This is a genomic window from Halalkaliarchaeum desulfuricum, assembly GCF_002952775.1.
In the GTDB taxonomy this organism is placed as follows: Archaea; Halobacteriota; Halobacteria; order Halobacteriales; family Haloferacaceae; genus Halalkaliarchaeum; species Halalkaliarchaeum desulfuricum.
Window position 1 is genome coordinate 2,640,273 of sequence record NZ_CP025066.1, and the last position, 225,088, is coordinate 2,865,360.

211 protein-coding genes, 4 tRNA genes, 1 other RNA gene and 3 pseudogenes (2 of these 219 only partly in view) are annotated in these 225,088 nt (G+C 63.7%); 129 read left to right on the forward strand and 90 right to left on the reverse strand.

Features of this window, described 5'->3' with window-relative positions:
- Positions 1-207, reverse strand: the beginning of a protein-coding gene (locus AArcSl_RS13160) for a TraB/GumN family protein (protein WP_119820133.1). The gene continues 1,464 nt to the left of window position 1, outside the view; only the first 207 of its 1,671 coding nucleotides appear in the window; the start codon lies at positions 205-207; its stop codon lies beyond the left edge, outside the window.
- A gap of 76 nt (positions 208-283) precedes the next feature.
- Entirely contained in the window at positions 284-451 is a 168-nt protein-coding gene (locus tag AArcSl_RS17140; RefSeq protein WP_193588470.1) for an HEWD family protein, read from the reverse strand.
- Positions 452-573: 122 nt separating this feature from the next.
- Between AArcSl_RS17140 and AArcSl_RS13165 the strand changes: the two genes are divergently transcribed.
- Positions 574-894, forward strand: a complete 321-nt coding sequence (locus tag AArcSl_RS13165; protein ID WP_119821998.1) for an EthD family reductase — start codon at positions 574-576, stop codon at positions 892-894.
- A gap of 224 nt (positions 895-1,118) precedes the next feature.
- Complete coding sequence (locus tag AArcSl_RS13170; protein ID WP_119820136.1) at positions 1,119-1,274, forward strand: rubrerythrin-like domain-containing protein; 156 nt, start codon at positions 1,119-1,121, stop codon at positions 1,272-1,274.
- A gap of 17 nt (positions 1,275-1,291) precedes the next feature.
- On the opposite strand, the gene AArcSl_RS13175 is transcribed toward AArcSl_RS13170, so the two are convergent.
- Together AArcSl_RS13175 and AArcSl_RS13180 are read right to left on the reverse strand one after the other, a co-directional pair.
- A complete protein-coding gene (locus AArcSl_RS13175; protein WP_119820138.1) occupies positions 1,292-2,212 on the reverse strand; it encodes a DUF368 domain-containing protein in 921 nt (306 codons plus the stop codon).
- Positions 2,213-2,272: 60 nt separating this feature from the next.
- Complete coding sequence (locus tag AArcSl_RS13180; protein WP_119820140.1) at positions 2,273-5,455, reverse strand: oligosaccharyl transferase, archaeosortase A system-associated; 3,183 nt, start codon at positions 5,453-5,455, stop codon at positions 2,273-2,275.
- A 152-nt stretch (positions 5,456-5,607) separates the two neighbouring features.
- On the opposite strand from AArcSl_RS13180, the gene aglG reads away from it, so the two are divergent.
- On the forward strand, positions 5,608-6,582 hold the full coding sequence (gene aglG / locus AArcSl_RS13185; protein WP_119820142.1) for a glucosyl-dolichyl phosphate glucuronosyltransferase: 975 nt from the start codon (positions 5,608-5,610) through the stop codon (positions 6,580-6,582).
- 65 nt (positions 6,583-6,647) lie between these two features.
- On the opposite strand, the gene aglM is transcribed toward aglG, so the two are convergent.
- Complete coding sequence (gene aglM / locus AArcSl_RS13190) at positions 6,648-8,036, reverse strand: UDP-glucose 6-dehydrogenase AglM (RefSeq protein WP_119820144.1); 1,389 nt, start codon at positions 8,034-8,036, stop codon at positions 6,648-6,650.
- A gap of 294 nt (positions 8,037-8,330) precedes the next feature.
- On the opposite strand from aglM, the gene AArcSl_RS13195 reads away from it, so the two are divergent.
- Positions 8,331-9,113, forward strand: coding sequence for a hypothetical protein (locus AArcSl_RS13195; protein WP_119820146.1), 783 nt, complete (start codon positions 8,331-8,333; stop codon positions 9,111-9,113).
- Positions 9,114-9,151: 38 nt separating this feature from the next.
- Here the strand turns inward: AArcSl_RS13195 and larC are convergent, their stop codons facing one another.
- The 3 genes from larC to AArcSl_RS13210 form a co-directional block, all read right to left on the reverse strand.
- A complete protein-coding gene (gene larC / locus AArcSl_RS13200) occupies positions 9,152-10,417 on the reverse strand; it encodes a nickel pincer cofactor biosynthesis protein LarC (protein WP_119820148.1) in 1,266 nt (421 codons plus the stop codon).
- Entirely contained in the window at positions 10,414-13,611 is a 3,198-nt protein-coding gene (gene ileS / locus AArcSl_RS13205) for an isoleucine--tRNA ligase (protein ID WP_119820150.1), read from the reverse strand. Before ileS ends, larC begins: the two co-directional genes overlap by 4 nt.
- Positions 13,612-13,718: 107 nt before the next feature.
- Positions 13,719-14,177, reverse strand: coding sequence for a hypothetical protein (locus AArcSl_RS13210; protein ID WP_119820153.1), 459 nt, complete (start codon positions 14,175-14,177; stop codon positions 13,719-13,721).
- Positions 14,178-14,267: 90 nt separating this feature from the next.
- Between AArcSl_RS13210 and AArcSl_RS13215 the strand changes: the two genes are divergently transcribed.
- Positions 14,268-15,383: a S1C family serine protease gene (locus tag AArcSl_RS13215; RefSeq protein WP_119820155.1), complete on the forward strand. Its 1,116-nt coding sequence runs from the start codon at positions 14,268-14,270 to the stop codon at positions 15,381-15,383.
- A 28-nt stretch (positions 15,384-15,411) separates the two neighbouring features.
- Here the strand turns inward: AArcSl_RS13215 and AArcSl_RS13220 are convergent, their stop codons facing one another.
- The 9 genes and pseudogenes from AArcSl_RS13220 to AArcSl_RS13260 form a co-directional block, all read right to left on the reverse strand.
- Entirely contained in the window at positions 15,412-15,810 is a 399-nt protein-coding gene (locus AArcSl_RS13220; RefSeq protein WP_119820157.1) for an acyl-CoA thioesterase, read from the reverse strand.
- Between the two features lie 315 nt (positions 15,811-16,125).
- A pseudogene (locus tag AArcSl_RS13225) lies at positions 16,126-16,590 on the reverse strand (bifunctional nuclease family protein); the annotation flags it as partial.
- A 74-nt stretch (positions 16,591-16,664) separates the two neighbouring features.
- Complete coding sequence (locus AArcSl_RS13230; RefSeq protein WP_119820163.1) at positions 16,665-17,453, reverse strand: ArsR/SmtB family transcription factor; 789 nt, start codon at positions 17,451-17,453, stop codon at positions 16,665-16,667.
- Between the two features lie 125 nt (positions 17,454-17,578).
- A complete protein-coding gene (locus AArcSl_RS13235; protein WP_119820166.1) occupies positions 17,579-18,139 on the reverse strand; it encodes a DedA family protein in 561 nt (186 codons plus the stop codon).
- 35 nt (positions 18,140-18,174) lie between these two features.
- The gene (gene aroC / locus AArcSl_RS13240) at positions 18,175-19,362 is read right to left on the reverse strand and encodes a chorismate synthase (protein ID WP_119820169.1); all 1,188 of its coding nucleotides are present in this window, start codon (positions 19,360-19,362) and stop codon (positions 18,175-18,177) included.
- A gap of 71 nt (positions 19,363-19,433) precedes the next feature.
- Positions 19,434-20,813, reverse strand: a complete 1,380-nt coding sequence (locus AArcSl_RS13245; protein ID WP_119820172.1) for a 3-phosphoshikimate 1-carboxyvinyltransferase — start codon at positions 20,811-20,813, stop codon at positions 19,434-19,436.
- 79 nt (positions 20,814-20,892) lie between these two features.
- Positions 20,893-23,571 (reverse strand): DNA double-strand break repair ATPase Rad50, encoded by a 2,679-nt coding sequence (gene rad50 / locus AArcSl_RS13250; protein ID WP_119820176.1) that lies wholly within the window; start codon positions 23,569-23,571, stop codon positions 20,893-20,895.
- On the reverse strand, positions 23,568-24,884 hold the full coding sequence (mre11, locus tag AArcSl_RS13255; RefSeq protein ID WP_119820179.1) for a DNA double-strand break repair protein Mre11: 1,317 nt from the start codon (positions 24,882-24,884) through the stop codon (positions 23,568-23,570). Before mre11 ends, rad50 begins: the two co-directional genes overlap by 4 nt.
- Positions 24,871-25,269: a hypothetical protein gene (locus AArcSl_RS13260; RefSeq protein ID WP_193588471.1), complete on the reverse strand. Its 399-nt coding sequence runs from the start codon at positions 25,267-25,269 to the stop codon at positions 24,871-24,873. The genes mre11 and AArcSl_RS13260 overlap by 14 nt, the downstream gene beginning before the upstream one ends.
- 98 nt (positions 25,270-25,367) lie before the next feature.
- On the opposite strand from AArcSl_RS13260, the gene gatC reads away from it, so the two are divergent.
- Positions 25,368-25,646 (forward strand): Asp-tRNA(Asn)/Glu-tRNA(Gln) amidotransferase subunit GatC, encoded by a 279-nt coding sequence (gatC, locus tag AArcSl_RS13265; protein ID WP_119820182.1) that lies wholly within the window; start codon positions 25,368-25,370, stop codon positions 25,644-25,646.
- A 1-nt stretch (position 25,647) separates the two neighbouring features.
- Positions 25,648-26,955, forward strand: coding sequence for an Asp-tRNA(Asn)/Glu-tRNA(Gln) amidotransferase subunit GatA (gene gatA, locus AArcSl_RS13270; protein WP_119820185.1), 1,308 nt, complete (start codon positions 25,648-25,650; stop codon positions 26,953-26,955).
- Positions 26,956-26,993: 38 nt separating this feature from the next.
- Here the strand turns inward: gatA and AArcSl_RS13275 are convergent, their stop codons facing one another.
- The 5 genes from AArcSl_RS13275 to AArcSl_RS13295 all read right to left on the reverse strand — a co-directional run bounded on the left by AArcSl_RS13275 (position 26,994) and on the right by AArcSl_RS13295 (position 31,039).
- Positions 26,994-28,490, reverse strand: coding sequence for a TrkH family potassium uptake protein (locus AArcSl_RS13275; protein ID WP_119820188.1), 1,497 nt, complete (start codon positions 28,488-28,490; stop codon positions 26,994-26,996).
- Positions 28,491-28,524: 34 nt separating this feature from the next.
- Positions 28,525-29,013: an NUDIX hydrolase gene (locus AArcSl_RS13280; RefSeq protein ID WP_119820191.1), complete on the reverse strand. Its 489-nt coding sequence runs from the start codon at positions 29,011-29,013 to the stop codon at positions 28,525-28,527.
- 88 nt (positions 29,014-29,101) lie between these two features.
- Positions 29,102-30,076, reverse strand: a complete 975-nt coding sequence (locus AArcSl_RS13285; protein ID WP_119820194.1) for a transcription initiation factor IIB — start codon at positions 30,074-30,076, stop codon at positions 29,102-29,104.
- A 248-nt stretch (positions 30,077-30,324) separates the two neighbouring features.
- A complete protein-coding gene (locus tag AArcSl_RS13290; RefSeq protein WP_119820197.1) occupies positions 30,325-30,765 on the reverse strand; it encodes a VOC family protein in 441 nt (146 codons plus the stop codon).
- Between the two features lie 52 nt (positions 30,766-30,817).
- Positions 30,818-31,039: a hypothetical protein gene (locus tag AArcSl_RS13295; RefSeq protein ID WP_119820200.1), complete on the reverse strand. Its 222-nt coding sequence runs from the start codon at positions 31,037-31,039 to the stop codon at positions 30,818-30,820.
- Between the two features lie 116 nt (positions 31,040-31,155).
- On the opposite strand from AArcSl_RS13295, the gene malA reads away from it, so the two are divergent.
- Positions 31,156-33,204: an alpha-amylase MalA gene (gene malA, locus AArcSl_RS13300; protein WP_119820203.1), complete on the forward strand. Its 2,049-nt coding sequence runs from the start codon at positions 31,156-31,158 to the stop codon at positions 33,202-33,204.
- Positions 33,205-33,217: 13 nt separating this feature from the next.
- Here malA and AArcSl_RS13305 read toward each other — a convergent pair whose 3' ends face one another.
- Together AArcSl_RS13305 and AArcSl_RS13310 are read right to left on the reverse strand one after the other, a co-directional pair.
- Positions 33,218-34,894, reverse strand: coding sequence for an alpha-amylase family protein (locus AArcSl_RS13305; protein WP_119820207.1), 1,677 nt, complete (start codon positions 34,892-34,894; stop codon positions 33,218-33,220).
- Between the two features lie 71 nt (positions 34,895-34,965).
- The gene (locus tag AArcSl_RS13310) at positions 34,966-35,379 is read right to left on the reverse strand and encodes an Lrp/AsnC family transcriptional regulator (protein WP_119820210.1); all 414 of its coding nucleotides are present in this window, start codon (positions 35,377-35,379) and stop codon (positions 34,966-34,968) included.
- Between the two features lie 97 nt (positions 35,380-35,476).
- Between AArcSl_RS13310 and carA the strand changes: the two genes are divergently transcribed.
- From carA to AArcSl_RS13325, 3 genes are all read left to right on the forward strand, one after another.
- The gene (gene carA / locus AArcSl_RS13315) at positions 35,477-36,538 is read left to right on the forward strand and encodes a glutamine-hydrolyzing carbamoyl-phosphate synthase small subunit (RefSeq protein WP_119820213.1); all 1,062 of its coding nucleotides are present in this window, start codon (positions 35,477-35,479) and stop codon (positions 36,536-36,538) included.
- A gap of 174 nt (positions 36,539-36,712) precedes the next feature.
- Positions 36,713-37,585 carry a 5'/3'-nucleotidase SurE gene (surE, locus tag AArcSl_RS13320; protein ID WP_119820217.1) on the forward strand — a complete coding sequence of 291 codons (873 nt, stop codon included), beginning with the start codon at positions 36,713-36,715 and terminating at the stop codon, positions 37,583-37,585.
- A gap of 78 nt (positions 37,586-37,663) precedes the next feature.
- Complete coding sequence (locus tag AArcSl_RS13325; protein ID WP_119820220.1) at positions 37,664-38,077, forward strand: cupredoxin domain-containing protein; 414 nt, start codon at positions 37,664-37,666, stop codon at positions 38,075-38,077.
- Positions 38,078-38,092: 15 nt separating this feature from the next.
- On the opposite strand, the gene AArcSl_RS13330 is transcribed toward AArcSl_RS13325, so the two are convergent.
- The 4 genes from AArcSl_RS13330 to AArcSl_RS13345 are packed head-to-tail and all read right to left on the reverse strand — an operon-like array spanning position 38,093 to position 40,824.
- The gene (locus tag AArcSl_RS13330; protein ID WP_119820224.1) at positions 38,093-38,734 is read right to left on the reverse strand and encodes a 30S ribosomal protein S3ae; all 642 of its coding nucleotides are present in this window, start codon (positions 38,732-38,734) and stop codon (positions 38,093-38,095) included.
- Entirely contained in the window at positions 38,727-39,065 is a 339-nt protein-coding gene (locus AArcSl_RS13335) for a KEOPS complex subunit Pcc1 (RefSeq protein ID WP_394337305.1), read from the reverse strand. The genes AArcSl_RS13330 and AArcSl_RS13335 overlap by 8 nt, the downstream gene beginning before the upstream one ends.
- Positions 39,062-40,315: an exonuclease RecJ gene (locus tag AArcSl_RS13340; RefSeq protein ID WP_119820227.1), complete on the reverse strand. Its 1,254-nt coding sequence runs from the start codon at positions 40,313-40,315 to the stop codon at positions 39,062-39,064. Before AArcSl_RS13340 ends, AArcSl_RS13335 begins: the two co-directional genes overlap by 4 nt.
- Positions 40,316-40,356: 41 nt before the next feature.
- A complete protein-coding gene (locus tag AArcSl_RS13345) occupies positions 40,357-40,824 on the reverse strand; it encodes a 30S ribosomal protein S15 (RefSeq protein ID WP_119820229.1) in 468 nt (155 codons plus the stop codon).
- Between the two features lie 358 nt (positions 40,825-41,182).
- On the opposite strand from AArcSl_RS13345, the gene AArcSl_RS13350 reads away from it, so the two are divergent.
- The 3 genes from AArcSl_RS13350 to AArcSl_RS13360 all read left to right on the forward strand — a co-directional run bounded on the left by AArcSl_RS13350 (position 41,183) and on the right by AArcSl_RS13360 (position 44,741).
- Complete coding sequence (locus AArcSl_RS13350; protein WP_008418277.1) at positions 41,183-41,389, forward strand: cold-shock protein; 207 nt, start codon at positions 41,183-41,185, stop codon at positions 41,387-41,389.
- A 481-nt stretch (positions 41,390-41,870) separates the two neighbouring features.
- Positions 41,871-42,914, forward strand: coding sequence for an AI-2E family transporter (locus tag AArcSl_RS13355; RefSeq protein ID WP_119820232.1), 1,044 nt, complete (start codon positions 41,871-41,873; stop codon positions 42,912-42,914).
- A 147-nt stretch (positions 42,915-43,061) separates the two neighbouring features.
- On the forward strand, positions 43,062-44,741 hold the full coding sequence (locus AArcSl_RS13360) for a hydroxysqualene dehydroxylase (RefSeq protein ID WP_119820234.1): 1,680 nt from the start codon (positions 43,062-43,064) through the stop codon (positions 44,739-44,741).
- 114 nt (positions 44,742-44,855) lie between these two features.
- On the opposite strand, the gene AArcSl_RS13365 is transcribed toward AArcSl_RS13360, so the two are convergent.
- The gene (locus tag AArcSl_RS13365; RefSeq protein WP_119820239.1) at positions 44,856-46,490 is read right to left on the reverse strand and encodes a S8 family peptidase; all 1,635 of its coding nucleotides are present in this window, start codon (positions 46,488-46,490) and stop codon (positions 44,856-44,858) included.
- A gap of 120 nt (positions 46,491-46,610) precedes the next feature.
- Between AArcSl_RS13365 and AArcSl_RS13370 the strand changes: the two genes are divergently transcribed.
- From AArcSl_RS13370 to AArcSl_RS13395, 6 genes are all read left to right on the forward strand, one after another.
- Positions 46,611-47,654, forward strand: a complete 1,044-nt coding sequence (locus AArcSl_RS13370) for an NAD(P)/FAD-dependent oxidoreductase (protein ID WP_119820242.1) — start codon at positions 46,611-46,613, stop codon at positions 47,652-47,654.
- A gap of 138 nt (positions 47,655-47,792) precedes the next feature.
- Positions 47,793-48,326, forward strand: coding sequence for a hypothetical protein (locus AArcSl_RS13375; protein WP_119820245.1), 534 nt, complete (start codon positions 47,793-47,795; stop codon positions 48,324-48,326).
- A 131-nt stretch (positions 48,327-48,457) separates the two neighbouring features.
- Positions 48,458-50,671, forward strand: coding sequence for a hybrid sensor histidine kinase/response regulator (locus tag AArcSl_RS13380; RefSeq protein ID WP_161945964.1), 2,214 nt, complete (start codon positions 48,458-48,460; stop codon positions 50,669-50,671).
- Positions 50,672-50,855: 184 nt separating this feature from the next.
- Positions 50,856-52,094: a hypothetical protein gene (locus AArcSl_RS13385; RefSeq protein ID WP_119820252.1), complete on the forward strand. Its 1,239-nt coding sequence runs from the start codon at positions 50,856-50,858 to the stop codon at positions 52,092-52,094.
- Positions 52,095-52,258: 164 nt separating this feature from the next.
- Complete coding sequence (locus AArcSl_RS13390) at positions 52,259-54,148, forward strand: aldehyde ferredoxin oxidoreductase family protein (protein ID WP_119820255.1); 1,890 nt, start codon at positions 52,259-52,261, stop codon at positions 54,146-54,148.
- Between the two features lie 251 nt (positions 54,149-54,399).
- On the forward strand, positions 54,400-56,508 hold the full coding sequence (locus AArcSl_RS13395; protein ID WP_119820258.1) for a hypothetical protein: 2,109 nt from the start codon (positions 54,400-54,402) through the stop codon (positions 56,506-56,508).
- Between the two features lie 204 nt (positions 56,509-56,712).
- On the opposite strand, the gene AArcSl_RS13400 is transcribed toward AArcSl_RS13395, so the two are convergent.
- Positions 56,713-56,786 (reverse strand) — tRNA-Tyr (locus tag AArcSl_RS13400).
- A gap of 148 nt (positions 56,787-56,934) precedes the next feature.
- On the opposite strand from AArcSl_RS13400, the gene AArcSl_RS13405 reads away from it, so the two are divergent.
- Entirely contained in the window at positions 56,935-57,714 is a 780-nt protein-coding gene (locus AArcSl_RS13405; protein ID WP_119820261.1) for a hypothetical protein, read from the forward strand.
- A 4-nt stretch (positions 57,715-57,718) separates the two neighbouring features.
- Here AArcSl_RS13405 and AArcSl_RS13410 read toward each other — a convergent pair whose 3' ends face one another.
- The 8 genes from AArcSl_RS13410 to AArcSl_RS13445 form a co-directional block, all read right to left on the reverse strand.
- Entirely contained in the window at positions 57,719-58,693 is a 975-nt protein-coding gene (locus tag AArcSl_RS13410) for an isocitrate/isopropylmalate dehydrogenase family protein (protein ID WP_119820264.1), read from the reverse strand.
- Positions 58,690-59,379 (reverse strand): 3-isopropylmalate dehydratase small subunit, encoded by a 690-nt coding sequence (gene leuD, locus AArcSl_RS13415; RefSeq protein ID WP_119820268.1) that lies wholly within the window; start codon positions 59,377-59,379, stop codon positions 58,690-58,692. Before leuD ends, AArcSl_RS13410 begins: the two co-directional genes overlap by 4 nt.
- Positions 59,376-60,797, reverse strand: a complete 1,422-nt coding sequence (gene leuC / locus AArcSl_RS13420) for a 3-isopropylmalate dehydratase large subunit (protein ID WP_119820271.1) — start codon at positions 60,795-60,797, stop codon at positions 59,376-59,378. The genes leuD and leuC overlap by 4 nt, the downstream gene beginning before the upstream one ends.
- Position 60,798: 1 nt before the next feature.
- Positions 60,799-61,083, reverse strand: coding sequence for a hypothetical protein (locus AArcSl_RS13425; protein WP_119820274.1), 285 nt, complete (start codon positions 61,081-61,083; stop codon positions 60,799-60,801).
- Positions 61,076-62,149, reverse strand: a complete 1,074-nt coding sequence (gene ilvC / locus AArcSl_RS13430; RefSeq protein ID WP_119820277.1) for a ketol-acid reductoisomerase — start codon at positions 62,147-62,149, stop codon at positions 61,076-61,078. Before ilvC ends, AArcSl_RS13425 begins: the two co-directional genes overlap by 8 nt.
- Positions 62,146-62,889, reverse strand: coding sequence for an acetolactate synthase small subunit (gene ilvN, locus AArcSl_RS13435; RefSeq protein ID WP_119820280.1), 744 nt, complete (start codon positions 62,887-62,889; stop codon positions 62,146-62,148). Before ilvN ends, ilvC begins: the two co-directional genes overlap by 4 nt.
- Positions 62,886-64,700: a biosynthetic-type acetolactate synthase large subunit gene (gene ilvB / locus AArcSl_RS13440; protein WP_119820283.1), complete on the reverse strand. Its 1,815-nt coding sequence runs from the start codon at positions 64,698-64,700 to the stop codon at positions 62,886-62,888. The genes ilvN and ilvB overlap by 4 nt, the downstream gene beginning before the upstream one ends.
- A gap of 495 nt (positions 64,701-65,195) precedes the next feature.
- Positions 65,196-66,452 carry a LeuA family protein gene (locus AArcSl_RS13445; protein WP_119820286.1) on the reverse strand — a complete coding sequence of 419 codons (1,257 nt, stop codon included), beginning with the start codon at positions 66,450-66,452 and terminating at the stop codon, positions 65,196-65,198.
- 301 nt (positions 66,453-66,753) lie between these two features.
- Between AArcSl_RS13445 and AArcSl_RS13450 the strand changes: the two genes are divergently transcribed.
- Complete coding sequence (locus tag AArcSl_RS13450) at positions 66,754-67,047, forward strand: DUF5779 family protein (protein WP_119820289.1); 294 nt, start codon at positions 66,754-66,756, stop codon at positions 67,045-67,047.
- Positions 67,048-67,222: 175 nt separating this feature from the next.
- Here AArcSl_RS13450 and AArcSl_RS13455 read toward each other — a convergent pair.
- Positions 67,223-67,501, reverse strand: a pseudogene (locus AArcSl_RS13455) (TIGR00366 family protein); the annotation flags it as partial.
- A gap of 206 nt (positions 67,502-67,707) precedes the next feature.
- On the opposite strand from AArcSl_RS13455, the gene pdxS reads away from it, so the two are divergent.
- Positions 67,708-68,616, forward strand: a complete 909-nt coding sequence (gene pdxS / locus AArcSl_RS13460) for a pyridoxal 5'-phosphate synthase lyase subunit PdxS (protein WP_119819902.1) — start codon at positions 67,708-67,710, stop codon at positions 68,614-68,616.
- Positions 68,617-68,635: 19 nt separating this feature from the next.
- On the opposite strand, the gene AArcSl_RS13465 is transcribed toward pdxS, so the two are convergent.
- The 7 genes from AArcSl_RS13465 to AArcSl_RS13490 all read right to left on the reverse strand — a co-directional run bounded on the left by AArcSl_RS13465 (position 68,636) and on the right by AArcSl_RS13490 (position 74,247).
- Positions 68,636-69,517: a homoserine kinase gene (locus tag AArcSl_RS13465; protein ID WP_119820295.1), complete on the reverse strand. Its 882-nt coding sequence runs from the start codon at positions 69,515-69,517 to the stop codon at positions 68,636-68,638.
- 79 nt (positions 69,518-69,596) lie between these two features.
- Positions 69,597-69,848 carry a hypothetical protein gene (locus tag AArcSl_RS13470; protein WP_119820298.1) on the reverse strand — a complete coding sequence of 84 codons (252 nt, stop codon included), beginning with the start codon at positions 69,846-69,848 and terminating at the stop codon, positions 69,597-69,599.
- A 92-nt stretch (positions 69,849-69,940) separates the two neighbouring features.
- A complete protein-coding gene (locus tag AArcSl_RS13475; RefSeq protein WP_119820300.1) occupies positions 69,941-70,789 on the reverse strand; it encodes a hypothetical protein in 849 nt (282 codons plus the stop codon).
- Positions 70,790-70,859: 70 nt separating this feature from the next.
- The gene (locus AArcSl_RS17650) at positions 70,860-70,991 is read right to left on the reverse strand and encodes a hypothetical protein (RefSeq protein WP_281259884.1); all 132 of its coding nucleotides are present in this window, start codon (positions 70,989-70,991) and stop codon (positions 70,860-70,862) included.
- Between the two features lie 84 nt (positions 70,992-71,075).
- Entirely contained in the window at positions 71,076-72,359 is a 1,284-nt protein-coding gene (hemG, locus tag AArcSl_RS13480; RefSeq protein ID WP_119822002.1) for a protoporphyrinogen oxidase, read from the reverse strand.
- Positions 72,360-72,522: 163 nt separating this feature from the next.
- Positions 72,523-73,680, reverse strand: coding sequence for a TIGR04053 family radical SAM/SPASM domain-containing protein (locus AArcSl_RS13485; protein WP_119820303.1), 1,158 nt, complete (start codon positions 73,678-73,680; stop codon positions 72,523-72,525).
- Between the two features lie 54 nt (positions 73,681-73,734).
- Positions 73,735-74,247, reverse strand: coding sequence for a hypothetical protein (locus AArcSl_RS13490; RefSeq protein ID WP_119820306.1), 513 nt, complete (start codon positions 74,245-74,247; stop codon positions 73,735-73,737).
- Positions 74,248-74,392: 145 nt separating this feature from the next.
- Between AArcSl_RS13490 and AArcSl_RS13495 the strand changes: the two genes are divergently transcribed.
- Positions 74,393-75,358 carry an NADPH:quinone reductase gene (locus AArcSl_RS13495; RefSeq protein ID WP_119820310.1) on the forward strand — a complete coding sequence of 322 codons (966 nt, stop codon included), beginning with the start codon at positions 74,393-74,395 and terminating at the stop codon, positions 75,356-75,358.
- An 88-nt stretch (positions 75,359-75,446) separates the two neighbouring features.
- Entirely contained in the window at positions 75,447-76,772 is a 1,326-nt protein-coding gene (locus AArcSl_RS13500) for an MFS transporter (RefSeq protein ID WP_119820313.1), read from the forward strand.
- A 34-nt stretch (positions 76,773-76,806) separates the two neighbouring features.
- On the opposite strand, the gene AArcSl_RS13505 is transcribed toward AArcSl_RS13500, so the two are convergent.
- The gene (locus AArcSl_RS13505) at positions 76,807-78,318 is read right to left on the reverse strand and encodes an RtcB family protein (protein ID WP_119820316.1); all 1,512 of its coding nucleotides are present in this window, start codon (positions 78,316-78,318) and stop codon (positions 76,807-76,809) included.
- A gap of 193 nt (positions 78,319-78,511) precedes the next feature.
- Between AArcSl_RS13505 and AArcSl_RS13510 the strand changes: the two genes are divergently transcribed.
- A complete protein-coding gene (locus tag AArcSl_RS13510) occupies positions 78,512-79,234 on the forward strand; it encodes a helix-turn-helix domain-containing protein (protein ID WP_161945966.1) in 723 nt (240 codons plus the stop codon).
- Positions 79,235-79,362: 128 nt separating this feature from the next.
- On the opposite strand, the gene AArcSl_RS13515 is transcribed toward AArcSl_RS13510, so the two are convergent.
- The 5 genes from AArcSl_RS13515 to AArcSl_RS13535 all read right to left on the reverse strand — a co-directional run bounded on the left by AArcSl_RS13515 (position 79,363) and on the right by AArcSl_RS13535 (position 86,567).
- A complete protein-coding gene (locus tag AArcSl_RS13515; protein ID WP_119822004.1) occupies positions 79,363-82,044 on the reverse strand; it encodes a molybdopterin-dependent oxidoreductase in 2,682 nt (893 codons plus the stop codon).
- Positions 82,045-82,048: 4 nt separating this feature from the next.
- Positions 82,049-82,888, reverse strand: coding sequence for a 4Fe-4S dicluster domain-containing protein (locus AArcSl_RS13520; protein WP_119822006.1), 840 nt, complete (start codon positions 82,886-82,888; stop codon positions 82,049-82,051).
- The gene (gene nrfD / locus AArcSl_RS13525) at positions 82,881-84,128 is read right to left on the reverse strand and encodes an NrfD/PsrC family molybdoenzyme membrane anchor subunit (protein ID WP_119820323.1); all 1,248 of its coding nucleotides are present in this window, start codon (positions 84,126-84,128) and stop codon (positions 82,881-82,883) included. Before nrfD (AArcSl_RS13525) ends, AArcSl_RS13520 begins: the two co-directional genes overlap by 8 nt.
- A gap of 283 nt (positions 84,129-84,411) precedes the next feature.
- Positions 84,412-85,920: an MATE family efflux transporter gene (locus AArcSl_RS13530; protein WP_119820325.1), complete on the reverse strand. Its 1,509-nt coding sequence runs from the start codon at positions 85,918-85,920 to the stop codon at positions 84,412-84,414.
- A complete protein-coding gene (locus AArcSl_RS13535) occupies positions 85,920-86,567 on the reverse strand; it encodes a TetR/AcrR family transcriptional regulator (RefSeq protein WP_119820328.1) in 648 nt (215 codons plus the stop codon). The genes AArcSl_RS13530 and AArcSl_RS13535 overlap by 1 nt, the downstream gene beginning before the upstream one ends.
- Positions 86,568-86,658: 91 nt before the next feature.
- On the opposite strand from AArcSl_RS13535, the gene AArcSl_RS13540 reads away from it, so the two are divergent.
- Both AArcSl_RS13540 and AArcSl_RS13545 read left to right on the forward strand, forming a co-directional pair.
- Complete coding sequence (locus AArcSl_RS13540) at positions 86,659-87,396, forward strand: DUF429 domain-containing protein (RefSeq protein ID WP_119820331.1); 738 nt, start codon at positions 86,659-86,661, stop codon at positions 87,394-87,396.
- A 165-nt stretch (positions 87,397-87,561) separates the two neighbouring features.
- Positions 87,562-88,764, forward strand: a complete 1,203-nt coding sequence (locus AArcSl_RS13545) for an inorganic phosphate transporter (protein ID WP_193588472.1) — start codon at positions 87,562-87,564, stop codon at positions 88,762-88,764.
- A gap of 33 nt (positions 88,765-88,797) precedes the next feature.
- Here the strand turns inward: AArcSl_RS13545 and AArcSl_RS13550 are convergent, their stop codons facing one another.
- A complete protein-coding gene (locus AArcSl_RS13550) occupies positions 88,798-89,229 on the reverse strand; it encodes a universal stress protein (protein ID WP_119820337.1) in 432 nt (143 codons plus the stop codon).
- 73 nt (positions 89,230-89,302) lie between these two features.
- Here AArcSl_RS13550 and AArcSl_RS13555 point away from each other — a divergent pair, with 73 nt between their 5' ends.
- Both AArcSl_RS13555 and AArcSl_RS13560 read left to right on the forward strand, forming a co-directional pair.
- Positions 89,303-90,004 (forward strand): SOS response-associated peptidase, encoded by a 702-nt coding sequence (locus tag AArcSl_RS13555; RefSeq protein WP_119820340.1) that lies wholly within the window; start codon positions 89,303-89,305, stop codon positions 90,002-90,004.
- 100 nt (positions 90,005-90,104) lie between these two features.
- The gene (locus AArcSl_RS13560; protein ID WP_119820343.1) at positions 90,105-90,482 is read left to right on the forward strand and encodes a YccF domain-containing protein; all 378 of its coding nucleotides are present in this window, start codon (positions 90,105-90,107) and stop codon (positions 90,480-90,482) included.
- A 69-nt stretch (positions 90,483-90,551) separates the two neighbouring features.
- Here the strand turns inward: AArcSl_RS13560 and AArcSl_RS13565 are convergent, their stop codons facing one another.
- The gene (locus tag AArcSl_RS13565) at positions 90,552-91,121 is read right to left on the reverse strand and encodes a P-loop NTPase family protein (RefSeq protein WP_119820346.1); all 570 of its coding nucleotides are present in this window, start codon (positions 91,119-91,121) and stop codon (positions 90,552-90,554) included.
- Complete coding sequence (locus AArcSl_RS13570) at positions 91,118-92,464, reverse strand: divalent metal cation transporter (RefSeq protein WP_119820348.1); 1,347 nt, start codon at positions 92,462-92,464, stop codon at positions 91,118-91,120. The genes AArcSl_RS13565 and AArcSl_RS13570 overlap by 4 nt, the downstream gene beginning before the upstream one ends.
- 99 nt (positions 92,465-92,563) lie before the next feature.
- On the opposite strand from AArcSl_RS13570, the gene thiD reads away from it, so the two are divergent.
- Both thiD and AArcSl_RS13580 read left to right on the forward strand, forming a co-directional pair.
- The gene (thiD, locus tag AArcSl_RS17705; RefSeq protein WP_119820351.1) at positions 92,564-93,946 is read left to right on the forward strand and encodes a bifunctional hydroxymethylpyrimidine kinase/phosphomethylpyrimidine kinase; all 1,383 of its coding nucleotides are present in this window, start codon (positions 92,564-92,566) and stop codon (positions 93,944-93,946) included.
- Positions 93,947-94,015: 69 nt separating this feature from the next.
- Positions 94,016-94,435, forward strand: a complete 420-nt coding sequence (locus tag AArcSl_RS13580) for a CBS domain-containing protein (protein WP_119820354.1) — start codon at positions 94,016-94,018, stop codon at positions 94,433-94,435.
- Between the two features lie 30 nt (positions 94,436-94,465).
- Here the strand turns inward: AArcSl_RS13580 and AArcSl_RS13585 are convergent, their stop codons facing one another.
- The gene (locus AArcSl_RS13585; protein ID WP_119820357.1) at positions 94,466-96,004 is read right to left on the reverse strand and encodes a glutamate--cysteine ligase family protein; all 1,539 of its coding nucleotides are present in this window, start codon (positions 96,002-96,004) and stop codon (positions 94,466-94,468) included.
- A 147-nt stretch (positions 96,005-96,151) separates the two neighbouring features.
- Between AArcSl_RS13585 and AArcSl_RS13590 the strand changes: the two genes are divergently transcribed.
- The 4 genes from AArcSl_RS13590 (at position 96,152) to AArcSl_RS13600 (ending at position 100,652) form a co-directional block, all read left to right on the forward strand.
- On the forward strand, positions 96,152-98,299 hold the full coding sequence (locus AArcSl_RS13590) for an acetate--CoA ligase family protein (RefSeq protein ID WP_119820360.1): 2,148 nt from the start codon (positions 96,152-96,154) through the stop codon (positions 98,297-98,299).
- Positions 98,292-99,479 (forward strand): phosphotransacetylase family protein, encoded by a 1,188-nt coding sequence (locus AArcSl_RS13595; RefSeq protein WP_119820363.1) that lies wholly within the window; start codon positions 98,292-98,294, stop codon positions 99,477-99,479. The genes AArcSl_RS13590 and AArcSl_RS13595 overlap by 8 nt, the downstream gene beginning before the upstream one ends.
- A 141-nt stretch (positions 99,480-99,620) precedes the next feature.
- The gene (locus AArcSl_RS16865; protein ID WP_154670821.1) at positions 99,621-99,797 is read left to right on the forward strand and encodes a hypothetical protein; all 177 of its coding nucleotides are present in this window, start codon (positions 99,621-99,623) and stop codon (positions 99,795-99,797) included.
- Positions 99,798-99,875: 78 nt separating this feature from the next.
- Positions 99,876-100,652 (forward strand): HpcH/HpaI aldolase family protein, encoded by a 777-nt coding sequence (locus AArcSl_RS13600; protein ID WP_119820366.1) that lies wholly within the window; start codon positions 99,876-99,878, stop codon positions 100,650-100,652.
- A gap of 56 nt (positions 100,653-100,708) precedes the next feature.
- Here the strand turns inward: AArcSl_RS13600 and AArcSl_RS13605 are convergent, their stop codons facing one another.
- On the reverse strand, positions 100,709-101,317 hold the full coding sequence (locus AArcSl_RS13605) for a peroxidase-related enzyme (RefSeq protein WP_119820369.1): 609 nt from the start codon (positions 101,315-101,317) through the stop codon (positions 100,709-100,711).
- A 67-nt stretch (positions 101,318-101,384) separates the two neighbouring features.
- On the reverse strand, positions 101,385-102,770 hold the full coding sequence (locus tag AArcSl_RS13610) for a serine hydrolase (RefSeq protein WP_161945968.1): 1,386 nt from the start codon (positions 102,768-102,770) through the stop codon (positions 101,385-101,387).
- Positions 102,771-102,890: 120 nt separating this feature from the next.
- Here AArcSl_RS13610 and AArcSl_RS13615 point away from each other — a divergent pair, with 120 nt between their 5' ends.
- The 8 genes from AArcSl_RS13615 to AArcSl_RS13650 all read left to right on the forward strand — a co-directional run bounded on the left by AArcSl_RS13615 (position 102,891) and on the right by AArcSl_RS13650 (position 110,971).
- A complete protein-coding gene (locus AArcSl_RS13615; protein ID WP_119820375.1) occupies positions 102,891-104,342 on the forward strand; it encodes an APC family permease in 1,452 nt (483 codons plus the stop codon).
- Between the two features lie 2 nt (positions 104,343-104,344).
- Positions 104,345-105,121, forward strand: a complete 777-nt coding sequence (locus AArcSl_RS13620; protein ID WP_119820378.1) for a universal stress protein — start codon at positions 104,345-104,347, stop codon at positions 105,119-105,121.
- Positions 105,122-105,198: 77 nt separating this feature from the next.
- Complete coding sequence (gene folP, locus AArcSl_RS13625) at positions 105,199-107,739, forward strand: dihydropteroate synthase (RefSeq protein ID WP_119820381.1); 2,541 nt, start codon at positions 105,199-105,201, stop codon at positions 107,737-107,739.
- Positions 107,740-107,743: 4 nt separating this feature from the next.
- On the forward strand, positions 107,744-108,490 hold the full coding sequence (locus AArcSl_RS13630; RefSeq protein ID WP_119820384.1) for an RNase P subunit p30 family protein: 747 nt from the start codon (positions 107,744-107,746) through the stop codon (positions 108,488-108,490).
- Positions 108,477-109,145, forward strand: a complete 669-nt coding sequence (locus AArcSl_RS13635) for a class I SAM-dependent methyltransferase (protein WP_119820386.1) — start codon at positions 108,477-108,479, stop codon at positions 109,143-109,145. Before AArcSl_RS13630 ends, AArcSl_RS13635 begins: the two co-directional genes overlap by 14 nt.
- A 12-nt stretch (positions 109,146-109,157) precedes the next feature.
- A complete protein-coding gene (locus tag AArcSl_RS13640; protein ID WP_119820389.1) occupies positions 109,158-109,637 on the forward strand; it encodes an Rpp14/Pop5 family protein in 480 nt (159 codons plus the stop codon).
- A gap of 4 nt (positions 109,638-109,641) precedes the next feature.
- The gene (gene psmA / locus AArcSl_RS13645; protein WP_119820392.1) at positions 109,642-110,460 is read left to right on the forward strand and encodes an archaeal proteasome endopeptidase complex subunit alpha; all 819 of its coding nucleotides are present in this window, start codon (positions 109,642-109,644) and stop codon (positions 110,458-110,460) included.
- A gap of 28 nt (positions 110,461-110,488) precedes the next feature.
- Positions 110,489-110,971 carry a GNAT family N-acetyltransferase gene (locus AArcSl_RS13650; RefSeq protein WP_119820396.1) on the forward strand — a complete coding sequence of 161 codons (483 nt, stop codon included), beginning with the start codon at positions 110,489-110,491 and terminating at the stop codon, positions 110,969-110,971.
- A 19-nt stretch (positions 110,972-110,990) separates the two neighbouring features.
- Here the strand turns inward: AArcSl_RS13650 and AArcSl_RS13655 are convergent, their stop codons facing one another.
- From AArcSl_RS13655 to AArcSl_RS13670, 4 genes are all read right to left on the reverse strand, one after another.
- Entirely contained in the window at positions 110,991-111,344 is a 354-nt protein-coding gene (locus tag AArcSl_RS13655; protein ID WP_119820399.1) for a helix-turn-helix transcriptional regulator, read from the reverse strand.
- Positions 111,345-111,369: 25 nt separating this feature from the next.
- Positions 111,370-112,176: an NRDE family protein gene (locus AArcSl_RS13660; protein ID WP_119820402.1), complete on the reverse strand. Its 807-nt coding sequence runs from the start codon at positions 112,174-112,176 to the stop codon at positions 111,370-111,372.
- Positions 112,177-112,262: 86 nt separating this feature from the next.
- Positions 112,263-112,874 (reverse strand): isopentenyl-diphosphate Delta-isomerase, encoded by a 612-nt coding sequence (gene idi / locus AArcSl_RS13665; protein ID WP_119820405.1) that lies wholly within the window; start codon positions 112,872-112,874, stop codon positions 112,263-112,265.
- Between the two features lie 121 nt (positions 112,875-112,995).
- A tRNA-Leu gene (locus tag AArcSl_RS13670) sits at positions 112,996-113,080 on the reverse strand.
- 142 nt (positions 113,081-113,222) lie between these two features.
- On the opposite strand from AArcSl_RS13670, the gene AArcSl_RS13675 reads away from it, so the two are divergent.
- Positions 113,223-113,789 (forward strand): DUF420 domain-containing protein, encoded by a 567-nt coding sequence (locus AArcSl_RS13675; RefSeq protein WP_119820408.1) that lies wholly within the window; start codon positions 113,223-113,225, stop codon positions 113,787-113,789.
- A gap of 27 nt (positions 113,790-113,816) precedes the next feature.
- Here the strand turns inward: AArcSl_RS13675 and purF are convergent, their stop codons facing one another.
- Positions 113,817-115,325 carry an amidophosphoribosyltransferase gene (gene purF, locus AArcSl_RS13680; RefSeq protein ID WP_119820412.1) on the reverse strand — a complete coding sequence of 503 codons (1,509 nt, stop codon included), beginning with the start codon at positions 115,323-115,325 and terminating at the stop codon, positions 113,817-113,819.
- A gap of 147 nt (positions 115,326-115,472) precedes the next feature.
- On the opposite strand from purF, the gene AArcSl_RS13685 reads away from it, so the two are divergent.
- From AArcSl_RS13685 to AArcSl_RS13765, 17 genes are all read left to right on the forward strand, one after another.
- Positions 115,473-116,213: an MBL fold metallo-hydrolase gene (locus AArcSl_RS13685; RefSeq protein ID WP_119820415.1), complete on the forward strand. Its 741-nt coding sequence runs from the start codon at positions 115,473-115,475 to the stop codon at positions 116,211-116,213.
- 93 nt (positions 116,214-116,306) lie between these two features.
- A complete protein-coding gene (gene moaA / locus AArcSl_RS13690; protein WP_119822008.1) occupies positions 116,307-117,332 on the forward strand; it encodes a GTP 3',8-cyclase MoaA in 1,026 nt (341 codons plus the stop codon).
- Positions 117,333-117,520: 188 nt separating this feature from the next.
- Positions 117,521-117,604, forward strand: a tRNA-Ser gene (locus tag AArcSl_RS13695).
- Positions 117,605-117,621: 17 nt separating this feature from the next.
- Positions 117,622-118,155, forward strand: a complete 534-nt coding sequence (locus AArcSl_RS13700) for a 30S ribosomal protein S13 (protein ID WP_119820418.1) — start codon at positions 117,622-117,624, stop codon at positions 118,153-118,155.
- Positions 118,152-118,679, forward strand: coding sequence for a 30S ribosomal protein S4 (locus tag AArcSl_RS13705; RefSeq protein ID WP_119820421.1), 528 nt, complete (start codon positions 118,152-118,154; stop codon positions 118,677-118,679). Before AArcSl_RS13700 ends, AArcSl_RS13705 begins: the two co-directional genes overlap by 4 nt.
- A 2-nt stretch (positions 118,680-118,681) precedes the next feature.
- Positions 118,682-119,071 carry a 30S ribosomal protein S11 gene (locus AArcSl_RS13710; protein WP_119820424.1) on the forward strand — a complete coding sequence of 130 codons (390 nt, stop codon included), beginning with the start codon at positions 118,682-118,684 and terminating at the stop codon, positions 119,069-119,071.
- The gene (locus AArcSl_RS13715; RefSeq protein ID WP_119820427.1) at positions 119,068-119,817 is read left to right on the forward strand and encodes a DNA-directed RNA polymerase subunit D; all 750 of its coding nucleotides are present in this window, start codon (positions 119,068-119,070) and stop codon (positions 119,815-119,817) included. Before AArcSl_RS13710 ends, AArcSl_RS13715 begins: the two co-directional genes overlap by 4 nt.
- 140 nt (positions 119,818-119,957) lie before the next feature.
- Positions 119,958-120,042: transfer RNA gene (locus tag AArcSl_RS13720), tRNA-Leu, on the forward strand.
- Positions 120,043-120,149: 107 nt separating this feature from the next.
- On the forward strand, positions 120,150-120,503 hold the full coding sequence (locus AArcSl_RS13725; RefSeq protein ID WP_119820430.1) for a 50S ribosomal protein L18e: 354 nt from the start codon (positions 120,150-120,152) through the stop codon (positions 120,501-120,503).
- A complete protein-coding gene (locus AArcSl_RS13730) occupies positions 120,500-120,949 on the forward strand; it encodes a 50S ribosomal protein L13 (RefSeq protein ID WP_119820433.1) in 450 nt (149 codons plus the stop codon). Before AArcSl_RS13725 ends, AArcSl_RS13730 begins: the two co-directional genes overlap by 4 nt.
- Complete coding sequence (locus AArcSl_RS13735; protein WP_119820437.1) at positions 120,943-121,341, forward strand: 30S ribosomal protein S9; 399 nt, start codon at positions 120,943-120,945, stop codon at positions 121,339-121,341. The genes AArcSl_RS13730 and AArcSl_RS13735 overlap by 7 nt, the downstream gene beginning before the upstream one ends.
- Before the next feature lie 12 nt (positions 121,342-121,353).
- Positions 121,354-121,548 carry a DNA-directed RNA polymerase subunit N gene (locus AArcSl_RS13740; RefSeq protein WP_119820440.1) on the forward strand — a complete coding sequence of 65 codons (195 nt, stop codon included), beginning with the start codon at positions 121,354-121,356 and terminating at the stop codon, positions 121,546-121,548.
- A gap of 25 nt (positions 121,549-121,573) precedes the next feature.
- The gene (locus tag AArcSl_RS13745) at positions 121,574-121,753 is read left to right on the forward strand and encodes a DNA-directed RNA polymerase subunit K (RefSeq protein WP_119820443.1); all 180 of its coding nucleotides are present in this window, start codon (positions 121,574-121,576) and stop codon (positions 121,751-121,753) included.
- Positions 121,750-122,979, forward strand: coding sequence for a phosphopyruvate hydratase (gene eno / locus AArcSl_RS13750; RefSeq protein WP_119820446.1), 1,230 nt, complete (start codon positions 121,750-121,752; stop codon positions 122,977-122,979). The genes AArcSl_RS13745 and eno overlap by 4 nt, the downstream gene beginning before the upstream one ends.
- Before the next feature lie 13 nt (positions 122,980-122,992).
- Positions 122,993-123,796 (forward strand): 30S ribosomal protein S2, encoded by an 804-nt coding sequence (rpsB, locus tag AArcSl_RS13755; RefSeq protein WP_119820449.1) that lies wholly within the window; start codon positions 122,993-122,995, stop codon positions 123,794-123,796.
- 355 nt (positions 123,797-124,151) lie between these two features.
- On the forward strand, positions 124,152-125,168 hold the full coding sequence (gene mvk, locus AArcSl_RS13760) for a mevalonate kinase (protein ID WP_119820452.1): 1,017 nt from the start codon (positions 124,152-124,154) through the stop codon (positions 125,166-125,168).
- Positions 125,169-125,174: 6 nt separating this feature from the next.
- A complete protein-coding gene (locus tag AArcSl_RS13765) occupies positions 125,175-125,939 on the forward strand; it encodes an isopentenyl phosphate kinase (protein WP_119820456.1) in 765 nt (254 codons plus the stop codon).
- A 17-nt stretch (positions 125,940-125,956) separates the two neighbouring features.
- On the opposite strand, the gene AArcSl_RS13770 is transcribed toward AArcSl_RS13765, so the two are convergent.
- Positions 125,957-127,705 (reverse strand): Rieske (2Fe-2S) protein, encoded by a 1,749-nt coding sequence (locus AArcSl_RS13770; RefSeq protein ID WP_119820459.1) that lies wholly within the window; start codon positions 127,703-127,705, stop codon positions 125,957-125,959.
- A 192-nt stretch (positions 127,706-127,897) separates the two neighbouring features.
- Here AArcSl_RS13770 and dnaJ point away from each other — a divergent pair, with 192 nt between their 5' ends.
- The gene (gene dnaJ / locus AArcSl_RS13775; RefSeq protein ID WP_119820462.1) at positions 127,898-129,058 is read left to right on the forward strand and encodes a molecular chaperone DnaJ; all 1,161 of its coding nucleotides are present in this window, start codon (positions 127,898-127,900) and stop codon (positions 129,056-129,058) included.
- Between the two features lie 33 nt (positions 129,059-129,091).
- Here the strand turns inward: dnaJ and AArcSl_RS13780 are convergent, their stop codons facing one another.
- Both AArcSl_RS13780 and AArcSl_RS13785 read right to left on the reverse strand, forming a co-directional pair.
- Entirely contained in the window at positions 129,092-130,255 is a 1,164-nt protein-coding gene (locus AArcSl_RS13780; protein ID WP_119820465.1) for a site-2 protease family protein, read from the reverse strand.
- Positions 130,256-130,338: 83 nt separating this feature from the next.
- Positions 130,339-131,337 carry a phosphate signaling complex PhoU family protein gene (locus AArcSl_RS13785; RefSeq protein WP_119820468.1) on the reverse strand — a complete coding sequence of 333 codons (999 nt, stop codon included), beginning with the start codon at positions 131,335-131,337 and terminating at the stop codon, positions 130,339-130,341.
- Between the two features lie 222 nt (positions 131,338-131,559).
- Between AArcSl_RS13785 and AArcSl_RS13790 the strand changes: the two genes are divergently transcribed.
- The 5 genes from AArcSl_RS13790 to phoU all read left to right on the forward strand — a co-directional run bounded on the left by AArcSl_RS13790 (position 131,560) and on the right by phoU (position 136,148).
- The gene (locus AArcSl_RS13790; RefSeq protein ID WP_119820471.1) at positions 131,560-132,678 is read left to right on the forward strand and encodes a PstS family phosphate ABC transporter substrate-binding protein; all 1,119 of its coding nucleotides are present in this window, start codon (positions 131,560-131,562) and stop codon (positions 132,676-132,678) included.
- Positions 132,671-133,585, forward strand: a complete 915-nt coding sequence (gene pstC / locus AArcSl_RS13795) for a phosphate ABC transporter permease subunit PstC (RefSeq protein ID WP_119820474.1) — start codon at positions 132,671-132,673, stop codon at positions 133,583-133,585. The genes AArcSl_RS13790 and pstC overlap by 8 nt, the downstream gene beginning before the upstream one ends.
- Positions 133,582-134,529, forward strand: a complete 948-nt coding sequence (gene pstA / locus AArcSl_RS13800; protein ID WP_119820477.1) for a phosphate ABC transporter permease PstA — start codon at positions 133,582-133,584, stop codon at positions 134,527-134,529. Before pstC ends, pstA begins: the two co-directional genes overlap by 4 nt.
- The gene (pstB, locus tag AArcSl_RS13805) at positions 134,526-135,377 is read left to right on the forward strand and encodes a phosphate ABC transporter ATP-binding protein PstB (protein ID WP_119820480.1); all 852 of its coding nucleotides are present in this window, start codon (positions 134,526-134,528) and stop codon (positions 135,375-135,377) included. Before pstA ends, pstB begins: the two co-directional genes overlap by 4 nt.
- Positions 135,378-135,473: 96 nt before the next feature.
- Positions 135,474-136,148 (forward strand): phosphate signaling complex protein PhoU, encoded by a 675-nt coding sequence (gene phoU, locus AArcSl_RS13810; protein ID WP_119820483.1) that lies wholly within the window; start codon positions 135,474-135,476, stop codon positions 136,146-136,148.
- Between the two features lie 22 nt (positions 136,149-136,170).
- Here phoU and AArcSl_RS13815 read toward each other — a convergent pair whose 3' ends face one another.
- Positions 136,171-137,424 carry an MFS transporter gene (locus tag AArcSl_RS13815; protein WP_217563457.1) on the reverse strand — a complete coding sequence of 418 codons (1,254 nt, stop codon included), beginning with the start codon at positions 137,422-137,424 and terminating at the stop codon, positions 136,171-136,173.
- 120 nt (positions 137,425-137,544) lie between these two features.
- Between AArcSl_RS13815 and hmgA the strand changes: the two genes are divergently transcribed.
- Positions 137,545-138,774, forward strand: coding sequence for a hydroxymethylglutaryl-CoA reductase (NADPH) (gene hmgA / locus AArcSl_RS13820; RefSeq protein WP_119820485.1), 1,230 nt, complete (start codon positions 137,545-137,547; stop codon positions 138,772-138,774).
- Between the two features lie 121 nt (positions 138,775-138,895).
- Positions 138,896-139,420 (forward strand): molybdopterin-dependent oxidoreductase, encoded by a 525-nt coding sequence (locus tag AArcSl_RS13825; RefSeq protein ID WP_161945970.1) that lies wholly within the window; start codon positions 138,896-138,898, stop codon positions 139,418-139,420.
- 6 nt (positions 139,421-139,426) lie between these two features.
- Here AArcSl_RS13825 and ilvD read toward each other — a convergent pair whose 3' ends face one another.
- Positions 139,427-141,166 (reverse strand): dihydroxy-acid dehydratase, encoded by a 1,740-nt coding sequence (gene ilvD, locus AArcSl_RS13830; RefSeq protein WP_119820491.1) that lies wholly within the window; start codon positions 141,164-141,166, stop codon positions 139,427-139,429.
- An 85-nt stretch (positions 141,167-141,251) separates the two neighbouring features.
- Positions 141,252-142,109: an inositol monophosphatase family protein gene (locus tag AArcSl_RS13835; protein WP_119822011.1), complete on the reverse strand. Its 858-nt coding sequence runs from the start codon at positions 142,107-142,109 to the stop codon at positions 141,252-141,254.
- Positions 142,110-142,191: 82 nt separating this feature from the next.
- Here AArcSl_RS13835 and AArcSl_RS13840 point away from each other — a divergent pair, with 82 nt between their 5' ends.
- The 3 genes from AArcSl_RS13840 (at position 142,192) to AArcSl_RS13850 (ending at position 144,648) form a co-directional block, all read left to right on the forward strand.
- The gene (locus tag AArcSl_RS13840) at positions 142,192-143,268 is read left to right on the forward strand and encodes a pyridoxal-phosphate-dependent aminotransferase family protein (protein ID WP_119820494.1); all 1,077 of its coding nucleotides are present in this window, start codon (positions 142,192-142,194) and stop codon (positions 143,266-143,268) included.
- Between the two features lie 65 nt (positions 143,269-143,333).
- Entirely contained in the window at positions 143,334-143,720 is a 387-nt protein-coding gene (locus tag AArcSl_RS13845) for a hypothetical protein (RefSeq protein ID WP_119820497.1), read from the forward strand.
- Positions 143,721-143,733: 13 nt separating this feature from the next.
- Positions 143,734-144,648: a class I SAM-dependent methyltransferase gene (locus AArcSl_RS13850; protein WP_119820500.1), complete on the forward strand. Its 915-nt coding sequence runs from the start codon at positions 143,734-143,736 to the stop codon at positions 144,646-144,648.
- Between the two features lie 32 nt (positions 144,649-144,680).
- Here the strand turns inward: AArcSl_RS13850 and AArcSl_RS13855 are convergent, their stop codons facing one another.
- Positions 144,681-146,159 (reverse strand): heme-binding protein, encoded by a 1,479-nt coding sequence (locus AArcSl_RS13855; protein ID WP_119820503.1) that lies wholly within the window; start codon positions 146,157-146,159, stop codon positions 144,681-144,683.
- Positions 146,160-146,456: 297 nt separating this feature from the next.
- On the opposite strand from AArcSl_RS13855, the gene AArcSl_RS13860 reads away from it, so the two are divergent.
- Positions 146,457-147,437 (forward strand): hypothetical protein, encoded by a 981-nt coding sequence (locus AArcSl_RS13860; protein ID WP_119820506.1) that lies wholly within the window; start codon positions 146,457-146,459, stop codon positions 147,435-147,437.
- A 358-nt stretch (positions 147,438-147,795) separates the two neighbouring features.
- On the opposite strand, the gene AArcSl_RS17460 is transcribed toward AArcSl_RS13860, so the two are convergent.
- Positions 147,796-148,674 (reverse strand): 2Fe-2S iron-sulfur cluster-binding protein, encoded by an 879-nt coding sequence (locus AArcSl_RS17460; RefSeq protein WP_119820510.1) that lies wholly within the window; start codon positions 148,672-148,674, stop codon positions 147,796-147,798.
- A 460-nt stretch (positions 148,675-149,134) separates the two neighbouring features.
- Between AArcSl_RS17460 and AArcSl_RS13870 the strand changes: the two genes are divergently transcribed.
- From AArcSl_RS13870 to AArcSl_RS13895, 6 genes are all read left to right on the forward strand, one after another.
- The gene (locus AArcSl_RS13870; protein ID WP_119820515.1) at positions 149,135-150,373 is read left to right on the forward strand and encodes a 4Fe-4S ferredoxin N-terminal domain-containing protein; all 1,239 of its coding nucleotides are present in this window, start codon (positions 149,135-149,137) and stop codon (positions 150,371-150,373) included.
- Positions 150,363-151,697 carry an NrfD/PsrC family molybdoenzyme membrane anchor subunit gene (gene nrfD / locus AArcSl_RS13875; RefSeq protein ID WP_119820518.1) on the forward strand — a complete coding sequence of 445 codons (1,335 nt, stop codon included), beginning with the start codon at positions 150,363-150,365 and terminating at the stop codon, positions 151,695-151,697. Before AArcSl_RS13870 ends, nrfD (AArcSl_RS13875) begins: the two co-directional genes overlap by 11 nt.
- On the forward strand, positions 151,694-151,900 hold the full coding sequence (locus AArcSl_RS13880; RefSeq protein WP_119820521.1) for a hypothetical protein: 207 nt from the start codon (positions 151,694-151,696) through the stop codon (positions 151,898-151,900). Before nrfD (AArcSl_RS13875) ends, AArcSl_RS13880 begins: the two co-directional genes overlap by 4 nt.
- A gap of 266 nt (positions 151,901-152,166) precedes the next feature.
- Positions 152,167-153,318, forward strand: a complete 1,152-nt coding sequence (locus AArcSl_RS13885) for a 4Fe-4S ferredoxin N-terminal domain-containing protein (protein WP_119820526.1) — start codon at positions 152,167-152,169, stop codon at positions 153,316-153,318.
- 52 nt (positions 153,319-153,370) lie between these two features.
- Complete coding sequence (nrfD, locus tag AArcSl_RS13890) at positions 153,371-154,345, forward strand: NrfD/PsrC family molybdoenzyme membrane anchor subunit (RefSeq protein ID WP_119820529.1); 975 nt, start codon at positions 153,371-153,373, stop codon at positions 154,343-154,345.
- Between the two features lie 162 nt (positions 154,346-154,507).
- Positions 154,508-155,326: a YwiC-like family protein gene (locus AArcSl_RS13895; protein WP_119820532.1), complete on the forward strand. Its 819-nt coding sequence runs from the start codon at positions 154,508-154,510 to the stop codon at positions 155,324-155,326.
- 27 nt (positions 155,327-155,353) lie between these two features.
- Here the strand turns inward: AArcSl_RS13895 and AArcSl_RS13900 are convergent, their stop codons facing one another.
- On the reverse strand, positions 155,354-156,556 hold the full coding sequence (locus AArcSl_RS13900; RefSeq protein WP_119820535.1) for a methionine adenosyltransferase: 1,203 nt from the start codon (positions 156,554-156,556) through the stop codon (positions 155,354-155,356).
- Positions 156,557-156,712: 156 nt separating this feature from the next.
- Between AArcSl_RS13900 and AArcSl_RS13905 the strand changes: the two genes are divergently transcribed.
- Positions 156,713-157,645, forward strand: a complete 933-nt coding sequence (locus AArcSl_RS13905; protein WP_119820538.1) for an NAD-dependent epimerase/dehydratase family protein — start codon at positions 156,713-156,715, stop codon at positions 157,643-157,645.
- Positions 157,646-157,673: 28 nt separating this feature from the next.
- Here AArcSl_RS13905 and AArcSl_RS13910 read toward each other — a convergent pair whose 3' ends face one another.
- The 3 genes from AArcSl_RS13910 to AArcSl_RS17465 form a co-directional block, all read right to left on the reverse strand.
- On the reverse strand, positions 157,674-158,486 hold the full coding sequence (locus tag AArcSl_RS13910) for a DUF7117 family protein (protein WP_119820541.1): 813 nt from the start codon (positions 158,484-158,486) through the stop codon (positions 157,674-157,676).
- A 67-nt stretch (positions 158,487-158,553) separates the two neighbouring features.
- Positions 158,554-158,997, reverse strand: a complete 444-nt coding sequence (locus AArcSl_RS13915; protein WP_119820544.1) for an acyl-CoA thioesterase — start codon at positions 158,995-158,997, stop codon at positions 158,554-158,556.
- A gap of 286 nt (positions 158,998-159,283) precedes the next feature.
- A complete protein-coding gene (locus tag AArcSl_RS17465) occupies positions 159,284-163,549 on the reverse strand; it encodes a CARDB domain-containing protein (protein ID WP_245883264.1) in 4,266 nt (1,421 codons plus the stop codon).
- A 12-nt stretch (positions 163,550-163,561) separates the two neighbouring features.
- On the opposite strand from AArcSl_RS17465, the gene AArcSl_RS17470 reads away from it, so the two are divergent.
- Positions 163,562-163,744, forward strand: coding sequence for a hypothetical protein (locus AArcSl_RS17470; RefSeq protein ID WP_245883266.1), 183 nt, complete (start codon positions 163,562-163,564; stop codon positions 163,742-163,744).
- A gap of 789 nt (positions 163,745-164,533) precedes the next feature.
- On the opposite strand, the pseudogene AArcSl_RS17815 reads toward AArcSl_RS17470, so the two are convergent.
- Positions 164,534-165,184 (reverse strand): annotated as a pseudogene (locus AArcSl_RS17815) (S8 family serine peptidase); the annotation flags it as partial.
- Here AArcSl_RS17815 and AArcSl_RS17475 point away from each other — a divergent pair.
- From AArcSl_RS17475 to AArcSl_RS13925, 3 genes are all read left to right on the forward strand, one after another.
- The gene (locus AArcSl_RS17475) at positions 165,155-165,361 is read left to right on the forward strand and encodes a hypothetical protein (protein WP_245883268.1); all 207 of its coding nucleotides are present in this window, start codon (positions 165,155-165,157) and stop codon (positions 165,359-165,361) included. The pseudogene AArcSl_RS17815 and the gene AArcSl_RS17475 overlap by 30 nt on opposite strands.
- Before the next feature lie 24 nt (positions 165,362-165,385).
- On the forward strand, positions 165,386-165,814 hold the full coding sequence (locus AArcSl_RS17480; RefSeq protein WP_245883270.1) for a hypothetical protein: 429 nt from the start codon (positions 165,386-165,388) through the stop codon (positions 165,812-165,814).
- A gap of 641 nt (positions 165,815-166,455) precedes the next feature.
- Entirely contained in the window at positions 166,456-167,331 is an 876-nt protein-coding gene (locus AArcSl_RS13925) for a hypothetical protein (protein ID WP_119820551.1), read from the forward strand.
- A 62-nt stretch (positions 167,332-167,393) separates the two neighbouring features.
- On the opposite strand, the gene AArcSl_RS13930 is transcribed toward AArcSl_RS13925, so the two are convergent.
- Positions 167,394-167,927 (reverse strand): DUF7344 domain-containing protein, encoded by a 534-nt coding sequence (locus tag AArcSl_RS13930; protein ID WP_119820554.1) that lies wholly within the window; start codon positions 167,925-167,927, stop codon positions 167,394-167,396.
- Between the two features lie 266 nt (positions 167,928-168,193).
- On the opposite strand from AArcSl_RS13930, the gene AArcSl_RS13935 reads away from it, so the two are divergent.
- From AArcSl_RS13935 to AArcSl_RS13980, 11 genes are all read left to right on the forward strand, one after another.
- Entirely contained in the window at positions 168,194-168,583 is a 390-nt protein-coding gene (locus tag AArcSl_RS13935; RefSeq protein ID WP_119820557.1) for a hypothetical protein, read from the forward strand.
- Positions 168,584-168,842: 259 nt separating this feature from the next.
- The gene (locus tag AArcSl_RS13940; RefSeq protein ID WP_245883272.1) at positions 168,843-170,108 is read left to right on the forward strand and encodes a SipW-dependent-type signal peptide-containing protein; all 1,266 of its coding nucleotides are present in this window, start codon (positions 168,843-168,845) and stop codon (positions 170,106-170,108) included.
- 359 nt (positions 170,109-170,467) lie between these two features.
- Positions 170,468-171,250 carry a SipW-dependent-type signal peptide-containing protein gene (locus AArcSl_RS13945; protein WP_161945972.1) on the forward strand — a complete coding sequence of 261 codons (783 nt, stop codon included), beginning with the start codon at positions 170,468-170,470 and terminating at the stop codon, positions 171,248-171,250.
- 8 nt (positions 171,251-171,258) lie between these two features.
- The gene (locus AArcSl_RS13950) at positions 171,259-172,038 is read left to right on the forward strand and encodes a SipW-dependent-type signal peptide-containing protein (protein WP_119820567.1); all 780 of its coding nucleotides are present in this window, start codon (positions 171,259-171,261) and stop codon (positions 172,036-172,038) included.
- A gap of 2 nt (positions 172,039-172,040) precedes the next feature.
- The gene (locus AArcSl_RS17240) at positions 172,041-173,864 is read left to right on the forward strand and encodes a SipW-dependent-type signal peptide-containing protein (RefSeq protein ID WP_217563458.1); all 1,824 of its coding nucleotides are present in this window, start codon (positions 172,041-172,043) and stop codon (positions 173,862-173,864) included.
- A 97-nt stretch (positions 173,865-173,961) separates the two neighbouring features.
- Positions 173,962-175,383 carry a SipW-dependent-type signal peptide-containing protein gene (locus AArcSl_RS17485; protein ID WP_119820570.1) on the forward strand — a complete coding sequence of 474 codons (1,422 nt, stop codon included), beginning with the start codon at positions 173,962-173,964 and terminating at the stop codon, positions 175,381-175,383.
- Positions 175,384-175,474: 91 nt separating this feature from the next.
- Positions 175,475-176,185 carry a hypothetical protein gene (locus AArcSl_RS13965; RefSeq protein ID WP_119820573.1) on the forward strand — a complete coding sequence of 237 codons (711 nt, stop codon included), beginning with the start codon at positions 175,475-175,477 and terminating at the stop codon, positions 176,183-176,185.
- A gap of 183 nt (positions 176,186-176,368) precedes the next feature.
- Positions 176,369-177,397 (forward strand): hypothetical protein, encoded by a 1,029-nt coding sequence (locus AArcSl_RS13970; protein ID WP_119820576.1) that lies wholly within the window; start codon positions 176,369-176,371, stop codon positions 177,395-177,397.
- A gap of 102 nt (positions 177,398-177,499) precedes the next feature.
- The gene (locus tag AArcSl_RS13975) at positions 177,500-178,966 is read left to right on the forward strand and encodes a signal peptidase I (RefSeq protein ID WP_119820579.1); all 1,467 of its coding nucleotides are present in this window, start codon (positions 177,500-177,502) and stop codon (positions 178,964-178,966) included.
- Positions 178,956-179,285, forward strand: a complete 330-nt coding sequence (locus AArcSl_RS16675; RefSeq protein ID WP_133412170.1) for a hypothetical protein — start codon at positions 178,956-178,958, stop codon at positions 179,283-179,285. The genes AArcSl_RS13975 and AArcSl_RS16675 overlap by 11 nt, the downstream gene beginning before the upstream one ends.
- Positions 179,286-179,571: 286 nt before the next feature.
- On the forward strand, positions 179,572-180,177 hold the full coding sequence (locus AArcSl_RS13980; protein ID WP_119820582.1) for a DUF7344 domain-containing protein: 606 nt from the start codon (positions 179,572-179,574) through the stop codon (positions 180,175-180,177).
- A gap of 115 nt (positions 180,178-180,292) precedes the next feature.
- Here AArcSl_RS13980 and AArcSl_RS13985 read toward each other — a convergent pair whose 3' ends face one another.
- The 3 genes from AArcSl_RS13985 to AArcSl_RS13995 form a co-directional block, all read right to left on the reverse strand.
- Positions 180,293-180,646, reverse strand: coding sequence for a hypothetical protein (locus AArcSl_RS13985; protein WP_119820585.1), 354 nt, complete (start codon positions 180,644-180,646; stop codon positions 180,293-180,295).
- 101 nt (positions 180,647-180,747) lie between these two features.
- The gene (locus tag AArcSl_RS13990; protein WP_119822012.1) at positions 180,748-182,088 is read right to left on the reverse strand and encodes a glycine cleavage T C-terminal barrel domain-containing protein; all 1,341 of its coding nucleotides are present in this window, start codon (positions 182,086-182,088) and stop codon (positions 180,748-180,750) included.
- Between the two features lie 161 nt (positions 182,089-182,249).
- Positions 182,250-182,684, reverse strand: a complete 435-nt coding sequence (locus AArcSl_RS13995; RefSeq protein ID WP_119820588.1) for a pyridoxamine 5'-phosphate oxidase family protein — start codon at positions 182,682-182,684, stop codon at positions 182,250-182,252.
- Between the two features lie 150 nt (positions 182,685-182,834).
- Here AArcSl_RS13995 and AArcSl_RS14000 point away from each other — a divergent pair, with 150 nt between their 5' ends.
- Positions 182,835-183,704: a hypothetical protein gene (locus tag AArcSl_RS14000; protein ID WP_119820591.1), complete on the forward strand. Its 870-nt coding sequence runs from the start codon at positions 182,835-182,837 to the stop codon at positions 183,702-183,704.
- A 74-nt stretch (positions 183,705-183,778) separates the two neighbouring features.
- On the opposite strand, the gene AArcSl_RS14005 is transcribed toward AArcSl_RS14000, so the two are convergent.
- Together AArcSl_RS14005 and AArcSl_RS14010 are read right to left on the reverse strand one after the other, a co-directional pair.
- Positions 183,779-184,039: a HalOD1 output domain-containing protein gene (locus AArcSl_RS14005; protein ID WP_133412171.1), complete on the reverse strand. Its 261-nt coding sequence runs from the start codon at positions 184,037-184,039 to the stop codon at positions 183,779-183,781.
- A gap of 234 nt (positions 184,040-184,273) precedes the next feature.
- Positions 184,274-185,131: a hypothetical protein gene (locus AArcSl_RS14010; protein ID WP_245883273.1), complete on the reverse strand. Its 858-nt coding sequence runs from the start codon at positions 185,129-185,131 to the stop codon at positions 184,274-184,276.
- Positions 185,132-185,415: 284 nt separating this feature from the next.
- On the opposite strand from AArcSl_RS14010, the gene AArcSl_RS14015 reads away from it, so the two are divergent.
- The 3 genes from AArcSl_RS14015 (at position 185,416) to AArcSl_RS14025 (ending at position 189,152) form a co-directional block, all read left to right on the forward strand.
- Positions 185,416-186,582: a signal peptidase I gene (locus tag AArcSl_RS14015; RefSeq protein WP_119820596.1), complete on the forward strand. Its 1,167-nt coding sequence runs from the start codon at positions 185,416-185,418 to the stop codon at positions 186,580-186,582.
- An 82-nt stretch (positions 186,583-186,664) separates the two neighbouring features.
- Entirely contained in the window at positions 186,665-188,059 is a 1,395-nt protein-coding gene (locus AArcSl_RS14020; protein WP_119820599.1) for a DUF5305 domain-containing protein, read from the forward strand.
- Between the two features lie 55 nt (positions 188,060-188,114).
- The gene (locus AArcSl_RS14025; protein ID WP_119820601.1) at positions 188,115-189,152 is read left to right on the forward strand and encodes a Brp/Blh family beta-carotene 15,15'-dioxygenase; all 1,038 of its coding nucleotides are present in this window, start codon (positions 188,115-188,117) and stop codon (positions 189,150-189,152) included.
- 27 nt (positions 189,153-189,179) lie between these two features.
- Here AArcSl_RS14025 and AArcSl_RS14030 read toward each other — a convergent pair whose 3' ends face one another.
- Positions 189,180-189,800 carry a helix-turn-helix domain-containing protein gene (locus AArcSl_RS14030; RefSeq protein ID WP_119820604.1) on the reverse strand — a complete coding sequence of 207 codons (621 nt, stop codon included), beginning with the start codon at positions 189,798-189,800 and terminating at the stop codon, positions 189,180-189,182.
- A 151-nt stretch (positions 189,801-189,951) separates the two neighbouring features.
- Between AArcSl_RS14030 and AArcSl_RS14035 the strand changes: the two genes are divergently transcribed.
- Positions 189,952-191,469 (forward strand): phytoene desaturase family protein, encoded by a 1,518-nt coding sequence (locus AArcSl_RS14035; protein WP_119820606.1) that lies wholly within the window; start codon positions 189,952-189,954, stop codon positions 191,467-191,469.
- A 97-nt stretch (positions 191,470-191,566) separates the two neighbouring features.
- Positions 191,567-192,469 (forward strand): bacteriorhodopsin, encoded by a 903-nt coding sequence (locus AArcSl_RS14040; protein WP_119820609.1) that lies wholly within the window; start codon positions 191,567-191,569, stop codon positions 192,467-192,469.
- Positions 192,470-192,565: 96 nt separating this feature from the next.
- Here AArcSl_RS14040 and AArcSl_RS16680 read toward each other — a convergent pair whose 3' ends face one another.
- Complete coding sequence (locus tag AArcSl_RS16680; RefSeq protein ID WP_133412172.1) at positions 192,566-192,760, reverse strand: hypothetical protein; 195 nt, start codon at positions 192,758-192,760, stop codon at positions 192,566-192,568.
- A gap of 129 nt (positions 192,761-192,889) precedes the next feature.
- Between AArcSl_RS16680 and AArcSl_RS14045 the strand changes: the two genes are divergently transcribed.
- From AArcSl_RS14045 to pyk, 14 genes are all read left to right on the forward strand, one after another.
- On the forward strand, positions 192,890-194,890 hold the full coding sequence (locus tag AArcSl_RS14045; protein ID WP_133412173.1) for a bacterio-opsin activator domain-containing protein: 2,001 nt from the start codon (positions 192,890-192,892) through the stop codon (positions 194,888-194,890).
- Positions 194,891-195,090: 200 nt separating this feature from the next.
- Positions 195,091-195,873 carry a lycopene cyclase domain-containing protein gene (locus AArcSl_RS14050; RefSeq protein ID WP_119820615.1) on the forward strand — a complete coding sequence of 261 codons (783 nt, stop codon included), beginning with the start codon at positions 195,091-195,093 and terminating at the stop codon, positions 195,871-195,873.
- Complete coding sequence (locus AArcSl_RS14055) at positions 195,863-196,912, forward strand: Brp/Blh family beta-carotene 15,15'-dioxygenase (RefSeq protein WP_119820618.1); 1,050 nt, start codon at positions 195,863-195,865, stop codon at positions 196,910-196,912. The genes AArcSl_RS14050 and AArcSl_RS14055 overlap by 11 nt, the downstream gene beginning before the upstream one ends.
- Before the next feature lie 7 nt (positions 196,913-196,919).
- Positions 196,920-197,855 carry an NAD(P)H-binding protein gene (locus tag AArcSl_RS14060; protein ID WP_119820621.1) on the forward strand — a complete coding sequence of 312 codons (936 nt, stop codon included), beginning with the start codon at positions 196,920-196,922 and terminating at the stop codon, positions 197,853-197,855.
- 19 nt (positions 197,856-197,874) lie between these two features.
- Complete coding sequence (locus AArcSl_RS14065) at positions 197,875-198,579, forward strand: DUF7530 family protein (RefSeq protein WP_119820624.1); 705 nt, start codon at positions 197,875-197,877, stop codon at positions 198,577-198,579.
- Positions 198,580-198,801: 222 nt separating this feature from the next.
- Positions 198,802-201,156, forward strand: coding sequence for a molybdopterin-containing oxidoreductase family protein (locus AArcSl_RS14070; RefSeq protein ID WP_119820627.1), 2,355 nt, complete (start codon positions 198,802-198,804; stop codon positions 201,154-201,156).
- A gap of 2 nt (positions 201,157-201,158) precedes the next feature.
- Positions 201,159-201,788: a 4Fe-4S dicluster domain-containing protein gene (locus tag AArcSl_RS14075; protein ID WP_119820630.1), complete on the forward strand. Its 630-nt coding sequence runs from the start codon at positions 201,159-201,161 to the stop codon at positions 201,786-201,788.
- A 10-nt stretch (positions 201,789-201,798) separates the two neighbouring features.
- Complete coding sequence (locus AArcSl_RS14080; protein WP_119820632.1) at positions 201,799-202,440, forward strand: TorD/DmsD family molecular chaperone; 642 nt, start codon at positions 201,799-201,801, stop codon at positions 202,438-202,440.
- Positions 202,424-202,798 (forward strand): helix-turn-helix domain-containing protein, encoded by a 375-nt coding sequence (locus AArcSl_RS14085; protein WP_119820635.1) that lies wholly within the window; start codon positions 202,424-202,426, stop codon positions 202,796-202,798. The genes AArcSl_RS14080 and AArcSl_RS14085 overlap by 17 nt, the downstream gene beginning before the upstream one ends.
- Before the next feature lie 386 nt (positions 202,799-203,184).
- On the forward strand, positions 203,185-204,198 hold the full coding sequence (locus AArcSl_RS14090; protein WP_217563460.1) for a 4Fe-4S dicluster domain-containing protein: 1,014 nt from the start codon (positions 203,185-203,187) through the stop codon (positions 204,196-204,198).
- Positions 204,199-204,210: 12 nt separating this feature from the next.
- Positions 204,211-206,946, forward strand: coding sequence for a molybdopterin-dependent oxidoreductase (locus tag AArcSl_RS14095; RefSeq protein ID WP_119820641.1), 2,736 nt, complete (start codon positions 204,211-204,213; stop codon positions 206,944-206,946).
- Positions 206,947-206,964: 18 nt separating this feature from the next.
- Positions 206,965-207,609, forward strand: a complete 645-nt coding sequence (locus AArcSl_RS14100) for a TorD/DmsD family molecular chaperone (RefSeq protein ID WP_119820644.1) — start codon at positions 206,965-206,967, stop codon at positions 207,607-207,609.
- 109 nt (positions 207,610-207,718) lie between these two features.
- A complete protein-coding gene (locus tag AArcSl_RS14105; RefSeq protein ID WP_119820647.1) occupies positions 207,719-209,044 on the forward strand; it encodes a phosphoribosylamine--glycine ligase in 1,326 nt (441 codons plus the stop codon).
- 101 nt (positions 209,045-209,145) lie between these two features.
- Positions 209,146-210,903 (forward strand): pyruvate kinase, encoded by a 1,758-nt coding sequence (pyk, locus tag AArcSl_RS14110; protein WP_119820651.1) that lies wholly within the window; start codon positions 209,146-209,148, stop codon positions 210,901-210,903.
- A 38-nt stretch (positions 210,904-210,941) separates the two neighbouring features.
- On the opposite strand, the gene AArcSl_RS14115 is transcribed toward pyk, so the two are convergent.
- Positions 210,942-211,394 carry a universal stress protein gene (locus AArcSl_RS14115; protein WP_119820654.1) on the reverse strand — a complete coding sequence of 151 codons (453 nt, stop codon included), beginning with the start codon at positions 211,392-211,394 and terminating at the stop codon, positions 210,942-210,944.
- Positions 211,395-211,521: 127 nt separating this feature from the next.
- On the opposite strand from AArcSl_RS14115, the gene ffs reads away from it, so the two are divergent.
- The 6 genes from ffs to AArcSl_RS14145 all read left to right on the forward strand — a co-directional run bounded on the left by ffs (position 211,522) and on the right by AArcSl_RS14145 (position 216,809).
- Positions 211,522-211,835, forward strand: an RNA gene (gene ffs, locus AArcSl_RS14120) — signal recognition particle sRNA.
- 66 nt (positions 211,836-211,901) lie between these two features.
- Positions 211,902-212,357: a DUF2240 family protein gene (locus tag AArcSl_RS14125; RefSeq protein WP_119820657.1), complete on the forward strand. Its 456-nt coding sequence runs from the start codon at positions 211,902-211,904 to the stop codon at positions 212,355-212,357.
- Positions 212,357-212,746, forward strand: a complete 390-nt coding sequence (locus tag AArcSl_RS14130) for a hypothetical protein (protein ID WP_119820660.1) — start codon at positions 212,357-212,359, stop codon at positions 212,744-212,746. The genes AArcSl_RS14125 and AArcSl_RS14130 overlap by 1 nt, the downstream gene beginning before the upstream one ends.
- Before the next feature lie 75 nt (positions 212,747-212,821).
- Complete coding sequence (locus AArcSl_RS14135; RefSeq protein ID WP_119820663.1) at positions 212,822-213,772, forward strand: succinylglutamate desuccinylase/aspartoacylase family protein; 951 nt, start codon at positions 212,822-212,824, stop codon at positions 213,770-213,772.
- Positions 213,773-213,900: 128 nt separating this feature from the next.
- On the forward strand, positions 213,901-215,088 hold the full coding sequence (locus AArcSl_RS14140; RefSeq protein WP_119820666.1) for an extracellular solute-binding protein: 1,188 nt from the start codon (positions 213,901-213,903) through the stop codon (positions 215,086-215,088).
- A gap of 101 nt (positions 215,089-215,189) precedes the next feature.
- Entirely contained in the window at positions 215,190-216,809 is a 1,620-nt protein-coding gene (locus AArcSl_RS14145; RefSeq protein ID WP_119820669.1) for an ABC transporter permease, read from the forward strand.
- Positions 216,810-216,867: 58 nt separating this feature from the next.
- Here the strand turns inward: AArcSl_RS14145 and AArcSl_RS17145 are convergent, their stop codons facing one another.
- Complete coding sequence (locus tag AArcSl_RS17145) at positions 216,868-217,152, reverse strand: DUF7312 domain-containing protein (protein ID WP_119820672.1); 285 nt, start codon at positions 217,150-217,152, stop codon at positions 216,868-216,870.
- Between the two features lie 156 nt (positions 217,153-217,308).
- Between AArcSl_RS17145 and srp19 the strand changes: the two genes are divergently transcribed.
- The 3 genes from srp19 (at position 217,309) to AArcSl_RS14165 (ending at position 218,881) form a co-directional block, all read left to right on the forward strand.
- Positions 217,309-217,590, forward strand: a complete 282-nt coding sequence (gene srp19 / locus AArcSl_RS14155; RefSeq protein ID WP_119820674.1) for a signal recognition particle subunit SRP19 — start codon at positions 217,309-217,311, stop codon at positions 217,588-217,590.
- Positions 217,590-217,817: an H/ACA ribonucleoprotein complex subunit GAR1 gene (locus AArcSl_RS14160; protein WP_119820677.1), complete on the forward strand. Its 228-nt coding sequence runs from the start codon at positions 217,590-217,592 to the stop codon at positions 217,815-217,817. The genes srp19 and AArcSl_RS14160 overlap by 1 nt, the downstream gene beginning before the upstream one ends.
- A 62-nt stretch (positions 217,818-217,879) precedes the next feature.
- Complete coding sequence (locus AArcSl_RS14165) at positions 217,880-218,881, forward strand: presenilin family intramembrane aspartyl protease PSH (RefSeq protein WP_119820681.1); 1,002 nt, start codon at positions 217,880-217,882, stop codon at positions 218,879-218,881.
- A 31-nt stretch (positions 218,882-218,912) separates the two neighbouring features.
- Here the strand turns inward: AArcSl_RS14165 and AArcSl_RS14170 are convergent, their stop codons facing one another.
- On the reverse strand, positions 218,913-219,746 hold the full coding sequence (locus AArcSl_RS14170) for a hypothetical protein (protein ID WP_119820684.1): 834 nt from the start codon (positions 219,744-219,746) through the stop codon (positions 218,913-218,915).
- Positions 219,747-219,860: 114 nt separating this feature from the next.
- Here AArcSl_RS14170 and AArcSl_RS14175 point away from each other — a divergent pair, with 114 nt between their 5' ends.
- Positions 219,861-220,532, forward strand: a complete 672-nt coding sequence (locus AArcSl_RS14175; protein WP_119820687.1) for a hypothetical protein — start codon at positions 219,861-219,863, stop codon at positions 220,530-220,532.
- Complete coding sequence (locus tag AArcSl_RS14180) at positions 220,529-221,296, forward strand: MBL fold metallo-hydrolase (RefSeq protein WP_119820690.1); 768 nt, start codon at positions 220,529-220,531, stop codon at positions 221,294-221,296. Before AArcSl_RS14175 ends, AArcSl_RS14180 begins: the two co-directional genes overlap by 4 nt.
- Before the next feature lie 55 nt (positions 221,297-221,351).
- Here AArcSl_RS14180 and AArcSl_RS14185 read toward each other — a convergent pair whose 3' ends face one another.
- A complete protein-coding gene (locus AArcSl_RS14185; RefSeq protein ID WP_119820693.1) occupies positions 221,352-222,104 on the reverse strand; it encodes a sugar phosphate nucleotidyltransferase in 753 nt (250 codons plus the stop codon).
- A 79-nt stretch (positions 222,105-222,183) separates the two neighbouring features.
- On the reverse strand, positions 222,184-222,636 hold the full coding sequence (locus tag AArcSl_RS14190; protein WP_119820696.1) for a VanZ family protein: 453 nt from the start codon (positions 222,634-222,636) through the stop codon (positions 222,184-222,186).
- Positions 222,637-222,741: 105 nt separating this feature from the next.
- Between AArcSl_RS14190 and AArcSl_RS14195 the strand changes: the two genes are divergently transcribed.
- Positions 222,742-223,497, forward strand: coding sequence for an alpha/beta hydrolase (locus AArcSl_RS14195; protein WP_119822014.1), 756 nt, complete (start codon positions 222,742-222,744; stop codon positions 223,495-223,497).
- 34 nt (positions 223,498-223,531) lie between these two features.
- Here the strand turns inward: AArcSl_RS14195 and AArcSl_RS17655 are convergent, their stop codons facing one another.
- The gene (locus AArcSl_RS17655; protein WP_161945974.1) at positions 223,532-224,080 is read right to left on the reverse strand and encodes a 2Fe-2S iron-sulfur cluster-binding protein; all 549 of its coding nucleotides are present in this window, start codon (positions 224,078-224,080) and stop codon (positions 223,532-223,534) included.
- A gap of 174 nt (positions 224,081-224,254) precedes the next feature.
- On the opposite strand from AArcSl_RS17655, the gene AArcSl_RS14205 reads away from it, so the two are divergent.
- Positions 224,255-225,088, forward strand: partial view of an ATP-binding protein gene (locus tag AArcSl_RS14205; RefSeq protein ID WP_193588473.1) — the 5' end (the start) only. Its footprint extends 1,056 nt past the window's final position; 834 of the gene's 1,890 nt are visible here — the first part of the coding sequence; its start codon is at positions 224,255-224,257; its stop codon lies beyond the right edge, outside the window.

A 225,088-nucleotide genomic window follows, 5' to 3' on the forward strand; every position in this document is an offset into this window, starting at 1 on the left:
GGTGTTGCCACGCAACAGGTCAGACGCGTCCAGATCTTCGGGGGTCTCTCCCTGCAGTTGTCGATATCGCCCTTCGTCGAGTTCGACCGCGACGACGTCCGGTCGTTCGCGCTCGATCGTCTCTTCGACTTCTTCGACGCTCGCCGAGGAGATGTGGGCGGTTCCGACGACCGTGACGCTCCCCTCACGGTCGGCCGTGTCGCTCATTGGGGCGTGATAATCTCGCAGGCGGTAAACGTGTGTCGAAACGGGAGCTTCCGGGCGAGTGGGTATCCGTTGGGAACTACTTGTCTACGGGGACGAACGATCCGTTGATGTCCCACTCGTGGATACAGAACGGCTCCCCCGAGGCGGTGCTGACGCGCCATGACTCGGCCTCGTCGTTCCACTCTTCCGTGCGGCCGCAGCGCTCGCACGTACGGACGGTCGGTTTGCGGATTTTCGCGCCCATAATATTCTCTGGGATGCCGGGTTACAAAAACGTGACTCCGGGCCCGCAGCTACGGGTGGTTCGATGCAGGTCACCGGTTCGTCGCCGATAGAACGAAGGGTTCGGCCATGGGAGTCGTGCGTATGATCAAGCTAGTCGAGTTCCTCGTGAAAAAGCCCGAACTCACTCACGACGAGTTCGCGGAGTACTGGCTGGAGACGCACAGTCCACTCGCCGCTGATCTTCCCGGCGTGAAACGCTACGTGACCTCCGTGCCGACCGATCCGGAGAAAAGCGAGTACGACGGAGTTCTCGAACTGTACTTCGAGGACCAGCAGGCGCTTTCGGCTGCGTTCGACTCCGAGATCGGTGAGACTGTTCTCTCCGACGCCGAGGAGTTCATCGAGGTCGGCGCGGGACCGAGCATGATCGTCGAGGAGACCGTGCAGGTGGATCGAACTTGAGGACAGTCAGCGAAGCCGAACCTGACGAGCGCCCACTATATACGATCGAGATCAAAACATGTAGGACTATTTCCCCCGATCCGAAAGATTATTTTATATTCGTCCAATATAGGCGCATGTACCTGGGTTTCCCGCCACCAAATATTAATTGAGTATTATTATTTTAAGGTCTTTCCGGGTATTTATGGGGAAATGTAATAAGTAAACTACCGTCATGGTGTGTCGTGACAGTATACAATTCGCGTATCGATCCGTACGAAGCTTCCTACGACTACTACGAGTGTGTCACCTGTGGATACAGGGAGGTTCCAAGCGACGGCCCATCCGAGTGCCCCGACTGTGGCGGCTGGATGCGTGACATCGCCGTGTCCCGGGAGTGAGCGACTGATTCGGGCCGTCACACCGACTGGTCGTCGGTGTAATAATCCATGACGCCAGCGTAGTGATCGAGGACGAGCACGATTGCCGCGCCGACGGCGGCAGCCGCGAGAAACGTCGCCAGCACCGACGGCGTCCAGGCGCGACCACTTTCAGCGAGCGCCAGGTCGGCCTGGACCACCGGGGCCCGCAGTGCTCCCGCCACCAGCGCGACGAGGAAAGCGAACGTGGCGCCCCGATACCGCGCCAGCGCGAAACGCACCCCGTGGGCGACCGTAAAGAGGCCGACGACGGCGCCCGAAAGAAAGATGACGACCGGCGGTGCCGTCTCCAGGACAGTGGTGGTCGATCCACCCATCCCGAACCCGAACAGCGCGTCCACGAACCCCTCGAGTGCTCTGGACATGTATTCGTACTGTCCGAGCAGGATCAACAGTAGCGAGCCGGACACGCCCGGGAGCACCATCGCGCTCACGGCGATCGCCCCGGCGACAAAAATGAACAGCCCACCCGTGTCAGCGGCGGCTGCCGTCTCACCCGAGAGGAGAAACGCCACGAGGAACCCGGCCACTGCGGCTGCCTTCCGTCCCCGGGTGTCGAGCGAGAGATCCGCAAAGAGAACGACCGCCGAGGCGCCGATCAACCCGAAGAAGAACGCGAACGTGGCCACCGGGACGGTGTCGAGCAGAAACACGACCGTCCGGAGGACGGTGATCACCGCGGTCATGATCCCGACCCCGAGCGCGAGCAGGAACGGGCCGTCCATCTCGAGGAACGCCGCCCGCGCGTCCGGCAGGTTCCGGGGGTTGATCCCGGACAGGAGACGTCGAATTCGATCGGTATCGATCGCCGTAATCGCGGCGACGAGTCGCTCGTAGATCCCTGTGATCAACGCGATCGTCCCTCCGGAAACCCCGGGGACTGCATCGGCGGCGCCCATACACGCGCCTTTCAGGAACACCGACGCCAGGTTACGGAGCGGGGACGTCACGATCGGGGGTCACCCGACGAGCGTCGGTGCCGCAAGCGATCCCTCGGTGTCGTCGTTACCTTCGGTTTCTTCTTCCTCGTCACCGTTGGTTTCTTCGTCACCGTCGGTTTCACCGTCAGTACCGTTTTCTTCCTCGTCTTCATCCGGCGCTTGTCCAAGATCGAGCGCTTCCGGTTCCAGCGTTACGCTCACGGGTTCGGGATCGTCGCCCACGACCTGTCCCTCGTGGACGTCTGTCGTGTCGACGAACTGAACGAGTTCCCCGTCCTGCTCTTCGATACCCTCCTCCATAACGACGTACTCGCCGGTCGCACGGACACTCACGTTGGTGTAGCCGTTTTCGGGCCCGTACTCGTCGTATCCGATCGTCGAGTACGGCACGACGAACTCGAACTCGCCGTCCTCGTCGGCGGTCGCGTGCTGGGTGTAGGTGAACGTCTCGCCAGTGGCTGGCACCTCCATCGGCACCTGGGCGGTGACCTCCTGGCCGGGCGTGGCGTTTTCACCCTGGATCGTCGCCCCGGGAACGCGTTCGAACGTCTTCACCCACTGGGGCTGGGTTTCGATCAGGTCTCCGGGATCGAGCCCGGTCATCTGTGCGGTCCGCTGGAGGTTGTTCGCGTATTCGGTTCCGGGGATCATCGCCGAACTCTGGCTCGCCTTCACCAGGCGGTAGTGCTGGAGTGCGGGAACCCGCTCGCTGGGGTGCGGTCCGACGCCGCCGATCTGGGCGTTGTCGTTCTCCTCGACGTACGCTTCGGCTTCTTCCATCGTGTCGAACTCGAGGACGAACTCCTCGTCGCCGGTGGGCATCTGCTTGACCTCGATTTCCTCGCCGGTTTCGACGTTGGTGTACGTCTGTTCCTCCCACTGGACGACGATCGGGCGCGGATCCTTGGCGCTGCCGTGATACTCGTACAGCCGGACCATCAGGCTCTCGTAGTAGCGCTGGTCCTGGATGTACCCGACCGGCTGGGCCCCGCCTTCCTGTGGCCCCTCCTGGATCTGCTGCCACATCGTGAAGTAGAAGTCCTCCTGCTCGAGGTCGGGATCCTCGTCGTACCAGACGATCGGCGCGCCGAACTTCGAGCCGGGCGTGGTCATCTGGTAGTCGACCATCACGTATCGGGTGTTCTCGCCCTCGTCGCTCTGGCGAGCGAGTACGTCCCGGGCGTCGTCCTCGCTGGGCGCGAGCAGGAAGTTCGCGGCCTCTGTGGCGTGTTGCTGGAACGGGTTGGCGTTCGGTATGCGTTCTCCGATTGCGGTTATCCAGTGTCCATAGTCCCACCACGACTGCACGCCGTAGGCGCCATCGGGATAGTCGAAGTCGCCATCAGCCGGGCGCTCGTACGTGCCGTAGTACTCCATCCTGTTGTCGTACCCTTCGAGTTCGCCCGGATGAGGCGTCTCCTCGCTCATCCAGTCGAGGCTGTCGTCCCACTGGGTGACTGCACCCGGACCGGTGCCGGCGCCGGCCGCCCACGCCGGGGTGGCGACGGCCACGAGCGGAACCAAAAGCAGGACGACGACGGTCCCGACGACCATCACCTGCCAGCCCTTGACGTTCTTGAGATCGGCAAGCGACGGCTCTGCGAGGTCGATCCGGACGAGAAGCTCCTGCAGGAAGTAAGCGGTGAGAACGACGACGACGATCGCGAGATAGTAGTTGAACCGGGTCTGGGTAAACGCCGCGCTCGCGATGAACGCCGCCCAGACGACCAGGAACGTCTCCTCGACGCCGTACTCGACCCGATAGAACGCGCCGACGATGACGCCGGCCGCGATCAGGAGACCGACAAGTTGCCAGGCCATCCCAACGACACTGCCGATCGCCGCGGGGATCGCCGGCAGCAGCAGAATCGTCCCGATGATCGCCATTCCGGCGACCGTGTATCCGGTGTCGTTCGTGTCCTCGCTTTTTATGAGCGGTTTCGCGAGCAGGGTGATCGCACCCAGCGCGGCGACGAAGAACGCGAGGCCGTACTCGTCGATTATCCGCTCGACGGGCGTGACTCCTCGCTGCTGGAGGACGCTTTCCGCGAGGAACGGTTGTGCCTCGCCGATCGTTCGCGTCTCGGCCCCGGCGCTGAATCCGACGGTCCGCAGGAGGTTCGTCTCGATCGTGCTCCAGGCGTCCGGCAAGACGAGCGCGAAGACAGCGACAGAGAGCCCGATCAGACCGAAGGTGGCGGCCGGGTATGCGAGCGGTTGAATATCCCTCTGTTCCCACTGTCGAGCGAGAAATGCGAGGAAGATCGCACCGCCAGCCACAGCGAGCGGCAGGAACACCTGAGTGAGCGAGTAGTCGGTGACGCCGAACGTGAACTGATCGAGCGGGATCACCATCAACAGGCCCGTCACACCCATCGAGACGGCGGCGGCGAAGGCGGCCGGCTCGGGACTATCGCCGTGGACGACGTCGCTCGTCATCTTGAGGACGACGAACACGCCGGTGATACCGACGAGGAGCACACCGGGCTGCCAGGTGTACATGTAGAGTGCCACGAGCACGCCGGCCAGGGCGGCCCACTTCGCGGGATTTCGAAGCGCTTCCACGTCGCGGTCGAGGACGAGTTCCCAGACGGGCTTTTCTCGTTCCGCCACCGCGAAGGCGACGAGCAGCCCGATCACCGCCGCAGCCATGAAGAACACTTCGCCCGCGTGGTGGTCGTAGAACCCGACGTTAGTGTAGCTAAGGAACGTTCCCGGAAGGAGTGCGAGCACGAGAATCCCGACGAGGCTCGCCACACGTCCGGCGAACCGGCGACAGATGAGATACGCCGGGATCGCTGCGGCAGCCCCGAACAGGGGCGACATCACGAGCATCACGCGCAATGCTTCAGCTTCGGTTGGGCTGCCGAGACCGACGAGGAGAATGATCGTCGCGGTAATCTGGTCGTACAGCGTTCCGAACTGGCCGACGAGACGGCCGTATGGGAACCCGGTCCACGGGTCGAACGGTAACGTGTTCGGATAGTTCTCGACGGCGTACATCGTCTCCCGGTAGTGATACCACGGGTCGTTACCCCGGAAGTACACGTCGCCACCGACGATGAAGTTGTCGTACGCCTGCAGACGGATCCACAGCATCACGCCGACGAGGAATCCCAGAACCGGAACGTGATAGTACTCCTGGAGGGTTTCGAGGACCGACGTCCCGATATCGTCGGCATCCTCACTCGATTCACTCATTGTTCCCTACGACTGGCAAAAGTCGCATAAGCCTTGTCATCTCGCATCTCTCAGTCGCTTCATCTCGCATCTCTCAGTCGCTGTTTTTCGTCGGCGACTGGACACTGATCGGAAGGAAATTCTTATTCGCCGCAGGCGTGAATCGGCGAGCAATGAAGGTCTCGGTCGTCGTCTGTACGTATTCGATGGATCGGCTGGATCCCTTCTTCGAAGCGGTCGACAGCGTGCTCGCACAGACGTACGACCCGCTGGAGGTCGTGCTTGTCGTCGACGGCAACCAGGAGGTTTTCGAACACGTCGAGAAGAGATATGGCGCCGAAAGCGAAGTGGCGACCGAGTTTTCCGGCGAGATCGTGCGTCACTGTAACGAGGAGAACCGGGGGATCTCTTACAGCAGGACGAAGGGCGCAGAACTCGCGTCCGGCGACGTCGTCGCCTTCATCGACGACGACGGCGTCGCCGAACCCGAGTGGATCGAGACGCTCGTCGACACCTACGAGCGCACGGACGCCATCGCAGTCGGTGGGTACGTCGCGCCCGACTGGGTGACCGAGAAGCCGGACTTCTTCCCGGAAGAGTTCTACTGGCTCGTCGGTTGCACTGAAAAGGGATTCGCCGACCACATGGAGGAAGTGCGGAACACGTACGGATCGAACATCTCGTACAAGCGGGAGGTGTTCCTCTCGGTCGGCGGATACGATCCCAACACCGGTCGGAAGGGCGACCGACACATCCAGGCACACGAGGCACCGGTCGGCATCCGACTGCGGGACCGATACGGCAAAGGCGTCGTGTACAACAGAAACGCCGTCGTTCACCACAAACTGTTCGAGTATCGTGGGGAGTTCCGCTGGCTGGTGTTCCGGTCGTTCTGGCAGGGGTACTCGAAGCGGATCATGAGCGTGTTGTATCCCGATTCGCAGGGCGACGAGTCGGCGTTCCTCGGCAAGCTGCTGTTTTCGTTCCTGCCGGGCCGGCTGTGGTCGCTTGTGAAATCCCCTTCATCGGCGAACGCGAAACAGATCGCCGCGATCGCCGTCTTCACCGCAGCTGTCGGGTTCGGATACGTGTACGGGCTGACGAAGTCGGAGCGGGAGGTGCTCCGGGAGGATATCGACGACGGCTGAACGTGTTCTTCCTCCGGCCCGCGGTAAAACGACCCCGTCCGGTGCCGAGATCCCGATTCCGGTGATCACCACGTCAATCCTTCATACGTAATCCCGTCGCGCCGCTCGATGACCCGTCGGCCGTCGACCACCACGGGCTCGGCCATCGAATCGAACTCCGAATCCAGCGCCGCGAACTCGTCCCAGTCTGTAACAACCACCGCAGCGTGAGCACCCGACAGCGCTACCCTAGCCGATTCGGCCGCCTCGAACCTCAGGTGGGGGTACCGATCACGGATGTCGTCCACTGCAACAGGATCGTACGCGACCACGTCGGCACCGCGCTCGGTCAAACCCTCGATGACGGGCACCGCCCGGGAGTTGCGCGTGTCGTCGGTGCCGGGCTTGAACGCCAGGCCGAGGACGGCCACCCGCTTGCCGTCCACGTCGACGTGCTCGTCAAGCAACGCCAGCAGCCGAGCCGGCTGGGTGTCGTTCACCGCGACGGCGGCATCGAGGAGCGCGGGCTCGTAGCCGCGATCGCGGGCCGCCGCCCGGAGCGCGTCGACGTCTTTGTTGAAGCAGCTTCCGCCCCATCCCACGCCAGAGCGCAGGAACTGCTCGCCGATCCGGTCGTCCAGGCCGATCGCGTCGGCCACCTCGTAGGCGTCGATGCCGTACTCCTTGCAGACGTTCCCGAGTTCGTTTATCAGGCTGATCTTCGATGCGAGGAACGCGTTGTTGGCGTACTTGATCATCATCGCCGTCGCGGGATCGGTCCGCACGATCGGAACCTCGTCGGTGAGCAGGGGTTCGAAGACGCCTTCGAGGCGGTCGCCGGCCCACTCGGCGTCGTAGCCGAACACCATCTTGTCGGGGTTCAGCAGGTCCGAGACGGCCGTCCCCTCCCGCAGGAACTCGGGGTTGGTCGCCATGCCGACTTCGAACTGGCCCGGTGTGTCGCTATCGTCGGCTCCGTTCCCTTCTTGGTCGCTGGTCGACAGTTCGGGTTTGAGTGCCCGACCGAGTCCGCGTTCGATCGCGGGCACGACGACTTCTTCTGGTACCGCTGGCGTGACGGTGCTCTTGATGACGACCAGGTGGCGAGCGATCTCGCCGTCTGGGACGGCGCCCGCCTGTTCGGCTCTCGCGAGCGCCTCTCCGACCGATTCGGACCCGCTCTCGATTGCGGCGATGTCGAGGCTCCCGTCGTCTCTGGCGGGCGTTGGCAGCGCGAGGAACGTGACTTCGGCGTCGGCGACGGCGGCGTAGTCCTTCGTCGCCGTGAGGTTCTCTCCGGCGTGTTCGGCGACGAGTTCGTCCAGCCCGGGCTCGTGAATTGGTGCTTCCCCGGCGTTGATCGCCCGCACGGGGTCCTCGTCGATGTCGATCGCGACGACCTCGTGACCGAAGTCCGCGAGACAGGCTGCAAGCGTGGTGCCGACGTAGCCGCTGCCGACGATAGTGATGTTCATGCTATCCTGAACTTGGGCGATCGCAATCAGCCTTCGGTTGTTTTCTGGCGGGTATTTTAACAGCGGTTGTGAGCTAACTCGCTTCGCCTCTTCCATCGCTTCGCCTCACACCCGCTTCGCCTCATACCTCCCCAGCCGATTCGTTCGCTCGGTTCGCGGCTCGTGCCGCTCACCTCGCGAACTCATCCCTCGCGCGCGGGTGTCTCGGCAAAACAGCCTCGACAGCGCGCGCCACTTAAAAACGGGGGGATCAACGTCGGTGACTATTAAAAGACAGATCGCCTACCTCGCGGCGTGATCGTCGTCGCCACAGAAGATTTCGAGCTCTACCACGAGGCCGTCTCCGCGTTACGGGATCGCGGGACCACGTTCACGACCGTCCAGCCGGGCGAACCGCTCCCGGAGGGAACCACGGTCGTGCTCACCGGTCCCGACGACGACCTGTCCCCCGTGGACCTGGCTGGTCCCGGGGACCGACCGTCGCCACCGGAGATCGTCCGCGTCGATCCTGGGAACGTACGACGCGGGATCGAGGAGGCACTTTCGATCCTGCGCGGTGGCGCCGGGCGCACGGTGATCGGAATCGATTCCGGCCCGCGCCCCGGGGTTGCAGTCCTGTCTGGGAAGACCGTCACCGCCGCGTTTTCGGTGCCGATCGACGAGGTGGTCGACCTGGTGGCCGACGAGCTGTCGGATGTCGCCGATCCGCTCGTGCGCGTCGGCGACGGCGACCGTCTCAAAAGCGCCCGGATCGTGAACGAACTCGCGGAGCTCGAGGGCGTCGAGGTGGAACTCGTCGACGAGACGGGGACCACCCCCGCGCTCGGTGCCGGCGCTCGTGGGGGCTCCGACGTCCTGGCTGCAGTCAACATCGCGCTCCGGCCGGGGGAACCCGTCTCCGGTCGGGAGATCGAGCCAACACCCGGCGAACTCGAGCGCATCAAAACCACCTCGCGGGAGCGATCCGCCGGGGATCGAACGATCGACGAGGAACTCGCCCGCCGGGTCGCCGACGGGGAACTGACGATCGACGAAGCGCTGCAATTGCACCGCGAGCGCGACGGATCTGGACCCTGAGTAGCAGTCGCGAACAAGGGACGAGAATTTAAAAGGGACTACTGTCGCGCGTCTGGAACGTCGTCGACCAGACGCTCGGCGCGCCGGGCGACCTCCCTGGTCGCCAGTCCGGTCTCTTCGGCGACGACAGCGGCGTCATCGTATTCGGCGCTCGTGTCGTACACCTCGCCGTCGGCCGTGCTCGCGATCTTGACGCCGACCTCGTAGTGCCGCCCGTCGATTTCCAGCTCGACGGTCCGGTGTCGTCTGTTCGCGATCCAGCGGTGGCCCGCCCCGTGTTCGCGGACGCCGAGCGTCCCGGTTTCGAGCGCGAGCGCCCGGGCGACCCGTCGGGCGTCCCCGGGCCGACAGATCACCTTCACCAGGTGGCCCGGCCGCGACTTCTTCATCGTCGTCGACACCACTGACACGTCGAGTGCGCCCGCCTCCTGCAGCCGGTCGTGGAGCCCGCCGAGCGTCTCCGGGGTCGCGTCGTCGAGGTTCGTCTCCAGGACGGTGATCTCCTCGCGCTCGAGGCGACCCGTCTCCCGGCCGACGATCGCCCGGAGCACGTTCGGTCGATCGGCGCGGTCGGGGTCCCCGGCCCCGAATCCCGATGCGGTCACCGACAGTTCCGGGAGGACGTCCACACCCTCGGCGAAATGCGCCAGGATTGCCGCCCCCGTCGGGGTCAGGAGCTCCCGGTCGACGGGGCCGCCGACCAGGTTCCAGTCGGCCCGCTCGGCGAGTTGGACGACTGCGGGCGCTGGAACCGGATACGTGCCGTGGCTCGTGGCCACCTCCCCGCCCCCTGCGGAAACCGGCGTCGTCACGACGCGCTCCGTCCCCAGATCAGCAAACAGGAGGCAGGCACCGACCACGTCCGCAATCGCGTCGTCCGCGCCCACTTCGTGAAAGTGGACCTCGGGAACGTCGACGCCGTGAATTTCCGCCTCGGCCGCTGCGAGGAGTTCGAAGACCGCCAGGGCGTCGCGTTCCACCGGCTCCGGCAACTCCAGCCCCTCGACGATCTCGATTACCTCGTCGTAGCTTCGCGAGGGGCCGTGGCCCTCCGCGTGCTTTGCTCCGGATTCGTCATCGGTCTCCTCTTCGGACTCATGGTCGTGGGCCCCGTCATCACGTTCCAGCAACACGTCGACATTGGTCGCGGTGATCCCGGATCTCATGACGCGGGAGACGTCATACCTGATCGGCAGTCCCTCCTCGACCGGTCCGAGTGCGTTGCGGTCGGCCCCTGCTGCGAGCAGCGCGCCGAGGATCATGTCGCCGGCGGCGCCGGTTCGACCGTCGAAAGCGATAATCATGCCGTCGCGGCGACGCGCTCGACGCCGATGGTGACGGTCACGCCCTCGACCTCCCACTCCTCGGCGAGGTCGGCAGCCTCGTCGGGGGCGTCGAGCCACGACTCGGTTCTGGTTTCCTCGGCGACGAAGTCGCGGTGTCGATCGACCAGGTCGGCGATCCGGTCGTCCTCGATGTCGAATCCGACGCGAATCGGCTCCTCGACGTCCAGATCCAGCTCCTTGCGCATTTCCTGGATTCGCCGGATCACGTCGCGGGCGTAGCCTTCGGCCTCGATATCCTCCGTGAGGGTGGTGTCGACGTACACCGTCCCCCCGTCGAAGTCGGCCGCCGAAACGTTCTCCGGGGGTTCGGCGACGTACTCGACCATTTCCTCGTCGAGTTCGACCGTCTCGCCGTCGATTTCGACGCCCGATTCCACTTCGGCTCGCTTCGCGCCGTCGACGGCCTCCATCACCTGCTGTGCCTCGGCCCCGAACGCTGGACCGATCGCCCCCATCTGTGGTTCGGCGCGCTCGATGAGCTCGTCGAACGTCTCGACCACCTCGATCTGTCGGGCGTTGACCCGCGCTTCGAGCAGGTCCGAAAGCGACCTTACGGCGTCCCGCACTGCCTCGGTATCGCTCTGGACGACGACCCGCGTGACCGGCCACCGAAGCTTCCGGCCGCCCTGCTGCCGGGCGGTGGCGGCCGCCTCTTCGACCTCCCGAAGGACCTCGATCTCCCCTTCGAGTTCCGGGTCGTGCCAGCCGTCGTCCGGCGTCGGATACGACAGCGCGTGGACAGTCGTCTCCCGGCCGTCGAGCGTCTGGTACATCCGTTCGGCAAGGTACGGCACGAACGGCGCCAGCAGCCGGATCGTCTCCGAGAGCACCGTCGCGAGCGTGCCGTACGCACCGCGTTTGCTCGCGGAGTCGGATTCTTCCCACATGCGCTCCCGGACCGCCTTCACGTAAAAGCGGGAGACATCCTGGGTGACGAACTCGAGGACCGCGGTGAGCGCGTCGTGTGGCGCGTACTCCCCCCAGGCGTCCTCGACCTCTCGTTCGACCGACTGGAGCCGCGAGAGCACCCACCGATCGACGGTGGCGAGTTCGACGTCGTTGTCAGTTGCGCCGGGACCGGACGCCGGCAGCAGCAGGTCGGCCGCGTCGTAGCCGTCCAGCCGCATGTACGGCACCGGGAACCGGAACACGTTCCAGAAGATGTTCAGCTTCCGTTCGGTCTCCGAGAGGCCGTCCCATTCGAAGGCGAGGTCCTCGCCGTGCTGGTTGTGCGACAGCAGATACGCCCGGAGGGGGTCCCGGCCGGCCCGATCGATCGCCTCCTCGGGCGTGACGATGTTCCCCAGCGACTTCGACATCTTCCGGCCGTCGCTGTCGTTGGCGAACCCGTGCATCAACACTCGTTTGTAGGGGATCTCCCCCATCGCAGCCGTCCCCATGCCCAGCTGGGACCAGAACCAGCCCCGGGTCTGGTCGTGGGCTTCAATGATGAGGTCGGCGGGCCACAGCTCCTCGAACGCCTCGGTCTCGCCAGGATAGCCGAGCGTCCCCCACGTCGCCACCGACGAATCCAGCCAGACGTCGAACACGTCGGGGACGCGCTCGTAGGTGATCCCGCTTTCGGTGATCGTGATGTCGTCGACCGTCGGCCGATGGAGATCGATCTCGTCGGGGTCGACGTCCTGATCTGCTCGTGCCGCGAGCTCCTCGCGGGAGCCGATCACGACGACGTCGCTTGCGTCGGGGTCGATCGTCTCCACCTCGAGCCGTTCGGGGTCGCCCTCCGGCACCCAGATCGGGATCGGAATCCCCCAGTAGCGCTGCCGGGAGACGTTCCAGTCGGGGGCGTCCTCGATGAAGTCCCGGAAGCGATTGTCCCGCGCCCACTGTGGATGCCACTCCGACTTCTCCATGTTCTCGAGGAGGTCGTCCTTGATGTCGGTGATGGAGATGAACCACTGGTCGGTTACGAGCTGCACGATACCGGTGTCACACCGCCAGCAGTGGCCGTAGGAGTGTTCGTACGTCTCGTCGGCCAGGAGTAGCCCTCTGTCGTCGAGGTCCGCCCGGATCTCTGTGTTCGCGTCGCGGACGAATTCGCCCGCGTACTCGCCGGCCAGTTCGGTGAACTTCCCGTCGGGGCCCACGGGACAGAACACGTCGAGATCGAGCTCCTGGCCGCGCTCGAAGTCCTCCTCCCCGTGCCCGGGTGCAGAGTGCACGAGTCCCGTCCGGTCGGCCTCAACGTAGTCGGCGAGATAGACCGTTCCAGCACCCTCGAAGTCGGGGTGATCGGGCACCTCCGCCGAAAGCGGATGGTCGTACTCCCAGCCGACGAGATCGGCGCCGTCGAACTCCTCGCGCACCTCGTAGGAGTCGTACCGACCCTTACGCAGTACGTCCTCGACGCACGACTCGGCGACGTACAGAACCTCGGTTTCGCCGTCCGTTGTCGCCTCGACGGCCTGGTAGGTGAGGTCCTCGCCGACGGCGACGAACGTGTTCCCGGGGATCGTCCACGGGGTCGTCGTCCAGATGACGAGATACCCCTCGCGACCGGACAGCGGGAACTTCACGTAGATTGAGGGGTCCTCGACTTCGTCGTACTCGACCTCGTTGTTGGCAAGCGCCGTCTCACACCGAGGACACTGGGAGATTGATCGCTTCCCACGCTCGACGAGGCCGCGTTCGGCCACCTGCTGGAACCCCCACCAGGCGGCCTCCATGTACTCCGGCGAAACGGTCTTGTACGGGTCCTCCCAGTCCATCCAGGCGCCGATCGACTGGAAGTCCTCGTTCATCGACTCGAGGTTGCGCTCGGCGAAGGACTTGCACTCCTCGATGAACGCCTCCATCCCGTACTCCTCGATGTCGCGTTTCGACTCGAAGCCGAGTTCCTCCTCGACTTTCACCTCGATCGGGAGCCCGTGCATGTCATAGCCCGGTCGGTCGGTGACATTGTAGCCGCTCATCCGCTTGTACCGGATGACGGCGTCCTTCAGAGTCTTGTTCCAGGCTGTCCCGAGATGCATCTGGCCGCTGGTGTACGGCGGGCCGTCGACGAAGAAGAAGGCGGGATCGTCGGCGTGAGCCTCCTTCGCCGCCTCGTAGGCGTCGTGTTCCTCCCAGTACGACTCGACCGCGGACTCGACGTCCGCGGGCGTGTACTGGTCCTCGACTGTGTCGTCCATACCTGTTCTCTATGGACCGGTATATATCAAAACGGTGGTCCCGCGGCGTGGGGACAGTCGCGTTTTTCGTCGGCTCCGTGTGGGTGGGAGCGGCCGCAGTTCCAACGCTACTCGAAATCCGGAAGGTCGTCCGGGGCGTCGTACTCCGCCTCCCAGTCGATGTACTCCGTTTTGAGTACCTCACAGACGATCTGTCCGAGTTCGGTGAGACCGGCGTTGATCCCGGAGACGGTCCCCCACGAGTCGAGTTCCGGGTGCAGGTCGCGGTGTTTCCAGTCCTCCGGGATCCCGGGCGCGTGATAGCCGACCCGATCGGCGAAATCGTCCCAGAAAAAGTCGTACTCTCGGATCAACCCCAGGTCGAGTACGATCTGCCACTCCGATTCCTCAAGGTCACTGGAGGCGGCCCACTCTTCGAAGGCGTCCTCCCAGGCTCCTTCCCGGAGGAGCTGCTCGAGTTCTGTCCGGCGGTAGTCGGTGTCGCCGACGATCTCAGCGTCCTCGTACTGGTTCGGGTCGATCTCCTCGAGTTCGGGGGGATCCGGCGGTTCGACGTCGAGACTCATACCGTCCGGTGGGCTCCGAGACACAAAAAGACGACCGCCTCGGACGAATCCCGGCAGAGGATTTACCCGCCAAGAGCACGATGATAACACATGAAAAATACCCGACGTGGGTTTCTCGCTGCGGCCGGCGCGGTCGCGATCGCGGGCTGTACGGGTCCGGCGTCCGAGGTCGGCCCGGAGGAGGATCCGAACGGTACCGAGTCGCCTGCCGGTGCCGGCGAGGGGAACGCGGCGGATCTGGCCGTCGAAGAGAGCAGTTCGGACACGTACGCCGCCGTCGCAGAGAGCGTCTCTAAGTCGGTCGTCAGGGTACAGATCTACGAGGACGGGTTCGAGGCAGGTCAGGGATCGGGCTTCCTTCATCGGGGCCACGTCGTCACGAACGAACACGTTGTCTACGGCGGAGAGACCGTCCGATTACAGTACTCCGACGGCTCCTGGTACGAGGCCGAGATCGTCGGGACGGATCCGTACAGCGACCTGGCGGTGTTGTCTTCAGGACGGGATCTCTCGGATGCGGACGCTCCCCCCGAACTGGAACTTGTCGACCGGACGCCCGAAATCGGGACCGAAGTGCTCGCGTTCGGCGCCCCGTTCGGACTCGGAGGGTCGGTGACACAGGGGATCGTAAGCGGCCGGAACCGGTCGCTTCCCGCGCCGAACAACTACCAGATCCCGGACGCGGTCCAGACCGACGCCGCCGTCAATCCGGGCAACAGCGGCGGCCCCCTCGTCACACTCGAGGCGGAGGTCGCCGGCGTAGTCACCGCGACCCGTGGGGAGAACGTCGGGTTCGCGGTGTCGGCACCGCTTGCAGACCGCATCGTTCCATCGCTCATCGAGGACGGCGAGTACGAACACTCCCGGCTCGGGGTACAGGTCCGACCAGTCACGCCCACTGTCGCGGAGGTAAACGACCTCGAGGAGGTTCGCGGCGTCTACGTCGTCGAGGTGGTTTCCGACGGCCCTGCCGACGGGGTTCTCGAGGGCGCCACCGGCTCGGAGACGGTCGGCGGTCAGTCGGTGCCGACCGGCGGAGACGTGATCGTCGGGTTCGCGGACACCGAGATCGATACGAACGAGGACCTCGCGCGGTTCCTGGCGCTCGAAACCTCACCGGACGAGACGATCGACGTTCACGTGATCCGCGAGGGGGAGCGAGTGACCGAATCGCTCACCCTGGGGACACGCCCCCCGGCACGGTAGGCGGCGTCGGTTTCCGGTCGAAACAACGTCACTCCGATTCGAGCCTGTCGACGACGTCCTCGAGCTGTCGTCTGCGCTCCTCTTTTGCCCCGTCCCGTAGCGCGACCTCCTCGTCGGTCGGGCAGTCGACATCCGGGACCGGCGTCGGATCGCCCTCGTCGTCGAGGCTCGTCCGTCCGGTGTTGAACACGTAGCCCTCGATGATTGCGACCTCGCCGAGATCGATCGGGCTGATAAAGTCGACGTGGTCCATCGAGGCGGTCACCACGCCCCTGTTCGCGAACCGCATCGCCGCGATCGCGCCACAGACGTCCATCCAGTGCAGCACGACCCCACCCAGCGCACGGCCGTAGGTGTTGGTGTCGTTCGGCAGCAGGATCTCGGTCATCTCGGTGTGTGATTCCGCGAGTGTTGCCGTCTCGTCCATGGTAGGTGCTTTCGGGGACGGATGCAAGAAAGTGGGCGTCGAGCGCCGACTCGGACACCGAGTGCCGACTCGGACACCGAGCGCGGAGACGGGCGTCACCCCCGTCAGAACGGGGGAATCGGGGGAGGAGGCGACAATACGTGACAGCTACTGCTCGTCGGATTCGTCGTCGGGATCGTCGGGATCCAGATCCCCGAACTCGTCGGAGGGATCGTCCCCGAACGGACCGTCATCGAAGGTGTCCCCTCCGAACTCTTCCTCGCCGAGATCCTCGAAATCGTCGGGATCGTCGAACGGATCGCCGACTTCTTCGAAGGGATCCCCTCCAGGCATACCCTCCTCTTCGCCGGCCGGGGCGATCTCCTCGGGCGGGCGTCCGGCCTCGTCGATTATCTCGTCGCTCACGGTGATCGTACAGTCGACCCGGACCGCAAGCGCGATCGCATCGCTCGGGCGCGCATCGAAGACGAACGGCTCGGGTTCCCCGTTTTCGTACCGCTGTGCGTCCACCTTCGCGTAGAAGGTGCCGTCCGAGAGATCGTCGATTCGGATCCCATCGATCGCGCCGCCGAACTCGGTGACCATCTCGACCATCAGGTCGTGCGTCAGGGGGCGTTCGAACGGCTCCCCGGAGAGGGCGAGACGGATCGAGTCGGCCTGGTCGTGCGTGACGAAGATCGGCAGATACTCCCCGCGGACGTCGAGCACGATCGCGGGAATGCGGCTCCCTTCCGGGCCGAGCCCGACACCGATCCCTTCCACTTCGGCCTCGTGATCCATGTTTCCGGATTGGGCAGGGAAGTATGAATAGCTGTTCCTCGGGAGACGAAACGCGGACGCCCCGGGCTGTCGCGTCAGGGCCACCCGTATCGTGAACCGAGATACTGGATCGCGAATATGGCGAGCAGAACGCTCAACCCGCCGAGGAAGAACACGACCCCGGGCGGCAACGCCGAGAACGTTCCCTCCGCGAGCGCCGACACCTGGTCGGCCGTCGTCGAGTAAAACTCGACGTCCTCGACGGCACGTTCGGCGACCTCTTCTTCCTCGGGAACTGGTGTCGGTTCGGGAGTGGGGGCGGGTGTTTCTTCGGGGGCAGGCGTCGGTGTCTCCTCGGGCACGGGGGTCTCTTCCGGCTCATCTTCGGCAACGGCAGGTCCCACGTCGTCATCGACGTCGTCGACGGTCGGAACGACACCAGGGGGCTCTGTCGCGAGCATCGCGTGGGCGACGGCGCTGGCGGCCGCAAGCGCCCCAATCCCACCCAAAAGCCGGGTGAGTGCCGTTTTCAACCCGGTGCTTTCGGATTCCCGTCCAGCGAAAAGCACCAGGGGTTGATCAGACGGCGCGTACACGTTCATCTCTCTGCCTTTCTCGGAGTACACCGTGTCGACGACGTCGACGAGGTCGGCGTCTTCGAGTTTGGCGAGGTGATACTGGGTGTTCTGGAGCGTGGTGTCGACCCGGTTCGAGAGTTCGGAGGGCGTCCCCGGCTCCTCGTGCATCTCGGTGAGCAGGGCTCGAGCGGTGTCAGAGGAGAGCGCAGCGATCAGATCGTCGGCGTCGTCGCTGTCGACGCCGACTACGCGGGGATCTCCGTCCGACGGCTGTGGGTCGGATCTGGAGGGCAACAGCCGGGACATATCCGATCGGAGGAGACGGGAGTACACAAATCTTCTCCCTTTTCGTCCCTTCTGGTGCCGTTCGCCCAGTACCCGGTGTCGTCGCGTCGAACCGCTTGAAACAGCCTTCAGACGCGAAACAGCATTCAGACGCCGAAGACTCGTGCCAACCCGCGAACACCGGCCGCGGCGGCGAGCAACAGCGTGATATATGCGACGTTTCCGATCCCAGCCGCAAGCAGGTACCGCCCGGCCGGATAGCTCCCGAGTCCCGCTGGAATCGCCATCACGCCCCGTATTCCCGGGACCAGGTTCGAGACGGCCACGGCCCAGCCGCCGTACGCGTCGAAGTATCGCTCGACGATCGACAGTCGGCGATCACCCACGCGTCGTTCGACGATCTCGGGTAGACGATCGAGCCCCGGGACGGTCCGCCTGACCCCGAACAGTTCCGTCGCCTCCTCGTCGAATCCGCGTGCGAGGGTCCACTGTCCCAGTGTGGCGGCGACTGCGACGGCACCCCCGAGAACCGCCATCTCCGTCCGGGTGGGGACTGTCGCTGCGACGTAGCCGACGAACACCAGCGGCGGTTGCAGGATCTTCCCGACGAACATCCCCTCGGCGTAAAAGAGGATCACGAGGATCGGACCACCGACTGTGACTGCGACCGCGAGCGTTCGCGAGACGAGATCGAGTTCCGGCAGCACAGCCTACCCGAGACCTGGAGATTCGTCGACGGCGTTCATTCGTTTTCGGGACTGCTGGGGTGGTAGTCGGTGTCGTATTCGCCGGGGCGATCGTCGAGGCGGTCGGGATTGATCCGGCCGGAAAGCAGCATGAAATCCAGGATCGTGAGGTTCACCATCGCTTCCACGACCGGAACCGCACGCGGCGGCAGCGACGGGTCGTGCCGGCCGACGACCTGGATCTCTTTTTCTTCACCGGTCTCCCAGTCGGCGGTTCGTTGCGTTTTGGGGATCGACGTGGGCGCGTGGAGCGTCACTTCCCCGCAAATCGGCTGACCTGTGGTGATTCCACCCTGCAGGCCGCCGTGATCGTTGCCGACCGGTACTGGATCGCCCTCCTCGCTTACGGTTTCGGGATGCGACTCGCCGTCGTCGAACGTCCAGTCGTCGTTGCGTTCCGATCCAGTGACCGATGCCGCGTCCCGCCCGAGTCCGAACTCGAAGGCGGTCGTGGCTGGAACCGACAGCATAGCCTGTCCCAACCGTGCAGGGAACGCGTCGAACCGCGGGGCGCCGAGCCCGCGGGGCACCCCACGGGCCTCGAACTGGACGGAACCGCCGATCGAATCGCCTTCCTTCTGGTACCGCTCGATCGCCTCGCGCATCCGCTCTGCCGTCTCGGGGTCGGCACACCGGACCTCGTTTTCTTCGCTGTGTTCCAGCAACTGATCGAAGCTTACGTCGGGTGCTTCGATGTCGCCGATTCGGTTGACGTGGGCTTTCACGCGCACGTCGTACTCGCTCTGTTCGAGCACCGCCTCGGCGACGGCGCCGGCGGCGACCCAGTTTACGGTTTCGCGTGCCGACGAGCGGCCACCCCCGCCCCAGTTGCGGGTGCCGAACTTCGCCGAATAGGTGTAATCGCCGTGGGAGGGACGTGGCGCCGTCACGTAGGGTTCGTACTTGCCCGACCGCGCGTCCTTGTTCTGGATCACCATCCCGATCGGCGTTCCGGTGGTATAGCCGTCCTGGAGCCCGGAGTTGATGACGACCTCGTCGGGCTCCCCTCTCGAGGTGGTGATCATCGACTGACCCGGCTTTCGCCGGTCGAGCTCCCGCTGGATGCGCTCCTCGTCGAGTTCGACGCCGGCGGGACAGCCCGAGACGGTGACGCCCATCGCCGGCCCGTGGCTCTCGCCGTACGTGGTGACCTGGAACAGTCGGCCGAACCGATTTCCGTTCATTACCCGTTGTGGGGTCCCCCAGGTAATTTAAGTATTTGTTCGTCGATCGGTATCTCGATACCGAGAGTCTCTCACTCAGATCGCGATACCGACGCACCGAGATCGTACAGCGCGTCGAAGAACCCCGGGAACGAGACGTCGACGTGCTCTGCGCCGCGGATCGTCGTCGATCCGTCCGCGACGAGTCCGGCAACTGCAAGCGCCATCACGAGCCGGTGATCGCCTCGCCCGTCGACTGTCGCTCCCGTCAGGTCGGTTTCCTCGCCGTGGACGGTGAGGACGTCCCGCTCTTCGGTCACCTCCGCGCCCATCCGACCGAGCTCCTCGGCCATCGCCGTAACCCGATCCGTTTCCTTGTATCGAACGTGCTCGCAGTTGACGATCCGTGTGTCCCCGTCGGCGACGGCCCCCAGCGTTGCGATCGTCGGCAGCAGATCGGGGGTGTCGCCGACGTCGACGTCGACGCCCGAAAGCGCCGACTGTGCTACCCGAACCTGTCCGTTCTCGCGGTCCCACTCGATCGTCGCCCCCATCCGATCCAGTATGTCGACGATCGCGGCGTCGCCCTGCGCGCTCGGATGAGCACCGGCGACCAGAACGTCCTCGCCCGGGTCGCCCGCGACGGCGCCAGCGGCGAGCAGATACGACATCGACGAGAAGTCGCCCGGAACTGAGTACTCGCCCTCGGCTGGTTCGTACGACTGGCCCCCGGGAACGCAGAACCCGTCGGCACCCGCACTCACGACGTCGCCCGCACTCACGACGTCGCCCGCGCTCGCGACGTCGCCGTCGTCGGCCCCGCCGATCACGTCCACGGCTACACCGAACGAATCGAGCACGTCCAGCGTGATGTCGACGTACGGCGCCGACTTCAGCTCCGTCGTCAGCTCGATGTCGATTCCGTCCGTCGTGACCGCCCCGGCCATCAAAAGCGCCGTGACGTACTGGGAGGAGACGTCCCCCGGAATCGATACCTCGCCGCCATCGACCGGCCCGAACACGACCAGGGGAGCCTGTCCGTTTCTCCGGGTGCTCTCTGCCCGGGCACCCAACTGTCCGAGCGCATCCAGTAACGGCCCCTGCGGACGCGATCTGAGCGAGGCGTCCCCGGTCAGGACGGTGCCGCCGTCGGCGAGGGCGGCTGTCGCCGTCGTCAACCGCATCGTCGTCCCCGAGTTCGCACAGTCGATGACCTCCGCCGGCACGTCCGGTCGACCGTCGAATCCGGTGATCTCGAGGGTGCCGTCCTCCTTCAGGGATGCACGATCGACCCCGCCGCCGTACCGTTCGACGGCCCGGGCCGTTGCTTTCGTGTCGGCGCTCCACAGCGGGTTCCGGACCAGCGCGCCGGCGCTGTACCCGGCCGCGAGGATCGCCCGATGGGTGTAGCTCTTCGAGGGCGGGGCGCGTACCCGCCCGGAGACGGACGATCGGGAGACGTGTGCGTCCATGTCGCTATTCTCCACCGGACGGAGGAAAGGGGTTCCGGCCGCGGCCAGGTTTCCGGGACGTCGCCTCGCCATGTCCGGCTCAATCGTCTCCTGCAAGGGACGGAATCGCCGGCATCTCCTCGCGTCGGACGCTCGAGCGGTTCGTCGTCGCGTCCTTCTCGACGGTGAGCAGGTCGTCTGCGGCCGCGACGAGCTCCTCGTCGTGACTCACGATCACGATCTGGCGGACCCCGAATTCCCGCATCTCCTCCACGAGCGTGACCAGCCGGGAAACGTGGCCGGCGTCGAGGAACACGGTCGGTTCATCGAGAATGAGTGGCGGTGTCGGTGCGGCCCCTTCGATCCCGGCCGACAACAGCCGGTAGATCGCGACCCGCAACGCCAGGTTGAAAAGCGCCCGCTCTCCCCCTGAAAGCTGTGCGGGCTCGAGCGGTTCGCCGTCCTTCTGGTACACTGTGAGTTCGTACTCGCCGTCGAGTTCGATGTGCGAGTAGGCATCGTTGCCGTACACGAGTTCGAACGTCTCGTTGAGCATCCCCTCGAGTGTCTCGACGTTCCGCTGGCGCAACTCCGCACGGAGATCGCCGTACAGCTGTTCGAGCGACTCGGCCTCCTCGTGGACCGACTCCAGGGCGTCGACCCGTTCGGCCAACTGGTCCCGCTCTTCCCGCAGGCGTTCGAGTTCCGACAGCTCCTTTTTTACGCCGCCGATCGAGTTCTGGAGTTCGTCTCTCGTCTCCTCGAGCCCCTCGAGTTCGGGTTTCGCTTCTTCGAGGTACGCCTCGGCCGTTCGTTTGTTCTCTCTGGCCGCTTCGACCCGGTCGTCGTCGAACGACTCCCGGAGTTCGTCCCTCGCCTCGCGCTTTTCCCGGAGACGCTCTCGCCGTTCGTCGTTCAGTTCCTCGAGTGTCGACCGCCGTTCGCGGTGGCGGTCGATTCTCTCCTCCAGTTCGTCGATCTCTTCGAGCGTGGACTCGATCGACGAGAGCGTCTCCCGTTCGGACTCGATCGTTTCAAGTTTTCCTTCGAGGTGCTCGATGCGCTCTCGGGTCTCGGCTGCCTCCTCCCGTTTCGTCTCGGCGACCTCCGCGGCCTCGGCGGCCTGTTCCCGCAGCTCATCGGCCTTCTCACGAAGCGTTTCGGCCCGCTCTCGTCGCTCTTCGGCCGTCTCCCGGGCGTTCGTGAGCCGCTCCTCGCGGAGCTCTTTGGCGTTTTCCAGCTCCGCGAGACGCTGTTCGGCCTCGCGGAGTTCTTCAGCGTCCGCCAGTCGCTCTTCGAGACGGCTCACCGCATCGCGTGCGTCGGACAGTTCGGTCTCGAGTTCGGCGACGCGTTCGCGGTCCTCGTCGATCGAATCCACGTGCGGGGAGCCTTCGACCGGCTGTCCACACTCCGGGCACTTGCCGGCCGCGAGCAACTCTTCGACCTCCGCGACGCGCTCGCGAGCGTTCGACAGTTCGGTCTCGAGTTCGGCGACGCGTTCGCGGGCGGTCGACAGTTCCGACTGGATCTCCTCGCGCAGGCCGTCGGCGGTACCGGGTTCGACGTCCGCCTCGTCGAACTGATCCCGGACAGTGTCGATCTCGCCGTCGATCGACTCCAGCTTTTCCTCGTGTTCCTGTGCCGTCCGGTCGGCCGTCGCCGCGTCGGATTCTGCCTCCGCTGCGTCCGATTCGGTCTCCTCGGCCCGGTTTTCGAGCGTCGTCGCCTTCTCGGCGAGGTTCGTTGCCTGGTTCCGGAACCCCTCCTGGGTTACCCGAAGATCGCTCAGTTGCTCTTCGAGGTCGGCCTCCCTGTCGTCGAGTACGTCCCGACGGGCGGCGATCGCCTCGTCGGTCGCAGCCTCGAGCTCTGCGTCGTCCCGGGCCGTCTCGAGTTCGCTTTCGAGGTCGTCGATGCGTTCTCTGGTCTCGGTGATCCGTTCTCGGAGCGTTTCTCGCTCGGTTTCGGCCTCCCGTATCGTTTCCTCTATTTCCTCGATTTCGCCGTCTAACGCCTCGATCTCGGCCGTTTTCTCTTCGTACTCTTCGAGTACGCGCTCTGCGTTGGCTTTCGTCTCTTCGGCCTCGTCGATCTGCGATTCGACCCGTTCGATCTCGTCGTCGACCTCGCCGAGCCGCGATTCGAGTTCGTTGAGCCGGCCGTGGAGGTCGGCGTTTTCCTTCCGTTCGATTCGGTCGGTTTTGTCCTCCAGTAACGTCCGTTTGGAATTGAGCAGGTCCTCGACCCCGAGCCGCGCATCGCCGGCCCGCTCGCGGTAGGTTTCGAGTTTCCCGAGCTGCAGCAGGTCGTCGATCATGTCCTGTCGCTGACTCGGGCTCGCGTTGATCAGCTTGTTCACCTCCCCCTGTCGGACGTACGCGCAGTTGAGAAACGCCTCCGCGTCCATCCGGAGCAGTTCGGTGACGAACCGCCGGACGTCGCGCGCCCCGTCGACGGTGACGTCCGGTCCGTCGAGGGTGCAATCGACGGTGCTCACCCGGTCGCCGCTCGCGCGGATCCGGCGGTAGATCCGGTAGTCATTACCGTCGTGGTGAAACGCCAGTTCGATTTCGGTCTCCTCTTGCCCGTTGGTGACCACCTCCTCGAGGGTGCCGTCGAGCGCCTTCGCGCCGTACAGCGCGAAGAAACACGCCTCCAGGAGCGACGATTTCCCGCTGCCGTTGAGCCCGTGAATCACAGTGACGCCGTCCCGGAGTCGTACCTCCGCGTCGGCATACGGCTTGAAGTTCGTTAGTTCGAGGCGCTCGAACCTCATAGGTACTCCTCCATTGATCGTTGTCCGTCGGTTCCAGTTGCGTCCGATTCCTCTTTGCCGTCTCCGCTCCGGTCGACGTGCTCGTCCTTGCCGTCGTCCGTCTGGTTGACGTTCCCGTCCTTGCCGTCATTCGGTACATCGGGTTCAGTCGCCGTCAGCGCCTTCAGTCCCTCCGATTCGATCCGGTCGGACAGTCGGTTTTTCACCTCGGCACGAACGTTCGAATCCGGAATCTCCTCCGTGCGAACCACGTCGTCGAACTCCCGGGCGGCCGAAGAGAACCCCTCCTCCCGGATCCGTTCCCGAACCGCCTCGTCCGGGTCGCCGAACGAAACCGAAATCTCCTCCGCCGGGTCGACCTCCCGACGGTCGGTTACCCGCACGATCAACGCGCCTTTCTTTTGTGCTTTCTCTTCGATGGACGCCGGCGTCACCGGCTCACCACCTCCCTCGATCCGGACGATCACGACGGCGTCCTCGAGGTCGTGCTGTGTTACGCGTTCGCGAACACGTTCGACGCCCTCGCCGTCGGCCAGTTCGACCTCGACGAACACGAACGGTCTGGTCTCGATCGTCCGCCGGCGGATCTCGACGCCGTCCGGCCCCAGGGTGTCGGCGTCGAAGGTGACGAGGTTGTAGCCCCGGGGAGACTCCTCGCTCGCGCTGGTTCGTTCGGTCGAACCGCAGTAGGTCACTCGGGTTCCGTCGACCGTCGCGGTGTCTGGAACGTGGTTGTCGCCCAAAAGTATCGCGTCGAACGCGACCGTCGACTCCGAGAGCACGGTTTCGGTGTCCCAGTTCGCGTGGGCAAAGGGGGTAAACAGGCCGTGGCTCACGAGCGCGGCGTGAGGGGCATCGGTGGGTTCGAACTCGTACTCGAGTTCGTCCCGCCGGGATTCCGGCACGTGATCGAGGCCGTAAAACGCGGTTCCGCCGATCACGACTGGCTCCTCGCCGAGTCTGGTCGCGAGATCCATGCTCTCGAAGAGGTCCAGCCACTGTCCACCCCGCGTCGACTCGTGGTTTCCGACGACCGCGAGGAATGGAATCTCGGCCGCGTCGAGCCGCCGGAGCAACTCGAGCGTTCCCAGCAGATCCGGCAGCGACGGCCGACGGTCGTGAAACAGGTCGCCGGCGTGGACGACGGCGTCGACGTCCTCCTCGGTCGCGTCGTCGACGACCTGCTCGAACGCCTCGAGGAAGTCACGTCGTCGCTCGGGGGAGTGGTACTGCTCGTAGCCGACGTGGGTGTCGCCGGTGTGGATCACCCGCGTCGTTCCCTCGGGTGAGTCCGATCCGTCAGCCGGTGTCATTCGTCGAACGTTGCACCTTCTGTGGTATATGGGTTCCGCGAACGCTCCGGTTTGGCTCGCTGGGGCTTCCCTTTTCGGGGGGAGTTCGGCCCCGGTGTTCGGGTGACCGCGTCACATCCCCGGCTGCTGCCTCCCGGAGCCGCTGGTAGGCTCCGAGCGCCGTTTCTCCCCGCTCGGCGAGTTCCTCGCGCTCGTCGCGGCGGGCGGAGTCGGTCGCCTCGGAGAGCCGGATCAGTCCGTCGGTGTCGACGAACGATGCGGCGCGGTCGAGCTCTCCGAGTGCTGCATCGGCCTCCTCGATCACGCCGGCGTAGGGCGGTTTCGCGGTGGCTGTGCGTTCGGCGAGTGTTCGAAGCGTCCGGGCTATCGCGTCCGTGGTGACCACGGCGAGTGTGTTCCCGGTATCGTATATAAACGATCTCCCGGAGCGCAACGCGGCTCCGGCATCGAAACCCTTACTCTCGCGCCGAAACACCTCCGCGTATGAGCGAACCGACGGTTACGACCGACGACGTCGAACACGTCGCCGCACTCGCGCGGGTCGCGCTGGACGAGGGTGAGCCCGGGGAGTTCGCCGAGCAGTTCTCCGAGGTACTCGAGTACTTCGACACGCTGGACGAGGTGCCGGAGGTCGACCGCGAAACGGAACTCGTGAACGTCCTCCGCGAGGACGAAGTCGAAGACGGGCTGTCCCAGGAGGACGCGCTCGCGAACGCACCCGAGTCGGAGGACGGGAAGTTCAAGGGACCGCGGGTGTCGTGAGATGAGCACAGACCTCAACCTCTACATCACCGAGGAGACGGTCGACCGCGGGGCGGAGGGACCGCTCGCCGGGGAGACCATCGCGATCAAGGACAACATCTCCACAGAGGGCGTTCGAACCACCTGCGGCTCGGAGATGCTCGCAGACTACGTGCCACCGTACGACGCCACCGTCGTGGAGCGTGCCCTGGCGGCCGGGGCGACGATGGTCGGAAAGGCGAACATGGACGAGTTCGGGATGGGGACGACGACCGAGACGTCGGCGTTCGGCCCGACGCGAAACCCTGCCGACACCGATCGCGTTCCGGGCGGCTCCTCGGGCGGGTCGGCGGCGGCGGTCGCGGCGGGGGCTGCCGACCTCGCGCTCGGTTCCGACACCGGCGGATCGGTCCGGTGTCCGGCCGCGTTCTGTGGCGTCGTCGGCATCAAGCCCACCTACGGACTCGTCTCCAGGTACGGACTGGTAGCGTACGCCAACTCCCTGGAGCAGATCGGGCCGATCGCGTCCACTGTCGAGGACACCGCCGCGCTGCTGGACGCGATCGCCGGTCCCGACGAACGCGACGCGACGACCCGGTACGACGAAATCGACGAGTTCGACCGTCATCCAGCCGAAGCAACTGACTACGCGGCCGCCGCGGACGGCGACGTCGACGGGATGACGATCGGGATCCCGACGGAGCTTTTCGACGGCGCAGACGAACGCGTCGTCGAAACCGTCGATCACGCGATCGGATCCCTCGAGTCGAGGGGCGCAGAAACCGTCGAGGTGTCCCTTCCCTCGGTGGATCACGCGGTACAGGCGTATTACGTTATCGCGATGTCGGAGGCGTCCTCGAACCTTGCGCGGTTCGACGGCGTCAGGTACGGCCATTCGGCGGGTCACGACGGCAACTGGAACGAGACGTTCGCCGAGACGCGGGAGGCGTTCGGCGCGGAGGTCAAACGCCGGATCCTTCTGGGGACGTACGCCCTCTCGGAGGGGTATCACGACAAGTACTACAAGAAGGCCCAGGACGCTCGCGCGTGGGTGAAACAGGACTTCGACGCCGCCTTCGAGGAGGTGGACGTGCTGGCGTCGCCGACGATGCCGGTGTTGCCGTTCGAACTCGGCGAGAGCCTCGAGGATCCCTTACAGATGTATCTCGCCGACGCGAACACGACGCCAGTCAATCTCGCGAACCTGCCCGCCATCTCCGTCCCTGCGGGGACTGCCGACGGCCTTCCGGTCGGGCTCCAGTTCGTCGGTCCACGGTTCGGCGAGGAGACGATCATCCGGGCGGCAAGCGCCGTGGAAGACGCCGTCTGATCCGTCGTCTCCTTTCAGGTGGTCGACTCGTACTGAAGCTACGACTGCCAGTACGATCTGGTCAACAGCACGAGGACCGGGATGATTTCGATTCGGCCCACCCACATCAACAGGATCATCGCGACCTTGGTCGCGTCCGAAAACGGGTAGTAGTTGTCGAACGGGCCGGCGATGCCGAACGCCGGGCCGATGTTGAAGAAGGTCGCCGCCGCCGCACCGAGCGCCTCGAACTCGTCGATCCCGAGTCCGATCCGGGCGCTGTCGACGGCGACGAAGATCGCGAGTCCGAAAAAGAGCAAGAGGGACAACAAGGTGAACGCGTAGGTGTCCCGGATCGTCTCCTCGTCGACGACCTGACCGCTGAGTCGCACCGGTCTGATGGCGTCGGGATGTGCCGCAGTAAACAGGTCCCGACGGAGCGCCTTGACGACGATGAGCCAGCGGAGCAGTTTGATCGAACAGGTGGTGGATCCGGCCATGCCGCCGAGGAACATCAACACGAACAGGACGTGTTTGGCGGCCGGCGACCAGGTGTTGAAGTCGGCGGTCGCAAAGCCGGTCGTCGTCATGATCGAGACGACCTGGAACGTCGCGTGTCGGAGCCGCTCTTCGAAGGGATACGAGATGGATGGGTCCGTCAACAGCAACAGCACGACAAGCACCACCGTCCCGGCGAGCACGCCGAGATAAAACCGGAATTCCTCGTTTTCGGCCGGGCGCCCCCAGTCCCCCTGGACGAAGTAGTAGATGAGAATGAAGTTGGTCGCGCCGATGATCATAAACGGGATGATCGTCCACTGGGCCGCCGCCGAGAACGCCCCCAGACTCCCCGGCGACGGTGAGAAGCCGGCGGTCGCGACCCCGGTGAACGCGTGTGAAAGCGCCATGAACGGTGTCATGTTCGGCGCCATCCCCACGAGGTGGAGGCCGTACAGCGATGCCGCACACAGGGCGGTCACCCCGGCGTACAGCGACCACAGCGTCCGGGCAGTCTCGGCAATATGCGGCGAGAGTTTGTGAACGTCCTGCGTCCGTGATTCGGTCTCCATCAGCTGAGCCCCACCGATCGACAGCTGCGACAGTACCGACAGCGCGAGCACCAGGATTCCGAGCCCACCGATCCACTGGATCACCTGACGCCACATCAGCATGGAGTTCGAGTGTGCAGAGAAATCCTCGAGAACGGTCGCGCCGGTCGTCGTGATTCCTGACATCGCCTCGAACAGCGCGTCGATCGGCTGGCCGACGACGCCGTTTCCGGCCACCAGAAACGGGATCGCCCCGACGACGGCCACCGAAAGCCACGCCAGCGCGACCATCAGGAAGGCTTCCCGACCCCCTAGATTTCCTTTGCCGCGAAACTGCTCGAGCCCGCCCCCGACGCCGAGTGCGACCATGAGCGCGACGACGAACGGCGTCGTCGGTTCGCCGTAGTACACGGCGAGGAGGAGGGGGAACGAAAGCGGCAACGCGAGCCACTTGAGGATGCTTCCGACCAGCCCCAGACTCGCACGCCAGTTGACCCGGAGTCGCATCTATCGGTCGAATTCGACACCTCGCGGTTTAGACCTACCGCTGCTCGGCGTCGACGCGGGAAACAGTCTCGATCGCGTCGATCCCGAGTTGGGCGACGTCCTCGTCGAGATCGGCCTCCCGAAGCGCAGACCTGTCGTACCACTCCCAGCCGTCGGCCGCAACCTCGTCTTCGTCGTTCGGGCTGATCTCTCGGCTCTCGACCCGGGCGAAGTACACGTGGTCCACGTGTTGATGGCCGACGGTGCCGTCCGGATGGACGTTGATGTCCTCGAGCAGGAGGTGCTGTGGCGTCGGAATCGTCCGGGCAGTCTCGGACTCGTAGATCGGGCCGGTGGTTACAAGCGTTGGATCGAGGCCGGTCTCCTCGCGGGCTTCACGCAGCGCCGCCTCGTGAGGGAGTTCGTCGCGATCGATGTGGCCGCCCGGCGGGAGCCACAGTCCGAGCTTCGGATGCCGGTGCAACGCGGTTGCGCCGCCGTTGACGACGTACACCGTCGCCACGAAGTGGCGGGTCGTCTCCATGCCGGCCGATAACAGCGGTGATATAAAAAACAGCGGTGATATAAAAGGACCGTCGATCAGGCCATCGAGGAATCGGCTCGACGAGCGCTCACGGGAGCTGGACTTCCTCTTCGGCCTCGAGCAGCTCGTGATAGCGGTTCCGGATCGTCACCTCGGAGATGTTCGCGACCTCGCTCACGTCGTTTTGGGTCACCTTCTCGTTTGTGAGAAGCGCCGCGGCGTACACGGCGGCAGCTGCGAGCCCGACGGGCGACTTCCCGGAGTGGACGCCCTGATCTTTTGCGGTCTTGAGCAGCTGTCGCGCGCGGCGTTCGGCCTCCTCCGAGAGGCCCAGATCGCTCGCGAACCGGGGGACGTAGCTTTCGGGATCGGCGGGCTGGATCTCCAGTTTCAGTTCCCGGACGACGTAGCGGTACGTCCGGGCGATCTCGTCTTTCTCGACCCGCGAGACGGCCGCGATTTCGTCGAGGCTGCGAGGGGTACCGGCCTGGCGTGCGGCCGCATACAGCGCGGCGGTGGCGACGCCCTCGATCGAGCGGCCGGGCAGGAGGTCTTCATCGAGCGCACGGCGGTAGATGACCGAGGCGGTCTCGCGGACGTTCTCGGGCAGCCCCAGCGCCGAGGCCATGCGGTCGATCTCGCCGAGCGCCTGCTTGAGGTTGCGCTCCTTCGAGTCGCGAGTGCGGAACCGCTCGTTCCACGTCCGGAGCCGCTGCATCTTCTCCCGCTGGCGACTCGAGAGGGCCTTGCCGTAGGCGTCCTTGTCCTGCCAGCCGATGTTCGTCGACAGCCCCTTGTCGTGCATCATCTTCGTGGTCGGCGCGCCGACGCGGCTCTTCTCGTCTTTCTCCTTCGAGTCGAAGGCGCGCCACTCGGGGCCGCGGTCGATCTCGTCGGTCTCGACGACCAGTCCACAGTCTGCACATACGGTTTCACCGTGTTCGGTGTCCGTCTCGAGCTGGCCGCCACACTCCGGGCAGGTCACCTGTTCGTCGTCTCGTTCCTCCTCGGTCTCGCGACGGCGGACGCGGTCGTCCGTGTCCCGTCGGACGTTCTCACTCATATTTGGATCGGGGTGTTGGAGGTCGAACGGGAGAAGCGGGGCTCCCAGTCGGTTGACTCCTTGGTAATGAATTGTGTCTGAAGGAAAATAAAAGTACGGGTATTTTGAAAATTTGTTACTGGATATAACTACAAGACGGCGTCGGGGTGATTTTCGACCCGGAAACACTCCCGGATGTATCCCGTCTGTACGTCGCCTCCAATGCAGGTAGTATATATGGGTTTCGTGGGATCGGATCCGACAGACCCTCAGTGGATCTTGAGTTCTACGCGGCGTCCGTCGGGGTCCCGGACGTACGCGGCCCACGCCCGGCCGTACGCGCCGTATCGTTTCCGCGGCTCGCCGGATTCCACCTCTATCCCTCGTTCGCGTAGCTCTGCTAGCAATGCTTCGACCTCCGACCGGGAGTCGATCCGGTCGGAGCGCACGAGCAAACAGAGGTGCTCGCCGCCGACGTCGAATCCTGCGTTTCTCTCGTCGCCCTCTACTCCTTCGTCACCTTGGTCGGTCGGAACGAGATGGACGTGTCGGCCGCCAGCAACGACGGCGACGTACGGTACCTCGCCCGCCTCGTACCGGTCCCGGTCGCGGACCGGCATTCCGAGCAGGTCGTGGTAAAACGAAAGCGAGCGTTCCAGATCGGTCACGCGGATCGCGACGTGATCCATGTCGACGACATCGATGTCCATGCAGAACTGGGACGGCGGAATCGGCTTAGTGGTTCCGCCGATCGATTGTCTGTTACTCGGATTTCTTGTCGATGTGGTGGACGGCTTCCGGCGAGAGGAGGCGGTCGGTCGGAAGTTCGACCCAGCCGTTCGCAAGGAGACGAACGTTCCCCTCGTGGAGCACCGAGTCGGGATCCGCATCGCCGTACACCACGACGTTCTCGTACTCGCGATCCAGGAGGTCTCTGAGATCGACATCCGCGAGGTCGATCGCTGATTCGGTTGAGACGACCATGCAACGACTATCGGCGTACGTTTGTGAATACTTTCTGCCCGGCGAGGGAACGGGGTGGCGACCTCCGAACGCGATAGGGAGAACTAAGACGGTTACTACCGATATAGTGAATAACTATGCACCACCCCGGGCCCCCACGGTTTATCGGCGTCGGATCGACGATCAACCTCGCCCCCAGGGATCCCGATCCTTCGGCGGAGTACGAGTGGTCCGTCGGGAGCGCACCGAAGGGAAGCGACGCGAGCGTGGGACGCGATCCGGTCGAACAGTTTACACCCGACGTCCCCGGCACCTACGAGATTCGTCTCGACGCACCGGACGGCGAGCACGCGCTCACAGTGCGGGTGTTCCCGACGTCCCGGAAGCCGCCACTACCTGTCGACGATGGCGATGACGAGACCGAGGGTGACGGTGGCGACGGTGGTGACGGCAGCGCGAGCGGTGTTTTAAGTAGTGGGATAAGTGGTGGGGTGAGTGGCGGGGTGAGTGGTGGAATAAGTGGCGGCGTGAACGGTCTCTCGGGCGGGGAAGCCGGTCGCTCAGCAGGGGAATTCGCCGACGTTTCCGACGACGTGTTCCACGGCGGCGCGGGAGGGCGACCCAGACTTCGGCTCGACGGACGGATCGAGGAGGAGGAAGTCGTGCTTTCGGCGACGCCGAAGCCGGCGCCGGGGGCCGACGTTCCTGCCGGCGGATTCGCGGTCGAGTTCCTCGTCGACGACCGGGACCCGCTGTCGGATTCGGCCCTGACGATCGAGGGCCACGAGGCACGGATCGACCGGGCGGATCTCCCGGGGTACAGTCGGATCCATGCGGTTGCGGTGGATCCCGCAAACGACACCTACAGCGTGTCGGACGCGGTGGCAATAGCACCGACGGAGGACGGGCGGGTAGTCGTGGATCGACTCAACGAGCCGCCGGCGTGGAGTCGGTCGATTACGCTGTACGAGATCTACGTCCGGACGTTCGCCGACGGCGACGAGCCGACGTTCGAGGCGATCACAGACCGGCTCCCGGAACTCGCCGAGTTCGGGGTAGACTGCATCTGGTTGACGCCGGTGCTCCAGAACGACGGGTTCGATCACGGCTACAACATCACCGACTTCTTTTCGATCGCCGACGACCTGGGTACCCGGGAGGAGTTCGAGGCGTTCGTCGACGAGGCTCACGACTACGGGATCTCGGTGCTGTTCGACCTGGTGCTCAACCACTCCGCCCGCGAGCACGAGTTCTTCAGGCGCGCGAAAGCGGGAGATCCGGAGTATCGCGACTGGTACGAGTGGGAAAGCCAGGAGGAAGACGCCCCGGCCACCTACTTCGACTGGCCGTACATCGCGAACTTCAACTTCGACAACCTCCACGTGCGGCGGCACCTGCTCGACGTCGTCGACGAGTGGGCGCCGTCCGTCGACGGGTTCCGGTGTGACATGGCGTGGGCAGTACCCACGAGCTTCTGGCAGGAGATCCGCGACCGGGTGAAGTCCCACGACCGCGAGTTCCTGTTGCTCGACGAGACGATTCCGTACGTTCCCGAGTTCCACGAGCTCTGTTTCGACGTCCATTTCGACACCACGCTGTATCACAACCTGCGGCAGATCGGCCACGGCGAGATGCCCGCCCGGGCGGTGGTGGACGCGATCCGACAACGCGCCGAGACCGGCTTTCCGGACCACGCTGGATTCCTCCAGTACATGGAGAACCACGACGAGACTCGATTCCTCGAGGAGTGTGGTCGCCCTGAAACGGAGGCGGCCGCGGGTGCGATCTTCACGCTCCCCGGGATTCCGCTCCTGTATGCCGGCCAGGAGATCGGCGAGCGAACCCGCCGCGAGACGATTTCCTGGGCGGACACGGACGAGGAGCTCCGGAGCCACTACCGGGCGCTGAACGACCTCAGGCGGGAGCGCCCCGCGCTCGGTCCCGGCGGCGCGTTCGAGCCCGTCGAGATCGATGCCGTCCACGACGGCGTGGTGGCGTACGCTCGCGAAGCTGACGGCGAGCGGCTCGTCGTGGTGTTGAATTTCGCACCGATGCCCGAACACGTCAGTCTTCCCGGCGAGAGGGTCGAATCGATAGATCTCGTGTCGGGCTCCGACGTCGATACGCCATCGGGGGACCTCCGTGTCGAGAGCGTCGCCGTTGTTTCCGCCGAGAACCAGCGTTGACTGCCCTCTCGAATCACCGATTCAGCGACAGCACCTCGCCTGGTTTGGGGGTTCGCTTGCCCCACTTGTCGGCGCGAATCCAGACGTAGTCGCAGCCGCCGAGGTCGACGGTCAATTCGCCCCCGTCGACGCGATAGTCGCCCTCCCCGACGATCGCCGTTGAAACGTCCTCTGGGGGTTCGAACGCGCAGGTGACTTCCCTCGGTTCGTCCGCGAGGTTGTGTGCACATACGAGCAGGTTGTCTCCGTGATCGAAACGGTGGATCCAGACGTCGTCGCGGTCGACGTCGACGACCGAGTAGATCCCGTCGACGATCTCCGGACACTGGCTCCGGGCGTCGACGAGTTGTCTGACCTGCGAAAGCAACGATCCGGGATCGTCCAGTTGGTCGGCGACGTTGACTCGCTCGTAGCTGTACTCGCCGTCGTCGATGACGGGGTTGTGCACGTTCCCGGGATCGGACGTCGAGAAGCCGGCGTACTCCGAGTCGTCCCACTGCATCGGCGTTCGGACCGCCTCCCGCTCGTGTAGTGAGGGATCCGACCCCATTCCGATCTCGTCGCCTGCGAGCAACACCGGGACGTCGGGCAGCGACAGCAACATGCTGTGAGCCATCGCCACGCGGTCAAGATCGTTGTCGTAGATCTCGGCGAGCCGGAGGCGATGGCCGCGTTCGAAGATCCACGAGTCGCCCGCGTCGTCGCCGAACGCCTCGCGGGCGTGGTGGAACGCCTCCTCGGGGAGCTTCAACAGGTTCCACTCGTCGTGATTGCGCAGGAAGTTCGCCCACTTGCCGACCCCCTCGACGTCGGGGACGATCTCGTGGGCACGGTAGAGCGGCCAGGTGTCTTCGATCCCGATGGCGTAGGTGAGGTGGGCGTTCATCACGAAGTTGAACTGCAGGTCGAACGCCTCTCCGTCCCCGAAGTAGTAGGGAAGCTTCTCGGGTTGATCGTCCGCCTCCGCGAGCAGGATCGCTTCGGACTTCTCCTCGCTGACGACCCGTTTCAGTTCCGTGAACAGTTCGATCGGTTCCTCGAGCGTCCCGCCATCGTGTCCCTTGGGCATCAACATCGGGTGGGCGGCGTCGATCCGGAACCCGTCGGCGCCCTGGCGGAGCCAGAACCGGAGGACGTCGTGAAATTCCTCCCGGACCTCGGGATTTCGGACGTTCAGGTCGGGCTGGTGGTGGAAGAACTGATGGAAGTAGTGTTCGCCGGCGACATCGTCGTACGACCAGACGCCGTCCTCGTGTTCGGGGAAGATGTTGAACGTGTTGTAGGCGTTCTCGACGTCGTCGGTCCACAGGTAGTAGTCACGGTATTCCGACTCGGGATCCCGACGGGCCTGCTGGAACCACTCGTGGTCGATCGAGGTGTGGTTGAAGACGAGATCGGTGAGCACACGGATGCCCCGGTCGTGTGCCCGATCGGTGAACTCGCTGAAGTCCTCGACCGTCCCCAGACGGTCGTCGACGGCGTAGTAGTCGGCGACGTCGTAGCCGTTGTCCCGGAGCGGACTGGGGTAGAACGGCCGGATCCACAGGCAGTCGACCCCGAGATCGTCGATGTACTCGAGCTTCTCGATGAGTCCCCGGAAATCCCCCCAGCCGTCGCCGTCGCTGTCGTAGAACGTCTTCACATCGAGCGTGTAGATAGTTGCGTCGTCGAGCCAGGCGGTGTCGGTCATTCGTTCGAGAAAACGTCGTCGTGGAGAAAGCGCTTACGGAGACTGAAGGCGAAACCCCCCCGGGGAGAATGTCAACCGAGGCGCTCGTCGAGAATCAGTCGCGTTTTGGTGCTTTTCACCTCGTCCATCTCCCGCGCCTGGGAGATCAGTTCGTTCACTGCGCGAGTATCGACCGCGTCGACGATCAACACGACGTCCTCCTCGCCGGACACCTGCCAGACGTAGTCGACCTCCGGCCAGTCGGCCATCCGCTCTGACACGCCGGCGGTGTCGACGTCCATCGCCACCGAGATTTCGACCATCGCCTTCACGTTCCCCGTCCGGGTTGTGACCGTGAACCGTTCGATGATACCCTCCTCTGTCATGCGTTCGACCCGGTTGCGAACGGTTCCTTCGGAGGTACCGACCGACTCTGCGATCTCCGTGTACGGCGTTCGAGCGTCACGCCGGAGGATGTTCAGGATGCGACGATCGAGGTCGTCCATACACGAGAGTGTGTCTCCAGCACCTTACCGATTACGAATTTCGTAACTTCGCTTCGAACGACGCACTTATTACCCGGGAGTTCATTCGTTTCTCGTAATGTCGGGCGCCTACCTCGCGCTGGCCGACGGACGCGTGTTCGAAGCACGTTCCCGTTCGCCGGGGCGTACCCGTGGCGAACTGGTGTTTACGACTGCCTATACGGGGTACGAAGAGTCGCTTACGGACCCCTCGTACGAAGAGCAGATCCTCACGTTCTCGTACCCCCTGATCGGTAACTACGGCGTCCGAGCGGAGCGGTTCGAGTCCGACCGCGTCCATCCCCGTGCCGCGATCGCCCGCGAATTCACCGACGAGGTGGCCGCGTGGCTCGCCGATGAGGGCGTCCCGGCGATCGATCACCTCGATACACGCGAACTGGTGACGACCGTCCGGGAGGAGGGGGCGATGCGGTGCGGGATCGCCGCCGGTCCGGACGCGACGCCGGAGGACGCACGCGAGGAGCTCGCGAACGCAAAGGACATGAGCGAGCACGTGGACATCGGCTCGCAAGTGAGCGTCTCCTCGAAGACGACGTACCACGGCGGCGGCGAGTACGACGTTGCGCTCGTCGACTGCGGCGTCAAGGGCTCTATCGTCGACTCGCTTACCGCCCGTGGGGCGGACGTCCACGTCTTCCCGTACGACGCAGACGGGTCCGACGTTGCGGCCGTCGATCCGGATCTCCTGTTCGTCTCGAACGGGCCGGGCGACCCGGCGAACTTCCAGCAGGCCCAGTCGCTCGTTGAATCGTTCGTCGGCGACGTACCGATCGCGGGGATCTGTCTGGGACAGCAGATCGTCGCCCGGGCGTTCGGCGGCACCACCGAGAAGATGCGGTTCGGTCACCGCGGGGTCAACCAGCCGGTCCGTGACCTCCGCACCGATCAGGTCGTGATGACGACCCAGAACCACGGCTACACCGTCGACGAAGTCGGCGATCTCGAGGTGACACAGGTGAACGTCAACGACGGTACCGTCGAAGGACTGGAGTGTACGGAGTCGAACGTCATCACCCGCCAGTACCACCCGGAGGCCAATCCGGGACCGCACGACTCGCTCGGCTTCTTCGACGACGTACTCGAACTGGGGGAGTGTCGAATCCCCGTTGCGGCGGATTGAACGTCAAGTGACTCTTCGACAGGCACGGTTCTCGGCAGGCACGGTTCTCGACAGGCACAGTTCTCGACAGGCACGGTTCTCGGTAGCACCGCTTTTGGTAGCGACGTCTCTCGAACCGAGTTCCCGTCCAGCCGTTCTCGGAGCATCTATCAGCGTTCGGTGACAGCAACGTGTATGACCGAGCTCCTGCTCACGAACGACGACGGGATCGACGCCCCCGGGATTCGGGCGGTGTACGACGCCCTCTCGACGGAGTACGACGTGACGGTTGTCGCGCCGGCCACGAACCAGAGCGGCGCCGGCGGCGCTCGAACCTGGTGGGAGAGCACGCTCGAGTACGACGAGCACGAACTCGGATACGCCGTCCGAGGAACTCCCGCCGACTGCGTGGCGTTCGCGTTCGCTGGCCTCGATCTCGAGCCGTCCCTGGTCGTGTCCGGCTGCAACGACGGGCCGAACATCGGCGCACACATCCTCGGCCGGTCCGGGACGGTCGGCGCGGCCCACGAGGCGGCGCTGCTTTCGGTCCCCGGGATCGCGGTGTCGCTGTACGATCTCTCCGATCTACCCCCGACAAACGCCGTGCCGTCGGTCGACGACTTCGCGGTCGCTGCCGACGTCACCCATCGGCTCGTCGACCGGTGGCTCACGGACGGTCCGATCGAGGGTGCCGACTACCTGAACGTGAACGTGCCCGCCCCCGCCTCGGCGCGGAACCTCGGCAGTACCATCGGTGGAACGGATAGATCGGAATCGAACTGGCCGCCGATGCGGTTCACCCGTCCGGCGACGGGCTACGACGTGACGACCGTCGACCCGACCGATCCGGAGGTGACTGCACGGGGCGAGGCGGGGATCGAACTCCGCGACCGGTTCTGGCGGTCGTTTTTGAACCTCGACGTCCCGGATCCGGTGGGTACCGACCGCCGGGCAGCTGTCGACGGCGAAATCTCCATCTCGCCGCTGTCGGTGGGGCGCCCAGTCTCGACGGACATCGTCGGCGAGACGTTCGCGCTGGAGCGGGACGGTTCCGCCGCGAGCGATTAGCCGACGGTCATTCGACGACCGGGACGGTCCGCTGGCGGGACCGCGAATCCTTTATCGATGGCGCCCCCAGGGACGCACATGAAGCGGCGCCGGTTTCTCGCGGCCGCGGCGGTGCCGACGGCCGCGGGGCTCGCGGGCTGTTCGGGCGTGCTGGGGAACGAAGAGTACGACGTCGGGATGACCGCAACCGAGTTCGTCCCGGAGGAGCTGACCGTCGAGGTGGGGACGACCGTGGTGTGGAAAAACACGAGCGCCCGGGCTCACACCGTCACGGCCTACGAGAACCTCATCCCCGAGAGGGCGGAGTACTTCGCCAGCGGTGGCTACGACGACGAGATGACTGCTCGGCAGGAGTGGTGGGACGACTACGGCGGGATCATGGAGTCGGGCGACACCTTCTCGTACACCTTCGAGGTGCCGGGGGAATACGGCTACGTCTGTGTCCCCCACGAAACCGGGGGTATGACGGGCCGCGTTTACGTCGAAGACTGATACTGAGTCGGACAGTTACTCGTCGACTGCGACGTCTTCGGCGTCGACATCGACGGAAGCTTCCTCCTCTGCGGCGACTTCCTCGGGACGCGCCTCGAGGGTGAGCTTCTGGATCTCGACCCGGCGAAGCGGATAGATCTCCTTTGCGTCGCCGTAGATCGCCGAGGAGAGCCGCCCCTCGACGACGCTGTCGACGTACTGTGCGAAGGTGCGGTCTCCGGCGGCCGACTCGACCTGATCGATCATGATCCGGCGGATCGCCTCCTCCTGGGAGCGATCCGCGCGCTTGGTCGTGAACGCGACCGGCTGGACCTGTAGCCGGTAGTCGTCGGTCGTGAGCACCGTGATCGACGCGTCGATCTTCGAGGCGCCACGACGGACGAGCGACCGCAGGTAGTCCCGCGTGAGTTCGTGTTTGACGAACTCCGTGTACGCCGAGTCGGAGCCGACGTCCGTGATCTTGAACGTCAGCTTCGTGTTGTTCGCGCCGGCGTCGTCGGTGATGTCGCCGAGCGTCGTCTCGATGGTTCGTCCGATGATCATGTCCGATTCCTCCGCGATGGTTTCGCCGATCTCCGCCCGGTCGAACTGCTCGGGCGCGATCACGGTGTACCACCGCTTGCCTCGTTTCTGCTTGCTTACTGATCGTTCACTCATGATGTGTGTCGTTTGCGTCTGTTTCGTGTCGTATTCGGTCGGTCGATGCGATTCCTGAAACCTGCTCTGCGACGATCACGTTGACCACGTAGTCGTCCACCGTCGACTGGAGCCCGCCTGTCGTCTCCCGCCGGATGCGTGTCCGGACCACGCCGTCGGATTCGACCCCTTTGGTGTCGACGTCGGCGGTGTTGTCCGGCGCGATCGCGGCCGCGACCACCGCCGGATCGTCGTGTGCTGTCTCGATCCGCGCGAACCGGCCGTGGTCCCCGCGGTCCCAGTCGGTGTCGGAATCGACGTCGGTGTCGGTGTCGGCGGTGTTTCGGGTCATAATCGCCCTCTGACGGCGGCCGCGAACTCGGTCGGATCGCCGTCGAACCTTGCGGTCGCGCTCGCGGTCGTTCCCGAACCGGTACCGTCGAACTCGGCGGCCGCCTCCGAGAATGCCTCCTCGAGCGCCGTCCCGGATGTCCCGGGATCTCGGGTCGCCCCGGCAGCCGCCCCGCCGGAGCCGTCCGTACCCTGCTGGATCACGACCACAACCGGCTCCGGCGACCGATAGTCGCAAAGCAGCCGGGCGATCGTCGACAACACTTCGGGATCGGCGTCGACGCGGGCGAGCAGCGAGCCGTCGTATCGCCCGGTGGTCGCCGAATCGATCGCCCGGTGTGTCCGTCGGGCGTGGTCGCGCCACGTCTCGAGGGCGCTCTCGCGGAGTTCGACTGAGTGGTTCGGCCCCTCCGGGCCCTGTCGGTCGAGGGCGAGCGCGATCGCGGTCCCCGGCCGTTCGCTGGCCAGTACGTCGAGTACCTCGGCGTAGCCCGAAAGCGTCGCGAACGGCCCGTCGGTCGCGTACGGCCGCAACACGGCCTCGATGGCGGTCGCAGCCTCCGGGATCGCCCCGTCGGCGGTCGCGACCTCGATCGCGAGCAAGGAGGCGACCCGTTCCTTTCGGTCGGTCGCCAGCGTCGTCGCGTCGGCGTCCGCCGCGAGGCCCCACCGATCGAGGGCGTCTCCGGCCAGATCGGTGTCTCCCGAGAACGGGGCGAGAAACCGCACGGAGTGTGCGAGCCCGTCGGCGAGTTCCCGGACTGGAAGACCGACGCCGGGTCGCCGTTCGAGGCGGTCGCGTTCCTCCGCGCGATCGAGGATCGCCGCGGTGCCGACGTCGCCGGGAACGGTCCCCGCGGCGACCGCGCCCGCGAGTGCGAGCACCGGATCGGGGTCACCCCCGAGTTCCAGCGCCGTCCGGTATGCGGCTGCGCTGGCGGGTTTGCCGTCGGCTGTCGTCGCTATTCCGGCGAGAGAGGCGTCCGCGATCGTCGACTGGCATCCCACCACGAGCGTCCGATCGTCCGGGCCGTCGTTCGGAAGTCCCGCCGAAAGCAGGCCGTCCGGGTCGTCGATCGACCTGACCTGGAACGGGATCCCGGTCGCCCGCGCGGCGTCCGCGAGGAGGCCCGCGGCGGCGATCGCGTCGCCGGAACGGACGGGAAGCAGCGTCAGGAACGACGCCTCCCGGACGGTAGCGGCGACGCTTTTCGCGTCGGCGGACGGATCGACGGCGTCGGTTTCGGACATCGGGTGTGGGGGTACGGTAGTGGGGGGTGCGGTCGTGTGTGCTACTCTTCGAGCATCTCGACAGCGTTCTCGTGTTTGTACTTGAAGTCGTCGTCGAGCTTGTCGCCGCGGTAGTAGTTGGCCAGGCGACGGATCTTCGCCTCGGTGTTCTGGAGCGCCCGTTTGTTGCTGTGGTCCTGCGGGTTCTCCTGCATGTGCTTTCGAAGGCGGACGGCGCGTTCCATCAGGTTCCGGAGGTCCTCGGGGAACTCCGGATCGGCGTCGTTCTCCTCGAGGATCTCGGTGAGCTTCTTCCCGGTCGCGAGCTTCACGTCGGGGACCGGGACGCCTTTGACACCCTCGTCGCGCAGTTTCATGCCGATCTGACTGGGGTCGTACCCCTGGTCTGCGAGTTCGAGGACGCGCTCTTCGATGGCGTCTGGTTCGACGTCGCTCCACTCCGGTGGGTCGTCTGCGACGGGCCTGTCCGAACCGGACGAGCCGCGTCGGCGTGTGTGCATTCGTGCCATTGTCTGATTGGAACGCCGGCCGCAGAAGGCGAAACACCGACGTCTCCACGACGGGCTGGTGCGCCCGCCGGGAGCTGTCGGTGCACTTCCGCAATCCCAAGCCCGTACGGGCGAGTCAGATTTGCGGCCGTGCTGTTCCCGGCTGTGAGAAGGACGTGGAGGGTTTAATGGGTTTCCATCCGCGGCGAGGGGACAGTGGGTGAGTTGGAGAGAATCACTGCAACACGGTGACCTCGTTTATTTCGATCTCGAGGCACTGAATCGAACGTGAAATAGGGCCTGCGAATGTACTGTGGGGAGTCGTGGTACCGCGACCCTCGGAAGGGTTATCCCTCGTCCGGCCCTCTGTTTGTTTGTAATGGCAAACGGTAAGGTTGATTTCTTCAACGACACTGGCGGCTACGGTTTCATCTCGACTGACGACGGCGACCTCGACGACGACGAAGACGTTTTCTTCCACATGGAGGATGTCGGCGGCGAAGACCTCACGGAAGGTACTGAGGTCGAGTTCGACATCGAGTCCTCGCCCAAGGGGCCTCGTGCGGCGAACGTCGTCCGACAGTAACTGAGACCGAGACACAACTGTCGTTCAAAGCGACAGACAACAATTTCGATTTTTCAGAAGGTTGCACGCCCGAGCTGCCGCTATCTGCCCACTCGAACAGATTCCACGTTCGCAGATACCGCCGAACCACGTGCTACAATCGCGCCGTCCATCTTTCACGACCTGATTCTGTCCATCAAATAATTATCAGAAACCTGATATAAGATGGAGAGCGCGAGTTCACCACCCCGGATCAAGTCACGTTGCCGGCTTCAAACGTGTTCGAGTACATGTCAAGCGATATTTCTCTGTATATGGGATCATGCCGCTGTATATCGGACCCTTCTCGTAGCTCCCCTCGAAATTGACCATATCCACGGGATGCTGAAAGTAGTCTACGAGGTCGTCCCATACCCGACGCGACCGAGTCAGTCGTTACGGTTACCCCTGAGTCATTTTTATATATGTATGAGGGCTTTTCTTACTCGGACAAGTTACTACGATGGATACAGACGATCGTGACCCTTCCTGGTTCACGGAAGAACAAGCGATCGTAGTGTTCACCCTCGGAATTATCATTCTCGCTGTCCTCGTCATCATGCCGTATCTACAATATATCCTGTTCGGTGTTATTTTCGCGTATCTCCTTTCACCAATCCACCGACGGCTGGTGAATCACATTCGGCGTGATCTTTCTGCACTCGTGTTGACTATCATGACTGTAATCGGCGTCGCAATACCACTCGTATATCTCATTGGCCGGTTGGCACAAGAAGCGTTCGCGGTAGTACAAGCAATTCAGAACGCCGAGCTGGGAGTCACCGAAATCGAAGTGAGACTGCTGGAAATGGGCATCGAACTCGATATCCATGCCGTCGTTCGGGCCAATCGTGAGATGATCGAAAGTGCGGCCGAGATGCTTGCCGTACAAATCAGTCAAGCCATTCAGAACCTTCCCAATATCTTCATCGGCCTAACCATCACCGTGTTCGTTCTGTTCGTGATGCTTCGTGATGGCGATCGACTCGTGACCTGGGTTCGGGCAACCGTACCGATACGCAATGAGATCCAGAGCGAATTACATCAAAAAGTAAACCGACTCATGTGGGCATCGATCATCGGGAACGGTGGAGCTGGCCTCATCCAGACATTCGCGCTTGGCGTCGCCTTCTGGTTCCTTGGTTTTAACAACCTGGTGTTACTCATGGTGTTAACGTTCGTTCTCGCTTTGTTGCCGCTCGTCGGCGCGTTTGCGGTCTGGCTCCCCCTCGTGGGCTATCTTTTCGTGGTCGGTAGACCGACTGCGGCGGCGATGTTGTTCGTGTTTGGTAGTCTCGTTAGCGTGTCTGATTTTTATACACGGCCGATCATCATTGGGCATAGCGGTGCATTGAATTCAGCGGTCATCGTCGTGGGAGTGTTCGGCGGACTGGTGATATTTGGCCCGATCGGATTGCTCATCGGTCCGGTCATTCTCGGTGGGTCTAAGATAGCCATCGAGACTCTTGTCCGTGCCCGTGACGAGGATCTCACCGCCGCCGGGTAGACCACTCCGGCCCCGGAGGTCGGCAGTTCCGGATCTGACACTGATCTCCCTGACTCAATCGACCGGCGCCATCGGTAGTCGAAACACGGAGCCGACCACGACAGGTCAGGTACACCCCTTATACTGATCTGACCCTTTAACTGGGTAATGACAGATGTTCTCGTAATCGGCGGCGGGATCGGCGGTCTCTCTGCGGCCCACGAACTCGCAGAACGAGGGATCGACGTGACCGTGTACGAGGCGAACGATCGATTCGGGGGAAAGGCGCGCTCGATGCCGATCGACGACGGGCCCGCTCCGCTGCACGGCGAGCATGGCTTCCGGTTCTTCCCGGCGTTCTATCGGCACGTCGTCGACACGATGGATCGGATTCCGCTCCGGGCTGGGGATGAATTCGCCGACACTGAAGACGGGCCGACAGTCGCCGACAACCTCGTGGGGACAGAGGAGACGCTGGTCGCGAGCACGACGAGCCCCGGAAACGTCGCAACAGTCGCGACTCCCGAATCGGTCTCCGAATGGATCGAGACGCTGCGGCCGGCGTTCGTCGACGAACTCCCCCGCGAGGACGTCCGGTACTTGATCGAGCGGTTGCTGTACCTGCTCACGTCCTGTGACGAGCGCCGGGAGCACGAACTCGACGACGTATCGTGGTGGGAGTTCATCGACGCCGACAACCGATCGGAAGAGTTCCGGGACCGACTCGCGTACGCGACCCAGTCGCTCGTGGCGTTGCGACCACAACTCGGCAGCGCCCGGACGATCGGGATGATCTACCTCCAGCTGCTCTTTGGCCAGTTCGATCCCACGCGCCCGACCGAGCAGATCCTCAACGGCCCGACCAACGAGGCCTGGATCGACCCATGGGTCGAGTACCTCCAGTCGCTCGGCGTGACACTGCACACCGAAAGCCCGATCGATCGTCTGGAGTTCGACGGCCGGCGGATCACCGGCGCGGTGGTGGCCGAAGGGGCAGCCGCACCGGTGGCCGGAGAGACGGTCACTGCAGACGAGTACGTCCTCGGGGTGCCAGTCGAGGTGGCCCCCGATTTCGTCACTCCAGAGATGGCCACCGTCGCGCCGGAGCTGGGCCGGATCGCCAACCTCGATACCGCGTGGATGAACGGCATCCAGTTTTACCTCACGGAGGACGTCGACCTCGTGCGTGGCCACCAGGTGTACGCGGATGCGCCGTGGGCGCTGACGTCGATCTCCCAGCGCCAGTTCTGGACCGACTACGACGTCGACGCCCGCGGACCCGAAGAGGTCGAGGGCATCCTCTCGGTGATCGCCTCCGACTGGGACACCCCTGGACCTCTGTACGGCAAGCCGGCCCGGGAGTGTACGCGCGAGGAGATCGCCGAGGAGATCTGGGCGCAGGTACAATCGCATCTGAACGTCGCGGGCGACACCCTCACCGACGACATGCTGGTCGACTGGTTCCTGGATCCCGCGATCGTCGAGACCGACGACGGTGTCGAGAACCGATCGCCGTTGCTTATAAACACGGTTGGCTCGCTGCGGAATCGTCCGACTGCGGACGTGAACATCGCGAACCTCACCATCGCCGCAGATTACGTCCGGACGAACTCGGATCTGGCGTCGATGGAGTCCGCCAACGAGGCGGGCAGGCGGGCCGCGAACGCGATTCTCGAGCGGTCGGGGTACCGGGGCCGAATGGCCCGGATCTGGGACCTGGCGGAGCCGGCGGTGTTCGAGCCGTTCAAGCGACAGGACGCGATTCGGTATCGGCTCGGGCTGCCGCATCCGGCCGAGGTCACCCAGTCGGTTCGGGGGTTGACGACGCGGTTGCGCGGACGGGTGTGAAACTGACGAGTGAGCGCTCAGGTACTCGAGAGAGCCGCTTCTGCCGATTCAAGGGTTAAAAATTAATCACGAACCGATACGGCTGTCACAAAAAGTCGCTACGTCGACTCCGTGTTACGGGGGTCCACCGCCGGCGCTTTCTGGTCCGCCCTTACCATTACCGCCATCATCTTCGCCATCGAGCAATTCGACGGTGTTCAGTGCGTTGATGCGTCCGGCTCCGAGGTCGGAGTCACTCCGTCCGTCCCCTCCCTCCGCGCCCTTTTTGATGGCGCTTTCGACCTGCGAGGGGTTCGCGTCCGGCGCGAGTTCGCGCACGAGCGCGACGAGGCCGGCAGTGTTCGGCGCGGACATCGACGTGCCAGCCTTCCAGCCATAGGGGGCGCCCTCGTTGAGAGGTGACGTCGTGGAGAAGACGAGGTTGAACGGGTAGGGCCAGGCAGGACTTTCGAACTCGATTACTTCCGCTACCTCGTCCGGATCGAAGACGATGTTTCCGTCCTCGTCGAGCCAGAGTTCGCCTTCGTCGCCCTCTTCGAGCGGGTGTTCGCTCCGACGGAGCGGTGCGCCGGCGAATACCCACTCCCGGATACCGTAGAGTGTCTTCAGTAGCGTCTCGTACCCGCCGCCGCCGGCGCCGACATCGATTTCGTTCGTCCCGAAATTGGAAAAGAACGCCCGCCCGTCGTTCGGGGCGAGCGCGCTGATGCTCATCGCGCCCTTCGTGCTGTTTGGAAGCGAGAACAATCCGCTGCGCTGCAGGTCCGTGTCGGCGTTACCGGCGCTTGCGACGACGACGGTGCCCCGGTTGACAGCCGATCGGACTGTCGTTTCGTATGCTAAACGGATCGTTCGAAGGACCTCGTCCTGATGAACTCGGGGTGGGAATGGCGGCGTACCGAGGCTGAGGTTTACCGCGTCAAGGGCCTGTTCGGCACCGAAGTCGATCGCTGCCAGTACGTCACCAGTAGTCGTGGTCAGCCCCCAGTCAGGATCTTCGTCTTCGTCGCTAAAGTCTTCCCACCAGAATACCCGCTGTGAGACCAGACCAGCATCCGGAGCAATGCCCTGGACCCCGGATCCGAATCCTGCGAATCCTTCTTCAGGATCAGCGGCCGCGATTCCGGCGACGTGCGTCCCGTGGCCATGGACGTCTGAAGCGACGTGTTGATCGACTCGCTGGATATCGTTCTCCGGATCATTTACCACGATGTCTTCACCGTCTCCCGACAGGGTATCCCCTTCACGGAATAACTGACCCGCATCTTCATCGAGATTCGGAGTCAGGTCCGGATGCACGTAGTCGACACCGGTGTCGATAATACCGATCTGGGTCCCTTCACCGGTAGCAATGTCGTTCGCGGCCACCGCTTCACTGTTCTGTTTGTCCCATAAGTTCTCGTACCAGTCCGACTCAACACCGCCGTTCTCACCATTAGCTTCGACTAATTCCGTCTCGGCCGGCTCTTCCAACTCTAACCGAACGTCGCGGGTAGCACTCTGTACGCCGCGAACTCCATCGAGGTCCGCTGTCGCGCTCTCGGGGCCGTGCACCACCAGCACTTCGCCGCCAGCGAGTTCTTGTTTGATGTCAAATCCTTCCCGTTCGATCTGATTCGCCGCCCCACGCCCCTGCGTGACGACGACGTACTGTGCCTGTCCCCCACTTGCGCTCGCGTAGCCTGTGACGGCCAGCGAGGCGCCGACTGCACCGATACTCTTTAAAAGAGTTCTCCTCGTTTGTTTCATGTTACCATGCCTTGGTGAGGCAACGTTCACATAGGACTAAGATAGTATAATATTTGCTAATTCAGGATTGCTATCAGAAACGACCGACACCACTTGGTAGCTCCCGCCCAATTACTATCCGTGACCCGAATCGGAATCGTCGGCGCCGGAAGCGCCGCTGCGGCTGCCACGTTCGTCCTCGACACTGCCCTCAAGGACGCCGAAATCACCGTCCTCGAGAAGTCGGGCGGCGTCTGCGGACGCGCGGCCACACGCCGGCACGGCGACGTTACCTACGACTACGGCGCCAACTACGTCAAATCCGAAGACGAACGCGTCGCCGACCTCCTCACCGACACCCTCGACAGCGAGGGACTCGTCGACATCGTCGAACCCATCTACACCTTCGACGCCGCGGGCGAGATCACGCCGGGGCGGGACCCGGTTGGCCATCGGTGGTCCTATAAAAACGGTCTCACCCAGATCGCCAAGCGCCTCTTCGCCCGGACCGACGCCACCGTTCACCGCCGGACGCGTGTCGAAACCATCGTCCGGCACGATGTCGACGAAACCTGGACGCTCCGGGATGGGGACGACCGCAATTGGGGCCCCTTCGACACGATCCTTTTGAACCCCCCGGCGCCCCAGACTGCCGACCTCCTGGCTGACGCCCGGTGGGACCACCCGGCTCGGGAGGCGCTCGAGGACGCTGTCCGGAAGGTTCCCTACCGGCCAGTGTGGACCGCGATCCTCGGATACGAGTTCGAACTCGACGTCCCGTACTATGCCCTTATCAATACGGACGACGAGCACGAGATCGGCTGGGTCGCACGCGAGGAGTGCAAACCCGGACACGTGCCGACGGGCGAATCCGTCCTCGTCGTTCAGGCCGGGCCAGACTGGTCGCGCGAACGGTACGACGACCCACCTGACGAGAACGTCGCCGCCCTGACGGCGCTCACGGCGGACCTGATCGGGGACGATCGCCTCTGCGATCCGGCCTGGACCGACAACCAGGGGTGGCGCTACGCGCTTCCCGACGAGGGCGTCCGCCGGGGGCCGCTTCGCCGGGCCGAATCCGCGGGGCTGTACTGTGCGGGCGACTGGGTCGCCGGCGAGGCGCGCCTCCACGCAGCACTCGCGTGCGGGTTGGCGGTCGGCGAGCGGATGAGCTACTCCTTATAAACCTGGTCGCCAGCAACCTGGGTTGACGTGGCGTCCGCTTCATCCCGGATTAATTCGGCTTAAACGGACGGTCACTCCGGTGAATTCAGGTTCGCGGTTTCCCCCTCTTAAGGGGTCGAAGCCGCAGCATCCACGTGCATGAAACCGCAACAGATTCTCACAATAGGTATCGCACTGTCGGTGTTGCTCGGCGGTGCAATGGTGCTGGGCGTGGTCGCCGGCGCCGCGACAGGCGATCAGCCGACGAGTGCCTCCGATGTGGAAACGGACGAAGAAACGCCTGACGAACCGCCCGCGAACGAAACCGACGACACCGCCGACAACGAGTCCGACGCGTACGTAGGTGACGTTCCCGACAACTCCACCCAGATGGACCCCGAGGACGCTGACGCCAGCGACGATGTCGTCGACCGCCCCGGCGCTGATGACCGTCCTGACGCCGCCGACGAGCACGCCGGTAACGCAGACGAGAACGCCAGTAACGCCGACGGCGTGGGTCCCGCAGACGGGCTCCCCGAGCAGGCTGCAGATCACGTGAGCGAGATCCACGAGACGATCGATTCGTTCCCCGAGAACGACTTCGATTTCCTCGGTGACGCTTTGAGCGATCTCCTCTCGAACGGGGACGCAGCTGACGACGGGACAGTTGACGACGCGGCTGCTGACAGCTAATGGGACCGATCCATGAGAGACTCCCGTGAGTAGCGCCCAGAGGAGTCGTCGCTCCATCTGCGCAGATACTTGTATGTCGGAGTCATAAGATGCGGCAATCAATCAAATCAATGTCATCATTACCCTCTCGGATGCGAATTCTCCACGTCGACGACGACGTGAACTTCGCTGAGCTGACCGCGACGTTTCTCGAACGCGAAGACGACCGCTTCGCCGTCGAAACTGCGACCAGCGCTAGCGAGGGGCTCGAGGTCATCGCCGACACCGAGGTCGACTGTGTCGTCTCCGACTACGACATGCCCGGCCGAAACGGGATCGAGTTCCTCGAATCGATCCGTGAACGCTCGTCGGAGCTGCCGTTCATTCTGTTCACCGGGAAAGGTAGCGAGGAGGTCGCCAGCGACGCAATCTCGGCGGGGGTCACCGACTACCTCCAGAAGGAGCGCGGGACCGACCAGTACGCCATCCTGGCGAACCGCATCAAAAACGCCGTCGAAGGCCGGCGAGCACGGATTCAACGCGAACGCCAGCTCGACGCCATCGAAACCGCCCAGGAGGGGATCAGCATCCTCGACGCAAACGGGGTGTTCATCTTCGTCAACGAGGCGTACGCCGATCTCTACGGCTACGAACGCGAGGAGATGATCGGCGAACACTGGGAACTGATCTATCGGGACGACGATGTCGAGGCGATCCGCGAGCAGGTGCTTCCGGAAGTCGAACGAACCGGCCACTGGAACGGGATAACGACCGGTCTTCGAGCCGACGGGACCACGTTCGTCGAGGATCACGCCCTGGCGAGGACCGAACAGGGGGAACTCGTCTGTACCGTTCGTGACGTCTCAACGCAGCGCGAGTACGTCCAGACGATCGAGACGCTGCACGACTCCGCCGAGGAGATACTGCGGGCTCAAACCCAGGAATACGTGGCCGAGGTCGTGGTCGAGACGGTGGCAGACGTTCTCGACAGACCGCTCAACGGCGTGTGGATCCACGACGAGCGGACGGACGTCCTCGAACCGGTTGCCTGGACCGATCGGGCCGACGAACTCGTCGGCGACCCCCCGACGCTGGAATCGGGTCACGGTTCCGCGTGGGAGGCGTTCGACACCGGCGAGGTCGTCTCCTCGAACTGTGATCTACTGGATGAAACGTCGGAGGAAGCCGAGACGGAGCTTCGAAGTGCGGTCGTCATTCCGATCGGCACGTACGGCGTACTGACGCTCGGATCGACCGTCGGTGACGGCGTCGACGGCCTCGACGTCTCGCTTTCGGAGCTGGTCTGTCGTTACGCGGAGACAGCCTTCGACCGGATCGAACGAGAACAGGAGCTACAGCGGTACGAGACGATCATTCAGTCGATATCCGATGCGGTCTATACGCTCGACGACGAGGGACGAATCCAGTTCGTCAACGACAGTTACGTGGAGATGAAAGGGATTTCTCGCGAGGAACTCGTCGGGACGAAGATCGACCAGTGGGTCGACGAGGGGGTTCTCGAGCGGACGAAGCCGGAGTTCGAACGAATCAAAAAGGGGGAGCAAGAGACCGCCCAGATCAAGTACGCGTTCAAAAGAGCGACCGGTGAACGGATCCCCGTCGAGTTGCGTTTTGCCCCCCTCCCGACGTTCGGCGGCGACGAAACCGGACGCGTCGGCGTCATCCGCGACGTGACCGAGCGAAAACAGTGGGAACGGGAGCTCGAACGCCAGAACGAACGGCTCGATGCGTTTGCCAGGGTCGTCTCCCACGACCTGAAGAACCCGCTGAGCGTCGCCGACGGCCGGCTCGAACTGGCCCGCGAGGAGTGTGACAGTGATCACCTCGCGGCGGTCGATGGGGCGCTCGACCGGATGGACGAACTGATCGCCGACCTGTTGACGCTGGCCAAAAGCGGCGAGCAGGTCAGTGGGATGGAACCGTGCGATCTGGGAGCACTCGTCGACAGTTGTTGGGATAACGTCGACACGAAGAACGCAACGCTACAAAACGAGGTCGATGCGACGGTTCGTTGTGACCACAGCCGCGTCCAGCAACTCCTGGAGAACCTGATCAAAAACGCCGCGGAACACGGCGGTGAAGACGTGACGATCACAGTCGGTGATCTCCCGGATACGTCCGGGTTCTACGTCGAAGACGACGGTCCAGGAATCCCGAAACCGGAGCGAAAAAAGGTGTTCGAGAGCGGGTATTCGAACGCGAATGGCGGCACCGGATTCGGGCTTGCGATCGTCGACGAAATCGTCGGGGCACACGGCTGGACCGTCCACGTGACGGAAGGGACCGAGGAGGGCACACGCTTCGAGATTGGCGTTTCGGAACGGATGCCACCCTCCCCCGATTGATACGACAGAAGGGGACGCGACTGGCAAGGTCCGGAAGGTTGACCCGATGCCCGACCGGCCGAAACACTGCCGAAGGCACTACTGTGTGTGATGGGACCTTCAATCGGAAATTGATAGCTAAAGGCTGTCTAATCCCGGTTAAAACGCCGGGTTCTATTTAGTGTTCGGCATCGAAGATGATGTCATGACTTCGATCCGGGTATGGGCCGTGGCTGGTATCGCCGTGTTGGCAGTCGTCGGGATCGGGGTGATCGCGGCAGCCGACGGCGGAGCTGCCCAAGACGATGTCGTGGCGTTGACTGTCACCGTCGAGGACCGGGACGGCAACCCCGTCGGCGGTGCAGACCTTACAGCCACCTGGGAGGACGGCGAGACGACCGCGACGACCGCGAGCAATGGACGGGCGTTCGTGGACGTTCAACGCGGGGCGGACGTCGAGATCGAGGTCGAACACGACGAGTACGTCAGAAACACCCCGCTGCTCGTCGAGAACGCCACCGAACGGGACGTCACTGTCGACGTCGCCAGACAGGGTGGAATAGTCGTGACGACAACTCACGACGGCACGCCCGTCGATAACGTCAGCGTCACTGTGCGCAAGGACCGCGTGCGGATCGTCGACGGCGAAACGACGGCCGCCGGCGAGTTCGATTCGGGAGTGATCGAACAGGGCGAGTACACAGTTTCGGTCGTGAAGCAGGGCTACTTCCAGCAGACGCACGAGATCACTGTCGACGGGGACGTGACCCACGAGTTCGAACTCCGGCGCGGATCGGTCCTGCTTTCGATCCAACTCGCCGACGACTACTACGAGGAGCCCCGACCCATCGAAGGAGCACAGATCGACGTCGAAGACATCGGGACCGTAACGACGTTGAGTGACGGCGAGGCCACAGTCCGCGTTCCCGTCAACGCATGGCTTGCCGTCACTGCCGACAGGGAGGGATACAGTCCCACCTCGCAGTCGGTCCGGATACGCGAAGTAAACCGGAACGTCACGATGATGACAAACCGCGAACCAACGCTCACGGTGGAGCCGAGCAACGAGCGGATCGTCTCCGGCGAGCGTCTGACCGTCACTGTCCTCGACGAGTACGAAGATCCTGCCGAGGGTGCGACGATCCGCGTCGACGGTCAAGACGTCGGCGAAACCGTTGACGACGGCACCGCCACGTTCAGGCTTGAGGGACCGAGCCAGCGCGAGATCGTCGCCGTCCGTGACGGAATCGAGTCCGAACCGGTGACGGTCCGGGTTGTCGCCGATGAAACCCCGACGCCGACGCCTACCGCGACTCCGACGCCCACCGAGACGCCGACGCCCGAACCGACCCCCACCGAAGCCGAAGGCGCCGGGTTCGGTGTCGCCATCGGGATCGCTGCTCTCGTCGCCAGCCTGCTCGTGTTGCGTCGGTTCGACGACTGATTCGGAGCAAGCGAGTTCGGTTGCTGGCTTTTGTGTGGTGATTTTTATCGTCGTCGTAGCCGTCGGTTTGCTCGACACACATATCCCACATTAAATGATTATAAAATCCCTCATTTTACAGATAAGGAACAATAATCCGGGACGGCGAACCGTTATACGGAACCATGCCACAGGGAGGATACGCCGAAAAGCTGGTCGAGGTGAACCTGACCACAGGGGAGATCACGGAACTACCGTTTCCCGACGACGACGTGCTGAAAGAGTACGTCGGCTGTTCCGGGCTGGGTCTCCACCTGTTGTACGATCGGATCGAGCCGGGGATCGATCCGCTGGACCCGGAGAACCCGATGGTGTTGACGACCGGACCGCTCACCGGGCTCCCGATGGTCCCGGCGGCGACGAACGCGACGATCACGACGCTGAACGGCGACACCGGATTCACGGCGGGGCGGTCACACTCGCACGGCTGGTTCGGGCCGCGGCTGAAGCGCGCCGGCTACGACGGAATCGTCATAACCGGCAGTGCAGAGGAGTGGACGTCGCTCGTGATCGAAAACGGGGACATCCAGCTCCGGGACGCGAGAGATCTCGTCGGCGCCGACACCCACGAGACCGAAGACCTGCTCAAGGAGGAGTTGGGCTACACCACGGAGCTGCCCGGCGAGATGAGTGTGGCCGCGATCGGGCCAGCAGGCGAGAACCTGTGTGACGGGTCGCTCATCGAGAACGACAAGAACCACTCGTTTTCTCACTCCGGCGTCGGCCAGATCATGGGTTCGAAGAAACTGAAGGCGATCGGAGTGCGGGGGACCGGCGAGGTTCCGATTCACGACGAAGACCGGCTCCGTGAGGTCACAGAGCAGTGGCACGAGAACCTCGAGGAGAGCACGGTCTATCAGGGGCTGGCGGATGCCGGTATTCCCTCCGGCGAATACGAATACCCCAAGGAAACGTCGATGACGGTCGCGAAGAACATGCTCGAGGTGCCGGGTCCCGATCACGAGTGGGGACAAGGGATGTCCGATCACGACATCGATCCGCGCCCGTGTTTCGGCTGTCCGGTCGGCTGTTCGTACGACTTCGAGTACGTCGAGGGTCCCAACGAGGGGTACGTTGCGACGCCCGCCGGGGGCGGCGAGAACCTCGAGGGGTCGGCTTCGATCGTCGGCGTCTACGACACCGACTGGGTCCACTACCTCACGGATCAGTGCGACAGGCTCGGATTCGAGTCCAGCGGCATCGGGGCGTCGATGGCTGTCCTCATCGAGGCGTATCAGGAAGGGTTGATCGACGAGGAGGACACCGATGGGATCGAGCTCGAGTGGGGCGACCCCGAACTGGTCGAACGCCTCCTCGAGATGGCGGCCCACCGCGAGGGAACGCTCGGTGAAGTTCTCGCCGAGGGCCCCGGCTACGCCGCCGACTGGGCCGGCGGGGACGCCCACGACCGGGCTATCCACGTCAAAGACTCCGGGATGAACCTCCACGACTGGCGGGCCACCTGGGGGATCATGCTCGGGCAGATCGTCGGCCCGAGCGCGAGCTGGCCCGCGCCCGGGGCCGACGCGTGGGGTATCCCCCACGACGCCGGCTACGAGGAGTTCCAGGACCCCTTCGACTGGAAGGAAAAGCCGAAGGACGTCGTCAACACCTGGCCCGTGAAGTACTGGGACGACGCCAACGGCACCTGCTGGTTCGGGACCTGGGGCGTTCCGGATCAGGTCGAACTCTCCGCGCAGGCGGTTTCAGCGGCGACCGGGTGGGAGTTCACCCGGGAGGACGCTCTCGAGGTTGGGGAGCGGTTGGTCCACTTCGAGCGGGGGTTCGGGGCCCGTTTCGGCCACACCGCCGAGGACGACCTCGACGTTCCCGACCGCATCGTCGAGGAACCGCCCGAGGGCCTCGGTGCCGGAAAGGAGATGAAAAAGCATCTCGAGTGGATGGTTCGGGAGGTCTACCGGCTCAACGACTGGGACGAAAAGACCGGAAAGCCGCAGCGCTCCACCCTCGAGGAGGTCGGGCTGGAGAAGGTCGCAGACGACATCTGGGCGTAGGGACGTCGTGACCCCGCAGTCGGCGGGGTCGTCTCGAACGATCAGGTAGCTCTCGGCCGGATACGATCCGGGTATCGACTTGGCTCGTTCGGTCCGGTGAGCGTTCCACGGAAATTTTGACGAGAAAACGCTACCGACGGAGCTTTGAGGGGCCCGAGCTTGCAGACCGGATCCCAGCCGAGAACCTGTTTCGACCCGGTCAGAAGAGTTATCCTCCCGAGGACACGGTCATAAAAGTAGAGAACAGATCTGTGATCGACAACAACACCGAGTTCGATCGACGGACGGTTCTCGGCGTCCTGGCCGGGGTGGGGAACGCCGCACTCGCCGGCTGTTCCGGGTTCCAGTCCGAGCCGGACGCCGAAACTACCCAGATCGACGAGGATACTGCCCGGGAGTTGGCAGACAGCTTCGCGCCGTCGCTGTACTTCGACGAGTACGAGGAGTGGTACCCGACGGATCCGCGACAGTACACCAGCGAGCGCGACGGGGACACCGTCGTCCACGGATTCGACGCGGTCGAGGGGTATCACAGCGACTTCGACAGCGAGAGGGAGCCGCCGGAACCGACGGGCTTCTACCACGTCGTCGGCTACGAAGACTCGTCGCTCGTCGCCATCCAGTACTGGTTTTACTACGTATTCGACCAGTTCTCCTGTAACTTCCACTGGCACGACTGGGAAGTGTTGCACGTCTTCGTCGACACGGAGACTGGGGAGCCGCAACTCTACGTCGCAAGCTCTCACTCTCGGGACGTGCCCAACAACGAGTTTCTGGACCCCGACCCTGACGACGTACCACGGGTGCTGCCGGAGCTGGGTTCGCACTCGTCGACGCTCTCGGTCAACGAGGTTGCCGACAGGTTCCAGCGGTTCGGCGGCGACGACCTGATCCCGGACGTGACGAACGAGGCGATCGATGGGATCAAAGATCTCGTCGACATCCCGCTCGCCTACGGCCTGCCCAGGGACGAGGGTGCGCGCTTGCCGATGGTGATTCCCGAGCTCGATGGGATACCACTGTACGAGCACGACGCAGTGCCGTCGTTCACCCGCGAGTCGCTCATCGACGAGAAGCTGACGATCCGCTCGCTCGCCGAACTGGAGTCGCCGCCGACCGATATGCCCCTTCGAGAGACGGGACTGGTGTTCGAACACGCCGAACGGGACGGAGACGGTGACGGTGACGTCGAGTATGCGCTGCGTCCGACCACCGAGATCGAACACATCAGCGAGTTCACCGGCCCGCAGTTGAGCTTCGAGTTCCCGGTTCCGGAGATCGTTGAGGATGCGTTTTCACATCACATCTCGACGACGGGCACTCCCTGGGACCAGCCGAGATACGGCAATCCCGCGGCGGACATCACTGCCTCGACACACCGGGAGGCGCTGGCGAACCGGTATGAAGCGATCGGTGATCCAGGAGTCACCGACGCACTCATCGCACGGGTGACCGATACGACCACGAGCGAAGACGCCCCGGACGACGAGGGGCTGACGACCGTCGAGATGACCCAGGAGTCAGTCGCGCTGCTCGAAAGCGAGCCCCGGATGCGACCGACGTTTGCCGGTGTGGCGATGTTCGGAGACGTTGAACCGGGGGAACACCGGTTGACCGTCAACTCGGCCGGCAGCGCACCACACAGCGAGCATCTCGAGGTCACCGAAGACGGCCGCAACGACGGCGGCAACGGTGACGACGGCGACGCCGACGGTCACTTCAGGCGGGCGGGCGTCGACGGCGAAGTACCAGTGGTTGCCCGCGACAAGGCCAGACGACTGGAACTCTCCGACGAGGAGGCCGACGCGGAGGTCGTTCGTACCGCCATCGAGGACGACTTCGCCGGCCGCATCTACGAGTCTGCGGTCGAGGGGCACGACACCGTCTTCGTTCACGAAGGGGGCGCGTACACGACGGAGGTCCGCGACCGTGACGACGAGGTCGGCGCATTCCGGGTCAACCCGGATCCCGGATCGAACGGGGAGATCCGGATCGACCGACCGGAAACCGGGAAGGCATCGCTCGCGGCGTATCTTGCGGACGTTGCCGAGGAAACACGGGCCTCGGTTGCAGCTGTCGAGGGAGATGCCGACGGTGCGGAGAACGCTGTTCGGGGTCTCGAACGGGCGCTGGCAGCTGTCGTGGAGGCAGCAGAGATGGCGACGGAACGGGCTCGAGACGGAGACCGGGGCGGTGCCGACCAGCAACTCGAGGCGGTTAGAAAGCGACTCGAGACCGTTGCGGATCGGCTCGCCGATGCGAGCGAGGATCTGCCACCCGAGCTCTCGAACGCGGCGGAAAACCGGCTCGAACAGGCCGACCGTCGCGTCGATCAGGCTCGAACAGCCGAAAAACTTTGATCCCGTCGCTGTACGGTTAATCCGTTAGGGAGAAGGCTCGCGGCTTCGCCGCTCGCGTGATCGAGGCTCTCACTTCGTTCGAGCCTCGCAGTCCGCCCTCCCCGATTTGAACTCGCCGAGACGGTCCTGCTCGCCTCACTCCGTTCGGCTGCGCGGGCTGCGACTCGTCTGCTCAAATCGCATCGGTCGGATTTTCGGAAAAAATCCGCCCTCCCCGATTTGAACGGGGGGCAAGCCGATCTACAGTCGGCTGCTCTACCAGGCTGAGCTAAGGGCGGTCACTGTATCGTAGGCACGTCTCACAATTTAAGGGTTCTCATTCTCGGCGTCCGAACGACTGTCGGGTCCCGTTTCTCCCGGCGTTCGACATCCGTCACAGGCTCGAACGGTTTTATACGTCGGCTCCGAAAGTCGCAGGTAACGCGCATGGCGAACGAAGACGACGGCCGACAGGCGACGTTCGGCTCGGATGGAAGCCTCGAGACCGAAACGCCTCCGGAAGCCACTGGAACGAACGACTTCGGCGAAGAGAAATCCCCCGACGAAACCGACGGCGGCTACAACCGGTACGCCGTCTCGAGCCTGCTTCAAAAGGCGGTCAGGAGGTCAGACGAGGAGGTCGCCGCCTGGGCGGCCTGGGAACTCGCCCGCTCGGGGTACGCCTGGAACCTCTGGGACCGGCTCAACCTCTATGTCGTCGAGGACCTCCGGGCCGGCAACGAGATCGCCTTGCTGATCGAGCGGTACGAACAGCTCGCAACCGAGCGGTGGGAACCAGACGAGTGGCGGGGCCGGCTGTGTGCGGTCCACGCCGCGCTCGCGGCCGCCCGTGCGCCCTCGACTCGCGAGAGTTCGAACGCCGACGAGTACTTCCGACGGGTGGCCGACGTCCGGGCGGAGGCCCGGGAGAACGACGAAGCGCCCGCACACGACTTCCCAGTCGGCGATCTCGAACCCGGGGGCGAGTACGACGTCGCCTTCGATATGCACACCGGCGAAGGAAGCCGTCTCGGGCGGGGGACTCGCTTTTTCAAGACCCGGGGGGCGCGTGTCGGCCCGGAGGGCGAAAGCGACCTCAGCGCTCGCTGGCAGCGGCTCGCGATGGTTCTGGACCCCGAACGCGACTACTCCGAGGCAGAACTCGATCACGCGGTCGAACCGGTCCATCCGGCCGATCGCTGGGACGAACCCGACGAACTCGATTGACTGCCTACGAAAGGCGATCGATCACGGCGTGTGTCACCTCGGCGGTCGACGCTGACCCGCCGAGATCCGGGGTGTGAGGTCCGTCCGACAGCACGCCTTCGACTGCCGTTTCGACGGCTTCAGCTTCGGACTCGTGACCCAGGAACTCCAGCATCATCGCCGCCGACAGCAGCGCGGCGGTCGGATTCGCGACACCCTGGCCCGCAATATCGGGAGCAGTACCGTGAACGGGCTCGAAGACGCCGCGTTCGGGGCCGACGTTCGCCGACGGCAACAGGCCGAGCCCGCCGACGAGCCCGGCCGCCAGGTCCGAAAGCACGTCGCCCGCGAGGTTCGGACAGACGACGACATCGAACTGAGACGGATCGAGACACACGTGCGTCGCGAAGGCGTCCATCAGCACGGTGTCGGCGGGCACATCATGCTCGTCGGCCACCTCAAGCACCGTATCGCGGAACAACCCGTCCGTTTCGCGCATCACGTTTGCCTTGTGCGCGACCGTGAATCCCTCCTCGGCGGCGTACTCGCAGGCGTATTCTGCCAGCCGTTGCGAGGCGTTCTTCGTCACCACTCGAGTGAGCGTCGAGACGTCGTCGGTCAACCGCGCCTCGTGGCCGGCGTAGACGCCCTCGGTGTTCTCCCGGAGGAACACGAGGTCCGTCTCCGGGCGCAACGCGTCGACCCCGGGATACGCCCTGGCGGGCCGGACGTTCACGAACGAATCGACCGCCCGCCGGAGCGGAAGGATGACGTCCGCCGCGGTCTCGCCCGCCGCCCCGAACAGCGTCGCGTCAGCGCTTGCGACCGCCTCGCGGGTTTCCTTCGGCAGCGCCTCGCCGGTCGCTTCCTTCACAGCGTCGCCGGCGTCGACCTCCCGGAACGCGAACTCGATGTCGAGCGCCTCCAGGACGTCGATCGCGGCGGGCACCACTTCCTGCCCGATCCCGTCGCCCGGAACAACGACGATCTCGTCGGTCACGCCTCGTCCCCCGCATCGTCCCCCGAACCGCGCTCGCCCGGTACGTGCTCGTCGGGAACGTACGGCAGCGATCGGGCGACCTCCTCGACGGCCTCGCGGTTCGCCGCCATCAGCGCGGTGGTGTCCCACACGCCCTCGACGAGCGCCTTCCGCTGGGCCTCGTTCACATCGGCGTCCACGACCCGATCCGCATACCGGATCTCCTCGTTCTCGACGTCGATTTCGATCTCGGCGTCGGGGTGCTCCTCCACGTGCGACTGCAGCCGCCCGATCTCCTCGGCGCTCGCGGTCACGGTCGGAATCCCGAGCGCGAGGCAGTTGCCCGCGAAAATCTCCGCGAACGACTCCCCGACGACCGCGTCGATCCCCCACCGCATCAGCGCCTGCGGAGCGTGTTCCCGGGAGGAACCGCAGCCGAAGTTGGCGTTTACCACGAGCACGTTCGCGTCGCGGTAGCGGTCGTCGTTGAACGGGTGATCCTTTTCGTTGTCCTCGTCGTCGAACCGCTGGTCGAAGAAGGAAAACTGGCCCAGCCCGTCGAAGGTGACGACCTTCATGAACCGGGCGGGAATGATCTGGTCGGTGTCGATGTCGTTGCCACGGACCGGAACGCCGGTGCCCGACACGTCCGTCACCTTCTCTGCGGGAGCCTCGCCGTCGGCGAACTCCTCGTGATCGACGCTCATGCCGCCGACACCTCCGTCAGTTTCCGCACGTCGGTGACCTCGCCGGTCACCGCCGCCGCCGCGACCATGATCGGACTCATCAGGACAGTCCGACCGTCCTTCGATCCCTGTCGTCCGACGAAGTTCCGGTTCGAGGAGGACGCGCTCGCCTCGTCGCCGACGAGCTGGTCGTCGTTCATCCCCAGACACATCGAACAGCCGGGCTCGCGCCAGTCGAATCCTGCGGCTTCGAACACCTCGTCGAGGCCCTCCGCCTCGGCAGCGCGCTGGACGCGCTGGCTTCCGGGGACGACCATCGCGCGGACGCCCTCCGCGACGCTTCGCCCCTCGATGATCTCGGCCGCCTCGCGGAGATCTTTCAGGCGGGCGTTCGTACACGAGCCGAGGAACGCGACGTCGATCGGATAGCCTTCCATCGTTTCGCCGGGCTCGACGCCCATGTGTTCCTGTGCCCGCCGTGCGGTGTCCTGTTTGTCCTCGGGCAACGACGACGGCTCCGGGATCGGTTCCGAGATCCCGATCCCCTGTCCCGGGGTGGTTCCCCAGGTGACCATCGGTTCGATCGCCGAGCCGTCGATGGTGACGACGTCGTCGTACTCTGCGTCTTCATCCGATCGCACCGACTCCCAGTAGGGCTTCAGTTCCTCGAACGCGTCCGGGTCGTCGGCGAAGGCGTCCGTCTCTCGGAGCCACTCGTAGGTGGTTTCGTCGGGGTTGACGTAGCCCGCGCGGGCACCCCCTTCGATGGACATGTTGCAGATCGACATCCGACCCTCCATGCCGAGGCTCTCGATCGCGTCGCCGGCGTACTCGTAGACGTAACCGACGCCGCCGTCGGTGCCGAGCTCCCGGATGATCGTCAAGATCACGTCTTTCGCAGTCACAGCGGGTCCGAGTTCGCCGGTCACCTCCACCTTCCGAACTTTCTGTTTCTCCATCGCCACGCAGCCGGTCGCCAGCACGTCCCGGATCTGTGAGGTACCGATCCCGAACGCGAGCGCGCCGAACGCGCCGTGGGTGGAGGTATGCGAGTCGCCACAGACGATCGTCATCCCCGGCTGTGTGAGTCCCTGCTCGGGTCCGATCACGTGGACGATCCCCTGATCGCCCGTGTCGGGATGCGAGAATTCGATCCCGGCAGCGCGGACGTTCTCTTCCAGTTCGGCCATCATCTGCTCTGCGGCGTCGTCCGCGTAGGGACGGTCGCGGTTCCCCGTCGGGACGATGTGATCGACCGTCGCGTGGGTCCGTTCGGGAAACGCCACCTCGAGGTCGCGTTCCTGCAACATTCCGAACGCCTGCGGGCTCGTCACCTCGTGTACCAGATGGAGGCCGACGAACAGTTGATCCTGTCCGGTCGGCAGCGTGGTCACCCGGTGGCGATCCCACACCTTGTCGTACAGCGTGCCCTCGCTCATTTCAATCGTCCGATGCCCTCGGATCCTCGGATTCGACGACTACGTCCGGTACGCCGGGCACGTCCGGCACGTCGAGGCCGCGCTCCCAGACGTCGGCCACGTCCTCGTTGGGGGATTCGTGATCGATGTCCGCCATCGTTTTCCGTTCGGATTCCGACGTCGCGTCCCGCGGCTCACCCCCGTCGGCGACGGCCGGACCGCGTCGATACACTGTGCCGAAGGTCTCGCCGGTGTTCGGGTTCGTGTGGCTCACGTTTGCCATCGTCCGCGTCTCGCGTTCAGTCATCCATTGACACCTCCGTTTCTGCTGTCTCGTTCGATTCGTTACCGGCGTCGTCGCCCCACGCGAACAGCCCGCGGAGCTCGTCGCCGACGGCTTCGATCTCGTGTGCCTTGTCCGCCTGTCTGAGCTGTGTGTACTGGGGTCGCCCGGCCTGGTTCTCGTTGATCCACTCTCTGGCGAACGAACCGTTCTGTACTTCCTCGAGGACGACGTCCATCTCCTCGCGAACGTTATCGCCGACGATCCGGTCTCCGCGGGAGAGCCCGCCGTACTCGGCGGTATCCGAGACGGAGTTCCACATCTCCGCGAGACCCCCTTCGTACATCAGGTCGACGATCAGCTTCATTTCGTTGAGGCACTCGAAGTACGCCATTTCCGGCGAGTAGCCCGCCTCGACCAGCGTCTCGAAACCAGTTTTGACGAGCGAGGTGATTCCGCCACACAGCACGGCCTGCTCGCCGAACAGGTCCGTCTCGGTCTCCTCCTTGAACGTCGTCTCGACGACTCCCGCGCGAGTGCAGCCGATCGCGCTCGCGTACGCCAGTACCTCATCGACCGCCTCCCCGGTCGCGTCCTGGTACACCGCGAGCAGCCCCGGTGTCCCCTCGCCGTTTTCATAGTTTCGGCGGACCAGGTGCCCCGGTGACTTCGGCGCCACCATCGTGACGTCGACGTCCTCGGGGGGCTGGATCTGGTTGTAGTGGATGTTGAACCCGTGGGCGAACTGAAGGGTATCCCCCGGTTCGAGGTTTGGCTCGATGTCGTTTTCGTACACCGCCGGCTGCACAGTGTCGGGGACGAGGACGGAGACGATGTCTCCCTGTGCGGCTGCCTCCGCGGTGGTCGCGACCTCGAGCCCCTCCGCCTGGGCCGCCTCCCAGGAGGACGACCCCTCCGTTAGTCCGACCACGGCATTGATCCCGCTGTCCGCGAGGTTCCCCGCGTGAGCGTGCCCCTGGCTCCCGTAGCCGAGTACGGCGACTGTCTTGTCTTCGATGTACGATCGATCCGCGTCTTCGTCGTAGTATACTGTGGTAGTGAACTCGTGTGCGTCTTCAGTGTCCGTCATCGTGTGTTAACCTCCGTGTTCCGGTCCGCGTTCGCGTTCGTTTCCTCGTCCGATTCGATGCTCCCGTTTCGCTCGCGTTCGGCGTCCGCCGTCGTCGTCGGTTCGCCCATGTACGCCGGCCGCTCGCCGGGGACGGTGGTCTTCGAGCCGTGCGCCAGCGCCGTCGGTCCGGTCCGGGCGATCTCGATGATCCCGAACTGGCGGAACGCGTTCACCGCGTCGTCGATCGTCGCTGTGTCGCCGGTGAGCTGGACGGTGATCGTCTCCGGCCCGGCGTCCTTTGTCGTCCCGTCGTACATCTCCGTCACTGCGTGGACCTTGTCCGGCTCCTCGCCGCCGACCTTCAACAGCGCGACCTCGGTGCTGATCGCGTCGTCGTCGAGTTCGCCGACAGCGATCACCGGGATCAGTTTGCTCAGTTGCTTTTTGATCTGGTCGATCCCCGGATCCGGCTCCTCGACGGCCATCGTGATCCGGGCGTGGCCCTCGACGGTCGTCGGCCCGACCGTCAGGCTCTCGATGTTGAACTGCCGCCGCGACACGAGTCCGGAAACCCGCGAGAGGACGCCGGGTTCGTGGTCGACCAGTGCCGAGATCACTGCCCTGCGGGGCTGTTTTTCCGCCTCGGCTGCAGGATCGATCCGAATTCCCTGCTTGTTCCGTCTCCCCTCGGGGTGCGGGCGCTCTTCGGGTGCCGGTCCCGGCAGTCCGTCGCGGGGGACGTCCGACTCGCCGCTCATAGCTGGTCCTCCGAGAGGGCGAACAGTCCGTTCGCACCGCCGCTTGGCACCATCGGGTAGACGTTCTCGTCGGGGTCCACGTGGGCGTCGACGACCGACGGGCCGTCGTACGCCAGCGCCTCCTCGACGACCTCCGAAACCTCGTCGTAGTCGTCGATCCGGAACCCACGGGCTCCGAACGCCTCGGCGAGAGTGTCGAATTCCGGCATCCAGTTGTAGTCCGAGGCCATGTGTCGTCCCTCGAAGAAGGCGTCCTGCCACTGCCGGACCATCCCGATGTACTCGTTGTTGAGCACGACGAACGTGACGTCCATGTGCTCTCTGACCGCCACCGACAGCTCCTGCATCGTCATCAGGAACGAGCCGTCGCCGTCGAAGCAGACGACGTCGCGGTCTGTCTCGCCGGCGTCGTCCAGCGCGACGCGCGCGCCGATCGCGCCCGGGACGCCGTAGCCCATCGTCCCCAGCCCGTGGCTCGACAGCCAGGTGCGGGGCTCGGTGAACGTCCAGAACTGGGCGGCCCACATCTGGTGTTGGCCGACGCCGGCGGTGACGACGGTGTCGTCGTCGGTCGCCTCGTCGAACGCTTCGACGACGAACTGCGGTTTGAGCGGTTCGTCCTCGTCGGCCCGGTACGTCATCGGATACTCCTCGGTCCACTGCTCGCACTGGTCGCGCCACGCCTCGGCGTCCGGCGGCTGTTGGATCTCCGCACGCAACTGCTCCAGCACCGTACCGGCGTCGCCGATCAGTGGGTAATCCGCGTAAATGTTCTTCGAGACCTCCGCCGGGTCGATATCGACGTGAACCACCTCCGCCTCGGGGGCGAACGTCTCGACGCCGCCGGTGAGCCGGTCGTCGAAGCGGGTACCGACGCCGATCAGCAGGTCCGTGTGCGTGATCGCCATGTTTGCGTAGCCGGTGCCGTGCATCCCCGCCCACTCCAGACAGAGCGGATCGCCCTCGGGGAAACTGCCGATCCCCGGCATCGTCGTCACGACCGGAACTCCGAGTTCCCGGGCGAACGTCCGGGCCTCCTCGCTTGCGTCGCCTTTGATGACGCCGCCGCCGAAGAGGCACACCGGCCGTTCGGCCCGCTCGATCGCGCGAGCCGCCGTCTCGACTGCACTCGGATCCGCCGCGGGATCCGGGTCTGCGCGCGCCGGCGGCTCCGGCGGCGCCGGTTCGCCGTCCGCGTCGCCGAAGCTCACGTCCTTCGGCAGGTCGACCAGGGTCGGCCCGGGACGTCCCGTGTTCGCGAGCGCGAACGCCTCGCCGACGACGTCACCGACCGTCTTCGAATCCTCGGCGAAGTAGTTGTGTTTCGTGATCGGGGTAGTGATGCCGATCGTGTCGACCTCCTGGAAGGCATCGTTTCCGACGAACTCCGTGGGGACCTGTCCGGTCAGCGCGAGCATGGCGTCGGAATCCATCGACGCGTCCGCGATTCCGGTCACCAGGTTCGTCGCGCCCGGTCCGGACGTCGCCAGGCAGACACCGGGCTCGCCGGCGACGATGCCGTACGCGTCGGCCGCGTGGGCGGCTCCCTGCTCGTGAGCCATCGTGATGTGCCGCACTGACGAGCCGTACAGCTCGTCGTATACGGGCATGATGGCGCCACCCTGAACGCCGAACGCCGTGTCGACGTTGGCCGCCTCGAGTGCGGCGACGATGGCTGCTGCGCCCGTCTCCGGAACTGTCGAAGTTTCCCGTGTCTCGCCGTCTTCCTCGGTGTTCTCGCTTCCCCCTGCTTCCGGCGTCTCCGCCTCGGCCGCGCGCTTCCGTTCGGCTGCAGTTGGTGATTCGCTCATGCGTTTCCTCCGTTCGGTCGCGTGTCGTTCGGTTCTTTTCCGTTCGGTCGTGCGTTGTACCGTCGCGTTCCAGTTGTCATCCGTGTTCCGTGTCGTCGTGTAGGGCTCGGTCGGTTCTCGGGTCGCCGTTCCGGCGTGGCTTCGGTTTCGTGAAAAGCCCGCCGAGAACCCCCGCGGTCTGTCGCGAGGTGCGTAAAACCGCCGTCGCTTGGCGATCGTGCAATACGTGGATCAGAAGGTGGGTGTGGTGTAGGGGCTAGGCCCCTACAATAATCCGGCCGAGAACGGCTCCCGCGAGGGACCGACCCGAAGCGACCGCTCCGGACGGAGCGAGCCTGTCGGTGCTGTTCCCTCGCATACACGGTCGGAGAACGTCCGCTCTTAAATGTCTGTCGCGGGCTGCAACGATTGCGCCGTTCCGATCGGGACGGAGTCCACCCTGCAGGTCGACCTCGCAGTCGCTTTCCGGGGCGAACGTCGGCCGCGACCGCCATCTCAGGCAGTCACCTCGGAGTCCTCGGTGGCCGTCTCGATGTCTGCGGCCTTCGCGAACCGGACCACGTCGCCGGCGGTGACCTCCCGTTTGTTCGCGGCGTGTTCCTTCACGCGTTTGGTCACCGTCCGCACCTCCTCGTCGGTCGGCGTGAAGCCGGCCTCCTCCAGGTGCTGTCTGACGGCGTGGGTGCCGGTGTGCTTCCCGAGTACTACCTCACGCTGTGCGCCGACCATCTCCGGCGTCATTATACCGGGTTCGAAAGTGTCGCTGTTCTCGATGACGCCCGCGGCGTGGATACCGCTCTCGTGGGCGAACGCGTTCCGCCCCACGATCGGCTTGTTCGCGGGCACCGGGATGTCGCTCGCGCGCTCGACCATGCGTGAGACCTCCGTGATTCTCGTCGTATCGATCCCAGTGTCGGCGCCGTATATCGATTCGGCGGCCATGACGACCTCCTCCAGGGCCGCGTTGCCGGCACGCTCGCCGATCCCGTTGACCGACACCTGTGCCTGACTCGCGCCAGCCTCGAATCCGGCCAGCGCGTTCGCCGCGGCCAGCCCGAAGTCGTCGTGAGTGTGGACGTCGATCTTTGCGTCGGTGTGCTCACACACCGTGGCGATCAGTTTCCGGAACCGGCCCGGGGTCGCGACCCCGCAGGTGTCCGGGATATTGATCCAGTCGGTGCCGGCCTCCGTGACGGCCTCGATCACCTCTATCAGATACGTTTCGTCGGTTCGCGTCGCGTCCATCGGCGAGAACATCACCTCGACGCCGGCTTCGCGGACGCGCTCGACGCTCTCTACTGCTCGCTGTTTAGCCTCCTCGCGGGAGGCGTGCATCGAATCCTCGAGTTGGACGTCGCTGGTCGAGACGAACACGTGAACCATGTCGACGCCGGCGTCCAGTGCCGCCTCGATGTCGCCGTCGACCACGCGGGCCAACCCACAGGTAGTTGTCTCCGTCGCGCTCGCGATGTCGCGAACGGTTTCGAACTCCGTCTCCGAATTGACCGGGAATCCAGCCTCGATGACCCCCACGGCCATCTCGTCCAGCGCGGCCGCTATCTCGCGTTTTTCGTCGTTCGAAAAGGACGTACGTGGTGACTGCTCCCCGTCTCGGAGCGTCGTGTCGAAAATCTGTACTGAATCGAACTCGCCAGTGCTATCTAACGTGCCCTGGAAGAACTCGACCCGCCGGCTTCGCCGACGTGGCCTCCATGTCGTTGGACATTGTGCTTCTTTCTGAGCGGGGAACACTACTTAAGTATTTCGCTGTCACACAGCGTGACAACCGGTTGTACCGTCTCTTGTCGGACCAGTCTGCGCAAAATCGCAAGACACCGTCGCCCCCCTTCAATGCACTATGTCATTATATTCCTTATATTCTCGTGATTTCGAACGTCCGTAGATCCAGTATATATACTGGCTGGACGGACGTTTTTGCGGCGCAAGCGCTCGGAACTCGCTCGCGCGCGGTTCGAGCGTCCGGAGCGACAGCCCCACGGCGTGCGTGCCGACGCGACAGAACGTTTTTGCTGTCTCTCCGTGAGCCAACGGTATGGGCGAATTCGATCTGGACCTGCGGAACGCGGAAGAACAGCTGGACGCGATGATCGAGAAGGACGGCGTCGTGGTGCTGGCACGCCTCGACGGGACGACCGAACCCGAAGAGTGGATCGCGGAGGTACAAAGCGGGAAGACGCTCGTGCTCGCGGTGGAGGGGGACCTGAACGACCTCGCCGCCGGATTCGCCAGGGAGATCAGGGACATGGGCGGGGAGTTGATGCACTTCCGGGGGTTCCTCGTCGTCACCCCGCCGGGTGTCGATATCGACACAGATCGTCTGGGGTGAACGGCTTTCGCCGGCCGGCGCTCAGTACGGAAGGAGCGTCAACGCCGCCGCCAAGAACGGGTTCAACAGGTTGGTGTGGCGAACACGATCGAAAGCACCGTCAAGCTGAGTGCGTACGTGCTGAATATCGTCGCGGAGGTCGGAACGACCCCGTCGAGCACTCCGAGTTCGATGTGACCCCCGCATTGACTCGAGGGTGGTAGGCGACCACGAAGCCAGTCATTAGAATGAGCACCATCTGCATCGCGAACGTCAAGAACAGCCAGAAGCCGTCGTACCAGAACAGCACCGTCTCGAACGGCCCGGTCCCCTCGACGACGATCGCCGCCACGTACGCGATGTACGTCAGGATGATCGCGAACAGAAACGGGCTCGGCATCCAGTGTTCGACCACGCTGGCGAGCCGGTCGCCCAGCCGTTCGAAAGCGCTGCCGTTTGCTGCTGCAGTGGACATCGGACAACGGTTGTCAGGACCGGCACTTGTGAATTTTCATGTTCTGATACGTTAGTGAAACAGAAAATTTCAACCAGCTTCTGTAACCTGCTTTTTACTGATATAGAATTTATCTATTTATTTAACATTACTTCAAATACAGCGGTTCGCTCGAACCGGCTTCCCAAAAGACACGCGTTAAGTGCACTCTCGCGCAACAACGGTTCATGTCGGAGGCAACGGATCTCGAGGAGCTGGAGCACGGAACGGAACTCATCAAGCGCGGGTTTGCCCGCATGCAGAAGGGCGGCGTGATCATGGACGTGGTAAACCGCGAGCAGGCTCGCATCGCCGAGGACGCCGGCGCGGTCGCGGTGATGGCCCTCGAGGCGGTGCCCGCCGACATCCGCAAGCGCGGCGGTGTCGCCCGGATGCCCGATCCCCAAAACGTCATCGAGATCATCGACGAGGTTTCCATCCCGGTGATGGGCAAATCCCGCATCGGCCACCGCAAGGAGGCCGAAATCCTCCAGGCGCTCGGCGTCGACATGGTCGACGAATCGGAAGTGCTCACCCCCGCCGACGAGGCCTACCACATCGACAAACGCGCGTTTACCGCCCCGTTCGTCTGTGGCGCGCGCGACCTCCCCGAGGCGCTGCGCCGGATCAACGAGGGCGCTGCCATGATCCGGACGAAAGGCGAAGCCGGCACCGGCGACGTCAACCAGGCGGTCACACACCAGCGCACCATCCAGGAACAGATCCGCACGCTTTCGGGACTCCAGCACGAGGAGCGCGACGCCTGGGCGCGCGAACACGGTGCCCCCCGCGAGCTGGTGCACGAGACGGCCGAGATGGGCCGACTCCCGGTGGTCAACTTCGCCGCCGGCGGGATCGCCACCCCCGCCGACGCCGCCCTGATGATGCATCACGGCTGTGACGGCATCTTCGTCGGCTCGGGCATCTTCGGTGCCGAACGCCCCGAACAAATGGGGAACGCGATCGTCGAAGCTGTCACCAACTGGGACGACCCCGACACGCTGGCGGACATCGCCACCGACGCCGGCAGCGGCATGCGCGGGGAATCCACCGCCGACATGCCCGAGGAAGAACGCCTCCAGAGTCGCGGTGTCTGAAGGAAAGAGACACCGCCGGTCAGCGGTCCAGTACCGTCGCTCCGGGGCCGATCTCCGTCTGATACGCCCGCGCATCCACCCCTTCTTCGAGAAAGGCGTCCACCATCGCCGCGGCGACGGATCGCCGATCGGACGTCCGACAGCAGGCGAGGATAGCGGGACCGGCGCCGCTTACGGTGACGCCGGTCGCACCCGCTTCGAGGGCGGCGTCTCTGACGTCGGCGTAGCCGGTGATGAGTTCGGCTCGCGCCGGAGTCACCACGGTATCGATCATTCCGTTGCCGACGAGTTCCGGATCGGACCGGCACATCCCGAGGGTGAGCGTCGACGCCCGCCCGACGGTGTCCACGAGCGATTCGATGTCGACCGTCTCGGGAACCACGCGCCTGGCGTCGCGGGTCGACACCGCGACGTCGGGGAGACACGCCACCAGCGGAATCGACGCGTCTACCGACCGGATCCCGTCGGTCGAGGAGACGGTGAATCCGCCGAGCAGTGACGGGGCGACGTTGTCCGTGTGGGCCGTGCCGGAGACGACCGCCTCGCCCTCGGCGGCGATCGGCACCAGTTCCTCCCGGCTGTTTCCGCGATCGTACAGCCGGTCGAGCGCGAGCGCCGCGCCGGCGGCCGACGCCGCCGAGGACCCCAGCCCGGACGCCGGACGGACCCCCTTGTCGATGCGGATGTGTGCCGGCGCGTCCAGCGCGTCCGCGACGGCGCCGACGACGTTCGACTCCGGATCCTCGGGGATGTATTGGGCCCCCGTGCCGGTCACCTCTATTGTCGTCTCCTCGGCGCGTTCGACCGCCACGACGTCGGCCGGATGGGACAGCGCCACCCCGAAGACGTCGAAGCCGCTCCCGAGGTTCGCGCTCGTCGCCGGGGCCCGGACCGCGATCATAGCAATCCGTTCCACAACGCCGGGGAAAAATGTAGCGAACGACTCAATTGACGACCACGTCTGCGGGCAGTCGGGGGTATCAGTCTTCCGCGGTGTACCACAGCACCGGCCCCACGAGCAACAGGATCAGTCCGAAGAACATGTACCACAGCGGCACCAGGCTCTGTGGCGTCAACGCGAATATCAGTCCGAACGCCGTCACGTTCAACGCGAGCACTTTCCGTGAACCCAGGGGCAGACTCCCGAGGATCGCCAGTCCGAACACCAGAAGAAGGATCTGCCCGATGTGGTACTCCAGCAGAATGCTGTCCACGAACTGCAGGGGAATCATTACGCACGTATCAGCATACCGTCCCCATTAACGTTCCGCTCCCGGACGAAACGACCGAGGCAGAGACTCGGACCGGCCGAGTTTTGCGCACGTCACTGTGTGGGCTGGCTGGCCTCGGCAACGCCCGGCGGGACGTCGGCTTCGAACAGTCGATCACCACACCCATCGCAGGTCGCCGCGACGACATCGTAGCTCCGGCAGCAGGATTCGACGACCCGCTGATCGAGCGAGACGGCGCCGTCACACCGCGGACAGGTGTCCAGGAACAGCCGGAGGCCGCCGAGCAACTCGCCCCGGTGTGCGACCGGAACCGCGTTCCAGCCATCCCACCGCCGGGCGAACACGTCGGCGCCAGCCATGTCGGCGACGAACGCGGATCTGGACTCCCAGCGGCCGATACGTTCGTTCCCCAGGTGGGCGACGAACGCGAGCCCGCGCCACTCGAAGCCGAGTTCCCGCCCCTCGAGATCGTCCTCGTCGATCTCCAGGAACGCGGCGAGCAGCGCCTCGTCGGTGTCGGCGTCGGCGTACAGTCGGGCCCGGGATATCCACGCCGCGGCGAACTCGGATTCGAGGACGAAATCCATCGTTTCGGGGTCTTCGACGAGCACTCCTGCCGAGAGCAGCGTCCCCCCGATGTCGATCGAACTGCCGAACGTCTCCGGTGTTGTCGTCTCCTTGCCGAACCACCGGAGCACGCGAACCGGAAGGAACTGCTTCGTCAACGCTGGCGTCCCGGGAACGAGGTAGCCGCGCAGATAGATCGCTCCGACGGAGACGACAGCTACCGCCACGCCCAGCGCCGGCTGGATTACGGCAGCAATGAGAGCCAACACCGCGGCAATCGCGAGGTTGACTATCGTACACGGAAGACATCTGTTTTCGCCGGTGTACTCCGGTTTCGATAGTCGAGCCACTGTCCGGGAACTGAAATCGGCCATACCTATCGATGGTCGTCTCACCGGGTAGTTATGACGACCGTACCGACCGGCAGGATCACCGTACCACCGGTCAGAAGAGCGCGAAAATGCCGTACGGAACGAGGAACAGCACGACGAAGATAGCCACGAGGATGATGGCGTAACTCACTATCATCGCGCCGGCCGTCTGCCATGCGTCGTGTTCGAACTGGGAGAGTTCCATATCTAACGGTTCGGGGGGTGTCCTATAATAGTGTCGTCGGACGGCGGCGGTTCGGTGTGCCTGTGTTGCCGCAACCGTCCCGACTCACCTGCCGAATCCCGATTCACTCTCGGTGATCTGCCCGGCGACCCGGGCGGCGTGCCGGAGCCGCCCCGGGATCCCCGGTCGCTCGGTGAACGCCGTACAGAAGTGGATCCCATCCGGCGGAGTCAACTCGTCGAGCGCTTTCCAGGACCGGTCGTACGCAGGCATTCCTGGCTCTATCAGGTGAACGTCGATCGGTGTCGCCGGCGAACCGGTGAGCGTCTCGAACTCCCGGGCGATTTCCTCCCCGAGCGTCTCTTCTGACACCTCGAGCATCTCGGGATAGCTGCCCGGATCGACATAGCAGGTGAACAGCCCGTCCCGATGAAGAAAACTCGAGTTCCAGGTCGTGCCGCTGATCTTGGATGACTCGTACCACGGCACGAGCGTTCCGATCCCGGGACGATCGAACGCCGACTCCAGATACACCATCGCGATCGGGTTGTAGTTGAACCGCTCCAGCGTCTCGGCGGTCCCATCGTCAACTCCCGACAGCAACTCGGCGGCAGAATCCGCCTGCGTCGTGATGACCACCTCGTCGACCGAGGTGACTCCCCCCGCGGTTGCGATTTCGAATCCGTCGCCGTCGCGGCGGATCTCCGTCACTGGCGTTTCGAGCCGAATCGAGTCGGCGTTCGCCTCGTATAACGCGTCCGAAAGCGTACCGAGGCCGTCCTCGAACGTACAGATCTCGGGAACCTCCCGTCCGCCGATCAGTTTTCGAATCAGCCACAGCAGAATACTCCCGTCGATGCCGGCCCCCCGAAGCGCTTTCCCGAGGGAGTACTCCATCAGCATCTCGTCGGGATCGGTCCCGTAGAGTCCGCTGTACAGCGGCCCGAGGTATCGACGAGCGGCCTGCCGCCCGAACTTCCGCGTGAGGAACTCCTCGACGGTTTCGCCGTCCCGTGGCGGTTCGGTGAACGGCTCCTTCAGGATCCGGACCTTCCCCCCGATCGAGAGGAGATCGGTGGTGAACGCCTCCCGAACGGAAAGCGGGACGACCTTCAGCTCCCCGTCGAGGTAGACGTACATCGGCTGGTCGTCGTCGCCGATCCGGAGTTCCTCGCGCAGCCCCAGTTCGTCGATCAGCCCCGACATCTGTTCTGTGAGACGAAGCCGCTGGGGGCCGAGTTCGAGCACGTGTCCGTCGACCTGTCGGCTCCGCATGATACCTCCCGGCTCTTTGCGCGCCTCGAACCCGACAACGTCGACGCCGCGGTTCGAAAGCTCGCGTACCACCGCGAGCCCGGAGACGCCCGCACCGACGACGCCGACGGTCATCGGCTCCCCCCGAACGCGGTGTGTGACCACAGTGAGACTCCTGTCGAAACCATCTATCGCGAACCTACCGGCGTCGTACCAATAACCGCTTCGGCAAACGCTGAACAGTTTTTTGAGTGGCGACCGGCGGCGAGCCCCGTGCGACTGTGTGAGAACCCGATCGTCAGTCGTCGGCGACGGCCCACGGACACAGCGGATCGCTCCCGAGCGGGTCTCCGGTGGCGGCGTACGCCCGGGACCGGGAGCCGCCGCACTCCTCGGTGACGGGACAGTCGCCGCACGGACCGTTGAACGAGTTGCGATCCCGGAGCTGTTGCAGGGTCGGCGATTCCTGGTAGATCTCCGGAAGCGGGGTGTTCTGTACGTTTCCAGCCGACAACGGCATGAATCCGGATGGGTACACCTCGCCGGTGTGGCTCACGAACACGAACCCGTTGCCGGCGCCGGTAGAGCCCACCGGACCGCCACGGACGCCGTCTCGCTCCTGTAACTCGCGGGCGACTCGGCGGTAGAACGGCGCTTCGACGGTGATGAGACGGAAGGGGGCGTCCTGTCCACGGCGGTAGAGCCACTCCATGACCTCCCGGGCGCGCTCCGGGGACAGTTGTTCGAGTTCCTCCCCACGCCCGACGGGAATCAGGAAGAACACCTCCCACATCGCGGCGTCGTACTTCTCGACGAGATCCGCGATTTCCGGGAGGTCCTCTACTGTCGAGGCGGTGACGGTAGTGTTGAACTGGATCGAAACACCCAGATCGCGGGCGTGTTCTGCCGCCCGGATCGCCGTCTCGAAGGTTCCCTCCTCCCCTCTGAACGCGTCGTGGCTCTCTGCGGTCGCCCCGTCGAGGCTCAGCGCCATGCGTCCGATCCCGATGTCGGCGAACCGCTCTATGGTCTCCCGATCCAGAAGCGACGTCGTCGCCGGAGTTATCGACGGGGTCACGCCGGCTTCGACCGCGCCCTCGAGAAGTTCGAAGATGTCGGGGCGTTTGAGCGGGTCACCGCCGGACAGAACCATGAACGGTTGCGGAGAGAACTCCGCGACCTGTTCGAACAGTTCGATCCCCTCCGCTGTGGACAGTTCGTTCTGGTCCCTGTCCGTGTTCGCCTCCGCACGACAGTGGTCACAGGTGAGATCACACGCCTGGGACACCTCCCAGGTAACAACGAGTGGTGACTCACTGTAATCGCGGGCGCCGGGATGGCCGTCGGAGTCGGACGACCTGTTTGAATGTGGGTGATCGCTCGAGCCGGAACCCTCCGACTGGTTCGCGTGGGGATGGCTACTTGAATTTGCGTTTCGTCCGTGGTGAGCGGTCATTGTTCGAGAATACGGTTCCACGGGAAAGTGAATAACCCCTTATTTACCGGATATTTAAGTACTGCCGGCTCTGGAGGCGGCTCGGCGCGCCAACAACCCGCCCGCGAAGATGGCGAAAAAGCCGAGCAGAAATGCGGCAGGCTGGACGACGAGTCGTTGCAGCAAAACGACGGTTCCGTCGGATTCGATCGTTCGGGTCCACAGTTCGTACGTTTCCCCCTCGCGTTCGATCAGATAGAACCCGTTCTCCGGCGACGGGTTCTCGGGGTACGCGAACCGCTCGATTCGGTCGTCCGGATCGGTGACGGAAACCTCCCGGCTCTCGCGGGCGGCGTCGAACAGCTCCCGGGCGTCGGGTGGGAGCTGTTCGTATGCGATCGGATCCGTTCCGTAATCGGGAGTCGAGGCGTCGGCCGGCTGAACCGTGTGGACGTACTCTGTGCTCGGCTGTCCGACCGAGACGGGTAGATAAAACGGGTTCGCCATGAGGCCCACACCGACGACGAGGCAAACGACCGCCAATAACGCGTCGCGCCCGCGGGTCGACCCCTCGTCGGATCGTGCCATAACTGGAGTAGAACCCGGGGACAAATGGCTCTTGGCTTGTCCACCGGCTGGTCGAACGACGGCGTCTGAAAGCGGTGTTCGGGCGATACGTCGGATACAGGATTTCGGGGGCGGGTTTATGGTACTCCGTGTCGATTCGTTTCTCATGCGCGCAGTTCGCTTTCACGAACACGGTGGACCGGACGTACTGCAAGTAGACGACGTCGAGCGCCCGGAGGCGACGGGTCACAGCGTCGTAATCGAAGTGGCGGGAGCCGGCGTGAATCCCGTCGACACCTACTTCAGAGAAGGATCGTACGAACCGTTCACGCTGCCGATGATTCCCGGAGTCGATGTCGCGGGGACGGTCGCGGAGACATCCGAATACGTGGACTCCGTCGAGGTGGGGGACCCGGTGGTTGCGACGGGCCTCGGGAACGATCGGTACGGTGGGTACGCCGAGTACGTCGCGGTTCCGGAAAGTCGGCTCGCGGTGTTGCCCGAAAGCGCGGATCTCGTGGCGGCCGGCGGGATGGGCGTGGCCGGCGTCACGGCCTGGCGAGCCTTGATCGACCACGCCGGGCTCGAACCGGGCGAGTCGTGCCTGATTCACGGCGGCTCCGGCGGCGTCGGCCACGCGGCAGTGCAGATCGCCGCCGCGGCTGGCGCCCACGTCGTGGCCACGGCCGCATCCGAGTATCACGATCGAGTCGCCGCGCTCGGGGCGGACGTCGTCCTCGATTACGATCGCGACGACCTCGCCGACGCGGTCGTGGGGGCGGCGGTCGGGGACGGCGTCGACGTCATCCTCGATCATCGGCTGGACGACTACCTCCAGTTCGACGCCGAGGTCGCCGCAACGGGCGCCAGGCTGGTCGGCATCGGCGAGAACGACCCGTCGGTCGGCTTCTCGCAGTCGTCCGCCGCACGGGGCAAGGATCTGCAGGCGACGTTCATGAGCATGTTCAACACGCCCCGGCTCGCGGATCCGCTCTCGCGGCTGACGACGCTCGTCGGCGCCGGGGACTTGGAAACGTCGGTCGCCCGGACGTACGACCTCGAGGACGCAGCAGAGGCGCAACGAGCGGTGATGGAAGATTCGTTCCTCGGCAAAATCGTGTTGATCCCGTGAGCGTTACTGGCTGACTGATCGCTGATACGTACGTTTCGGGACCGCCACGAGCGGTGACCTTTTGATTCTCCCCGACGAGCGCCCCACAATGTCGAAGGGCTGGCTGTACGCCTGGGGACTCGGTTCGATTGCGCTGGGGGGCGCGTCGTTGATCGTCCCGCTGTACATCGTCGCCCTCGGTGGGACGGCGTTCACGCTGGGGATTCTCGCGGCGGTCGCCGCGTTTGTCGGCGTTCCGGCAGCACTCGTCTTCGGACGGCTCGCCGACAGAACCGGAAAGCGTCGGCTGTTCGTGCTCGGCGCACTGGGGCTGGTGACGGCGATGCTTCTGCTCATGCCGACGGTCGGGTCGATCGCCGTGGTCGTGGCGGCAAACGGGGTAATCTGGTTCGCCTTTGCGGCGGCGACCCCCGTTTTGACGCTGTTTGCGGTGGCCGACGCTCCCCCCGCCTCCTGGAGCACCCGGATTGCGACCTTGAACAAGTACCAGGGTATCGGATGGGCGTTCGGACTCCTTTTGGGCGCCGTGTGGACGGGGACGGCCGAACGGCTCCTCTCTCCGGGGTGGGTGTTCGACGGCTTCTTTCTGCTCACGGGGCTTTGCGCCGGGATCGGGCTGATCGTCGGCGCGCGAACGTTCCCGGCCGACCCCGGCACTCGACGGGAGACGGGGGAAGGCCGAACGGAGGACGACCCGAGAATCACGGGTGCCCGAGTACGGCGGGCGCTTCGGCGATCGAACCGGTACAGCGTACGGACAGTGACGTTCCCGTTCACCCCGATGCGAACCGACTTCCGAGGACTCCGGTTCGATCGTCTCGTAGAGCGCTTCACGACCGAGCTCGCGCTGTACTTCAGCGCGGTGTTCGTCTTCTTCGCCGGTTTCTCCGGCTTCTTTGCCCCGCTTCCGGCGTTTCTCGCCGACACCGGCTTCACGTCCGGCGAGATTTTCGTCCTGTATCTCGTCTCAGGTGTCGGTTCGGCGCTCGCATTCGGAACTGCCGGCCGGCTCGCCGCCCGGTTCGATGCCGGGGCGTTACAGGCGACTGGTCTCGTCGTCCGCGGGGCCGCGATTCCGGCCGTCGCGCTCGTCGGGCTGGCGTTCGGTGCGTCGCCGGTGAGTCTGGGGACGACTGCCGCCGTGTTCGCCGTGATCGGGCTCACCTGGGCGGTCATCGCCGTCACCGGAGGGACGCTTGTCACACGACTCGCTCCGATGACGGTCCGGGGTGAGGCGCTGGGCGTGTACGCCGCCCTCGGGGCGCTCGCCGGTGGGTTCGGCAGCATCGTCGGCGGCTATCTCGCCGCGATCGACTACCTCCTCGCGTTCGGGATCGCGGGTGTGCTCGTGGTCCTCGGGGCGGTGATCGTGCTCGCGATTCGCCGACGGGCGGGCTATCTGACCCCGCGGTGAACGTCCCGCATGACTCGCAGTCGATTTACAGGGATCAGCCTTTGATGTTGCAGACGGGGTACGTCCGGACCACTTTGTCGCCGATCCCCAGTTCGTCGCTCACCCGGACGACCTCGTCGACGTCCTTGTAGACGCCGGGTGCTTCCTCGGCGATCGTCGCCCCGGACTCTGCCTTCACGTAGATCTGGTTCATCTCCTCGAGGTCGTCCTGGACGTCGCCGCCCCAGAACTCCTGTTTCGCCTGGGTTCGGGACATCAATCGGCCGGCTCCGTGGGCGGTCGAGCCGAACGTGAGTTCCAGGGAGCGATCCCCGCCCCGGAGGACGTACGATCCCGCGCCCATGCTCCCGGGGATGATCACGGGTTGACCGACGTCGCGATACGCCGACGGGACCTCGGGTCTCCCGGCGGGGAACGCCCGCGTGGCACCTTTCCGGTGAACGTACAGCTCTCGATTCTCGGTGTCGACGGCGTCCGGGGAGTCGTTGGGCACGGCGGTCCCGTTTGCGTCGACGGACACCTCGTGGACCTCCTTTTTGCCGATGTTGTGGGCGACGTCGTAGAGGAGATCCATTTCGAGAGTCTCCCAGCTATCACCGAAGACGCGCTCGAAGACCCGGCGGGTCCGGTGGGTGATAAGCTGCCGGTTCACCCACGCGAAGTTGATCGCCGCGCACATCGCCCCGTAATACTGTTCTGCGAGCTCCGAGCCGGCGGGTGCGGCCGCGAGTTCCTTGTCGGGAAGCTCCGCGAGGAGGTCGCCGTGTCGCTTTTCGATCTTCCGGAGGTAGTCCGTACAGACCTGGTGCCCCAGTCCGCGGGAGCCACAGTGGATCAACACGACGATCTGGTTCTCAGTGAGCCCGTAGGCGTCGGCGACGTCCTCCCGGTAGACGTCCGTCACACGCTGGACCTCGAGGAAGTGGTTTCCGGAGCCGAGGCTGCCGATCTGGTTTTTCCCGCGGTTCTTCGCCTCCGCGGAGACCGCACCGGGATCCGCGTCGGGACGCATTCCCTCGTCCTCGCAGTGGCGGAGGTCATCCTCGACGGCGTAGCCGTGCTCGAGCGCCCAGTCGACGCCCCGATCGAGCACCTCGGTTACGGTGTCGACGTCCGTTTCCACGACGCCGCCGCCACCCAGTCCGGAGGGGATGTTCGCGAACAGCGCGTCGACGAGTTCCTCCTCTTTGCCCTCGATATCCTCGTAGGTGAGGTTGGTCTTCACCATCCGAACCCCGCAGTTGATGTCGTAGCCGATCGCCCCCGGCGAAATGCAGCCGTGTTCGGCGTCGATCGCGCCGACGCCGCCGACCGGGAAGCCGTACCCCTGATGGCCGTCGGGGAGACAGACGGCGTGGGAGGTCATTCCGGGGAGTTCGGTGGAGTTCCGGAGCTGTTCGAGCGTCTTGTCGTCGCTGATCTCCTCGAGCAGCGGCTCGCTTGCGTACACGCGAGCCGGCACGTTCATATCGCCTTCGCGGGGCATTTCCCAGACGTGTTCCCGCACCTTTTCGAGCGTGACGTCGCCGAACTCGCGAGTGGTCATATTTAAATCTCCGCCTCCAACTCCCAATAGCGTTACGGCGCTTTCGGTCACCCTCTCGGTCACGCCTCTCTCGTCTCTCTCGATGGGTTCTCTGCTCGTTCTCGTGGACACTAAACCACGGTAGCCACCAAATGAAGGGTTTCGACAATCATATTTTTATATGATGAAACTAACCACCCAACGTGGGACGACCATGAATTCAACACCTCCCCGATCCGGCGAAATCAACGACGCCGACCAGTCGTTGCGAGCCCGGTTGCGGATCACGCCGGATCCGGATCTGAACTGCGGTATCCTCGAAAGCGGAACAGAGGGTACTGTCGTTGCTCGCAACGAGGTGTGCATCGATCCGAGCTGCGCTGACGGCTGCGAGTGTCGCGCGGAACTGGAGATTGTCGACGACGAAATCGAGGTTCGGGATTTCGTCGCGAGCTCGGTCGACGAAGAAGCCTGCGTCTGTCCGGTGTTTCGAGAACGTGACTGCACCGCCAACATCGAATCGTACAAGAACGATTTTCTGTACGTGTCGATCACGGTACCCTCACGTGACGTCCTCTCGGACATCGTGGCGACGCTACGGGAGCGTGGTGCGTCCGTCAGCCTCGAGCGGATACAGTCGCTGTCGAGTGAAGAATCCGAAGGACGGACCGTCGAACTCGATGTCAGCACGATAACCAAAAAACAGCGGGAGGCTATCGAGATGGCCGTGGAGGCGGGATACTACGACTACTCCACTGAAAAGGCGGAATTGGAGGAACTTGCAGCGGAGTTGGACATTTCCCTGTCGGCGTTTACACAGCGACTTCGAGCGGCCGAATCGAAACTCGTCCGGGAACTGTCGATTGCGGACGGTTTCGAGTTTCGTAACGAGCCTGGTTCTACGGACACGCAGAAGTCTTCAACGCGAGTCGACTGACGAGCGGAGTTTCTGGGGTGCGGCCAGTTCCCGCCGAACGCGTTTCGTTGGTGTGATCCGTACCGTGCTTTGATCTCGAACTGCGGGGGAAGCGGTTTCCGTATAGAAACCTGAAACCGCACGTCAGATCAGCGCTTTTCGACGTCTACACGGATGTCACCGTAGTAGACCGAACTTCCGCTCAGGCGGTCGTACTCCGCAGGAATGATGTTGTTGTTGTGACTCCCCCGGGGAGATTCGCCGAATTCCGCTGCGGCGACTGTACCGTAGGCCCAGTGCCCATTTCCGTAGGGCTTACCAACTGTGCCCGGTCGGATTCCTTCCCACAATTTCGCGGTGCCGTCGATCTCACCGGTCGGCGAACTGATGCGGATTTCGTCTCCATCTCGGATGCCGAGTGCGTCGGCGTCCCGTGGATTGATCAGCGTGTAGTCCTCCTCCGGTTCCGAACCTGGATCGATGTCGCCGAACTCGTGTTTCCACGTACAGTTCGCCGAGCGGCCCTCCCTGTTGAGACCCGACTTGTAGTCGACGAACTTGAACGGATACTCGTCCTCGTCGCCGACCTCGTACGGTTCCTCGTAATGGGGGACGAAAGCGTGGCGGTCGCCGTCTGTGCGTGCCTGGTATTTGCAAACGTCGAGTACGGTATCGACGTCGGTGTCGTGCCGATCGGCGTGTGATTCCAGCCCGCCTTTCAGCGTTTCCGAGTAGAACTCGAACCGGCCAGTGTCCGTCGAGAACTCGCCGCCCTCCGAGGGCCACCGGTGTCTGTACTCCCACTTGTCAGTGTGCCAGATTCCGCGGTTACGGAACGTCTCCCAGCCGTCGATCTCCTCGCCGAGATCGTGATCGATCCCGGGATCCCATATCGGCTGGGTTCGGATCTTGATGGCGTTTCGGGAGAACGCCTGGGCACGCTTTTCTCGTGCGGTGAAGTCGTCCCCGGGAATCTCCTCGCGTACCGTCCGGCCCGTCTCCGGATCGGGAAACTCGCGTTCGAAGAACTCGAGCATGTTGTCGAACCCTCGATCGGCGAGCGCTTCCGCGATCAGGTACGGCACCTCCGTCTCGTCCGTCTTGACGTCCCACGTTCGACCGTTCTCGAGGACATCCTCTGGATCGTCCGGATCGTCTGCCAGCACAGGTTGCATCAGATTGATCGAGCGGTATCTCTGGCCGTCGCTCTGTAGTTGGCCCCACCGCTCGAACTGGTGGTGAGTGGCGGGGAGCACGATGTCGGCGAACCACGCCGTCTCGCTGGGATGGGTTTCGATGGTCGCGTGGAACGGAATCTTCTCGAGCGCCTCCAGCCAGCGCTGGTTTTCCGGGTTGGAGAACGCGAAGTTGTTCCAGTACGAGATCAGTACCTCGATCTCGTTTGGATCCTCGTCGAGGATGCCGTCCGCAGCGTTGTTGGTCACGACACCGCCGCCGGATTCGGCGTTGTTCAGTGCAGGGAACTCCAGGCGCCCACGCTGATCGATTTTCTCGTGGGCGAGTCCCTGTTCGGCGATTTCGTCGACGTACTCGTCCGGACCCGGGAGTCCCTGAACAGCCGACTCCGGGGCGAACAGGGTGCCACCGCGGTTTCCGACAGAGCCGACGAGGCCGTTGAGAACGTGTACCGCCATCGCGGTGTAGGTGCCTCGAACCTGCATGCTCGGTCCGCCGCCGAGCCAGGAGATGGCGTGTGGGCGCGCTTCCCCGAACCGTTGGGCCACGCGCTCGATCTGTTCCACCGGAACGCCGGTTACGTCATGGGCCCATTCCGGCGTTTTGTCCTTCAGTTCGAGGTTCCACCACTCGACGAGCCCGTGGACGTTCTCGCTCTCATCGAAGGCATCCGGTTCGATCTCCTCGCCCGATTCGAACTGGTTTACGCCGTCGTGGAAATCACCGACGAACTCTCTGTACCACAGTCCATTCGTCAGGAGGACGTGCGCAATGGCGGACGCCAGTGCGCCGTCGGTGCCGGGTTCGATCGGGAGCCACTCGTCGGATTTGGTGGCCGTCGACGACAGCCGAGGATCCACGACGGCCGCCTCCCCCTGATCGAGCAGTTCACCGAACGCCCGCATGTAGTGGGACACCTGTCGGTTTGCCGAAACTGGATCGGCACCCCAGGCGATCAAGTACTCCGTTTCAGTGACGTCGTACTGTCTGTAGGCCCACTCGCCCTCGGTGAACATCGGACCGGCCTTCTCGGCTTCCGCACAGATCGCACTGTGAGAGATGTTGTTCGGCGATCCCACGAGCTGTGGCACGTGGCTGTAGAGGATCGGGCGCAGGTAGGTGTACCGCCCCCTGGTGATCATGAACTTGTGGGTCTCCTCCGTTTCTCGAAGGTCCATGATGCGATCTGCGATCTCGTCGATCGCTTCCTCCCAGGAGATCGGTTCGAACTCCGGATCCTCGTCGGGACCTTTCTCCGGATTGGTCCGCCGCAACGGTTGTTTGATCCGGTCCGGGTCGTATAACTGCTGGATCGAGAGGTCCTGACGGGGACAGTCATTGTTCCCGTGAACCTTCGACCGCCGGTTGCCCTGTGATTTGAGCGCCCGGCCGCTCTGTTCGTCGACCAGAATCTGCGCGGAACACCAGGAGGTACAGCCGGCACAGGTACTGGGCCGCCAACTTCCGGAGTGTTCCACGAGCTGTGTGCGCGCGTCTTCTGCGGCAGACAGTGTGTTCAACTGGACTCCGATTCCGGCAGCGGCTGCTCCAACAGCCCCCGCTTTCATGAACCCTCGTCGATCGATTGCCGGCCCCGTGCTGTCGTTGCTGTCGTCGGAAACGTTCTTGCTCATGATATCAGTCCCCCAGTCCGGCATCGCCTTTGCCCGGTTCGTAGCTGCCGCCGTTGTACTCTCGGACGTACTTCACCTTCGGTTCCGTCCCTTTCTCGGGTTTGAGCACCTCTCCGCCGCCGTATTTGCCGAGGATATCGCTGACCTTCGATTCCGGATCGTTCAGGTCGCCGAAGATCCGGGCGTCCGTCGGACACTCCTCGACGCAGGCGGGCAATTCGTTTTCTCGCAAACGGTGGATACAGAAGTTACACTTCTCGACGATGCCCCTGTACCGGGTCGGATGTTCGGTATCGTCGACCTCGCGGTTCGGGTTGTAGTACGCCGGGGCGTCCTCGTCGATATCCAGTTCCTCCTTGAGTTCGGCCGGCGACGCGGTTCCCCCTTCGATGGCCGACTCGTCGTCCCGCCATCGTGGATGAGGATCTTCTTTATTGAAGAAAATCTCGTCGTACGGACAGTTGATCATGCAGTACTTGCAGCCGATACACTGGTCCGGATTCTGAACCGTGATTCCGCCCGGCCCCTTCTCCAGGGCGGTTGTCGGACACCCCTCGGCACACGGGGCGTCACGACACTGATTGCACAGGGTAGGAACGTACTCGTAGCTGACATTGGGGAACTCCCCCTCGGTCCGGGTTATCCGGCTGGAGTAGGCGACCCCCTCCTGCAGGTTGTTCTCGAGCTTGCAGGCGATGTTGCACCCTTCACAGCCGACACAACGCTGGAGGTCGATGACCATTCCCAGATCGACGTCCCGATCCTCCAGATCCGTCTGGTCCAGTTCGGCCTGCATTACCCTGTCGAGTGACGCAAGCTCCTCGTTCGTCGACGTTTCAGTCATCGTCATCACCCTTCATGGGACCGCCCGTGCAACTACTCATGTCTGTTTGCGCGAATTCCGGGATGATATCCAATGCAAACCATCGCATTCCGATCGTATAGACGAGTCCACAGAGGGCCACGGCGAAGACGACGAGCGCCCCCTCGACGAGCGATGGAGAGTAGCTCGCGATCGGATACTCGTATCCCGGGTCGGCAACCAGGGCGACGACCTGCCCACCGACGACGAACTCGTAGCGGGTGACGAACACTCCCACGATTACCGCCGCTGCGCTCGCAAATACGCCGTTTATCGTCCGGGTTTTCGGGTACGCCAGCAGTCCGAGTGGCACGACGAGTCCAACGAATATTCCCACTCCCCAGTAGATTGGCGCAAACGATCCAAGGAGCATCTGCTGGTATGCCATAGCCACTGTATCGCTCGTTGCCGTCAGACCGTAGATTCCCTTGAGAAATGCAAAAAGCAGCGTCAACCCGACGAGCGCACCGAGTCCCACCGCTACCGGTCGAGTCATGAACTCCTCGAGTTCAATACACATGCTCTCGTCTCTGATCTTGAACTCCGCGATAACGACGAACGCAACCAGCGCGAGGCCGGACGTAATGGCTGTCAGCAAGAAGTACAGTGGGGCGAAAATACCGCCCCAGTACGGTCGGGATTCGACCATGCCGAAGATGTACCCGGCTCCGAGTATCACGCCCAGAGCGACGATGAAACTTATCACACCGACCGCCTCCATAACCGGAGCGTCGACAAAATTGTCCAGCTCCATCAACACCGCAAGCAGCACGAGCACGGCGATCAACGAACCGGCGAACAGGACGACCCACCAGATCGGCGATGACAGGTTCGCGTTGAGGAACGCGTGAACGAATGGTCGTTCTGGACGACCCAGGGAGATGGTGATGCTGAACAGACCGGCAGTCACCGCCGCGATTCCGACGAAGATGCTCCGCTTCAGGACGATTTCAGCACCTCGAACGTGGAAAATAAGTGCAAGACTGACGACGCTGATAACGATCCCGGCACCCATCAACAGGAAGAACTCGTACGTCGAAACCAGCAAGCCCCACGGGAACTGGTCGGTGATTCCAAACGTGACGGCACCGACACTCAGGGCCTGATAGATGCCGTAAAGCCCGATCACCAGGCCTGCTCCGATTATAGCGTACCAGGCGTACTCGAGAGGCGATGTCGACTGTGGCCCCAGATCAGCGGCACGCCCCGTTTCTCCGCTCATGGCTTTCCCCGTTCCTCGGGCGGATTGTGTTGTGTATATTTCACATAACCGCCCACGTTTATACACCCTTTCGAACTGTTATCAGACATTGTCTTCACCACTATGTTGTTGGGTAACACGCAGTGGTGGCCCTGTTGCTTAATGGTGAAGTGATATAAATAGGGGTGGCAAAGTATGCGTTCAGACGCATCCAGCAATTCCGCTCATATATATCGCAACTCGTCACCGTATGCCAACCGCGGAACCTCGACGTGTATTCTCCACCAGTCACCAACAGACCATGTTAATCGTCAGCGACCGCCGCGTCGGGTCGATACTCCTCGCTGATTTTCTTCCATTTGTCCGTGCGGAACCGCCAGTAGTTGATCGCCGCCGGCACTGCGGTCTCGGCGACGAACGCCAGATACAGCCCCCACAGCCCGATGGCGGGCACGTCGATCGGGGGCGTGATCGCCCCGAGAACCGGAACCGTGACCGCCGGCACCGACAGCCCGACTGCGCCGAGATACGCGAGTGGAATCGACACGCCGAACATACCGAGCAACTGGCTCAGGAACGTTATCCGGGTGTCGCCGCTGGCGTCGAGCAGACCCGCAGCGGAGCTTTTCACCCCCTGGAATACGACCGCGAAACTCGCTGCATACACGAGGTTGATCGCGATCGGGATCTCGCCGCTCGCTGGATCGTCGGCGAACAGCACCACGATCTGTTCGGCGAAGACGGCGACCAGTAGCGCAGACACCAGATACGTCGCCACCGAAAACCGGGTGATATCTCGGCCATAGGCGGCGGCTTCCGTTTCGTCGTTCTGCCCGAGCGCCTGGCCGACCAGACTGGACGCCGCCAGCCCGAAGCCCCAGCCGGGCGTGTTCATCACGCCCCAGATCCGCCGGGCGATCACCCACGCGGCGACGGTGTTTTCCCCGAAGATGTCGAGGATCCCGAGCATCGGGAACTCGGCGGCCGTCCAGACGAGGTTGCGCAGTCCGACCGGCGTTCCGATCTCGACGAGGTCACGGATCATCCCAGGTTCGGCCCACTTGCCGGTCGCAGAAATGCGAACGGGGAACGGGACGATCCCTGGCAACCCACCGAGCAGCAGCCCGACGACGAACGCCGCCGTGATCGCCACGTTCGAAAGCACCGTCCCGAGCGCCGCGCCGGCGACGCCCATGCCGAACCCGAAGATGAACACCGCGTTGAGGGCGATGTTCGCCACCGCCCCGCCGGCCCGCACCAGCATCGCCGTGTAGGCGTCGTCACAGCCGACGAGCACGCGGCTCCCGACGAGGTTCAACCCCGCAAAGGGGATGCCGAGCCCGACGATCTTGAGATACGTCGCCCCCTCCCGGATCGCCGCCTCGTTGCCCGTGAGAAGCGAGATGAACTGTTCGGGATACGTCCAGAACATCGCAGAAAGCGGTAGTGTGAGGACGACGACGAGCAGCGTGCTCGACCGGACGGCCCGACCCAGTTCGCCCCACGCCTGCGCGCCGTACCGCTGGGAGACCAGCGCGATCGTCCCGCCCGCAACTCCACCGCCGATGGCGAACGCGAACCCCCAGAACGGGCTCGCGAACCCGACGCCCGCGACAGCAGAGGTCCCCACCGCGACGCCGACCATCGCGACGTCGACGGCGTTTTTCGACATCCGGGCGATCCCGGTCACGACGCGGGGCCAGGCGAGTGCAGTCGTCTTTACTGCCCGTTCGCGGTCGATCAACCCGAGCTTCGCCAGCCCGAGTCCGATCCAGAGAATGACCAGCCGGACGGGATTCGGCAGCCGGGACATCAACCCTGCCGGTCGGGATCGTCGAGCGTTTCCTCGATCGTTGGGAGGTCAGCCTCCTCGGTAAGGATCGGTTCGATGACCCGTTCGAGGAGTTCCTCGACGACGGTCCGGGTGTAGCTGTCGTTCTCCTCGCCGAGCGTGATCTGCCGGGTTCTGGCGCCATCCAGTGTCGCGACAAGAAGCGCAGCGGTCCGTTCGGGATCGACCGGCTCGAAGACGCCCTCCTCGATCCCGTCTTCGAGGATGTCGATCACGGTGGTCCGCAGGAGCCGGTCGCTCCGGACGAGCCGTTCGCGGATCCGGTCGTTGAACGCCCCCTGCGACCGCATTTCCAGAAGCGCGAGGTGAAACGCCTCCCGGTCCTCGTCGCCCGGCGCGAAGACGAATCGGGCCAGAAATTCCATCAGCCGTTCGCCCGGCGGGTCGGTCGACCGACACTCCAGGCGCTGTTCGTACGAATCGAGCAGATCGTCGAGAAACGCGACGAGTAGATCCTCCTTCGTGTCGAAGTGGTAGTGCAAAAGCGACTTGCTCTTCGAAGACTCGTCGGCGATGTCTTGCATCGTCAACTTCGCGTACCCGTGTTTCCGCAGGGCGCGGTCGACGGCCTCGAGTATTTCCTCGTCAGTTGCCGATTCCCGACCCATTGACTGACTGGTCAGTTAACGACGCCAAAAGGTCTTTCGGACCGGTCCAAAGTCCGGAGCACTTTCAGTCTGGCCGGCCGTGGTCGGACGCATGTACCTCGGCGTCGACGGCTGTCCTGACGGCTGGATCGCAATAGTGTACGACGTCGACGAGTACGCAGGATCAGGACTGTACACTCACGTCGAAGCGCTTTACGAAGATTACGGGGAGGAGGCCGAAAGTATCCTGGTCGACGTCCCGATCGGCCTCCGGGAGCACTCGAACAAAAAACGCCCCTGCGATGTGGCCGCCCGGCGGCTGCTTTCCCCCGATCGTCACGCCAGCGTCTTCGCCCCGCCGGTCCGGGCGGCAGTTCACGCCGACAGCTACGAAGCGGCCAAACGCATCCAGGAGGAGCGCACCGACGGCAGCCTCGGGGTCCAGTCGTGGGGAATCGCCGACGGGATCGCACAGCTGGACCGGTTCCTCCGGGAGACGCACTCCGATGCGGTCGACATCGTCCGGGAGGCCCACCCCGAAGTCGCGTTCTGGGCACTCGCCGGGGAGGAGGCGACCGAGTACTCGAAAACGGGACAACCAGCGGCCGCGTTCGTCGAGCGCGTCGACCGGCTCGAGGCGATCGATCCGGACGTTTCGGCGCATCTCCGGAGAGCCGGCAGAGATCTCGATGCCGAGGTGGGAGTCGACGATCTCGTCGACGCGTTCGCACTCGCAGTGACGGCCAGCCCGCTCACTGGTGATCTCCGGACGCTTCCCGACGAATGGCCCGACGACGATCCGGGGGATCCGGCGGGGCTTCCGATGGAGATGGTGTACGCCCGGCCGTGACGCCTGCGACTCCTCCACACCCGACTGAACCACAGACCTTTCATCAGTACCGGACGAAGGAACGAAAGTGAACGGATCACCGCGGAACCATCAACTCCGGTCACGGGGTACTGGACACCCGAGCGACCGCGGATTCGGCAGTCCCGAACGGTTCCGGAGGCGAACATGACCATGGCGTTCTGGGTGCTCGTCGTCCTCGCGACGGTGACCGGGCTGTTCATGGCATGGTCACTTGGTGCCAACAGCAACTCGCCCCCGTTCGCGCCGGCGATCGGCGCCAACGCCGTCTCGACGATGCGTGCGGCGTTCCTGATCGGAATCCTCGCGGCCGCCGGCGCGGTCACCCAGGGGGGAAGTATTTCCGAAACCGTCGGAACCGACCTCATACTGGGGACGACTATCACCCCGCTGGCGGCGACGACGGGACTACTCGTCGCCGCGACGTTCATGACGTTCGGCGTCTATTCGGGGTATCCCGTCCCGGCGGCGTTCGCGACGACCGGCGCGATGGTGGGGGTGGGCCTCTCGCTGGGCGGCGCTCCCGCGTTCGAGACGTACCGTCGGATCGGAACGTTCTGGCTGCTCGTCCCGCCGGTGTCGGGCGGACTCGCGTACCTGACTGCGACACTCCTCCGCCGGGACGACGTCCCCGAAACCGTCGGCGTTCCCCTGCTGGCGGCGGTCGTCGCAGCAATTCTCGCACACATCCGGCTCGGGGTGATTCCACATCCCGATCGCGCCCAGGGATCGGTTGCGGAGTTCGCGTCGCACGCGCTCGGTAGTCCGAGTATCTTCGGCGTCGATCCGGCACTCGGGGTCGTCACCGTCGTCTTCGCCGCAGTTGGATTCCTATACATTCGGCGGAAGGTGTCCGCGTCCGTCGATCGGGGGATCAGGTCGTTCCTCCTCGTCCTCGGCGGAATCGTCGCGTTCAGCAGCGGCGGGAGTCAGGTGGGGCTGGCGACCGGTCCACTGGAGGAGTTGTACGGGGTCGAACTCGGTCTTCCGGGGATCGTGTTGTTGACAATCGGGGCCATGGGGATCCTCGCCGGGGCGTGGATGGGGGCCCCACGACTGTTGCAGGCCACCTCCCGGGAGTACGCCCAGCTGGGCGTGCGACGTTCGATCGCGGCACTGGTTCCGGGGTTCATCATCGCGCAGGCCGCGATCGCGCTCGGGATTCCGATCTCCTTTAATAACATCATCATCTCGGGCGTGATCGGCGGCGGGCTGGCCGCCGGGGCCGCCGGCGTCTCCCGCAAGAAGATCGGGGTGACGATAACGTTCTGGCTGCTCACACTGGCATCGTCGATCGGGATCGGGTTCGGGCTGTATCGGCTGTTTTCGACGCTCCTGGGGATCCAGTGAGCGACACCGACCCGGTCAGTGCCGGGGCGTGAGTCACTGAACAACCGTTACGGGAACTGGCGATTCGCCGGTGACGGTGGTTGCGACGGTTCCCAACAACCGACGAACGACGCCGGTTCGCGGCCCGCCGTGACTCCCCATCACCACCTGATCCACGTCGGAGCCCTCGATGTACGCGAGTATCGTCTCCGCCGGATCGCCGGTCTCGATTGCCGTTTCGACCGTCCGATCCGCGGCCTCGGCCCGAACCCGGGCGCGTTCGATCAACCGTTCGGCACGCTCGTTGGCCTCCTCGAGCCGCGACATCTCGGGTTCGAGGATTCCGCCTTCGCTCATCTTCACGTCGATCGGCGTCACGACGTTCAGCACGGTGATTCGACAGTCGAATACATCGAGGGCGTAAACGAGCGCGTCGGCGGCTAATGGTGAACCGTCCAGCGGAACGAGCACGTGTGATGGCGTCACTACTGTCCTGTTTGGGGGGCTTCTTCTTATATTCGACGTGGTGATTAACCGTGTCCTCCACGAATAGGTCGCCATGTGCGGACGGAACTCACTGTTCGTCCCGCGGGAGCAGTTGGAAGCGCGGTTCGACGCCGAACTCGTCGCCGATGGTGGGTACGAACCGCGATACAATATCGCCCCCGGAGACAGCCTGGAAGTGATCACGGCCGAAGCCCCGGACGAGATCGATCGGTATCGCTGGGGAATCGTTCCGCCCTGGAGCGATAGTCCGGGTCGCGGAGAACTCCTGATCAACGCCCGAAGTGAAACAGTCGCCGAGAAGCCGACGTTTCGGGACGCGTGGAAAGCGCGTCCGTGTCTCGTCCTCTCGTCCGGATTTTACGAGTGGCAGTCGACGGCTGGGGGATCGAAACGGCCGTATCGGATCCACCGGGACGGGGACACCGTGTTCGCGATGGCGGGGCTGTGGGAGCCCCCCGACGCCCGGGAGGACAACGCAGGCGAAACGGTCCCGAGAGTAACGATCCTGACCACAGAGGCGAACCGGTTGATGGAGCCGATCCACGATCGGATGCCCGTTCTGCTTCCGGAAGAGACCGAATCCGAGTGGCTCGCTGCGGGACCTGCAGCTCGGGAAGAACTGTGTCGTCCGTACCCCGACGACGACCTCGATGCGTACGAGATCTCGACGCGGGTGAACGATCCCGGAAACGACGACGAGCGCGTGATCGAACCCCTCGAACACGAACAGTCCGGCCTGGGCGAGTTCTCCTGACACACCGCCCGACGAATGTGACGCGCCTTTCGAGTGCACGCGAAGAGAGCACGTTCTTGGTTTCGACACCGGTTTACCGATCGGTGGCCTAACGGCGACGATGACCCAACGATCCCTCCTCACCCGGGCGCTGTGGTTCCTCTTCGTGGGCTGGTGGACGACCCCGATCGTCGTCAACGTCGCCTGGGCGCTGAACGCCACCGTGATCCTCATCCCGATCGGAATCAAGCTAATAAACCTCGTCCCGACGGTGCTCACGCTGGCGGAACCGCGGTCGCTTTCCGACCAGTCCTCGAGCCGCGGCCAGTATTCGTTACTACTCCGGGCGATCTACTTCGTGCTCGTCGGCTGGTGGCTGAGTTTCCTGTGGGCCAACGTGGCCGCGCTGCTCGCGATCACCATAATCGGACTCCCGATCGCGATCTGGATGCTGAACCGGCTCCCGTTCGTGACGTCGCTCTACCGGTTCCACGGCTGAGTGTCAGGTCCGGGCGGGGTCCGGACGTGGTCCCCGCAATTAAAAGCCGACCGTCATTTGAACTGTTTGTCACTCGAGTTCGATCGTTCGGTCCGCCCACCGTTTGAGCTTCGCGAGGCTCTCCCGCTCCCGCCGGGAAACGGGGTCGTCCGTCCCCAGCTCTGCGCCATCGTAGGCGTTGACAACGGCACACCCGGCGCGGTCGCAGTACCCGGTCAGCTCATTCGGGTTCCCCACGTCGTGCTGGAACGGGATCGTGGCGTCGTTGACGAACACTGCCGCGGGTTTTTGCGGCGCGGCCTCGAGAAGCGTCCCGGCGCGATCGGCGTTGTCCCGGGCCAGCGCCTGCGTCTCGTCGTCGGTTGTTCCCTGGAGCCTCGGTGCGTGCGCCTCGAGGACGCCGTGCCAGACGCCCTCGGGAACGTCGAGAAACCGATCGAGTCGGCCGCCGATCACCCGACCGTCGCGTTCGACTTCCGGTCCGAATTCGAACACGACGACGCCGTCCGTTCCGTGCTGGTCGATCCAGGCCGAAAGCGCCCGGGCGGTAAGACGGGTTTTTCCCGCGCCCGAAGGGCCGACGATCAGCGTCGATCCCGACAGCGGAACGTCCAGATCCCCGTCGTCGCGGTCACTCATCCGGTCACCTCCTCGCGACCGTACTTCCCGACGAGGCCGACGATCGCGATCGCGAGCACGACGGCGAACGCGAGCACGAATCCGGAGATCGGATCGACGCCGGTCGAAACCTCCTCCCGAACGAAGTTGGCGGCGAGGGTTCCCGACACGGCAAACAGCACGATTCCGCCGAGGTTCGCCACCCGGGAGTTGGGTTCGGGCACCGCGTCGCTGTTCAGGAGGTACAACACGACCGCGATCGCGAACGGCGTCCCGACGGTTCCCAGCGCCAGCACGAGCACGAGTTGGCCGAGCACCTCCCCACCGATGAACGCGCCGGCGCCGGAAACGACGGCGAACCCCGCAAGCAGCAGCCGATAGCGTGCGTCGGCGATGGTCGTCTCCCAGCCGAGTTTGTCGGCGACCAGGAACGGCGGCACCACCGTGTTGGCGCCGAGCGTCGACACCGCGGCGCCGCCGAGTCCAAGCAGGAACAACAGCCTGGCGTGCTCGCCGACCAGCGGTCCCAGCGCCTCGGCGGCTCCCACCGCGGTCAGGTCCGGATCCGAGAGCACGCTCGCGGCGACGAGGAAGATCGCGACGCTGTAGATCCCGAAGGCCACGAGCATCGACGCGCCGACGTCGAACGTTGCGAGCCCATACTCTCGCTCCGTCCACCCGCGTGCCCGCATCGTGTACGAGTGCATCGTGATCAGCGTGATGTGGACCGCGCCGCCGAGCACGCCCGCCGCGACCAGCGCGCCGCCGGACGGGAGCGTGGGAACGAGCCCTGTCGCCGCCGTTCCCGCGTCGATCGGGACCACGAACAGTGAGGCGACGAACGCGGCCACCGCCAGCGCGACGAGCACCTTCGCCGCGAGCTCCAGGAGGTCGTACCCCCTCCCGGCAAGCCCGAGGAGGAGGATCAGCGCCCACAGCACGCCCCACGCACGGGCGTCGACACCCGTGAGCGTTGCCGACACGCTGGCGAGGGTGTTCATGATCACGAGCTGGGCGACGCCGGCGGCGATGACGACGTCTAACACCAGCACCCACGCCCACAACTCGCCGAGGTGGTCCTCCGTGACGCCGACGATCCCCCGTTCGGTAAGCAGCCCCAGACGCATCGCCAGGTACTGTGCGAGCGCGCCTGCTCCCGCCGACAGGACGACCACCCAAAGCAGGGCGTAATCGAACAGCGCGCCCGCGGTGATCAGGCTCGCCATCGTCGCCGGCCCAGCCGCGATCGCGCCGGCGATCCAGGACGGCCCCATCTCCCGCAGGTACGACCGGACCGTTCCCCGGGTGACGGCAGTCACGTCGGTCGTCGACTCCGTCGACTCAGGTGCCGTCGCTTCGCTCATGTCGGAGGATGACTGCTCCCGGTCGAAATAAGTTGGTGATACAATTCAGTTATGACTCCCGGCAGTACCGATTTGTATTTGCCGGTGGTAGCAACACCTATGGAGACACAGAGACGCGCCGCAACCGTACGGAAACCAGTCGTCTTGACGATCGCCGGCAGCGACTCCGGCGGTGGCGCCGGCATCCAGGCCGACCTCAAGACCATGGAGGCACTGGGGACGTTCGGGACGAGCGTCGTCACGAGCGTCACTGCACAGAACACCGTCGGCGTCGAGTCGACGCATCCGGTACCGGTCCCGGAGATCGAGGCACAGATCGACGCCGTTCTCTCGGATTTCGACGTGCGGGCCGTCAAAACCGGTATGCTCGGGACTCGAGCAGTCGTCGAGGCGATTACCGAGCGAGCAACCGATATGTCGATCCCGCTTGTCGTCGATCCGGTGATGGTCGCGGCGTCGGGCGATCGATTGCTGGAGCCGGCGGCCGAGGCGGCCTACGAGGAACTGATCGCGGAGTCGACGCTGGTGACGCCGAACGCCGACGAGGCTGCCGTGTTGACCGGAATGGAACCCGAAGGGGAGGAAACCGCACGCGAGGCGGGCGAACGATTGGTCGAACTCGGTGCCGAGGCCGCCCTCGTGAAGGGCGGACACGTGCCGGGCGACCGGATACGCGACGTGCTCGTCTTCGCCGGCGGCGAGGAAACGCGCGTCTTCGACCACCCTCGCGTCGATACCGATGCGACGCACGGCTCCGGCTGTACTCTCTCGAGTGCGATCGCCGCCCGGCTCGCACGGGGGGCTGCTCTCGAGGACGCGGTTCGTGACGGAATTTCGCTTCTGGAACGTGCGGTCCGGTATCCACTCGATGTCGGTTCCGGCCCGGGACCAGTGCATCACCTGGTCGGGATCCGGGAGCGTGCGTCGCGACATCCCACCGCCGAAGCGGTCGAGGGGATCGTCGACTCGCTGGTCGAGATGGACGCGCGACCGCTCGTCCCGGAGGTCGGTACGAACGTGGTCGGCGCCACGCCGTTCGCCGAGGCGCCGGCCGAGACCGCCGCCGTCGAGGGACGGATCGCCCGCACACGCTCGGGCGTCAGGCCGAACCGTGGGGTCCGTTTCGGGGCGTCGAGCCACGTCGCTCGCTTTCTACTTTCGGCCCGGGAACACGATCCGGACCTCCGGTTCGCGGCGAACCTCCGGTTCGACGACGGCGTCGAATCGGCGCTGTCGGCGCTGGAGGGCGCCGTCGAGATCGATCGCTCGACGGAACCCGCGCCAGACGTGGAGGGATCGACGATGGGCTGGGCCGCCGGCCGGGCGTTCGACCGCGCCGACGGAACACCCACGGCGGTGTTCGACCGGGGAGATGTCGGCAAGGAAGCGATGACCCGCCTGCTGGCATCGGATCCGGAAACGCTGGTGGGGCAGTTGCGAACTGTGCTCGAGGAACTCGATAACGGCGGCGCGAATTCCTGACTGCATAGAACAGTAATGATAATTTATTAAATACCGTCGGGATTGTTCACCTGGGGGAGGGAACACAACATGCCAGTGGACGATCTCGCAAGAAGCGACGTAGTGACGGCCGGAGTGGACACGACAGCAGCCCAACTCGCAACGACGATGCGCGACGAGAGCGTCGGTAGCGTCGTCATCGTGGACGGTACCGAACCGGTCGGTATCGTCACCGACCGCGATCTGACCGTGCGCATCATCGCAGCGGAAACTGATCCGACGGCGGTCACCGCGGCGGACGTGATGACCGAGGAAGTGGTTACGATCGACTGGAACGCCGGGTTCTACGAGGCGACCGCGCTCATGAGTAACCACGGCGTCCGGCGGCTTCCCGTGTGCCGGGACGGCGATCTCGTGGGGATCATCACCGCAGACGATCTGTTCGAACTCATCGCCGACGAGAAACAGCAGCTCGCAGAGGTCATCCGGGCACAGCGGCCGGAGTACTGACTCGGATCGCCCCGCTACCGGGCGTCCGGATCAGAACCACTCTTCGAACGAGCCGTCGAGTAACGTTTCGGTCTGGTTTTCGATGTACGCGCGTTGCATCCCCTGAATCGATGCATCCAGCGATCGGCCTGACTCGAACCACTCGCGTATCTTGTCCCGTTTCCAGCCGGCGGGCGTCATCCCGGATTCCAAACGCCATCTGAGCGGTCGGAGGATCTCTTCGGCCTGACGTTCGGTACAGCCCGCGGCGTTGAGCCCGACCGCCGCGTGATCGAGGAGGTCGGTAAACAGCCGTTCGGTGTCGGTGACCGATTGACCGTCGGCGTCGATCCAGACCAGGTCGGCTCCGAATCCATCGCGGACCGCGGCGTAAAAATTCTCTCGTGCGCGTTCCCACGGCTGTTCCCGGATCGGATGCTCTCGCCGGGGGAGCGCCTCCATCAGGCCGGCGAACGCCGCCTGCACCGCAGTCGAGTCCCGGACCGTCGGCTGTGCGGGGATCGGTCGGAACTCGATGCGTGCGTTGGCCTCCGAACGGGTCGCCCCGTCGAACACCGGGCGGACCCACCGCCAGTAGGTGCCGTGTTTCTCCCGCAGGGTGGCAAACGAGTCGTCGAACCGGTTCCCCGCCGACGGCAGCATCGGAACGAACGGTTCGTCGTTGGCAACGCGGTCGACTGCCTCCTCGACGTCCGCGAGGTCTTTCGGGAAGCGGACCTTCTCGGCCTCTGCGGCGTCGTTGAGCAACGATTCGAACACCGGGATCCGGTTTTCGTGCCACCCCTCCACGAGCACGTCCTCGCCGGTGGTCCCATCCGCGTACAGGTCCGGAGGGAACACCGGCGAATTGACAGAAAGCGCAAGTAGTGGGCCGGCGACCCGGAGTGCATAGTTGAACACGAGTGCGAGATCTGCCGCCTGCTTCACCTGATAGTGCGGCTGGATCGACGTGATGAGACTCTCGGGCATCACGGTGTCGGCCGACAGATCGACCAGCGGAGCGTCCACCGAAAACGCCCGATCGCCGTCCGTCTGATTCGCCATCGCGTGATACCGTACCGCGCGGCTCATGTTGGTCGCGATCCGGATCCCGCCGTCGCTGACGCTGTCAGTGAGATACCCCCGTGCGGTCTCGCCAACCGGCGGAATCGTCCACATTCCATCGCTGACGAGCCGCATTCCCTCCGCACGGGTACAGTTCAGCGCGGCCCTGAGGCGGGCCCGTACCTCCGCCTGCTGTGCCTGGAGTCCGTGGGCGTTGAACGGCTGCGGGTTCGTCGTCATCTCGGCGTTGTGCAGACCCAGCTCCTTCTCGAAGCCGATCAGTTCGAGCAACCGCCGCGGAACCCGCATCAGCGCGTACTCCCCGGCCTGTGATTCGCCGGACCAGCGTCCGTCGGCCACCGCGTAGAACTCGTATTCGAGGCCGACGATCGACTGGTGGTTGTCGAACGTTCCCTCGTGGATGGCCTCCGTTACCGCTTCCGCGTCGGCGGCCGCCCGCGAGCGGAACTCCTCGGGATCGACCTCGAGTACGTCCCGAACCGACTCCGCGAGGTCCTCGCTCATGAGTACGTCCCCACTGGAGCAGGACAAACGGTTAAAGCCGACGGCTCCCGTCGAAAACCGCCGTAAATCAATGAGGATATAATCATTGATACTGATCGTTGTTCGGCGTCAGGAGGCTTTTAACCCCTGATTGCGAAGCTTCCGAAGATGGGAGTCGTATCGGAATTATTCACGGCAAACCGGGTCGCGGTGGTCGGCGCTACACCCCGAGAGGGATCGATCGGTCGGGCCATCACCCGGAACCTCCTCGAGGACTACGAAGGCGAGGTGGTTCCGGTGAATCCAAACTACGATGAGGTGCTCGGCATTCCCGCAGTCGGCGATGTCGACGACGCCGACGCGGATCTCGCGGTCGTCGTCGTTCCCCCCTCGATCGTGATCGACGCGATCGAGTCCTGCGGGGAGGCGGGCGTTCGAAACGTCGTCGTCATCACGGCCGGTTTCGGCGAGGCTGGCGCCGAGGGCGCACAGCGCGAACGGCGGTTACAAGAAATCGCCGAGGAGTACGAGTTGAACCTCGTCGGCCCGAACAGCCTCGGGATCATGTCCACGCCGACGGGCATGAACGCCACGTTCGGACCCGAGAATGCGATTCCCGGGGGACTCTCGTTTATGAGCCAGTCGGGCGCGTTCATCACAGCGGTCCTGGACTGGGCGAACGACCAGGGAATCGGCTTCAAGGACGTCGTCTCGCTGGGGAACAAGGCGGTGCTCGACGAGACGGACTTCCTCCGCACGTGGGGCGACGACGAGGAGACAGACGTCGTGATCGGCTACCTCGAAGGGATCGAGGAGGGTCGGGAGTTCATCGACACCGCACGCGAGGTGACAAACGACACGCCGGTCGTGCTCGTCAAGTCCGGCCGGACGAGCGCGGGTGCGCAGGCGGCCTCCTCCCACACGGGGACGCTCGCAGGATCCGACCGAGCCTACGAGGCCGGGCTGGATCAGGCGGGCGTGCTCCGTGCGGAGTCGGTCCAGGAACTGTTCGATTACGCGGGCGTACTCGCCGGGCAGCCGCTTCCGGAGACCGAAGACGTTGCGGTGATCACGAACGCCGGCGGGCCGGGTGTGATGGCGACCGATGCGATCGGCGACTCGGACCTGTCGATGGCGTCGTTCACGACGGAGACGACCGACCGCCTCAAGGAGTCGATGCCCGAGGAGGCGAACATCCACAACCCGGTGGACATCATCGGCGATGCGGACATCGATCGGTTCAGGGAGGCCCTCGAGATCGTTCTTGCCGACGACAATGTTGGGTCTGCACTGGTGTTATCCGCCCCGACGGCAGTGCTTTCCTTCGACGATCTCGCGGAGGCGGCCGCGGACGTCCAGTCGGATACCGGACTCCCGATCGCGACCTGCCTGATGGGCGGGGACGACGCCAGGGCTGCCGGCCGGCAGCTCCAGGAGTACGGGATTCCCTCGTATTTCGATCCGGCACGCGCGGTCTCGAGCCTCGATGCGCTCGCGCGGTTCCGGCGCATAACCGAACGGGAGTACGAAACACCGACGGAGTTCGACGTCGACAGGGAGCGCGCACGGGAGATACTCGGCTCCGTGCTGGATCGCGACGACAACCGACTCGGCGTTGAGGCGATGGGCCTCCTCGACGCCTACGGCATCCCGATCCCGGACGGCGATATCGTCGACTCGCCCGACGAGGCGGAGTCGGTCGCCCGCGGGATCGAGGGGCCGGTGGTGATGAAGATCGTCTCGCCGGACATCCTCCACAAGTCCGACATCGGCGGCGTCGCCGTCGGAGTGGATGACGCCGACGTCGCCGACACGTACGAAGACCTCATTACGCGGGCTCGAAACTACCAGCCCGACGCGGATCTCCTGGGCGTTCAGGTCCAGGAGATGGTCGACCTCGAGGACGGCATCGAGACGATCGTCGGGATGAACCGGGACCCGCAGTTCGGACCGCTGTTGATGTTCGGACTCGGCGGGATCTTCGTCGAGGTGCTCGAGGACACCGCGTTCCGCGTGGCGCCGGTCGCGAAATCGGAGGCCCGCGAGATGACCGAAGAGGTGAAGACTGCGCCGTTGCTTCGCGGCGCTCGCGGGCGGGATCCGGTCGACGTCGACGGAGTCGTCGAGACGGTCCAGCGGCTCTCACAGCTCGTGACGGACTTCCCCGCGATCCTCGAACTCGACATCAATCCACTGGTCGCGCTTCCCGAAGCGACGGGAGACGCCGACGAGGCACAGCAGACGGCGGGCGTTACGGCCGTCGACATCGCACTCACTGTCGATCCGGAACAACTGGAGGCGGAACACAATGACTGACGACACATCGAACGAAAACGGCGGTACCGAAACCGAAACCGAAACCGAAACCGAAACCGAAACCGAAACCGAAACCACGACGGCGTCGAACCCGGGGGGCGAAACGGAGACGATCCTGGTTTCGGCCGTCGACGACGTGACCGGGAAGACGGCGGTCACCCTTGCGATCGCGACGCAGGCGGCCGAGGAGCGTTCGGTCGGCTACATGAAGCCGAAGGGGACGCGCCTCGAGAGCAAGGTGGGCAAGACGCTCGACACCGATCCGATGCTCGCCCGGGAGCTGCTCGGGCTCGAGGCCGAAATGCACGACCTCGAACCGGTCGTCTACTCGCCGACCTTCATAGAGGGGGCGATCCAGGGGCGCGAGGATTCCGCCGAGCTGCACGACCGCATCCGGGAGGCGTTCGACTCGCTCAGTTCCGGACACGACCTGATGTTCGTCGAGGGGGGCGGCCGATACACGACCGGCGGAGTCGTCGATCTCAGCGACGTCGACATCGCGGAGCTGCTGGACGCTCGCGTCGTCCTCGTGGCCGACTACGAGGAGCCGGGCGATCTCGACGATCTGCTCGGCGCTGCGGACGCGTTCGGCGACCGGCTGGAGGGCATCATCTTCAACGCGGTCGACGACGCAGCCTACGACGGGCTCGAACGGGACGCGATCCCGTTCCTCGAAGCCGAAGGAATCGACGTGTTCGGCGCGATTCCCGAGGTGCAGGAGCTATCCGGAGTCACTGTCGACGATCTGGCGGACGAACTCGGTGCGGACGTTCTCACGGACGTGCCTGGCGACGCGTTCGTGGAGCGGTTCCTGGTGGGCGCGATGGGCGGGGACGCCGCCCTCCGCCACTTCAGACGCGCCCGGGACGCGGCCGTGGTGACCGGCGGGGATCGGTCCGACGTCCAGACGGCGGCACTCGAGGCGCCGGGCGTCCGGTGTCTGGTGCTCACCGGCGGCCACCGCCCCTCCAGCGCCGTACTCGGGAAAGCCACAGAAGCGGGTATGCCGGTGCTCGCGGTGAACACCGACACGCTCACCGCGATCGAACGCGCAGAAGGAGTTGTGCGGGGGGGACGCACACGGTCGCCCGAAACCGTTGAGGTGATGCGCGGGCTGTTACACGAGCACGTGGATGTCGACCGGGTGTTGGAGGGAGAAGACTTTCGAGCCGACTACTGAGACGACCAGGTGAGCGGTGGTAATGGCTGATTACCGCCAGCGGCCGGCGGGATAGACAGAGCACAGTGGGGGTCGAGGCGCCCGGAACTGATCAGTATCAGGCGGCCCATACCTATTGGGTTTCGGGACTATTCTTCGTCCATGGGGTTCGTCTGGGAAGCCAGCCTTCGGTGTGGGAACTGCAACGCCGCGTTCAAGGGGCGACCGATCGAGTACGACGACCTCGGCTATCCGATCTGTCCCGCCTGCGGCGAGTCGCACGGCCCGACCTCGCCCGGTGGAACCCGGCGACGGGAATCCTCCACGGGTCAGGTGTAAGCGGTTTCGGCTGTCGCTCGTCACTGCTCGACGTCCGGGGCCGGGAGTTTATAGTGCACCCCTATGGGAAACTGTAGTATGGAACAACGACTGGCGACTGCCGTCGACACCGCCGAACCCTTGATCGGGAGCTGGGGATTCATTCCGCATCCGTCGACGGCCGAACTCGCAGCGAGCGTCGGGTACGACTTCGTCGTCGTCGACGCGGAACACTCGCCGATGTCGGACGAGACGGTGGCGGAGATGCTCCGTGGAATCGACGCCGCAGACGGCGACGCCGAAACGATGGTCCGCGTCGCCGACGACGACCCGACGACGCTACAGCGAACCCTCGATCTCGGTCCCGACGCGATCCTCGTTCCGATGGTCGATACCCCCAAACAGGCAGAGCGCATCGTCCGCGCCGCTCGCTACCCGCCGTCCGGCAGCCGTGGGATCGGACCCGCGCGATCGACGGGATACAGCCTCTCGCTCGCCGAGGCAGTCGAGGCCAACGACGACGCGTTCGGACTTCACGTCCAGCTCGAATCGGAGCAGGCGATCGACAACGCCGCCGAGATCGCTGCCGTCGACGGGGTCGACGGCGTGTTCGTCGGGCCGATGGACCTCTCGCTGTCGATGGGAGGGCTCGGCGAATACGACACCGACAGGTTTCAAACCGCGGTGGATCGGGCGCTTACCGCAGCCCGGGAGGAAGCCGTCGCGGTCGGAACCCTGGCCACCGACGCCACCGAACGCGAGCAACGGCTCGCGTGGGGGGTCGACTATCTCGTCGCCGGCGTCGACCTGCTCCACGTCGCCGACGGGGCGAAGGAGGCGCTCGCCCATAGCCGAGATCTCGTGGGGGATGAGTAGCGTCGCGGGCTGCTTTTGCCGACACGCCGAACGTCATGTCCGTAGATGGATGCCGACTATCCTCCGTCGTCAGTTCCGCTCCGGCCCAACTCGTAAAACTCGTCGTTCGGCCGCCAGTCGGCGAACGTCGCGAGCCGGTTCGAGAGGTTAAAAAACGCCGCGACGACGCCGATGTCCCACACTTCTGCCTCGGAGAACCCGGCATCGTACAGCCGGTCGAGGTCCTCGCGTGTGACTGACGCGGGTCGTTCGGTCAGTTTCACCGCCACGTCGAGCATGACCCGGTGAGCGTCGCTCACGTCGGCGGTGCGGTAGTTGGAGATCAGCTGCTCGGCGAGGTGTGGATCGCCGGCGTAGATCCGGCACAGCGCGCCGTGGGCGACGTTGCAGTACAGACAGTGGTTGACTCCCGAGACGGCGACGACGATCATCTCTATTTCCGCCCGGTCGAGCGCCCCCTCGTCGACGATCGCGTCGTGGAAGTCGACGAACGGCCGGAAGTGCTCCGGTCGGTGCGCGAGCGCGGCAAACACGTTCGGCGTGAAACCAGCGTCGGCGGTTTCCTCGGCGATCCGGTCCTGCAGGTCTGCGGGGAGATCGTCGAAGTCGGGCACCGGGAAGTTGCGCTGTGCGTCGTCGGAAAGCGTCGGTTCGGAACCGCTCATGATCGGCGGTTCGTCACACGTGCCCTTCAAACTACGACCGGCAATCGACAACGTTTGACCGCGCAGCTCAGGCCTGGTGCAGGCGGAGGCGTTCGAGGAACAGGTCGATCCCATCGTCGGTTTCGACGAACTCTACTGTCGACTGCCGCCCGCCCCGAGTGCGCGTCCGGAACTGCCACTCCTCGAGGTTCTCCGGGACGAGCGCGACGGTCCGTTCGTCGATCCCGTTTTCGAGGGTCACCCACAGAACCCCGTCACGTTCTTCGACCGTCGCCTCCCTGATCCCCGCGTACGCCTCGTAGCTCCCCACGAGCGGATCGATACTGTCGTGGTACGTGTAGTAGGGCACGACGTCGGCGGGGTCTTCCCCCTGGAGGGTGGCGACGATCCCCTCTGCGACCTGGGTCGGATGGGGTCTGGCACCGATATTGCAGGCGATCGCGACGCCGAGCCCCTCCTCGGGGAGAAAGCCGACGTACGCGGTCGAGACCATGATCGACCCGCCGTGGCCGACCAGTTGTGTGCCGGCGATCTTCCGGGTGCGCCAGCCGTAGCCGTACGGTCCCGACGGGGTCTCGACGTGGCCCTCGTGAGCCCGGGCCAGCAGATCCGGATCGACGAGTTGCGAGCCGTCCGGCAGTGGCTCGCCGCCCGAAAGATGGTAGCGCAGATAGGCTGCGAGTTCCTCGACGGTGCCGAAGAGCCCGCCGGGGCCGTGGCTCAGCTCACGGACGGGGAGTGACGCCTCCTCGGGGGCGTCCTCGCCCGGCCGGTAGGGCGTCATCACGTCCGGAGCGTCCTCGTCGTCGGTGTCCAGTCCGGGAAGGCTATCGGAAAGCAGCCGTGAACGATCCATGCCGAGCGGGGCGAAGATTTCGCTGTCGACGTATTCGGCGAACCGTCTACCGCTTTCACGTTCGACTGCGTCCGCGAGCAGGACGTACGCCTCGTTGTTGTACATGAATCGTCCCTCGCTGTGAGCGTCCCGCTCTCTCTCGGCGCCGTCGACGTGTGCGTACACGTCGTCCATGTCGCCCAGCGGGATTCCGTGTTCGCCGGCGCCGCCCTGGCGCGCGATCAGTACCTCGCTCGTTCCCAGGGACGGAACCCCCGAGGAGTGCGTCAGCAACTGATGGAGTGTGACTTCACCAGCCCCGTCGAACTCGGCCGGCGTGTGCTCGGCAATCGAGTCGGAGAGGTCGAACCAGCCCTTTTCAACCCCCTGGAGCACGGCAAGCGCCGTGAACGACTTCGTGACGGAGCCGAACCCGTACAGCGTGCTCGGCGTCGCCGGTGCGTTGCTCGCGAGGTCCCGCGAGCCGAATCCGTCGGCGTACACGACCTCGTCACGATCGGTGATCGCGATGCTCGCTCCCGGAACGTTCGCCTCGGCCATCCACTCGCGGACGAACGAGGCGATTTCGCGTTCGGTGTCGGTCGATAGGTCGGCCATATCGCTATCCGTGCGGCCAGCCGACTTCAAACTCCGCGTACCGGGAGAGACAGCCGGTTCGGCCGAAGTGAGTCCGGTTCCGACGGCAGACTTATTGGCCTGTTGTGTGATCATTCCGGTATGGCCGATCGGGACGTCGAGGTGCCGATCGACGGAGAACAGGTCGCCGGGACGGGGGCGAACGTCGAGGGAGCCCGGCCCGAAGACGAACCGGACGCAATCACTGAAAGCGCGACAGTTCACGACGACGACGTCGAGCTCGAACGGACGATCGGACTGGCGGGAGGGTTAGCGATCGGGATCGGCACGATGATCGGCGCGGGGATCTTCGTGTTTCCGGGATTGGCCGCGGGCAACGCGGGACCGGCAGCCGCAATCTCCTTCGCCATCGGCGGTGTGATCGCCCTGCTGGTCGCCCTGCCGGCATCGGAGCTGGCGACGGCAATGCCGCGAAGCGGCGGGGGATATTACTTCGTCTCCAGGAGCATGGGCACCGGATACGGCGCAATCGTGGGGCTCGGGCTATGGCTCGGATTGGTGTTTGCATCCGCCTTTTACCTGGTTGGACTCGGGCATTACGCTGCCGCGGTTTTCGCGGAGATCGGCGTCGCACTGCCAGTTAGCCCGGTGATCCCGCTCGGGTTACTGTTCGGGGTGCTGTTGACCGCACTGAGCATCGGCGGGACCGAAAACACCGCCAAGATTCAGAACGCGGTCGTCGGGATTTTATTGGTGATCCTGACAGTGTTCCTGTCGTATGGCGCCCTCGATGCGGTGGGCGTCTTCGGCCGGGAGACGGTGCCGGAGGCGTTCTTCCCGCGGGGATACCTGCCGGTACTGACCACCGCCGCGCTCGTGTTCACCTCGTATCTGGGGTTCGCGCAGGTGGCGACGGTCGCCGGGGACATCCAAAAGCCCAGCCGGAACCTCCCGCTCGCGATGGTCGGCTCCGTGATCGTCGTTACGGTCTTTTACGTGGCGACGATCTTCGTGGCGACCAGCGCGTTCGGGGCCGCAGAGCTCGAGGCGTTCGGCGAGACGGCGATGGTCGAGGTCGCCCGTGAATTCGTCGGCCTGCCCGGCGCGGTCGCGATCCTGTTTGCGGGGCTGCTGGCGACGTTCTCGAGTGCGAACGCCTCGATTCTCAGCGCCTCGCGCACCGTTTACGCGCTGAGCCGGGACGCGCTGTTGCCCAGGAAGGCAAGCGTGATCAACCTCAGGTATGGGACTCCCCACGTCGCGCTGCTCGCGGCCGGGGGCCCCATCCTGATTCTGGTCGCCACCGGGCAGGTCGAGGTGCTCGCGGAGGTGGCCTCGTTCCTTCACCTGATCATGTACGGGCTGATCTGCGTGGCGGTGATCGTGCTTCGGCGTCAGAGCCCGTCGTGGTATGAACCGACGTATCACATGCCAGGAGTGCCAGTCCTGCCGATCGTCGGCGCGGTCGCCAGCTTCGGTCTGATCGTCTTCATGCAGCCCGCCTCGATCGTCATCGGTGTCGGCGTGATGATCCTCTCGTACCTGTGGTACCGCTACTACGCCGGCACCGTCGAACTCAAAGGTGACTTCTGACCATGACAGATAGACCAAACGTACTCGTTCCGATCCAAATCCTCGAGGGGGAATCGATACCGGAAGGCATCCCCGAACTGCTCGCGAACGCCCACGTCGTCCTGCTGGGGTATCACGTCATCCCGGACCAGACTGCTCCCGGTCAGGCGCGGATGCAATTCGAAGAGCGCGCCGCACCACGTCTCGACCAGTTCGAGGAGATCCTCGAGAAGGCCGGAGCGACCGTCGATACCCGACTGGTGTTCACCCACAAGGCGCAGACGACGATCGACCGAATGATCTACGAACACGACTGCGTCGCTGCCATCGTTCCGAAGGCGACCCGCCCGCCGGAGGAGGTGCTCGTGGCCGTGCGCGGTACCGTCGGCGTCGACCGTATCGCCCGCGTGGTGGCGGGGCTGTTCGGGGACACTGACGTCTCGGTTACCCTGTATCACCTCGCCGCAGAGGACGCAACCGACGAGGACGTCCAGACGCTTCTGGATGGGGTCGCCGATCGACTGGTGGAACTGGGGATGGACGAAGATGCACTCGACACGCGAGTCGGGCGCGGAAAGAATCCAAAGCAGGCGATCGCCGACGCCGCAGACGAGTTCGACGCGATCGTGATGGGCGAGTCGGACCCGTCGATCGCGACGTTCGTGTTCGGGATGCGGGCCAAACAGGTTGCAGAGCGGTTCCTCGGTCCGGTGATCGTCGTCCAGCGAGAGCGCCCCCAAACGGAAGCGGAAACGGAAACTGAAACTGAAACGGACGGGAACCCTAACGAGGACGACTAGCCGACGTGTTGTAGAGAAGGAAAGGACCCATCGTCGGCGTCCGTTACTGCTAAACGCACGGCAACGGATTCGAAGACATGGACTATCACGAGGCAGCGAATTTCCTTTTCGGCCTCCGCCGGTTCGCCATCGATCCGGGAACCGACTCCGTGATGGAGCTTCTCGCAGAGCTTGGAGATCCCCAGAAGTCGTTCGACAGCGTCCAGATCGCCGGGAGCAACGGCAAGGGAAGCACCGCGCGGATGGTCGAGTCGATCCTCCGCGCGGAGGGGAAGACTGTCGGTCTGTACACCTCCCCCCATCTTGGTGACCTGGGCGAAGAGGTTCGGATCGACGGACGGCCGATGGCCGACGCCGCGATCGCAGAATTCGTTTCGGAAGTCCGACCCTTTCTTTTGGATCGGTCGCCGGCGGACGACCCGCTCACGTTCTTCGAGGTCGTCACCGCGATGGCACTGTGGCAGTTTGACCGTGCCGACGTTGACGTCGCGGTGCTCGAGGTCGGAATGGGCGGCGAGTACGACGCGACCAGCGCCGTCGACCCGATCGCCTCCTGTGTGACGAACGTCTCACTCGAGCACACGGAAGTGCTGGGCGACACCGTCGAGGAGATCGCCCGGACGAAGGCCGCCGTCGCGCCGACGGACGCCCCGCTGGTCACCGCCGCGACGGGCGACGCTCTCGCGGCGATCCGGGAGGTTGTAGGTGAGGTGTTCACCGTCGGTCCCGACGCCGATCGCGACCTGGTCGTGACACCGGACGGTCGGGTCTCGAGTCAGGAATCGGCGGTGAGACTCGCCGGCGACGGGTGGGAGTTCGACGCCCGGATCCCCCTCCTGGGAGACTACCAGGCCACGAACGCCGGAGTTGCAGTCGCTCTTGCCGGCCAGGTGATCGGGTTCGAATCGGTCGGGGAGACGCCGGACGACGCCCGCAGTCGTCGCGACTCCCCGTTCCACCGGGGACTCAGACGGGCGAACTGGCCGGGGCGGTTCGAGGTGCTCTCGGAATCGCCGCTCGTGGTTCTCGACGGTGCCCACAATCCGGACGCGTGCTCGACGGTTGCAGAGACGCTCTCGACGTTCGCGTACGACGACCTGGAGATCGTGCTCGCGGCGATGCACGACAAGGATCACGCCGGGATGGCGGCGGCGCTGCCCGACGCCGGCAGGGTGACGGTCTGCGAGGCGGACCTGGAACGGGCCGCCGACGCCGACGTCCTCTCCAGGGCCATCGAAGCGACCGTCGACCCCGAAACCGCCGTCGAGACCGCCAATTCGGTCCCGCAGGCGTTCGCGACCGCCAGAGAGCGTGCCGGAGACGACGACGCGGTTCTGCTCACCGGTTCGCTGTCGGCGGTTCGGGAGGCGCGGGCGGCGTACACCCGGCTCCAGGTCCCCACGCGCGTGGAGAACCCTGGAGACGCCGAACGCGTCCTCGAGAACGCCGACGTTCCTCCATCGGAGGCCCGCCAATTAGCCGACGGGATGTCCCACCACGTCGTTCGCACCCGTCTCGAGCCTGGCGAGGCACGGACCGTCCGCACCGAACTCCTCAGGGCCGGCGGCGAGTGTGGCGTCTCGGGGGTCGAATCGGGCGAACGGGTGTCCGTGGTGCTCTCGGGGACCCGCAGCGAGTTCGATCAGTTGATCGATGCACTCGAGAGCGATCGCGTCGGCCTGCCGACGATCGCGGCCGAATTGCGGCAGCGTCTCGAGTTGGATACAGGGACGGTGGACGAACCGGAGACTGGAAGAAACGGCGGCGAAACCGAAGACGGTATCGACGCCGGACCTGCCTACCCCTGGGAGGAAGGGACCGCAGTGATGGGTATCTTGAACGTCACACCCGACTCGTTTCACGATGGGGGCGAGTACTACGACCTCGAGGACGCCGTCACACAGGCGGAAACGATGGTCGAGGCCGGTGCGGACATCGTCGACGTCGGCGGGGAGTCGACCCGACCGGGCGCCGAACCGATCTCGATCGAGGAGGAGATCCGTCGCGTGGTTCCGGTGATAGAGGCGGTCTCGGAGGTCGACGCGCTGGTGTCGGTCGACAGCCGGCGGGCCGCCGTCGCCGAGGCAGCACTCGATGCGGGCGCCGACATTCTCAACGACGTGACCGGTCTCGAGGATCCGGAGATGCGCTTTCTCGCTGCAGAACGGGACGTCCCGGTCGTGGTGATGCACAGCGTCGACGCGCCGGTCGTTCCTGGCCAGTACGTCGAGTACGACGACGTCGTCGACGACGTCATGCGCGACCTCCGGGAGCGCGTGCTGCTCGCTGAGAAAGCGGGCGTCCCTCGGGAGAACGTCGTGATCGATCCGGGGCTCGGCTTCGGCAAGTCGGCGGCCGAGAGTTTCGAACTCCTCGACCGAATCGAGGAGTTCACGGCGCTGGGCTGTCCGGTGCTCGTGGGCCACTCCCACAAGTCGATGTTCGAACGTGCCGGCGGGGAGGCAGGGGACGCGTACGCCGAGACGGTCGCCGGGACAGCGATCGCGGTCGATCGTGGTGCTGACATCGTTCGGGTCCACGACGTCCCCGATAACGTCGCCGCCGTGAACGTCGCGGCGGCAACCCGCGAGGGAACGAAACAGCATCGACCGCGGTGAGACAATGAGCGATCCATACGAGGCCGTTGTCCCCTATCCCGACGGAAACGCGACCGCGAGCAGGTACGCGAAAACCGCCAGGAAGTACGGCTACGGCGGGATCGTCCTGCGGTCGCGGATCGACCGCGGCGACGGGGACCTTCCGCTGTCTGTCGTGGATTCCGAGAAGTCGACGATATACGGCGTCGACGTGGTTCCCGGCGTCGAAGTGGTTCCGGACTCCCAGACGCAGGTTGGTGGACTCGCCTCCTCCGTCCGGGAGCGAACGGTCGTGTTGACCGTTCGCGGCGGGAACTCGGGGGTCAACCGCGCCGCACTCGAGGATCCCAGGGTCGACGTCCTCTCCCGGCCGTTCGGCGATGACGGCACCGGCGGAGACGACGACGGCGACGTGAATCACGTGCTCGTGAAGGCGGCCCGCGACAACGACGTCGCGATCGAGTTCGACCTCTCCCCGGTGCTTCGACTCTCCGGCGGCCGCCGGGTTCGAGCTCTCGGACGGCTCCGGAAGTTGCGGGAACTGATCGATCACTACGGGGCGCCGTTCGTGGTGAGCGCCCGTCCCGACTCCCATCTCCGGATGCGTTCCGTTCGAGAACTGTCTGCGGTGGGATCTCAGATCGGGTTCGAGCCGGAGACGATACGCGAGGGGCTCGAGCGGTGGGGAAACATCGCAGATCGGAACCGCAAACGACTCTCCGAGTCGTTCATTGGGGAGGGGATCGAACGTGGACGATATGAAACGGAGTAATGAGGAACACGCCGAGCGCTTCTCCCGGAAAGCCGGCGAGTACGACGACTCGAACACCCCGGAGTACCGCGCCTGCGCCGACCTGGTGATCCAGCACGCTGCGCCCCGCCCGGACGACGTCGTTTTGGATCTGGGCACCGGAACCGGTGCGATCGCGCTGGCGCTTGCATCCCGGGCCGGGCGGGTCGTCGGCCGAGACATAAGCGAAGGAATGCTCGAAGAGGCCGAACGGAAACGCGAGGAAGGCGCCCACGACAACGTGACCTTCGGCGAGGGATCGTTCCGGGAGCCGAACTACGACGGGCCCGCCGACGTGGTCACCTCGAACTTCGCGTTACACCACCTCTCCGACGAAAAGAAACGGGAGGCGATCGAGGTCGTGGCAGACTACGAACCCCGGCGGTTCGTGCTCGGGGACGTGATGTTCTTCGGCGAACCCGACCCCGAGGAACCCTTTTACAGCCCGGACGTGGACGATCCGGCGACGGTGGGGGTTCTCGCGGACGCGTTCACCGACGCGGGATTCGCGCTCACCGCCGTCGAGCAAGTGCACCCGCAGGTGGGCGTTCTCGTCGGGGAGTACGCCGGGGACGGAGAGTACGCCGAGGACGGAGAGTACGCCGAGGACGGGGAGCCCGACGGCTCGCTGGAGTGAGGGAGTGAACTGATGAAACACCTCCCGAAACATCTCCAGCCGCGGTGGCGGTATCTCGCCGTCGGGATCGAGTCGTGGCCGGACGCGTCGATCGACCGGGGCGCATTCCAGCGCGAACTGTGGTACGCCGCCGGAAACCTGCTGGGGGATCCGGGGAGCGCCGACGCTGACCTCACAGTGTTCGCGTTCCGGTTCGCCGACGGCGAGGGGGAGGCAGTCGTCCGGGTCCGTCGCGGTGAGGTGGGGTCTGCACGGGCGGCGATCGCCTGCATCGGCGAGATCGACGGGGCGTCGGTCGGTGTCCGCGTGCGGGGCGTTTCCGGAACAGTTCGGGCGTGTTCGGAAAGGTATTTAGGACGTGCGGGCGGAAAAACCAACCAGAGAGACGTGGCGTTCGCGAACGAACGTCGGTCCGCGTGGAAACGCGACGAGTCGTACGACGTCCGGACCGACGACGGGTTCGTGGGCGCGACGGGACTCGATTTCGAGTGATACTATGCAGGGACAAGCCCAACAACAGGCGTACGACCGCGGGATCACCATCTTCTCGCCGGACGGACGGCTCTATCAGGTCGAATATGCACGCGAGGCGGTCAAGCGAGGCACCGCAAGCGTCGGCATCCGGACGGCAGAGGGAGTCGTGCTCGCGGCGGACAAGCGCCCGCGCTCCTCGCTCATGGAGCCGGCGAGCATCGAGAAGATCCACAAGGCGGACGACCACGTCGGCATCGCCTCGGCGGGACACGTCGCCGACGCCCGTCAGCTGATCGACTTCGCCCGGCGATTCGCCCAGATCAACCACCTCCGGTACGGGGAGGCGGTCGGCATCGAGACGCTGACGAAGACGGTGACCGACCACATCCAGCAGTACACCCAGATCGGCGGCGCGCGGCCGTTCGGGGTCGCGTTGATCATCGGTGGTGTCTCGAACGGCGAACCCCGGCTGTTCGAAACCGACCCCTCCGGCACCCCCTACGAGTGGAAGGCGCTGTCGATCGGCTCCAACCGGTCCGACATCCGCAACTACCTCGAGGAGCGGTACCACGACGATATCACCCTCCAGGAGGGGATCGGACTCGCGCTCGAGGCGATCGCCGAGAGCAACGACGAGGGGCTCACGCCCGAGGGCGTCGGCGTCGCGACCGTCCCGGTCGAGGACGAGCAGTTCCACGACCGGTCGCCCGAAGAGATCGAGGAGATCCTCGAGGAGCACGACCTGCTCGCGAGCGAGGAAGAGGAAGAGGAAGAGGAAGCAGCCGAAGACGACACCGACGAGGACAACGACACCACCGAGAGCGACGACACCGACCAGTAACGGTCCGATCACGCTCACCCACCATTCGATGGTCGCCGACCGAACGGACGAGTACGCGTTCGAAACCGGCACGCCCTCCCCGGAACGGTTCACCGAACTCCGCCGCCGTTCGGGGATGACGCCCCGGACGGTCGAGTCGGCCCGACGTGGGCTGCCGGGCACGCTGTACGGGGTCGTCGTCACAGTCGGTGAGGCTCCCGAATCCGCCGCAGGTGCCGACGACGCCCACGGAGTCCGCAAAGACGACGATACCGGGACGGTCGTCGCGATGGGTCGGATCGTCGGCGACGGCGGGGCAGTGTATCAGATCTCGGACGTGGCGGTAGATCCCGATCATCAGGGCAACGGCCTCGGCACTGCCATCATGGACCGTCTGATGGCGTATATCGAGGAGACTGCACCAGATGGGGCGTACGTCAACCTGATCGCGGATGTCGACGGATTCTACGAGCAGTGGGGGTTCGAACCCGTCGCTCCGGGATCGAAAGGGATGGGACGATACGTGGAATGAATCCGTCTGCGGCCCTCTTTCAGTATTCCTCGTAGGCGAGGTTCATCAGCCACTGGGAGAACGCGTCGCTTTGCGGATCGACCTCCTCCTCGCCGATGAACGGCGAGAGCATGTCGCCGGCCATCAGCAGTTCGAAGTCGAGATCCCGAGCCGTGGGTCGAAGGAAGTAGGTGTTGTGTCCCTGGTAGACGGTTTCCTCCCGCTCTATGAGCCCCGTACTCTCGAGTTTGGCCGCGATTCGACTCCCCTTCCGCGAGGAGATATCCAGCTCCTTCCAGAAGTCGCTTTGATGGATCCCCCCGGTCTCCCGGACGAGCTCGAGTCCCGCGAGCTCGTCGTCCGACAGTTCAGCTTCCTCCTCGGAGACGCTCATATACGTACTCCCGCCTGCAAGTCGCTTAAAACCTGCTCTCTCGGCCCGCCTCGAGTGTAAACGATGCGTCGGGGTCGACCGGTTCGGCGGGCGTCTCGCAGGGTGGACCGTCGGCGTAGTCGTACCGCACGCTCCCGTCGTTCGTGAGCCGCACCAGTGACATCGACCGGGTGCCGAAGCCGTCGGTGTGCACACAGACCCCGGCCTCGTGATCCCCGAACGCGTCGCCCGCCCGATCGAGCCAAGGATCGGCCGTTTCCCCCGGCTCCGGCTGGAGACGGGCCCGGAGTTCGTCGGCGTTCCGTGCCTGGGTTTCCCCCAGTTCGGCACGGTCGTGGGGGATCTCGTAGGCGCCGTCCGCACCGACGTTGACGACGACGTGGATGCCAGGGGCAAAGCTGTACACCTCGAGCTGCCCGGTCCACTCGAGGAAATGGGCCGCTCCAGCGTCGGCGAGGACGAGATTGAACCCTTCGTATGCGGTCTCGTCGAGCTCCCGTTCGACGTATCTCGCCGCGTCGGTCGCCGATTCGGCACCGAGACAGTCCGCGACCAGCAGCCCCCGGGATCGCTCCCCGTTCAGGTCCGCAGCGTTCCAGCGGTTGGTGATCGCAGCGAACACTCCGCGATCGTTGAGCCCGATCCAGGTACCCCCGGCGCGGTCGTCGACCGGCGCGAGCACCGACGGCCCGGATTCCTCGGGAGACGTCACGATCCCGTCGGGATGAACCCGCGGCGGCGACGACGGCCGATCGGTCGCTTCGTCCCGGTTTGCGGCCGCAACGATCGGCGCGTCGGGGAACACCTGCCAGGCGAGTATCAGGGTACACACAACGCAGGGTACGTCTGTTCGGATAATAAAAGACAGCCGGCCCGGGAGCGTCGCCTCGAAGAACGGGAATCCTCGAACCGCCTGTTTCAGGCGACGTCACGGCGCATCGCGATCTCGAACCAGGGACAGAGCCTGAGCTGGCGGTACAGCTTGGGGTTCTCGTGGAGGTGCTCGTAGTCGACCCACAGTCGGCCGCCGATTTCGGCGTCGTCCGGTGACAGCGTCGTATCCTCGAGCGTGACCTTCAGTACGGCGCACACCTCCCACTCGACGCCCTCGTTCGGGTAATAGCGTTTGTATTCGAACTTGTCGGTGACCTGGAGATCGCTGTACTGATCCGGCCTCACGCCGAGTTCCTCTTCGAGCCGTTGTCTCGTCGCCTCCTTCTGGCTCTGTCCTTCGACGGGGTGTGAAGCGACTGTGCCGTCCCAGTGGGTGTCCCAGAGCCGCTTTTCGGGCGCGCGCTGTGCGAGCAGAATCCGACCCGCGCCGTCGAACACCATGCAGGTGAACGCGCGGTGTCGGACACCGTCGCCGGTGTGTGCCTCGAGGCGGTTGACCGTCCCCGTCGCCTCGTCTTCGGCATCGACTGCGATTACGTCCTGGCGGGCGTTCTCGTGGGCGGGTTCGTCGCCTGCAAGCCGATCCGCGTCGGCGGAGCCGTGACCGCTCTCTGTGTTCGTCTGCTCGGAACTCATGTGCGCCGTGACGGTCAGCGGACACAATAAGGGTTCGGTGTCCGGTTTGGTGGTGTTCCTCGAGCCATTCGCTACGCTCATGGCTCATCGCTCGCTCTCGTCGCATTGTGCCGCCGAAAAGTGCGTGGGACCGGATTTGAACCGGCGGACCTCTACAGGACAGCGCCCTCAACGCTGCGCCGTTGGCCTGGCTTGGCTACCCACGCCCGATGTGAATTTTTGCCGCGGTCAATCGTACCCGGGGGATAATTAAAAGCCCTTCCCTTTGCCCCGCGAGTGCCGGGGAGTCCCACGGAAGATACCGACGGAATCCCGTCCGTTTTTCTCCCGGGAACCCGTACGACCAGTATGGAAGTTCGACGACGGGCACGAGACAACGTCCCTGCCCTGACTGCTATCCTCACGGTCGTCGCACTGACGCTCGTCTTCGGTGCCGCGCTCCAGGCGATCCCGACCGACCTGCTCCCGCAGGCGGGTGATCCGCTCCTCGATGCGATACCCACGATCAACGCCGCCCTGAGCCTGCTCGCGATCGGCTCCATCGCTGCCGGCTGGCGGTTCATCCGTACCGACCAGGTCGAAAAACACCGTGCCGCGATGCTCGCCTCGTTCGGCCTCTTTGCAGCCTTCCTCGTGTTGTACCTCTACCGCGTCGCCCTGCTGGGGCCGGCGGAGTTCCCCGGTCCGGCGACAGTCGAGACGTTCGTGTATCTCCCGCTTCTGGGAGTCCACATTCTGCTTGCCGTGCTCTGTGTCCCGCTGTTGTTTTACGTGCTCCTGCTTGCAGCCACCCGTCCGATCTCCGAAATCTACGACACCCGTCACCGGATTGTCGGCCGGGTGGCCGCCTCGCTGTGGCTCGTCTCCTTCGCGCTCGGTATCGTCGTCTACTTCCTGCTGTACGTCGTGTACTGAGCGACCGAGTTGCGATCGAACACGCCGTCAGTCGTCGCCGAGCGCCCGTTCGGGTTCGGTTTCCGGCCTCGTGATCGGTCGGTCCGTCTCCTCGCCGTCGATGTCGTACGGGTACGCACCGGTAACGCAGCCGAGACACAGGTCCTCGCGGCCGGTTCCGATCGCCTGCGCGACTGCGTCGACCGACAGGTACGAAAGCGAGTCGGCTCCGATCGCCTCGCGGATCTCCTCGACCGACCGGTCGGCGGCGATGAGTTCCTCCCGCGTGGCCATGTCGATACCGAGGTAACACGGCGCGACGATCGGCGGTGCCCCGATCCGGACGTGCACTTTCTCGGCCCCCGATTCCCGGAGCAGTTCAACCAGTTGCGTGGACGTCGTCCCCCGGACGATCGAGTCGTCGATCACCGTGACTGTCTTCCCGTCGACCGTGCTCTTGATCGGGTTGAGCTTCAGCCGGACGGCGCGTTCGCGCTCGTCCTGTGTCGGCATGATGAACGTCCGACCGACGTAGCGGTTCTTCATCAACCCCTCTGCGAACGCAACCCCATCGTCCTCAGGATCGCGAAGCTCGCCGTCGACGGTGGTTTCGGATGCGGCGTCGGCGTATCCGGCGGCGAACGCCCGTCCCGAGTCCGGTACCGGCATCACGACGTCCGTCTCGATTCCGGATTCGTTCCACAGTTGGCGCCCGAGTTCACGCCGAACTTCGTAGACGAGTTCGCCGTCGATGACGGAGTCCGGCCGGCCGAAGTACACGTGTTCGAAAAAGCAGTTGGCGGTGCGATCGCGTTCGAACAGTCGGTAGGAGTCGAATCCCGACCCGTCCGCATCGAGAACGATCAGTTCGCCCGGTCGGACGTCCCGAATCAGTTCGCCATCGAGGGTGTCGATCGCGGCCGACTCGCTCGCGAGGAGGTAGCCATCGTCTAACTTCCCGATGCACAGCGGTCGGTTTCCACCCGGATCCCGTACGCCGAGAACGGTGTCACCGTGAGTGATAGTAAGCGAGTACGAACCGTGGATCCGCTCCATCGTCCGCTTGATCGCCCGCACGAGATCCGCCTCCAGCAGGTTGCGGGCGAGATCGTGGGCGATCACCTCGGTGTCGCCCTCGCTGGTGAACGCGTGGCCCAGTCCCGCCAGTTCCTCGCGGATTTCGTCGGCGTTGACGAGGTTTCCGTTGTGGGCGAGCCCGAGCGAGCCCGACTTGAACGACACTGTAAACGGCTGTGCACAGGAGGCATCGACCCCGCCGGCCGTCGGATAGCGAACGTGGCCGATCCCGTTGGAGCCGTTGAGGGAGTCGAGCGTCTCCTCGTCGAAGACGTCGCCGACGAGACCGGTCTCGACGTGGCTGTGCTGCTGAAACCCGTCGTGGGTGACGATCCCCGCCGATTCCTGTCCCCGATGCTGGAGCGCGTACAGCGCGTAGTACAGCGGCCGTGCCGCCGCACGCTCTGTGAGCGAGACCCCGACGACGCCGCACTTCTCCCGCGGCCCGCCGATCCCGCCCGGCTCCCGGTCGGATACCATACCGGCGTTCACGTCCCGATCGGTAAAAATCCCCGTGGTTGTGACGTACTCTTCGATAGAGCCGGATGGATTATACATATTCTTGTACACCTATCGGAATGAGAGTCGTCCCACGGCAGTTTTTATCCCGGGGCACGACCCGCCGGTATGGACGTCACGTTCCTCGGAACCGGGAGCGCGATGCCGGTCCCCGAGCGGGTACAGACTGGACTGTTGCTGGAACGGGGGGACCGAACGCTGCTCGTCGACTGTGGGGCGGGAGTTCTCCATCGACTCTCCCGCCTCGAGGGGGGATACGAGTCGGTCGCGTCGGTCCTTCTGACACACCATCACCTCGACCACGTCGCCGATCTGCTTCCCCTTTTGAAGGCGCGATGGCTCGCCGGCGAGACCCACCTCGAGATCGCCGGGCCGCCGGGGACGAAGGCACTCGTCGACGAACTTCTCGACGTGCACGACTACCTGCGCGATAGAGTGGATCTCCGACTGCGGGAGGTTCATGCCGGCTCGGCGTTCGAGATCGCTGGGTTCGACATCGAGGCGTTCGAAACTCGGCACTCGATGACCTGCTTCGCCTATCGATTCGCCGACGGAGACTTCACGTACTCGGGCGACTCGGAGGCGTTTGCCGGTCTCGCCAACTTCGCGGACGGCTCGCGGGTGCTCGTCCACGACTGTTCGTTTCCGGACGGGCTGGACGTCTCCAACCATCCGACGCCGACCCAGCTCGGGAAAGCGCTCGCGGGGACCGACATCGATCGGCTGTATCTCACCCACCGCTATCCGCAAACCGAAGGAAAAGGCGAAGCCCTCGTCGAGAGCGTTCGAGCAGCCGGATTCGACGGCGAGGTCCGACTCGCTCGGGACGGGATTCGTGTCACCGTTTGAGGAGTTACTTCGCCGCTTTTGTAATTGATGTTGGTTTCATTATGCCGGAAATTACCCGTCAACTTAAGTCATCGTGTACAAAACTCCCGGATGATGACGGAGCCACTCGCTGACGACTTCGGTCGGGAGGAGACGGGGGCACTCTCGGACGACTTCGGCCGGGAGGTGACGGGGGTTCGGATCTCTCTTACGGATCGCTGTAACTTCGACTGTATTTACTGCCACAACGAAGGGCTCGGCGACACGCGGGGGCCGATGGAGCCGGAGGACGACGAGATGACCGCCGACGAAGTGGTCCGGTTCCTGGAGGTCGTCGAGGAGTACGGCGTCCGGAAGGCGAAGTTCACGGGCGGGGAGCCGATGCTCCGCGGGGATCTCGAGGAGATCGTCCGCCGCACTCCCGACTCGATGGAGACGTCCCTGACCACCAACGGGACGTTCCTTCCCGGGCGTGCGGAGGCGCTCCGCGAGGCCGGTCTCGAACGGGTCAACGTCTCTCAGGACGCGCTCGATCCCGAGGCGTTCGCGGAGATCACGAAGTCGGGCGCGTACGACCGGGTTCTCGAGGGCGTCGACGCCGCCCTGGATGCCGGGCTGGATCCGGTAAAGCTCAACATGGTCGTCTTCGAGCACACCGCCGGCTACGTCGAGGACATGGTCTACCACGTCGCCGAAAACGAGGGGCTCCAACTCCAGCTCATCGAGTACATGCCGGAGCTCACGGGGCGACCCGAGTGGAGCATCGACATCCAGCGAGTCCACGACTGGCTGGCCGATATCGCCGACCGGATCGAACACCGCGAAATGCACGACCGGAAGCGGTACTTCGTGAACGGCGGGATGATCGAAATCGTCGATCCCGTCGAAAACGAGGAGTTCTGTGCCAACTGTGGCCGGGTCCGGGTCACCCACGAGGGGTATCTGAAGGGCTGTCTCAACCGCAACGACGACCTTCGGCCGATGGGCGAGATGTCGCGCGAGGAAATCCGGGAGGCGTACGAAGAGACAGTCGCCAATCGGGTGCCGTACTACGGCGAATACCTGAAAAAGAACGGGAGCGGCGAGTACGAGATAAACGAGAGGTACATCGAGGCGCCGAAATCGACTACGAGCGACTGATTTTTGCGGCGTTTCGTGATCCGCCGAAACACCCGTCACCACTGAAACGCCTGTCACCGCCGAAACGCCCGCCTCCGGTTCGTGATGTTTAAATACAGTCACCCAGTTGTATCGTGTACACGTGAACTGTAGGGGCGAACGTCCCGAGTCCCGGACCGGTGGTCCGGTGGCGACGATACCAACCGCGAGTTGCGGTAGCCAAGCCTGGCCCAAGGCGCTGGGTTGCTAACTCAGTGGCGCAAGCCTCCGGGGTTCGAATCCCCGCCGCAACGCTGCAACGCAACCAGATATGAGTGCAGACGAACCACAGGACGGCTCTACGGAGGAGGACGAGGAGCTCCGTTACTTCGTCCGGGTCGGACAGACCGACCTCGACGGGACGAAGTCCGTAGAGCGAAGCCTGACAGAACTGAATGGAATCGGCACGCGTACGGCGCGTTTCGTGGCCGACACGGTCGGGATCGACCGGACTGCCACGTTCGGCGCGCTGGACGACGAAGTGATAGAGGAGGTCGTCGACGTGGTCGAAAACCTCTCGGAACACGCTCCCGAGTGGATGGCCAACCGTCGCAACGACTTCTACACCGGAGAGACGACCCACGAGACAGGCTCCGAGCTCGATCAGCGTCGCCGGTACGACATCAACCGGATGAAAATGATCGACTCCTACAAGGGCGCCCGGCACAAGCGCGGACAGAAAGTGCGCGGTCAGCGCACGAAGTCCACCGGACGGACCGAAGGGACGATCGGCGTCAACGTCGAGGAGATCCGCGAGGAGGCCGCAGAAGAAGCGGCAGCGGAAGAAGAGGAGGATGAGCTATGACGACCGGTAGCAACACGAAACGGTACGAGACGCCGAACCATCCCTACCAGGGCGAGCGGATCGCCGAGGAGTCCGGCCTGATCGGCCAGTACGGACTCAAGAACAAAGAGGAACTCTGGCGTGCGCAGTCGGAACTGCGCGACTACCGCCGCGAGGCCCGCCGACTGCTCGGCGAGGCGCAGGGTGACGTCGACCTCGCCGGGGAGTACGGCGCGGAGTTCGTTGCCCGACTGCGACGGTACGGGATCCTCTCGGAGAACGACGACATCAGCGCAGTCCTGGAACTGGACGTCACCGACGTCCTCGAACGGCGGCTACAGACGGTCGCCTACCGACAGGGGCTCGCGAGCACCACCAAACAGGCACGACAGTTCATCGTCCACGGCCACGTCATCGTCGACGGCGCGCGGGTCACCCGCCCGTCGAAGAAGGTGGCCGTCGGCGAGCAAGACCACATCGAGTTCGACGAAAACAGTCCGCTCGCGGACGAACTGCACCCCGAGCGGGCAGAGGGACAGGAGTAACCATGTCAGCAAACGATTCCGACAAGTGGGGAATCGCCCACGTGTTCGCGTCGTTCAACAACACGCTCATCACAATTACCGACCAGACCGGCGCCGAGACGATCGCCAAATCCTCTGGCGGCACCGTGGTGAAGCAGAACCGCGACGAAGCCTCGCCGTACGCCGCGATGCAGATGGCCGAGGTCGTCGCGGAGGAAGCACAGGCGAAGGGGATCGAGGGCGTTCACGTACGCGTTCGCGGCCCGGGCGGAAACGGCAACAAGTCGCCGGGCCCCGGCGCGCAGGCGACGATCCGTGCGCTGGCGCGTGCCGGCCTCGAGATCGGCCGGATCGAGGACGTGACGCCGATCCCCCACGACGGAACGAAGGCTCCGAAGAACATGGGCGTATGAGCGAAGAGTTCGACGTCGAGTTCATCGAGCGCGACGACCGGAGTGCCCGGTTTCTCGTCCGGGGGGCCTCCCCGGCGTTCGCAAACGGGCTTCGCCGCGCGATGATCGCAGATGTCCCGACGTTCTCCATCGACACGGTGCGGTTCGTGGAGAACTCCTCGGTGATGTTCGACGAGATGATCGGCCTTCGGCTGGGGCTGGTTCCGCTGACGACCCCGCTCGACGAGTTCGAGGTCGGCGACGAAGTCACCCTGGCGCTCGACGTCGAGGGGCCGGCGACGGCCTACTCCGGCGATCTGGTCTCCTCCGAGCCGATGGTCGAACCCGCCGACGAGAACGTGCCGATTATCGAACTCAAGGAGGGACACCGTCTCGAACTGGAAGCGGACGCGGTGCTCGACACCGGCAAGGAACATTCGAAACACCAGGGTGGTGTTTCCGTCGGTTATCGTCACCTCCAGCGCGTGGAGGTCGTCGGCGACGTCGGAGAGTTCCACGATGACGAGCCGCAGATCCTCCGGGGCGTCATCGAGACCCCCGACGGGGAACTGGTTCTCACCGACGAGTTCGATCACGATCTCACGAACCGGTACCCCGGAAAGGAGCTCGAAGTGACCGACGTTTCGGGCGCGTTCGTCTTCCACGTGGAGACGGACGGCTCGTTCACCGTCGAAGAACTGGTCCGCCGTGCGGCCACCACGATCGGCGACCGCGCGGACGAACTACGCGAGAAAGTCGCAGTATAATCCGAGTATGTGCCCGACCACCGACGATCCGGCGTTCGCCCGAAGCCCGGAAGCAACGCGTCCGTTCCGGACGCGTCAGGCGCCGACGGCGATCCGGACCGAAAGTGGTTTGAATGGGCACCTGGTACGTCGGAGTGCACGCAGGGATAGCCAAGTCAGGTCAACGGCGCAGCGTTCAGGGCGCTGTCCCATAGGGGTCCGCAGGTTCGAATCCTGCTCCCTGCACTCCGATTTTACCGTCTCCCCGATCGAACAGTACCCGCCTCGTTCGCGAGGTCGGGTCCGGGGGACGCTCACTTTCGAACATACACCCTCATACGGAGGGAACTGTCATGAGTAGCAAGACGAATCCACGATTACAGAACCTCATTGCCGAGCTGAAGTCGGTGTCCCGCGACTCCGGTGCCAACGTCTGGCAGGACGTCGCGACCCGGCTGGAAAAGCCACGGCGCACCCACGCGGAGGTCAACCTGGGCCGCATCGAGCGGTACGCCCAGGAGGACGAGACCGTCGTCGTCCCCGGCAAAGTGCTGGGAAGCGGTGTGCTCGAAAAGAACGTCACCGTCGCTGCCGTCGACTTCTCGGGGACCGCCCGAACGAAGATCGAACAGGCCGGCGAAGCGGTGAGCCTCGAACAGATTGCCGAACAGAACCCGGAAGGAACCAACGTCAGGGTGATCCGATGAGCCTCGCAGAGTTCGACGCAGACCTCGTCGTCGACGCCCGTGACTGCATTATGGGCCGGGTCGCCAGCGAGGTGGCCCAGTCCGCGCTCGACGGCGAGCGCGTTGCCGTGGTGAACGCCGAGCGGGCGGTCATCACCGGCAACGAGGAGTCGACGATGGAGACGTATCGCAAGCGCGCGGATCTGGGCTCCGACCGCGGACCGTACTATCCGAAGCGACCGGACCGGATCTTCAAGCGCTCCATTCGCGGGATGCTCCCGCACAAGAAACCGCGCGGCCGCGAGGCGTTCGAAAACGTCCGCGTCTACGTCGGCAACCCCTACGATGACGATCCCGACCGGGAAGCGGTCGTCCTGGACGGCACGTCGCTGGATCGCCTGTCGAACATCAAGTTCACCACGCTCGGGGAGATCTCCGAGGAACTGGGTGCTACTGTCACATGGTAACGAACACGTCCGGAAAGAAGAAGACGGCCATCGCCCGCGCCACCGTCCGAGACGGCGAAGGTCGCGTACGAATCAACTCCCAGCCCGTCGAACTGTGGGAGCCGGAATCGTCCCGCCTGAAGATGCTCGAGCCGTTCCGCATCGCCGGGGAGGACCTCCGGTCGCAGGTCGACATCGACGTCAGCATCTCCGGGGGCGGCTTCTCGGGACAGGCCGACGCCGCGCGGACGGCGATCGCCCGCGGGCTGGTGGAACATCTCAACGACGCCGAACTCCGCGAGGCGTACATGGAGTTCGACCGTTCGCTGCTCGTCAACGACGTCCGGCAGCCGGAACCCAAGAAGTGGGGCGGTCCGGGCGCCCGTGCCCGATACCAGAAGTCCTACCGCTGAGGTGATCAGTACATGATGATCCCAGTCCGGTGTTTCACCTGCGGCAACGTCGTGGGGGAACACTGGGAAGAGTTCAAGGCGAGAACGGAGGAGAACGGCGAGGACCCCGCAGCGGTGCTCGACGACCTGGGCATAACGCGACACTGCTGTCGCCGCATGCTCGTCTCCCATACGGACCTCGTCGACGTCGTCGCACCGTACCAATGATCGAACCCGAACCCACACGCCACGGATGACACGGCAACGCTACAACCGGTACGAGAAGGCACGGATCCTCGGAGCGCGAGCGCTACAGGTCTCTTACGGGGCACCCGTGCTGGTCGACACCGACCAGTCGGAGCCGATCCTCGTCGCTGCAGAGGAGTACGACGCCGGCGTCCTGCCGTTTACCGTCCGTCGGGGGGGGAAATGACGCGCATCAGGTCGATCTCGCTTCGTCGCGTGCTCGACTCCCGGGGGAACCCGACAGTCGAGGCCGACGTGCTCACCGAATCCGGCGGCTTCGGCCGGGCCGCTGCGCCGTCGGGCGCATCGACCGGCGAGTACGAGGCCGTCGAACGCCCACCGACGGAGGCGATCGCCGCCGCGCGAGAACACGCGGTCCCCCGCATCGAGGGGTTGTTCGCCGGCGACCAGCGGGAGGTCGACGCGGTGCTTCGCGCAGCCGACGGCACCGACGACTTCTCGGAGATCGGCGCGAACAGCGCAGTCGCGATCTCGATGGCGACGGCGAAGGCAGCCGCCGACGTCCTCGGCGCCCCGCTGTACCAGCATCTCGGCGGTGCCTTCAGGGGCGACAACTTCCCGATCCCGCTCGGTAACGTGATCGGCGGGGGCGAACACGCGCGCGACGCCACCCACATCCAGGAGTTCCTCGCAGCGCCCGTCGGCGCCCCGAGCGTCGTGGAGGCGGTTTTCGCCAACGCAGCGGTTCACGCCGCCGTCGCAGAGGAACTCGACGAGCGTGACGTTCCGGCGGCCAAAGGCGACGAGGGAGCCTGGGCTCCGGCCATCTCGGACGCGGAGGCGTTCGAGGTGATGGACGCCGCAGTCGAGACGATCGAAGACGAGGTCGGGTTCGAAATCCGATTCGGACTCGACGTCGCCGCCGCTGAGTTGTACGACTCCGACGAGGAGGTGTACGTCTACGGCGACGAGACGAAAACACGGGCGGAACAGATCGCGTACGTCGCCGAGATGATCGACGAGTACGACCTCGCGTACGTCGAGGACCCGCTCGACGAAGACGACTTCGAGGGATACGCGGAACTGACCGAACGGGTCGGCGTCGCGGGCGCCCGCCCGAGCCAGGCAGGCGACTGTCTGATCTGTGGTGACGACCTGTTCGTCACCAACACCGACCGGCTGCAAACCGGCATCGACGTCGGCGCGGGCAACAGCATCCTGATCAAGCCCAATCAGATCGGGACGCTTTCGGATGCGTTCGACGCCGTGGAACTGGCCCACCGGAACGGCTACGACGCGGTCGTCTCTCACCGCTCCGGGGAAACCGAGGACACGACGATCGCCCACCTCGCCGTCGCGACCGACGCCGCGTACATCAAGACCGGTACGGTCGGCGGCGAACGAACCGCCAAGCTCAACGAACTGATCCGCATCGCGGACGACGCAGTATGACTTACACCCAGACATGACGGACAACGAAGACGCGGTCGAGGTCGAGGCCGACGACGAGTCGCCGACCGAGGCCGACACGACCGAGGAACAGCCGGCCGACCGAGCCGACGAGGCGGCGGAATCCGCCGACTCGCCGGCGACGGACGCCGAAGAGACGACGGCCGAAGGCTCGGCCACCGAAGCGGAGCCCGAGGAGGCGGCCTCCCCGTTCGACGAGGACGTGATGCCCGACGACGAGGCGGATCTCCTCATTCCCGTCGAGGAGTACCTCTCGGCGGGGGTCCACATCGGGACCCAGCAGAAGACGAAGGACATGGGGCGGTTCATCCACCGCGTTCGCGACGACGGCCTGTACGTGCTCGACGTCTCCCGGACGGACGAGCGGATCCGCGTCGCGGCGGATTTCCTCGCGAATTACGCTCCCGAACAGATCCTGGTGACGTCCTCGCGGCAGTACGGCCGGTTCCCGGCCGAGAAGTTCGCCGACGCGATCGGCGCCCGCGCCCGAACTGGCCGGTTCATTCCCGGAACGCTCACCAACCCGAAGTACGACGGCTACATCGAACCGGACGTCGTCGTCGTTACGGACCCGATCGGCGACGCCCAGGCCGTAAAGGAAGCGATCACCGTCGGTATTCCGGTGATCGCGATGTGTGACTCGAACAACCAGCTGTCGAACGTCGATCTCGTCATCCCGACGAACAACAAGGGTCGGCGTGCGCTGTCGGTCGTCTACTGGCTGCTCGCCAACGAGACGCTCGATCGCCGCGGCGCCGACACCGTGTACGCGCTCGAGGACTTCGAGGCCGACATCTAGACGCCGTTACTGTTTGCCGTTGGTTTGCGAAAACTCAGTAGCCGTGAGCCGCATCGATCGACGCGATTGACGCGTGCAGTCCCCAGTTCCCCTCGATGCGACCGGCGGCCCGTCAGTTTTGCGACTCTTCCGCCGCGTATTTACCATCGTGCGCATCGTATAAAAGGTATCGGCGTGACACCCGTTGGCTCCCCCGGAAAGCCCCCGAGAGTGGCGCGGAGGATGTCACGTTTCGGCGATCGCGCAACCGAAGCCGATCCGAACCGGAGGCCGACCCTGGAGTTCCCGTACGCCGAGTACCGGGATCGAATCGCGGAGCGCAACACCTGTAACACCCGCCGTTTAATGAACGCGTATGACAGTCTCCAGCGCACCGGGGAAGGTCTATCTCTTCGGGGAGCACGCGGTCGTCTACGGGGAACCCGCGGTTCCGTGCGCGATCGAACGCCGGGCGACCGTCGAGGTCGTGCCCCGCGAGGACGATCACGTCCGGGTGCGGGCCGACGACCTGTCGTTGAACGGGTTCACCGTCGAATACGAGGGGAGAACCGGAGACGATCCCGACGTCGACGTCCCGCGACCGCTCGTGGAGGCGGCCATGGGATACATCGACGCGGCGGTCCGTCAGGCCCGTGCTGCCGCGGAAGCGCCGGCGGCCGGATTCGACATCACCGTCAGATCCGAGATTCCCCTCGGCGGCGGGCTCGGTTCTTCCGCAGCGGTCGTGGTCGCCGGGATCGACGCCGCCACCCGGGCGCTGGGCGAACCGCTCGAGAAGAGGGAGCTCGCGGACCGGGCCTACCGCGCGGAGTTCGAAGTCCAGGACGGACAGGCGTCCCGGGCGGACACGTTCTGTTCGACGATGGGTGGTGCCGTCAGAGTCGAAGGCGACGACTGCCGGACGATCGAGGCCCCGAACCTCCCGTTCGTGATCGGCTTCGACGGCGGCGCGGGTGAGACCGGGGAACTGGTTTCGGGAGTTCGGGAGCTTCGCGAGCGGTACGATTTCGCCGCCGAGACGCTGGCAACGATCGGCGACGTGGTTCGAAACGGGGAAGCGCTGCTCTCGGAGGCGATCCCCGAAACTGACCCGTCGCCGGAGTTGCTCGCGGATCTCGGCGACCTGATGGACTTCAACCACGGCCTGCTGTCTGCGCTTGGGGTGTCGGCCCGGTCGCTCGACGAGATGGTGTGGGCGGCTCGCGAGGCAGGCGCCCACGGCGCGAAACTCACCGGCGCCGGCGGCGGCGGCTGCATCGTCGCGCTCGATCGAACCCCGGAGTCCAGAACCGCCCTCGAGTTCACGCCCGGCTGTCAACGCGCGTTTCGGGCCGAACTCGCGACCGAAGGCGTCCGGGTCGAGGAGGCGTAATCGCGGATGCACAGCGCGGAACACGATCTCGTCGTGGTGAAGCTCGGCGGCAGCGTGATCACCGAAAAGGACCGGCCGGAAACGCTGGACGGACCGGCGCTTTCGGCCGCCGCCGACGCGATCGCCGCGGCGAGAGGCGACGGCGCCGCCGGGCGGCTCGCGATCGTCCACGGCGGCGGGAGCTTCGGCCACCACCACGCGAGCCGGCACGGCGTCACGACCGAACACGGAACCCACGACGCAGGGGCGGCGCTGTCGATTCACGGCGCGATGACCACGCTCAACCGGTTCGTGCTCTCCCGGCTCCACGACCGCGACGTCCCGGCGCTTCCGGTTCATCCCCTCTCGGTGGCCGCCCGCGACGCGGACGGCTCGCTTTCGTGTTCCCTCGAGCAGGTCGACGCCATGCTCGCGGAGGGGTTCGTTCCGGTGTTGCACGGCGACGGTGTCGCCCACCGCGGCGAGGGGATCACCGTGCTCTCGGGCGACGAACTCGTCTGCCGACTGGCCGATGGACTCGACGCAGACCGGGTGGGCGTCTGTTCGACCGTCCCCGGCGTGCTCGACGGCGACGGGGCAGTGATCCCGGAGATTACTGCCTTCGAGGATGTCGCAGACGCCCTCGGTGAAAGCGAATCCACCGACGTAAGCGGCGGGATGGCCGGCAAAGTCCGCGAGCTTCTGGCGCTTTCCGCGCCGGCGCACGTGTTCGGTCCCGACGATCTCCCGGCGTTCCTTCGCGGGGAGTCGCCCGGTACCAGGATCGATTGAACGCGGCGGGAACCGGCTCACGCCTCGTGGATCTTCTCGCCGCGGTTGAGTCGGTCGGCGATTCGATACGTCTGTTCGCCGGCCCGTCGGGTCGGGGTGTGCGCGGAGAGATATCGGGCCGTCGCGACGAGGTGTACCCGTCCGCGCTGTTCGTTCGCGGCGGCGTCGTACTGAGTGAACGCCGCCTCGAGGTTCTGTCGCGGGTGGAAACCGGCGTCCTCCCGCAGGAGTGCTTCGCCGAGAGTTCGTTTTAGCCGGTCGACGTCGCCGTCGACTGCGAGATACTCGGCCGTGAGCCGGCCGGCCCTGTCGACTTCTTCGTCGCTCTCGACTTCGAAACACTCCATGACGTCCTCGAGGATCTCCCCGGGCTCTCGGCCCCCGTCTGGATCGGGCAGTGGCGTCGGCGGCGTATTGAGGAACCTGTCGAGATAGACGTTCATCGCTGCGTCGAAGACGCCCCGATACACCTCGATGGCATCGGTTCGCCGGCTCAGACAGAACACCGCGTTCGCGTACGTGTACGTGTGGTGGACCGTGTTCCAGTCTCGAAACTCGTTGCTCGTTCCGAAGTGGGCGATCCGGCGGCCGGCGGCGTGGCTGACCACGGCAGCGAGCTCCTCGGCGGTCGCTCCGTTCGCGATGGCGTCGGTCAGCGCGTCGATGCTCTCGTGTGGATCCTCGCCCATCACGACGTCGATCAGTTCGTCCGGTTGTTCCCACGTCTCATTCGATCCCTGTTCGACCGCATCCGGAAGTTCCGCTGCGGCGTCGAAACACAGCTGGGCGGCGTCGATCGGCTGCCGCCACGAGGAGTTCTCCTCGGCGCGATCTGCGGTTGCGAGTCCGGGCACGAGACTCGGGAGCACCTCGTCGGCGTGCTCCCAGCCGACGTGATCGAGTGTCTCGAACGCCTTGTTGATGAAATCCAGGCGGTGGCCGTTGTCGAGGTACAGGTGATCCGTGGCGGCAGCGACCAACAGTTCGGCGATCTCTGCCTCCTCGAGGTCGGCCGCGATCCCGGCCCGGAGGACGCGCTCGGCGCCGTCGGAGTCGCGAACCTCGAGGTTGTTTTGAAACCACCGCTTGAGTCGCTCGGGTGTGACGTCGTCGGTGGAGAGTCGCTCCTGTGCAAAAAACGGGGGTTCGCCCGCACAGTCGTCGGCGACCTCCGAGAGCCCGACGTAGAGCGCTCGTCGCTTGTCCTCCGGACGGAGATCCCCGAGGAGGTTCGCCATCACGCCGAGCGTGGTGAGCCCGCGTCCCCAGCCGTCTTCCCGGTACCGGGTGCCGAACTCGGTTCCGATCCGGACCGGGACCGAGGAGGCAACGCCGGCGTCGTCGAGGCCGATCACGGACTTGGCGACGATCAACCCGAGATTCTCCTGGAGGCCGTGTTCGAGCCGTTTCCGCCAGCGTTGCTCCGGCGGTTCCTCCCTGGGCGGATGGGGGTCGACGTAGACGTCGCCGTCCCGTACCTCGACTGGATAGGTCCTGACGTCGTCCGCGAACGGATCGAACGTGTCTCCACAGGAGATCTCGAACCGGGCGTGATGCCAGGGACACGTCAGTATCCCGTCGTCGACCGACCCATCCGTGAGCGGAAACCCCATGTGGGGACACCGGTTGTCGGTCGCGTAAAACGCTCCGTCGTGATGAAACAGGCCGATCGTCCGGCCGTTGACGCGGAGGGTCTGTGGGCTCTCCGTTGTGGCTTCCTCCACGGACGTCGCTTTGACGTACCGGCCGTCGGACTCAGACGTCATCGCTCTGGACCACCCACGGAGTTGGATCTTCGTCGGCCAGTCCCGTTCGAGGGTTGTCAAGTATTGCCATACGGCACGTCAAGGAATCGGGCACGGTAAATTTTGCGCCGGGGCGGAGTTCGGCCTCGCTTCGGGCCGACAGGACCGAGCCGTTCTTTTCAAGTAGCACAGTCCATTAGGGGTCGACAACGAATGAGCGAGGACTTCTATGAGGTACTCGGGGTGTCACGCGACGCCGACGCCGACGAGATCAAACGCGCCTACCGGAAGAAGGCCGCAGAGTACCACCCCGACGTCAACGACGATCCGGACGCCGAAGAGAAGTTCAAGAAGGTCCAGAAGGCAAAGGAGGTGCTCACCGACGAGGAGAAGCGGCAGCTGTACGATCGCCTGGGCCACGACCAGTTCGAGCGGGCCGAAAAACACGGCGCGACCGACAACGGTGGTGCCGGCCGCGGTGCGGGGCGGGGCCCGTTCGGCGCCGGCGGTCCGTTCGGCGGCGCCGGCGGAGGCGGCTTCGAGGATCTGTTTTCGGATCTGTTCGGCGGCGGCAGCCGCGACCCGAACCGTCCCCGCCAGGGACGCGACCTCCGAACGGAGATCACGATCGACCTCGAGGAGGCGTTCCACGGGGCGGAAAAGCGGCTCACCGTCACCCGCCCCGCCGAGTGTGACGACTGCGGCGGCACCGGACACCCGCCGGACGCAGACGTCCGGACCTGTCCGCAGTGTAACGGTCGCGGCCAGGTGACGCAAGTTCAACAGACCGCGTTCGGACGGGTCCAGCAGACGACGACCTGTCCCCGGTGTGAGGGGGACGGCGACCTGTACTCCGAGACGTGCCCCTCCTGTGCGGGCGACGGCGTCGTCCGCGAGGACGCGACACTCACCGTCGAGATCCCTGCCGGGGTCGAAAGCGGCCAGACCCTCCGGATGGGCGGCGAGGGTGCCCCGGGTGAGAACGGCGGTCGACCGGGCGATCTCCTCATCGACGTGACCGTCGAGGAGAACGAACGGTTCGAACGCGACGGCGACGACCTCCATCTCAAGCAGCCGATATCGTTCCCGCAGGCTGTCTTCGGGGACACCATCGAGATCGAGACGCTCGACGGCACCGTCGAGATGGACGTTCCAGCCGGCACCCAGAGCGGCGAGACGTTCCGGCTGCGTGACAAGGGGATGCCCCGGCTCCGTGGTCGCGGGCGCGGCGACCTCTACGTCCGGGTGCAGGTGGTCACACCCGAGAGCCTCAACGAGGAACAGCGGGAGGCGCTCGAGGCGTTCGCCGAGGCGGGTGGCGAGGAGATCGAAGTCGAGGAGAGCTTCTTCGAGCGAATCAAGCGGAGTCTGTGATCTGCTGTGCTCACCGCCGGCGTCGTCCCGGGATCAGCCGGACACGACCTGAACCGGCACGAGCATGAAACACAGTAGTCCCAGCGCGAACGTGATGATTCCGACGAGCATTCGCGGCCAGCCCAGCTGTGACTCGTCGACGGGATCGGCGGGGCCGTTGAACGCGATAAACAGCGCGAACACGCCCCAAAACGCCCACAGTCCGACCGACTCGTTGAGGCCGTACTCCAGCACGTAGTAGAGGTACGCGGCGATCCCGAACAGGATAGCCGGCACCAGCGACGCGACGGTTTCCTGTCGCTCGCCGATCATCGCACGCATGATGTGGCCGCCGTCCAGTTGCCCCACCGGGAGCAGGTTGAGCAGTGTGAAGAACATCCCGACCCACCCGCCGATGACGACCGGGTGGGCGGCCTTGTTCGCCGCCTCGTAGGCGGTCGGCTCGCCCAGTGCCGACGCGATCAGCGTCAACAGCGGCGGATCGTTGAACCGGATCATGCTGCCGTCGGCCTCGAGGATGCGCTCGGGGATGGTGATCGGGTCCAGCGAGAGCCCGATCGCCGTCACGACGACCGTCGCCGCGAGTCCCGCAAGCGGCCCGGCAGCGCCGATGTCGAACAGCACTTTCCGGGAGGGCATCTGCCCTTTCATGCGAATCACCGCACCGAGGGTGCCGAACGGGAAGACGAACGGGATGACGTACGGCAACGAGACGTTCACACCGTAGTACCGTGCGGCGGCGTAGTGGCCCAGTTCGTGGACCAAAAGCACGCCCAGCACCGCTGCCGTGAACGGCCACGCCTGGAGGATGACCAGCGGGTTGGCGGTGATCTCCGAGAGGGGGACATAGTACCAGCCGTACGCGCCAACGAACAGCGTCGAGATCACCGTCGTCACGAACAACACGAGGTTGGTCCACGGGATCCCCTCGGGTCCGGCGCCGATCGGACGCGCGATAACGACGTCGGCCTCGCTGGTACGGGTGAGTTCGACCTCGTAGCCGATCTCTCGGAAGGCGGGAGCGATCCGACGCATGAGCGCTCGGTCGGGCACCAGCGACTCGCCGTAGTAGAGGATCCGATCGCCGTCCCGGCGCGTCGCTGTCAACTGAAAGAACGTTCGAAGCGGCTCCGGCCGGGGCGTCTCGCTGGGGGATTCCGCCTCGCCCACCGGGCCAGAGACCTCCTCGTCTGCCATCGAACTCAGTTAGGGATCCGCAGGCAAAACGCTTGTCGTACGGGCGGGAGCAGACGTGTCGTCGGGGGCGACAGTGGAGTCGCTCACGGCGAGGGTGCCGCCTTCTGGAGTGCGGTTTCGGCGATGTTGCCGCCGTAGTCCCCACACCGGGAGACGGAGTCGACGATGAGGCCGAGCAGCTGCGCCCTCGCGGGATCGAGGTTCCGCAGATACGAGTCGATCCGGCGGGCGTCCTCGTCGATCCGCTGGACGGATTTCCGCGCGTCGTTTGCGACCCGTGTCGCGACGTCTCTGTCCTCCGAAAACAGCGCGTCCATCGCGTCGTCGATCACCTGGGCGACCTCCTCGCGGAGTTCCTCGAGCGCCTCGAGTATCTCCTCCGGGACGGGTTGTTCCAGCTCCAGGGTAAGGTGGGCGATCTTGGTAGCGTGATCGCCGATGCGTTCGAGCTGTCTGGCGCTGGATTGGTAGTCGAAACAGACCTCCCGGGGGAGCCCCAGCTTCTCTGCGGCCTTCGGGGTCCGCAGCGTCGCCCTGAAGATCCGCGAGACCACGAGCCAGAGCCGGTCGAGGTCGTCGTCGCGCTCGATCACGTCCCGAGAGAGGTCGTCGTCGAGTTCCTCGAGCGCGGCGAGGGCGTCTTCCAGCATCGACAGCGCGATCAACCGCATCCGGGTCACGGCGTTGTGGATCGAAAGCTCCGAGGAGTCGAGCAGGTCACGGATCACGACCGTCTCTTTCGTCTCCTCGAACACCTCGAGGCCGACGAGGCTCTGGACCGCCTCCCGGATCGTGCGGCGCTGTCCGGTCGTGATCCGGCTGCTCTCGAGGACGATGTCGTCGAACCCGCTCACGTACATCGCCGTGACCGCCCGCACGAGCTCCTCGCCGGTCAGGTCGGTCACGTCCAGCGTCCCCTCCGTCCGTTCCTCCTCGGTTTTCGGCGTGAGAAACAGCGCGTCGCCCTCCGGATAGAACTCCACTTCGCTTCCGGCCCCGACGTCGTTTGCGGTCGCCCAGGACTTGGGAATCGAAACCGTGTACGTCGACCCCCCGGTGACCTGAACCTTCCGGGTCTCCATATCGGTAGATCCCGACCGTGTATATATAAATTTGTCCAAATATATACCTGGTCGACGCAGATCCGTTTCGGCTGCCAACCGCTCCGCCGCAGTTCACCGGCAGTATCGGCCGGATTTCCGCAGGACGTCGACCGGCCGAAAATAGAGGTAACGTGTCCCAAACATAGGTCTATATAGTTATTATAGTAGAGTATTTAGGTCGTCCTCGCGGACCCGAAACCGATGGAACGGAAACCCCCTGCAGGGGGGAACGAACGGTCGAACACTGACGACGGATCGGACGTCAGTCCGTCGAGATCGTCTCGTCGGCGGTTCCTTTCGGCAGTGGGCGCCTCCACCGCAGCCCTGTCGGTCTCCGGACTCGCGGGCTGTCTCGTTCGTGGAGAACCGAGCCACCTCGAAGGACAGATCGTCGTCGACGGCAGCAACACGTTGTTGCCTCACGGCGCCGCCGTCGCCGAGGAGTTCCAGTGGCGGAACAATCGGGTCCGGATCCCGGTTCGTGGATCCGGAACCGGGGCCGGATTTCAGCTGTTCTGTGAGGGCGCCACGGACGTCCAGAACGCCAGCCGACCGATCCTCGGGCCGGAAGACGTCCCCGAAGGACAGCTCAGCGAGGTAGAGCAGTGCGGGCAGGCCGGCGTCGACTACGTCGAGTTCGAGGCGGCCCTGGACGGGATCGCGATCTGGGTGCATCCCGACAACCACTGGTGTGACTGTCTCACCACCGAGGAGTTGCGACGGATCTGGGAACCCGGCTCCGATGTCGAAACGTGGGGAGACATTCGCGAGGAGTGGGCCGAAGCGGGTCACGATGGCGAACTGGAGCTTTACGGCCGCGACCCGGCCTCGGGAACGTTCGACTCGTTCACGAAAGCGATCAACGACGAGATCGGCGCGATCCGGTCGGACTACTCCGCCAGCGCCGACACCAACGTGATCGTTCGCGGGGTTCGCGGAAGCGAGAACGCCCTCGGCTGGGGCGGACTGGGCTACTACGAGGAGAACAAGGAGGACCTGAAACTCGTCGACATCGACGACGGCGACGGCTGTGTCACCCCGACCAGGGAGACGATCGAGACCGGGACCTACCAGCCGTTGACGCGGGCGATGTACGTCTACTTCAACGTGAACTCCTTCGAAAAGGAGCAGGTCAGAGAGTACGCCCGGTTTTATTTCTCCCCGATCGACGAGCGCGCGGACCGCAGCGACGTCGAACCCGGCGAACAGCTCACGTGGACGCAGTGGGCCGCACGGAAGGTCGGCTACTTCGCGACGACCGACGAATCGGTCCGGGAGGCACGCGACCGACTCGAGGAGGTGCTCGCCCGATATGAGTAGCGTCGACCTCACACGCGCCGGTTCCGGAATAGACGGAACGAAAAACCGGCTGATCCGGTACGTCTTCTTCGCCTGCGCCGCAGTTACCGTGTTGACGACTGCCGGGATCATCGTCGTCCTCGTCGAGGGTGCCGTCGCCTTCTTCAGGGAGGTGTCGATCGTGGAGTTCTTCACGACCGCCGACTGGTCACCGATCATCCGCCCCCGGTCGTACGGCGTGTTGCCGCTGATCTGGGGGACGATGCTCATCGTGGTCGGCAGCGCGGTCATCGCGATCCCGGTGGGAACGGCGACGGCGGTGTACCTCGCCGAATACGCCGACAGACGCGTCCGCAAGGTCGTCAAACCCACGCTGGAGGTACTCGCGGGAATTCCGACGATCGTATACGGCTTCTTCGCGCTGTCGTTCATCACGCCGCTGCTCCAGCGCTTTTTCCCCGAGACGGGGACGTTCAACGCGGCCGCCGGCGCGATCGTCGTCGGCGTCATGGTGATCCCGATGGTCTCGTCGCTTTCCGAGGACGCGATGTCGGCGGTCCCAGACGAGCTCCGTCAGGCGGCCTACGGGCTCGGAGCGACCAAATACGAGGTGTCCACCGACGTGGTGATCCCGGCGTCGGTCTCGGGGATCACTGCGGCGTACATCCTCGCGATCTCGCGGGCCATCGGCGAGACGATGGCAGTCACGCTCGCGGCGGGGATGCATCCGAACGTCACGTTCAATCCACTCGAACCGATCCAGACGATGACCGCTTACATGGTGCAGGTCGGGATCAGCGACGTGTCGGTCGGTTCGATCGGCTATCAGTCGCTGTTTGCGGTCGGCATCACCCTGTTTGCGATGACGCTTTCGATGAACCTGCTCAGCCTCTGGGTCAAATCCCGCTTCCGGGAGGAGTACCAATGAGTGAAGAACCGAGCACCGAACCGGCTGACCCGTTTGCGGGGATCGCCGACGACGTCCACCGAAAGCGGCTGATCGGGCAGGTCTTCGTCGCTATCTGTCTCGCCTCGACGCTCGTGGGGATCGTCGCGCTCGTCGCGCTCGTCGCCGACGTGCTTTATGAATCGTGGGGGTGGGTCACCTGGGAGTTTCTCTCGTATCCACCCTCGCGGTTCGTCGAGAACTACCTGCCCGGCGGACGGGGTGCGGGGATCTATCCGGCGTTGATCGGGTCGATCCTGTTGATCGTTCTCACCGCCGTCTTCACGCTGTTTCTGGGCGTCGGCGCCGCGATCTACCTCGAGGAGTACGCTGCCGACTCCTGGCTCACGAGTTTTATCGAGGCGAACATCGCCAACCTCGCCGGCGTCCCCTCGATCGTGTACGGCCTCCTCGGTCTGGCGCTGTTCGTCCGGGCGGCGGGTCTCGGATCGAGCCTTCTCGCGGGGGCGCTCACCCTCACACTTCTCATCCTCCCGATCGTGATCGTTTCTGCCCAGGAGGCGATCCGGGCGGTGCCCGATTCCCAGCGACGCGCCGCCTACGGCGTGGGGGCGACAGACTGGGAGGTGATCCGCGACATCGTGTTGCCGGCGTCCATGCCCGGGATCATGACCGGGACGATCCTGGCGCTGTCGCGAGCGATCGGGGAGACCGCCCCGATCTTGATGGTCGGCGCCGCGACGTCGATGTTCGTCGCGCCGGTCCGGGACGGTCCGCTCGGGCTGCCGGTGCCGGACTTCCTCGGGCCGTTCGCGGCGATGCCGATGCAGATTTTCGACTGGGCCCGGCTCCCGCAGGCGGATTTCCAACACGTCGCCGCCGCCGGGATCGTCGTGTTGCTCGCGGTGCTTTTGGGGATGAACGCGACGGCGATATACATCAGAAACAGGTACGAGAGACAATGAGTCAGGAATCACAGACAGCGAGTCAGGAAGGATCGCCTGCGAGTCAGGGGCGGATCGACGACGATCTCGAACCGAGCATCGAATCGACACCGGAGGCCCACACCGCGATCGAGACGCGCGACCTGGAGGTGTTTTACGGCGAGGAACGTGCGCTGTATCCGACCTCGGTCCGGCTCCCCGAAAAGCAGGTAACCGCGATCATCGGTCCATCGGGGTGCGGAAAATCGACGTTCCTCCGGTGTTTGAACCGGATGAACGACCTGATCGACGTCGCCCGTATCGAGGGCGAGGTGTTATTTAAAGGCAAGAACGTCTACGACGACGACGTCGACCCGGTGGCGCTGCGCCGCCGGATCGGGATGGTGTTTCAGAAGCCGAACCCGTTCCCGAAGTCGATCTACGACAACGTCGCCTACGGGCTGAAGATCCAGGGGTTCGACGGCGACCTCGACGCCCGCGTCGAGGAGTCGCTCCGCCGGGCGGCGCTGTGGAACGAGGTGAAAGACCAGCTCGGTTCCTCGGGGCTGGATCTCTCTGGGGGGCAACAACAGCGGCTCTGTATCGCCCGGGCGATCGCCCCCGATCCGGAAGTGGTGTTGATGGACGAGCCGGCCTCGGCGCTGGATCCAATCGCCACCTCGAAGGTGGAAGATCTCATCACCGAGCTCGCGGAGGATTACACCGTGATCGTCGTCACGCACAACATGCAGCAGGCGGCCCGCATCTCCGACAAGACGGCGGTGTTTCTGACCGGCGGCCGACTCGTGGAATTCGGAGACACCGACCGCATCTTCTCGAACCCCGAACACCAGCGGGTGGAGGATTACATCACTGGCAAGTTCGGATGATCCACCGTGGACTTCACCCCGAGGCGCCTCCACGGGCCGACACGGGCGAGCGGAGATAGCCTTTTGAAACGAGCCGACGTCACAGGGAACAACGACATGCCACGCACGGATTACCAGGAGAAATTGACCCAGCTCAGGGAGGACGTGCTGTTCATGAGCGAGGTGGTCACCGAGCGGTTACAGATGGGACTCGACGCGCTCGAACAGCAGGACGCCGAACTGGGAGAGGAAGTGATCACCCGAGATCACGAGGTGAACCAGCTGTATCTGGAACTGGAGAAAGACTGCATCGACCTGATCGCGCTCCAGCAGCCCGTCGCCGGCGACCTGCGCTTCATCGCCGCCTCGTTCAAGATCATCACCGACCTCGAACGGATCGCTGATCTCGCGACCAATCTCGGAGAGTACGCAAAGCAGGCCAATCGAAGCGTCTTCCCCGACGTCGACGCCCAGCAGATCGGCGCGAATACTCTCACGATGCTGGATACGGCGATGGAGGCGTACGCGAACGAGGACACGGAGGCGTGTTACGACGTCGCCGCGATGGACGACGACCTCGACCAGCTGTGCGAGGAGGCGAGCGAGGCGGTCGTCCGCGAACTCATCCAGCAGGAGCGGTTCGAGGACGAAGAGGAACTCGAGGGGCTCATGAACGAAGTATCGCGGCTCCTGCTTACGATTCGGGACCTCGAACGCGTCGGCGACCACTGCGTCAACGTCGCGGCGCGGTCGCTGTACATGATCGAAAACGACGACGAATTACTGTACTGATCTGGGCGGTTCGGTTTCCCATTCAATTGTCGATCAGTGGGAGCCGGCTCGATAACACGATCAGCACAACGGTGAGGACGGCAAGTACCAGGAAGGTTTCATCGAAGAATCCGCGGTCTGCGGCTGCGCCGAACGCGATGGGGCTCGCCGCACCGGCCGCGAACACCAGCGTGCGCAAGATTCCGAATCCTGTCCCCTCGACGTCCTCGGGAAGTGCGCCGACGAGATATGACTCGGTGGCAGTTTCGAACGAGAGTAGTGTCCCAAGGAGGATCGAGATGGCGACCAGAAGCCACAGGTGGTCGACAAACGGCAACGCCGCCAGGGCGAGGACGGACGCGACGATCGGGACCGCCGTGTACCGGACGTTGAGCCGGTCGTAGATCATTCCAGAAACCGGGTGAATAATCGCAGTCGAGACGAAATACAGCCCGAATAGCAGGCTGGCGATGACGGGCGAGACGCCTTTCTGCTCGATGAGATACGTCGGATAGAAGCCGGTGAACGCCTGCCAGATCGAAAACCCGACGATCAACACCAGGGTGGCGAGTAGAACCGGGGGGTTTTTGAGTTCACCGGCGACGTATCGCGCGGTCGCAACCGAGACCGTGTCGACTGCACTCCCGGTGTCGTCTGACTCGACCGGAACCGTCACCCACAGCGCGATCGCGACGAGGACGAACGCGGGGATCGCCACACCGAAGCCGAACTGCCATCCCAGCGCAACCGCGATCACGCCCGCGATGGGGGGTAACGCCGCCTGCCCGATCTCCGGGGCGACGTTCGTGATCCCGATCGCGGTGCCGTAGCCGTCGGGATACACCTTCGCGATCGCCGTAAAACGGGCGATCGCATAGAACCCGACGCCGAACCCGAACGCGGCGGTCGCCAGAAACAGCGCAATCGGGGACCCGGCGACGACGATCAACACGACCGAGCCGCCCGAAAGGACCATGCTTGCGACGAGCGTCTTCCGTTCGCCGATCCGGTCTGCAAACAGCCCGCCGGGAAGCTGGCCGAGCGCGTAGGCGGCGAAAAGCACCGTCAACAACGCCCCCGCGGTGGCGAGATCCAGGCCGTAGGCCACACGGAGGTCCGGCAATAACACCGGATAGATCGTTCGCGTCCCGATCGTGAGACCCCAGCCGGCCGCGATGGCAAGCAGGATCGGGCCCCGCCCCTCGCTTGCGAGGTGTCGAAGCTGGCTTGCGACTGACGGGAGATACCGGGAGCACATCGATCGTTCGGGAAGAGATCCGGTTCCGGTGCCTATCACTATTGACGCAAGGCACAGTATTGCCGCAACCGGAGGGTGAGTAACAACTTGCGCCTGGAGCGTCCGTCCTTCAAGCTCAAACCGACAGTTCTTATCTCCCCGGGTCGCCACCACACGGATATGACCGACGTCGATGTCGACGACCTCGCCGACAGCGTCCGGGAGGGGGAGCTCCGGCTCCACGAACTCGAGGAACACGCCGACGCCGACGTGGCGACAGCCGCCCGCCGGCTGCTCGTCTCCGAACAGTCCGGTGCCGACCTCGAAACGATCGGTTCCTACGGGTTCCCGGCCGAAGCGGCCGGACCCAACGTCGAGAACATGCTCGGCGCCGTCCAGGTACCGATCGGCGTGGCCGGCCCCGTCCGGATCCGCGGTGGGGCCCTCGACGACGAGCGGTACCTCCCGCTCGCGACGACCGAAGGGGCACTCGTGGCCTCGGTCAACCGGGGCTGTTCGGTGCTCGACGCCGCCGGCGGGGCATCGGCCCGCGTCACGAAGTCGGGAATGACCCGCGCACCGGTGTTCAAAGTCGAGGATGTCGTCGAAGCGGAGGCGCTCGCGGAGTGGGTTCGCGACAACGTCGACGAACTCGCAGACGCGGCCGAATCCACGACCAGCCACGGCGAACTGCTCGACGTCACGCCGTACGTCGTCGGCGACAACGTCTACCTCCGGTTCCGCTACGACACGAAGGACGCGATGGGGATGAACATGGCGACGATCGCGACCGGGGAGGCGTGTGACCTGATCGAATCGGAGACGGGTGCCTCGCTGGTCGCGCTGTCGGGCAACCTCTGTACGGACAAAAAGCCCGCGGCGGTAAACGCCATCGAGGGGCGTGGGCGGACGGTGACAGCAGACGCGATCATTCCCAGAGACGTCGTCGAGTCGCGGCTCCACACGACGCCGGAGGCGATCGCGGAGATCAACACCCGAAAGAACCTCGTCGGCTCCGCGAAGGCCGGAAGCCTGGGGTTCAACGCCCACGTCGCGAACGTGGTCGCGTCGATGTTTCTCGCGACCGGCCAGGACGAAGCCCAGGTCGTCGAGGGGGCCAACGCGATCACGACAGCGCGGACCCGCGGGGACCCGGGGGACGCCGATCTCTACGTATCGGTGTCGCTTGCGAGCCTCGAGGTCGGCACCGTCGGCGGCGGGACGAAGCTTCCCACCCAGTCTGAGGCGCTGTCACTGCTCGGCGTCGCGGGTGGCGGCGATCCGCCGGGAACGAACGCCGACGCCCTGGCAGAAGCAATCGCCGTCGGGGCGCTCGCCGGTGAACTCTCGCTTCTCGCGGCGCTGGCCTCCAGACATCTCTCGTCTGCGCATGCCGAACTCGGTCGGTGACACCCGCCAGTGGCAGACCGCGCGGGACTGGACTGGCTCCCCGGGAGGACAAAAGCGGCTTTATACTGTGCAACGACGCTCATGGGGATAGCTCGTCTACTATCGAATGGAGGAGCTTCCCGTGCAGACCAATCCCCAACTCGTCGACGATACTGCGCCGATCGACGAGGAGACGATCGACGGCGAACCGCGGGAGTCGTACTCTCCCGCGGAGACGCACCCCGAGCCCGAGCGGATACGGATCGGTGGGCACGACGACTACTCCCTCGATCGGGCGAGTGCGAGAGAGCGGTTCGAGTGGCAGCAGGTCGACTTCTCGACGCGGTGCCACTCCGGGACGCTCATCGAAGGGGTCTGGGAAGGGGTGCCCGTCGCCGACGTGCTGGATGCGGCCGACCCGTCGCCGGAGACGACGCACGTGGCCCTGATCGGCGTCGACGGCTACACTCGGTGCGTCCCGGTGCTCGAGGTGCTGGACGGGATCGTCGGGTTCGACTGCGTCGACGAACGGGACGACGGCGCACCCCGGGTGGTGGCGCCCGGGCTCGACTCCCAGGCGTCGGTGATGCGGCTGCGAGCGATCGAACCGCTGTCGCTTGCCCCCGGCGAGGACCCCGGGGACGTCGAGGTCGCGCTGCCAGAATAGCCCGTATCAGTCCCGCTTTAAAGCCGGATTGGTGACGGCCCCGTCGGCCGCCGAGCCGAAGTCGCGGGCGAACTTCGCGAGAACGCCGCCATCGTAAGGGGGGTCCGGCTCCTCCCACCCTTCGCGACGGCGTTCGAGTTCCTCCTTCGAGAGTGCCACGGACAGCTCCCTGTTCGGCACGTCGACGGTGACCTCGTCGCCCTCCTCGAGCAGCCCGATCGGGCCGCCGACGGCTGCCTCGGGGGCAACGTGGCCGATCATCGGTCCCCGGGTCCCGCCGGAGAACCGGCCGTCCGTAAGCAGCGCGACGTCGTCCTCGTGACCGGCACCCACGACCGCGGCGGTGACCCCAAGCATCTCCCGCATCCCCGGGCCGCCTTTCGGTCCCTCGTTGCGGATTACGATCACGTCGCCGGATTCGACGTCCCCGTCCTGGACGTACGCCATCGCGTCCTCCTCGTGTTCGAAGATCCGTGCGGGACCGACGTGATGAAAGGTGTCGTTGCCGGTCGCCTTCAGCACCGCGCCGTCGGGAGAGAGGTTCCCCGTGAGGATCTTGATCGCGCCCTCGGGCTGTTTCGGCTCGTCGACGGTGTAGAGGAACTCCGCGTCGATCTCGTCGTCGTCCGGGAGATCCAGGGTTTCGAGTTCCGCTTCGATCGTCCGCCCGGTGACGGTCTCGGCGTCGCCGTGGAACAGATCTGCCTCGAGCAGCCGGCGGATCACGATCGGCACGCCGCCCACCTCGTGGAGGTCGTTCATCACGTGGGCGCCGCCGGGCTGGAGGTCGGCGATCTTGGGCGTGCGCCTCGAGATCTCGTCGAACTCCTCGATCGAGAGGTCGACGTCGGCTTCGGCCGCGAGTGCAAGCAGGTGCAAGACGCCGTTGGTCGATCCGCCGATCGCCGTCTGGAGCGCGATCGCGTTCTCGAAGGACTTTCGCGAGAGGATGTCGGAGGGCCGGCGGTCCTCCTCGACGCACTCCAGTGCGAGTTCTCCCGCGCGCTCGGCGACCTCGTACCGTTCGGGATCCTCCGCGGGCGCCGACGCCGACCCCAGGGGTGCCATCCCGAGCGCCTCCGAGATCGACGCCATCGTGTTCGCAGTGAACATCCCGCCACACGATCCCGCACCGGGACAGGCGTTGCGCTCCAGTTCATCGAGTTCCTCGGCCTCCATCGATCCCTCGGCGTACGCGCCCACCCCCTCGAACACCTGCACGATGGTGACGTCCCGTCCCTCGTGTTGGCCCGGCATGATCGATCCGCCGTACAGGAACACCGACGGGAGGTTCGACCGGATCGCGGCCATCATCATCCCGGGGAGGTTCTTGTCACAGCCGCCGATCGTGACCAACGCGTCCATGCGCTCGCCGAACGCCACGAGTTCGACGGAGTCGGCGATCACCTCCCGGGAGATCAGCGAGGCTTTCATCCCCTCTGTGCCCATCGAGATGGCGTCGGAGATGGTGATCGTCCCGAACTCGATAGGCATCCCGCCGTCGTCGTCGATCCCGTCGATCGCGGCGTCGGCGACGTCCTCGAGGTGGACGTTACACGGCGTGATGTCCGCAGCCGGGTTCGCGACCCCGACCATCGGCGAGGAGAGGTCCTCGTCGTCGAATCCCATCGCCCTGAACATCGACCGGTGGGGCGCGCGTTCGGCCCCCGTCGTCACGTCGCTGCTGGGCAGCGACGGATCCTTTTCGCCGGCGAACCGCTCGCCGGAGGACTCTCGTTCGTTCATACCGCTTGGGAGGGGTTCCGGGGGGTTAAAAACCATCGGCCCGGCAGGGATTGCGCGCACGCCGACGTGGTGACACTCCACGTGGCTACGGATCGATCGTTCGGGCGGCCTCGAGCACGTCCTCGTGGACGCCACCGTTCGAGGCCACGAGGCCGCGGGAGTCGTATCGCCACGGCTCGCCGTCGAGATCGGTCACCCGCCCGTCGGCCGTGCGGACCAGATGGACGCCGGCGACGGAATCCCACGGGTTGCACTGGACGTTCGTGATCACGCCGTCGAGCGCGCCGGTCGCGAGCATCGCGAGCTCGAGCTGGGCACAGCCGACGCGCCGGAGGTCGGCAAACCGGGTGACGATCCCCTCGCAGGCGCGGGCGTACTCGTCGCGTCGGTCGAAGCCCCACCACACGGTCGGCGCGACCGCACACGTTTCGGGGTCGGTCCGGTCGCTCGTTTCCATCCGGTTTGCTCCAGGCAGGCCCACGAGGCTCCCGGAGTCGGCTGTCTCGGCGACGAGATCCGCGTCGATCGGTCCCTCGATGGCGACCGCCGTCCGGTCGTCGGCGAGGTACGACTCCCCCAGCGCTGGCGCGTCGATGGCCGTGGCGACCGGTTCCCCGTCGACCACTGCCGCGACCGCGGTAACCCAAAACGGGATGTCGCGGACGTAGTTGTTCGTCCCGTCGATCGGATCGACGATCCAGGCGGCCCCCTCGTCGGGAACCTCCTTCTCGGCGTCGCCTTCCTCGCCGACGATCACGTCTTCCGGAAACTTCTCCCGGATCGCCTCGGCCACTGCCGCCTGTGCGTCCCGGTCGGCGGCGGTGACGACGTTCGTCTTCCCGGTTTTGTTCTCGACGTCGATCCCGGTTCGGAACCGCTCGTGGGCCAGCGTCGCACCGGCCCGTGCGGCCCGCGCGGCGACCGCGACCCGTGGTTCGCTCATACCGCCTTTTCCTTTCGCCCCCATCCTGAAGCCGTCGATCCTCACGCCCAGTATTTAAGCCGCCGCCGACGAATCCGCCCGTATGCTCATGACACCGGGGCCCACGGAGGTCCCGAAACCGGTCAGGGAGGCGATGGGGGGCGAACTGATAAACCCGAACGTGGATCCGGAGTTCCGGGAGATCTATCGCGAACTGACCGAACAGTTGTCGATGGTATACGGGACGAGGAACACCGATCACCAGATCGTCGTCCCCGGCGGGGAGGGGATCCTCGGGCTGGAGGCATCGATCGCGTCGCTGGTGGAACCCGGAACCCGGGTACTCTGTCTCTCCAACGGGCTGTACGGCGACGGGTTCGCCGATTTCGTCGAGAGCTACGGCGGAGATGCGACGCTCGTGTCGGCGCCTGACACCGAACCGCTCCCGATGGAAAAACTCGAACGCCGGCTCCAGGAGGATACCTTCGAGGTCGCCACGATGGTCCACTGCGAGACGCCGACCGGGACGCTCAACCGGATCGAACCCGCGCTCGATCTGCTCGCCGATCATGACGTGCTCACCGTCGTCGACGCCGTCTCCTCGCTGGGGGGAACGCCGGTCCCCACCGGGAAGATCGACGTCTGCCTGGGCGCCTCACAGAAATGTTTCAGCGCACCACCGGGCCTGACGACCGCGGCGATAAACGAGGCCGCCTGGGACGCCATGGAGGAGCGGGGAAATCGGTCGCTGTACACGAACTTCCTCCCCTGGCGGGACACCGACGAAGCGTTCCCGTACACCCACCTGACGACGGAAGTCGTCGCGCTCCGGACGTCGCTCGAACTTCTGCTCGAGGAGGGGATCGAGTCGGTTTATCGCCGCCACGAGGAGGCAGCACGACACTGCCGCAAGCGGGGGGCCGAACTCGACCTCGAACTGTACCCCGACGCAGGCGAGGACCGGACGGCCCCAGAGCGGAGTTCGCCGACAGTTACGGCGTTTTCGGTCCCGGGTCGCGCCGAGGTGATTCAGCGCCGGCTCCGGGAGGACCACGACATAACGATCGCCACTGGACTGGCGAGCCACGCCGAGGACGTGATCCGGGTGGGACACATGGGCCACAACGCCCGGATCGAGAAGGTCGACCGGACGATGGACGCGCTCGGGGACATCATCTAGTCGCCGACCGTCGACCCCCCTGCACAAACGGCAAAAGTGATGACGTCCCCGGCGCAATCTCGGGTATGCTCGAACGACTCCTGCACGCGTTCGGTTACGCGTTCGCCCACCTGCTGTTTTTCCGGGCGGCGTCGCCGGACACGATCGTCCGTCGACTTCGGCTCGCCTACCGGCTGGTCGGCGTCCGGATCGTCGAAACGCCCCGCGTGGATGAGGTCCGCCGGACTATCTTTCTGTGTCCTTACCGGAACCTGGCGGCCGACCGGTTCGGCGAAAAGTGGCTGTGTCACCAGAAACTCGATCGGGTTGACGACGGCTACGTGACCTTCCTCCGGCGGCACCGGGACATCGACTATCAGCGTCCCCAGTGTTGTAGCGACCTGCCGTACTGTGACGACTCGGAGTACTGCTACTCCGAGGTTTCACGATCGAAAGCGCAAGCGGAACCGTAGGCGAGGAAAGCGCATGACCGATCCGGATCTCGCCCGGCGGATCGCCGACCAGTTCTCCGGGCGGGGCAAACGCGCCGACATCTGGCGGGGGTTCGACGCGTTCCTCGACACCGACGCGTTTCTCAACCTCGGGTACTCCCCGCGATACGGCAGTCATCTGCTGGGTTCGCCCCAGGACAGGCTCGCGAAGCTCGTCGTCGCGGAGCTGAACCGCCACCACAGACCCTCCACGGCGGAGGACGGATTCCCCGCGAGGTCGGCCGGAAAACTGCTCGATGTCGGCTGCGGACGGGGCGGTCCGACGTACCGGTTGGGAGAACGGACTCCCTTCGACGTCGTCGGAATCGACCTCGTGACCGAAAACGTCGTTCGGGCCCAGGACGGCGCAGAGTCGTCCCAACGTCGGGGAAGTGACACCGGTTTACCGTCGTTTCTGGTGGGCGACGCGACGAGGCTCCCTTTCACGACCGGCGCGTTTTCCGCCATCGTCGCCGTCGACTCGCTGGTGTACGTGCCGGCTATCGGGCGGGCGCTCGACGAGTTTTCCCGGGTGCTTGCCGACGGCGGCGTCGGCGTCGTTTCGGATCTCGTCGCCGATCGGAACGCCGGCGTCCCCGACGACGACCTCGAGCGGTTCGGCGAGGCGTGGGACATGCCTCGTCCCCGTCCACGGGAGAGGTATCTGTCGACGATGGCCGAACGCGGGCTCAGGGTTCGGCGGGTGAGAGATCTCACCGACAACAGCGTCGGTCGGTTCCGAAAGTGGTCGCAGCTGTATCTCGCAGTCGCGGACGGACCTGGGGGCGGGGTGCTGGAACGGCTCCTCCGGCGGGAGGGCCTCGATCCGGACGCCGTCACCGAACAGGTGCGGGCCGCCCACCGCGCGTTGCCGGCGCTCCGGCACGTTCTCGTCACCTTCGAACGATAGAAACGGACACATACGGTTCGCAAAACGGCTGTTCAGGCCAGGAACACGTGCCGCGGCCGGTCCGCAAGGACGTCCCGCCCCCAGTCGACGGTGTCGCGGAACGCGTCAGAGCGGAAGAACGCCATCGCGTCCTCGCGGGAGCGCCACTGACTGGCGATGAACGTGTCGTTTTCGTCTTCGACGTTGATCAGCAGATCCGTGTCGTGGTGGCCGTCCATTTCGGCGAGCATGCCGCCAACGGTTTCGAACTTCTCGATGAAATCGTCCCGGTGTTCCGGCTTGATCGTGTAGAACATCCCCATGGTTCCGAAGCCGGATTCCTCGCCCGCACGCGAGACGATTTCGGGGAGTTCAGACAGGAACCCGGCGGCAGTTTCGGCCGCGGAGTCGGTCTCCCAGATGCTCACGACCGCGTTGCGGTCGCGTTCGCGACCGCGGTAGACGGCGGTTTTGACGTGCGTGTCGTAGTGGTCGAAATTGGCACGGAGGCCGTCGACCTCCTCGAACAGGTCTTCCGCCTCCGCCTCGGAGTACAGCACTGTCGCATAGACGTCCTCGCCGTGTGGCTTCCCGGCGTAAATGTCCATTTCCTCGAGCTGGCCGCGGATCTCGTCAGTTTCGTCGGCCTCGTCGGCATCGGCGGTGTCGTCGGCATCGTCGGTCTCGCCAGGTGGGCCATGGCCGTGGCGTTCTCCATGGGCGTGTTCCTGCTCGGGTTCGTCGTGTTCGGCGGTGGGAACTTTCGCGCCTTCGAGGAACGCCCCCAGATCGCTCGGCGGGAACCGCCGGCCGACGTAGAAGTAGGGGAACTCGCCGTACAGCGAGGAGGCCTCGTCGAACCGCATCTCGTAGACGATATCCTTCAGGTGAACCGGATCGTCGGCGAACAGCGTGACTCCCCACTCGTGGTCGTCGAGTCCGACGGAGGAGGCGACCACCTGCGAGACGTCGCCGGCGTATTTGCGACCGAACTTCCCGTGGCCCTCCATCAACTCCGCGCGCTCGTCGAACGAGAGGGCGTACCAGTTGTACTTCTCCCCGCGTCGCTTGTTCATCGGGTAAAAGCAGAGGTACTCGTTTTCGGGAATCTCCGGTTCGAGCTTGCCTTCGATGTATCGACGCAGCCCCTCGTTGGTTTCCTCTGCGTCTTCCTTGAAGTAGTCGTCCGAGACGTACCCCGAGACCTCGGTCACCGAGACGTACGACGTCGATCGTTCGGTAAACGCGGCGAGTCCGGTCGTCTCGAACCGGCGCTCTAGCGCCGAGAGGTCATCGAGCGTCGGACGAAAATGAAGGATGAGCAGATCGGCTTCATGCCCCATCATCGAGAATATCGCCGACTGCCCGTCCTCGGCGTCTGCGAGGGCTTCACACTCCTCGAGGAACGCCTGTCCCTCCTCGATCGCTCGCGTTCGGCGGCGTTGCGGAGTCTCCTGCCAGTGCTGCCAGTCGATCGTCCGGAAGTCGTGGAGTACGTACCAGCCTTCGTCGGTCTGGGGTGGCTCTACCATGGACCCGAGTACGGACTGGAACTGTTTGGCTTTTGTGAGTCTTCGTTCCGACTCGTTCGCGGTCTTCGAGTCGAGATCCGCTGGAAATTGCCCGCGGGGGATTGAATACTGGTGGTTTCGCGCTAGTTGTTGTTTTCCATCAGAACCCGGAGTCAGCACCGACGACCTACGGACCCGAGAGTTCAACGTTTTCTGCCCAATCATAAACAACTGTATAATTAATCTCAAGAACCCGCTTATAAACACATGTATATTCGACATCACAACATATGTTCTTGAAGTCGAAACCTGAGTATGATGCCAGGGGACAGTCCAGCGGTTGACGAGGAGAGGGAACGCCAAACAACTGACAGCAGAGGTCGTGTTTCGACGCAGCGTCGGGCGGTACTGGCGGGGACGGCCGGGTTCGCGTCGGTGGCGCTGGCCGGCTGTGCCGGCGAAGAGGAGCCGACGCCGACGCCGGAGCCGACACCCGAACCGACGCCGGAACCGACGCCTGAGCCACAGAACTACGTCGTCACCGACGACATCATCGCCGGGTCCGCGGGCGTGCCCGAGGGTGCTGGCGGCTTCGCGCAGGCCTGCTCGCCCCAGCGGCAGTTCATCCCAGGAATGCAGCCGGTGTTCAAGATCGGCATCTGGGACCCTGCCACGGGCGACATCGTCGGCGACGACGTCGTCGACGAGGCCACCGTCGACATCGACGACGGGCCGACGCTCGAACTCGAATTCAGCGATGAGGACGCCGAATGGGACCAGAGCTGGGTGGTTCCCGACGACTGGGAGCCGGGAACCGTCACCTACGAGGTGCAGGTGACAAACGAGGGCGAGTACCGCAACGTCGGCATCCTCGAAAGCGAGTTCGAGGTCATCGACTTCGACGACCCCAAAAACTACGTCGTCACCGACGACATTCGTGCCTCCAGCGGCGGCATTCCGGACGGCGCACAGTTCGTCTCGACGTGTGGCCCCTCGCGTGCGTTCGTGCCGGGGATGACGCCGATCTTCGACATCGGCGTCTACGACGGTTCGACCGGCGAGCCGGTCGGACCCGAGGTGATCGACGAGGCGATGCTCATCACCGACCGGGACTTCGAGGCCGAACTCGAGTGGCAAGGAGAGGACGACGAGGACCAGTACTGGCAAACTACCTGGGAACCGATCCCGGAAGACGAAGAGACCGGAACGGTCACCTACGAGGTGCAAATCACCAACGAGGGCGAGTTCTACAACGTCGGTATTCTCGAAAGCGAATTCGAGATCATCGAGTGGGAATAAACCCACAAAGCGCGAGAACACCGAGTTCACGGTGCACGCCGGCGGATCGTCAGTTGATCGACCACCCGACGCGGTGAACCAGTCGGGCCCGTTTTTCTTTTGATTCGACGATTGAACGCGCCGGTAGCCAACGCTACGTTCGGCCCCGGGGAAGGGCCGTCAGTCGGGGACGACAAAAGCGATGCGGGTGCCAGGGGAGTGTTCTTCCCGCAAATGTAGATTACAGGTTATCTGTAATAGGCTTTTTGGTTCCGAGTGGATCCGGGACGCGGTTCCGGGACGACACGCGGGGTCGGATCGGAACGAAAAGAAACGAAAACGCTGTCAGAGACGGTCTGGGAGTTCTCGCCGATATCGATCAGGGGTTTTCGTCGATTGAAAAGTCCGCGCGCGGGTAGCTCACGCAGGTGAGGAGGTACCCATCCTCGATTTCATCGTCGTCGAGGTACTGATTGCCGTCCATCTCCTGCACCTCGTTGGCGTCACCGTCGGTTTTGGCTTTGCAGACCCCACAGACTCCAACTTCACACTGGTAGGGGAGGTCGAGTCCCTCCTCGAGGCCGGCGTCGAGAAGCGTTTCGTCTTCGGAGATGTCTAGCGTGGCGGCGTTGTTCTGGAACTCGACGGCGTGGGTGGCGTCGTCTTCGTCGTCGTCGACGTCGTCCCAGATGTCGTCTCCCTCGTCGGGATGGGTGTCGACCGGGAAGTCCGCGCGCGGGTAGCTCACGCAGGTGAGGAGGTAGCCCTCCGCGATCTCCTCGTCATCCAGGTACTGGTTGCCGTCCATCTCCTGGACCTCGGTTGCGTCGCGGTTGGTCTTGGCCTTGCAGACGCCACAGACCCCGGTTCTGCACTGGTAAGGGAGATCGAGTCCAGCTTCCTCACCGGCGTTCAACAGGTCCTGGTCCTCGGAAATGTTTACCACCGTCTCATCACGGAGGAAATTCACGTCGAACGCCTGGGCCTCATCGGGGTCCTCATCCTCATCCGGTTCCTCATCCTCATCGGGATCGGGGTCGGGATCGGGCTCTGCATCCGGTGGATCCGAACGGCCCACGTACCGCTTCTCTTCGGGAACTTCGAACATCCCGAGACAGCCTGCGAGCGCGACTGTCCCGCCGGCGGCCGCCGATTTCAGGAGAAGCCGACGCTTCGTCCGGGGACAGTCACCACCGTCACAACCTTCGGAAGTTGAGGTGTCGTCGGGACGTTGCCGTTCGTGATCGTCACTGCTCATACAATAACTGTCGACTCCAGAAGCCATTAGCACTGGTAAAGATTATGAAGATATTTAAGTCACATCGCGGGCCGATTTCGGAACCATCTTGATCGGAACCATCTTGAAGGATCCCATCGTGGCGGTGATCGTATTCGAGTTGCTGTTTGGAGTTTTCATCTCCAATATTCCAGTAGAGAAGATGTTCAGTTTGTCTTCTACAGTTGCTATCCGCACTTTCGTGACGGAATATCCAAAATCATCGTGATTATTCGTTAATACTGAAGGTAATTTTCACACGTGCTTCGACAGCACCCCCTGCGTTTCGTATCTCCCCGAAAAGGGCAGGATGACGCCAGTTGTCTCCAGTTGTGTCGGTTTGGGCGCGGGGGGACTGGATTCGGTTTGGCCGACAGGAGGTATATAAACTACTGTCATATTCAAACGGACCCTTTCCCTCCTCTAGTTAAATTATACAGCTATGAGTCAGGGAAACGATCCGCCGTATCGGGAGTCACAATCGACCCACGGTTTTCGTGACGCAGTTGGCAACGAGAAAGCCGAGGAGATCGACGAGGAACGCGCGCGGGAGATTCTGGCCGACGTGGAGTACGACACGGAGCTCGGAATCGAACTCGCTCGCGACTCCCGCCGACTGGCCGCCGGCGAGATGAGCGATCGCGAGTTCCACGAGAAATACAACGAGGCGATCCTCGAGGAGTTCGGTGTCGACGACCGGCCGACGGACCCCGAGATGGCACACACCACGTCCCGTGGCGAACCGGGACCTGCGGCGGGTGACCCGAATCCGGGCTCCGACGGCCCGCTCCCGGGGGTTCCCGGAAGCGACGGGCCGACCCGTCGTTCGGTCCTCAAGACTGCCGGAATGCTGGGGGCGGCCGCGGTCGGCGGCACCGCAGCGCTGCAGGGGGCCGGCGTCGCGGCGGACAGCCAGCCGGAGACCGAGCCCGACAAGCAGATGGGCATGGTGATCGACACCGAACGCTGTATCGCCTGTCTGCAGTGTATGCAAGCCTGCAACGAGGAGAACAACACCGCCGAGGGATCGCTGTGGATGTACGTGTTCCGGTACCAGCAGGACGACTACACCGACCAGGAACACTACCTCTCGCGGCCATGTCAGCACTGTTCGGACGCACCGTGTGTCAACGCTTGCCCGACGGCCTCCCGGTACCGCCGCGAGGAGGACGGAATCATCCTCACGGACTACGACCGGTGTACTGGTTGCCGATACTGTGAGATTTCGTGTCCGTACGGCGTCAACTACTTCCAGTGGATCGAATCCGAGGACGAATTCGACTACGATCAGGAGATCGACGGTCGGACAGCCGCCGGCGATCCGCCGCAGGGCGTGATGGGGAAATGTACTTTCTGCATTCAGCGTCAGGTTTCCGACGACCCCGAACTGCAGGGAACCACCGCCTGCGAGGACGCCTGTCCGGTCGACGCGATCCACTTCGGCGACCTCGAGGATTCGGAGAGTCCTCCGAGACAGCACCTCGAAGAGAAAAAGGACTCCTCGAAGTTCCGGCTGTTCAAGGATGCGAACACCAGCCCGAACGTGTTCTACATCGGCAACGAACCGGAGGGGCATCCCGAACCAGTAGACGGCCCGACGAAACCCGAAGACATCGGACTGAGCAGGGACCGTCCGGGTCGTGACGTCTACAGCGACGGAGGTGAAGACGATGGCAACTGATCAGGAAACATTCGCAGAGCAGACCGTACTGAACCCGCTAACCAGTATCAGCAAGAAGTATATCGCGGTACTGATCGCGCTGCTCGCGTTCGGGGCGATCTACGCCGAGGCGCTCGTCCACCAGCTCCGGTACGGACTGGTCGTCACCGACATGGCGTCGTGGGGAACACAGGCCGGCGTCACCTGGGGGCTGTACATCGGCGCCTTCGAGTGGTACGCCGGCTCCGCCCTCGGATCGATCGCGCTCGCGGGCTACATCCGATTCCGCGGGATCGACGACTACGAGATGTTGGCCCGACTGGGAGAGCTGTGGGCGGTGATCGCCGCCATCTGTGCGTCGTTCCTCATCGTCATCGACCTCGGTCGCCCCGAGCGGGTGATCTACGTGATGGAAAGCTGGCCAACAACGGTCCAGCACTCGCCGCTTGCGTGGGACGTGACGTTCGTCACCATGCTCATCGTGGTTTCGACGACGATGCTCGCGATGTCACTTCGCCGTGACTACGGCTGGATGGACGTCGAGTTGCCGCTTCGTGCCCGGATCCCGCAGAAACTGTTGACGGTGGGGTACTCACCAACGGAAGGACCGAAGCTCACCTCGATGCTGAAATACATGGGCGCCGGCATGCTGTTGCTGGTCGTCACCGCCGGAATGGTTCCGGGATGGCTGTTCGGCGTCGTCGGCCCACAGCCGGGATACTACGGCAAGATCCAGGGGGTCGTCTTCATCACCGGTGGTATCCCCGCCGGGATCGGGGCCCTTACCGTGATCGCGTACGCGATGCGGCGGATTTACGACCTCGAGGACGCCCTGCCAGACTCGATGTTCTTCAACCTGGGGAAGGCACTCGGCCTGTTCACCTTCGTGTACCTGATCGCGCTGTTCAATCAGTTCATGCCGATGGTGTTCCCGATGGCGCCGCTGGGCGGTGCCTCGATCGCGGACGCGATGCTGTACGGCGCGCTGTCGACGTACTTCTGGACATCGATCGCGTTGCTCGTGTTCCCGATGCTCGCACTGACGTGGGTGTACGTCTACCGGACGATCACGCCGGAGGTCACCGTCGTCGCATCGATGATCATCATGTTCGGCGTGTTCATCAAGAAGAACCTGGCCGTGCTGGAGCCGTTGATGTTCCCGGTCGGGCTCCCGTACGAACACGGCGTCTACTTCCCGACGACCGTCGAATGGGTGATTTCGCTCGGTGTGCTGTTCGTGGGGATCCTGGCGTTCATCGTCCTCATCAAGATCATTCCGATGTGTTCCGGGACCGGTGTCTGCTGTCGGAGTTCCGATGAATCGATCGAGGAGGTGGAAGCATGAGTACGACGACACTCGGCCTCTACGTGCTGTTCGGGGTCCTGTGGCTGCCGCTGTATTTGATCGTGATCGGGTGGTTTACGGACGGTCCACAGGACATGAGAACTGCGGCGATCGGTTTGGGATACTTCCTCGTGATCGCGACCGGGATAATCGCATCGACGGTGGTGTTGGCCCTGTTCCTGGGTCTGTTCACCGTGATATAAGCCCGGTTCGGACGAACGTCCGAATTCACCGCTATTACCCTCGAACGAAGGTTTTTTCGGGGTTTGAGCGTAAAGGCCCCTCGAAATTCCCTGTATATAAACCGACCGAATATACAGCCGAATATCAATCCCGGTCACTGACGTATTTTTCACCGTGAACGGGACGAATCGGTCGGTGATACACCGAAACGATGAGCCTCGACGGTGGTTGACGAGAGAAATCGACCGTCCCTGCTGAGTCGAGCACTGCCCAACACAGTGAAATTATGAACGACAACCCATACGACGACATCGACGAACGGGCCGAACGGCTCCTCGACGATGTCGACTACGACACCGAACTGGCAAAGCGGATGGCCAAGGACGCCCGCCGGATAACGAGCGGGGAGCTCTCCGAGGAGGAGTTTCACGAGCGATACCGCGAGGAGGTGAGCGAGGAGTTCGACGTCGACTACGCCGACTTCGAGGCGACGCTCGGTGGTGACTCCGAGGACAGAACTGACGACACTCCCCATCCACACATTCCGCTGGGTGACCAAGCGGTATCCCGCCGGACGGTAATGAAAGCCGGCGGAGCGGCCGCAGCCGGCGCGGCTGCTGCCGGGACATCCGGTTTCCTCTCGGAGGACTCGGAGGACGACACCTTCGAGAACCTCGATGCCGAGAGCAACCAGGAGAGCGTCGCCGCCCAGTCTATCGGTCAGCGCAGCATGGGCATGGTCATCGACACGGAGGCATGCATCAAATGCCTCCAGTGTGTCCAGGCCTGTAAAGAGGAAAACAAAACGCACGTCGGCGACTTCTGGATGTACGTCCACCGCTACCAGCGGGAGGACCGCGAATACGAGGACGAAACCGACTGCGAGTCGCTCCCTCGCCCGTGTCAACATTGTGACGACGCGCCCTGCGTGCGCGTGTGCCCGAACCACTCGCGGATCCAGCACTACGACGGCCGTGTCCTGTGTAACTACGACACGTGTCTCGGTTGCAAGTACTGCGAGGTCGCGTGCCCGTACCACGTCAATTCGTTCGTTTATTCCGACATGACCGGGTACTTCACTGGACAGCGGCGGGACGAAGTGGACCGGTGGGTCGCGGGGCCACCGCCGGACGGCTCCTGCAGCAAGTGTACGTTCTGTGCCCACCGTCGGTTCACCGAGGATGAAGAGGGGAGCACAGCGTGTTCCGACGCCTGTCCGGTGGACGCAATCCAATTCGGCGATCTCAACGATCCCGAAAGCGACCCGAACCAGTACCTGGAGGACTTCGACGACGACGATGTCTTCCAGCTCCACGCGGACGTGTCGAACCCGAACGTGACCTACGTGGGGGAAGATCCCTCCGACGTTGACACCGATCGGGTTTCGGGGCCGACGACGCACGCCGACCTGGGACTGGAGGCACCCGATCCCTACTGAGTACAGCACAGAGAAATGACAGCCATCAAAATACAATCAGGAGCCAAAAATCATGTTTGAATCACCCGGAGAACTGTGGGGGACGCTGATCGGAACGTACCTCTTCCTCGGCGGTCTGGCCGGGGGCGCTTACGTTACCGGAGCCGTCGCCGACTATCTGAGTTACCGCAACGAACAACGGTCGGACGCGTACCGTATGACAGCCAGATGGGGGATGGTCATCTCTGTTCTTGGCATCGCCGTCGGTGGTCTCGGACTGCTGTTCCACCTCGGTGAACCCACGAACGTCGCGTACTTCTGGCTGTTCACCCAAATGAATTCCTGGATGACGATCGGCGTCTGGATCATCGCCGTGTTCGTCCTGCTTGCCGTCATCCAGGCGCTCTGGCTCGGATTCGGTAAAGGAACTGGGTTCGGACTGCCGTTTAGACGGATCAACCGTCTCGCCGACTTCACTCGCCCGACGACAAAGGAGCGTCTCGCACTCAACGCGATCGGCGCAATCGTCGGCATCGTGTTGATCGTGTACACTGCGCTTTTGATCAGCGACGTCTACCCCGTCGTTCCGCTCTGGCACCCCGTGTTGCTCCCGTTGTTGTTCCTCGCAAGCGGGCTCTCGATGGGAATCTGTGCAACGATCGCCGTCACGGCAATAAAGAAGGGCGTCCACGGCACCGGCGTTCACGAGTTCAGCCTCGCAGACGACGTCGTCATCCTCAGCGAGATCGCGATCCTGGCGGTGTTCCTGTACGTCCTCCAGGCGCAGGGAGCGATCGGCGTTGCCACCTTCGAACGGTTGACTGAAACCTTCGCCTTCGAGTTCTGGATCGGGGTCGTCGTGATCGGCCTCATCCTGCCGCTCGTGATTTCGGGTGCGGTCATCCTGGCGAACCGCATGGACGGCTTCTCGATCGGTGGGACGACTGAAAAGGCCGCATACGTGACGAAGTTCGGGTTCGTCATCATCGGCGGCTGGTTCCTCCGGATGGCCGTCCTGTTCTCGGCGATCAACGTCCCGATCATTTGAACCGGATTTCGGAATTTCCGGTGTGACCGCTCCCTCCCGGTCGCGGTCGGTTGTTGTGGCCGATTTCAACTGTTTTATGGCGAGTTCGTGATGGGTTCGAGGGATACGTTGTGATCGGTGGAAATCGGGAGACATACGTGTCTATATTTTAAATACCGAGCGATGAGTTCGGGAACCTCCCGGTCGAACGGCTCCACGCGACACCGCGTTCTGCCACCGATTCCGACCGAACACGGCGCGTGGGTCATGCTCACTGCGGGTGTCTTGACTCCCATCGCCGTCGTCGTTGCGAGGGGACTGCCGGCAGACGGGAGGCTCGGGGCGTTCGCTGCGTTCGTCGTCCTCGCGATACTTGCGCTCCTGTTCCGGGAAGCGCTCCGCCGCCGCGGGATGCGCGAGGACCCCGCTGTTCGACGTCGCCTTCTCGTGATCGCGACGGTCGAAGCGGCGGCGATCCTGCTCGTGGCGGGAGGACTGGCGATCCAGGTTGCGCCAGTGTGGATACTCGCGACTGCCGCCGTCCCGGCGGTCGTACTCGACGTCAGAGTGCGAAATACGGGATGGCCGATCCCCCTCGGTGGGGAACTCTCCGGGCTCGCCGCGCTGTCGGTCGTCGTGCCCGCCGGCAGCGTGTTGCTGGGGCTGGAGAGCCGCACGGCTGGTCTCCTCTGGCTCCTGTTTCTGGCGTTTCACGTCGGCAGCGTGATCCGGGTCCAGAGCCTCCTTTCGGCGACGGGTCCTCGAGAGGCGCTGTTCCGCCGGGCGTCGTTGAGCTATCATGGACTCGCGCTGCTTGCTGTCACTGCGGGTTGGTACACTGGGCCGCTGGGACTCGGTGCACCCGTCGTGTTCGCCGTCGCCGGTGGTCGAACGTGGGTAGCCGGCGGTGACGCGACGCCTGCATTGAAGACTGTCGGTCGCCGGGAGGGGCTGCTCTCGACGCTGTTCGTCGCGAGTGCGCCGTGGCTGGTCGTCGTTTGAGAACCCCCGACGCCCCGGTTACTGTTTTTAAAAGGTCGAGATGTCGCCTTCGACGACCCGCCGGGTGACGTCCGTGACGTTCGCGAGTTCGTGGTCGACGATCGCCTCGATGTCGGCCTGGATCCCCGCGAGTTCGACGTCGTCGGCCGTCACGACCTGGGCGTCCGCGACGTGTGGCTGGTCGATCGGGCGGCCGATCTGGGAGAGCAAGCGGACCTGGAGGTCGCGGATTCCGTCGACCTCGTCGACGACCGACTCGGCGATCTCGGTCGAGAGCAGGTTGTAGATCTTTCCGATGTGATTCACCGGGTTCTTTCCGGAGGTGGCTTCCATGCTCATCGGCCGGTTCGGCGTGATGAGCCCGTTGGCACGGTTCCCCCGCCCGACCGACCCGTCGTCGCCCTGCTCTGCGGAGGTGCCGGTGACGGTGAGGTAGATCGAGCCGTCCTCGTAGTCGTCTGCGGTGTTGACGTCGACGTGGATCTCCCGGTCGGTGTGGTCGCGCGCGAGGTCGGTCACGAACTCGCGAACCCCCTCGACGGCGTCGTCATACGCTTCCAGGTCCTGGATGTGTTCGTCGATCATCGCCGCCGCGACGGTGATGTCGATGCGGTCGTCCTCGCGTTTGCCCATCACCTTGATGTCCGCGCCGAGTTCGGGGTTGTCGGCGGCGTAGGTCGTGTTGAGCTGTCGTTCGGTGGCGTAGACGATCCGTTCGGTTTCCGTCAGGGGGGCATGCCCCACGCCGAAGGAGGTGTCGTTCGCCATCGGGACCGTGGCACCCTCCTCTGAAAAGACCTCCTGCAGGTCGCCCGAGCCCTCGCCCAGCCGAGTGTCGACGACGACGTCCGTGCCGAAGTCCAGCTTCGGAATCTGCTCGGCGAGGTAGTCCCTGGCGGCCGCAAGCGCCGTCGAATCGACCGGGAGCGACTGGCCCTCGTACTTCCGGGTCGCCCGCCCGACGATAAGGATGTAGATCGGCTCGACGACTTCGCCGCCGCCGAACGCGGGTGCGGCCGACCCGGCGGCGAGCTGTGTCTCGTCGGTGTTGTAGTGGAGTACTCGGCCGACCCTGTCGAGATACATCTGCGAGAGTGCCCGCGAGACCGATTCGGCGATGCCGTCACAGATGGAGTCCGGATGTCCGACCCCCTTTCGCTCGACGATTTCGACTTCCTGGTCCTCGACCGCGCGCCGGTCGAGTTGGCTGACCTGGATGTTCCGACTCATTGCCGGCACTTTACCCGCAGTCGTGCTATAACTTGCGGAAACGTTCCGGGACCGGGGAATGCGTGGTGAGCATATTCCGGCGGAGTCATCCAGGAATCCGGGCGTCCGAGCGGCCGACTCGACAGAGCTTTTGGGCTGCCCCGGGGTCGTTCCCGCATGGAGGATGCCCGCGTACTCGTCACCGGCGGCGCCGGCTTCATCGGATCGGTCCTCGCGAACCGCCTCGCACCCCGAAACGACGTTCTCGCCGTCGACGACCTCTCCGTTGGAACCACCGACAACCTGGCGGACGATGTCGAGTTCATGGAGGCCAGCGTCCTCGATTCGGACCTGACGGGCGCTGTCCGGGATCGGCTCGGCGGCGTCGACGCGCTGTTCGTCTTTGCGGCGCTGTCCTCGCGGGACATGCACGACGCAGAGCCCGAACGCGGTGCTCGGGTCAACGTCGAGGGGTTCGTGAACACGGTGGAAACCGCGATCGATCTCGGCTGTGAGACGGTCGTCTACGCCTCCAGTTCTTCGGTGTATGGAACCCGGGAGCGGCCGTCGCCGGAGTCGCTATCCGTCCGACCGCAGACTCGATACGAGGCGTCGAAGCTCGCGAGGGAGCGGTACGCGTCGGCGTACGCGGACGATGACTGCTCGGTGGCTGGGCTGCGGTACTTTTCGGTGTATCAGGGGTTCGGCGGCAACGAAGCCCACAAGGGCGGCTACGCAAACACCGTCTCGCAGTTCGCCGACGCCATCGCCCGGGGCGAGTCGCCGGTGGTCTTCGGCGACGGTTCGCAAACACGTGATTTCGTCCACGTCGAGGACGCGGTCAGGGCGACCGAACAGGTCGCAGACGAGCGGCTCTCCGGGATATACAACGTCGGCACGGGCGAGGCGTACAGCTTCGACGAAATGATCGAGCGTCTCAACGAGGTACTCGGAACCGCCGTCGACCCCGAGTACGTCGACGTCCCGTACGACGAGTACGTCTACCACACGCGGGCGGATCCCTCGAAACTCGAAGCCGCGACCGGATGGCAACCTCGGATCGACTTCGAGACGGGGATCGAGCGCGTGTGTGCGCCGTATCTCGAGTAACCCTCCGATAACTCCCCGCTCCCCGTTTTCAGACTACGTCGGCTAGCCTGTCGTGAGCCCGTGCCAGCGCGTCGAGGTCGTCCTCCCTGAGGTACGCGCCGATCTCTCGGGCGGCGTCGACGAGCGTCTCTGCCTCGGCAGGATCGACGTCACCCTCCAGCGCCCGGACACGTTTGGTTCGATCCCGGAGCTTCCCCAGCACGGTCGTCACGTCGGTGTCGTCAGTGGCGTCAGTGGCGTCGGCGACTTCCTCGGCCGACGTGTCTCCCCCGAATGCGGCGCCCTCCTCGAGATCGCCCAGGTACGTCACCAGTTCGTCCCGGTAGGCTTCGACGACGGTCGCGACGGCCAGCCCCCGGGCCGGCGCCAGCTGCGCCGGGACCGCATCCGTCCCCGGCCTCTCGCCGTCGTCGGCGCCCTCCAGCAGTTCGAGCACGTAGAGGCTCGCCGCCTCGTCGGGTTCCCGGAGCCGTCTGTACGCGTCGACGACCTCCAGCAGTTCGCGGGCAGCCAGATAGGTGTCGTCGAGTTCCAGCAGCTCGCCGCCGCGGATGAACCCCCGTTTCCGGAGGTACTCGCGGAGGGTCGACCCCAGGTCGGCTGCGATCTCGTCGATCCCCTCGAGATCGGCGTCGGTCCCCCGAGTCGGCTCGGCGTCGGCGACCGCCTCCCGGAACCGCGTGAGATCCAGCGTCGCCGGCGCGTCGGTGTGGCGCCTGCGCTCGCGTTCGACGCCGACGCTCCGGAGGCTCCCGCAGTCGGGACACGCGACTTCCCCGGTGTCGTAGTAGGACCACCGCGTCCCGCAGTCGGTACACTCGCGCTCGCCGCGGACCTTCATGTCGGGACTGTCGTCGGGCAGCCTGTAAAACGAACCGGTGCAGCGACGTGGAGTTGTGTGGCGGCGTTCAGTGTTTTTTCTCCCCTTCGATCGCCTCCTCCCGGAGCCGGCGCCCCTTTTCAGTCGTCACCGCGAGATCCGGGACCGGGACGGGCGATCGGTCCTCGTCGATCGCGACGAACACGAAGTAGGATTCGGTGGTTCGTTCGGTCTCGCCGGTCCGGGGGTGTTCGCGGTACGCCTGCAGCCGGACGCGGACGCTCGTCCGCCCGGCGGCGTAGACGTACGACTGGATGAGAACGGTGTCGCCCTGCGGGACCGGCTTCTCGAAGTCCATCCCCTCGATGCTGGCTGTCACGCACGTCTGGCCGGCGAACCGCATCGCCGACATCGCCCCGACCTCGTCCATCCACTTCATCACGTTGCCCCCGTGTGCCATCCCGTAGTTGTTCGTGTGGTTCGGCTGAATGCGCGATCGGTTCTCGAGATAGGTGTCGAGCAAGTCGGGCATGAAACGACTGTCGATCCCGGCAGGGAAAAGGATCCTGACGGATCTTCGCGAACGAGCGGCCGACGAACCCGTCGGTGACCGGTTCGGTGTCGCTGAAAAACCCCTTGCGGGGTCACCCGGGGGGAGATGGGTGTCGGAGCGGATTCGGGACAATGCCCGTATCGGCGCTCCTACAATATTGTAGGGGACTGGTGGTACTTTTGTATTTACTGATTACCGAACGGTACTGAGAGATTTCTTCATTTATTGAGACATTAAAAATTCATTTTATTAGAGGTCGATCCGATCAGTAGTTTTGGACCCAGTCGAATTCGGCTTCCTCTCCGATTTCGGAGGTGTCTTCGGTGTTCGGAAGAGTCTCCTCTTTTCCGGTGCCCTCTCGGGATGTACTTTCCGAGGATGTGCTTTCTTGGGAGGCTCTTTCCGGTGAGGTACCACCATCGGTACGGGAGTTCGTTTCACCGTGCTTCGGTGCCGAGAACACCTCGGGACCGATAGCAAGCAGGTTGACCAGCAGCGCCACCAGGATCATCCCGATCAACCCGGATGTCCACACCGATCGTGGCACGTCCGGGAACGGGAGCGGCCCGTCGTCGTCTTCTGCATCCCGGGGATCGTCGACCGCAGGTTCCTCGGTTATTTGTTCCTCATCAGAGGGGGCCGCGTCATTGTCCGGTTCGACGACCACCTCGATCGGCTCTTCCCACTTTGTGAGAGTCACTTCGTAGGTGCCGGGCGATTCGAACGTCGCCGAGAGGTCGACAGTTTCCGACGTGCCGGGTTCGATCGACACCTCGGCGGTGGACACGACGTCGTCTTCGACGAGGAGTTGCGTCTCGTAGGCACCTTCAGCGTCGCCGACGTTCGCTATCGTTGCTCGCACAGTGACTGCGTCCCCGGTCAGAACAGTTCGATCGTCAACACCGGCATCGACGATTTCGAAGGCCGGTTCGGGAGCGCCCTCGACGGCAACCGCGAACTCGGAGAAGCCGGGTGTCACGGCGGCATACCGATCCCCACGGAGGTGTTCGGTTTCGAGTTCCTCCCACTCACCGTCGTGGTAGCGGAGCATCGTCACGTTCTCTTTTGTCGTGTCTGCCGGGAGTTGATGGCCGCGAAGTGTAATCACGAACTCTGCTTTCTCGATGTCCTCGTTCTCGATGTCGATCCGTTCCACCTCGACGTAGCCGATCGCCCGGTGTTCGGTCGGCTCCGGCGCTTCGCGGGGCGAACTGGCTGGTGGAGAGACGTCGAGCTGGAAGTCGTCGGCCTCCTCGCCGGGGGTAATCTGGAGGCTATTGTGGACGAACGAACCATCCCCGGGTTCATTCAGCTCCAACTCGAGCAGTTCCTGGCCCGGATCCGTCACCGAAACAAGTGCCCCGCCCGGGGAGCTGTCGATCGAAACCTCGGGTTCGGGGTCCGGTTGTTCGTCCCCGTCGTCGGGGGAACTTCCGAAGCCCGGCGGAGGTCCACCGCCTCCGCTGCCCCCACCATCTCCACCGCTCTCCCCGTCTCCGCTGTCCCCACCGTCGGTGGATTCGTCAGCTTCCCGAACGGTGAGGTTGCCCGCGAAGTGATCCTCGACGTGGAGTTGATAGTCTCCCGGATTCTCGAACGTATGAGTAATGTTAACGTTCTTCTGCGAATCCGGGGTGACGGTGACGTTCTGGGTTGCAAGCGTTTCGTTTCCAGCCAGGAGTGCAAGTGACCTGGTCCCCTCGACGTCGCCGAGGTTCTCGACAGTGACGTTCACGCCGACGGAGTCGCCCGCGTCGATCTCTTCGTCTCCGAGGGTCGCGTTCACGATTTCGACGTCCGCCGGGGCCAGCACATCGACGGATCCGACGTGAGTGTCGTCGACCGCGACCTCGTAGTTGCCAGCGGTATCGAACGTGTGGACGAACGTGAGATTCGCCGAGTCTCCCGCATCGAGTTGTTCCGTTTCAGTGGCGACAACGGTGTCGTTGACGAGTAGTTCGGCGGTGTGTTCGCCAACATCATCGCCGACGTTCTCGACGGTGATTTCGACGGTGACCGACTCGCCGTCGAGGAGTTCCTCGGGAGTCACCGTTCCATTGCTCAGTTCGAACGCGGGGGACCCGGGCTCGGTAACCGTGAGGTCTCCCGCGTGCGCGTCATCTATTTTCAGTTCGTACGTCCCGGTGTTCTCGTACGTCCGGTCGAACGTGACAGTCTCGGTTTCCCCGCCGGCAACCGTCACCGCGGTCGTCTCGACAGCGTCGCCATCACGGAACAGGGTTGCTTCGTGGGTGCCCTCGCGATCACCCACGTTCTCGACGGTCCCGGTGATCTGGACGGAGTCGCCGGCTTCGATCTCGCTTTCCGAAAGCGAAGCGTCCGTCGTTTCGAACGCCGCGGGCTCTTCCACGGCCAGGGTGATCGGACCGGCGTCGTCGATCATGACGGCGTATTCGCCCGCCGTATCGAACGTGCGTGTGAAGCTGACGGTCGTCGATTGGTCGGGATCGAGCTGCACCGTGTCGCTGGCGACGACGCTGTTGTTGACGATCAGTTCGGCGGTGTGTTCGCCGGTGTCGTCGCCGACGTTTTCGACTGTGGCAGTGATATCGACGGAGTCGCCCTCCAGGATCGGGTTCTCCTCGACTGCGAGGTCACGCGTCTCGAATGCGGGCTCACCTGGTTCGGTGACCGTCACCTCGCCGGCGGACTCGTCGCTCACAGCGAGGTAGTAGGTGCCGGCCTCGTCGAACGTCCGATCGAACGAAACTGTCGTCTCCTCTCCGGGATCGAGTTCGACAGCCGTTGTCTCCTCGACGCTATCGTCGACCTGGAACTCGGCAGTGAAGGAACCGGATTCGTCGCCGACGTTCTCCACGTCCGCAGTAACTGTGACCGTTTCCCCTTCCTCGATGGTGACGTCGCTCGTCTGGGCGTTCGAGACGACGAATTCGGCCGGATCGGGTTCGGAAACGGTCAGTGTACCGGCGTCGGCAGTGGTTTCACCGCCGTCATTGTCCTCGGCGACGATTTCCAGCCCGTACTCGCCTTCGGTTTCAGGCTCGTATTTGAAGGCGACGGTGGTGGATTCCCCGGCTGAAAGCGTCACATCAGTGCTTGCCTCGACGGTGCCGTTCACTTCGAGGTCAGCGGTGACAGTTCCCTCTTCGTCGCCGACGTTCTCGAGAGTGGCGGACGCCTCGACTGTTTCGCCGGGTTCGATCTCCGTTCGATTCAAAGTCCCATCGGAGAGTTCGAAGACGGCCGGCCCTTCGACCGCGAGTTGTCCGGCGGGTTCGCCGCTCACGTCGGCGCTGTAGGTGCCCGCCGAGTCGACGGTACCTGAAAGCGTAACAGTGGTCGACTCCTCGGCGTCGAGGTGGACGGTTTCGCTCGCGACAGTCAGTACGCTGCCGTCGTCGTCGGTCAGGCGGAACTCCGCCTCGAACTCGGTCGCTTCGGGATCGAGATTCTCGAGGGTGGCGGTGGCCTCGGCAGTCTCGCCCGTCTGGATCGTCTCGTCGGTCAGGGAGGCGTCCGACACGATCACGCCGCCAGTCTCGCGGTCGTCGACCGCGTAGGCGTCGTAGGCGGCCGTCGAGATCGCGTTGCCCCCATCGTCGAGGACCGCAACCTCCAGGTGGACGGTGTCGGTCCCCAGGTCGGTGTCGATGGTGGCGCGGTACTCGCCCGCGTCTGTGTCGACGGCGGTGACGGAGGCGTCGTGCCAGTCGTCGCTGGTGTCGGTGATCGATCCGTCGTAGGGATCACTCGTAACCGTCCCGTCGGCGTAGCGCACCAAGACCGTGAGATCCTCCGGGTTGTCGTCCTCGACGGTGAGGTCGATGTCGACGGGACCGGTCGGGAGGCTGTTTTCGGTCGAGAGTTCAGGTGGCGTGATCTCGGCGACCGTCGGCGGGGTGTTGTCGCCGCCCTCGGTGTAGGTCGTTCGGACGGCGGTGCGGGTCGACGTCGAGAGCGACCGATCCCCGTTTTCGGCCTGGGTGACGATCTCGTAGGTCGTGCCATCCGAAAGCGAGTCGTCCGCCGTGTAGGAGACCGTCGGACCATCGACCTGACCCTGATCGACGACGGAGCCGTCCCTGGTGACGGTGTAGTCAGTCGAGTCGTCGCGGGTTTCGAGGATTCCACGAACCGGGCCCTGGGAGACCTGGGGGTTCACTGTCAGCTGGACGTTGTCCTCCTCGACGTATTCGCCGACGTCGACGCTCGCAGTCCCAGTGAAGGGGTGTTTGTTCACCGCAACCGGAGTTTCCACGCCGCCAGCGGGCTTGAAGTCCTCGGCGGATCGGATGATCCAGTCCTCGTTTTCGTCCTCGACTTCGAGGCGGTAAGACGGCGCAGTCGGGATGTCGTGTGGTGAGGAGTAGATCGTCTGGTTCGTGCGGTCGCGGAGCGACCACTGGCCGGTGCCGATGGGATCGTTCAGGATGGGATTGTCGACGATCCGTTCGACATCGTAGGTTTGTGCGGAATCTTCCCGGTAGTAAGTCACGTTCTCGGCGGCGAGGTCGTCCTGCTCGACGACGAACGTTTCGTCACCGTTCACACCCTGGGTCTGATGGAACAGATGGAAAGCGTCTGGAGTATCGAGGTGGCGCTCCTCGTCGGGGTGGTGGCCATCGGGTGCGAGGAGATGGGAGACGGTGGCGTTGAAATCGCCTTCACTGAACCGGACGTCTCGGTTTTCAGGGAAAGAATCACGTACCTCATAATACGTTACGGTATCGTCTACGGTCCCTAATTTTGCATTCAGTCGTATGGTCTCCAGATCGCCGTGGATCGATTCCAATTCGGTGATATCAGGCGAATAGGTGACTGTTTCTGCTTCATCAAAGGTTATCGTCTTGTTTTCTGTCACAGTTACCGTTTCTGCCATTAGTATCGACTTCCCCGATGGGCCGTCAGTACCTACTGTGAAAACTGTATAATTACCCCCCATAACACCGAACGAGGCTTCCCCCTCAGAACTGTCGCTAGTAGTAGCAGAAATAGAGTCCGTCATGGTCTTACCATCGCGGTCGTGATCATGAATCCCAACGAAATCTCCGCTCACATCACCGTCATCGAGGGCTAATTTTTCGATAGTGAGTTCGTATCTTGCATCCACCGAATAGCCGAAGTTAGATTTATACTCGCCATCGTTTATCTGAAGATTCCCCGCATAGCTATTACGGGGAGTGTCAGCAGTAACATGGAGTTCGATCTGGACTGTTTCTGCTGGATCAATTGATATCTCAGTTTGATTTAGGCTAAGATTCCCTGCTTCTCCATCTATCGAGGTTGCAGATGCTGAAAGAGTTAGTTTTCGCTCACTCTCTCCTGAATTTGTTATCTCGATTGTTTCGTACGTAGAGCTGTCTGTAGAAATACTTCCAATATCAGTTGTTGGTTTGTTAATGATCAGATTCGAATCAAGAGAATCCGTAACGTTGAGACGGCCACTACCAGTTGTATACACATTGTAATCTCCAATATCATCCGTGGTAGTCACCAATTGGCTCTTCACTGCTGACGGTGATGGTTCACCGTTTTGTTCGATTACCAGTGCAGCAGCCCCGGCGACTACAGGAGTTGCCATACTTGTCCCACTTTTACTGGTGTAGTCGTCGGTATCGGCTTCGGCACTGGTGACTGTTACCCCCGGTGCTACTAGATCCGGCTTCACATGATTGCGGATCGGTGTTGGTCCGCGAGAGGAGAACCATGCAATATCATCGTAATTATCGCTAGCTCCGACCGTGATTGCGCTTGGTACAACACCTGGCGAAGCGATCGTTTCGAAATCGTCGCCGTCGTTACCGGCCGCAACGATCACTGTTGTTCCATTAGCGACGACTGTGTCAATCACATCGAAAAACGGATCATCCGAACTCGTTGATCCGCCAAGACTCATCGAAACGATATCCGCATCGTTCTCGTCGGCGTATTCGATTGCTTCAATGATGTCCGAAGCGCTTCCACCTCCACTACTATCCAGTACCCGCAGATCCATGATACTCGCATTAGGCGCGACGCCGACGTACGTCCCGTCACTGGCGTCGCCACTCCCTGCTACAATCCCCGCAACGTGGGTTCCGTGCCCGTGTTCGTCGTGAGTTGTTCCTTCTCCAGTGAAGTCTTTCTCGTGAACGACTGCATGCTGGAGGTCGGGATGATCGCTATCGACGCCGGTGTCGAGCACGGCGACCGTGACGCCCTCTCCGGAGACGTTGTAGTCTTCCCACGCTTCCTCGGCAGAAACTACGTCCCCCGCGTCGTCGAGTTGGACCTCGTATTTCGCGTCGTAGTGAACCCGTTCGATCGAGTCGTCGTCGCGGAATTGTTCGAAGGTAGCTTCCGCACCGGCTTTGTCGATTGATCCCGAGACGGCACCGATCGACGCGTGAGAGCTTGCGACGTCCAATCCTGTCGTTCCGGCCATTCCACGCTCGAACGCGTCGGAGACGCCGACCCGATCACTCGCGTTCTCGGCGGACTGAACGCCGATCCCGTTCCCTCGGTCCGGGCGATCCGTCCGTTCGCGGAGGATTACCGGGACGCTGTCAGTATCTTCGTCGGCGTAGCCGTCTTCAATCAGCCTGTCGACGTTGAACAGTTCCGGATCGAACCTGTCGAAGTCGACGCCTTCGGGAAAGACGTACGTTCCTTCGGCAGTCCGGACGGTGTGCATCGTGTCGTCAGTATCGGCGTCGTACCGGGGCTCATCGCCGGTTTCGATCACCTGCACCGTGTGGCCGGTGAGCAGCGTGACGTTCGTCCGAGGGACAGCCTCGACATCGGCCGAGGACTCGAACCGATCGTTATCATCTGATTCGTCGACTGTCGAGCGATCCAGTACCGGACCCGAATCGATCTCTGGGCCGAACTGTTGGGAGGCGTCAGGGTGACTCGAGCCGGGGTTCTCGATACTCGGTGTCGTGTCGGCCGTAGCGGCCATCCCGGCGGCCGGCGCGGCCGGCGCGACAAGCATGAGCAACGCGACCAAAACGACGACGGCGCAACGAATTGTCCCGCCCGTTCCCGTCCTACGCGATGAGGCCATTTCTGTTGGCAACTCCCCCTTATGGTTGAATACTGTTTTGATTCAGTTCTCATCTGTGATAATACACTTATACTTGACACGATATTCGGAATGTTGTGTTTCAGGCCCTCAGTAGATTATATACGAACAAAAATACAATAATATATATTATAGTAATCTCAAATTTTCATAATGAGATAACTAAACCGAGCCGTTTGATGATAAAAGAGAAATAGGTGTATCGATAACTGTGAGACGGCTATCCGGTAGTCCAATATCAACTGGAACGATCTTCAGTCACATGTTCACTGAGTCGATGATGGATCGTCCTCTGTTCAGGGGTGTCCTGAGACCACCCGCTTGGAGGACAACGAGTCTATACTTAAGCAGGAGATAGCGGAATTGAAGAATAACCGAGTCGAACCAGAACCATGTCATTGAGCAATTCGTTCGACGGGCTTCGACAGCCGGAGTACACCGGCGAGAACAGGTGTCTACCGTGTACAGTCGTCAATCTCGGGATCGCAACCGCCCTAGGGATCGGGGTCACCGGTGTCCTCGTCAGCTCCGGGACGACAATCGAACTGTCATCAGTCGTGGGCGGTGCCATCATCGCGGTATCGGCCGGGCTGATCTATCTGCGGGGGTATCTGGTTCCGGGCACGCCCACGCTGACCAAGCGGTACATGCCGCTGTGGATGCTCCGTCTGTTCGGAAAAGCGCCCGAACCCGTACGTGACGACCGGGGAAACGTCGAGGTGGAGTCGTTCCTCCTGGAGGCCGGCGTCATCGAGGAGTGTCCAGACGATGACGATCTCTGTCTCACTGAATCGTTCGAAACCGCCTGGCGAGACCGGATCGACGCGATGCGAGATGGAGCCAACGGAGAAGCGATCGACCCGGGCATCGACGACTTCGTCGACCGGGGCGAGGTGGAGGAGGACGTCGATCTCGGGGACGTCGTGTTCGAGGAGCGAGGGAGTGCTTATGTGGCCACCCTCGATGGCAGACGGATCGCCAAGTGGGAGTCTCGGCCGGCGTATCTCGCAGACGCTGCGGCGGCGGCAGAGCTTCGGCGACGGGCCGCCGGATGGCGCGTTCTCGGGTTCCCCGAGCGAACCGAAGTGGCTGGCAGTCTTCGGCTGTGGCTCGAAGAGTGTCCTGACTGCGAGGGTCCGGTGACGATGGATCAGGAGACGGTCCAGTCCTGCTGTCACGAGCGACAGGTGCTGGCGGCAACGTGTGACAACTGCGGAGTGCGGCTGTTCGAGGCGAACATCTCGCCAGGCGCGCTCGATTCGAACTGATCTCCTGGCTCAGAAGCGTCTGCGGTTCTCGTCGATTCCCGTCGTTTATTTCCACGCCTGTTTCAACTGAGCAACGCGTTCAGGTAGATCCAGCGTTGGCTCCACAGCTGGTAGCCCATCACGACAGCGAACACGAACAGGAACAAGGACGTCCAGAGGACCGGATCGACAGCGGAGACAAGTGGGACGTCGATGTGCGCAGCGAGGACGACGAAAAGCGAGAGCGTTCCGAGCATACGATAGACCTCGTCCCACGTGACACCGTAGTCCGTTACAACCTCCATGTAAATGCGGACTGATTTGGCGTCCTCCTCGAGCGTGACTGTCTTTCGGTCGGAATCGTACTCGATGACGCCGCGCCTGTCGAGTTTCGGGAGATGCGTCTGGTGAAGAGAGTTGTAGACGCTGTCGCGGATGTTCTTCGGTGGCGGCGACTCACCGGTTTCCTGTTCGGCGATTGCTACCGCGAGTTCCCGAAGCGTCGTCGATCCCACTGTTCGTTGCATGTGTTTGATGACCTGCTGTCGACGCTCGTTCCGGAGCAGGTCGTGGATTTGCGTTTCCGGCAACCTCTGGTAACGGTTCGTGATTCCCATCGTTGTGACCCGAGGGACCCCATCCGTCCCCCACGCTATCGAGTCACACGTACCCCTATTAGGTAAGTAATCAGCGCTTGTATCTGTGTTGTCGGACCGGTAGTGAGTGCCTGATACGACAAAAAATGTTATTTTTACACGACACTACAGAACGGGAAAAGCAGTACGTGGCCGGTTACGAGATTCATTGGTGTGGATCTACCACCGTTTTCCCGATTTTCGATGCGATCAATGCCGCCCTAGGGGGGCGATAAAAACGGGTTGGCGTGATTTCGGTCGGTGTCGGAAAAGCTGATCCGGATACAATACAACAGATCACATCCACGGACCTGGACATCTACACGGCTGCAAACATCGACGAACGACATGACATCTTCGCTGCGATCGGCGAGACGATCCGCACAGGCGAGGGTCTCCTCTTCGAGGGATCGTTCACTGACGCGATGCCCGAACTCGAATCCGGTAACGGAATAATTCTCAACGATCGAACAAATGATCTCGAGGAGACGTGGTATTTCGCCAAATCCGTGACGAAGCGTATTGTTCTCGAGTGGTGGTTACCGACTGGTGACGGTAACAAGGTGCAAACTGATCGCCTCGAATTTTATTTGGAATTCTACACCGATCAGTTCCGTCACAACGAAATCGAGGCCTGAATCGAATCGACAGCAGCCACTCGCGATTTTTATTCCCACGACAGGCGAGTCAATTCGCCCGTCTTCTCACCCGATTTATCAGAATTATTGGAAAACGTTGAGTATTACTACTAACTCCGAGGTAATGACTGATTATACACGATTTACGGTCGCGAAAGCTCTTGTTACCAAATTATCCAGGGATGTTCAGGCACTCCCAGTCATCCGACAACAACCCGTTTGAGAGACAATCGCGCGATTAGCTATGGGGGTAGGGGTAATGGGATCTACCAAGCCCGCCGGGACACCCGGCCGGGCGAGAACGACTATGTCAGACCGGAAATTCGAGCTGTCACGGCGGAAGGCATTGATCGGTCTCGGAACCGTGGGCGTGGCGTCCGCTGGTGCCGGTTTCGGGACCAGCGCATACTTCAGCGATCAGGAAGAGTTCACTGGTAACTCGATACAAGCAGGTGAATTTGAACTGACCGTTGAGCAGCAGGTTATCAGTATCGATCAAGACGATATTGGTCCGGATCACTTGGAGGCTGGCGAGGGTCCTGATGGTGGTGTTTGGGTTAAAGACACCATTGAGATTGAGGACGCGAAACCGGGTGACGAGTACGAATTCTGTTGGGACATCACCATCGACCACAACCCCGGATATGTAGCCGTGGCGGCCGATTACGACGACTGGACTGGAGCTGAGGCAAGTGGTTTGGATCCTGACGACCTCCATGACGTTGACGATGAGGGCGATATGACGACACTCGGTGAAGCAACAGAGGTCCAGTCGGTTTCGCTCGAGAACGGTGACGAAGTAACATACGAATATGACTATCTTGGGGACCTCCTCGCGGATCTCGAGAGCGGCGCACTTATAGATGATAACGATGACCCGATCCAGTTCGACGAAGGAGTAACTTGGACCCTGTGTGTCGAACTGAAGATTCCGACCGATGTCGGAAACGAACTCCAAGGCGCGCGCCTGGAGTGGGATCTGCTGTTCTACGCAGAACAGGCCCGACACAACGATGGCGCCGACATGGAATCCACTGCTGCGAATGCTCTTGTTGACTTTCCGAACAACCCGTTCCTAGACGACGCGCAGACCGATAACGGCGGTCTGTTCGCAAATCTCGGAGGCGGAGAGGTTGTCCCTCTCGAGGAAGGCACAAAAATGAGCGATTTCCCGACCGGTGAAGTGGACGCACTGGATACTCCATTCATGCAGTCAGTGTACGCGAACACGACTGACGAGTCGATCTCGATCGAGGTGGAGTCGATCGGGTTTGGGCCCACGGCCCAAGTATTGGGTGTTGATCCGTACAATGAGACCGAATTTGGCGTCGACGACCAGTGGTATCGCATTCCGATCGGGATCGGAACACCGTATCCGATCGATGCTCCCGAAACCGCATGGGATGAACACGGGAACTTTGAGGGAGCGCCAATGCAAGGTGGTCCGGAAGGCGACTACGAACTCGTTGAGGTCAGCGAGACTGAGGATGGGTTCAAAGTCGTATGGGAGTATCTTGGTGAATGAAATCAGTAGCCAGATTACAGAGATATCTCACAACCACCTGAGCAAGACGCTGATGGCATGATATAAAAATCAGCTCTCTTTCATATTTTTGATCTTGGGAAGGATAGGTATGGCGACCCCGGGGATGCCGAAATTAACGATAAGCTCAGCTTCGAACTCACCTTTTGAAAGTCCGATTTCACTCACCTCGCTGCCGATTGGCCCCATTATTTCGTGAGTAGGGGCGCCTTTCCGGATCGCAATCAGTCTATACGGCTTCAAAACGAGACGTTTGAGAGACAATCGCGCGATTAGCTATGGGGGTAGGGGTAATGGTATCTACCAAGCCCGCCGGGACACCCGGCCGGGCGAGAACGACTATGTCAGACCGGAAATTCGAGCTGTCACGGCGGAAGGCATTGATCGGTCTCGGAACAGTGGGCGCGGCGTCCGCTGGTGCGGGACTGGGAACGAGCGCGTACTTCAGCGACCAGGAGGAGTTCACCGACAACAGCATTCAGGCCGGTACGTTTGGTCTGACTGTTGACCAGTATGTAACAAACGTTGATCAAGATGGTCTTGGACCAGATCAGGAGGACTGGGAGGCTGACCAAAATGATACCGGAGTCTGGGTTAACACCCCCGAAATTGGAATTGAAGACGCCAAGCCCGGCGACGAGTACGAGTTCTGCTGGGAGGTAACAGTTGAAGATAACCCGGGATACGTTGCAGTCACAGGAGAATACGACGACTGGAACGGTGTTGATGTGGATAATATCGAGCTTGAAGACCTGTGGGACATTGATGATGAGGAAGATCTCTCGACAATTGGTGATGAAGCACTCGTCACGGAACTCACTATCACAGTTCCCGGCGAAGATGATGATGAAACGGTGTACAAGTTCGGAGGTGATTATGATACCTTCGGGGATCTCCTCGATGCTATTGAAGACGACGGCGTCCTGCTACACGACGAAGGGGGGGACGGCATCCAGATCGAGGCAGATCAAACGGTCACGGTCTGCCTGACGCTTGATATTCCCGGAGAAGACGTGGGCAACGAACTCCAGGGTGCAAAACTCGAGTGGGACCTCACGTTCTACGCCGAACAGGCCCGGCATAACGACCCTGAAGACGTAAAATCCGAAGCAGCCGGGCTCTGAGTTGAATCATGAGCAAAGAATTCCAATTGTCGCGCAGGAAGGCCCTCGTCGGGCTCGGCACGGTCGGCGTCGCGTCGGCCGGAGCCGGGTTCGGAACGAGTGCCTACTTCAGTGACCAAGAAGAGTTCACTGGGAACTCCATACAGGCCGGCGAATTCGAACTTACGGTCGAACTACTAACAGGAGAGAGTACCGTTGATCAAGACGGAATCGGGCCCGATGAAGAGATTGAAAGTTGGGCTTCGGCAGTCGGTGATGATGGTGCTGAATTCGGAATGCCGATCACGATTTCCGATGCCAAACCGGGAGACACATACGAGTTTTACTGGGAGATAACGATCAACGAAAATCCTGGTTACGTACAGGTGGAAGGTGATGTACAGGAAGATGAACCCGGAGGCGATGAAGATGATGACCGCTTCGAAGAGCTTGGAGTTACACCAATCCCACTAGGGCAGTCAGATAACATTACAGCGACGGTAGCCGTTGGTGATGAAGTAGAAGACGGCGAGTGGTCCGGTGCAGGAGAGTTCTCAAGTGAGACCTTCGATGGTGAGGGCCTTGGTGAGTTGTTCGATGCTCTTGACGGTGACGGATTAGCACTCCGGAACGAAGATGGAGAACTGCTCACGATAGGTCCCAACGGTGATTATGATTCTGTCGTGGTATGTGTTGAAATAGTCATATCGACGGAGGCAGGAAACGAGATTCAGAACGCATCCCACGCGTCTGACCTCAGGTTCTACGCCGAGCAAGCCCGCCACAACGAAGAGTTCAGGAGTGATTGAATATGAGCAAGAAAAATAACGGATTAAAACTGTCGCGACGGAAGGCTCTCGCCGGGATCGGTGCGATCGGTGCTGCGAGCGCTGGCGCCGGAATGGGTACGAGTGCCTTCTTCAGCGATCAGGAATCGTTCGAGGGGAATAGTCTCGCTGCCGGGGAACTCCAACTCCATGGCAGCTGGCAGCAAATCTACTACGGTGCATCACAGGAGACGCGCCCGCAGGACTACGGCGCGGCCGGTCGTCCGTGGGTGAACGCCTTCCCGGACGACGGTCAGTTCGTTGCTGATGCAGATTCCGACGGCATCCAGTCGTTGGGAGATCGCACCTACGTCGATGATCCAGATGTCGACCCGAAGTACGGCGATAATATTCAGCTCACCTGCGACGACTTCGAGGATCTACCGGACGCGCCGAGTCCGGTATTCGACCTCGAAGACGTCAAACCCGGCGATAAGGGTGAAGCCACGTTCGGGCTGAACCTCTGTGACAATCCCGGCTATCTCTGGTTGCAGTCGGAACTCGCCGACTACGAGAACAATCCGGGGACAGAGGATCACCTCAAGGACTTCATCAAGGCGAAAGTCTGGGTCGACGAGGATTGTGACAATGTCCCAGACGGGTGTAAAGATGCGGACATCATGCTGACGGTCGACTTCTCCGGATCGACCTTCTACGACTCGTACGGAGGGCTGGTCTCGGACGACCCAATCGAAATCGGTGGTCACGAGTACGACGAAACGACCCTCGTGGATCTGGCGGAACAAGCGATCTACGAGCTGATCGTGCATCTTCGCGACGACCTCGAGTGTGAGTACAACGTCGGTGCGGTCTTCTTCAGTGGATACGATGGAGATTCGATTTCCGGTGAGGGTTCCGGCGACGCGAAACTCAGAGTGGTCGACCCAACCACGGATCTCAGTGGGTTGATCGAAGACGGCGACTACAACACGGCGGACGTTCCGGCCGACACGGGCGACGATCCCAACGAGGGCGGAGAACTGCGAAACCTCCGATACCAGCTCGCCGAGATCATCGCGCACGATCCGGATCCGGACGACGATCCTGACGAGTACGTCTGGGATCCGCGCGAAGACGTCGACGAGGAGGACATCAGTACCGGCACGGCGCTCAAGGAAGGTATCGAAGAAGCGGAAGACGTGATGGAGGACGAGTTTGGAAACCAACACAACGTCCTCATCACCGATGGCTCACCGTGGGAAGACGGGAACCTCGGTTCAGACGACTACGAAGAGGTGTTGGAGATAGCTCACGACGCACGTGTGGACGATCTCGGCCCCCCGACGAGCATCTGTGTGATCGGCGATACGGACGAACGTGACGAGTCCGTCTACCTTCAGCAGGTGGTCGCGAACACTGCAGGCGTCGAGATCGACGTAGATGATGCTATGGATGCCATCAACAGCATGATGTCGTCTGACACAACCCTCGACGATCACGATCCAATGGACGTCGGTGGGAACCTCGCCCACTGGTTCCCTATCCGCGATGATAACGTGGCAACAGAACTGTACGTCATCTGTCTGAGCGATCTCCTCGGCGAGTACGTCCTCGGATACGGGACACTCGGAGATGTGCTCGACGATCTCAACAGTGATGGGATGCAGTTGTTCCAGACGCCACGGCTCGAAGCAGACGCGTGTTTCGAACCGGGACGGACCCACTGTATTGGGTTCAAGTGGTGGTTCCCCACTGGTCAGGACGACGTCAACGACGCCCAGGGTGACTCCCTGACGTTCGACCTGTCGTTCTACACCGAGCAGTGCCGCCACAACGAGAACCCAACTGGACCGCCAGCTGACGACTAACCGCGGAGTCGGTTAACGACTCCCGGTCTTTTGCCCCACACGGTGTACGCCGGTTCGACTCCGGCGGTGGGGCTTCCCCTTCGGGGGATGAGCGATAATGAGCAAGGAAAGCAGTTTCGAACTGTCGCGACGGAAGGCACTCGCCGGCATCGGCGCCGTCGGTGTGGCATCGACGGGTGCGGGGTTCGGCACGAGTGCGTACTTCAGCGACGAGGAATCGTTCGAGAACAACACGATGACGGCCGGGGAACTCGATCTCAGGCTCGACTGGCAGCAACTCTACTGGGGGATGCCCTATTATCATGATCAGGCACCCTACGGTTCCGCTGGACGGCCATTCGTGAACGCCCATCCCGACCATGACGATGACGGGATGCAGTCGTTGGATGATGACACCCGATACGTCGACGGTGATCCCGGCGACGATATGAACTGGTCCATGGAAGATGTCGAGGACGGCGCAAATATCCAGGAGGACCTAACTTGCGAGACCCTGGATAACTTCGGTGATCCCGACAGCTTCCACAACGACAACGGGTTCGAGCCCGACTCGCTGATCGATCTCGACGACGTGAAGCCGGGAGACTGCGGGGAAGTGACGTTCAGCTACCACCTGTGTGACAACCCCGGCTACGTCTGGCTTTTCGGCGAGTTGGCCGACGATATCGACGATGAACTCGCCGAAGCAATCGAGGTGAAGTTCTGGTACGATCTCGGCTGTAACAACGTTTTCGACGAGGAGCAGGATCAATTGATCTTCCAGTGGGGGAGCATGGCAGAACTGCTCCCGTACTTAACTGAGGGACTCCAACTTGATCCCCGAGTTTATGGGGAAAATCACGACGGAGACACCGGCGATGGGGGAGACGATAGTGGTGAATGCGTGAAAGTTGGCAAGGTCGATGTCAACGAAGACGGGACATTCGGTGAGGTCGATGGTGGCACCAAGGAGAATGGGAACGTATTCAATTTCGATGATGACGCGAACGCACCTCCGTGGTCCGGTGGTGGTGACTACAAAGCGCGGGACGTGACGGTAGAAGTCGAGATCACAGAGTTCGAAGATGAAGACAATGAGGAGGAACCGGTTTCGATTAAAGCAGAAGTCATCGACGGCGATTATGGACTCTGCCGAATCAGGGTAAATGGCGGTCAGGACAGTGAAACCTTCTATGACCTCGGGGAAGGTGAAGAGGCCTGCGTCACTGAAACGCGGGAACTGGAAACGAACCTTCGTAATCCCGGAGACCAGCGTGCTGCGATCAGTAACATCGAGTTCTTCGTCTGTGACATCGACGAAGACGACGTTCCACCACCGAACCTGTGCTTCCCGGCTGACGAGACGTTCTGTGTCGGATTTAAGTGGTGTCTACCAACTGATGTCGATGTCGAAACAATCGACGGGATCGACGACATCAACGATCTCCAGGCAATGTCCTTGAGCTTCGACCTCGGCTTCTACACCGAGCAGTGTCGCCACAACGACGATCCGACTGGCCCATCCGGAGCCATGGACTGAAGCCGACTCATCCCCCGACTCCCGATTTACGCCCACGCTGGTGCGCGACGCCGGTTCAATTCCGGCGGTGGGCTTCAATCACCGATATCGCATGCACCCCAAAAACGTCTCCCGTCGCCAACTGCTCGCTGGCGTGGCGAGCATGGGCGCAGCTTCGATAGCCGGCCTCGCCTTTGCGACCGAGCGCAGCCGCGCGTTCACCGAAACGACCCAGCTCCAGACCGGTTCGATCGACGGCCTCCTGCTTGACTGGCGGGAAAAGTACAACGACACACCCCTTACGGACACGACCGATGGTGCAGCGTCGCCGTCTCCCACCGGCCCAGCAATCTCGCTCGGAAACGTCCTCCCGGGCGATTCCGGATCACTCAGCGTCCAACTCCGACTCGACACTGAAAACGAAGACGCCGACGACGTCGAGGTCGAAACAGAACTGAGCTTCGATCTCACTGGCGACCTCCAGTCGCCGGGGCTTCAGGAGTTCATTCACGCCGCGGTCTGGTACGACACCGGCTTCCTGGAAGTGGACGCCTTCGGCGCGCGCAATGCGGAACGCGATCCCGGGGAGCAACTGGTCCACCCCGACGCCGAGGGAACGCTCGAGGACGTGACGACCGCGCTTTCGGACGGGGTCGCCCTCGATACGAACCCCAACGCCCCGACAGAATCGACCTGCCTCTCCGGGTCGGACAAAGTCACGGTCACGTTCTGGTGGTGGTTCCCCACGGACCAGGAGAACATCAACGCGGTCCAGGGCGATACCGTCGAGTTCGACATCCGATTCGACGCTGAACAATGTTAAGTCGGATCGCTCCAGCGCCCTACCTCGGTTTAGGGATTGATTTCCGAAGTAATCCGGTTCTCAGGCTCGGCCTTCACTGGCTACAATGAGCCTATACTCATATGATAACCTCGCGTGAGGTACTCACACGAACGTGGTGGAGGATGGGGTCACCACACCTGCAGCCATGGGGACGATACCACTATGTCCGATAAGGGATACTCGCGCCGACAGATTCTGGGGGCAATAGCAGGAGTCGGCGTAACTGGTGTTACTGCCGGATTCGCCACGCGAGCCTACTTCCACGATCGAGAGATATTCACCGGGAACAGATTCCAGGCTGGCGCTCTCTCGCTCGAACTCGCCGGCGCTGGCGTCGAAGACGAAGACTCCGTGACCGACTTCCCGACCGAAAGCGACTTCGAGAACGGGGATACGGTCTCCGTTACGTTTCCCGAACTCGAGCCCGGCGACGAAGGCGTGTTCTCGACTGCGTATCGACTGTGTGAAAACCCCGGGCGCGTGTGGGTGCGCACTCACCTTATCGGGGCAGAAGAAACCGAACTCGAGAACTATCTCGACGTCAGATTCGCTTCTCGTCCCGACTGTGAACCGCGCCCGGAAGGCGAAAAGGACATCCTCTTCGAAGGGACGCTCGGTGATTTTCACGGGACGTATTCCGGTGGCAAGCTACTGGAGTGTCGATACCTGGGGAAGATCGAACACGACGAGGACACGGGGGAGTTTTACTTCGACGACGAGGACGAGGGTGCGGTGACGAGTCAGGATCCCCCGGTATTCGAGTTCACTCCGGACGGCGAGGATTCGGTGACGATCGAACTGACAAACGTGAAGACGAACGACGACAGGGAGGTCATCGAGTTCGACTACGAGGTGACAGACGGCCCCGGCGTGTGCGAGGTCACGACTGTCGGCGGGGGTGATCCTCCCGGACCCAAACGAAAATACTACGTTTATGAGGGTTGCCGGAGTGTGGATTACGGACTGACGCCGCCGGATCACGACAAAACCGATGGCGTCTACGGGTTAAGCCACGTGGAGTTTTACGCCTGTGGCGGCTGCCACGGGTGTCCCCCGGGGTGTCTCGACCTCGAGTGGGTGTTCGACGACGATCCGCCCGAAGAGCTGCTGGACGATACGCTCGAACTGCAACTCGAGTTCCGCGCGATTCAGTGTCGACACCAGACCGAACCGAACAATCCCTGGAGCTAACATGCACCGACGAACCACCGCATCGATCGACCACCGAACTCCGAAGCCCTCGATTGGTGGAACTCTCGGGACTGTCGAGCTTTGCAACTGGAGGTGTCACCCATGTCGCTGACACGGCCAACCCTGCGCCAGGTCCTCAACATCGTGGGCTTGCTGCTTTTGCTCGCGATCGTGATCCCGTTCGTCATCTATGCTGTCCCCGGAATCATCGGCGCCGAGGGTGGCTACGTGGTGCTTTCTGGTAGTATGGAGCCCGCGATCAGCGTCGGCGACGTGGTGATCGTCGACGACGTCGAAGCCGAAGCTATCCAGGAGAACGACGTGATCACCTACGTTCGGGGTGGCGAGGAGACGCCGACGACCCACCGCGTCGTCGAGGTACTTGAAGAGGATGGCCAACTCGCCTTCCGCACACAGGGTGATGCAAACGACGAGCCGGATGCGACACCAGTGCCGGCAGAGCAGGTCAACGGCAAGGTTATTTTGACCTTCCCGTACATCGGCTACGTCGTCGAGTTCGCGAACACGCCGTACGGATTCGCTGCGCTGGTGGTCGTCCCGTTCCTGCTTTTGGTCATCTCGGAGCTGTACACCTTCTTCAAAGGGAAACGAGAAGAGATGTCCGAAACGCAGTCGGCGGACTCGCCGGAGGCTGCAGACGGACCCTCCGATGAGGCTGTAGATTCTTCCCCACCCGTTCCGGATGACGGAACGGCTGCTGCAGCCGCAGGCGACACCGGGGAGGACGGCGAAACTGACGACGATACGATCGCGATCACGCGTACCGATCTTCGCCTGTCGCTGTTGTTGCTCATCGGGATTGCGATCTACTCGGGATGGATCGTGACGCTGATCCAGGAACCGTGGTCGTTCGCAGTTGCATTCGCCTCGGGGATCGGCGTGCTGCTGGTCGGTGGGATGTACTATCTCGCGGGCACACAGGAACTGCCCGCGGAGCCCGAAACTGGGAGTGTCCCGGACGATCCGGCGATGGATTCGGAGCAGTCTGATCCGTCGACGTCGATAGACACCGGCGCCGGGATCGCCGCTAACGGGGCGTCTGACGGTGCTGGAGTTGCTACTGAGAGACAGGCTACCTCGCAAGGAAACACAGCCGCCTCCGACAGTCGAGTCATCTCCGGCACTCTGCGGTCGGAAACGCAGGAGTATCCCGAAGTCGTGGTCGACTCCTTCCGACAACTGGAAACGATGGCAACGACTGACGACGACTGGATCGTCGACGACGACGAAACGGGCGGATATCACCTCGTCCGGAACGGAACTATCTACAGCCGGTACGTGGAGCGTTCCCCGGATGCGGACGGGACTGACAGTGATCCAGGTTCCCCAGACTCGTCGGAAGAAGTGTCGGAAGCAACCAATGGCGAGGAGCCGATTGATTTCTTAGAATCGGAATCGGAGTCGGAACTGGAACCGGAGTCGGAACTGGAGGAACCGGAGTCGGAACTGGAGGAACCGGCGGAGTCAAAAGGATCTGACTCGGCTGTAAATTCGGAAGAACCGAACGTAGATCGAGAAAACAAGGAGGGTCGTCCCAATGCCAACTGACAGTCAGTCACGAAAAGTCGCCGTATTCGTTTTGGTTGTAACGATATTCTTCGCAGCACTCACCGGCGGATTCGCCACTCACGCCGCGTTCACAGATAGCGGAACCGCCGCCGTGGAGTTCGGCGTTGCAGCGGTGAACTCCGGGACTGCGGCAATGAACGACGAGACGACATCGGCGTTCGATTCACCGACCGTCCCATCTCAGACAGGGGATGATACGGGAGAAATGAGTCAGGAACTCCCAACCACTGCTGCCGCCGTTGGTTCCTTCGCCGGGGCTCGACTGCCAGCTATCTCGGATACCTCCCCACGCTTTTGACTCGAATCGAGCAGTACTGTCCTTTCTGCCGAGCGTCCGAATTATTGATCCAATAATTCATTGTTAAACTGAGTATATGTATGTGATAATGGTGGCGTTCGTGTTCGATTTGGATCGAAGCGATGGTGTCGGCAGTGTTTTGACACCACCAAACGCGAGCGTGTCAAGTAAATATCTTGAGAGTTTCTTAGATTATCCATAAATTATCAAAAATGACCTGCTCTTGAACGGAGTATATATTAAATAGTTGTCTTCCTAATGTGTCAGTACCGGGGGGTGAGTTCACATGGCATCCGGAACGGTAGAACAGTTATTGAGGGGGGAATCGCAGGAGTCAACGGAGACTCCGAACCAGGACGTACTTTCGCGGAACGATATATTCGAGGTACTGCGAAACGAACGACGACGATTAGCGCTTCAATATCTCGAGGAGTGTGACACAAACGCGGTACCACTGAACGAGGTAGTCGATTACGTGACGAGTCGGCAAACCGGTGAGTCGATGGATAATCTCGATTCGGGAAATCGGAAGGCCGTCTATACGGCTCTCCGCCAATCTCATTTTCCGAAAATGGACAAAATCGGGGTCATCGATTACGATCCGCTCCGGGGAGAGGTTGAAATCACTGACGCCGCAAAGGACGTTCAGATGTACCTGGAGTACGTCCCAGAAGACGAAATCCCGTGGCACGAGTATTATCTGGGGCTGACAGCCGTTACCGCTGCACTGGTTGCGGTAACGTGGCTCAGTATTTTCCCGTTTCATCAACTCTCCTGGCAGGTGGTTGCCGTGCTCATGGTCCTCCTTTTCGGCCTCTCTGCGGTGACACACACGTTTTACGCGAAACAAAACGAGATCCGCTTCGAGAACTTCTTTCGAGACGAACGGTGAGGAAAACACGAGATAAGACGTCTGTATCAGTCTGTGTTTCCCGAGATGGGAACACACGATCCGGAACGCTCCTTGTACTCTTTTCCGCTCGTTTTTCACCACCGAACTGTATCTCTCAAAGAACTGCGATCCCCATCACGAACACGTTCCACAGCGTCACCAACACCCCGAGCACGGCGAGCCCAAGCGGCACACCCACCCGATGGGGTGCCGGCACGACGCGCCAGAGCCCGTAACAGAGAACGAAAACGAGCATCTTCAGCCATATCATCGACGTGGTCCCGTATGCCCGGATCACGTCACCCACCACCGGCCCCGCCTCGACGACGTACTGCAACTGCAGTCCGATCGCGGTGGTCACGAGGTCGCCGATCCCGAAGAACACGACGGCGACGAGCCACAGAAACCGCTCGCTATCGAGCAGTAACTCGACGGAAGTCGGCTCACTCTGGCTCGTTTCGTACGCCATCCACACTGGCACTACGAACTGCTCCCTTATCGGTATGTGTTGCCTGAAAAGCGTTCGCGACGGGATCGGACAGTCTCGGACCGGCTACCTCTCGGGAGGCGCTACTCGTTTGCGTCCTCTTCGGCGTCCATCTTCGCCTTCTCGCGGGCGCTGGGATGCACCGACTCCTTGAACGGCACCTGGACGACCCGCGCCTCGACCGGCTCGCCCGGTTCCTCGGCGTACTCGTCTGGCAGGTGGACCAGATACTCGGTGCCCAAGTCGGTGCCGTCGACGGGCACGAATCCGAGCGCGATGTTCGTTTCCAGCTCCGGTGACCACCACGGCGAGGTGAGATACCCGACCTCGTCGCCCGTCTCGGGGTCAGCCACGAGCCAGAAGTCCGGCGCGTAGTCCCGGATCGGCTCGCCGCCCAGCTTCATGCCGACGAGTTCGTGGTTGAACGGCGGGTTCCCGGCCTCGATCTGCTCGCGCTGGCGCTCCAGTTCCTCCTTGCCGACGTAGTCGGCCTCCTTGTCGTCGGGCACCTGGTATGCCAGGTTCACCTGGAACGGCGACGTCTCGTGGTCCATGTCCTGGCCCCACGAGAGGATCCCCGCGGCGATCCGGCGATGATGGGCGGGCGCGATCACCTCGCCGTCGTAGGATTTCACGGCCTCGAGCACGGGGTTCCACACCGCCTCGGCGTTCTTCATGGAGTCTCTGACGTAGATCTCGAACCCCTTCTCGCCCGAAAAGCCCGTCTGACTCACGAGCACCGGACACCCGTTCACTTCGCCCTCCATCAGGCCGTAGTACGGGATGTCGTAGATCTGCTCGCCGAACAGGTCCTCCATCACGTCGGTCGACAGCGGCCCCTGGATCTGCATCGGGGAGACGTCGATCTCGTCGATTTCGACGTCGAACCCTTTCTCGACGTTGACACCCTGGAGCCACTGCATCAGCGTCGAGTCCGAGATCGAAAACCAGAACTCGTCGTCGGCGAGGCGCAACAGCACCGGATCGTTCAGGATGCCGCCGTCCTGGTTACAGAGGATGGCGTATTTCCCGTGCATCGGTTCGATCTCGGTCGCGTCGCGGGTGATCACGTAGTTGACGAGCTCCTCCGCCTCCGGACCCTTGACCCGGATCTGGCGCTCGACGGCGACGTTCCACAGCGTCACGCGGTTGACCAACGCGTCGTACTCGGCCATCGCGCCACCCTCCTCCTCGGTGCGCATCCCGCGCGGGTGATACATCCGGTTGTAGACGGTTGCGCGCCAGCAGCCCTCCTCCACGGAGAGATGCCAGAACGGAGACTTTCGAACCCGCGTCGAGATCAACATCTCGATGCCGGGATCGCCAGACTGCCTGAGGTTCCGGGGGAGCGTTCGATCGGACTGGTCGACTGAGGGAACGTTCGGATGACTGCCGGATTCCGCCGGCGATTCCTTGTCAGACATTTCCATTATTTGGATGGGCTACTATAATGAAAATGCATCGGTGAAATCGAGTTTGTACTGTGACGGGCACACGACGAACAGCGGTGGATAGGCACACGACGAACAGCGACGGACGAGCGCGCGAGGGCTCGCGGGGGCGATTGCCCGGACTGCGGTTGCGACTACGGTTTCCCGGTACCGTACGCACGCCCGGAGAGCGTTTCGGGGACGAGTTCGTACAGTCTGTTCTCGCTGCCACCGTCGGAGCCACTCCAGAGTTCGCGGTCGAGCGGGAAGTCGGTGTTCTCGCGAAGCACCGCAAACGCCTCCCGCTGGTCGGATTCGGGAACCGATCGCAGTTTCCCCGTGGCGATCACGCTCTCGACGACCCTGTTCGGGTGTTTCGCATACACGATGAAACAGGCCAACGGCTCCTCGTCGATGAAGTCGGCTTTCCGACCCCGCTTCGACTTGCTGAGCTGGAACACGAACCGGTCCCCGTCGTACCCGTACGACACCGGGACCCCATAGGGCTCGTTGTCGTCCGCGAACGTGAGCACGCCGTCGTCCTCACGCCGCAGCACTTCCTCGATCGTCTCCTCGGAGAAACGCTCCATTTTGACGTCCTCGGCTGCACCTACGGGCGCCCGGAGTAATAAGCCTGGGTCGCCGGACGGTGGTCCACTGTCGGTTCGGGCCGGAATGCGATCGGTGCACAGTTCGGTAAACAGTTTATACCTATTAACCAGGGATCGGAACACCCAGTAATGGGGTTGGAACTCGGCGGGGTTCTGGGTCGGTTTCGCAATCCGGACTACACCGGAAATAATCGGTGTATTCCGTGTACACTTTTGAACCTCTACGTCGCCGCACTCGTCGGGTTCACCATCGCGCTGGCCCAGCACCAACTCGTCGGGGCGACTGTGTTCGCCGTGCTCGCGCTTCTGGTGTACTTTCGGGGGTATCTGGTCCCCGGAATCCCGGCGCTGACGGCGGTGCCGAAAATCGTTCTCTCGCGGGTTCGACGATCCGAGAACAGGGACGAAACTGAATCGGAATCCGAGGGGGAATCCGAGGTGAAATCCCGGGAGGGGTCCCAGACGAAAGCGGGATCCGGCACCGAGGAACAGGAATCGACTTCGTTCGTGATGGAGCTCATCGCAGTGGACGTTCTCGAGCGACAGGGCGAACAGCTCGACCTCACTCGTAGTGCCCACACCGATTGGTGGAACCGGATTCGGACACTCGACCAGCGGGACTCCGTGCTCGAACCGCTCGCCCGACAGTACGGACTCGATCCGGATCGTGCATCGCTCGACTGGGTGGGGGAGTCACCGGTGCTGTCGGACGACGGACGGGCACTCGAGGTGTGGCCCTCGGAGGCTGCACTCGTCGCCGACGTCGCCATGGAGTTGGTGCTCGCAGACCGAGTCGACTGGCACCAGTTCGACCGGGCCGAGCGCAACCTGCATCTCGAGATGTTCCGCAGGTTTCTGGAAGCGTGTCCGAACTGCGGGACAGCACTCCAGTCGCCGAGCGGATCCGGCCATCGTGCGGACGACGCAGGGACGGACAGAAACGCAGCGCTCTCGATCGAGTGTCGCGACTGTGGAGCAACGATCCTGGAGAAGCGGTGAGGCGTGCAGTTGCAGTGCTGGTGGGTGACTCGTCGGAACCCGGAACCCGTCCGCGTTCCGTTCCGGTCGGACTGTCAGTCGATCTCGCTGATCTCGATTCGTTCGCCGTCCTCGACGCGAATTCGATAGCCGTCGTGTGTGAACGTCACGACGACGCCTAACGGCTCCCCGCCCGGCGGATCGAACAGCGCGTCGAGTCCCTCCGGATCGATCGAATCCGACAGCGGACGTTGCCCGGAGATGTCCTGCCCGGATACCTCCTCGAGAAGGACGCTCACCGCGACCGAGATGGAATCGCCGGGAACGTCGGAAACGCTCCTGCTGTAGGTACTCATGTGCCCGTTCCCGTCGACCGACGACGGTGCTGAAAGATCGCTGTTCGACGTATTATTCATATGAGAGTACTGACAGTGCAGAACGATGCAACGTAATTATATTCCATCAGGGTGTCTTTACTGGATTAATTCGGCTACGGGAACAGGTACTTGCCCAATAAATGTTGTCTATTTTACCTCTTTCGCGCTTTCGACGACAGACGTTTTCGACAACAGGTGCGAGTTCACCCGAAGTCACCGATACGATCCGTTGAATACCGACGCCCCACACTCCGTACAGTCCCGGGAGACGTTGACGTACTCGCCCGAACAGCAGGTTTTGGTGACGTCCTCGATCGACGTCAACTCCCCGTCACAGTCCGGGCACCGCTCGAGGAACGCGCGGAGACTGGCCAGCAGTTCGCCGCTCTGTCGTTGATCGAGTTCGTCCCAGACCGACAGCCACTCCCCCAGCGTGGGTTCCGCGCCGAGGTCGGCCAGAAATGCCGCCCGTGAACTCCACCGACCCGCTGTTACGCCGTCGATCGTCACCTCGAACGGGTCCTCGCCGGTGACGGAAACGTCGTCGGGATCGACCTCGAGGACGGCTGCGAGCTGCTCGAGAGCCAGGTCACCTTCCCGAAACCGTTCGATCCGGTCCCACCACGCCTCCTCGAACGCTGGAGTGAGACAGAGGTCGTCTACGTCTTCACAGTCGTCGACTATTCCGGCGTCTGCGAGCAGTTCTCCGACGTGTTCGTACTCCTCGAGCACGTGGTCGGTACCATCGTCCATTTCGGCCGCAACACCCCCGTCGGTGTCGAAGGCATCCTGGGTCGGGATCGGCTCCTTCCCGAACCACTGGAGCACGCGATCCGGAAAGTACCGCTGCGTGATCGTGGGGGTTCCCGGGACGAGGTACCCCCTGAAGTAGATCGCGGTTGCGCTCACCAGAAGCACGAGGAAGCCGGCGATCGCCGACACGAGACCAACCGCGAGGGCGAGAATCACCGCGAGCACCGAGTTCAGGAGCGTACACGGTACACACCGGTTTTCACCCGTGTACTCGGGGCGCCGAAGCCGATCGAGTCCAGTCGACATTGCCAGTATCATGGTAGTGAAGTTCCGTTTCCCGTTACATAGGTATAGGTCGATTACCCGCCGGAACTGTTGTGGTGACCCCCGTTCAGGGCTCCGTTGAGATGGGATCCCGGCGTGTTATCTCGCATCGAGGAACCACCGGGGAGTGATCGCGACCGAGACCGCCGTCGGCCGTTTTGCTCCCGAACCCGACGTTCAGGCCCTCCCTGATGTCGAATAACATGGAGTTACGTTCGGGGCAATGTCTGATTACCTAAGGGGGAGAGAACCGAACGACAGGCCAGGTGTTTGGGGGGATGGGTTCGAGCCTCGGAAAGCTGGCGGAGTATGCCCTGGCGCTGGTGCTGTTAGTGCTGGTCGTGTCGCTTCTCGTCGGCCACTTCCTCGGACAGCCGATGTTGCTCGCGTACGTCGAAACCGGCAGCATGGAGCCGACACTCCAGGCGGGCGACGGCTTCGTCGCGATCCCCTCCGCCATTGCCGGGGAAGTCACGGTCGGGGACGTCGTTGCCTTCGAGGCCGAACAGGTGCACGGCGGCGATCTGACCACCCATCGCGTCGTCGACGCGCGGTCCGGCGGCTACATCACACAGGGAGATAACAACCCGTTCACAGACCAGGGGCAGGGTGAACCGCCTGTCACTGACGGACAGATAAAGGCGGTTGCGCTCCAGGTAAACGGGGAAGTCGTTCGTATTCCACATCTCGGCACCGGCGTAATGGCCATGGGTGCCGCGATCGATCGGGCCGAGCGGTTCCTGGCCGGATTCTTCGGCACGCCACGCCTCGGGGATCAACAGCTGGCGTATCTGCTGTTCGGCTTCGGGGTCCTGATCTACGGGGTCAGTCTGGTCACCGGGGGCGAGGGGAGACGCGACAGGCCAGGCGGTCGCTCCCGATCCCGCTCCCGCGAGGGAGTGGTGGATCCACGGCTCCTCGTGATCGGGTTCACGATCCTCATCATGGTCGCCGCGACGGCCGCGATGGTCCTGCCTGCGGGCACCCAGTCGTACGGGATCGTGAGTACCGAGGGCGACTCGGCGAATCCGACGATCGTCCCGATGGGCGAGTCCGACGAGATGACGTTCGTGAGGCACAACGGTGGACAGCTTCCGGTCGTTTCGTACATGGAGCCGGCGAGCGACGGCGTCGAGGTGGAGCCACACGTAACGCATATGAGTGCAAACGAGACGGTTAACGCGACCATAACGTTCCACGCACCTCCGGAAACCGGCTACTACATGCGATCGGTAACGGAGTATCGCTATCTGCTGGTGCTTCCGGCCCCGGTGATTCAGGGGCTCTACGTCGTTCATCCGTGGCTCCCGTACCTCGCGGTGAACGCCCTCATCGGCGGGTTGATCGCGATCCCCGGACTGCTCTTGGTGGGCTCGGGAGATCTGCGGCTGCGGTCGCGAGACCGGGACCGGCGAGGCGGAATCGTGACACGCCTGCTCGAATGAACACGAGTGAAAAACACGAGAGACCATTCGGAGAGAGAAACGGAGGAACACGACATGATTCAACTGAACGGAGGACAGCACGATGACGAACCGTGACGAACCCTCGACGGCCGACGAGGACCGGCCGAACGTCTGGGAGTTCAGGCTGCGCCGGGCGCTCGATCGCCAGTTCGTCGTGGTCGTCGTCGCGCTGCTCGTCACTGCTGCACTGGGGGGGTATCTCGCCTACGAACCACACGTGGAACCGGGCGTCGAAATCGAAGAAGAGACGGTCACGGACTGGTCCGAACGGACGGCGTTCGGTCACTCCGCTACCGTACAGGAAGACAACCCCGTGTTTCCGGTCGGTGCTGACCTGACAGACCGGTCGCTATATTACACGAACCTCGCGCCGGAACTGGATGGGGTCTACGAGTACCGATACTCCAGCAGCGGTGGCGAAGGCGAGGTCGACGTAGAGATGGACATCCAACTCAGGTACCAATCAGTTGCAGGGGACGACGACGGCGTCTTCTGGGAGCGCACCGAACCGCTGACGACTGTCGAACACGAGGCGGTAAATCCCGGCGAGTCCGTTACTGCCGAGTTCCAGGTGAACGTTCCGGAAACCGAAGCACGGATAGAAGACATCCAAGAACAGTTGGGGACGACGATCGGTACGGCTGAAGTCGACGTTGTCGTCCAGACCAGGGTCCAGGGAACCGTCGACGGGGACGAGGTCAGCACAATACACCGACAACAGCTACAGATCTCTCCCGACGGTGCAACCTACGAGGTCGAGAATCCGGGAGCCGAAACGGAAGCACACCAGTCGACAATCACTGACGAGGTGCCCGTAGAGTACGGGCCGTTGCGCTCGTATGGATCACTCGGACTGATCGCCGCCTCGCTCCTTGGGCTGGTCGGACTCGGTGTCGCCCGCCGTAATGGAGCGATCGCTCCGACGGAACGCGAGATAGCCGCCGCCGAGTGGGCCAGAACCCGATCCGAGTTCGAGGAGTGGATCAGCCGAGGCCACGTTCCCGACGGTTCGCTCGAAACGCCCCGAATCGAACTCGAATCGCTGGATGACCTCGTCGACGTCGCGATCGATTCCAACAACCGCGTGATCGAAGACGCCGCCCGGGAGTGCTTTTACGTGGTCGGTTCCGACGTCCACTACGTCTTCGTCCCTGCCCAGTTCGGGAACGGGGAGCCGTTGCCCCCGAACGAACCCACGACGACTCCCAACCCCAGGTCGATCGTGGAGGACATCACGGACGACGGTATTTTCTCCGCCGCCGGCAGTGCCGACGCCGATGACAGCGATGAATCGACTACAGAGACGGCTGACGGAGATGCGCCGATCACGGAGACGGCTGACGGAGATGCGCCGATCACGGAGACGGCTGACGGAGATGCGCCGATCACGGAGACGGCTGACGGCGGCGAACCGCCGGCGGAATCGTCGGACTCCGAACGCGCCGAAAACGAATAAAAAACCCGTCGTGTGTCGGTTGGGGTCCAACCTGTTGCAGCCCCTCTGTAGTGATATGGCGACGGAAAACTGGAAACTCTCCGGGGACGTTTCGATCCAACCGGAGCGGATCGCGCTACAGCTATCCCGTCTTTCGATCGGTGTGCTCGCGGCGGGGTTCGTGCTGCTTTCCATAACCGGTCGGGGGATCACACTCGAATCCCAACTGGTCGTCTACCTGATCGGGATGGTGGCGCTCAACCTCCCTCACGGCGGCTACGAGCACTTCTCGAACCTCCGTCACCGGGGGTTCCCCTTCGGGGCCCGCTACGTCGCCCTGTACGTGGGGTTCGTCGTCGGATTTATCGCGCTGTTTTTGCTCGCGCCGGTGGTTGCCCTGGCGCTCGCGTTCGGCACCGCCGTCGCCAAGGGCGGCCACGGTGACCTCCACGTCATGGACGGGCTGATCGGCACCGACCACCTGACCACCCGGTTCCAGCGCGGGCTGGCGGCGTTCGTCCGCGGCGGCGCCGTGATGATCGTTCCCCTCGTGTTCTTCCCGGAGACGTTCTACACCTTCTCTGAGTACATGGTCGCCATCTTCCAGCCGGGCGCGCTCGCAGCCGTCGCGGGCGGCTTCGAGCTTTCGCGGCTCGTTCTCGGTGGCCTCTTCGGGGTCGCGCTCGTCGCTCACCTCGGTCTCGGCTTCGCGCGCGGCGGCGTCTCTTATAGCTGGCTCGTCGACGCGGGGGAGACGCTGCTCCTGGTCGCGTACTTCGCGTTTGTCCCGGTCGTCGTCGCAATCGGGCTGTACTTCCCGCTGTGGTACTCGCTTCGGCAGGCCGGCCGGAGCGTCGCCGTCGAACGACGGAACCCGGGCCGGGACGACGGCCTCGCGGTTCCCGTCGCGTGGGGGGTGCTGGTGATCGGCGCCCTCGCGACCGCACTGGTCGCGGCGGGGCTGTACGTGGTCGCACCGAACCCGCTCGGCGGTGCGGCCCTGCTCCCCGGCGTCGTCGCCTTTTATACCGTCTTCGTCTGCATCATCGCCTTGCCCCACGTCGTCGTCGGCGAGTGGCTGGACATGAAGCGGGGGATCTGGTACGTACCCTGAACTGCACCGATCTCGATCGGTGAGAGTTCACCCGTCGCCGAGAACGTTTTCGACCAGCGTCGACTGGGCGGCCGCCAGGTGTTCGGCGAACGTCGATCGGGCGATCCCGATCTCCTCGGCGACCCCTTCGGCGTTCGTCTCCCGGGGATACTCGAAGTAGCCCAGCCTGTGTGCTGTTTCGAGCACCTCCCGCTGTCGGGATGTGAGACGCGTCCTGTCGACGACGATCGGGTCTGCCCCGCCTTTCGTCTTCGTCCGGACGAGATACCGAAGCTCCGTCTCCGATCCCGTCGACTCGATCGCGTCGATGATCTCCTCGAGCGGTTCCGGGGAGGGGAGGTGAATGGTCACCACGAGTTCCGACGGATTACTCCGCACCTCTACCTCCGAGACAGGATGCCCACAGGATTCGATCACAGAGCAGGGACAGTCCGTGGTATCCTCCCGCTCGACCCGGTAGACGCTCTGTCCGTTCGCCTCGAAGTCGGCCTCCAGATCCAGTTCTGTTGGCGCCTTGAACTGTTCCGTGACGGGATCCATGCCGGCCGTCCATTCGACTGCTGTCGCGGTCGTTCCGCCTTCGAGCGACGCTGCGACCGGACAGTTCGGCGGTTCTCGTATCGACAGTCGCGCCCGAACTCCGCTCATGATCGAATGAAAGGAAGACTGACGGATAGCGTCGTAGCCTTACTAGTTCGCCCACCGGATGGATAACTCGAACCCGGTTCCGCCGGGTGGAAAATAAAAACCCCCTACAAACCGGTCCTCGTTCTCGGTGTTCGCGTCCCTTCCATCACGTATGGACGATGCTGTGCTCAGCGACGAATCGATCGCGATCGTCGGGTCGGGGTTCGGCGGCCTCTCGGCGGCAGCGTCTCTCGGCGCTGCCGGGGCGGACGTGACGGTGTTCGAAAAGAACGATAACGTCGGGGGAGTCGCCGGGCGCATCGAGCGCGACGGGTTCCGGTTCGACACCGGCCCCTCGTGGTATCTGATGCCGGATGTGTTCGAGAACTTCTTTGCGGCGTTCGGGACGGAGCCGACCGATCATTACGATCTCGTTCGACTCGATCCGAACTATCGGGTGTTCTGGCGCGACGGCGAGCGAGCCGACGTCCCCGCAGATCCCGCCGTTGCGGCGGAGCTGTTCGAATCCTACGAACCGGGTGCGGGGGCGGCGCTGGAACGCTACCTCGAGCAGGCCGAAGAAGCCTACGAGATCGGCATGAACCGGTTCGTTCGCGAAAACAGGACCCGGTTTCGGGACTACGTTTCCCTGGACGTGCTCCGCTCGGCCCGGGGGATTTCGTTTCTCGGGACGATGGACGACCACGTCGCCGACTATTTCGAGAATCCACGCCTCAGACAGCTCGTCCAGTACACCCTCGTGTTTCTGGGTGGGTCCCCCCACAACACGCCCGCGCTGTACACGCTCATGAGCCACGTCGATTACGGGCTGGGCGTCTACTATCCGCAGGGTGGGATGATGGCAGTCGTCGACGCCGTCGAAGCCGTCGCAGTCGATCAGGGAGCAACGGTTCACACGGGGACGGAGGTGACGCGGCTCTCGCCGACACAAGGCGGTGTCGAACTCGCCACGGCCGACAGGTCGGCGGAGACGTACGACAGGGTGGTCTGTAACGCGCCGCTGGCTCACGTCGAGCGTGATCTCCTCCCGGAGGGAACCGCGGATCGCTCCGACGGCTACTGGGACTCGCGGACCTATGCTCCGTCGGCGTACATGTTGTACCTCGGCGTCGAAGGGGACGTCGACCCGCTGGAACACCACACGCTTCTGCTACCGACAGACTGGGACGCGCACTTCGAGACGATCTTCGAGGATCCCGGCTGGCCGGACGATCCAGCCATGTACGTGAACGTCCCCTCCCGCACCGATCCCGACGTCGCCCCCGACGGCTGTGAAACCGTGGTCGTGCTCGTTCCGATCGCGCCGGGCCTCGAGGACACGCCGGAGCGTCGGGAGTCGTACCGGGAGAGCGTCCTCGAGACGATCGCCGAAGACGCCGGCGTCGAACTCCGCGGGCGGATCCGCACGGAGTCGACAGCCTGCGTTTCGGAGTTCGCCGAACGGTACCGGAAACCGCAGGGGACCGCCCTCGGGTTGGCGCACACGCTCAGACAGACCGGTCCACTTCGCCCCCGCCACCGGGCACCCGGCGTCGATCGGCTCTACTACGTGGGCGACGACACGAACCCCGGTATCGGCGTGCCGATGTGTCTCCTGAGCGGACAGCACGTCGCGGACACAGTCCGGGCTGACGCACGCGAGGGGCTTCTCTCTCGCATCCGCCCGTGATCGCTGTCCACAGCGTGGGCACGCCCGTTTCGGCTGTCGATGCATACAGGTCAGGTATTATTTTTACTCCTACAGGAGGCGTGCACTACTATGGAGCATGACAGAACTACTGGCAGCGGAAACGGTCGCCCTCGCCGGGGCGTTACCGATCGACTCGGTACTGGCAGCTGACGTAACGCAATCCCAGATGTTCGAGTACCTGCAGGAGGATGCGCTGTTGAACTCGTCGCTGTGGATAAACATCGCACTTGCGGGGCTTTCGATCCTGCTGTTCGTGTATATGGGGCGGAACATCGAGAACTCCCGCGCGAAGCTCATCTGGGTGGCGACACTGTGGGTGCCGCTGGTTTCGATCGCCAGTTACACCGGCCTCGCGTCGGGACTCACGCTCGGCGTCCTCCAGATGCCGCCCGGACACGCCCTCCACGGCGGCGAACTGGTTCTCGCTGACGGGACCACCATCGACGACGGCGCGATCACCATGTGGGGGCGGTATCTCACGTGGACGCTGTCGACGCCGTTCATACTGCTCGCGCTCGGCCTGCTCGCGAACACGAACTTCACCAAACTGTTCACCATCATCGTGGCCGACATCTCGATCATGGTGACCGGGCTGGCGGCCGCACTCACCACCTCCAGCTACGCGATGCGGTGGTTCTGGTACTTCATCAGCGTGTCCTTTTTCCTGGTCGTGGTGTACATCCTCCTGGTGGAGTGGCCCGAGGACGCCAAGGCTGCCGGAACCGCGGAGATATTCAACCTGCTCAAACTCCTCACGGTGGTGTTGTGGTTCGGCTACACGATCTGGTGGGCCCTCGGTAACGAGGGGCTCGCACTGATCGAGAGCGTCGCCATCACCTCGTGGGGCTACAGCATCTTCGACATCCTCGCGAAGTACGTCTTCGCGTTCCTGCTGTTGAACTGGATCACGGACAACGAGAGCATCATCGCCGAACACACCACGTTCGAAAGCGGGACGGCGGCGCCCAGCGACGATTGAGGCTCGATCACCGGCAGCGCAATCCGGTGTTCGTCCCGATTTGCAGACCGCCTCGCCGCGATTTTTGGATCGCCATCGTTCCGCCTGCCGCCCGTATCAGGACTGATCGGAACCTCTCTCCCCCCGCAGGAGGTGATCCACGAACAGTACGATCCCCACGATCGCCGGAACGATCCCCGCGGTGAACACACCGAGTACGAACAGGACGGCGAAGATTCCGACGGTCGCGAGCAGCTGGATGGCGATGGTCTGGTCCCGGAACCAGTCGAAGAAGGTATCGAGCGCGGACACGGATACCGGTTGGAGCTGACGGGGTATTGTTCTGTCGTCGACGAACGGTTGCAGAGAAGCTGTCGACGAGTCGTTGCCGTCGCCAGTCTCCACCCGAACGCTTACTTCGGGCTGCCGAGAAGGACAACTGTGCCAGCCACACGCGTGCTGTTCGTGTCGCCGTCCGGAGACGACGGCGCCGACGGCGTCGATGGCTTCCTCCGGGACCGCGGACGGAGTGTAACGACTGTCGAGAGTTCGACCGCCGCAGTGCGGGAGCTCCTGGACGGGCACTACGACTGTCTTGTGACCGAATATGAACTCCCAGGCGACGACGGCCTCGAACTCCTCAGAACAGCTGTCGAACTGGAACCGCAACTCCCCGTCATCTTGTTTGCCGACGCCGGCGACGACGTCGCGACGAAAGCCCTGAACATGGGGGCACAGCGGTTCATCCCACGCGGAGCGCCCGACGCCCTCGAACGGCTCGACGAAAACGTCACCGAGGTTACGGAGTCGTCCCCGTCCGCACCGGCGAAACAGGACATCTCCGACCACGAACCCGGCGACGACGAGATCGTCCACGCGATAGACGAGGCGCCGATCGGCATCACGCTCGCGGATCCGGCGCTCCCGGACGAGCCGCTGGTGTACATAAACGAGGCGTTCGAACGGGTCACCGGCTATCCGACCGACTACGTCAGGGGTCGGAACTGTCGGTTCCTGCAGGGGCCGGACACGGATCCCGAGACTGTCGGGGAGATGCGGTCCGCGATCGAACGGGAGGAACCCGTGACGGTGGTGGTTCGCAACTACCGGAAGGACGGCTCCCCGTTCTGGAACGAGGTGACGATCGCGCCGATCTACGACGACGACGGCGAACTGGTCCACTACGTCGGCTTTCAAAGCGACGTCAGCGAACGCGAACGGGCGAAGCGAACCGCAGAAAAGCGGGCCGAATCGCTGCGAAACGAACGGGTCGCGCTCGAACGGATTCTCGAGCGCGTCAACGGCGTCCTCAGCGACGTGGCCCGCGCACTCGTCGAGGAAACCGACAGACGGGCGATCGAGAAGCGCGTTTGCGAGACCGTCGTCTCCGCGCGGGGGTACGGCGCGGCGTGGATCGGGGAAATGAACGCGCCTGGGACCCGGATCGAACTCCGCGAGAGCGCCGGGTTGCTCGCGGACGCTGACACCAGTTGGGAGGTGGAATCGCTCCCGAGATCGGTCGGGGACGCCATCGAGTCCGGGCGCGTCGAGGGTTCGAGCCTGGAACCGCGCACCGACGGAGACACCGGATTGAACCCGATCGGCTGTCGGCGGATCGTCGTCGTGCCGCTGGCGTACGGCCGGACGACGTACGGACTGTTGGCCGTCTATTCCGAGGACGCCGACTCGCTTGACCGACGGGAGGAAGTCCTCTTCGAGTCGATCGGTCGAATGGTCGCAAGCGGCCTCAACGCGGTCGAAACCACGCGGATCCTCACTGTCGATCGGGTGACTGAGTTGGTGTTCGAGATCCGTGATCCGTCGTTCCCCCTTTCGGCGGTCGCAGACATGCTCGATGACCCCGTCGAGTACGTCGGGCTGACGGAAGGTGCCACAGCGGAGGAGTACCACCTGTATCTCACCGTCGCCGGCAGCGCGAGCGCCGATCCGGCGGTACTCACTGATCTCCCGTTCGTCGAGGACGTCCGGAAGATCGCCGACAGGGGGGAGCAATACGCGTTCTCGATCGTCCTCGAGGGAACGACCCCGTTCGTCGAACTCGCCGACTACGGCGCAACCGTCCAGTCGATCTCGGCCGAGCGAGATTCGGCGAGACTCGTGGTTCACTCCCTTCCGGAACACGATCACGACGCCCTTTTGAAACTCCTCGAGTCGGAGTACGACGCGGTGGAACTCCGATCCAAACGCGACCAGGAGCGTCGCGATCGGACCGCCCACGAGTTCGTCTCCGACGTGGAGTCGTCGCTGTCGGACCGACAGTACACCGCACTCAAGACCGCCCATCTCAACGGTTACTTCGAGTGGCCCCGGCCGGTCGACGGGACCGAACTCGCCGACTCGATGGACATCTCCCGGCAGACGTTCCACCAGCACCTCCGGCTGGCTCAGCGGAAACTCGTGGACGCCTTCTTCGAGGAATGAGATGTGGGGTGCACCACGAACCCCCGTTGAGTCGAACCTCCAGACAGGTCAGGCTTGATCTCTTTGACCGTAACGGCCGAACCATTCTCCATGAGAGCGCTCCAGGCAGCCGTTTCGCGGGATGAGCGTGTCAAAAGAGGCCCCCATGTCCGGCTCGCCGAACCGCTCCCTGACCACACGGCAGCGTCTACCGGTGAGCGATGACGCCGCCGTTGAGCTATCTCGAGTTTCATGCGGTGTTCGTCCTGCCGCCCATCCTCCTGCTCGGCTGGCTGGCCCGGCGTCGTTCCGGCGCCTGGTGGGGACGGCGGCCGCTTTCGGGACTCGGGATCATTCTGGTGTTGGCGGTGGTGTACACGACGCCGTGGGACAACCTCCTCATCGACGTCGGGGTGTGGTGGTACGGGGAGGGGACAGTCGTCGCGACGATCTGGCACGCCCCCGTCGAAGAGTATCTTTTCTTTGTTCTTCAGCCCATTCTCACCGCGTTTTTCTTATTTTTGATCCCGACGAGTGCCGACCTGTCGCTTCGGATCCCCGCGTCCCATCGGTTCGTCGGCGCGGCCGGCGGGATTGCCATCGGAGCGGTGGGCTGGCTCCTGATCGGCTCGCCGTCCACGTTCTATCTGGGGGCGATACTACTCTGGGCGGGGCCGATCCTCGCAATACAGTGGGCATTTGGGCTCACATATCTCTGGCGAGTCCGGCGCCGGGCGACGATCGCGATCCTCGTCCCGACAGTGTATCTCTGGATCGCGGATCGGATCGCGATCGGGATGGGCATCTGGGTCATCTCCGGGGAGTACACGACCGGGTACACCATGTTCGGCCTGCCGATCGAGGAGGCGGCGTTTTTCCTGGTGACGAACGTCTTCGTCGTGCAGGGGATCGTGCTGTACATGTGGCTTCTGGATCGCGCAGCCGAGGTTCCCGCCATCGCGGGCGCGATCGAACGCTCCCCCGTCACGTTCGATGTCGGGTGAGAGAGCCGTTGCGGCACGAATTGCGCTCGCTGGCGGACTCTTGACTGTTACCCTGGGGTTCGCGATCCGGGGCTTCGGAGGGACGATTCCACTCGCTTATCAGTACGTCCCGCTTCTCGTCAGCGCGCTGCTCCTCGGGGTTCCGCACGGGGCCGTCGATCACCTCGTGTTGCCACGCTCGCGGGGGAAGCCGATCACCCGTCGCTCGCTCGCGTTCGTCGGGGGGTTGTATCTCCTGATCGGCGGCGGCTACGCGTTCGTCTGGTTCCTGTCCCCGGCGCTCGCGTTCGCCCTGTTCATCCTCGTCACGCTGCTGCACTGGGGACAGGGAGACGTATACGCCCTCGTCGAGTTGACCGACGCCTCCCACCTGTCGACCCGGCGGATACGGGCGTCGACGGCGCTCGTCCGGGGCGGGCTCCCGATGGTGATCCCGCTCGTAGCGTTCCCGGAGCAGTACCGGTTCGTCGCGGCGACGTTGATCGGCGCGTTCGACCCCAGGGCGGTCGGAGCGCTGGATTGGGTCTTCACACCGGAGGTGCGACTCGCCGTTGCCGTCGGGTTCGGCCTGCTGATCGCGACAACGCTCGGTGCCGGCTATCGACGGGCGGTTCGCACAGACGGGGTCCGGCCGTGGCTGATCGACGCCGGGGAGACGCTTTCGCTTTTCGCGTACTTCGGGCTGGTACCGCCGATACTCGCGATCGGGCTGTACTTTCCGCTGTGGCACTCGCTTCGCCACATATTGCGGACGATGCTGCTCGACGACGTGGCAGCCTCGGCGCTTTCGGACCGATCCACCGGCCGGGCGTTCTGGCGGTTTACACGGGACGCGGCACCGCTTACGGCGGGAGCCTTCATCGTGCTCGGCGCAGTCGCGCTCGCCGTCCCCGAGACGCCGACCACCGTTCCTGACGCAGTCGGGGTGTATCTCGTCTTCATTGCGGTGTTGACGCTGCCCCACGTCGTCGTGGTCTCGCTTCTGGACAGACAGTTGGATCTCTGGTCGCCACAGCGCCTAAGCCGCTCGGGAACCTGAAACCCGTATGAAGGTTCTCGTCACCGGAGCGACAGGGTTCGTCGGCGGCCGTCTCGTCCCCGCACTGTTGGCCGCCGACCACGACGTTTCGGTGTTGGTCCGCGATCGCGACCGGTACGATCCGCCCGACGGGGTCACCGTCTTCGAGGGCGACGTCCTGGAGGAGGGTAGCTTCGAAGCCGCACTCGCCGACGTCGACGCCGCGTTCTATTTGATCCACGGGATGGGCGCAGGCGGCGGGTTCGAGGACAGGGACCGTCGGGCCGCCGACAACTTCGCCACGGCCGCTTCCGCCGCGGGCGTCACGCGGGTGATCTACCTCAGTGGACTCGGCGTGGACGATGACGACCTCTCTGCGCATCTTCGATCCCGTCGGGAGGTCGAACGGGTGCTCGCCGAGGGGAACTTCGATCTGACGGTGCTCCGTGCGGCGATCATCGTCGGCGACGGCAGTGCGAGCTTCAGGATGGTCCGTCAGCTCGCCTCGCGGCTTCCGGTGATGATAACGCCCCAGTGGGTGTCGACTCGCGTCCAGCCGATCGCGATATCGGACGTGATCGAGTATCTCGTCGCAATATTGGACGTGCCCGAAACGGCCGACGACACGTTCGAGATCGGTGGCCCGGACGTCCTCACCTACCGGGAGATGCTGATCGAAACCGGCAAGCTCCTCTCCGGCCGGGAACCGTTCGTCGTGCCGGTGCCGTTTCTCACGCCGCGACTCTCCGCCTACTGGGTGGATCTCGTGACTGACGTCCCAGCGAGCGTCGCCTACCCCCTCATCGACGGAATGACGACGGACGTCATCGTGACCGACGATCGAATCCGGTCGCTGGTCCCGATCGAACTCACCCCCTACGAGACTGCGGTGCGGCGGGCGCTCGAGGAGGCGGAGGGTGTGACGATCGCGGCCGACGCCCGGGCGATTCAGGGAGATCGATGAACCGGGGGACCCCGGCGCGATGAGTGGCCCAAACTACGGGGAGACGTGGGTATACGAGAGCATCGTGGGGACGATCCCGGGCGTCCGCGTCTCCGACCGGACCGCGATCGCGATCCAGCTGCTCGGCTTCGAGGCCGCCCTGCTGGTGGTGGCTGCAATTTACGGGCTGTGGAACGGCGTCCTCGCGGGGACCGTCGCCGTCGCCGTCGCGGGCGTCGGCAGCTGGCTGATGCTTCGGTTCAGTCGGGCGATCCGCGACATGGACGCGCCGGAGCCGTACCGGCGACTCCTGTTCGGCTCGAGCATCGAGATGGCGCTGAGCGTGTTCGCGTTCGTGCTGCTCGTAACCTATCTGTTCGTCGTCGATCCCCGGGGAACGGGTCCGACGCTCCTGGAGACGCTTCTCGGGCCGGATCCGCCGGCGGCTGCCGTCGCGTTGCTGCTGGTTATCTCCTGGGACGTCGTCTACCGGATCGGCACCTGCTGGTGGGCGACCGTCGTCGGGCTCTGGCGGGCGATACGCTACCAGTTCGATTCCGAAACGACTCGCCGGTACGTGCGGATTGATTCTCTGAACGTCGGTTTTGCGGGCGTACAGCTTCTCCTGGTGCCGTTCGTTATCGATCGACCTGTGCTTTTGATCGCACTCGGTGGTCACCTGGGAGCCGTCGTTCTCGTCGCCGGAGGCACTATCCTCCTCCAGCATCGAAAGACAGGGCGATAGCCGAACTGGATCGAAGAATTTCTGACAGATCCAGCATGATTGTGACACTTTACCACGATACCATTCATTATTCTCGAGGATAAACGATGCAAGAATTCTTCTTGTGGCCCACAATTCCGTCCGGATATTCCGACGTATTATGTAGACTGCTATAAAACCTGAACGGATCCAGAGAACCGTCTAACCGATCGGATCCCCTTGGTTTTCACGCAAGGGATTCAAATGTCAACAGATGGAACAACTGGATCGAGCGAGCGCGACCGGGTGGATCTCACCCGGCGGAAACTCGTTCAAGTTGGCGGCGTCGGAGCCGGGATAGCCGTAAGCGGCTGTCTCGGGATTTTCGATGAAGAGGAGCCGGAACCGGAGACTCCCGAGGAGACGGAGACGCCGACCGAAGAGCCGGAAGAGGAGGAACCGGAAGAGCCGACCGAACAGGTCGCGTACGGAAACTGCTGGATCTGTCATCACAACTGCGGACAGGAAGTCGTCGTCGAGAACGACGCGATCACCTACCTCACCGGCGTCGACGGGCATCCCCGCGGAAGCGCCGGCGAGGGGACAGAAGGAACAGTCTGTCCGAAAGGGCAGATCCAGATGGACAAGGTTCACGACCCCGCTCGGATCAAACAGCCACACGTCCGCCGGAACGGCGAACTCGAAGAGGTGAGCTGGGAGGAGGCGTTCGAGTACACCGCAAAGCGACTCGAGGAGTTCGACGAGGAACACGGCGCCGAAACGTTCCTGGACGCCGGCAGCTGGGCGACGACGGACGTCTTCCGGAACCTCTGGCGTGATCTGTACGGTACCCCCGAGCGGATCGGCCGCGGGATCCACGTCTGTGCCGGCCCGACGTTCCAGTCGGGCAGCACGATGGGCGTCGGATCGGACAACCGGTTCCCGGACTACCAGAACTCCGAGTACATCATCGCCTGGGGTCGCAACGTTCTCGAGACGTTCGCCGGCCAGTTCGAGGCGAAGGGGATCATGACGGCGTTCGAGGAGAACGACGCCACACTCGTCACGATCGACCCACAGCACACCGAGACCGCACAGAAGTCCGACAAGTGGCTCCAGATCGAGCCCCGGACCGACGGCGCGCTGGCGCTCGCGATGGGACACGTGATCATCGAGGAGGGGCTCTACGACGAGGAGTTCGTCGAGGAGCGGACCTACGGCTTCGATGCCTATCGGGAAGCTGTCGCGGACAAGACTCCCGAGTGGGCCGAAGAGATCACCGGCATCGACGCCGAGGACATCCGCGAGATCGCGACCGGCTTCGCCGAAGCCGCGCCACAGGCAGGAATCACGATCTGGACCGGTACCGCCCAGTACGGCAACGCCTGGAAGGCCTCACAGAGCATCACCGCGCTCAACGGACTGGTCGGCAACATCGACCGTCCCGGCGGCCTGCGGATGTGGCAGGGCGTTCCGCTCGCGAACCCGTTCGAAGAGCAGGGCGTCGATCTTCCGAACAATGCGGCGGGGGAGACCCCTGCACTACGGAAATACGAGGAGTACGAGGAGTACCCCGTCCGGCACACCACCGGAATCGCCCACAATCTCGTCCCGGAAATGGTCGAGAACGGGCACATCAACGGGATCTACTGTCACTACGACAACCCGCTCAAGGACGGCAACGCCGAGGCGTGGATCGAGGCGATCGAGGAGATGGATCTCGTGATCTCGGTGGACGCCTACTGGAGTGGCGTCTCGCGGATGGCCGACGTCGTGTTCCCGGAGGCGACCCAACTCGAAAAGGACACGCTGGGGACGGGAACCTGGAGCGCCTACAGCGAACACAGCTGGATCACCGGCTCGACGGCGGCAGTCGAGCCACAGTGGAACACCAAACCCGGCTTCGACATCATCGTCGGCATCGCCGAGGCGATGGGATGGGGCGAGTACTTCCCGTGGGACAGCCACGAGGAGTATCTCAACGATAAGCTCTCCACACTCGATCTGACGCTCGAGGACCTCGAAGCGGGCGGGGACAACTACGAACTCGTCGACGAGTATGGGTACGAGCAGTGGAAAAACGACGACGATTGGCAGTTCAGATTCGACATCGACGGACTCGACAACTTCGCCACGGCGGCGGAGGAAGCCGGGATGGGAACCGCCCCCGAGTGGGTCCCGCCGGGCACGTACGGCGACGAACTCAGCGACGACTACCCGCTCGAGCTGTTCGACACCCGTGCGGTGTTCTTCTCGCACGGCGGCGACCAGCACAACGAGCGGATGCTCGATCGGAACGCCCGCAGACACGGCCTCGAGGACGAGGACTACCGGGGCAACTACCTCGTCATCAACCCCGAGGACGCAGCGGAACGCGGCATCGAAACGGGCGACATGGTCCAGGTAGAATCCGAGACCGGCGATGGGGAACTGATGGCGTACGTCTCCGAGCGCACCAAGCCGGGCTTCGTGACGATGGAGTACGGCTTCGGCGAGGGCTCGGTCCAGCCGGACAACGAGGGAATGAACAGCATGAAAGTCCACGCAACGCAGATGGATCCGATCTCCGGACAGCCGGACAGACACGTTGCCGTCGACGTCGAGTCGGGGGGTGACTGACGATGTCCGAGTGGATCTTCTACTACGACTACAACAGGTGCATCGGTTGTCACGCCTGTTCGGTCTCGTGTAACGGGTTCCACGAACTCGACGTCGATCAGGACGACTGGCGGACCGTCGATCACGTCTCCAGCGGGACGGGAGCCGCCTTCGAGGAGGTCCCGATCTCCACGTCCTGTATGCACTGTCCGGACGCTCCCTGCGTGGACGTGTGCCCGGTCGACATCATCGAGAAGCGCGAGGAGGACGGCATCGTGGTCCACGAACGCGACGAGTGTATCTCCTGTTTCCAGTGTCGGGAGGCGTGCCCCTACAACGCGCCCACCTACCCCGGCGACGACCAGCTGATGGCAAAGTGCAACTTCTGTCTCGGCAAAGGCGCCGGGAGCGCGTACGGACAGCCGGAGAAACAGTCGGAAGCAGACGGCGGCAAAAAGCCGTCCTGTGTCGACAACTGCGTCGGCGGCGCGATCCAGGCAGGTCCAGTCGACGAGATGCTCGAACTCGCCTCCGACGAGGCGGTACAGCGGTACGAGGACGGCGAACAGAACCAGCGAGTGATCGTGGAACCGATGCACAAAGGGACCGAAGACATCGACACGCTCATCGAAACAGCCGTCTCGGAGGAGTAGTGAGTTCACCATGGCGGTCGCTCCAGCACACGAGGCCACGATGGCGACTGACGACACGCAGTCGATAGCCGAACTGTACGCGCTGCTGTCGACGTGCTTCCAGACTCCCGATCGCGCACTCGTCGAGGCTGCGAGGACTGGCACGCTCTACGAGCAACTGGTCGCTCGAACCGGATCGTTGGGGTTCCGACCCGAACGGCCCCCAACTGACGGGTTCGAAGGGGTTCCAGACCTGCACGAGGCGTATCTGCGGAGCTTCGAGGGGTTCGAGGGAGCGTATGCGCCACCGGCGGAATCCGCATACGAACAGTGGTGGGACGGTCGCGACGGGGGGCTCCTCTCCGGACCGGCGGCAGTGGACATGCGCCGCCGGTTCGACGCTGTCGAGGTCGATATCCCCGATCGATATCCGGCCGACCACATCGCGCTGCTGCTGGAGTACGGTGGCCTCCTGCTCGAGGCCGCCGAGATCGACGCATACGTGTCGTTCCACGAGGAGCACTTCGATTGGATTCCCGACTTTCACGAACGGGTCGAGGAGACCTGCGAGGACCCGTTTTACGTCTGGACCGTTCAGGTCCTTTCGGGGACAATCGAAGCCGTCGAAACCCAACTGCTTCGAACAGATCAGCCGGATGAACACGACGGATAATCGATCGGATTCGAGCGACGGAGCCACTCGCATTACGGTCACCGTTCCCGAATCGTCGGAAACCGAGGAGTTGCTACGCTGTCTGCTGGGACACAGCGAACTCGTCGACGAAGGGCAGATCCACCTGTCGATTGGGGATTCCCGTAGCGTCCAGACGGTGGTCGTGGCGGAGCTCACCCACAAGCAACGCCAGGCAGTTTTGACCGCAGACGAACTCGGTTACTACGACACTCCCCGGAGTGGTACCCTCGGTGACGTCGCCGCCGAACTCGAGATCTCGGACTCGGCTGCGTCCAGCCGACTCAAAACCGTCGAGCGAAAACTCGTGTCGGCGCTGGCGGAGGAACTCAGGGAGTAGTACCCGCTCGGGGAGTAGTACCCGCCAATTCCGATTGTATTCCCCCGAACTGCCTGATAATTTCTATTATTAAGGTCGATATTCGCGGTGATTCAGCTTCGGTAGTGCGTACTGCCGTCTCGTGGATTTCGAGCTACTATCGAGGGAGTTTGGCGGTCTACGTTTGTACACAATAACTCCTTAATTATGTTGTAGCACATTCGATACATCACATCCTTTTATTTTTAATAAGCACTACATATTCAAGAGACGAATCCACCCCCGTCTAGCTCTTACTCGATACCGTGACGGAGAGTCAGTGAAACGCCAGAAGGCAGCTCTCCGAGATGGACGACCCAGATGACACCTGAAACCGGTAAACCAACGATCCAGTCCACAGAAAGAATATGAGCAAGTCAACACAAGATGGAGAAACGGACGGAGAAGAGACGCGTGGAACGATACGGCGGCTCGCCGCTATCGGTGGCGCCGCCGTTGGAACGGCCAGTGCTGGCTGTCTCGGGATGTTCGAACTCCCCGAAGAGGAGCGGTACGTGGGTCGATCTGACCCACCGGATCCAGACATCGATCCCGAACCCGATCCCGATCCCGATGAGGTCGAGGAGCCCGACGTCGAACTCGGGATGGTCATCGACCTCCAGCGGTGCTGTGGCTGTCAGGCGTGTAACATCGCCTGCAAGAGCGAGAACAATGTCCAGCAGGGGTTCGCATGGGCCGACCGACTCACGGTCACCGAAGGGGAGTTCCCGGACACCAGCTACGAGTTCATTCCCACGCTGTGTAACCACTGCGATGACGCCCCCTGCATAGACGTGTGCCCCGTCGCCGGCGAGGCCCTTTATAAGGGACCGGGCGGCATCACGATGCAGAACCGCGACGCGTGTATCGGGTGCCAGCAGTGTGTCCCTGCCTGTCCCTACGACGCGATCGAGTTCTTCCAGGGAGAACAGTACGACTTCTGGCGCAACGACGACCGCCTCATGGAGGGGACCGCGACGCCACAGGAAGTCACCGAAGCAGTCGGCGATCGCGTCCCCCCGTACCAGAACCCTTCGAGGGACTCACTGGAGGGACACTATGCCGACCGCGCCGATGCAGACGGTGCCATGGACGCAGGAGTCGCCGAGAAGTGCGAGTTCTGCGTCTCCAGGGTCACCCAGGGCGAACTCCCTGCCTGTGTCGAGGCGTGTCCCAGCGACGCGCGGATCTTCGGCGACATGAACGACGAAGACAGCTCGGTGAGCCAGGTGCTCGACGAGCACGAGGCCCGCGTCGTCGACGAATGGTACGACGAGGACTTCGGTACCGAACCCAGGGTAAAATACATCCGCGAGTTCGACGGGAGCGAGGCCGGCGAACCGCTCGGCGTCGGAAAGGGTGAGGTTCCGGAACTCGACTGAGAGGTGACACACATGTCAAAAGCAAACAACGACACCGCGGCCGAACAGCGCGAGAAAGACGGCGGCCTGCCGACCGACCGCAGAGGGTTCCTCAAACTCGGCGCAGTGGGCGTTGCGGGGGCCGCAGCGACACCGCAACTGTCCGCGCTCGCCGAGGCAGCGGAGGCGGACGAGCCGGTGTTTTCGCCCCGGGACGCCCTCGCAGAGGAGACCGGAGAGTGGCGCGCCTCCACGTGTGCGGGCTGTACCTCGTGGTGTGCCTCCGAGATCCTGGTCGACGACGGGCGTGCACTGAAAGTCCGCGGGAACTCGAATTCCCAGATTCACGGTGTCGCCAACTGTCCCCGCAAGCACCTGGGCATCCAGCAGCTATACGACCCCGACAGGGTCACCCAGCCGATGCGACGGACCAACCCGAACAAGGGCCCCGACGAGGATCCCGAGTTCGAGGTCATCACCTGGGAGGAGGCGATCGAGGAGATCGCCGATCACATCATGATGCTCCGAGAGAACCAGGAGACCCACAAGGCGATGGTCACCCGCGGCCGGTATACGTACCTCCGGCCGATCCTCTACAGTCACTTCCCCGCGATTGTCGGTACTCCGAACAACATTTCCCACAGTGCGATCTGTGCTGAGGCCGAGAAATTCGGCCCCTACTACACCGAAGGCGAGTGGGCGTACCGCCAGTACGACATTGAGAACACAGACTACGTGATCGCATGGGGCGCAGACCCGATCAACTCCAACCGACAGGTCTCCTACTACTCCAGCGCATGGGGCGACATGCTGGACGACACCGACGTCGCAGTCGTGGAACCGCGTCTGAGTGCCACCGCCGCCATGGCCGACGAGTTCCTCCCGGTCGAACCCGGCGAGGACGGTGCAGTCGCCGTCGCGATGGCTCACGTGATCCTCACTGAGGGACTCTGGTGCCGCGAGTTCGTGGGCGAGTTCGACGACGGCGAAAACCGGTTCGTCGAGGGTGAGGAGGTCGACCCCGACACCTTCGAGGAGTCCGAAAACAGCACCGGTGTGGTCGACTGGTGGAATGAGGAACTGAAGGACAAAACCCCCGAGTGGGCCGAAGAGCAGTCCGGCGTGCCAGCCGACCAGATCGAGCGGGTCGCCGTCGACTTCGGCGAGGCAGGTCCGAACGCTCTCGTGTGGATGGGCGGCGGTCCAGTCATGCAGGTCCGGGGCAGCTACACCAGCATGGCGGTCCACGCCCTCAACGGGCTGGTTGGCTCCGCCGGCAACGAAGGCGGCACACTGTACTCCCCGCCGGACGGCACCGCTAGCCTCCCTGGCGCCGACGACTTCATCGACGACGTCGCCCAGCAGGGGCTCGACTACATCGATGAGCACAGCGACGAGGTGTCCGGCGACAAGATCGACCAGCGCGGCGCCAAGGACCAGCCTGTCCTCAAGGAAGGGAAATCCGGCGGCGGCGTCGTGACCAACAACGCCGCTGACGGGATCCTGGAGGAGGACCCGATGGAGATCAAGTTCCTGCTGTCGTACTGGAACAACTTCGCGTTCTCCAACCCCGAGAACCAGCGCTGGATCGAGGCACTGTCGAAGCTCGAGGGCGACGAATATCTCCACGTCACCGTCGAGACCAACCCGAGCGAAACGGCGTGGTTCGCCGACATCGTGCTCCCGGCGACCCACCACCAGTTCGAACGGTGGGGCCAGCTCCGCAGCACGGCAGCGCGCCGCCGGTCGATCAACCTCCACCAGCCGGTGCTGGCCGACGACCCCGACGACCCGGAGGATGTCCTCGAGAACGGCCGCCTCTGGAACGTCAAAAGCGACGAGACGGAGATCGTCTACATGATCGCCGACGAGCTGGCCGATCGCGGGTTCACCGAGATGCTCGACTACTGTGAGCAGTACGCGGACCCCGAGACCGGCCAGGCTCCAAGCGACGAGTACGACGACCGGGAGCTCCGTGCGCAGGCGTTCTCCCGGAACGCGATCAAGCTACGCACCCAGCCGATGTGGGATCCCGAGGTCGATCACCCTGGTGGTGACGACTACGACGGCTGGGAGGAGTTCAGGGAGGCCGGCATCTGGAACTCCGACGAGTGGGAGTACCGGCACCGCTGGCCCTCCGAAGGCGGCGAGTTCGCCACCGAGACGGGCACCTTCGAGTTCTACAGCGAGACGCTCGAAGAGGCGCTCGGGGGACACGCCGACCGCTACGACACGGACGTCGACGACATCCTCGAGACGTGTAACTACCTGGCCCGGGAGGACGACGAGGACGCACCACACCCATTCCTTCCGCACTACGAGGAGCCGTACATCCACGGCGAGGACGACTACGACTTCGAGTTCGTCGACCACAAAGCCCGGCTCAACAGGGAGGGACGGTCGGCGAACACCGAGTGGTATCAGGAGTTCGGCGACGCCGACCCCGGTGACGAACCCGGGGTGGACGTCGTCAAGCTCCACCCGGACGACGCTGCCGATCTCGGCATCGACGACGGCGACGAGGTGGTGATCGAGTCGCCCGTCGGCGAGATCGAGTGCACCGCAAAACTCTGGCAGGGTGTCCAGCCCGGAACCGTCGCGAAGACGTTCGGGCAGGGCCACTGGGCGTACGGCCGCACCGCCGCCGAGGTGTTCGGCGAGGAGGCGAAGGGCGGGAACAACAACCTCCTGATCCCGGCCGACTACGACCGCCTGAGCGGGAGCTCGGTGTTCTACGGCTGCGTCAAAGTTAACGTGGAGCCGAAGTAAACGGAACCGACACGAACGATGAACCAACAATCCAGGGACGAACTGCTGGCCGGGGCGGAACGCCGAGGGAACTCCTACAAGTTCCTCTCGGCGTGCTACCGCCTCCCGGACGAGGAGTGGCGGGAGACGATGAACGCGGCACGGGACGCGGCGTTGCACCCGAGCCTTGAAGAGTTGGTCGGGACGACCCCGCCCGAGCGCGAGGACCTACGGGTCGATTACGCCAAGCTGTTCGTCGGTCCGTTCGAAGTGCTCGCGCCGCCGTACGGCTCGGTGTACATGGAACAACACGGCAGGGCGATGGGCGACTCGACCCTGGATGTCGAGCGCAGATATCGACAGGAAGGGCTGGACATCGATCTCGAAGAGCCGGCCGATCACGTCGTCGCAGAACTGGAGTTCATGTACTACCTCGTCGTGAGCGAGGCGGAGGCGATCGGCGGCGACGATCCCGAGACGGGCCTCGAGTATCTGGAGAAACAGCAGTCGTTCCTCGAGACCCACCTCGGAAACTGGATCGGAGCGTTCGCAAACAACGTCGTCGAGAACGCCGACACCGAGTTCTACCGGACGCTCGGCGAGGAGACGGCGCCGTTCGTCGAAGAAGACCTGAGCCGGATCCGCGACCGGATCGATCGACTCGACGCCGAAACTCCGGAGTAGCTGCCGTCTGGATGCGAACAGCCGGGTGAGCGTCTTCACTCTGGGGCTCGCTCATTATTTGGGCCTTACTTAAGAGTAGCTATAAACAGTTTCCTGCCGACTGGGCAGTATGAACGCCTCCGACACCAAGCGCTTTCTGTTTTGCTCCCTGGACGCCGCGTTGATCACCGACCTCGCGTGGCAAGTTCACAGGGAGGGTCACGACGTCAAGTACTACATCGAAGCGGAAAGTGACAGGGAGATCGGCGACGGGTTTGTCCCGAAAACAGACGACTGGCGCGCGGACGTCGAGTGGGCCGACGTCATTGTCTTCGACGACATCTGGGTCGGTAACGAGGTCGGCACCGGGAAACTCGCACAGGACCTTCGCAAGGAGGGACACGCCGTTGTCGGGGGGACACCGAACACCGACCGACTCGAGGAGGACCGCGGCTACGCGATGGAGGTGCTGGAGGAACACGGGGTAAATACGATCGAACACCGGGAATTCACCGACTTCGAGGAGGGAATCCAGTTCGTCCGAGAAAATCCGGCCCCCTACGTCATCAAACCGCTCGGGGAGGTTCAAAACGTCAAGCGGCTGCTGTACGTCGGTCGCGACGACGACGGGAGCGACGTGATCGACGTTTTGCGTGCCTACAAGAAAGCGTGGGGACACCGGATGAAGGGCTTTCAACTTCAGCGCAAGGTCGACGGCGTCGAAATCGCCACCTGTGGCTTCTTCGACGGGGAGGAGTTCATCGACGAGGTGAACTTCAACTTCGAGCACAAGCGGCTCTTCCCGGGAAACATCGGCCCGCAGACCGGCGAAATGGGGACGTCGATGTTCTGGGCGGGACAGAACAAACTGTTTGCCGAAACGTTCGGCAAACTGGAGGGGTGGCTGGCCGAGGAGGGCTACGTGGGAAGCATCGACCTCAACTGCATCGTCAACGCCAACGGGATCTACCCGCTGGAGTTCACGCCCCGCTTTGGCTATCCGACGATCACGCTCCAGGAGGAGTCCCTCGAATCTTCGACCGGGCAGTTCTTCTACGATCTCGCTCACGGAACCGATCCCGAACTGGAGGTCCACAACGGGTTCCAGGTGGCGATCCGCGTCGTTTTGCCGCCGTTCCCGTTCGACGACGAGAAGACGTACGACGAGAACTCGCGAAACGCGGCTGTGGTCTTCGAAACCGACAGCCGAGAGGGGATCCACCTCGAGGACACGAAAAAGGTCGACGGGCAGTGGCGAGCCGCGGGGGAAAGCGGGATGCCCCTCGTCGTCACCGGAAAGGGGGAGACGATGCAGGAGGCCCGAGAGCAGTGTTACGGACGCGTCGACGACATCGTGATCCCGAACCTCTACTACCGCGACGACGTCGGCGAGCGCTGGATGGATGGCGAGGGGGATCGGCTGCAGGCGTGGGGATATCTCGGACCGATGCCGTGACTACTCGGCGGCGGTGACAGACGACCGTCCGCCGGACAACGATTTACTCGCGCTCGAATTTCATCGACCCTATTTTTAAGTAGCCGTCCAAAGGGAACGGCATGCGCAACGCCAAGATCGTCTGTACGCTCGGGCCGGCCTCCGACGACCGGAGGACGATCCGAGAACTCGCCCGGGCGGGCATGTCGGTCGCCCGGCTCAACGCCAGCCACGGGACGACCGACCATCGGGCCGACATCATCGACAGGATCCGGGAGGTCGACGACGCCACCGCTGAGCCAGTAGCGACCATGGTCGACCTCCAGGGACCCGAAGTCAGGACGGCAACGCTGGAGGAACCGATTCAGCTCGAATCGGGATCGACCGTCCGCTTTTTCGAAGGGGAGACCGCAACGCCGGAGGAGATCGGGCTGTCGGTGTCGATCGCGACGGCAACCCCAGGTGACACGGTACTGCTCGACGACGGAAAGATCGAGGCGACTGTCGAAGACGTCGACGGGCCGGACGTGTTCGCACGGATCGACTCCGGCGGGAAGCTGGGCGGCCGCAAGGGAGTGAACGTGCCGGGCGTGGATCTCGGCCTCGAACTCATCACAGCAGACGACGAGGCGGAGCTCCAGCTCGCCGCCAGGAAGGACGCCGACTTCGTCGCCGCGTCGTTCGTCCGGGATGCAGAGGACGTGTACGCTATCTCCGATTATCTCGAGGACGACTGTGGTGCAGACATCCCGATCGTCGCGAAGATCGAGCGCGCCGGCGCCGTGGAGAACCTCGCGGGAATCGTCGACGCCGCCGACGGCGTAATGGTCGCCAGAGGTGACCTCGGCGTGGAGTGTCCCCTCGAGGACGTCCCGATGATCCAAAAGCGGACGATCCGTCTGGCGATCGAACGTGGGGTGCCAGTGATCACCGCCACGGAGATGCTCGACTCGATGGTGCACTCGCCGCGTCCGACCCGTGCAGAGGCGTCGGACGTCGCAAACGCGGTGCTGGACGGCACCGACGCGGTGATGCTGTCGGGTGAGACTGCAGTCGGCGATCACCCGGTTGCGGTCGTGGAGACGATGGATCGAATCGTCCGCCAGATCGAAGGCAGCGAAGAGTACACCGAGACCCGTGAGAGCCGGGTCCCGGCGGCACAGCGGGAGTCGCGGACCGAGGCGCTGTCTCGTTCGGCCAGGTATCTCGCCCGCGACATCGGCGCAGCTGCTATCGTCGCCGTCTCGGAGTCGGGATACACCGCCCGAAAGACGGCGAAGTTCCGGCCCGGAGTGCCTGTCGTTGCCACCACTCCCGACGACCGGGTCCGTCGCCAACTCGCACTCTCGTGGGGGGTGCAGCCGAAATACGCCGACTACGCCGAGGGAATCGAGGAAATCCTCGACAACGCGGTCGAGGCGGCCCTCTCTGCGGGCGCCGCCGAGAGCGGCGACACCGTCGTCGTCCTGTCGGGGATGATGACCGAGGTGGAGGGGACGAACACGACGAACATGCTGAAAGTCCACGTCGCCGCCGAGGCAGTCGCGACGGGCAAGCGGATCGTGGGCGGCCGGGTCGCCGCACCGGTGGTTCGAACCGCCGACGGCGACCTCACCGAAATCGAGGGAGGGACGTTGCTGGCACTCGATGCGGATTTCGACGGGGAGTTCGAGGGCGACGTCAGGAAACTCGCCGGAATCGTCGACGCCCGACCGGGCATGACGGGCTATCCGGCGGTCGTCGCCAGGGAACTGGGTATCCCCATGGTGTCGGGCGCGCCGCTTCCCGACCGGATCGCCGACGGAACGGTGCTCACGCTCGATGCCGAACGCGGGGTCGTCTACGAGGGTGACGTGACGGTCGATGCGGTCCGACGATAGGAGACACTGTCGCTGTTTCTCGCTGAACCCCAGTCGACTCACTCCTCCATGTCGGTCGGCAACACCACGACCGGCCGGTCGGCGTTCAAAAGCAGAGAGCTTCGAACGCCTCCCGTAATCAGGTTCAGCCACTTGCCGGTTCCCCGTGAGGTGAACGCGATCGCTGAGGCGTCAACCTCGCCAGCGTACTCGATGATCGCGTCGGCGACATCAGTGCTGTAGCGGATCTCCGAGTCGATCTCGAGCCCGTCGGCCCCAGCGAGCATCCCGATCCGGTCGAACGCGTCCCGTGCGTGCTCCTCTCGCTGTTCGACGCCCGCTTTGTCGGGCGCACCGCCGGCTTTCTTCACGACGTAGACGACGTGTATTTCCACGTCTGTGTCGACGGTTCCGTCCGGGTCGACGACCTGCGGCCTGAACGACTCGTAGGTGTTTGCGGCGTCCTCGGGGCCGGCCACCGGGATCACGACGCGATCCAGAAGTGAGCTCATATTCGGCCGTTCGCTCGGCGGCTACTTATAAGGGAAGGAGGATACCTCCGTTTCCGCAACCGACGACCGGGCAGTCTATCAGCCGGACGCCAGACGAAAGGCCCTTATGTGGTTCCGGTGTATCCCCATATGGACTAGGCTGGGCGGTTAGGCCCCGCTCGGTAACCCGTAATAGAGTCTTTAGCGGGGGCCGAAATCCGGGGGCGTCCGGTCAGACCGACGCGGGCCCCGGAAGTCGACGTGGAAGCCTCGTCCGACGGGGACAGCGGTCCGCGGTGCCCGCCCGCAGGGGCGGTCCACCGCGGTTCGTCGGCGGCACCGGGTCAGGCGCGGAAGCGAGCAGCCCACCGTCGAACGCCCGTCGCTCGTCGGGTCGCGGGGTGGAGGAGACGACCGGGACTACCCGGGTCGGAACGCCGGGCAATCTCGGGGCGTCCACATTCATAACCTGCTGTCGATACGATCCGTACCAGTCATTACGCTGGGCGCACATCGGTCTACCGTTCAATGAGTCTCGAAATCGCCGTCGCGGTCCCGTTCCGTCAGGAGGGGACCGACCGGCTGGGGAGAGGCGAGTTCGTCGTCGCCCTCTCGCTGGATCGCGACTGGTTTTCCCCGGATCAGGCCAAGCGGCTCGTCGACATCGCGCAGGGCCGCGGTCTGCTCGCGGAGGAGGAGGGGGCGCTCCGAGCCCAGTTCGAACCCTCAAACGTCGAGGTGCCGGAAGAGTTCGTCCCCGACGAGTCGATACTTCGGGAGCAGTCTACGTTCGAACGGGTGCTCGATGCCCTGACCGAGGCAGGGGTCGAAAAGCGGGACGCCGTCGCCTCGATCAACGAGCGCCAGCGTCGGCTCGGCGTGGCGAACGAGGCGGCCGCGATACTCGTCGCACGCGAGCACGGGATCCAACTCGACGGGATCGCGGACCGTGCGCGAAGCGATCTGGTCGGGGAGGACGGGTGATGGTCGAAGACCGGCTGTCCGACGGCCCACGGATTGCAGCGCTTCTCGCCTCGGAGCTCACCGGCGGGACTGGGGCGCTCCGCGAGCTCGACGTCGTGGACGCCGACGCCGACGTCGAACCGTCCGTCGACGGTGCGTTCGCCTACGGCGTAACACAGGTCGACGGCGGGAGCGACGGTCGGACTGTCGCGGAGGTGTACGTGCAGCCGGACCGAGCCTACGTCGAGTTCCGGGCGGCTCCTGACGCCGTCGCCAGCGCGGCTCGCGAACGGGACCTGCGGGTGCGGCCGAAGGCGGTCCATCCGCCCCGAACGATCGTGTTCCTGGAGGACGGCGCCCAGGTGAAGCGGATCCTCGACGCGTTCGAGATCGTCACGAAAAAGAGGTAACGCAACTGCTTGCGGTCGGCCGGGAAGCGCAACTGAAGTCACTGGGTACAAAAGCCGCCGTCCCGACCCACAGGTATGCACACCGCCGAGACGCTGACGCTCGCCCGGCTCCCCTCCGGCGTGTCGCTTTCGACGACGGTTCACACCTACGGCGACGGCGAGCCCGTCGTCTACGTCCAGGCAGCCCAGCACGGCCGCGAGGTGAACGGCACCGAGGTTCTCCGTCGGCTCCACGGGGTCCTCGTCGAGGCTGACCTCGAGGGGACTGTCGTCGCGGTCCCGATCGCGGATCCCCTCACCTTCGATCGCGTAGCGTACGTCACACCCGAACCCATCGATCCGGTCAACTCGAATATGAACCGGGTGTGGCCGGGCGACCCGGAGGGAACCGTCCACCAACGGATGGCAGACCGCCTGTGGGAGTACGCCGGCCGGGCCGACTACGCCGTCGACCTGCATACTGGAAGCCCGGATACGCTGCTCCATACGGTCTATTACGAGGGAAAACCGGCGTGTCGACGACTCGCGGAGGCGTTCGGGACGGAGCTCCTGCTCGCGGAGCCGGCCGGCGACGAGGCGGACACGGAGTGGGACCAGCGGTCGTTCGCCGGCAAGTTCCGGGTCGCCGCCACCCGGGAGGGGATCCCGACGATCACTCCGGAACTGGCACACAACAGGCAACTTGTCGAGCCCGCAATCGAGGCCGGCGTCGACGGTATTCTGGACATCCTCCGGGAGATTGGCGTGCTCTCCGGGGAGCCGGAACCGTGGGATGGCACCGTCGCGCGGAACCACCTCGGACGGATCCGGGCGGAGGAGTCGGGGCTGTTCCGTCCTGCCGATGTGGCGACGCTGGGCCGGGAGGTCTCCCCCGGCGATCGACTGGGGACGCTCTATCATCCGACGACCTACGAGGAACTCCAGGCGGTCGAGGCTGATCGGGAGGGAATCCTGTATTCGGTCACCCGGGAGCCGACCGTCACCGCCGGCAGTAGCCTCGTGGGCGTCGCCGAACGCGTCGAGTGAGGCAGTTTCGAGGCAAGGCGTTCTCTCAAAATGGGAACCTCCCACGTCTTTTTAGGGGACCCTAAACGATTTTCTTTGTGTGAGAAGCAGCGGAACCCTTTTATTTTTAGGTCGACCTAAAAACACATATGCGACAGAGTGATACTGGTGACGAAGCCGTTTACGGCGTTGAAACCAACGATTTCGTGGACGAGAGCCGATCGAGTCGATCACCGGGAATCTACCCACGGAGTGGGCGTCGCCAGTTCCTCGCGGCGGGCGCCACGGCGGTCGGAATCGGCCTGGCCGGTTGCCTCGGCGGGGATGGTGGAACGACGTACGAGCGCAACTACGACGGGCCGGGCGTCTCACCCGAAGGGACCGACTGGGAGGATCTGCCCGACCTCCACGGCGAACTCACTATTTATTCCGGCCGGCGGGAGGCACAGATTGGGCCCGTATTGACGGAAATCGAGTCCTACTACGATGACCTCACGGTCAACGTCCGGTACGAGGACAACGAAACCCATCTCCGCGCCATCGACGAGGAGGGGCAAAACAGTCCGGCGGACATCCTCTATACGCAGGATTCTGGAACGCTCGGTGCCCTGAAGGCGCTCGGTCGGACCGTCGATCTCACTGACGACGTGCTCGAGACGGTACCCGGTAGCTGGCGCGATCCGGAGGGAACCTGGACGGGCCTTTCGGGACGAACGCGGTGTATTGCGTACAACACGGACACCTGGGACGGTGACGATCTGCCGACGGATCTGTTTGCGTATCCCGAAGACGACCGGTTCCACGGCGAGATGGGCTGGCGAGTCGATTCGGGGTCGTTCCTCGGGTTCGTTCGGGCGATGATGGTCGCAAACGGCGCGGACCGAACCGAGCAGTTCCTCGAGGACATGCTCGCGGCCGACGTCAACAACTACGAGGGCGGTTCAACGACGCCGAACGCGCTCGCCGACGGCGAAGTGTCGATCGGGCTCGTAAACCACTACTACGTCGGACGACTGATCGCAGATCAGCCGGACGCGCCGGTTGCTATTACCTTCACCGAAGGGGACGTCGGATCGCTATTTAACGTCTCGGGGGCAGCCGTTCTCGATTCGAGTGACGAACGGGAGCTCGGACAGGACTTCATCAGGCATCTGCTTGGTCGTCAGGGACAGGAGTTCTTCGTGGACACGAACAAAGAGTACGCGGTGATCGAGGGTGTCGACTACGTCGGTGATCTTCCGACCCTCGAGGACCTCAACCCGCCGGAGTTCGACCTCAACGAGCTTGCAGACATCGAACCGGCCGTCGACCTGCTCCGGGAGGTCGGGATGCGGTGAATCCTCCCTCGCTGTCGACGACTCGCGTCCGTCCCCCGGCAGGGAACGCAGCCACGTTTAGGAACCCCTAAAAACGTCCGGGAGCAAGAAGAGGCAACCTCATGGGTGTGACGGAGACGGAATCCGGGACGTCCGGAACCGCGGGCGGGGGCCCCGACGCCAGACAGGTGGGGCTCACGTTTCTCAGCGGCGCGATCGCCGCCGCGATGTTGCTCCCAGTCTCCTGGATCCTGCTGCGCGCGACCAGCGTGAACCTCGACCGTGCAATGGGGATCGTTTTTCGGGCCCGCACGCTGGAGATCGCTTTCAACAGCCTTCTCCTGATGGGTGTCGTGACCGGGTTGTCGGTTCTCATCGGGGTTCCGCTGGCGTATCTCACTGTCCGGACCGATCTCCCGTTTAGACGGTTCTGGACAATCGCCGTCGCGCTTCCGCTTGCGGTCCCCAGCTATCTGGGCGCGTTCGCGTTCATCGCCGTCTTTAGTCCCCGTGGACAGCTCCAGAGCCTACTCGAACCGTTGGGAGTTGAATCGCTCCCCTCGATCTACGGCCTCCACGGTGCGATCCTCATCATCACGCTGTACACGTATCCGTACGTGTATCTGACCACCAGAGCCGCGCTGAAGACGTTCGACACGTCGCTGGTCGACGCCGCACGGATGTTGAATCACGGCCGCTGGGAGACGTTCAAGCGGGTGACGTTCCCGCACGTCCGTCCGGCGGTCGTCGCCGGCGCGCTGCTTGTCGCCCTGTATGCCGTTTCCGACTTCGGGACGCCGGCGTTCCTGCAGGCTGAGGTGTTCACCCGGCAGATCTATCTGGAGCACCGATCGCTCGGCGGCGGCGATTACGCGGCGTTCCTCTCGTTGCAACTCGTGGTGTTGACGGTGTTCATTCTCGCACTCGAATCCCGGATCCGGGGCGACGAGACGATGCACGGCGACACCGCACGCGCCGGGACCCACCGGATCTCGCTGGGTCGATGGAAGTGGGTCGGCATGGCCGCCTGTGCCGCTATCGTCTTTTTCGCGATCGTTCTCCCGGTCGGCGTGTTCCTCCAGTGGCTCGCGACCTCGCAGGCGGACGTGCCCGCGAGCTTCCAGTTCCGGCTCGAGTACGTCGTAAACTCCGTTTCCGTGTCGCTTGCGGCGGCGGTCGTGGCGGGACTTGCGGCGCTACCGGTGGCGTATCTGGCGACACAGTACGACTCGTGGCTCGGTTTCCTCTTCGAACGGGCGACCTACGTCGGCTACGCCGTGCCGGGCATCGTCATCGGGCTCGCGCTGGTGTTCTTCGGGGCGAACTACGGCGGGCTCTTGTATCAGTCGATCCCGATCCTCGTGTTCGCGTACGTCGTTCGGTTCATCCCCCAGTCCGTGGGTTCGACCCGGACGTCGATGCTACAGGTCGATCCGAAGTTGGTCGAGGCATCGCGGTCGCTGGGGCGGTCGTCGACGTCGACGTTCCGGGAGGTGACCCTGCCGCTCATCGCGCCGGGGGTCGTCGCCGGCGCAGCACTGGTGTTTCTCACCACAATGAAGGAGCTTCCGGCGACGCTTCTGTTGCGTCCGACCGGCTTCGAGACGCTGGTAACTCGCATCTGGGCGGCCGAGTCGGCCGGACTCCACGGCTACGCCGCGATTCCGGCGCTGATCCTGGTCCTGGTGTCCGGGCTTTCGATGGTCGTCATACTGCGGCAGGAAGGCTACACCGAGGAGTGATCGCGTGATAGCGTTTCGCCTTGGATTCGTAAGGTAGGCAAAATCCCCCAGCGTGACCTCACAGGATCGTCGCCAGGATCATGCCGACCCCCGTCAAGATCCCGAGAACGACAAACAGCGCGTGCTCGAGGCGGATACCCTCCGGTTCGATAGAGCGCCCCTCGTTTTTGACTCCGTCCGGACCGACCTCGTCGACCTCGAACCGCCATTCGGATTCGACGTTGCTGGCTTCCTCGTCGCTGGCTTCCCTCTCGCTGGCTTCCTCGTCGCTAGCTTCCCTCTCGCTGGCTTCCTCGTCGCTCTCGTGTGTGTTGCCGCCTCCGTCCTGGGGACGATCACTCATCGCTCATACATCCTTACTGGGGCGTGCGTATAGGCGTGACGACCCGGCGTTCGTGCACGGGAATGATTAGGCGTTCGTGCACGGGAATGATTACGCCGGTTGTGGGTGGTGTATCCGAGTCGAAACGGTATTACGCCCGGCCGTCGGCGTGTGTGTATGGTCGAGAACGTGCTGTGGCCCGCGTACTTCGACGCGGCGCTGTCCCGGTCGGAGGGACGGCGCGTCCCGGTCGAACAGGCCGTAGAGGAGCCGGAGGTCGACGAGATCGCGACTGCGGTCCAGCAGGTCGGCTACGACGCGGTGATCGAACGCGACAAGGCCTACTCGCGGGAGTACCGCACCCGAGGTCGCGTCCTGGTTCAGGGTGCGACGGACGCCTCGAAGAACGATCTGGTGCAGGCGACGGCCGCCTACCTGAACCTGCTTCGGGAGGAGTAATGCACCGGCTCGGCACCGTCTCCCGGACCGCACAGGGGCTGGCCATTATCCAGTGTGACGCGGCCGACCCGCCCGACATCGGGGCGGAAGTCGTCGACGAGTCGCTGTCTCGGGTCGGTCGGGTCGTCGACGTCTTCGGACCGGTTTCGGCGCCGTACGTCGCGGTCACGACCGACGACCGGATCGACCTGGTCGATCTCGTCGGAGAGAAACTGTACGTGCGATGATCGGTTCTTCCAGACGGACGCGAACGGAAACCCACAAACGTCTCGACACCGAGCGGTAGAACATGGTTCCTCGCGAGTATCCGGCCGTCGGCTTCGCGGTCGCGATCTTCCTTCTCGTCCAGTTGGGCGCGCTGGCGCTGGTTCCGGGCTTTTTCGAGAGCGGTTACCAGGCGGTCGAAAACCCCGAAGACCCGGCCATCAGTCTCCTGTTTATCGGCGTCATCCTCGTGGCGACTGCGCTCATGCTCGCGGCGTTCAAGTACGATCTCGACCGCGTCGTCCGTGGGTTTATTCTGTTTGCGAGCGGGATGCTCGCGTGGTACGTTTTCAGCGTTCTCGTCCCGCCCGTCTACGCGTTGATCCCGGGAGTGTTGGTCGTGCTCGGGCTACTGTATCACCCGGAGTGGTACGTCATCGACCTCACTGGTGTCGTAATGGGAGCCGGCGCGGCAGGGCTGTTCGGGATCAGTTTCGGGCTGCTTCCGTGTATCCTGCTTTTGAGCGCGCTCGCGGTGTACGACGCGATCAGCGTCTACGGCACCGAACACATGCTCTCGCTGGCCGAGGGTGTAATGGAGCTGCGGATCCCGGTCGTCCTCGTCGTTCCGCTGTCGCTTTCATACTCGCTTCTGGATGACGATTTCGCCGGGCCGGAGGCGGGCGAAGAACAGACCCCCGAGGAGGGCGAGGAACAGATCCCGGATGAGGGCGAGGAACAGATCCCGGATGAGGGCGAGGAAGGTGAAGACGAGTCCCCACGACGGGACGCGTTCTTCATCGGCCTCGGCGACGCGGTGATGCCGGCGATCATGGTAGCCAGCGCCGCGTTCTTCTCGCCGGCGCCGAACTACGACGTCCCGATCATCGCGGTGAACCTGCCCGCGATCGGTGCGATGGTGGGCACGCTCCTGGGCTTGCTCGTGTTGCTCCGGTGGGTGATGCGCGGCCGGGCCCACGCCGGCCTCCCGCTTTTGAACGGCGGCGCGATCGGTGGCTATCTGCTCGCGTCGCTCGCGGCGGGGGTCACGCTCGCCGAGGCGCTCGGCGTCGCCGGATTCTTTTGAAGTCGCGGTCGGCACGTAGTCGCACAAGAGGTTAACTTCCGAGGTACTCCCCGGCGATCGCGGCGAGTTCCGACCGGAGCGCTCCGAGGTCGACTGTCGACTCGGGGTGGTGTAGTCGGCGGTGATGTCGCCTGAGCGCGTCTTCGAGCAGCCGTTCGTACAGCGAATCGACCGTCACCGGCGTGCCATGCGTTTCGAGGCGTCCCGCGATCCAGTCGAGTCGCGCGCCGGTCGCGTACTCCCGGGCGAACTCCGACGTGGACGCGGTGATCGGCTCCGGCGGTGATCCCGACTCGATGTCGAGGTCCGGATGGAGAAGCTTCCCCCGGGGACCGCGGGTGTTGCGGATCTCGATCCCGGCTGCGGGACCGTCGTACCACTGTGAGTCCGGTATCGCAGCCGGGGACGGATCGAAATCCCGCGGAGAAATCTCCTTGCGAACGGCGTTGATCGGCTCCAGTCCGAGGCGTTCGAAGACGCGGTCTGCGGCGTCGGGCGGCAGGAACCCGTCGTCGGACCACACCTCGACCCCCAGCACGGACGGCAGCCTGTCGAAGTCGTATTCGACAGTCAGTCGCTGGGTTGCGACGCCGAACAGGACCACAGATTCGACGTCCTCGACGGCCGCAACGAGTGCCTCCCTGTCGAGTCGTTCCCGCACGTGTCTGACCGCGTGTCGATACGCGTCCGGGACGTCGTCGTCCCCGAAAACGCGCTCGGCGTCGCCGAACCTGACGACGCCGGAGTGTTGGAGCTGGAACCGAAGCGGGGCGCCGTCGATCCACTCCCGGATCCACAGGTGTCCGCCCCCGAACAGCTCCCCGTCGACCGCCTCGAGATCCGGCGCCGGTGGGTACGGTCGCATGCTCGTTTCCGACGAGCGACCGCCGGACCCATATAGCCGTCGGCACGCTCCCGGTTGTGAGGGAAAGCGCTTTACTGCCCGGGGCCAGTGTCACGTCGTAGACGAAACCCCAGAATGACCGATCACGGAACTCCCGCCGGCGACGAGCGATCCGAGAGCCTGGTCGACTGGTATCGCGACATCCGTCTCCGGCTCTCGAGAGGTGTCGACCGATCGGCGATCGCCGGCGTCGGTCGTCGCGCGGCGGGCGCGGGCGAACGACTCGCCGACGTCGTCAAGGGGTCGTGGCTCTACCGCTGGCTCACCGCAGAACCCGAGCCGGACGTCATCGTGATCGACCTCCGGGAGACGTACACAGTCGGGCCGTTCATCCGCGTACTCGATTACCTCCTGGAACGCGCCGCAACGTCGGCCGAGGGATCTCGAGTCGTCTCCGGCGTGACGGCTGGCGTCGATCGCACCACTGCAGCCCCACTCCGCATCGGCGGCGCGGTCCTCGCGATCGCCGCGGCAGGTGGGCTGATCGCGAGCCTGCTATCGGGGGACATCTCGATGGCGGTCGGAGTCGGCTTCGTGGGACTGCTGCTCGTCGGCGCGCTGGCGACACGGGACGAACGGTCCTGGAAGGAACTGCGAGAGACGCGTCCCGTGCGACTGCTGGCTGCTGCGTTCGAACCGCCAGAGCCGCCTGGTTCCACGGAGCCGACCGAATCTACGGAGCCGACCGAATCTACGGAGCAGCTCGAAACAGCAGACCCGGGCCACGACAGTGAACGCACCGGGTGATCGACGTGCGGGTGACGATTCTTGGGACCGGCGCCGCGCTCGCGACGGGCGACCGCGTCCAGACGGGTCTGCTCGTGGATGTTAGCGGCTCGACGCTACTCGTCGACTGCGGGAGCGGCGTCCTCCACCGTCTCGCGGGTGTCGGTCGTGATCCAACCGAAATCGACGCCGTCCTGCTTTCCCACACACACCTCGATCACGTCTCGGACCTCCCGGGACTCGTGAAAGCGCGCTGGATGATCGATCAGTCACCGACCCAAATTATCGGCCCCCCGGGCACCCCCGACGACGTCGGTCCGCTGTTCGAGATCGACGGTCAGTCCGACCGAGTCGAGGTCAGTTCCTTCGAGACCGGCGCAAAACCGGGAGATCGGATCGAAATCGACGTTCCGGGAACGACTTGTGAAAGCGTTTCCGCGACGCCGACGGTTCATTCCAGACAGGGTGTGGGCTATCGATTCGGTACCCGGTTCGGCTTTGCCGGCGACACGGAAGCGAGCGCGACACTGCTCGCGTTCTTCGACGGGGTCGACGTGCTCGTCCACGACTGCGCGTTCCCCTCTGGTGGGGAGCCGGACAACCATCCGACGCCGGAGGCGCTCGCCGAGGCTCTCGAGAGCGCTGATCCCGACATCGATCGGCTGTATCTAACCCACCTGTATCCGGACGCCGCGTGCCGCGCGGACGAAGCGCGGGAAATCGTCGCCGAGGCGACCGACGCAGCGGTCCACGTCGCCGACGATACGGACGACGTCGTGGAATGAGGGCGATCACAGATATTGTTGTACGCTGCTGTCGAGCAGCGGGAGTATCCTTCGACTATCGATCGCGGATCCGTTCGGATGCCCGGTCGAGATCCGCCGGGCGGTTGACGTTCAGTCGCCATCCGCCCAGCGACGCGAGGTCGATTGCCTCCACCCGTGCGCCGGCCGCACAGAGGACGTCGACGGCGTCGGAGAGTTCGTACTCGCCGCGATCGCTCGGCCGGAGCAGCGACAGCGCCGAAAAGATCTCGGTGGGGAGTACATAACAGCCCGCGCTGGCGAGCGTCGACGGGGGATTCTCCGGCTTCTCGACGACGCCGCAGACGCGGACTGCTCCGTCGCCGCCGGGTGAATCGACCGGTTCGAACACCCCTGTCTCCGTCGCGTCTTCGAGCGACAGTCGTTCCGCGAGCGCTGTCACTGCGGCGTCGCTTTCGGCGTGTCGATCGAGCAGTTCGCCGAAGTCGAACGCCGAATCGAACACGTTGTCCCCGTTTACGAGCAAGAATTCCCCGTCCACGAACGGTTCCGAAAGCGACACTGCGTGACCGAGCCCGAGCCTGTCGCGCTGGTGGACGTACTGAAGGTCGAGCTCCCGATAGGAGTCGCCGTACCGGGCGACGACATCGCTGGCCCGGTAGCCGACCACGACGACCGCCTCCTCGATCCCGGCGGCGAGCAACTGGTCGAAAATGCGGGTCAAGAGCGGCGTCCCGTCGACCGCGAGCAATCCCTTCGGGCGCTCGCGAGTGAGCGGACGGAGCCGGGTCCCCTCCCCTGCCGCGGGGACGACAGCCTGTCGGATCATCGATCGATCCAACAACCGCGACGGTGTTGTCCCTTTCGCTCGCCGGGCAAACGACCGGATCGTCCTGACCAGCCTCCGGCTACTGGACCGGTGGTTGAAGCTCTCCGAGTTTCCGGATCCGGTAAAAGCGCACGTACCGGGCGACCCCACGCCACAGACCGACTGCGACGGCCGCACCCACGGCGTTTACGACCATGTCGCGGGTGCTGTAGGTCCGCTCTGGAACGGTCGCCTGAACGAGTTCGACGCCGGCCCCGTAGCCGACTGCGACCAGGAACACGACCGACAGGATCTGCCAGTCCGGTCGGGGAGAGTCGTGGAGCGCGTACGCGAGCACCAGCGCGAGCCCGCCATACGCCAGGAGATGCATCCACTTGCTGAACGGGAGGACCCCAAACGGCCCGGTTCTGAAGGCGTCGCCGCCCGGCATCGGGATGATGGAGTAGTAGAGAATCGTCCCCATTACCGCAGCCACGAGCGCCAGCCGAACCCAGCGCGGGAAAAGCGGGAGTCGGTACCGGCGGGATCGCATACTCGCAGGTGGTTCGGCCCGCCACTTAAACCACCGATCTCGGTGACGGGCGCGCCGAACATCGTTCCCCCAAACGGTAAGCGATCGCCCCGCGAACCGGTTCTCGTGACGTGGACGCGCCGGAGCATTGCGATCGCGCTCGTCGGGGGAGTGATCGTTCTCGCGGTCGCCGCCGGAGGGCTGTACCTCGAACTCGGCCAGGGTCCCGACCCGGCGGCGCTGTCGGCGGTCGAGGACGATCCGGACGTGACCGTCACTCACACCGTCGGCGGCCACCTGGTTCACTCCGGACCCGTTTCGTCCGACACGACGGGGATCGTGCTGTATCCGGGGGGACTGGTCGATCCGGAGAGTTACGTCCCGACCGCCGCAGCGATCGCCGCCGGGCACGACGTCGCCGTCGTCATTCCGAAGATGCCGTACAACCTGGCGATACTCGACGTCGACCGCGCAGGGTCGGCCCGCGACGCAGCCCCGGAGATCCGAGACTGGTACGTCGCCGGCCACTCGCTGGGCGGCGTGGCCGCCTGTCGGTACGCCGTCGCAAACCCGGAGGTGGTCGAGGGGATCGTGCTGTTCGCCTCCTACTGCGATCGCGACCTCTCCGACACTGATATCCGGGCGCTGTCGGTTTTGGGTACCGAAGACGAGGTACTCGATCGGGACGCCGAACACCGAAACCGGGAGCTGCTTCCAGCGAGTGCACGGATCGTCGAAATCGAGGGGATGAACCACGCACAGTTCGGTGCCTACGGGTCACAGCGTGGTGACGGCACCGCAACCATCGAAAACGAGGCGGCGAGAGCACAGCTCGCAGCCGAAGTGGTCGCCTGGCTGGAAGATCGAAAAACCGACGATTGAAGCCCTTCAACAGTCGGAGAGACCGATCCCCATATCAGGGGAGCTCGTCCGTTTCGATGGCGAACTCCTCGCGGGGCTGGCCGGTGCAGGTGAGGACGTACCCCTCCTCGATCTCGTCGTCGTCGAGGTAGTCGTTGCTCGTCATTTCGACGAGTTCGTGGCCGTCGCCGTCGACCTTCGCGGTACACTGGCCACAGACGCCGACTTCACACTGGTAGGGAAGATCCCAGCCCTGGTCGAGCCCGGCGTACAGCAGTTCCTCGTCTTCCGCCACCGGAATCGTCTCGCCCTCATTCAGGAACTCGATGTCGTACCCAGTACCGTCGTCCTCGCCAGTATCGGCATCGTCGTCATCCTGGTCTGCGCCGTCGCCCGGCTCCTCCGTCTCCTGAAGGTATTCAGGTTCCTCGAACAGGCCGATACAGCCGGCCGTCCCGGCAGCTGCGGCACCGGAGATGGCGGCCAGCAGTTTCCGGCGCTGTGTTTTACAGCCGCTGCGACCGTCACAGCCGGCACCGTTTCCACCGTCACACTCGCTCGCTTCCGGTACGTGGGGCGTTTCCCCCGGGGAACTCTCGTCCATTATGTTCGTGACTTGGCTTCTGTTTATTTCGGGGTTCGGTTGAATATGACAGTGGTTTAAATACCTCCGTCGGGTCGTCGGTCCGACGCACGGACTCACCGCGCACCGGTATCGCGTGTGGACGTGCGTCCTCGGAACCGACATTATAAGTCGACGGCTCCCGGCCCCAGTACCATGGGTCTGGAGGACTTCAGCGACTTCTCGGCGGACGACGAGGACGGTTCCGACGGGGACAACTCCGGCAGGAATTCCTCCGACGGGTCGGAGGGTACGTCGGAGACTCTCGAGGAGGAACCGGAGTCGACCGCGAGCAGCTTCCAGCGGTACGCAATGGAGCCGGTCGGCGACGACGCCGGGCTGGGGACGATATCCGTCTCCCAGGGCCTCCGTGTCGCGGAAGACGGCGACGAGACGACGCTCCGTGCGTTCATCACGACCGGGAACCGGGAGTCCGTCCGGATCGGAACGTACCTCCTCGTGCCGTATCCGGACGACGAACGGCTGTTCTGTCGGATCACGGCCCTGGAGTACGCCCAGGAGTTCCAGTCGGACGACGCGACCGAGATCCACGCCAGACGACAGATGCGACGCGACGAGTTCGAGGAGCGCGATTACAAGTTCACGGCGACGCTGGAACCGGTCGCCGTGCTCTTCGAGGACGAAAGCGACAGTTCGAAAGGGGCGGACGGATCGAGCGACGAGGGGCCGGAACTGAAGCGGCGGATGACCGATCGAGTGCCGAAACCCGGGGCAGTCGTCCGGGAAGCCACCGACGCGACAGACATCAAGACCGGTCTCAACATCCCCGAGGAGGGCGTCTTTTTGGGTCATCTCTCCGTCGGCGGCGAGAAGATCCGGACCGCCGCGGAGCCACCGACAGTCGATTATCGGATCGCCGACGACTACGCCGACGGGGATCCGCTGGTGTTTCGCCACACGCTCGTCGCCGGCGGCACCGGCTCCGGGAAGACGCACGCCTCGAAGAACGTCCTTCGGCAGTATCTCGCC

Excerpts from the sequence above, each read along its gene's own strand:
- AArcSl_RS14160 (WP_119820677.1), top strand. The coding sequence starts at position 217,590 with ATGCACCGGCTCGGCACCGTCTCCCGGACCGCACAGGGGCTGGCCATT.
- AArcSl_RS13855 (WP_119820503.1), bottom strand. The coding sequence starts at position 146,159 with ATGGTAGAGCCACCCCAGACCGACGAAGGCTGGTACGTACTCCACGAC.
- idi (WP_119820405.1), bottom strand. The coding sequence starts at position 112,874 with ATGAGTTCCGAGCAGACGAACACAGAGAGCGGTCACGGCTCCGCCGAC.
- AArcSl_RS13210 (WP_119820153.1), bottom strand. The coding sequence starts at position 14,177 with ATGAGTCTCGACGTCGAACCGCCGGATCCCCCCGAACTCGAGGAGATC.
- AArcSl_RS13345 (WP_119820229.1), bottom strand. The coding sequence starts at position 40,824 with ATGGCACGAATGCACACACGCCGACGCGGCTCGTCCGGTTCGGACAGG.
- AArcSl_RS13970 (WP_119820576.1), top strand. The coding sequence starts at position 176,369 with ATGTCCGATAAGGGATACTCGCGCCGACAGATTCTGGGGGCAATAGCA.
- AArcSl_RS14085 (WP_119820635.1), top strand. The coding sequence starts at position 202,424 with ATGAACACGACGGATAATCGATCGGATTCGAGCGACGGAGCCACTCGC.
- pstB (WP_119820480.1), top strand. The coding sequence starts at position 134,526 with ATGAGTCAGGAATCACAGACAGCGAGTCAGGAAGGATCGCCTGCGAGT.
- AArcSl_RS13310 (WP_119820210.1), bottom strand. The coding sequence starts at position 35,379 with ATGGACGACCTCGATCGTCGCATCCTGAACATCCTCCGGCGTGACGCT.
- AArcSl_RS13925 (WP_119820551.1), top strand. The coding sequence starts at position 166,456 with ATGTCATTGAGCAATTCGTTCGACGGGCTTCGACAGCCGGAGTACACC.
- AArcSl_RS13615 (WP_119820375.1), top strand. The coding sequence starts at position 102,891 with ATGGCCGATCGGGACGTCGAGGTGCCGATCGACGGAGAACAGGTCGCC.
- AArcSl_RS13215 (WP_119820155.1), top strand. The coding sequence starts at position 14,268 with ATGAAAAATACCCGACGTGGGTTTCTCGCTGCGGCCGGCGCGGTCGCG.
- AArcSl_RS13740 (WP_119820440.1), top strand. The coding sequence starts at position 121,354 with ATGATGATCCCAGTCCGGTGTTTCACCTGCGGCAACGTCGTGGGGGAA.
- malA (WP_119820203.1), top strand. The coding sequence starts at position 31,156 with ATGCACCACCCCGGGCCCCCACGGTTTATCGGCGTCGGATCGACGATC.
- AArcSl_RS17145 (WP_119820672.1), bottom strand. The coding sequence starts at position 217,152 with ATGAGTGATCGTCCCCAGGACGGAGGCGGCAACACACACGAGAGCGAC.
- AArcSl_RS13220 (WP_119820157.1), bottom strand. The coding sequence starts at position 15,810 with ATGGACGAGACGGCAACACTCGCGGAATCACACACCGAGATGACCGAG.
- AArcSl_RS13570 (WP_119820348.1), bottom strand. The coding sequence starts at position 92,464 with ATGAGCGAAGCGACGGCACCTGAGTCGACGGAGTCGACGACCGACGTG.
- AArcSl_RS14135 (WP_119820663.1), top strand. The coding sequence starts at position 212,822 with ATGCACACCGCCGAGACGCTGACGCTCGCCCGGCTCCCCTCCGGCGTG.
- pdxS (WP_119819902.1), top strand. The coding sequence starts at position 67,708 with ATGTCGGAGGCAACGGATCTCGAGGAGCTGGAGCACGGAACGGAACTC.
- AArcSl_RS14060 (WP_119820621.1), top strand. The coding sequence starts at position 196,920 with ATGAAGGTTCTCGTCACCGGAGCGACAGGGTTCGTCGGCGGCCGTCTC.
- aroC (WP_119820169.1), bottom strand. The coding sequence starts at position 19,362 with ATGAACGGAAATCGGTTCGGCCGACTGTTCCAGGTCACCACGTACGGC.
- rpsB (WP_119820449.1), top strand. The coding sequence starts at position 122,993 with ATGACGGACAACGAAGACGCGGTCGAGGTCGAGGCCGACGACGAGTCG.
- AArcSl_RS14190 (WP_119820696.1), bottom strand. The coding sequence starts at position 222,636 with ATGCGATCCCGCCGGTACCGACTCCCGCTTTTCCCGCGCTGGGTTCGG.
- AArcSl_RS13620 (WP_119820378.1), top strand. The coding sequence starts at position 104,345 with ATGACAGATAGACCAAACGTACTCGTTCCGATCCAAATCCTCGAGGGG.
- rad50 (WP_119820176.1), bottom strand. The coding sequence starts at position 23,571 with ATGAGGTTCGAGCGCCTCGAACTAACGAACTTCAAGCCGTATGCCGAC.
- AArcSl_RS14065 (WP_119820624.1), top strand. The coding sequence starts at position 197,875 with ATGAGTGGCCCAAACTACGGGGAGACGTGGGTATACGAGAGCATCGTG.
- AArcSl_RS13715 (WP_119820427.1), top strand. The coding sequence starts at position 119,068 with ATGAGCGAAGAGTTCGACGTCGAGTTCATCGAGCGCGACGACCGGAGT.
- larC (WP_119820148.1), bottom strand. The coding sequence starts at position 10,417 with ATGATTATCGCTTTCGACGGTCGAACCGGCGCCGCCGGCGACATGATC.
- AArcSl_RS13245 (WP_119820172.1), bottom strand. The coding sequence starts at position 20,813 with ATGGACGCACACGTCTCCCGATCGTCCGTCTCCGGGCGGGTACGCGCC.
- AArcSl_RS14000 (WP_119820591.1), top strand. The coding sequence starts at position 182,835 with ATGGGGTTGGAACTCGGCGGGGTTCTGGGTCGGTTTCGCAATCCGGAC.
- AArcSl_RS13505 (WP_119820316.1), bottom strand. The coding sequence starts at position 78,318 with ATGACCACTCGCGAGTTCGGCGACGTCACGCTCGAAAAGGTGCGGGAA.
- AArcSl_RS13590 (WP_119820360.1), top strand. The coding sequence starts at position 96,152 with ATGGGAGTCGTATCGGAATTATTCACGGCAAACCGGGTCGCGGTGGTC.
- AArcSl_RS13975 (WP_119820579.1), top strand. The coding sequence starts at position 177,500 with ATGTCGCTGACACGGCCAACCCTGCGCCAGGTCCTCAACATCGTGGGC.
- AArcSl_RS13880 (WP_119820521.1), top strand. The coding sequence starts at position 151,694 with ATGAGTACGACGACACTCGGCCTCTACGTGCTGTTCGGGGTCCTGTGG.
- leuC (WP_119820271.1), bottom strand. The coding sequence starts at position 60,797 with ATGAGCGAGGGCACGCTGTACGACAAGGTGTGGGATCGCCACCGGGTG.
- AArcSl_RS13965 (WP_119820573.1), top strand. The coding sequence starts at position 175,475 with ATGCACCCCAAAAACGTCTCCCGTCGCCAACTGCTCGCTGGCGTGGCG.
- leuD (WP_119820268.1), bottom strand. The coding sequence starts at position 59,379 with ATGAGCGTCGATCACGAGGAGTTCGCCGACGGCGAGGCTCCCGCAGAG.
- AArcSl_RS14070 (WP_119820627.1), top strand. The coding sequence starts at position 198,802 with ATGTCAACAGATGGAACAACTGGATCGAGCGAGCGCGACCGGGTGGAT.
- AArcSl_RS13640 (WP_119820389.1), top strand. The coding sequence starts at position 109,158 with ATGAAACACCTCCCGAAACATCTCCAGCCGCGGTGGCGGTATCTCGCC.
- AArcSl_RS13835 (WP_119822011.1), bottom strand. The coding sequence starts at position 142,109 with ATGAGCGAACCACGGGTCGCGGTCGCCGCGCGGGCCGCACGGGCCGGT.
- AArcSl_RS13230 (WP_119820163.1), bottom strand. The coding sequence starts at position 17,453 with ATGTCCCGGCTGTTGCCCTCCAGATCCGACCCACAGCCGTCGGACGGA.
- ilvN (WP_119820280.1), bottom strand. The coding sequence starts at position 62,889 with ATGAGCGGCGAGTCGGACGTCCCCCGCGACGGACTGCCGGGACCGGCA.
- AArcSl_RS13915 (WP_119820544.1), bottom strand. The coding sequence starts at position 158,997 with ATGCCCGACTTGCTCGACACCTATCTCGAGAACCGATCGCGCATTCAG.
- AArcSl_RS14030 (WP_119820604.1), bottom strand. The coding sequence starts at position 189,800 with ATGAGCGGAGTTCGGGCGCGACTGTCGATACGAGAACCGCCGAACTGT.
- AArcSl_RS13675 (WP_119820408.1), top strand. The coding sequence starts at position 113,223 with ATGGAAGTTCGACGACGGGCACGAGACAACGTCCCTGCCCTGACTGCT.
- AArcSl_RS13495 (WP_119820310.1), top strand. The coding sequence starts at position 74,393 with ATGCGCGCAGTTCGCTTTCACGAACACGGTGGACCGGACGTACTGCAA.
- AArcSl_RS13945 (WP_161945972.1), top strand. The coding sequence starts at position 170,468 with ATGTCAGACCGGAAATTCGAGCTGTCACGGCGGAAGGCATTGATCGGT.
- AArcSl_RS13895 (WP_119820532.1), top strand. The coding sequence starts at position 154,508 with ATGAGTTCGGGAACCTCCCGGTCGAACGGCTCCACGCGACACCGCGTT.
- AArcSl_RS13860 (WP_119820506.1), top strand. The coding sequence starts at position 146,457 with ATGCCAGGGGACAGTCCAGCGGTTGACGAGGAGAGGGAACGCCAAACA.
- AArcSl_RS13305 (WP_119820207.1), bottom strand. The coding sequence starts at position 34,894 with ATGACCGACACCGCCTGGCTCGACGACGCAACTATCTACACGCTCGAT.
- AArcSl_RS13610 (WP_161945968.1), bottom strand. The coding sequence starts at position 102,770 with ATGGCCGACCTATCGACCGACACCGAACGCGAAATCGCCTCGTTCGTC.
- AArcSl_RS13990 (WP_119822012.1), bottom strand. The coding sequence starts at position 182,088 with ATGTCTGACAAGGAATCGCCGGCGGAATCCGGCAGTCATCCGAACGTT.
- AArcSl_RS13520 (WP_119822006.1), bottom strand. The coding sequence starts at position 82,888 with ATGACTGAAACGTCGACGAACGAGGAGCTTGCGTCACTCGACAGGGTA.
- AArcSl_RS13490 (WP_119820306.1), bottom strand. The coding sequence starts at position 74,247 with ATGGCACGATCCGACGAGGGGTCGACCCGCGGGCGCGACGCGTTATTG.
- AArcSl_RS13565 (WP_119820346.1), bottom strand. The coding sequence starts at position 91,121 with ATGAGTGACCGCGACGACGGGGATCTGGACGTTCCGCTGTCGGGATCG.
- AArcSl_RS14090 (WP_217563460.1), top strand. The coding sequence starts at position 203,185 with ATGAGCAAGTCAACACAAGATGGAGAAACGGACGGAGAAGAGACGCGT.
- folP (WP_119820381.1), top strand. The coding sequence starts at position 105,199 with ATGGACTATCACGAGGCAGCGAATTTCCTTTTCGGCCTCCGCCGGTTC.
- AArcSl_RS14100 (WP_119820644.1), top strand. The coding sequence starts at position 206,965 with ATGAACCAACAATCCAGGGACGAACTGCTGGCCGGGGCGGAACGCCGA.
- surE (WP_119820217.1), top strand. The coding sequence starts at position 36,713 with ATGACCGAGCTCCTGCTCACGAACGACGACGGGATCGACGCCCCCGGG.
- ilvB (WP_119820283.1), bottom strand. The coding sequence starts at position 64,700 with ATGAGCGAATCACCAACTGCAGCCGAACGGAAGCGCGCGGCCGAGGCG.
- AArcSl_RS13580 (WP_119820354.1), top strand. The coding sequence starts at position 94,016 with ATGCCAGTGGACGATCTCGCAAGAAGCGACGTAGTGACGGCCGGAGTG.
- mvk (WP_119820452.1), top strand. The coding sequence starts at position 124,152 with ATGACAGTCTCCAGCGCACCGGGGAAGGTCTATCTCTTCGGGGAGCAC.
- AArcSl_RS13885 (WP_119820526.1), top strand. The coding sequence starts at position 152,167 with ATGAACGACAACCCATACGACGACATCGACGAACGGGCCGAACGGCTC.
- AArcSl_RS13630 (WP_119820384.1), top strand. The coding sequence starts at position 107,744 with ATGAGCGATCCATACGAGGCCGTTGTCCCCTATCCCGACGGAAACGCG.
- AArcSl_RS13785 (WP_119820468.1), bottom strand. The coding sequence starts at position 131,337 with ATGGAGACCCGGAAGGTTCAGGTCACCGGGGGGTCGACGTACACGGTT.
- AArcSl_RS17470 (WP_245883266.1), top strand. The coding sequence starts at position 163,562 with ATGGAACAGATGGAAAGCGTCTGGAGTATCGAGGTGGCGCTCCTCGTC.
- AArcSl_RS17140 (WP_193588470.1), bottom strand. The coding sequence starts at position 451 with ATGGGCGCGAAAATCCGCAAACCGACCGTCCGTACGTGCGAGCGCTGC.
- AArcSl_RS13950 (WP_119820567.1), top strand. The coding sequence starts at position 171,259 with ATGAGCAAAGAATTCCAATTGTCGCGCAGGAAGGCCCTCGTCGGGCTC.
- pstA (WP_119820477.1), top strand. The coding sequence starts at position 133,582 with ATGAGTGAAGAACCGAGCACCGAACCGGCTGACCCGTTTGCGGGGATC.
- AArcSl_RS13845 (WP_119820497.1), top strand. The coding sequence starts at position 143,334 with ATGCTCGAACGACTCCTGCACGCGTTCGGTTACGCGTTCGCCCACCTG.
- AArcSl_RS13530 (WP_119820325.1), bottom strand. The coding sequence starts at position 85,920 with ATGTCCCGGCTGCCGAATCCCGTCCGGCTGGTCATTCTCTGGATCGGA.
- AArcSl_RS14170 (WP_119820684.1), bottom strand. The coding sequence starts at position 219,746 with ATGCGACCGTACCCACCGGCGCCGGATCTCGAGGCGGTCGACGGGGAG.
- AArcSl_RS17475 (WP_245883268.1), top strand. The coding sequence starts at position 165,155 with ATGATCGCTATCGACGCCGGTGTCGAGCACGGCGACCGTGACGCCCTC.
- AArcSl_RS13425 (WP_119820274.1), bottom strand. The coding sequence starts at position 61,083 with ATGACTGAACGCGAGACGCGGACGATGGCAAACGTGAGCCACACGAAC.
- AArcSl_RS13175 (WP_119820138.1), bottom strand. The coding sequence starts at position 2,212 with ATGGGCGCCGCCGATGCAGTCCCCGGGGTTTCCGGAGGGACGATCGCG.
- AArcSl_RS13330 (WP_119820224.1), bottom strand. The coding sequence starts at position 38,734 with ATGAGTGAACGATCAGTAAGCAAGCAGAAACGAGGCAAGCGGTGGTAC.
- AArcSl_RS14050 (WP_119820615.1), top strand. The coding sequence starts at position 195,091 with ATGACGCCGCCGTTGAGCTATCTCGAGTTTCATGCGGTGTTCGTCCTG.
- AArcSl_RS14005 (WP_133412171.1), bottom strand. The coding sequence starts at position 184,039 with ATGAGTACCTACAGCAGGAGCGTTTCCGACGTTCCCGGCGATTCCATC.
- AArcSl_RS13555 (WP_119820340.1), top strand. The coding sequence starts at position 89,303 with ATGTGCGGACGGAACTCACTGTTCGTCCCGCGGGAGCAGTTGGAAGCG.
- AArcSl_RS13840 (WP_119820494.1), top strand. The coding sequence starts at position 142,192 with ATGCTCATGACACCGGGGCCCACGGAGGTCCCGAAACCGGTCAGGGAG.
- srp19 (WP_119820674.1), top strand. The coding sequence starts at position 217,309 with ATGGTCGAGAACGTGCTGTGGCCCGCGTACTTCGACGCGGCGCTGTCC.
- AArcSl_RS13280 (WP_119820191.1), bottom strand. The coding sequence starts at position 29,013 with ATGGAGACGACCCGCCACTTCGTGGCGACGGTGTACGTCGTCAACGGC.
- AArcSl_RS14130 (WP_119820660.1), top strand. The coding sequence starts at position 212,357 with ATGGTCGAAGACCGGCTGTCCGACGGCCCACGGATTGCAGCGCTTCTC.
- AArcSl_RS13940 (WP_245883272.1), top strand. The coding sequence starts at position 168,843 with ATGGGATCTACCAAGCCCGCCGGGACACCCGGCCGGGCGAGAACGACT.
- AArcSl_RS13585 (WP_119820357.1), bottom strand. The coding sequence starts at position 96,004 with ATGAGCGAGGACCTCGCGGAGTCGGTTCGGGACGTACTCGAGGTCGAT.
- AArcSl_RS13710 (WP_119820424.1), top strand. The coding sequence starts at position 118,682 with ATGTCAGCAAACGATTCCGACAAGTGGGGAATCGCCCACGTGTTCGCG.
- AArcSl_RS13285 (WP_119820194.1), bottom strand. The coding sequence starts at position 30,076 with ATGAGTGAGAACGTCCGACGGGACACGGACGACCGCGTCCGCCGTCGC.
- AArcSl_RS16865 (WP_154670821.1), top strand. The coding sequence starts at position 99,621 with ATGGGGTTCGTCTGGGAAGCCAGCCTTCGGTGTGGGAACTGCAACGCC.
- AArcSl_RS13995 (WP_119820588.1), bottom strand. The coding sequence starts at position 182,684 with ATGGAGCGTTTCTCCGAGGAGACGATCGAGGAAGTGCTGCGGCGTGAG.
- AArcSl_RS17655 (WP_161945974.1), bottom strand. The coding sequence starts at position 224,080 with ATGGACGAGAGTTCCCCGGGGGAAACGCCCCACGTACCGGAAGCGAGC.
- AArcSl_RS14055 (WP_119820618.1), top strand. The coding sequence starts at position 195,863 with ATGTCGGGTGAGAGAGCCGTTGCGGCACGAATTGCGCTCGCTGGCGGA.
- carA (WP_119820213.1), top strand. The coding sequence starts at position 35,477 with ATGTCGGGCGCCTACCTCGCGCTGGCCGACGGACGCGTGTTCGAAGCA.
- AArcSl_RS14105 (WP_119820647.1), top strand. The coding sequence starts at position 207,719 with ATGAACGCCTCCGACACCAAGCGCTTTCTGTTTTGCTCCCTGGACGCC.
- AArcSl_RS13700 (WP_119820418.1), top strand. The coding sequence starts at position 117,622 with ATGAGTGCAGACGAACCACAGGACGGCTCTACGGAGGAGGACGAGGAG.
- AArcSl_RS13470 (WP_119820298.1), bottom strand. The coding sequence starts at position 69,848 with ATGATTCCCCTGCAGTTCGTGGACAGCATTCTGCTGGAGTACCACATC.
- AArcSl_RS13765 (WP_119820456.1), top strand. The coding sequence starts at position 125,175 with ATGCACAGCGCGGAACACGATCTCGTCGTGGTGAAGCTCGGCGGCAGC.
- AArcSl_RS13790 (WP_119820471.1), top strand. The coding sequence starts at position 131,560 with ATGGAACGGAAACCCCCTGCAGGGGGGAACGAACGGTCGAACACTGAC.
- AArcSl_RS13725 (WP_119820430.1), top strand. The coding sequence starts at position 120,150 with ATGAGTAGCAAGACGAATCCACGATTACAGAACCTCATTGCCGAGCTG.
- purF (WP_119820412.1), bottom strand. The coding sequence starts at position 115,325 with ATGGTATCCGACCGGGAGCCGGGCGGGATCGGCGGGCCGCGGGAGAAG.
- AArcSl_RS13780 (WP_119820465.1), bottom strand. The coding sequence starts at position 130,255 with ATGGCAGACGAGGAGGTCTCTGGCCCGGTGGGCGAGGCGGAATCCCCC.
- AArcSl_RS14025 (WP_119820601.1), top strand. The coding sequence starts at position 188,115 with ATGGCGACGGAAAACTGGAAACTCTCCGGGGACGTTTCGATCCAACCG.
- AArcSl_RS13980 (WP_119820582.1), top strand. The coding sequence starts at position 179,572 with ATGGCATCCGGAACGGTAGAACAGTTATTGAGGGGGGAATCGCAGGAG.
- AArcSl_RS13500 (WP_119820313.1), top strand. The coding sequence starts at position 75,447 with ATGTCGAAGGGCTGGCTGTACGCCTGGGGACTCGGTTCGATTGCGCTG.
- AArcSl_RS13650 (WP_119820396.1), top strand. The coding sequence starts at position 110,489 with ATGGTCGCCGACCGAACGGACGAGTACGCGTTCGAAACCGGCACGCCC.
- AArcSl_RS13340 (WP_119820227.1), bottom strand. The coding sequence starts at position 40,315 with ATGTCCGAAACCGACGCCGTCGATCCGTCCGCCGACGCGAAAAGCGTC.
- nrfD (WP_119820529.1), top strand. The coding sequence starts at position 153,371 with ATGTTTGAATCACCCGGAGAACTGTGGGGGACGCTGATCGGAACGTAC.
- AArcSl_RS14145 (WP_119820669.1), top strand. The coding sequence starts at position 215,190 with ATGGGTGTGACGGAGACGGAATCCGGGACGTCCGGAACCGCGGGCGGG.
- AArcSl_RS13380 (WP_161945964.1), top strand. The coding sequence starts at position 48,458 with ATGCGAATTCTCCACGTCGACGACGACGTGAACTTCGCTGAGCTGACC.
- AArcSl_RS16675 (WP_133412170.1), top strand. The coding sequence starts at position 178,956 with ATGCCAACTGACAGTCAGTCACGAAAAGTCGCCGTATTCGTTTTGGTT.
- AArcSl_RS17485 (WP_119820570.1), top strand. The coding sequence starts at position 173,962 with ATGAGCAAGGAAAGCAGTTTCGAACTGTCGCGACGGAAGGCACTCGCC.
- AArcSl_RS13390 (WP_119820255.1), top strand. The coding sequence starts at position 52,259 with ATGCCACAGGGAGGATACGCCGAAAAGCTGGTCGAGGTGAACCTGACC.
- AArcSl_RS13450 (WP_119820289.1), top strand. The coding sequence starts at position 66,754 with ATGGGCGAATTCGATCTGGACCTGCGGAACGCGGAAGAACAGCTGGAC.
- AArcSl_RS13930 (WP_119820554.1), bottom strand. The coding sequence starts at position 167,927 with ATGGGAATCACGAACCGTTACCAGAGGTTGCCGGAAACGCAAATCCAC.
- AArcSl_RS13705 (WP_119820421.1), top strand. The coding sequence starts at position 118,152 with ATGACGACCGGTAGCAACACGAAACGGTACGAGACGCCGAACCATCCC.
- pyk (WP_119820651.1), top strand. The coding sequence starts at position 209,146 with ATGCGCAACGCCAAGATCGTCTGTACGCTCGGGCCGGCCTCCGACGAC.
- thiD (WP_119820351.1), top strand. The coding sequence starts at position 92,564 with ATGGAGACACAGAGACGCGCCGCAACCGTACGGAAACCAGTCGTCTTG.
- mre11 (WP_119820179.1), bottom strand. The coding sequence starts at position 24,884 with ATGACACCGGCTGACGGATCGGACTCACCCGAGGGAACGACGCGGGTG.
- AArcSl_RS14175 (WP_119820687.1), top strand. The coding sequence starts at position 219,861 with ATGACCGATCACGGAACTCCCGCCGGCGACGAGCGATCCGAGAGCCTG.
- AArcSl_RS13560 (WP_119820343.1), top strand. The coding sequence starts at position 90,105 with ATGACCCAACGATCCCTCCTCACCCGGGCGCTGTGGTTCCTCTTCGTG.
- AArcSl_RS13335 (WP_394337305.1), bottom strand. The coding sequence starts at position 39,065 with ATGACCCGAAACACCGCCGACACCGACACCGACGTCGATTCCGACACC.
- AArcSl_RS13540 (WP_119820331.1), top strand. The coding sequence starts at position 86,659 with ATGTACCTCGGCGTCGACGGCTGTCCTGACGGCTGGATCGCAATAGTG.
- AArcSl_RS13375 (WP_119820245.1), top strand. The coding sequence starts at position 47,793 with ATGAAACCGCAACAGATTCTCACAATAGGTATCGCACTGTCGGTGTTG.
- AArcSl_RS13910 (WP_119820541.1), bottom strand. The coding sequence starts at position 158,486 with ATGAAGGTCCGCGGCGAGCGCGAGTGTACCGACTGCGGGACGCGGTGG.
- AArcSl_RS13180 (WP_119820140.1), bottom strand. The coding sequence starts at position 5,455 with ATGAGTGAATCGAGTGAGGATGCCGACGATATCGGGACGTCGGTCCTC.
- AArcSl_RS13635 (WP_119820386.1), top strand. The coding sequence starts at position 108,477 with ATGAAACGGAGTAATGAGGAACACGCCGAGCGCTTCTCCCGGAAAGCC.
- AArcSl_RS17650 (WP_281259884.1), bottom strand. The coding sequence starts at position 70,991 with ATGGAACTCTCCCAGTTCGAACACGACGCATGGCAGACGGCCGGCGCG.
- AArcSl_RS13385 (WP_119820252.1), top strand. The coding sequence starts at position 50,856 with ATGACTTCGATCCGGGTATGGGCCGTGGCTGGTATCGCCGTGTTGGCA.
- dnaJ (WP_119820462.1), top strand. The coding sequence starts at position 127,898 with ATGAGCGAGGACTTCTATGAGGTACTCGGGGTGTCACGCGACGCCGAC.
- AArcSl_RS13475 (WP_119820300.1), bottom strand. The coding sequence starts at position 70,789 with ATGGCCGATTTCAGTTCCCGGACAGTGGCTCGACTATCGAAACCGGAG.
- AArcSl_RS13165 (WP_119821998.1), top strand. The coding sequence starts at position 574 with ATGATCAAGCTAGTCGAGTTCCTCGTGAAAAAGCCCGAACTCACTCAC.
- AArcSl_RS14020 (WP_119820599.1), top strand. The coding sequence starts at position 186,665 with ATGACGAACCGTGACGAACCCTCGACGGCCGACGAGGACCGGCCGAAC.
- AArcSl_RS13595 (WP_119820363.1), top strand. The coding sequence starts at position 98,292 with ATGACTGACGACACATCGAACGAAAACGGCGGTACCGAAACCGAAACC.
- aglM (WP_119820144.1), bottom strand. The coding sequence starts at position 8,036 with ATGAACATCACTATCGTCGGCAGCGGCTACGTCGGCACCACGCTTGCA.
- psmA (WP_119820392.1), top strand. The coding sequence starts at position 109,642 with ATGCAGGGACAAGCCCAACAACAGGCGTACGACCGCGGGATCACCATC.
- nrfD (WP_119820518.1), top strand. The coding sequence starts at position 150,363 with ATGGCAACTGATCAGGAAACATTCGCAGAGCAGACCGTACTGAACCCG.
- AArcSl_RS13850 (WP_119820500.1), top strand. The coding sequence starts at position 143,734 with ATGACCGATCCGGATCTCGCCCGGCGGATCGCCGACCAGTTCTCCGGG.
- AArcSl_RS13685 (WP_119820415.1), top strand. The coding sequence starts at position 115,473 with ATGGACGTCACGTTCCTCGGAACCGGGAGCGCGATGCCGGTCCCCGAG.
- AArcSl_RS14080 (WP_119820632.1), top strand. The coding sequence starts at position 201,799 with ATGGCGGTCGCTCCAGCACACGAGGCCACGATGGCGACTGACGACACG.
- hmgA (WP_119820485.1), top strand. The coding sequence starts at position 137,545 with ATGACCGACGTCGATGTCGACGACCTCGCCGACAGCGTCCGGGAGGGG.
- hemG (WP_119822002.1), bottom strand. The coding sequence starts at position 72,359 with ATGACCGTCGGCGTCGTCGGTGCGGGCGTCTCCGGGCTCGCGGTGGTA.
- AArcSl_RS13870 (WP_119820515.1), top strand. The coding sequence starts at position 149,135 with ATGAGTCAGGGAAACGATCCGCCGTATCGGGAGTCACAATCGACCCAC.
- ilvD (WP_119820491.1), bottom strand. The coding sequence starts at position 141,166 with ATGAACGAACGAGAGTCCTCCGGCGAGCGGTTCGCCGGCGAAAAGGAT.
- AArcSl_RS17460 (WP_119820510.1), bottom strand. The coding sequence starts at position 148,674 with ATGAGCAGTGACGATCACGAACGGCAACGTCCCGACGACACCTCAACT.
- AArcSl_RS14095 (WP_119820641.1), top strand. The coding sequence starts at position 204,211 with ATGTCAAAAGCAAACAACGACACCGCGGCCGAACAGCGCGAGAAAGAC.
- AArcSl_RS13985 (WP_119820585.1), bottom strand. The coding sequence starts at position 180,646 with ATGGCGTACGAAACGAGCCAGAGTGAGCCGACTTCCGTCGAGTTACTG.
- AArcSl_RS13655 (WP_119820399.1), bottom strand. The coding sequence starts at position 111,344 with ATGAGCGTCTCCGAGGAGGAAGCTGAACTGTCGGACGACGAGCTCGCG.
- AArcSl_RS13465 (WP_119820295.1), bottom strand. The coding sequence starts at position 69,517 with ATGATCGCGGTCCGGGCCCCGGCGACGAGCGCGAACCTCGGGAGCGGC.
- AArcSl_RS13770 (WP_119820459.1), bottom strand. The coding sequence starts at position 127,705 with ATGACGTCTGAGTCCGACGGCCGGTACGTCAAAGCGACGTCCGTGGAG.
- AArcSl_RS13600 (WP_119820366.1), top strand. The coding sequence starts at position 99,876 with ATGGAACAACGACTGGCGACTGCCGTCGACACCGCCGAACCCTTGATC.
- gatC (WP_119820182.1), top strand. The coding sequence starts at position 25,368 with ATGAGCGAACCGACGGTTACGACCGACGACGTCGAACACGTCGCCGCA.
- AArcSl_RS13745 (WP_119820443.1), top strand. The coding sequence starts at position 121,574 with ATGACACGGCAACGCTACAACCGGTACGAGAAGGCACGGATCCTCGGA.
- AArcSl_RS14075 (WP_119820630.1), top strand. The coding sequence starts at position 201,159 with ATGTCCGAGTGGATCTTCTACTACGACTACAACAGGTGCATCGGTTGT.
- AArcSl_RS14035 (WP_119820606.1), top strand. The coding sequence starts at position 189,952 with ATGGACGATGCTGTGCTCAGCGACGAATCGATCGCGATCGTCGGGTCG.
- AArcSl_RS13275 (WP_119820188.1), bottom strand. The coding sequence starts at position 28,490 with ATGCGACTCCGGGTCAACTGGCGTGCGAGTCTGGGGCTGGTCGGAAGC.
- ileS (WP_119820150.1), bottom strand. The coding sequence starts at position 13,611 with ATGGACGACACAGTCGAGGACCAGTACACGCCCGCGGACGTCGAGTCC.
- AArcSl_RS13535 (WP_119820328.1), bottom strand. The coding sequence starts at position 86,567 with ATGGGTCGGGAATCGGCAACTGACGAGGAAATACTCGAGGCCGTCGAC.
- AArcSl_RS13365 (WP_119820239.1), bottom strand. The coding sequence starts at position 46,490 with ATGAAACAAACGAGGAGAACTCTTTTAAAGAGTATCGGTGCAGTCGGC.
- phoU (WP_119820483.1), top strand. The coding sequence starts at position 135,474 with ATGCCACGCACGGATTACCAGGAGAAATTGACCCAGCTCAGGGAGGAC.
- ilvC (WP_119820277.1), bottom strand. The coding sequence starts at position 62,149 with ATGACGGACACTGAAGACGCACACGAGTTCACTACCACAGTATACTAC.
- AArcSl_RS17240 (WP_217563458.1), top strand. The coding sequence starts at position 172,041 with ATGAGCAAGAAAAATAACGGATTAAAACTGTCGCGACGGAAGGCTCTC.
- AArcSl_RS13290 (WP_119820197.1), bottom strand. The coding sequence starts at position 30,765 with ATGGACATCGATGTCGTCGACATGGATCACGTCGCGATCCGCGTGACC.
- eno (WP_119820446.1), top strand. The coding sequence starts at position 121,750 with ATGACGCGCATCAGGTCGATCTCGCTTCGTCGCGTGCTCGACTCCCGG.
- gatA (WP_119820185.1), top strand. The coding sequence starts at position 25,648 with ATGAGCACAGACCTCAACCTCTACATCACCGAGGAGACGGTCGACCGC.
- AArcSl_RS13545 (WP_193588472.1), top strand. The coding sequence starts at position 87,562 with ATGACCATGGCGTTCTGGGTGCTCGTCGTCCTCGCGACGGTGACCGGG.
- AArcSl_RS13735 (WP_119820437.1), top strand. The coding sequence starts at position 120,943 with ATGGTAACGAACACGTCCGGAAAGAAGAAGACGGCCATCGCCCGCGCC.
- AArcSl_RS14040 (WP_119820609.1), top strand. The coding sequence starts at position 191,567 with ATGACAGAACTACTGGCAGCGGAAACGGTCGCCCTCGCCGGGGCGTTA.
- AArcSl_RS13350 (WP_008418277.1), top strand. The coding sequence starts at position 41,183 with ATGGCAAACGGTAAGGTTGATTTCTTCAACGACACTGGCGGCTACGGT.
- AArcSl_RS13295 (WP_119820200.1), bottom strand. The coding sequence starts at position 31,039 with ATGGTCGTCTCAACCGAATCAGCGATCGACCTCGCGGATGTCGATCTC.
- moaA (WP_119822008.1), top strand. The coding sequence starts at position 116,307 with ATGACGGAGCCACTCGCTGACGACTTCGGTCGGGAGGAGACGGGGGCA.
- AArcSl_RS13510 (WP_161945966.1), top strand. The coding sequence starts at position 78,512 with ATGAATTCAACACCTCCCCGATCCGGCGAAATCAACGACGCCGACCAG.
- AArcSl_RS13515 (WP_119822004.1), bottom strand. The coding sequence starts at position 82,044 with ATGAGCAAGAACGTTTCCGACGACAGCAACGACAGCACGGGGCCGGCA.
- AArcSl_RS13905 (WP_119820538.1), top strand. The coding sequence starts at position 156,713 with ATGGAGGATGCCCGCGTACTCGTCACCGGCGGCGCCGGCTTCATCGGA.
- AArcSl_RS13355 (WP_119820232.1), top strand. The coding sequence starts at position 41,871 with ATGGATACAGACGATCGTGACCCTTCCTGGTTCACGGAAGAACAAGCG.
- AArcSl_RS13325 (WP_119820220.1), top strand. The coding sequence starts at position 37,664 with ATGAAGCGGCGCCGGTTTCTCGCGGCCGCGGCGGTGCCGACGGCCGCG.
- AArcSl_RS13485 (WP_119820303.1), bottom strand. The coding sequence starts at position 73,680 with ATGACCGCTCACCACGGACGAAACGCAAATTCAAGTAGCCATCCCCAC.
- nrfD (WP_119820323.1), bottom strand. The coding sequence starts at position 84,128 with ATGAGCGGAGAAACGGGGCGTGCCGCTGATCTGGGGCCACAGTCGACA.
- aglG (WP_119820142.1), top strand. The coding sequence starts at position 5,608 with ATGAAGGTCTCGGTCGTCGTCTGTACGTATTCGATGGATCGGCTGGAT.
- AArcSl_RS14115 (WP_119820654.1), bottom strand. The coding sequence starts at position 211,394 with ATGAGCTCACTTCTGGATCGCGTCGTGATCCCGGTGGCCGGCCCCGAG.
- AArcSl_RS14125 (WP_119820657.1), top strand. The coding sequence starts at position 211,902 with ATGAGTCTCGAAATCGCCGTCGCGGTCCCGTTCCGTCAGGAGGGGACC.
- AArcSl_RS13730 (WP_119820433.1), top strand. The coding sequence starts at position 120,500 with ATGAGCCTCGCAGAGTTCGACGCAGACCTCGTCGTCGACGCCCGTGAC.
- AArcSl_RS14010 (WP_245883273.1), bottom strand. The coding sequence starts at position 185,131 with ATGATACTGGCAATGTCGACTGGACTCGATCGGCTTCGGCGCCCCGAG.
- AArcSl_RS14165 (WP_119820681.1), top strand. The coding sequence starts at position 217,880 with ATGGTTCCTCGCGAGTATCCGGCCGTCGGCTTCGCGGTCGCGATCTTC.
- AArcSl_RS14015 (WP_119820596.1), top strand. The coding sequence starts at position 185,416 with ATGGGTTCGAGCCTCGGAAAGCTGGCGGAGTATGCCCTGGCGCTGGTG.
- AArcSl_RS14185 (WP_119820693.1), bottom strand. The coding sequence starts at position 222,104 with ATGATCCGACAGGCTGTCGTCCCCGCGGCAGGGGAGGGGACCCGGCTC.
- AArcSl_RS13605 (WP_119820369.1), bottom strand. The coding sequence starts at position 101,317 with ATGAGCGGTTCCGAACCGACGCTTTCCGACGACGCACAGCGCAACTTC.
- AArcSl_RS13405 (WP_119820261.1), top strand. The coding sequence starts at position 56,935 with ATGGCGAACGAAGACGACGGCCGACAGGCGACGTTCGGCTCGGATGGA.
- AArcSl_RS14140 (WP_119820666.1), top strand. The coding sequence starts at position 213,901 with ATGCGACAGAGTGATACTGGTGACGAAGCCGTTTACGGCGTTGAAACC.
- AArcSl_RS13900 (WP_119820535.1), bottom strand. The coding sequence starts at position 156,556 with ATGAGTCGGAACATCCAGGTCAGCCAACTCGACCGGCGCGCGGTCGAG.
- pstC (WP_119820474.1), top strand. The coding sequence starts at position 132,671 with ATGAGTAGCGTCGACCTCACACGCGCCGGTTCCGGAATAGACGGAACG.
- AArcSl_RS13360 (WP_119820234.1), top strand. The coding sequence starts at position 43,062 with ATGACAGATGTTCTCGTAATCGGCGGCGGGATCGGCGGTCTCTCTGCG.